Here is a 230686-nt window from a genome sequence, read left to right as displayed (position 1 = left end):
ACTCCGCCAAGAAGTGGACCATCGATCCTGGCAAATTTACAATCCTTGTCGGCGATTCCAGCGAGAGCACTCCGCTGCATGCCGACGTCACGCTTAACTAGAGAATCTACTTCTCCGATGCGCAGGCAAGGGAACTGCGCATCGGCTATTCCGGTCTTCTCAAGGCTGTTCGCGTTCCACTGCTGTTGAAGGGCGAAAGGCGCGACCTCATAGCCAGCGGCTCCGATCAGCGCGGCGCCAGGAAGGTTCTGAGGCTAGAATCAACTTGTGAGAACTCCAATCAACAACGCAAGAATCCTTCTATTGCCGTTATTGCTGATGCTGTCCGGCTGCAGCAAGCCCTCTTTGGAGGTACTCTCATCCCCGACCGTCATCGGGCAGGCGACTCCCATTGCCGTACACATCCACGATCCCCATGGTGTTAGCAAGCTCACCGCCAGTGTGACGCAGAGCGGCACGAAGTATCAGGTGTGGCAGACGAACACCGCATCCAAAAGCATCGATAGCACCTTCACCTTTGAGGTCGGCGTCAAGACGACGCCCCAGTTGCATGACGGCCCCGCTCACCTGGTCCTCGAAGCCACCTCGGGTGGCCTGTTCCACGGCACCACCCGCTGGGAGCGCGACGTCAACGTAGCCACCCAGCCGCCTGTCATCAGTGCAGACTCCGACCAGCACTACCTATACCTTGGCATGGCCGACCTGGCCACCATGAACGTCACTGGCAACTACACCGCTGCGGGGGTCCGGGTCGGCGACCAGGTCTTCCGTGCCTGGCCGATGCCCGGCGGTAAGCCTGGCCTGTTCTCCTTGTTCGCCTTTGCCTGGAACATGCCTTCTGGTACGACGCCGCTGGCCTTTGCTTCGAACGGAGCTGGCAACGACGTGACTACGCCGCTGACCATCATCTTCCCGAAGAGGGAACAGCCCGTCTACACGCAGCACCAGATTCAAGTCTCCGACCAGTTCATGCAGAAGGTGCTTGGCGAGCTGGATCCCAATGGCACGGGCGATCCCGTCGCGCGGTTCGTCAAGATCAACACCGAGATGCGTCAGGCTAATAACAAGACGCTGGCCGACCTGCGTCTCAAGACTGCCGATCACTTCCTCTGGAGTCAACCCTTCACGCGTCAGTCGCACGCGAAGGCTGAGGCCACATTCGCTGACGTGCGCAGCTATATCTATCATGGCCAGAAGATCGATCAGCAGGTGCATCTCGGCTACGACCTTGCCGTCACCCAGCATGTCGGTGTTGAGGCGTCGAATGACGGCCGTGTTGTCTGGGCTGCACCCCTGGGCATCTACGGCAACTGCATCGTGGTGGATCATGGATATGGCCTGCAGACTATCTATGGCCACCTGAGCCGGATCGACGTACACGAAGGCGACATGGTCAAGCGCTCGCAGATCATGGGACTGAGCGGCATGACAGGGATGGCTGGCGGCGACCACGTTCACTTTGCCATGCAACTCGATGGGATCCAGATCGATCCCAAAGAGTGGTGGGACCCGCACTGGATCCAGGACCACGTCGTCCGCCGTGTCGATGTGCCCGGTTTCGCCAAATAATTGCAAGGCTGATTGAGGTGCAGAGGCCTTTTCATGCCTGTCTGAGGCGTCCCCGTGATTTCGGGAGCGTGCCCGTCGGATAACCAACAGATTTCGGTGACTTGCTAGTAGAGAAGATCAAGCCCGTAGACATCGATACATAACCCTCTCGAGTCACAAGAAAGTACCCATTAGCTATGTGGGTGCATTGCCGATTTCGTATTAACAATCAGGTTTGCCAACGGCATTATTGCACTGGCTACTTCTCCGATAGTCTCTTTGGCAATACCCAACTCGTGAAGCGTTTCCACCAAGTGAGTTGATACCAGATCAAAATGATGCTGCTCAATTGCTAGTCGGGCGTGCACCATCTGCATTGAAGCACCGCCGTATTGCTTGGGTCCACCCAATGTATGGGAGAGAAAGGAAGCCTGGTATGTCTTCAATCGTGGCATGGGGATAGCAACAAAAAAATGATTCAATTTAGGGTCCGCTAGTACACGTTCAAAGAAGCGATCCGTCGCGGCGTTAATCGCTACTTCACCACCGATGCGTTGATAGAGTGTTTCTTCGCTCATGGGTTCCTTCCTTTTGATTCTCCAGGTTGATTTCGGAATATGCGTGTTGTCTATAAACCTTCGACAGTCAGGTGACCATTATTGGGTCGGTTCATTCACCTGCACTGTCTCGGATTAGGGATCAGTCAGCTGCGAAAACACCATCCGCCTCAAAGTCACTTTCCTTTGGTATCTCTGTATGGGCGCGGCCACCGACGCCGACCCACGTTCTGGTCCAGTTGCGTGCGACCACACGCATCATGATCAGGATGAGGAATGCGAGTGCCGCATAGCATATCCATCCCAATCGATAGCTGCCGGTGTGTTGTTTGGATTGGCCGAGGACGTTAGGCAGAATAAATCCACCCAATGCACCAATCTCACCGATCATCCCGCCGGCAACTGCTGTGGTGAGGGGCCAGCGCAGGGGAACTAGCTGGAAGGTTGCACCGTTGCCGGCACCGAGTGCTGCGAAGCAGAGCATGAAGAGCAGAGTGGTGGCGGTGAGCGAGGGGGTTGCCATCAGGCCGAAGAGACCGGCGATGGAGATGAGAAAGACGACGGAGAGTGTGGTGATACCGCCGATCTTATCGGCAAACCAACCGCCAAGCACACGCGTCAGGCTCCCGGTGAGCGTTGCAAAGACCGTTAGCGTACCGGCCTGTACCTTTGTTACGTGAAACTGGCTGTAGTAGAAGGATGGCAGGAAGGTTGCGAGGCCGAGGAAGCCACCGAAGGTAATGATGTAGATCATGTTGAAGTACCAACCGTCTTTCTCAAAAAGACAGGCGAGGTGCTCACGGAGCGTGGCATGCTCGATGTCGGGTGGCTCTTTCGCAAAGAAGATCATGACGCCGAGTGGAAGAAACATCATCGCGGCGGCAAAGCCGTAGACGTGCTGCCAGCCGAAGTGCATCGCCAAACGCGGCGCGAAGAGAGCAGCCAGGGCGGTGCCGCTGTTTCCGGCGCCAGCGATGCCCATGGCGAGGCCTTTGTATTGCTTCGGAAACCATCCGGAGCCAAGGGAGAGGGCAACGCCGAAGCTGGCGCCTGCGATACCGAGAAGTACTCCCATTGCCAATACGTTGTGGTAGGTATGCACGAAGAAAAAGCCATAGAGGAGAGCGATGACGATGGCCGACATCTCAACGATGGCCGCATTTTTGCGGCCAATGTATTGCGAGATGACTCCAAGAGGGAAGCGCATGAACGCACCCGCAAGAGTGGGCACAGAAACCATGAATCCGATCTGTGCCGGAGAAAGATGAAAGTTCTGACTGATGAAAGGGCCCATAGCGCCGTTGAGCACCCAGATCGCAAAGCTAAAGTCGAAGTACAAAAAGGCGGCGAGAAGTGTCGGTGGGTGACCGGACTTCATGAATGTTTTATAGCTGGCCATGCGATTCCTCCGGAAGTTCAGATTGTTGGTGCTGTGTCTCGCATTTGAAGCAACGTCATGGTTGTTTTGAATGCCTTGCAGACACCGGCGACAGGGCCGGAGAATTTGTTGCTTCAGACAGAAGCGGACCTAGTGGATCTCTCGATGCGCACGGCGCATTGTTTGAAGTTCGGTTCACGGGAGATGGGGTCGAATGCTCCGAGCGTGACCAGGTTGGAGTTGTTCTCGGAGAAGTGAAACGGCATAAAGACCTGGCCGGGTGCAACGATGCCGGTAATGCGCAGCTCCAGATTGCTGACTTTACTGCGCCGGGACACAACAGTGACCCGGTCGTGCGGGTTCAGTTTGAGGCGCTCGGCGTCCACGGGATTCATCTCAAGCCAGGCGTTCGGGACCATCTTGTTGAGCATGTCAACCTGTGCGGTCTTGGTGCGCGTGTGCCAGTGCTCCACTGTGCGGCCCGTATTGAGAATGAAGTCATACTCATGGTTGGGCTGTTCAGCGAAGGGTTCGCACGGCACAAGGTGCAGTTTGGCGCGGCCATCCGCGGTTGGAAAGATCCCGTCGGTGTACAGCCGTTCTCCGCCCCACTGCATGCCGCCGGAGGCTTCGATCTGCTCCCATGTAAAGCCGCTGTAGTCGCACATGCGACCTGCCGAGACGCGCTGCCACTCGCGGAACGCGTCATGCGTTGTGGTCCAGCCAGGACAGAGTTTCTCGCGCACACCAATCCGTTCAGCGAGATCGAGAAAGATATCGAAGTCGGGGCGCGCTTCTCCGGGAGGCACAACAATGGGGTTGACTTTGCTGACTCGTCGCTCCGAGTTGGTATAAGTGCCCTCCTTCTCGCCCCAGATGGCGGCAGGCAGAACGAGGTCTGCGAACTCGCTTGTTGGCGTTGGGTGAAAACCATCCTGAACGACGAGGAACTCGACGTTGTGCAAGGCCTGTTCCAGTAACTTGTAGTTTGGGAACGACACCGCAGGATTGGTTGCGATGAACCACAGGGCCTTGATCTTGCCGGCGACGGCGGCCTCGATGATATCGGGATAGGCGAGACCACGTGCCTTCGGGATCGACTCCACATCGACATCCCAGAGCGCGGCAAGTTCTTCGCGGTCCGCGGGGTTATCGAATTTGCGATATCCCGGCAGTGACGAAGTAAAGCCGCTCTCACGCGTGCCCATCGCATTGCACTGGCCGGTGATGGAGAATGGCGAAGCGCCCGTGCGACCGATATGTCCTGTAATGAGAGCGAGGTTATTAATCGCAGCGACTGTGACCGTACCCTGTGTCGAGTGGTTGACACCCATTGTCCAGCCGATAAAGCCTGCTTTGGCGCGACCATACAGCCTCGCTACATGCTCGATCTGCTTCACGCTGAGCCCTGTGATCTCTGCCACGTGCTCTGGCGTAAAGCTTGCGATAAAGTCTGCCAGTTCCTTAAAGCCGTTGGTGTGTTGCGCGATATATTCGCGGTCGATCAGGCCTTCTCGGATAAGGATATGCGCGATGCCGTTGATGAGCGCGATGTCGCTGCGCGGCTTCACGGGAAGATGGATGTCGGCCATCATCGCGGTTTTGGTCACGCGCGGGTCGACGACGACCACGATGCGGTTCTTGTTGCGCTCCAACCGATTGCACAGAATAGGATGGTTGTCCGCGATATTGGCGCCGATCAGGATGATGACGTCCGCCTGCTCCAGATCGGCGTAGTTGCCGGGAGGGCCATCACTGCCGAACGAGAGCTTATAGCCGGAGACAGCGCTGGCCATGCACAGTGTGGTGTTGCCATCGTGGTTCGGTGTTCGAAAACCAAGCTGCACGAGCTTGCCAAGGGTATAGAACTCCTCCGTAACTAACTGTCCCGTACCGACTACGCCGAGCGAAGCTGATCCATAGGCCGCCTGGATCGCGCCGATACGCTCGACCATCGTGCTGAGCCCTTCGTCCCACGTAACGGGTACGAGCTTGCCGTTCTTGCGCAGGAGTGGATGGGTGGCACGGCCGGGCGCGCTAAGGATGTGATGCTCGCTAAGACCCTTGGGGCAGAGCTTGCCACTATTCACAGGGTGCTCAGGATTGCCGCGCGCCGCAACCGCTTTGCCGTCTTTTACGCCGACGAGCATGCCGCAACCAACCGAACAGTAACCGCAGGTTGTCTTCACCCACTTGTCAGCGACGCGCGAGGCTGAAACATAGCCATAACGCGCGTCTTCTCCGTAGGCATATTTCGCCTGGGCGGTATCGATGCCGAGCGTGCGTCGGATCTTTGCAAACAGCTTCATGCGTGCCTCGTGCGAACGAAAGTGAGGCCCATATTGAGTGGCACGACTGAGACAAAGAAGAGATAGCGTGCCAGCAGCACACCGGCGAACCCAAAGCAGAGTGCGAGCAGCGAATGTCCCAGTGCTCCCATTCCTGCGCTGAGGGCGACGAATGCAAAGGAGGCGATATAGTGCCCACGCAACATGTTGCTGGAGAGAAGTGAAAAAGAAGCACGCAGCTCAAATACCTTTGAGCTGCGTATGCGGTAAAGACGCACCGCTTGATTGGCAAGCCAGGCAACTGCAGCAACGTCCGCAAACAAAGGCAGCAGCCAATAAGGCAGTGCCGTGAGGGCTAGCGGCATCGCTACGAAAAAATGTTGTGGGAGAGCACCGAGTTCGACAACCAGAAGCGTCCCAAGAAATGCAGCCGTTACAACGAAGTCGATGGGGGTGTGACGCATGTTCCACGAGGGACGAGCGGGCACAAGGTAGATCGCAGCGCTCGCCACTGTGCCTGCGAGCCCAAGAATGGCAGCTGCCCAATCGACAGCAGACGTCAAGCCTGCCGGAACTGTGTGATGAAGCAATGATGCCACGGTGCATAGTGTGGCGAGGGTGAGCGCAAGGAAGAAAAGCGTGAAGAGCAGCACTTCGCGGCTAAGCCACGAACGCCGCCACATCTTAAGAGCACGCCACGCATACGCCGGTCGTCCAAGGTGCATGGTGGAGATACTTAGCGAGACAGCAGTCAGCGTGAGCAATAGGCCGAGACGCACGATATCGAGTTCGTGCTCCAGCAACAGCATGCACAGAGCGCCTGCAACTGTCTGCATCAGTGTGGTCATAAAGACAAGCGAGAGATGGGCATGTTCTGGTTGTATCTGGCCGCTATCGACACGCTCCAGCGTGACTCCGTTGTTCTCGGGTAGCGTGATGCGTGTGGTCGATACCGTTTGCCCAGCGGCTGGCATACCGGGGCTCTCGGCGCTCGCATAGTCTTCGCGCCAGGCTTGCATATTCACAATCTCGATTTCGATGGCTGCCTCAGGGCAGGCATTGGCACAGGCAGGTTCAAGCCCGTGATCAAGGCGTCCCTTGCACATGTCACATTTACCCACGACTCCGCGCTCGGGATTGAACTGCGGCACGCCATAAGGGCAGTTCCACACGCAATATTGGCAACCGATACAGGCGTCCGCCGAATGCAGGACGATGCCTGTGATGGAATCCTTCTTGTAGGCATCGACGGGGCAGCCGCGCAGACAATCAGCGTCCAGGCAGTGATTGCAACCCATCGAGAGATAGTGACGTTGGGTGTCTGGATAGCTGCCACCTTCGAGTTCTCCAATGCGTCGCCAGAGGATGTCAGCCGGATTGCCGTTCTGCTCGTTGCATGCAACTTCGCAGGAGCGGCAGCCGATGCACTTGGTCATGTTGAAGTGAAAGCGGTATTGTTCACCTTCTTTCAACGGCCGGCCCGGCAGGAGGGAAGGAAAGACCTCACGCAGCGGTTCCGTAAGTACTGCCACTCCGGCTGGCCCTATGACGAGGCCGTCTGCGGTGAGCCGCACAAGTGCGTCGCTCTTGCCGTCATAAGCTCGTTCATGAAGTGGCAATGCCAAGGAGATACTCGCTTTCGTCTTACGCGGTGCGGGTTCTGCGTTGTAGTGCGTTCAATAGACGTCGCGGTGGTAGCGATGTTCATCCTTCAGAGTCTGCATGTAGTCCTGGGCGGCTTCGTAGTCCATGCCGCCCTGTTTTTCTGCGATGGTATGCAGCACTGCATCTACGTCCTTCGCCATGCGGCTTGCATCCCCGCATACATAGAGGCTTGCGCCTTCTTGAATCCAACTCCAGAGCTGCGCCGCCTGTTCGAGCATCCTGTCCTGCACGTAGATCTTGCGCTCCTGGTCGCGCGAGAAGGCTGTGTCCAAACGTGTGAGGTGGCCGTCTGCGAGCATCGACTCGAGTTCTTCACGATAGAGAAAATCGCTAGCCGCGCTGCGTTCCCCGAAGAAGAGCCAGTTTTTGCCTGTAGCCGCGAGTGCACGTCTTTCATGCAAGAAGGCGCGGAAGGGAGCTATGCCAGTCCCTGGCCCGATCATGATGACAGGTGCGTCGCCTGCAGCCGGCAGGCGAAATTTTTTGTTGGGTTGAATGTAGATAGGACGACAGTCGCCGGTGGTGGTGCGGTCGGCGAGCAGGGTGGAACAGACGCCACTTCGTTCACGGTTGTGTGAACGATAGCGGACAACAGCAACGGTGGTGTGAACTTCGCCGGCGTGGGCGCAGGGGCTTGAAGAGATGGAGTAGAGGCGCGGTGTAAGTTTGGGAAGCATGGCGACGAGGTCTGCTGGATTGTGCAGAACGCCCGGATAGCTATGGAGGAGATCGATGAGGCCCCGGCCGCTGGTGTACGTTTCAAGATGCGCCTGCTGCTCGGGTACGAGCAACCCGGCGAGGGGTTGGCAGTTGCCGATGGTAGCGTAGGCTTCAACTATCTTGCGGGTGAGGCGGGTTATCTGCAAGTGATGAGTGAGCGCGTCAAGGAGCGTTGTCGTTCCAGACTTAGGAAGTTGCACTGGCGCCTGAGGGCTGAAGTTCAGCGTCGTGATGATGTCTTCGACTAGATGCTGGTCGTTTTGAGGGACTACACCACAGGCATCTCCAGCTTCGTACCTAAGGTTCGAGTTGGCGATAGAGAAGGCCATGTGCATCGTGAGTTTGCTGGAGACTTCGCGAGTAAGCGGATGCTTATCTACCAGCGGCGCGAAGAAAGGATTGTCGCGCGTATAGGCAGGTCCGCCGTTGTCACCGGAGGGTGGCGTTGGTCCGGATTTAGGGGAGGAATTTGTATTGGAAGAGGAAGAGATGCTTCTGGCTGGACGTGCGGCGACTATGGAGTTCAGGCGAGAGTAGAGTCCCTGCTTCCAACGCGCGAAGGCGTCGTCGAGATCCACATCGCAATCCACGCGATCGAAGAGGCGAACAGCACCGAGGGCGGCGAGTTTGTTGTCCAGGTCGATGCCGAACTTGCAGAAATGCTCGTAGTGCGTGTCTCCAAGGGCGAGCACGGAGTAGGACAGATCTTGATAGCGCGGGAAGTGTTCGACACAGAGTTTCTCGTAGAACGGCTGGACAGCATCGGGTGCTTCACCGTCGCCGTAGGTGCTAGCGATGAGGATGGCGTAGTGTTCTTCCGCAAGGGCAGCGGGTGTGTAGTCCTCCAGCGAGGCGAGCGAGGCGATGTGGCCTTTAGACTTGAGATCTTTGGCGACTTTGCGCGCGAGACCTTCTGCGGTTCCGGATTGCGAGGCATAGAGAACGGCGATCTTCAGCGAGGGCGGTGTATCGGCAACCGTTGTTGGCTGGGCTGCGGAAAAAATGCCAGCCAGAAATCCGTTGAGCCAGGCACGCTGCTCCGGTGTGAACGGCGCCGAGTCGGGGATGAAAGGGACATTCGACATGTGGCTCAAATCTCCTTTCCAGGGAGTTGCGCAAACTGACGCAAATCTTCGATGGAGTAACGGTGGCTGAAAGAGAGAAATGTCTCGTCCTCCGATAGACGATGCCGCTCAAACGCTGTGAAGAGGTTCTCCATGAGCGGCGGAAGATCGGCGAATCGAATTGCTGGAAGCAACTCGCGTGCCAGACTCTGGTCCTGATCCGAGCCGCCACCGAGGTTGACCTGATATCCCTCTTCACCACCGGTCTTCAATCCCAGCAGGCCGATGTCGCCGATGTAATGTTGCGCACACGAATGCGGACAGCCGGTTACGTGGAGATTGATCGGCTGCAATACCTTAAAATGCTCGTCGAGATGTTGAGCGAGCGCGACAGCGTGCGACTTAGTGTCCGTTGCGGAGAAGCGGCAACCCTGATTCCCTGTGCAGGCGATTGTGCCGGACAGTATGCGGCCTGCGCTGAACTGCAATCCGGCAGCGAGGAGCTCCTGTTGTGCAGCCTCGAGATGTTCTTCTCGAACGTTAGGTACGATCAGGTTCTGCCAGACCGTGAGGCGAAGCTCTCCGGAGCCGAAGCGATCTGCGATCTCTGCCAGAGCGCACATCTGCGCGACAGGAAGGCGGCCTACGGGGATTGAGACTCCGATGTAATGCAGCCCCGTCTGTGCCTGTGGATGCATGCCAATATGTCCGGCGCGATTGATCGGCTTGCGAGCAACGCATTCGCTCTCTGGAAGACGCAGTAGCGGAAAAGAGAGCAACCGCTCTGTTTCTTCGAGGAACTTTTCTACTCCCCAGCGATCGACCAGATACTTTAACCGTGCTTTCTTGCGGTCTGTGCGGTCGCCATTTTCGCTGAACACCCGGATCATTGCGGCCGCGACAGCAACTGCTTCATGCGGGTGAAGGATGACTCCGCAGTCGCTTGCAAACTGCCGGTGGCCCGTGATGCCACACAACACGATGCGGAAGTAGACGCCGGCAGGAAGTGCCTTGCCTTCGTCAACGCGTACGGCGAGGAATCCGATGTCATTGGTGTCGGCTACCACGCCAATGGACCCACCACTGTCGAATGCAACGTTGAACTTGCGGGGAAGGTCGTACATGTCGCGCGAGTTCAGGATGTACTGGTTCAGAGCCTCGGCGTAGGGAAGTACGTCAAGCAGTTCTTCGGGGTCTATGCCTGTGATAGGCGAAGCGGTGATATTGCGAATGTTGTCGGCCCCGGCGCCCCGTGAACTCATGCCGAGCGACTGGATTTTGTTGAGTACTCTGACGATGTCGCGCGGTTGAAGCTCGCGAATCTGCAGGTTGGCGCGGGTGGTGATGTCCACACGGCCGGAACCCCAGTCTTCTGCCATCTCTGCAAGTCCACGAAGCTGTGCGGAGGTCAGCACCGCGCCAGGAACGCGCAGCCGCAGCATAAAAGAGTCTTGCGTGGGAGCGACGTAGAACAAGCCATGAAACTTAAAGCGAAAGATTTCTTCGGCGACGGGTGTGCGGTTTTCATTGGCATGTGCGAGAAGCTGGTCCCAGATGTCGAGTGGATTCTGTTCGTATTTCCATAACTCCTCGCGGTTGAGGTCCTCGACCGGTGTGCCGTGGAACATCTCCACGACAGGCGCTGCGGCATTCGTCACGCCGGTGTTGGAGTCTGCAGTAATAAGCCCCAAAGCCGTATGGCCGACAAAGGGCATTCTCTGCTTTATTCCCGCAAAAAAGCCTTCAAGATACTGCTGTTGCTCGAGCGTGAAGGGCTCGTCCGGCTGGAGCGTTGTGGAACTTCCGTTTTGGGTGACAATCTGCGATGACATGCTCGGACTCCTGGGGGAGACTGACGATGATATGGAACGGCCTCGCTGAATTGCCCCTTTGCAGAAAGATGCGGGTGCATTCCAGGAACGGCCCGTTCAGGGCTGCCTTGTGTTCAAAGCTCATCGCGGAGCATGTGTTGTAACGGTTAGGTGAACAGAGGAGACGGCATGGTCTCACTCGAATCGGCGGCTGGACTGACGGAGTCGCAATAAATACTACCGATGGGTCGATCATAGCGAGACTCGCGAGAGAGCGCAAGACCGCACTGCTTCCAATAGCTAGATGAGCGTGAAGACTGCTGTCCGAAGAATGCAGTTCTTGCATCGCGATGGCGGCTGTGTTACATCTCTGTGACAACCCTTGTTGGAAACGCGGCACCTGGATGTGTCGCGATAGTTGATGCCGGTGACCTCGTGGGTGCGTCCGGTGTCCCTTCTGCATAGTGCTGAGTGTCCCCGTCGCCGGATGGGCCGCTCCTTCACGCCTTCGCCATTGTGCGACTCCATCACATCGACCTTTGACCGGGCGCATCTGCGTGCGCGGTCCATTCCCTAGAAAATCCCACACTTTTGTCTCCGAAGGAGAACTGCATGATTTGGAAGAAACTTATGCTGCGCGCGCTTCTGCTGGTTCCCGGTATAGTTGCTGTTTCTGCAGGGGCGCAGACGTCAGTCGCCCCCTCTTCACCTGTCAGCATCACAGTGCTCGACCGTACGCGCACAGATGCCAACCAGTGGTACGCAGACCCGCCCTACACGACGACGTATCCCTACGTGGAACAACTCTTGCGTATCGGCGTTGCGCAGAAGATCAAGCAGTTTGACTGGCAGCTTGAGATGTCGCAGAACACAGTCTTCGATGTCCCTACGACCTCGGTCTCCACGGTAACGGCACAGGGGCAGCTTGGTCTTGGAGGCACGTACTATGCAGCCAACAGCAATACGACACCTGCTGCGGCCTCTTTCCGCCAGGGTTTCCTGCGCTATCACTGGAATGGCCCGGATAAGACGTTACGCCTCGGCCGCTTCGAGTTCTTCGATGGACAGGAGACGCAACCGAAAGATGAAACTCTCGCGTGGCTTCAGACCAACCGTATCGCTCAACGCCTGATCGGAAACTTCGGCTTCTCCAACGCACAGCGCAGCTTCGATGGGCTCGACAGCCACTATGGCCAGGGAAGTTGGGACGTCACAGCTATGGCAGGCCGTGTGACACAAGGCGTCTTCAATATGAACGCCAATCCCGAACTCAACGTCGATCTGCAATACCTGGCTTACAGCAAATATGACTTCGGCCAGCACTTCCTGTGGCGCGTGTTCGCTATTGACTATCACGATGGCCGTACGGGTGTCGCCAAAACGGACAACCGGGCACTCGCCGTGCGGCAGGCAGACCACAAGAACATCCGCCTCGGAACCTATGGTGCGGACTTCCTCACCACAATTCCAGCTGGTCCGGGTAGTATCGATGTCGTGTTCTGGGGAGCCCTGCAGAATGGCAACTGGGGCGCGTTGAACCAGCATGCCGGTGCTGCGGATGTTGAGACTGGCTATCGCTTTACGAAAGTAACTTCAAAACCGTGGCTGCGCGGCGGCTTCTTTCGTGGTTCCGGCGATTCCAATGCAACCGACAATCAGCACAACACGTTCTTCCAAATTCTCCCGACTCCGCGCATCTATGCACGATTTCCGTTCTACGACCTGATGAACAGCCGTGATGAATTCATTCAGGTCGTCGATAACCCCGCCAAAAAGCTTGAGATCCGCTCGGACATGCACTTCCTGCAACTGACCTCGAATGCAGATCTCTGGTATCAGGGCGGCGGTGCCTACGACAACAAGGTTTTTGGATACACGGGGCGGCCTGCAGGCGGCCATAGCAGCTTCGCTTCGGTCTATGACATCAGTTCGGACTACCAGATGACTCACGAACTCGCACTCAATCTGTACTACGCACATTCCTTTGGTAAACAAGTGGTCAAGACGGATTATCCGGCTGGGGCCTCTGCTAACTATGGTTATCTTGAACTGGTTTATCGTTGGGGAGTTAAGCAACGCATTACAGCCACACCGTAGGGCGGTTCCTCTTATAGGTTATAGAGCGAGTTGTGGGGATCGAGTGCCGATTCTCCTTGAAAAATGGCACTCGCAAACCCCATATCCATCGCGAGACAGGAGAACTGCTCTAATCTGGATACAACAGTTTCACCCGCTGAGCCGCTGGTCCGTGGAGGCAGTGGGGGCGTATGGGGTAGCGAATGGCGCATGCTAGCTTCGACGGGCTCCGTGTATTGTCGTTGGAGTCCCGTCGGGCAAAAGAAGTCGAGAAGCTTATCCGCACATACAGTGGCGAGCCCTTTGTTGTGCCTGCGATGCGCGAGGTCAAGCTCGAATCCAACCATCAGGCGCTTGCGTTTGCGGATCTCCTGCTCAAAGGCGAGATCGATGTTGTGCTTTTTTTCACCGGTGTAGGCGTGCGTGCGCTGCTGGAGATTGTTGAGACCAAGTATGACCGCGAAGCCTTTCTGGAAGCTCTTCGCGCGACCAGGATCGTAACTCGGGGGACAAAGCCCGAGGCGGCCTTGCGTGGTTTGAAGATAAAGTCTGTGGCCACCGCGCAGGAGCCGAGCACGTGGCACGAGGTGCTTGGAGTGATGGACAGCACCTTCGGCGAAGAATTGAAGTCGTTGCGGGTCGCTGTGCAGGAGTATGGCGCCTCCAATCCGGAGTTGCTTGCCGAGCTTACCGAACGTAGCGCGTCCGTTATGAAAGTCCCGGTATATCAATGGGCGTTGCCGCACGACCTCAAGCCTCTTCGAGAGTGCGTACATAGCATCATCCACGCGGGGATCGATGTCATTCTGTTCACCACTGCTGTTCAGGTCATCCATTTGATGATGGTTGCGCAGGAGATGAACTGCGTTCCTGACCTTATACGTGGCTTCCGGTCGGTCGCGGTAATCTCCGTAGGACCGACAACGACTGCCGAGCTGCTTCATTATGGAATTACACCGGACTTCGAGCCCTCTCGGCCCAAGTTGGGCTTTCTGGTGAATGAGGCCGCCCAATATGCTGCGCAAGTGCTGAAACAGAAGCGCGAACGCGCTGCTACGCTTGGCGTGGAACTCCTCGAGGAGGAGATGCCCGCCGAACAGAGTTCTCCTGTTGGCACGGTAACGAGGGCTGCAACATCAAGACGAGTCGTGCGTAGGGTCGAAGAATCGACCTCTACGATGGCCGGCTTCCGCGACGGACTCAATTCTTTTGAATTTTTGCATGAGATCAGCAGCCGTATCGCTGCGGCAGACCCGCTCCATACTGTGCTGGATCGCGTCGTCGAATTTGCGACGACGATGATCCCCTGTGACTCCTGTTTTGTCTATGTGCTGGAGGCCGACAAGCTCGTATTGCGAGCCTCGCACAACCCGCACGTCGATCTAGTAGATCGTCTGGATATACCGATGGGGCAAGGCATCACGGGTTGGGTGGCCGAGCACCGCCAACCGGTAGCTATTGCTTCGAAGGCGTCGGAGGACGCTCGCTTTGTTCTGTTCAAGAATGTTCCTGAAGACTCGTTTGAAGCTATGCTTTGCACACCCATTCTTTGTTCCAGCAAAGTAGTGGGCGTCATCAACCTGCAGCACAGGCTCTCTTATCGCCATAGCGAGGTTGAGGTGCGTCTCCTGTCTATGATTGGCTTTCTTGTTGGCGCGGAGATCGAACGCGCGCGGCTTGAAACCGAGAATCTACAACTCACTGACCGGCTTGAGACGCGCAAGGCCGTAGACCGGGCGAAAGGTGTTCTCCAGCGAGACCTTCTTCTCAACGAGAGCGACGCCTATCGGTTGATGCAGCGGGAGAGCCGTCAACGCCGTAAATCTATGCGTGATATAGCAGAGGCGATCTTGCTTGGCGACGATCTCAAGAAGCTGAAATCCTGAAGCTGCTTTGTAGAGATGCCCAACGGCGGGGCTGAAACCCCGCCGTTCAAAGCAAACACTTCGCTAAGGGGTGAAACGAAGCTTGATGACATTCCCTTAGTTCATTCAGGATTGTGCTGCGATGCATTCTTCCAGGATGTCCATCGCGATTGCTGCCTCTTCTTGTGAGATGGTCAGCGGAGGCGACAATCTCACACTCGTTTCGCCACACCCCAGGAACAGGACTCCGCGTTCGAAGGCCATATCGATGATTCGATCGCGCACCGCACCGATGGGTTGGCGGGACTGCTGGTCTTTGACGATCTCGATGCCGATCATGAGCCCGCGTCCACGCACATCGCCGACGATGCCGTACTTCGATACCCAGGTCTCCGCGCGCGCCTTCATGGCGGCACCGACGGTGGCCGCATTCGATATCGCCTCCTGTTCGAGGACGTCCATTGTCGCAAGAGCCGCGGCGATGGCAACAGGATTGCCGCCAAAGGTTGAAGCGTGGCTTCCTGGTTTCCAGTCCATGATCTCAGCCTTCGTCATGCACACGCTCAAGGGCATGCCGCTCGCGATGCCTTTGGCCATGCATACCATGTCAGGCTCGACGCCTGTGTGCTGCACCGCCCACCACTTACCAGTGCGGCCTGCACCGGACTGAACTTCGTCCACGACCAACAGGATTCCGTGGCGGTCGCAGATCTTGCGCAGCTCCTGCATGAAGACTGTGGGAGCGACAACATATCCGCCTTCGCCCTGGATCGGTTCGACGAAGATGGCGGCGACCTCTTCCGGAGGCAGGATAGTCTTGAAGAGCCGCTCTTCGATATAGCGCGCGCACCCGAGTGCGTACTCTTCTTCGGCCTTTGCACCGCCTGAACATCCGCGATAGGCGTACGGGTACGGCACATGCGTTACGCCTGGTACGAGCGGAGCAAAGCGGCGTTTCTGTTGGGGCTTTGAAGCTGTGAGCGAGAGTGCGCCCATGGTCCTTCCGTGGAAGGCTCCGAGGAAGGCGATGATGTTTTGCCGCCCAGTATGATAGCGGGCCAGCTTCAGAGCGCATTCGACGGCCTCTGCGCCGGAGTTGCCGTAGTAGAACTTGTGGGGGCCTTTCATGGGGGCTACTGCGCTGAGTCGCTCCGCCAGAGCTACCATTCCTTCGTAGTAGAAATCCGTACCGCTCATGTGGATCAGTTCGGCAGCTTGTTCCTGGATCGCCTTCACTACCTTCGGATGACAATGGCCTGTAGAGGTCACGGCAATGCCTGCTGAGAAGTCGAGGAACTCATTGCCATCGACATCTTCGATGCGGGTGCCGCGTCCACGCTTCGCGACCAAGGGGTAGCTTCGTGTGTAGCTCGGGCTCATGAGCCGATCGTCTGCTTCTACGATGGCCTTTGCTTTGGGGCCAGGCAAAGGCGTCTTCAGCTTTGGCCCGAACTGAGCCAGTTCCTCGTTGCTTACTGTCTGAAATTTATTTTCTACCTGATTCTCGAATGCGACGCTCATCTTATCCTCCCAGTACCTGCTTAGATTTCGTTTGGAAGCCACGCCATGTAGTCCCGTTCCCTTGACGGAGGGTACGGATCTTCTCTTGCCGAGGAAAGCAGCAAGTACGGCGCAAACTATAGCTTGAAATGGGGCAGGGAGAGGTTTAGTCGCCGCCGAAGAGACTGGGCCGACTCGAAGTCGGAAGAAGGCGAGAGAGGATGCTTGCTCGGAAGCGTCTTTCCAGGTGCCGGCGGTTTGTTGTCTGACGTGTCTTCATTTGAGTTCTCGGTGTCTTCTCTTGTTGTCCGGTTCTACCGTTAGGATGACTCGAAGAAAGAAAAATGAATTGCGGACAGTGTAGTCGTCTTCGTACAGGGTTGGCATCAGAAAGTGTGGCAAAACGTGGCTGGGATTGATGGGCTTAGCCTTTGTGCGAATATCGCCCAAATTGTTTTCGCTCAATCGATATCGAAACTTACACCTTGTGCCAGAGGAAGCTCGGTTCCGTAGTTGATGGTGTTGGTGGCGCGGCGCATGTATTGCTTCCAGGAGTCGGAGCCGGATTCGCGGCCCCCTCCAGTCTCTTTTTCGCCGCCGAAGGCGCCACCGATCTCCGCGCCGGAGGTGCCAATGTTGACGTTGGCGATGCCGCAGTCCGAACCGGCTGCGGAGAGGAAGCTTTCGGCTTCGCGAAGGTTCATGGTGAAGATGGACGAAGAGAGGCCCTGGGGGACATCGTTGTGCAGCGCGAGGGCGTCTTCGATTTCGAGGTAGCGGAGCACGTAGAGAATGGGCGCGAAGGTCTCGTGTTTCACGATATCGGTCTGGGTGGGGATCTCTACCAGTGCCGGGCGCACGAAGAAGGCCTGAGGGCTTTCGGGAAAGGGAATGCGGTCGCCTCCTGTGATCTTTGCTCCGGCGCTGCGGGCCTGCTCGAGCGCCTGCTGCATCGCCTTGAACGAACGTTCGTCGATCAGGGGGCCGACGAGAGTGCCGGGTTCGCGAGGATCGCCCACTACGACTGAGGCGTATACCTTTTTGAGTTGTTGTACGAGCGTGTCGTAGATCGACTCATGCACGATGAGGCGGCGCAGTGTGGTGCAGCGCTGTCCGGCGGTGCCCATGGCCGAGAAGGCGACGGCCCGGACGGTGAGATGCAGGTCGGCTGTAGGCGCGACGATGGCGGCGTTGTTGCCACCGAGCTCTAGAATTGCGCGGGCAAAACGCGCAGCCAGGCGAGGGGCGACGGTGCGTCCCATGGCGGTTGAGCCGGTGGCGGAGACGAGAGGAATGAGCGGGGAAGCGACGAGCTGCTCTCCGGCGCTGACGTCGCCGATGAGAAGTGCCGCGAGTCCATCCGGAACGCCGCCGAACTTTGCCGCCGCGCGCAGGAAGATGGTGTGCGTGGCGAGAGCGGTGAGTGGTGTCTTCTCCGAAGGCTTCCAGACCACGGCGTCACCGCAGACGAGCGCCAGTGCGGCGTTCCACGACCAGACGGCGACGGGGAAGTTGAACGCCGAGATGACGCCGATCGCGCCGATAGGATGCCAGGTCTCCATCATGCGATGCGAGGGACGCTCCGAGGGCAGCGTGAGGCCGGCGAGCTGTCGCGAGAGGCCCGCTGCAAAGCCGCAGATGTCGATCATCTCCTGCACCTCTCCGAGGCCCTCGGAGAGGATTTTGCCGGTTTCAATGGTGACGAGCCGTCCCAGTTCAGGGAGAGCTGCGCGCAACTCATCTCCGAGGATGCGGATGAGTTCGCCGCGCTTGGGCGCGGGTACGTTTCTCCACTCGAGATAGGCCTGGTGAGCTTTGGCGACGGCGTCGGCTGTGGCGGAAGGCGTGATTCTGGGGACGTGAGCGATGACCTCGCCGGTGATCGGGGTGCGCACGATCAGGTCTCCGCCTGTGTAGGCTTCGCGGGATACGCCGAGTTGAGCGAGCAGCGTGTGGACTTCGTCCTGAAGAGTAACGGTTGTAAGTGTGGTCATGAGAGATTGCTGCTTTCTGCGGTGGAGTGGTTCGTAAATGTGACGGAAGACTGTGCGAGGAGTTCGGCGAGATGAAGGGGGCGAACGCCGGTGTTCTGCACGACCTGTTCGCAACAGCTAAAACCGTCGCTAACGATCATAGTTTCTTGGGACGCGTTACGGATAGCGGGCAGCAGGACGCGTTCCGCGAGCTTCTGGGAGAGGTCGAACTTATCTTTCTCGAAGCCGAAGGGGCCGGCCATGCCGCAGCAACCGGAATCGAGTAGTTTCACCTGCGAACCGGTAGCGCGGAGAAGAGTCATTTCGTCGTTCATGCCCATGGTGGCGCGGTGATGGCAGTGGCCATGAACGACGATCTTGCCGTTCATGGCCGGGGGACGATAACCAGGAGCGTGGTGGACCAGAAACTCACTGAGGAGAAATGTCTGGTTGCGGAGCTTGAGCGCGCGCGGATCATTTGGCAACAGATTGGTGAGCTCGTCGCGGAAGACAGCGGCGCAGCTTGGTTCGAGGACCACAATGGGAGTGTCCTTCGCAAGCTGTGGGGCTAGTACATCGAGAACTTTAAGCAGATACGTCTTTGCTGTGTCCAACATTCCGAAGTCGTAGAGAGGGCGGCCGCAACAGAGATGCTGTGTCGGGAGGAGGACACTGAAGCCCGCCTCCGTAAGTACCTTGTGCGCGGCTTGCATGGTGGAAGGGTGGAAGTAGTTATTGAAGGTGTCGGCCCAGAGGAAGACTTCGGGAGCGCCATTTTGGGTGTTGGGCCGACGTTTGCTGGTGAAGGGTTTAGCGAAACGCGGGAAGCTTCGTTTTCCGTGAATGTGAAGCAGATACTTGATTACGCTGCTCAAGATCGGAGCGTTATTGATCGCGTTGACGAGGCCGGGAGCGAAGCTGGCCAAGCGTGCCCACACGTCGATCCGACCGAAGGCGTAGTGGGAGAGAGGGCGCAGGGTTCCCTCATAATGATGGGCCAGAAACTCGGACTTATAGGTGGCCATATCCACACTGACCGGGCACTCGCTCTTGCAGGCTTTGCAGGCGAGGCAAAGGTCGAGGGACTCTTTGACCTGTTTGTTCTTCCACTGATCTTTGAGGACTTCGCCCTGCATCAGCTCCCATAGCAGGTGGGCGCGGCCGCGCGTGGAGTGCAACTCTTCGCCCGTGGCCATGAAGCTGGGGCACATGGTTCCGGCGTCCTGCTTGCGACAGGCGCCGACGCCGACACAACGGAGATTTGCGGAGGCAAAGGAGCCGTTGTCCTCGAGGAAGGCGAAGTGCGTCTCGGGCTTCAGCGGCTTGTAGTCTGCGCCGAGGCGAAGGTCTTCGTGGGGCTCATGGGCGTCAATGAGTTTGCCCGGATTCATCTTGTTGGTGGGATCCCAGAGACGCTTGAAGGAGCGGAAGGCCTCGATGAGCTCGGTGCCGAACATCTTGGGCAGAAGCGAACCGCGTGCCTGTCCATCGCCGTGCTCACCGGAGAGCGATCCGCCATGAGCCAGGGCGATGTCCGCGGCGCGATCCAGGAAGCGGCGGAAGGAGAGAATGCCGGCTTCCGTCTCGAGATCGAAGTTGTGGCGCATGTGCACGCAGCCCTGGCCGAAATGGCCATACATGGGACTGGTGTAGCGGAACTCCTGCATCAGCGCATAGAGGGCACGCAGGTAAGAGCCAAGCTGCGTTGGGTCGACGGCAGCGTCATCCCAACCCTCCCAGCCGGTACCTTTGCCGGGGACAAAGACGGTGGCAGCGAGGCCGGATTCGCGAATGTGCCAGATGCGTGCGGCTTCGGAAGAGGTGTAGATGCGAACCGAGGGCGTGATGGGTAACGCAGCCATCGCCGTGGCGAGGCCTTGAGCCCGCTGGTCGGCCTCCGCCTGGGTTGCGCCTCCGAATTCAACGATCAGAAAGCCCTGACCAGAGGGGAGAAGGCTGAGGTCTTCCACTGATTTCTGCTTGCGGCGCATGGCGTCGAGCAGAAGGCCGTCCATGCCTTCGAGGCCGATGGGGTGATGCTCCAGAAGGGCAGGGATGTGGTCGGCGGCGATGAAGACGTCCTCAAAGCCGATGCCCATGAGCGTACGGAACTGCGGGCTATCCACGAGTCGAAGCGTTGCGCCCAGGATGATGACGCAGGTGCCTTCGCTGCCAACGAGCGCGCGGGCCACGTTGAAGTCGCTCTCAGGCAGAAGCTCATCCAGGTTATAGCCGGAGACACGACGGGCGATCTTCGGAAAGCGAGTGCGAACCTGATCGGCGTAGCTAGTGCTGATCTGCTTCAGTGTTGCGTAGATCTCACCCGTGCGGCCACCGGCAGCGATCAGCTGTGTGAGCTCCGCCGCGCTGGTGGGGCCGACCGTCAGGCGCGTGCCATCGTAGAGCAGAAGATCGAGCGAGTGGATGTTATCCACCGTCTTGCCGCCCATGAGGGCGTGAACTCCGCAGGAGTTGTTGCCGATCATGCCGCCGATGGTGCATCGGCTGTGGGTCGCAGGGTCTGGAGCGAAGGTGAGTTCGAAGCGCTCGGCGGCCTCGCGAATGCGGTCAAGGACAATGCCTGGCTGCACATGGACGGTGCGCGTGATGGGGTCCACGGCACCCATGCCATTCATGTACTTGGAGAAGTCAAAGACGACGGCGAAATTACATCCCTGGCCCGCGAGGCTGGTTCCAGCCCCGCGAGTCAGGATGGGTGCGTCGAAGGTTCTACAGACGGAGACTGCTGCGATGACATCCTCTTCGTCGAGAGGGATGACCACCCCGATGGGAACGTGCCGATAGTTTGAGGCATCGGTCGCATACAAGGCTTTGGACGCGGCATCGAACCGGACCTCGCCGCGCACACTCTTCCGAAGCTGCACCTCGAGCTCTGCGGCGCCTGGAAACTCATCGCGCGCACGAGCGTGTGAACTCGGCAAAAGTACGAAGGGCGAGGCAGTCATTGCTAAACGAATCTCCGGGTTCTGTGTTCTATCTAGACTCAAGATTTGACGGTAGCGGTCATCTTGAAGATACCCTGAGCATTGGAGCTATCGAAACTGAGATCCAATGGCTTTTTGCCGGAGGTTTCCTCAGGCAAAGGCAGACGAGTAATGAACTCGAGAAAAGATCCCGGGACTTCTTTCTCGACAAGGTTTCCATCCGCCGCACGAAAGGCTCTGGACACCTGAGCGGCGCGGAAGGCGGTCTGACGCACTCTGCCGGATTGGGATGTTTCGACAGCGGCTTTCATGGGCTGTCCCAACGACTTTTGCTCCTCCGCAAGCTTGTCGACATCTTCAACCCGGTCGGTGACGTGGTTGAAGGCGTTGCCCTCGGTCAATATCCATGCGGCCTCGGAGGACTCAGCGAGCAGAATCTCATAGTCAGCAAGAGAGATCTCGCCATGCTGACGGTCGAAGCAGGAGAGTAAAACAGGGAGCAAAGCCACTGCCTGGTCTACGGTCAGCGAGTGAGACGACTCCAGCTCTTCGAGAAGAACCGTGGCCTCATGGGTCAGTGGATCGATCGATGACGCCAGCATGCGGTCAAGAGCGGCCTGGAACTCGGGGGAGAATCTTTCGGGGTGCAGTTCGCTGATAAAAAATTGCGCGATCTCTTCGGGAAAGTCGACCTGGGCATAGGAGCGACCTGTCATGCGGAGACGCTCCAGAGGGTACACCCCTTTGAGCGAATATCCCAGTGGGCGGAGAATGCGTGTGATCGCCTCCTGTCCAGTGGGGAGTGCTCCCATTCCGGCCATTGCAATGGTTCTTACAGCCCCATGATCATGCATGACCGTTTTGCCGTGGGCCTGGCAATGTTCCACATAGAGCTTCGCTGCGGGAACGCGTTCGATCAGGTCTTCAAAGAGCAGCATGTTGAGCGCTTGTGCGAGCTGGGCTCGCGAGACCCGCAGTCCTGAATCGTCGGTTAGCGCTGGATCGACTACGAGGATGCTGAACAGCTGGTTCGTCCGTACGGGGCCGATTAGCTTATTGAGAGTCTCTTGCAAGGTACCGCCAAGCCTGGGTTGCATCTTTCATCTCCATTCCCGAGGGTTCTGCAGCTTCGCCATATGCGAATTGCCCCAGGGAAGTAACTACCCATCCATAGGTATCCGCGTTTCGGGGAAATGTAAAATGCTATGCTTTCAGCACTTCATGAGTTTTCGGCATGACCGTAAGGAGACCGCTCCATGATGCCTCTTCCATCGATTACCTGCCTGGAGTCTTTTGAGTGTGTTGCGCGGCACGGCAGTGTCTCGCGCGCGGCAGCGGAGTTGAACCTGACACAGAGTGCGGTGAGCCGGCAGATCCATCAGTTGGAAGAGTTGCTAGACGTCGCCCTCTTTGAGCGAGTGCGCCAGCGCGTCGTCATTACGGATGCGGGAAAGCTCTACCTCAAGGACGTGAACCGGATCATGATCGACCTGAAGGATTCGACCAGCCGGATCATGGCATGCGGAGGAAGTGCGAGTCTTCTCAATATCGCCGTGTTGCCGACGTTTGCAACGCGATGGCTGATGCCGCGCCTGTCCGGTTTCCTGCAGCAGAATCCGGATATCACCGTGAATTTTGCCACCCGAACAACGCAATTCGACTTTGAGGCGGAGCCCTTTGATGTGGCAATCCACTATGGTTCGTCGAATTGGCCGGGCGCGGTAGCCCACCATCTGATGGATGAGGACACCGTCCCGGTCTGCAATCCGAAGTTTGAAACGGCCAATAAGATCAAGAAACCATCTGACCTGGTGGGAGCAACATTGCTGCACCAATCGACTCGCACGACAGCCTGGGCGGAGTGGTTCGAACTGATGGGCGTGAAGAACTCCCACCCGCTGCGTGGGCCTCGATTTGAGCAGTTCGCCATGATCGCACAGGCTGCTATCAGCGGGTTAGGTGTGGCGCTTCTTCCCAGGTTATTGATCGAAGATGAGCTTTCGTTGGGAAGGCTGACGGCCTTGTTTTCCCGTTCTGTACGGAGCTCCAGCTCGTACTATGTGGTCATTCCCGAATCGAAAATCTCCTCGCCGCTCACCGCTGCCTTTACTGAATGGATTCTTCGAGAGGCAAAGGGAAGCGGAAAGACGGTCATTCGGAATTATCATAAATTGTCCAAAACTTATTGATACCTTCCTGGCCTCTCTGGTGCTAGGGTTCCAACTCATAGGGAAATTTGTACGTAATGAACCTGTAACATGCCGGCTCCCAAGCCTGGATTCGCTCTTCAACGCTTTATTGAGTTAATTTTGCAAATCGCCAGATTACTTTCAGAAAGGCTTGACCATCATGTTGCCGAAGCTCCTATCGAACAGATTTCTTTTAGGTTGTCTGGTTCTTCTTTATGCTCACCTCGCCTGGGCGCAGGCAACAACCTCTTTGGGTGGTCATGTAACGGACGCCAGCGGTGCCGTTATACCTGACGCCGATGTAAAGCTGTCCTCACCCACTACGGGAGCCCTTCGATCTGGAAAAACCGATCACACGGGCGCGTATGAGTTTCCGCAGTTGGCCCCGGGCCGATATGATTTGACGGTTACCTTTCAGGGGTTTGCTACTGCAAAGAAGACGTCGTTCGAGCTGCTTGTAAGCCAGCCAGCCACGATCAATGTGATTTTGCAGGTAGCCTCCGCCAGTTCGGATGTCACGGTATCGGCGGGAGTGCAGCCAGTTCTAAACACAACGGATGCTACGCTCGGCAACGCGTTTGCAGGCCAGCAGGTGGAAGATCTTCCGATTGAAGGTAGAAATGTTCCAGATCTGTTGAGTCTGCAGCCTGGCGTGACTTTTTTAGGTCGCACCGATTCCAATACAGGGACTACGGGAGTCGGTAATAACGCCAGTGATTCCCGTAGTGGAGCTACGAATGGCGGGCGGTCCGATCAATCCAACATCACGTTGGATGGTGTAGACGTCAATGACGTGAATAATGGATATGCCTTTACGAGTGTGCTGCGGGTAACGCAGGACTCGGTTGCTGAATTTCGCGTGACGACGAGTAACCCCAACGCGGAAGAGGGCCGCTCTTCCGGAGCGCAGGTAGCCCTGGTTACGAAAAGTGGTACGAACGCCATTCATGGTGCCGTCTATGCGTACAACCGCAATAACGTATTCCACGCCAACGACTTTTTCAATAAGCAGACCGAAGCTGCCGAAGGTCTTCCGAATACACCGCTTAAATTGATTCGCAATGTCTTTGGAGCCGACATTGGCGGTCCTATTAAACACGACAGAGCTTTTTACTTCCTCAACTATGAGGGTAGGAGAGACGATCAGGGGTTTGTCTCCAATAGCGATATCGTTCCGGTTGCCAGCTTTCGCGCTGGCAATCTCCAATACTGCACTGCCGGCACCTGCCAGTCGACCTACGGTGCTGCCTCTTCAGATACCTACACGCTCACGCCGGCGCAACTCCAGAGCATGGATCCCCTCGGAATTGGGCCAAGCTCAGCAGTGCAGGCACTCTTCAATAGTTATCCGCTACCCAACAATCCAACTATTGGCGACGGGTTCAACACCGAGGGTTATAGCTTTGCCTATAACGCCAAACGCAGCTACAACACATACATTGCTCGGCTCGACTGGAATATCACCGGCAACGGAAAGCATACTGTCTTCTGGCGCGGCAATCTGCAGAATGACAATGAGCCCCAGGGGCCTCAATTTCCCGGGCAACCAGCCTCCACTACGACCCTAACGAACAGTAAAGGATTTGCCTCTGGCTACACCGCTCTGTTGAGCAGCAATCTGGTCAACAACCTTACCTTCGGACTCACTCGACAAGGTTATAGCGATGCCGGACTTCTTTCTGGGCCCTATACAACCTTGCAGGATAGTACTACTTCTCTACAAGCACATACGTCCTCTGACTTAACCATCGTGCCTGTCTACAACGTGGCAGACAGTCTTACCTGGACGAAACACGACCATAACCTGGCGTTTGGCACGAACCTGCGATTTATCTCGAATAAATCTTCCAGCAATGCCCTTTCGTATGCAAACGCTACAGGCACCTATCAATATCTCAATCCGGGCACAATCGCTGGAAGTGGTGGTGCGTTCGATCCCGACATCACCGCCGGGCTTCCAGCGGTGCCTGGCCAGTACAAGACCGATTACAACTCCGCGATTATGGATCTCATTGGAATTGTCAATCTAGGAAATGTGACCTATAACAATACCAAAAATGGAACGACCCTTCCCGCTGGCGCTCCTGTGACGCGCAACTACCGATGGAATGAATATGAGTTTTATGCGCAGGATACCTGGCGGGCAACCAAAGATCTGACTCTTACCTACGGGTTGCGCTACTCCTATCTCCAGGTTCCGGCGGAGACGTCTGGTAATCAAGTGGGCGTATGCCAGGCGGTAGGCACCAGTTGTGCGCCGGGCGATTTTTCGCTCACCAAATTTGTCAATCAAAGTGCGCAACTGGCCGCCGCAGGACAGGCCGCCAATGGTGCAGGTGAGTTGGGCTTTCCCTTGAATGGGCGCTACAACCATCAGCCGGATTATTGGAGTCCAGATAAGTTGGACTTTGCGCCGAGACTTGCATTTGCCTACTCTCCATCTCCGGAGTCGGGTTTCTGGAATAAGGTGTTTGGCAACGGCAAGAGCACCATCCGCGGAGGATATTCGCTGGTCTACGATCATTTCGGCGCTGGAATCACAGACAGCTTTGATACGCAGGGATCGTATGGGCTCTCCACAACGCTGCAAACGAGCGCCGGTTCTCTTAAGATCGCCAATGCGCCACGGTTCACGTCGGTCAATTCTGTGCCGCAGAGCTTATTGCCACCGGCACCCGCGGTAGGCTATCCCGGAATTCCGGTAAGGAGCGGCCCGACAAGCGGTGCAATCTATTGGTCAGAGGATTCCGCCATCAAGACGCCGTATGCTCATCTTGTCGATCTCTCCATCGCACGGGAGATACGCAACGGGTCTTCGTTAGAGGTAACGTATGTCGGACATTTTGCGCATCGCCTGATGGAAGAAGAAGATGTCGCGATGCCGACGAATCTGGTGGCGGCTGGAACGACTTACTTTGCCGCTGCCCAACAGATGTCTCTTCTCGCCCGCCAAAATAATGGCGCAGGCGTGTCTCCGTCGTCGGTTCAGCCGGTTGCCTATTGGGAGCAGTTATTTGGCGCGCTCGATGGGCAGAATATTGGTTTCGGTACTGGGTTTACCGCGACCCAGAATATCTATCAGCTCTATCAGCAAAACCTATATAACGAAGCCAATGCGCTGTATGCCCTGGATATGCCGGACACTACAACGGGTGATGGCATTAACCCAAACCAGATATATCCTTCGAATCGCTTCTATCACGATCAGTTTTCCGCGCTCTACGCGTGGAGGTCTATCGGCGCGTCGAACTACAACGCCCTTGAGGTGGTCTATCGCCAGAGATTTGGGCTTGGGTTGCAGACAGACTTTAACTACACCTTCTCGAAGTCTTTGGATACGACCTCTCAGGCGGAAAGACTTGGCCCCTCAGGCGGTGTCAATAATGCGCAGATCTTCAATACCTGGTCTCCAAATCAACTGTATGGCGACTCCGACTTCGACATTCGGCATTCTTTGAATGCGAACTATATCTGGAACCTTCCGTTCGGCCGTGGCAAGCGGTATGTATCTTCGATTGGCCGAGTTGCGGACTTGCTGATTGGCGGATGGGAGACAACCGGGATCGTACGCTGGACAAGTGGTCTTCCGTTTGCCGTGAATAACGGGAACAACTTTCCGACGAACTACGATATCCAGGGTTTCGCCACGCAGATTGCACCAATTCCTTCGGCGCGCGGTAAATTGCAGCAGCGATTCGCCAATCCGACGGCGGCTCTTGCGGCGTTCGACTTTACGCTGCCGGGATTCTCTGGGACTCGGAATCCAATGCGAGGGGATGGATACTTTGAAGAAGACGCTGGACTTGGAAAAACCTTTGCTCTATCCGCGCGACTCAAACTGAAGGCGGGTGTCGAGGTCTTCAACGTAAGTAACAGTGTGCGCTTTGACGCGCATTCCATCTCTGCCAATATCGATAACCCCAGTAGTTTTGGCAATGCGACGGGCGAACTCACGAATCCTCGCCTGGCGCAGTTCTATGGGCGCGTTGAGTTCTGATTGTCCTAGCTGCACAGCCGTAGTGAGAAACCGCCACGGATGAGGGAACTCTTTTGGTGAGATCTTACTGGAGAGAGCCATATAGCGAGGACAAGTTTGCCCGGACTATAATTTGCGACGATGGCATTCAAGTTTCAAGGTGTTGACTTCATCGCGTTCGATTCTCTGCTTTCAAAGGATGAGCTTCTCATCCGCGCAAACACACGTGCTTTCATCGAAGACAAGCTGATTCCGATCGTCGAGCAGTGCAACCGTGACGGCCGTTTTCCTCGTGAGCTGGTACGGCCCATGGGGGAACTCGGCTTCTACGGCGCGACCCTGGATGGCTATGGCTGCGCCGGCATGAATAACGTCGAATACGGGCTCCTGATGCAGGAGCTCGAACGCGGGGATTCAGGTATACGCAGCTTTATCAGCGTGCAATCCGCGCTGGTTATGTATCCCATCTACGCATTTGGTTCCGAGGAGCAGAAATATTTCTGGCTGCCGAAGATGGCCACAGGAGAAAAGCTGGGTTGCTTCGGTCTGACGGAACCTGACTTCGGCTCGAACCCCGGTGGCATGCGCATGCGCGCTCGCAAGGATGGCGACCACTACGTTCTGAATGGCGAGAAGATGTGGATCACTTCGGGCAGCTTTGCCGACGTTGCTGTGATCTGGGCCAAGGTGGAAGAGCCCGGTGTTGCCCCAGAAGATTGGAAGGTGCGCGGATTCCTGGTCGAAACGGATCGCCCTGGATTCTCCGCGCATGACGTACACGGTAAGTGGTCGCTTCGAACGTCTGTAACGTCCGGGCTCTCTCTGCAGGATGTGCGGATTCCTGCGACGAACCTGCTGCCGAAGTCCGATGGCCTGAAGTCTCCGCTAATGTGCCTCAACCAGGCTCGCTACGGCATTAGCTGGGGAGTTATAGGCGCAGCGATGGCGTGCTATGACACTGCCTTGCAATACGCAAAACAGCGCAAACAATTCCATGGCCAGCCAATTGCCAGTCACCAGTTGGTCCAGGAGAAGCTGGTGTGGATGATTACCGAGATCACGAAGGCGCAACTGCTGGCACTCCAGGTGGGTCGTCTCAAAGACGAAGGGAAGGCCGGCTTCCAACACATCTCCATGGCGAAGAAGAATAACGTAGGGATAGCGCTGGAGTGCGCGCGCATGGCCCGCGACATTTTAGGTGCGAACGGCATCACGGACGACTACCCCATTATGCGTCACATGATGAACCTTGAATCGGTGAAGACCTACGAAGGCACCGATGATATCCATACGCTCATTCTTGGCAATAGCATTACCGGTATCTCGGCGTTCTGATGAAGAAGAAATATCAGATGGTTAAAATTATCTATGCGTTATCTCAGCGTTCTTGCCTTTCTTCTGGTCTCTCATAGCCTTATCGCGCAGGAAAAACTTCCCGCCCTGGCGCAGCATTCCGTCGTTTTATTTCAGGGGGACTCGATCACTGATGGTGGGAGAGCCCGCAGTGGGCAGGATTTCAATCACACCATGGGGCAGGACTACGCCTACATTCTTTCCGCCAGGATTGGGGCAGAGCATCCTGAGTGGGCTGTCACGTTTGTCAATCGTGGCATTAGTGGAAACCGAGTTCTTGACCTTGCAGCACGCTGGCAGGCGGATACACTCGATCTCAAACCCACACTCCTGAGTATCCTTGTCGGTGTCAATGACGCTCTTGCTACAGGGGAGAGGGCTGAGAGCGTTGAACAATTCACCGACACCTACGACCAGCTGCTCGCAGATACGATCAAAGAGCTTCCTGGCGTGCAGATCGTACTCGGCGAACCGTTTCTTCTGCCGGTAGGCAAACATAAGGAGCCCTATGCTGTCGAGTTTGCAGAACTGCGCAAGCGACAGGCCGTTGTGGCTCAGCTGGCAGAGAAATATCACCTGCCGCTCATCCACTATCAGGAGATTTTCGATCGCGCCTGCAGGAAGGCTCCCGCGGAGTACTGGCTTTGGGATGGCGTCCATCCCTCCTATGCCGGTCATGCGCTGATGGCGGAAGAATGGGCTCGTATCGTTCGTAAATCGCTGCCTAAACCATAGGTGGCGTAGGCCCATTCCGAGAGTCTGGGGCAAAGTTGTATTTTAGGTAGAAGACAAGGAGCTGCATTATCCAATGGCGGTTCGGGTGAAGGACATCGCATGCACGCTAACGGGTTTTGGGCTGACAAAGCGCCTCAACGAGGAAGCTTTCGATGAGTCTTGAGGCTATGCGGAAATCCCTTGATGGGAAGAGAGCGATTGTGACTGGGGCAAGTTCCGGGGTGGGGTGGGCTACCGTAAAGGCGCTAACAGCCGAAGGGGTTTCGGTCATGGCGACGGCGAGGAGGAAGGATCGCTTGCAAGCGCTCCAGCTTGAAGTCGCGAAGGCAGCTGGGCGCTGTGCTTACTTCGCAGGCGATGCTTCTGAGCCAGAGACCGCAGCAGCCGTAATGGCAGCAGCTGTCGAACAGTTTGGCGGGGTGGATATCCTCATTAACAATGCCGGGCAAGGAAACTACAAGTCGCTTGTCGATACGTCTATCGAGGAATATGACGAGTTGATGGGCAGCAACATGCGCAGTTCCTTTCTCTTTACTAGGGCAGTTGCGCCACACTTTATCGCACAGCGTTCCGGCGTTCTCCTGTTTGTATCGTCGGTGGCCGGGCTTGCGGGCGCAGCCAACGAGTCGGTCTATAGTGCCAGCAAGTTTGCGCAGATCGGCTTTGCCCAGTCGTTGGATCACGAGCTTCGATCCTACGGGGTTAAGGTTTCTGCGCTCTGCCCAGGAGGCATGAAGACAGAGTTTGCGGTAGGACGCGGGCGGGCGGCGGAGAGCGTGGAGACGTCGCACATGATGGATGCGGCTGAGGTCGCCGACACCATTGTTTTTGCCTGCATGCAGCCGCCGAATATACGGTTGCCCTTGATGACTGTCCGTCATATGGGGTAGTGCAAGGATCTTCAGTGGGATTGCGAGGCGCAGGGGATTCTCCTTCGCAAGAAGTGCATGCAGGTTTCACGGTCGACATATCTCTATAGAAAGAGTTGCCCTAATGATTTCTGTATGACATGATTGTCGTGCTGTCAGTTCGCTTGCCTTGGCGGCGAGTTGTGCTGCCTCGGGATGAAGCTTCAACAAGCGGGTATCGATCTGCACTCACTGCCGCCAATAATCCTCGGCGGAATTCATCATTTGGAGACGAAGCAGGCGCATGCAAACATTCGGTCTGTTAGAGAGATTCTGGCTGCGCCTTCTGTTGCTGAGTGCGATCGTTTGCGCTTCTGCTTGCATGTCTGCGCAAAAAATGAAGATATTCAGCGTGGCAAAGTATGGAGCGAAAGGCGATGGCGTAACTCTCGATACGGCTGCCATTCAGCGTGCGATTAACGCGGCGGCCAAGCATGGCGGGACTGTAACGTTTCCTGCGCGGACGTATCTCACCGGCTCTCTCTTCGTGAAGAGCAACGTTACGCTGCAAGTCGATAAGGGAGTTACTCTGCTGGGGTCGCAGCATCTCGAGGATTATCCGGAGATGCCTACGCGCGTGGCTGGGATTGAGATGATCTGGCCTGCGGCTCTGGTGAATATCTACAAGCAAACCAATGCTGCGATTGTTGGAGAGGGCACTATCGATGGCGATGGGAAGACCTGGTGGGATAGCTACTGGGCTTTGCGCAAGATCGATGAGCCCAAAGGGCTGCGCTGGGCGTCTGACTATGACGCTAAACGGCCGCGTCTGATCCAGATCTTCGATTCTTCTAACGTCAAGCTTGGCGGCCTTACGCTGCGGCGCTCCGGCTTCTGGACCGTTCATATCTGCTACTCGCATGACGTGTCTGTGGATGGCGTCACGATCCGCAATAACGAAGGTGGTCATGGACCCAGCACCGACGGCATCGACATCGATTCGTCCAAGAAAATTCTTGTGCAGCACGCTGACATTGCGGTGAATGACGATGCCCTCTGCCTGAAAGCTGGCCGTGACTCGGATGGGCTGCGTGTGAACCGGCCTACAGAAGATGTTGTGCTGCGGGACTCGACGATTCGTGAAGGAGCGGCCGGAGTGACGATCGGGAGTGAAACCTCAGGCGGGTTTCGCAATATTGAGGTGTATGGCCTCACGGTGTTGAAGGGTGTTCCGGTCGGCATTCTTTTCAAATCGGCGCATACGCGTGGAGGCTTTGCTGAGAATATTCGCATCCACGATCTGACCCTGGTGGATACTCCGGTCGTGTTTCGTATCACGATGAACTGGAATCCGAGCTACAGCTATGCCACGATTCCTGCCGACCTCAAAACCTATCCGGACTACTACAAGGTGCTGTCTACACCTGTTCCAGAGGCTCAGGGCATGGCCCATTTTCATGACGTGCATATCTGGAATATCAAGTCCACAGGCGCGAAGACTGCTTTCGAGGTGGATGCCTTCAAGGCCGCTCCGCTGGAGCATTTCCAACTGGATCATCTGCAGATTCAGGCGGCCACGGCAGGCCATATCCGTGACGCGAAGGATTGGAAGTTCTCGGATGTGTCGCTGCTCACTACTGACAAGAGCACCGTTGTGGTGAGTGACAGCGAGGATGTGAGCGGCTTGCCGTAAGGAGAAACCTGGGATGATCTGGAAGTCCACGAAGTGCTTTGTTGGCGCTGCTGCGATGCTTTTGCTGTCGGTGCAGGGAACCGTGCGTGCGCAGAAATTTCCCCTGCCTACATCTGTGCAGCAGACGGGCATCGATAAGGATGCCTCACGGCACTTCGGCGATGCGCCCGAAGACGCTGGCCCCCTGGCGACGGATCTCTCGCCTGCGATGACGCCGGCTGCGATCGATGCGGTTACTCGCAAGGTGGCTGACTGGCAACTGGCGCGGTCGCAGCCCTATTTTGATCGCATCTGGACGTGGAGCGTGTTGTACAGCGGCTTCATGGCGGCGTCGGATTCTACGGGTGATGCAAAGTATCGCGATGCCATGACGGTGATGGCAAAGAAGTACGATTGGGCACTTCGCAACCGGCTGCCGAATGCTGATGATCAGAGTGTCGGGCAGACGTATCTCGAGCTCTATTTGCAGCAGGGCAAGAAGGACCAGGCGATGCTTGCGCCGACACAGGCCGATCTCGACTCTGTCATTGGCCTGGCTACGCTGAAGCCTGGTGACCCAAGGATTCCGTGGTGGTGGTGTGATGCGCTTTTCATGGCGCCACCGGTATGGGCGCGAATGTATGCTGCAACGGGTGATCCTAAGTACATCGACTATCTCAATACTCAGTGGCAGCGTACCTATGACACGCTGTGGGACAAGGATGAACACCTATATGCGCGTGATGCCACCTACCTGACAAAGCGCGAAGCGAACGGGAAAAAGATCTTCTGGTCGCGGGGGCAGGGGTGGGTGATGGGTGGCCTTGTTCGTACACTGCAATATCTGCCAAAGGATGATCCGCACCGTGCGTTCTATATCGAGCAGCTTCGTGAGTTGTCGGCTCGCGTCGCTGGATTGCAAGACGCAGATGGGCTTTGGCACGCGGGTCTGCTGGATCCTGAGCACTATCCACTCCCTGAGATATCGGGCTCAGCGCTGTTTGTCTATGCAATGGCGTGGGGTGTGAATGAGGGAGTGCTGGATGGCGCAATCTATCGGCCGGTGATTGCGAAAGCGTGGCGCGGTATGTTGCAGCATGTGTATGCTGACGGCCGGCTGGGCTGCATTCAGCAGACCGGCGCTGAGCCTGCGTTCTATCTGCCTTCTGCGAGCTACACCTACGGCGTCGGAGGGTTCCTGCTGGCCGCAAGCGAGATGAAGCGGATGGCTCTGCAGCACCCGGAGCCAACAACTGGGGTGGTCGATACAGACCCAGCCCGCACTGCAAAGATTGCGCTTCCAGTGCCTGCGAATCCGGCTCTTCCCTCGTTGTTTCTTGTGGGCGATTCGACGGTGCGCAATGGCCGTGGCGATGGAGCCAACAACCAGATGGGGTGGGGAGAACCTTTTGTCGCTTACTTCGATACCTCGAAGATCAATGTGGTCAATCGAGCCATCGGCGGGCGTAGTTCGAGGACGTACATTACCGAGGGGCATTGGGCTGAGACGCTGGCGTTGATCAAGCCAGGCGATGTTGTGCTGTTTCAGTTCGGCCACAATGACAGCGGCCCTCTGGACGATGTCGCGCGTGCACGAGGCACGATCAAGGGTGTGGGGGATGAGTCACAGGAGATAGAGAATCCCATCCTGAAAAAGCACGAGGTGGTTCACACTTTTGGCTGGTACATGACTCAGTACGTCGAGGATACGAAGGCTAAAGGAGCGATTCCGATCATCTGCTCATTTGTACCGCGCAAGATCTGGAAGGACGGTAAGATCGTTCGAGGTTCGGATTCCTACGGTGGGTGGGCGAGGGAAGTGGCGGAGAAGCAACATGCAGGGTTCATTGATCTGAATGAAATTAGCGCGCGCAAGTACGATGCTCTGGGTGAAGCTGCGGTAGAGCCGCTGTTTGGCGATCCTCATACGCACACGACACTTGCCGGCGCCGTGATCAATGCGGAAAGTGTTGTGTCGGGGTTGAAGGCGCTGACGAAAGATCCTGTAGCGAAAGACTTTTCTGCTAGGGGCAAAACGATCGCGCCATACCGTGCTAATTAGTAGCACGACCATGAAAAAGTGCTCTTGCTTTTCTGGCTTGTCATTCCGAGCGTAGCGAGCGAACCTGCTTCTCGCTTTTGCCAGCGCTATCGCAAACGTTATATGCCAGCACAAACCAGCCATTTTGGTTCTTGCTTGCGCGCCTTCTGGATGGCATGAACGAAGAACGGGAGGAAGCAGGTTCGCTCGCTACGCTCGGAATGACAAACCAGAAAAGCAAAGGCGAAAGACCCGTGCTACGGCTTAGCCTTCGCAGTCTCGACGCCGAATACATACGTTGGGCCGAACATGTTGGAACGGAAGATGACCATCTTGCCGTCTGGAGTGAAGCTCACGTTGGGTTCAAGTGCATAGTTGTGTTTCGACATGTTGACCAGCCGTTCGGCACGCAGCACACCGGGGCTGACGAAGTCTTTGCTTACCAGACCTGTGTTCTTCAAGAGTTCAGGATGGAATAGGTAGATCCACTCGCCATTGGGAGCCTTCGCCACCTGGCCGGGATCTCCGCCGTCGCCGGCAAACAGTTCTCCATCCTTGTAGACGTTGAAGTGAATGGACCACTCGTTGCGGTCCATGTGATACCAGCGCCGCTCGCCATTCGTCAGGTTCAACGACGCGAGGAAGAAGTCCTGCCCCTTGGGTGTCTGCAGGTCGTAGTAGACGGTCTCGCCGTTTTGACCCCAGAACTCATGACCCGCAATCTCCATAGCCATATGGCGCTGATGCATGAGCTGGTTGTGTGTGCCGTCGGTGCGGATGGTCCAGATACGATCCACTGCCTGCCAGGGGCCCTCATGGCAGTACATCAGCACGGTGGGATCGCTCGGTGAGAACAGCAGATGGTTGACCCAGTCGGTGCTGTGCAGCAAGGGTGTGATCTTTCCGCTGCCTGTGAGATCCAGTGTGTAGAGGACCAGTGGAATACGAGCGGCAAGACGCCGCTGCATCATCTGGCCTTTATTCGCGGCCTGTTCCAGCGGGCTTGTCTGTGGACTGACAGCTCCGGTCTTGCCTGCGTTATGCCCGAACTGCTCACTGGGCCGGTCTGCTTCGTCATAGGTGCCTGCTGCCAGCGTCTCGTCGGCGTTCACTGTTGCAATATTTCCATGTGGTGGAATCTTCGCCAGGAACTTCGTCTCACCGGTATCGAGGTTCGTTTTGTAGATCGCGTTCTCTTCTGGCTTGATGTAGAACACGCTTGGTGTTTTGTGTCCCACAATGATGGTGTGGACTTTGCCTTTAACGACGGAGCGGGTTTTGTGGGTTGTAAGGTCCAGAACGTTGATCCCGTCAGGCACGGTGTAGACCATCTCGTTGCCATTGGGCGTATAGCCGTTCACGTTGAAGTAAAAACTCGCTGAGCCGGGTTCATCCGTCAGCCGAATGACGCGGTGTCCGGTATCTTTGTCGATCCAGGTTTTGGGTGGGTCCTTGAGTTCGGCCGCAGTCGGCATCTTGTCGGGGGTGCGGGTATCCGGATGGGCTTGTGCAAAGGCGATGGAGGAGAACAGCATCGTGGTGACACACGAGATTCGGGAGAGGGAACTGAGTTGCATAAAAACTCCTGCAGCAGGATGCAGTTATAAAGCGGTTCTAGAAAAATGCCTCGGGTGCGCGACATGCACCCGAGGCTTGAGGAATCACGCCATAACTTAGAAGTTGATGTGACCCGCGAATTGGAAGTCGCGAGAGTTGGCCTGCGCGCCCGTAATGACGCCGAACGCATTGCCAGCGGCTGAACCCGGTGCGCCCCACGTAGCCGATGGGTTCGACAGTGTGGCATGGTTAGCGACATTGAGGCAATCGACCTCGGCCACAAGATTCACCCGGTTCCATATTGGGAATGTCCGGCGTAAGCTGACGTCGTCCTTCCAGAAGTACGGATTGCGCAGACCGTAAGGTGCTGTGCGTGGTGCGTTGCCGAGTTTGTTGTAGTTCGTGCTGAGGTTGGAGCTATAAGCTGTCGGAGCACTAAAGGCGTCGGGGTTGATGTATTGCGTGTTGAAGCTCCGGTAGCCAGTGCGAACGCGTGGGTTCCCGGTAAAGTTGGGATTCAGATCCAGCTCGCACGTACCGGCAAGTGGCGCATTGCATCCGCCATACGAGACCACAAACGGTGTGCCGCTGGTGAACTGGTAGATTGTGGACAACTGCCATCCCCCCGCCAGAGCGCGTACGAGGAAATGATCTCCGCCGGTGTGGCCTTTGCCGAATGGCAACTCCCACAGGCCATAGGCCGAGATGTTGTGCGTCATATCGGTAGTGGTGAGTGAGCGCTCGATACGATTCTGATGGAACGTCTGCGACGTACCCGAAACCGAGCCAGTGGGCAGATCGAAGCCCGAGCGGAAGGTGCCATCGTCGCCAATATTGCGCGACCATGTGTAGTTGAACGTATAGGAGAGTCCGTGAGAAGCACGCTGCGCGAGCGAGGCCTGCAGTGAGTTGTAGCTGATGTTTGCCACGTTCTGGCCCCATGTGTCGGAGAGACCGTTGTACTGCGGGAAGGCAACCAGCGTCTGAGCTATCGTGGCCTGGGTGCCAGCCGAAGAGATCGCCGCATACGGGAGCTTGTAGCCAGACATCGCAGCCTGCACGATCGCAACGTTCGCCGGCGTCGCCTTCGCGCCGAGCACGGGATTCTTGCCCGTGGAATCGGCCACCGCAGCTAGCGCCACCATGTACTTCGGATCAAGCTGATTGGTCCAGTAGCCGCGAGGGTTTGAGCCACCCGCCAACAGGAAGTGGCTTTCAGTTCCGGCATAGTTCAGGGTGAGCGTCAGATTGTTGTTCAAGGCTTGCTGAATCCCGGCATTGAAGAGAGCGAACTCAGGTGCGCGGCCGGAGAGGTAGGGATCGGCGTACCCAGGTCCAGTGCCTGTCGAGCCTGTTGTGCCGTAATAGCTGGTCAGCAGTGTCTGTGCTGCGGCGTTCTGCTGCGGCAGCGCGGGCAGCGAGTAGCCAGGACCGCCGTATTGGGTATTTCCCAATCCGGCGTTCTGGAAGTACGTACCATTGTTCAGGTAGTACGAGGGTCCTGGAGCACCGTTCGAAGTTGTCGTGATTTCAGTAGGCGTTGTAGCGCTGGTGTTGAAACCCGTCTGGCCTGTACCGGTACCTGCACCACCGCGGCCACCGACACCGCCTCCAATCGAGTACACCAGGCCATAGCCCGCTCGTATCACCGTCGTTGGAGTTACAGAATAGGCCAGACCTATACGTGGTCCGAAGTTCTTCCACCACGTCTGCACCGGTGTCCGGCAGTTGCAGCTTACACCCGGTCCGCCATGATTGCCAGCAAACTGTAGCTCACCCGGAGTGCCTGTGATGGAGTTGGTGAGGTTGGGATTCATGAAGCTCCATCGGTCCTGAACTTCGTGGAAGGGTGGAAAGTAGTCCCAACGCAGACCGATGTTCAGTGTCAGATTGGGTGTCACCTTCCAGACATCTGCGACATAAGGAGAGGTGTCATGGTAGCGGCCACCGGTCTCCGATACGGCCTGCAGGCCGATATTGGATTGACTCGCCGCGCCTAGCAGGTAACTGGCATAAGAGAATCCGCTTGGTCCTGGGCTGTTCGCGCTTGTTCCAGCGTTTGGAGATACGGTGCCAGATACGATCGCGGCGGTTGAGTTCGCTGAGAACCCAAGCTGGTAGACGCTGGAAGGCCCCAGTTGCGCGGCGACGTTATCTTCAAGCCACTGCGTCGTGAAGCCCAGCGTAAGGCTGTGCTTGCCCTTGGTGATCATAAAGTTGTCCAGCAGCGTGAACGTGTTGGGGATCGTCGTCTGTGTTGCTCCGCTGGCTCCGTTCGATGTCCAGGTTGCGAGCTGTGCTGCATTCGCAGTGGTCGTCGCGAAGCTGATCTCCGGAAATTCCGTAGATGCCTGGCCGTCAGGAAGGCCAGTGATACCGATGTCCGCGGCAGCACGGTAGGGTGAAACCCCGTCCGTCAGATTGGTGATGGGCTGGCCAAAGCGATTGAAGGCAAACTTCAACTGGTTGGTCATGCTGTTGGAGATCTGCCATGCGTGTTCGATGTCCGTCACAACGGGCGTAATGGTCGCGTAACCGCCTGCCGTGTAGGGCAGCGGAAGCACGACACCGGCTACGGTAGGCACTGCATTCGATCCAACGGTGAAGGGCACGTTCTTGCGGACGCCATACGCCATCACGTACGAAAGCCGCTGTCTGGGGGTGAGATCAAAGTCGGCCCGGCCGGCGATCTCCCAGTTGTCATAACCGCTGGGCACGCCACCGAAGTAGTTGTTTACGGTGTTGGTATTGGCGTAGTTAGTCGGCAGGTAGCTCTGCATCTGGAGGGCCATCGGCGACTGATACGCCGTAGGAATAATGTTGTTGGCGAACTTCGTACGGCAAACTGTTCCGCTGCCTAAGGCCGAGCATGCTGCATCTGTGGTCGGATCGTAGATGGGCACCGTCAACTGGCTGAAGTTGCCCTGCCGCATAAGCGCCGTGGGTATGGTTACGAAGTTAGGGTTGATGCCGCTACGGCCGTGGTATTTGTCGTAGGTCAGATAAAAGAAGCCGTGCTTCTTCATGAACGGAATAGGACCGCCGCCTGCGGCGACAAGCTCCGACTGATGTTCATCGGGCTTGGGTGATTGAATCGTCTGGCCTGCAGCATTGACGGCCGTTGCATCTTTAGACGCAAAACCCCAGGTGTCGAACATGCGCGCGCGAACATAGGTATTGAACGAACCGTGATATTGGCTAGTTCCGGACTTCAGCGTGAAGTTGATAATGCCAGCACCCTGGTACTCCGCATCGGGTGTGCTGGTTACCACCTGGAACTGGTCGATGGATTCCACAGGGAGCGCATTCGAAACAACCCGGTTGTCGCCCTGCTGGTTGATCGTCGTTACCGGAATGCCATCGACATACACTGCGGCGAGATAATTCCCAGTGCCACCGATGATGGGAGCGCGAGAGCCACTTTGCACGCCGGGCACCAGAACGGCGAAGGCTGTCGGATCACGCTGTTGCCCACCCATTTGGAGAGGAAGGTTGGCATAGGTCTTGTTCTCCATCACCGCGCCAAGAACCGCGTTCGTGGTCTCCAGAGCCGGTGGAGCATCGGTCACTGTGACCTCCGTGGACTCTGATCCGACGGCCAGGGTGATGTTCAAACCGGTCAGTTTGAGGGCGTCGACCGAGAGGTTTTTCTGAGTCACCTCTTTGAAGCCCTGCGCCTTGGCAGACACCGCATAGACGCCGGGGAGGATGGGCGAGATCGTATAGAGGCCGTCGCTGGAGGCCACACGCGTTGTGGCGACACCTGTTGCCACGTTGGTCGCGGTAATAACTGCTCCCGGGACCGCGGCACCGGTTGGGTCGATGACCGTGCCCTGTATACCGCCTTCACCACCTGTCTGCGCCAACAGCGCTGCCGAACCGAAGATTCCCACATGAATAAGACACACAAGGGTGTACAGAAAACGTGGCCAGAACGGAAGCTGAACTTTGTTAACGCCATTGCCTGGCGTACTTACGTAGGTATGAGGCATGATTTCTCCGGGACAGGTTAAAGCGATTGCTTCTCAGCCACAGAACCTTACCTGTCTGACATGTTTGATGTCAATAGAAAAATTATTCCAATAAATATGCCTGACAGCATAATCCCCATCAAATAGAGCCGAATGTTTCACTCCTGCCCCTTCCTCTGTGTGTCCGCGACCTCTGAGCATCATTGCCAGAAGCCGGTGCAGGAGTGAAGTTCGGTAGGTGGCAGCTTTGAACCCATAGTTTCGATTAGGCGTAACTTAGGCTCTTTGGGTTATGAACACAAAGAGGGCTGAGGGAGCCACCTCGACGTCCTATTGGCCGACGACTCGCCAGAATCAGAAATACAAACTGGTTCTACCTCTCCATGAATGCGTTTGATGTCCAAACCCGCAGCCCGACAACTCATTAGGGGTTGCGTCGCGTGTTGCGTGCTATCCTCGCCTTGAAAATGGGATTGAAACGCCATGGAGGTCGTACAAGCATGAGGAGTTCGTTGGCAAGGACAACGGGTCTTATCTATCTGCTGTACTTCCTGACAGCAATTGTGGGACAGGTTCTGCTTAGTAAGCATTTTGCCGTATCGGGAAAGGTGACCAACTTCATCTCGATTGCGCTCTACCTCGTGCTCGGAATTCTGTTTTGCCGGCTGTTCTGGCCGTCGGGCAGGATTCTGTCGTCCGTCGCCATGCTATTCAATTTCGCAGGGGTCGCCATGATGTTGCCGGAGTTGTATCCCAGCGGGAAGCCACCAGCTAATCCGCTGCTCTTCTTCGGAGTGTACTGTTTTCTGATCGGCGTTCTGATTCTTCGTTCGGCCTTCTTGCCAAGGGCACTGGGGCTGTTAATTTTGATAGCGGGCTTCGGATGGTTTGTCTTCCTTGCTCCATGGCGTATGCATGGTGTAGCCGTCTTCACCGAAGTTCTCGGATTCGTTGCGGAGGCTGCACTAATGCTCTGGCTCTTGGTGAAGGGAGTGAATGAGCAGCGATGGGTTGAGCAGGCCAGGGGACACTAGCAATCTGCTCGCTTCCGAGTGATACCCCCTACCCTACACATCGTGATCCTTCTAGCCGGTGAATTCGAGCTGACCCTGAGATCGGTTCATGCATTCATAAAGTGATTTAATTCACGCTAGATAACTTGCAGCAGTGAAATGGAGGAAGGGGATAAAAGTTATCGGCGCCCCGTCTTCTTTTTAGAGAGACTGTCTTGATGCGTTCCCTTATCGTTGCCGGCTTCGTCGGCGGGTTGTTTGGTGGGTTTGCCGCAGGTCACGCTTGCGCGCAGACTGGGACTATGCCGTTTACACCCTCCGCCACTCCGTCGCACGTCCTTACGCAGGAGGGCCGCACAATCAATGGGTACATTCCAACCTGGTGGAAGGAAGCGGTGGTGTACGAGGTATATCCGCGTTCGTTCCAGGACTCTAACGGAGACGGCATCGGCGATCTGCGCGGTGTCACTTCCAGGCTCGACTACCTGCAGAGGCTCGGAGTCAATGTCGTCTGGCTTGGACCGCACTATGACTCGCCCAATGCGGACAATGGCTATGACATCCGCGACTATCGCAAGATCATGGCGGAGTTCGGCACCATGGCCGACTTCGACGAGCTTCTTGCCGGAATCAAGAAGCGGCACATGCGGTTGATTCTCGACCTGGTCGTCAATCACACCAGTGACGAAAATAGCTGGTTTGTCGAAAGCCGCAAATCGAAGGACAACCCTTATCGCGACTTCTACTTCTGGCGGCCCGGCAAGCCTGGGGAGAATGGCACGCCGCCGCCGCCCAATAATTTCCCGTCTTTCTTTTCTGGTTCGGCCTGGAAGCTCGATCCGGCGACGAACGAATACTATCTCCATCTCTTTGCGGAAAAACAACCGGACCTCAACTGGGACAATCCCAAAGTTCGCGCCGATGTGTACAGCATCATGAAGTTCTGGTTGGACAAGGGAGTCGATGGGTTCCGCATGGATGTGATTCCATTTATCTCCAAGAACCCCGCGTTTCCAGACCTCAAACGGGGAGAGAGTTCCAGCGACGTCTATGCCTCGGGGCCGCATCTCCACGAATATATTCAGGAGATGAACCGCAACGTGCTCTCGCAGTACGACACGCTGACGGTGGGAGAGGCGCTTGGAATTTCATTGCAGAAAACGCCTCTGCTGGTCGATGAGCGTCGTAAAGAGCTCAACATGATCTTCAACTTCGATATCGTGCATCTGGAACGGGATGGTCGCAAGATTCGCCCATGGACGCTTCCGGAGTTGAAGGCGCTTTATGCGCGACAGACCGCAGGGCTTGATGCGCACAGCTGGAATACGATCTTTCTCTCCAACCACGACAACCCGCGTGTTGTCTCAACGTTCGGTGACGACTCGCCGGAGTGGCGGGCGCCGTCTGCCAAAGTCCTGGCAACGCTGCTGCTGACACAGCGAGGCACACCGTTTCTCTACCAGGGGGACGAGTTAGGCATGACCAACTATCCCTTTCAAAAGATCGATCAACTGCGGGATATCGAGGCGAAGAACGCCTGGAAGGCCGATGTGCTGAGCGGCAAAGAGACGGCAGCACAATATATGGATGATATGCGGCACACCAGCCGCGATAACTCACGCACTCCCATGCAGTGGAACGGTTCCCGGAACGGAGGCTTCACCACGGCTGAGGTCCCGTGGATCGCTGTCAATCCAAACTATGGAACCATCAATGCCGAACAGCAGCTGAAGGATCCCAATTCGGTCTATGAATATTTTCGCGGCTTGATCGCACTCCGCGCCAGTACGCCGGCACTTATCTACGGCGACTACCAAGATCTTGATCCGGAGAACCCAAAGATTTTTTCTTATACGCGTTCGTTAGGCGAGGACAAGTATCTTGTCCTGATGAATTTCAGCCGAGAGCCGGTCGACTATGCGCTTCCAACGACGCTCAAGGTTGGAGAGCTTGTCCTCTCCTCAGACAATCGCAGGGAAAGCGGAAAAGCCACGGTCCGTATGGCGGGATGGGAAGCTCGTGTCTATCGGGTTCGCTGAGCGCGGTACGATTTCTCTACTTCGATAGCTCAAGGGGTAAGAAGAGGGAGAAGGCCGTACCACTTCTTCCGGGGCGCGTTGTGCTGGACACCCGCAGATCGCCCTGCAGTCGTTCGACAAGTTGAGCAGACACCCACATGCCAAGCCCGGTGCCAGTCTCGTTCTTGGTCGTAAAGAACGGCTCATAGATTCGGTGGAGCGTCTTGGCTTCCATTCCCGTGCCGGTGTCGGCAATGGTCGTACGTATACCGCGTCGTTCTGGGTTATGCCAGTCATAGGAGGCTCTTACCCGCAGGGTGATGGAACCCGACCTCATCGCGTCGACAGCGTTGGAGATGATATTCGCAAAGATCTGACGAAGGTCTCCTGCCAGGCAAAGGATCGACGGACTGTCTCTATATTGACGATGGATGATGATGTTATTGGCCAGGAGCTTTCCGTGATAAAGCACCAGCAGAGAGTCCAGGATCTCAGAGACCTGCACCGACGACGGAGCTGTAGATTGCCGGTAGAACTTGAGTGTCTGCTGCGTGATGTGTGAGACGCGGCCGACCTCTTCCAGTGCCTGGGTCGCATAGGCTTTTGCTGCTGCCGCATCATCTCCGGTCGAGGCGAGATAAAGAAGATTGGTGATCGCCTCCAACGGATTATTGATCTCATGCGCGATGGTGGCCGCCAGACGGCTCGCAATGGCCAGCTTCTCTGCCTGGATGAGCGCCGCTTCGATCTTCTTGCGCTTGGTCATATCCGTGAGGGACAAGAGGATCAGGGGGGCTGCTTCCGGCTCCTGCACCATGTAGCGCCCACTGAGCATGAAGGACTTCCAGCCGATGCCGGGAAAATCGTAGATGACCTCATGATTCAGGAAATTTCTGTCGTGCGGCAGAACCTCTTCCAACAGGGTCCGAAGATCGGCTTTATTCCACTGCCCATCCCCGAGGCTATACACAAACCGGTTCAGTGTTGCCTCCGGTGTAACTTCAAAGGCCTGATAGAAAGAATAGTTCGCCATCAGGACGTGCAAGTCGGCATTCAATACCAATACAGGCTCGGGCATGGTTTCGATGATGGACTTGGTAAACTCGCTCGCAAGTACCAGCTCCTGATTGCGCTTCTTGATGACATCGATATCCATGAGGACTAAGACTGCGCCATCGCTGCGGTCATCGAATGTCTTGTAGGGTTTTACCTGCAGCCGATACCAGCGGCCTTGCTGATCCTGTACCTCTCGTTCGAGATCTACGACGTCTCGGAGAACAGTTGTAAGCAGAGGTTTTAAATCAACGTTGAGGTCCGGCCGGATATCGGTAATGGGGCGTCCTATATCGGTGGGAAGCACTTTAAAGATGGTCTCTGCCGTAGGGGTCATGCGGCGTATGCACAGACCGCTATCGACCATCACGATAGGGATCACGGTGCTTTCGAGCAGGTTCTTCAGGTCATTCCCAAGCAGATGCAGGGTTGTGTTGTTGCTGTTCAACTCATCGTTGACGGTGGTGAGTTCTTCGTTGGTGGCTTGCAACTCCTCTTTGGAAGTCTCCAGCTCTTCATTGGTACTTTGCAGCTCTTCGTTGGCAGAGAGCATCTCTTCGTTGGCGGACTGATAGTCTTCGCGGAGCGTTTCGTGTGCTCCCAGATGCTCCTTGAGCAGCGCGCGTGTGGCTTGCAGTTCGCGTTTCTGCTCAAGAATCGTTCTCCGAGCAAGATCGCTTGCCTTCACAGGCAGGCGCTGACTTGTTTTGCCGTGTGTCTCGATTAGAGGTGCTGCGCCCTCAAAGAGGATGAGATAACACCGCCCTATTCCGGAAACCGGTTCTTCCATGGGAATCACGGATAAATCGACCACACGCCTTTTGCCGTTATGTTCAAAAGCGACGTTCTTTTTCTTGATGGACGCAGCTTTTTTTCTGGCGGAAGCGATGGCCGTGCGCAGGGCGATGGCCAGCTCGTCATGGACCATATTCAGCAGATTAAGATTCGCGCGTCCGGACGCAGGCTCCAGGTAAGGACTGGTTCGACCGCGAAACTGAAGGATCTCAAGGGCATCGTTGACGATCACGCCGGGCGGGGCACACTCCTTCAGCACGATTCGATCGGCGAGTTGCTGCAGCTCGGCTTCATTCTGGCTCGAACGGCTGATGGGCTGCGCTTTTGTTATCGGCGATGCCGTCGCCTGCAGGGGAGTCCGGCTTGTCTTGAACGTATGCTGTTGCCGGTGATTGCCAACCTTTTTGGAGTAGATTTTGCTCTTTTTATTCAATGGCGTAAACATCTGCGGATAAGAGGCTGCACTCTCGGCACTGCCCAGCAGCAGAAATCCGGAGGTATTCAAGGCGTAGTGCAGGGTCGAGATCACTCTTTCCTGCAGCTCCGGTTGAATGTAGATCAGGAAGTTCCGGCAAGAGATGAGATCCAGGCTCGAAAAGGGTGGGTCTTTAGTGACATTCTGACGCGCAAAGACACACAGATCGCGGATCGATTTGTTGACCCGGTATCCCCCTGTTACCCTCGTGAAAAACTTTGCAATGCGGGCTGCAGAGACATTCTTCATGGCGCTGTCGGGGTAGATGCCGGAGCGCGCCTTCGCAATCCCTTTCTCATTGATGTCCGTGCCAAAGATCTGGATGCGGATGCCATCTGCTCTTGCACCTAGAAACTCCAGCAAGGTAATCGCCAGCGAGTACACCTCTTCTCCGCTGGAACAGGCGACTACCCAGATACGCAGCGACCCCTCTGCTTTTTCTGCAACGATCGCTGGATACACTGTCTTTGCAAGGTCCTCAAAGACCTCCGGATTGCGGAAGAACTCTGTTACGGGAATCAGAACATGATGGGAGAGCGCTGCTACCTCTTCTGGATGTTCGCCGAGATAGGTGAGATATACCGCAAGGGAAGTGATCCGAAGCGCAGCCATGCGCTGCTGCGTACGCCGATGAATCGTATTGGGTTTGTATTTGGTGAAGTCTGCGCCCTGTGAAGTACTGACCACATTCAAAATTGAATCGAAGACGTCATGATCGTCTTTGGGCTCTTCCTGGGGATCCAGCAACTTGCGCCGGGCGTTGGGGTGGGTGCTCATCCAGGCCAGTTCCGCCGCAATCTTCTCGGGAGATAGAACGTAATCGATGCAGCCAGATTCGATGGCGCTCCGTGGCATGCCGCCGAACTTCGCTGTCTCCGGGCTCTGGGCGAAGGTCACTCCACCTTTGGCGCGAATCGCTTCAACCCCGGCTGTGCCGTCGGATGCTGTGCCCGAAAGGATGACGCCGATGGCCTTGTTCTTGCGTACTTCGGCCAGCGAACGCATGAAGATGTCGATGGGCAAGTGTTGCTTGTGATCCGCGACTCGCGGTATCAGTCCGAAGTGGCCATCCGTGATGGAGATGTCTACGTTGCTGGGCATCACATAGACGCGGTTGGACTCGATTTTCATCGAGTTGATGGCTTCGAGTACAGGAATTTTTGTCGCCTTCGCAAGCAGTTCCGGCAAAAGGCTACGGCGTTTGGGGTCGAGGTGCTGAATCAGAATGAACGCCAATGCGATATCTGTGGGAAGCGCATGCAGAATTGCCGTAAGAGCTTCCAGCCCCCCTGCCGATGCCCCGATGGCCACAACGGGAATCTCCGGTGATGTGCCTTTGGGCGGTGGTCTTTGTATGGGTGGAGAAGGCATTCGACACCGGGATCCCTCCGGGAACATCGTGCGTCGGAACGGTTGGGCGTGATCTTTTATTCGATCAATAGCCGTTCCAAGTGTACGCCATCCTCGAAGCTAGTCTCTGTCTTACCAGCGCTCCGCAGTGGCCTCGCCGCCCGGCACAGACAAAAGATATCGTTTCGCTCCGTATAAAATCGATAGCGCAAACCTCTATCTCCCTCGAAGAGGGGAAGGATCTCCATGAAACGCGACAGAAAAGACTTCAACAGGCGAGAGCTTTTGATGGGCGGAGGTTCGCTCGTCGCAGGAGCTATCGCTGCTGGATTTCCCACTCGCTTGCTGGCTGAAGAATTGGCGGTGCTCGACGTCGCCTCTGCTGGTTCTATCCGTCCGATCATGGAAGGTCCTATCAAGGCGTCGATTGCGCAGAGCCTCAAGCTGGACCTGCATAGTCACGCGCAGGGTGCAGATGCTGTAGCGCAGTCGATTGTAGATGGGAGTTTGCGGGCTGATGTGTTCATCCCCATCACGCCCGGTCCGATGCTCACTGTGATGCGTGCTGGTAAAGCGAAGATAGCGCAGCCGATCGCCCGCACAGAGATGGTCATTGTGTACAGTCCGAAGAGTCGCTTTGCGCCTCAGTTCGAAGCTGTCGCCAAGGGGAAGGCGAACTGGTGGGAGATTCTGCAGGAACCTGGGCTGCGCTTTGCGCGTTCCAATCCTGCCGGCGACCCGGGAGGACGCAACATCATCTTTGCGATTATGCTGGCTGCCAAAAAATACAATCAGCCAAATCTGGTGGAGAAGGTTCTTGGTCCGACACTGAACCCGGCTCAGATTCTTACCGGCGGAAACAATCAGGCACGCCTGCAGAGCGGTGAATTGGATGCCAGTGCTTCTTACAGGATCGGACCCGGTTGGGCCAACCTACCCTACGTCGTTCTGCCAAAGGACATCAACCTGAGTGGTCAGAATGTTCACGCTGAGCATCCGGATGTGAGTCTGTTGATTGACGGGAAGACGTACTATCCGGAGCCGCTGGTTTACTATGCCGCGATTCTCCAGAACGCCGCCAACCCGAACGGTGCAGCCGCGTTTGCAGAGTGGCTCAGAGGCGACGAGGCACAAGGGTTATTCCGCCGCTACCAGTTCGATCCTCCCGGAGACGCCTCTACGCTTCACGCATAAGGCGCCTCCGGGTCTCCTCTTAGAAGGCGAACTTCAGCGACGTCGATATCGTTCGCGGCGTGCCAAGGTGAGCTGTATTGCTGCTCGCGTTGGTTCCCGTGATGTCGCCGGCTGAGATCGTCGAGTAGTAGCGGGTATCGGTGATGTTATTGCAGGTGAAACGCAGCGTCGCCAGCTTGGTAAAAAACGCGTGCGAGTAGCGGAAGCCGAAGTCGAACGTGTTGTAGCCGGTAGTGGTGTGCAGGTTCTGGTCGTCTTGTGGACGCTTTCCTACAAACTGCCAATCGCCTGTGATGCTCAGGTTCGCGACGCCGGGCACGCGGTATTCGCTCAACAGGTTCGACTTATAGGAAGGGATACCGACGAAGCGTTTGCCCTCGGTTGAAGGCACGTTCGTGTTGTTCAGCCGCGCGTTGAGTGCGGTGAAGCCACCATCCACGAGCAGGCGATGGAACAGCGTGCCTTGCCCGGAGATCTCTGCGCCGTAATTCACTTGTTGCCCGACGATCGCATAGATGGTTTGCGTAGCGCTGTTGTTGAACGGAATGGTATCCGCGAAAGGCCGTTCCAGCCGGAACAACGCGGTTGTAATCGCTAGTGGTCGGGCCTCCGTCTTGAAGCCAAGCTCCCACTCCTTGCTGCGGTAGGGTGGGAGTGCCTGATTGGCATTCACGAGAGTGGCGCCACCGGGAGCGATATCGCCCTGCTGCAGGCTGCTGGCATAGGTGGCATAGGCTGTTGTCCAGCTCGTCGGCTTATACATCACGCTGGCAGAAGGGCTGATGCCTTGCTTGTTCGAGCCGCTAGTGCGCGCGGTCGCGGAGTTGTTGTCCACGCCGATCCAATCCTGGCTGGCGGCGAGACGCACCAGGAAGCGACTGCGGAACGTGATCAGGTCTCCGAGGTCAAAGCCTTGCTGATGCACCACCGCGGATTGGTACAGCCCGTGATTTTGCGGCAGGCCCGCTACTGGAGCTGGAAATACCTTCGGGTTGGCGATGTTTGCCGTACCGAGTAGAACGGCGCTGGCCGAAGGTGCGGTATACGCGTACTGGTTGAAGCGGTAGCCTTCGCTGGCCGCAACCACATCCTGCTTGATGCCCCATTTCTGAATGACACCGGTGATATAGCCAAGATCGCTTTCCACGCCAAAGCGGGGTGCAAAGCCTGTCGCTAACGAAGTGCTGTAGTCGCCAGTGTTGTCGGTGAGGGTGTTGACGGGCGTATCGATAAAGCGATCGAGACGTTGCGCCAGGCCTCCAGCCATCGCGTGCCAGTTGGGCGAAAAGTCATGGAGCAGGCGAGCGCTGGTGCTTTGCGTGGTGAGGTTCACACCAGCATAGGCCTGGCCGTAGCCAACGCGCGTTGGATCGGGTGCGGAGGGCAGCAGCAGTGTAGGTTGCAGTACTCCATTGACGGCCTTGGGCGGGCCGTATACGAACCAGCCCGGATAGCCGCGCTGCACGATGTCATACACGCTGTAGTGTCCGTCTAGTGTGGTCCTGTCTGTGGGACGGAGGTCGAACGCGAACTCGGCAAGGCGACGGCGCAGCCGGCTCTCGTCGACGAACTGTGTTCCATCCCCAAAGAGCAGATTGGTCCGATAGCCGAAGATCTTATGCGGCCCCATGCGGCCGCCCGCATCTCCATAGATTGTGCCGACGGAGCTACTGTCCTGCTCGAGGAAGAGGTTGGCGGTGCGTTCTTCCGTGGGGCGTTTGAGCACGAAGTCGAACATGCCGGAAGGGTTCGCCGGTCCGTACATGGCAGCGCCAAGGCCGTTTTCGACCTGCATCTCCTGATACTGCTCCATCGGATTGCCGCCGGTGATCGCTATCGCCATTCCGTCCATGCGTGTGTTCTGCGCGATGCTGCCCTGAACGCCGCGCGTCGCAGGGCGAAGGATCTCCGGACCCTGTTGCTCGGTGAAGGAAACCAGCGGAAGGTACTTGATGGCGTCACGAAGGCTCTTCACCTGGGTGTTCGCGATCTCTTCGGCCGGCATTACCGTGATCGTGTAGGGCTGGTTTACGACCGGTGAAGTTCCCAGAACCCCCTGGTCTACATGGTTCACGTAATATCCCTGCACCGACGTGCCGGATACGCCGCCATTGACGGTAACGGATGCGCTGGTGCTGGCCAGGGCAAACGATAGGTCTCGCCTTATGTACTGCCCGGCTGGAACGGTCAATGAGGGAAGGACGATTGGAGCAAATCCAGGCTTATGCGCCTCCAGTCTGTAGGTTCCCGGAAGCACAGAGTTGAAGACGTATTGTCCGGCCTGGTTGGTAGTCGTCTGGAGTGCAGGTGTAGTCTGCGAATTTTCCAACGTGACAACGGCATTGCCCACTACCGATTGATCCGGGTCTTTAATCGTGCCGCTTACCTGAACCGACTGTGCGAAGGCCTGCAACGATCCCAGCAACAGAAAAAGTGTGAATAGCGGAAGGCGGAAGTGTGAGTTTTTGGAGAGGGGAAGGGGGACAACAGTGTGGCGAGACATCGCGCTCCTTGAGAGTTGGTTCACCCGGCCTCGACGCATTCAAGCGTAAGACCACTTTGGAGGCGCCGGATGGTGGAGGAGGGTTTGCGGTAGCTATGTGGCTTAGGAATGAACGTCGTCCGCTATTCCTTATGCACGTTTTGAAGAAGTAATTGTTCCGACTGCTTGAATTTATACGAATCAAATCATAGGGTCAATTTCATAAACCAACGATTTCTTTTCAAAAATGCTAAATCTAGTTCATGCCAAAATTCGATCCCATGTTGACGCCTCGCGAAGCAGCCCGCCTTCTGGGAATTAGTTATCCGACGATTAAGCAGTGGATCCTCACGGGCAAGCTGAAGACTCATCCGACACCGGGCGGCCATCATCGCATCGCCGAATCAGCCCTTAAACCCTTTCTGGCGAAAGACAACGCCAAGCCTCCCGCGGAGTCGCGAGAGCGATATCGTCGTGTGAGCGGCAGAAATCAAATCGTTGGAAAGATCGTCAGCATTCGCGTCGAGGGTCTTCTTGCCGAAGTGGTGATCGGTACGGGCGACAACCACATTACAGCGATCATTACGGCGAGTGCGGTCCGTGAGCTTCAGCTGAAAAAGGGTGACGCGGCAGCAGCTCTCATCAAATCCACGGACGTGATGATCGAGCGACTGGACGATCCTGCTTGAGTTCTCGTTGCGCCGCAGGAGCAACCTCGCTCATCCGTCTTGCGCAAAACTTACGTCTCTAATGCTAACGTTTCATTTTGAGGTGTTGCATGATCGACCCAAAGGCAGTACTGACGCATCTGGATGAGCTTCGTGCTCTGACGGCTGACGATGAAGGGGCGCAACGCGTGGCGTGGTCGCCGGTATGGCTGAAGGCACGCGCATGGTTTGAGCAAAAACTCGCCGCGCTTCCTGTGGAGCATCACTACGATGCCGCCGGTAATCACTGGGTCACGCTGCAGGGCGAGTCGGAGAGGTCGCTGGTCTTAGGAAGCCATCTGGACTCGGTGCCCAATGGCGGATGGCTTGACGGTTGCCTGGGTGTCATCGCTGGCCTTGAGGTATTGACGAGCTTCTCGAAACAGTACAACGGTAAACCGCCCTGCACGGTAAAGCTGGTCGATTGGGCCGATGAGGAGGGCGCGCGTTTCGGACGCAGCCTATTCGGCTCTTCTGCTTTTGCAGGGACGCACAGCATCGAGGCCGACCGCGTTCGCACCGATCGCGAAGGTGTAACGCTTGAGGCCGCATTGAAGCAATGCGGTGTTGCGGTCGAGAAGGTTGGCGACGCGAGCGTCGAGCAGAAAAACATCGCTGCGTATCTCGAACTGCATATCGAGCAAGGGCCGATTCTGGAAAAGCTCGGTAAGCCACTCGGCGTGGTGCAGGGAACCAAGGGTGTGGAGCGATGGGCGATTACCTTCCGTGGCCAGGAGGCGCACTCCGGCTCGACGCCGATGGAGGTCCGACGCGATGCTCTGGCTGCAGCTGCCAAACTTGCTCTGGAGATTCGTCCGATTGCGCGCAAGCATCCGCAGTCCGTTGCGACGATGGGCAGCGTAAAGACCTTCCCCGGTATTGTGACGGCAGTGGTGGGGAGATGCGAGGCGACACTCGACATGCGCGATCTCGACGCGGAGGTGCTGGCGGGGATGCTACGTGAGGCAAGAGAAGCCAGTGAGCGTTTCGCGAAGGAAGAAGGCTGCACGGTTGAGTGGTCGAAGATCTGGTCGATCGAGCCGATACCCTTTGACCCCGAGTTGATAGCGTTTTGCGACCAGGCGATCGTCGAAACCGCCGGCGTATCCGAGCAGCTCCCGTCGGGGCCGCTGCACGACGCGGCGGAGGTCGCGCGTATTGGCATTCCCACTGTGATGATGTTTGTGCAGTCATTGAATGGCCTCAGCCACAACCGTGCTGAGGATACGAAGAGAGAGCACCTCGAGCAGGCTGTTGTTGCGTTTCACGCCCTTGCAGAGAAGACGTGCAAGTGGATTTTGAGCCGATAGGCACCCCGGCAGATACCCCTGGTTTCACGCTTTGCCTCGAAATGATGCATAATCGTGACTTCTGAAAAAGGTCTAGCAGTCGACCGGCACGCAGAGCATCAGACGGCTGCGGCGGGATCGCATTTTTATTTGGCGATATTCAACGACAGAAGGAGACACAGACGGCCCGATGAGTGAGCAGACAAACTTCCAGGCCCAGTCCCCCGGTTCGGCCGAGATTGCGGCACGCTTTCCGGATCTGCACCCTGCTTTCGACAAGACCGCAGCGGTGACTGAAGCGAACCGATGTCTTTACTGCTTCGATGCGCCTTGTACATCCGCCTGTCCCACGCATATCGATGTGCCACGCTTCATCAAAAAGATCGCCAGCGATAACCTTGAAGGTTCAGCGAAGACCATTCTCGATGCGAACATTCTGGGTGCGAGCTGTTCTCGGGCCTGTCCGGTCGAGGTCCTTTGCGAGGGTGCCTGCGTGATGCACCGCTACAACAAGCAGCCCATCGAAATTGCCAGGCTGCAGCGTTTCGCGATGGATGCCTTGCATGAGAGTGGCGCCCCACTACCGTTTTCTCCAGGCAAAGACACAGGCAAGTCGGTTGCGTTGATTGGCGGGGGGCCTGCTTCGCTTGCGTGTGCTGCCGAGCTTCGCCGTCGCGGGATTCGCGCTGAGATCTTCGACGCGCGGCCTCTTCCCGGCGGCTTGAATACCTACGGCATCGCTGAGTACAAACTGCCACTCGCAGAGAGCCTGCGCGAGATCGATCTGATCTCGCAGCTTGGCGTCGAGTTCCACTTCAACACCACCGTCGATGCCGCACAGCTAGCCGCACTCGAAGCCTCGCACGACGCGGTATTTCTGGGTATGGGGCTCGGTGCGATCCACAAGCTCGGCATCGCCGGCGAAGAGATGCAGGGCGTGACCAACGCTCTCGATTACATCGCCGGGTACAAGAGTGGAGAGATCACGACCGCACCGCAGCGAGTCGCCGTCATTGGCGCAGGCAATACGGCCATCGACGCCGCCAACGCTGCCGTTCGGCTGGGGGCGCAAGAGGTCCACATGGTCTATCGTCGCGGGCCGGAACAGATGTCCGCATTCGCCTTCGAGTATGAGCACGCGAAGCAGGAGGGCGTGAAGTTCCTCTGGCACGTCAAGCCGACTGGCCTAAAGGGAGCGGGCAAGGTCGAGGCTCTGGAGCTTGCGAAGCTCGAGACCACCTCGGATGGATCGCTTGTTCCGCAGGCGGGGGGAGAGTTCTCGCTGCCGGTCGACCTGATCGTGCTGGCTATCGGTCAGGCGACGCATACAGACTTCTTGGCTGGCCTGGATAGCCAGCCGTCCAAGGTAAAACTCGAACGCGGACGCATCCTTGTCGACCGCGCAACCGGGCAGACGTCCAACCCGAAGTACTTTGCAGGGGGCGATTGCACGAACGGCGGTCGCGAGGTAGTAGACGCCGTAGCCGACGGCAAACGCGCTGGCATTGGAATTGCCGCATGGCTGGAGGTCAAATAATGCCCACGCTTGAAACGACATTCGCAGGCATCAAGTGCATCAACCCGTTCTGGCTGGCCTCCGCACCACCGACCAACTGCGGCGAGCAGATCATGCGCGCCTTCGATGCAGGCTGGGGTGGAGCGGTGTGGAAGACCATCGGCGCGCCGATCACGAACGTCAGCTCACGCTACTCGTCGATCGACTGGAACGGCCAGAAGATGATGGGCTTTAACAACATCGAACTCATCTCCGACCGGCCGACTGAGGTAAACCTGCGGGAGATCGCCGAGGTCAAGCGCCGCTATCCCAAGAACACAGTCATTGCTTCGCTGATGGTCGAGTCCAAACGCGAGACGTGGCACGACATCGTGCAGCGTGCCGAAGACGCGGGCGCTGACGGCCTGGAGCTGAACTTCGGCTGCCCGCACGGTATGAGCGAGCGCGGCATGGGCGCGGCCGTGGGGCAGGTGCCGGAGTACTGCGAGCAGATCACAGGCTGGGTAAAAGAGAAGGCCCGCACCCCGGTCATCGTAAAGCTGACGCCGAACATCAGCGACATCCGCATCCCCGCGCGAGCCGCCAAGCGCGCCGGTGCGGATGCGCTCTCGGCGATCAACACCATCAACTCCATCACGGGCATCGATCTCGACACCCTGGAGCCTCGACCAATGGTCGACGGCAAGAGCTCGCACGGCGGCTACTGCGGACCCGCTGTCAAGCCGATCGCGTTGAACATGGTGCAGCAGGTCATGTCGGACCCCAACGCCGCGTTGCCGATGTCCGGCATCGGCGGCATCGGTTCCTGGCAGGATGCTGCGGAGTTCATTCTGCTGGGCTCGGGCACTGTGCAGGTCTGTACCGCGGCAATGCACTACGGTTACCGCATCGTCGAAGACATGGCCGACGGCCTGCTCGCATGGATGCGCCGCAAAGGCTACGAGACGCTGGACGACTTCCGTGGCCACTCACTGCCCAATATGCGCGAGTGGAAGAATCTCAACCTGAACTATAAGGTTGTCGCGCACATTCATGAATCAAAATGCATTGGTTGTGACCTTTGTTATACGGCCTGCTGGGATGGAGCGCACCAGTGTATCCATCTGGACCGCACACTCCCTGCGCCGAACCACTTCCGTACGCCGGACATGGTCGCCGCCGAGAGCCGCAGCCGCATCAGCACAACCCCGATTCCCAAGCTCGACCTCGATGGCGCGGGCGCCGACGGACCGTATCGCACGCCGCTCTCGCGCATTCCGCGAGTCGATGAAGAGGAGTGCGTCGGTTGTAACCTATGCTCACTGGTTTGCCCGGTGCCGGAGTGCATCACGATGGAGCGGATCGACACCGGTCTGGCTCCTGAAACCTGGGAAGAACGTGTAGCCGCAGGGATTGTGCCGCAGGGCGTCGGTCATGCGGGAAACCCGAATCTGTAGGAAAGAGAAGTGAGAGAACAGATACGAGAGATCAGCCTTTGGATCGCGGTAGCAAGCCTGATCTCTGTTATCTAATCTCTGTTATCTCGTAGCTAGCAGGAGCGAAGGGCCATGGGAACGCTGATCAAGAATGGAACGGTCGTTAGCGCGGACAGTTCGCAGAAGCTCGATGTACTGATCGAAGGCGAGAAGATTGCCAAGGTCGGTGCGGGGCTGAATGTAACAGGGCATACGGTCGTCGATGCAACGGGCCTGCTGGTAATGCCAGGTGGCATCGATGTGCATACGCACCTCGACATGCCCTTCGGCGGCACGACCTCGGCGGACGACTACACGACCGGCACACAGGCTGCAGCAGTCGGTGGCACGACGACGGTGATCGACTTCGCCCTGCAGTCTCAGGGGCACACCATGAAGGAGGCTCTCGCCACGTGGTTGAAGAAGTCCGACAACAAGGCGTGCGTGGACTTCTCGCTGCATATGGCGGTCACGGATCTCGGCCCAGGCGATGGCTCTCAGGGCCTGCATGAGATGGAAGAGATGCTCGCAGCCGGCATTTCCAGCTTCAAACTGTTCATGGCCTATCCCGGCGTGCTGATGATCGACGATGGCCTGATGTTTAAGGTGATGCAGAAGGCCGCCGCACTGAATGCGCTTTGTTGTATCCACGCGGAGAACGGCAGCGCGATCGATATCGTCGTCGCGCAGATGATCGCAGAAGGCAAGACCGAGCCGCACTATCACGCACTCTCGCGTTCGCCGAAGGCTGAGGCCGAAGCCACGCACCGTGCGATTGCGTTGGCCGATTTGGCTGGTGCGGCAGTCTATATCGTGCATCTCTCCAATGAGTACGCGCTCGACGATCTGAAGTTCATGCAGGCGCGCGGCGCAAAGGCTCTGGCCGAGACCTGCACGCAGTACCTCGTCCTCTCCATCGAAGACCAGATGCCGGGCAAGAGCTGGGAGGAGGCGAAGTTTGTCTTCACACCTCCACTGCGTGAAAAGCGGCATCAGGCTCCGTTGTGGGGCGCTCTGGCCGACGGCACGCTGGCGGTCGTCTCCACCGACCACTGTCCCTTCCGCTTTGCTGATCAGAAGGAACTCGGTCGCGGCAACTTCACAAAGATCCCCAACGGTGGCCCCGGCATTGAGAACCGCCTGCAGATCCTGTGGCACTTCGGCGTGAACGCCGGACGCATTACGCCGGAGAAGTTCGTCGAACTGAGCAGCACGGCTCCAGCGCGCATCTTCGGCATGGGCAAGCAAAAGGGCGCGATCGCTCCAGGGCTGGACGCCGACATCCTGCTCTGGGACCCAAACGTGGAGTACACCATCTCTGCCGCGACGCAGCGCATGGCGACCGACTACTCGATGTTCGAAGGCTGGAATGTGAAGGGCAACGCCGCGAAGGTGTTTTCGCGTGGTGAACTTGTCGTCGACAACACAACGCAGCCGGGTAAGTTCCTGGGCGCCACGGGCCGTGGGCGATTCATCAGACGCGAGGCGAATGCCGGAGGTTTTGCTTGATCTCAGCCGCCACGAAGTCCGTATTGGACAGCGACCAGTTAGGTGCGGAGTTCGCGCCCGATCCACGGCTGTACAACGAAGACCTCGCGCCGACAGAACCCTCGCAACGCACCTGGAGCACCTACAACTACATCGCGCTGTGGTTTTCGATGTCGATGGAGGTCACGACCTACATGCTGGCCTCGTCGCTGATCGCCGGCGGCATGAACTGGAAGCAGGCAGTGGGCACCATCCTGCTGGGCAATCTCATCGTGCTCATCCCGATGCTGCTGAACGCTCACGCGGGCACGCGATACGGTATTCCATTCCCGGTCTTTGTGCGCGCATCATTCGGGCCTGTGGGCGCGAATATTCCGGCGATGCTGCGAGCCATCGTCGCCTGTGGCTGGTTTGGTATTCAGTCGTGGATCGGCGGTCAGGCGATCGCGGCAATGGTCGTCGTCCTGTGGCCCACGACGGAACACATGCCCAGCGTTACCTGGGTGTGCTTTCTAGGGTTCTGGGCACTGAACATGCTGGTGGTATGGCGCGGCGTGGAGTCCATCCGGTTTCTGCAGAGCTTCTCCGCACCGTTGATGCTGGTGATGTCTTTGGCTCTGCTCGGCTATATGCTGCATCGCGCGGGCGGTTTTGGGCCGATGCTTGCAACGCCAAGCAAGTTCGCCACACATAGCGCATTCTGGCACTTCTTCTTTCCCTCGCTGACGGCGATGGTCGGATACTGGGCGACGCTCTCGCTGAACATTCCGGACTTCACGCGTTATGCCAAAAATCAGGACTCGCAGATTATCGGTCAGGCCATTGGTCTGCCGGTGGCGATGACGCTGTATTCGTTCATCGGGATCGCGGTGACGTCGGCTTCGACTGTTGTCTTTGGCCAGCCGATATGGAATCCTGTGACGCTGCTGGGCAAGTTTCATCAGCCCTGGATCGCGTTCTTCGGCATGATTGGACTGCTGATTGCGACGTTGAATGTGAACATCGGGGCTAACGTTGTAGGCCCCTCGAATGACTTCTCGAACCTCGCGCCAAAGTTGATCAGCTTCCGTACCGGTGGATTGATTACAGGCTTCCTCGGGCTTGCGATGATGCCGTGGAAATTGATGGCAACGTTCGGCAGCTATGTGTTCGGGTGGCTGGTGGGGTACTCCGGGCTGCTGGGGCCTGTCGCCGGCATTATGGTCGTCGACTACTTTCTCGTGCGCCACAAGCAGCTCGATACCTACTCACTCTATCGCCGCGGCGGAATCTACGAGTATAAGAACGGCTTCAATCCAGTCGCTTTGATCGCACTCGTTGCAGGAGTCGTCGTGGCGCTGATCGGGCGGTTCGTTCCGCAGATTGCATTTCTCTATGACTACGCCTGGTTCGTCGGTTTCTTCCTCTCCGGCGCTATCTATTACGTGCTGATGCTCGGCCACGCCCGGCGTCTGGCACTCGCTACCAACTGATACGAAAGGCAACACCATGAGCCCTACTGAAACGCTTCCTCAAACATCGCATGGCCTCACCTCTGAAGAGATCGTCGATCTCACTCGCCGTCTGAACTACGGCACCTGGCGCTTCCAGAAGAGCTGGAACCCCGTCCACATGGCCGACGCCGAGGGCTGCTACATGATCGACGGGAACGGCAAGCGTTACCTCGACTTCTCGTCGCAGCTGATGTGCGTCAACCTCGGGCACAAGAATCCGGCGGTGATCGAGTCCATCGTGCAGCAGGCGCGTGAACTGCCCTACGCCATGCCGGGCTACGCGACCGCGACACGCGCCGAACTCTCGAAGCTGTTGCTGGAGGTGCTGCCCGAGGGGCTGAGCAAGTTCTTCTTCACGACCTCCGGCACGGAGGCCAACGAGGCGGCCTTCAAGATCGCGCGCATGTACACCGGCAAGTCGAAGATCATCGCACGCTATCGCTCCTATCACGGCTCTACGACGGGCAGCATTGCGGCGACCGGCGATCCACGCCGTTGGGCGATGGAGCCAGGCGGCAAAGGCCCCGGCGTCATCTTTGGCCCCGAGGTCAACTGTTATCGCTGCCCGATCAAGCACACCTATCCGCAGTGCGGCATTGCCTGCGCCGACTATATCGAGCACATGATTCGCAATGAGTCCGACGTAGCAGCGGTATTGCTGGAGCCCATCGTCGGCACGAATGGCGTCCTCGTTCCGCCCGATGAATACTTCCCGAAGCTGCGGAAGATCTGCGACGAGACTGGCGTGCTGATGATCGCTGACGAGGTCATGACCGGCTGGGGCCGCACGGGCAAGTGGTTTGCCGTGGACCACTGGGGCGTGAAGCCGGACATTCTGGTCACGGCGAAGGGCATTACCTCGGCCTATGTTCCGCTAGGACTTTGCGCAACCACGCAGAAGATCGGCGACTTCTTCATCGACCACTACTTTGCTCACGGACATACCTACGAGGCGCACCCCATGACACTGGCTCCGGCGGTCGCGACCATCCACGAGATGCAGCGGCTGAACCTCATCGACCGCGCCGCGGAACTTGCTCCTTATGTAGAAGCGAAGCTTCAGGCGCTAAAAGCGAAGCATCGCAGCATCGGCGAAGTGCGTGGCAAGGGATTGTTCTGGGCCGTGGATTTGGTGAAGAACCGCGAGACCAAGGAGCCGTTCAACACGTATGCCGACAAGGTCTCAGGCGCGCCGCTTTTGGTCGATCAGATCGCAGGCAAGATGTTCGCCGACGGCGTCACGATTCAGGCCTGGGTAAGCCACTTCGTCATCGCACCGCCGCTGATCGTTACGAAAGAGGAGATCGATAGAGGCATCGATACGCTGGATAAGCATCTTTCGCTGGCTGATGAGAAGTGTGTGTGAGCGCTGGTTTGCTGTTGCTTGTTTTTCGTCGTCATCCTGAGCCGTAGGCGAAGGACCCCCGAATTGGTGCCACCCCAGACGCAAAGCGCGACACCGCCAATATTTGTAGTTCGCTTTGCGTCTGTGCCACCTCAAATGCGGGGGTCCTTCAGCTTCGCTTCAGGATGACGGCGAAAAACAAGCAACGACTATCGCTGCGGCGCCAACACATCGGAGCATAACGCCACCAGCGCAATCCAATAAAGATCCGCCCCCAGCAGATGCAACACCTGCATCCACGTCGGCGCCAGCAGCAATACATCGCCCGTGCCAAGCACCAACTGCAACACGAGCAACGCCACCACCCACCGTGCAACTTTGGAGCGCACCCGCAGGCACAGCCACGCAACACAGACCACACCGATGATCGCGGCGGCAGGGTGCAGCCAGCGCATCCGCACAAGCAGCGGGGCCGTCGCGGCGAAGTCAGCAGCCAAACCCGCGCTCAGAGAGGGTGAAGGGAAGAGCGTATCCGCAAGGGCCGCCACCGAGCCTGTTGCGCCTACAACGATGGTCGCCAATAATCCGATCCACGCCAGGCTTATGGCCTCCGCTGGACCTGATGAAGTTTCCTGCCTCCTGCGAAGCCACCATGCTGTCAGTGTCAGCGCAGCCAGCAACAACATCGTATTGGTGAAGTGGATGCACTGCACGAATACGCGCGCATCGGAGGCGTTGTTCTCAACATATCCGCCCAAGACCAGCACTGCACCCAGCAACGCTTCGGTCAATAGCAGAACACCAACCCAGACCGCAGCTCTGCGTGCGCGCTCACCCTTGGCACGAGCGAAGAAGACCCACGCGATCAACACGGCAACCAGTGTGGAGCAGAAGCCGGTCATCGACCGGTGCGTGTACTCGATGATGGTCGCCAGACGCGGATGATGCGGGAAGAAGTCGCCGTTGCACAGCGGCCAATGGTTGCCGCAGCCTGCGCCAGATCCCGTCGCGCGCACGATAGCGCCCTCCAGGACGACGAGGACCATGAAGGCCAGCACACACCACGCATAGGCCGTGAGGCCGCATCCCTCGCGTAACGCCCGTACGATTCGACTCATGCTTCGATGTTAGCTGTTGGCCAGCTCGCGGGCACGCAGGGTTGCGCGTTTAACGGCCTTGATCAGCGTGACGCGCAGACCGCCCTCTTCGAGTTCGAGGATGCCGTCGACCGTGCACCCAGCGGGCGTTGTGACCTCGTCCTTGAGCAGCGCCGGATGAGCGCCGGTCTCGAGAACCATCTTGGCGGAGCCGTAAGTCGTCTGCGCGGCCAGCAGGGTTGCGATGTCGCGTGGCAGCCCGACGTTGACGCCGGCTTCGGCAAGGGCCTCGATGATGATGTAGAGAAAGGCTGGGCCCGAGCCAGAGAGTCCGGTTACGGCATCCATATGCTTCTCGTCGACGACGACAGTACGTCCGACCGTCGCGAAGATCTTTTCGGCAACCCGCAGTTGCTCATCCTTAACGAAACGCCCACGGCAGAGGGCCGCTATTCCGGCGCCAACCATCGACGGCGTATTGGGCATGGCCCGAATCACCGCGATCTCCAGGCCTGCAGCATCTTCAATGGCACGAGTCTTGACCGATGCTGCAAACGACACCAACAGCTTGCCCGGTGTGAGTGCGGGCTGGATCTCACGGATCACGTCGGCGATCTGGAGCGGCTTTACGCCCAGCAGGATGACATTGGCCTTTTGCGCCGCTTCGAGGTTATTGGTGGTGACCGTGATGCCAAGCTGGCTCGATAAAGCCTGCGCGCGCTCTTCGTGAGCGACTGTTGCGGAGATCTGTTCGGGCTTAAGGAAGCCGGCCTTCAGGAAGCCCTGCAGCAGAATGCCGCCCATCTTACCCGTGCCGAGAATGGCGACCCGAAGCTCTGTGTCGGAGGAAGTCATGATTGCAAGGCTATCAAATGCTGGAGCAGGCAGTTTTTACTGCTGCGAGCGAAATGCCTTTAACGCGGAGGACGCCGAGGTTTCGCGGAGGTCGCGGTGGAACCCGTGGCGACCTCCGCGAAACCTCCGCGTCCTCTGCGTTAAAGATTTTGCTGATGCTTGTTCTTTGGCAGGATTACGCGGTCGCCTTCGAGCAATAAGCCTCAAACGCGCGCGTCAGTTCCTGGGCGATCGCCGGAGCGGTCGAACTCTCGATCGCGGAGCGCTGCATCAGGTAGACGAGCTGGCCGTCACGCAGGATCGCAATCGCGGGCGAGGTCGGCGGATGCCCCTGGAAGTAGCTGCGGGCGCGCTCGGTGGCCTCGCGGTCCTGGCCTGCGAAGACCGTTACAGCGTGGTCCGGCTTGGTGCCATGTTGCAGCGCGAGCCGTACGCCAGGGCGCATCTTGCCGGCAGCGCAGCCGCAGATGGAATTGACGACGAGCATCGTGGTTCCGGGCTGTGCGACAGCCGCATCGACGTCCGCGCTGGAACGTGCTTCCTGCACACCGGCTTTTGTCAACTCTTCGCGCATCGGAATTACCATCAACTCTGGATACATTTGCTTCTCCTTGAAAATCCTGTTCCGCAGCTTCTGGGTAGCTGTGTTCCCGTATTCGATTGTACGACCCCCGAGTTGGTCGCATCAAAAGGGGCACCTGTGGTTTAGGGCCGTAAAGGATATTCTCGAAGCCGTGACCTCTGAAAGCCTGCCTATCCGCGAAGACGTCCCTCTCGCGCCGTTTACCACCTTTCGCATCGGCGGCCCAGCGCGGTTCTTTGCTGAAGCCGTCAGCGAGCAAGACGTCGCCGCGGCCGTCACCTGGGCGGAACAGCAGGGGGTGCCGCTCTTTCTGCTAGGCGGCGGAAGCAACCTGCTGGTGCGTGATGAAGGTTTCGCCGGCCTTGTGCTGCACATGAAGATCGCTGGGGTTGAGGCCCTGGGTACTGGGGCGTTTGAAGTCGGTGCCGGGGAGATCTGGGACGGTTTTGTCTCTCAGTCCGTTGCGGCAGGATGCGCTGGGGTCGAGTGCCTAGCTGGGATTCCGGGGAGTGTTGGCGGTACGCCTGTCCAGAACGTCGGGGCCTACGGGCAGGAGGTCGCAGAGACGATCGTGTCGGTGCGGGCCTTCGACCGGCAACTGCGGACGTTCGTCGATCTTCCGAAACAGGAGTGCCGCTTCCGCTATCGCGCGAGCCTCTTCAACACCGACGCCCGTGACCGCTACATCGTCACCCGAGTGCGCTTTCAGCTTCATCCAGGGGGAGCACCAACCTTGCGCTATGCAGACCTTCAGCGGCACTTTGCCCAGGCATCGGCTGTGCCCACACTCGTTGAAGTTGCTGCTGTGGTGCGCGGAATCCGCCGTGCCAAGGGAATGTTGATCGTCGAGGGCGATCCGGACTGCCGCAGTGCAGGATCGTTCTTCAAAAACCCGGTGGTGGCTGTGTCTCTACTTCCAGAAGTCGCAAAAGCAGCAGGGATGGAAGCCTCGGATGTCCCACACTGGCCTGCAGGTGAGGGACTAGTGAAGCTCCCGGCCGCCTGGCTGCTGGAGCATGCAGGGTTTGTAAAGGGATACGGAGCTGGACTTGCTGGAATTTCGACGCGTCACACCCTTGCGCTGACCAACCGTGGCGGCGCTACCTTTGCGGATGTGGAGCGTCTTGAGCACGAGATTATTGCAGGGGTGGAATCCCGGTTTGGTGTTCGCCTGGAACGCGAGCCGGTGCTGTTGGGGTAGATATTTGGTGGGTACGGACAAAGTGCTTCGCGCCCTTTGCGTCAAGGTCTTTCTTCGGTGTAACCAAGAGCTTTCAGCATCCGCACTCGCTCTTCGCTAAGAACTTCCATCGCTGGTCCCTGGCTTACCACCGAGCCGCTCGCAAGCACCACGACTTCTGCCCCAAGCAACAGCGCCTCATCCACATCGTGACTCACCGAGATAACTGGAATCCTGTGCAGCAGAAGCCACTCCTGCATTCGCGGAAGCAGGGCATCGCGCATAGCTCGATCGACCCCGGAGAAGGGCTCGTCAAGAAGCATCAGCTTCGCATCAGGCACAGCAAAGGCACGCGCCAGATTCACACGCTGCCGCTCCCCGCCAGAGAGTTCTCGTGGCAGCCTGTCGGCATAGCTTTTTACCTCAAAAAGTTCCAATACTTCTTCAACTAAAGGTTTATGATTACTTTCGTTTCTTGGAGATTGTGAAGGGAATGCCACGTTCTCTGAAATGGTGAGGTGCGGGAAGAGCGTCGAGTTTTGCGGCGCATAGCTCAAGGAGCGCCGACGGGTTGCCGAGGTGCTCATGGAGAGCCACTGGCCACCCGTATCATGTCTTGCAAACTCAACTCCGTTCCGGTCAAGCAGCCCGCATGCTGCCCGCAGCAGAGAACTCTTTCCGCTGCCGGATGGCCCGAAGATCAAGGCCCACGGAGCGGAGAAGGTAATGTCCACATCCAGGCGAAGCGGGCCAAGCTGCTGGTGAACGGCCAGCCGATGGTGCGGCGTGTTTTGCGACGCGGCCCGCTCAGCCAAGTTCCGCCTCCTGCGTTCGATGACTGCGCATATAGACGATCAGCAGCGCCACAAACGAGAGCGCGACCAGCCAGAGTGCAGTCCGGTTGGCGGCGGCGTAGTTGAGTTCCTGCACCTGGTCAAAGATCGAGATGGAAAGTGTGCGAGTAACGCCGGGAATATCGCCGCCGATCATGAGCACGACGCCAAACTCGCCTACCGTATGGGCAAAGGTAAGAACGGCGGCTGTCAGGAACGACGTGCGCGATAGAGGCAGAACAATCCGGCGAAAGATCGTCCAGGGACCAGCACCGAGCACACTGGCGGTCTCCACGAGAGAACGGTCGACGTTCGCAAAGCCTGCGACCAGCGGCTGCACGGCAAAGGGAAGGCTGTACACCATGGATCCCAGGACGAGTCCTGGAAATGTAAAGGCGAGAGGATGTCCGAGGCAACGAATGATCGTGCGGCCCAGCGCCGTCGCCGGTCCCAGGCCCATCAGCAGGTAAAAGCCGAGCACGGTGGGGGGCAGCACCAGCGGCAGTGCTACGGCAGCCTGTGCCACACGCTTGCCCACACTCCTTCCACTCGCGATCCACGCTGCCAGCGGCGTCGCAAACAGCAGGAGCAGCAAAGTCGTGAGGCAGGCCAGACGAAGCGTGAGGCCAAGCGCGGGGAAGTCCATCGTCAGTTCAGTCTAGCTCTCGAGAGGACAAAGCCTTGACGCAAAGTGCGCAAAGGAACAAGCCAAGTTTCGCAACGGTAGCCGTGGCGAAACTTGGCTCCCGTCGCGCCCTTTGCGTCAAAGCTCTTTGTTTGTAGCTACCACAAAGGAGGGTGTCTTCATTCCGCGGGATCGAGCCCCATCTTCTGCAGATTTTCCTGTACGTCCTTGCTCGTCAGCCAGCGAAGAAAGTCCTGAGCGGCGCTCTGGTTCTTCGAGGCCTTCAAGGTAACCCCGCACTGCCGGATTGCGGGATAGACGTTGGGAAAGCGAACGTAGGTGCCTATCTCGCGGAAGTGTGGGGAACTGGCGATGGTCAGCGAGATAAGCCCCACCTGTGCATTGCCGGACTCTGCAAACTGCGCCGTCTGCGCGATGTTCTCCGCCACTACGAGCTTGCTGGCGACCTTGTCGGTCAGGTGCAGCGCAGCAAGAACCTTCGTCGCTGCCACGCCATAAGGAGCGTGCTGATCGTTGGCGACAGCGATCTTCTGCACGCGAGGATCGGTCAGAGCGTCGAGCGTGAGTGGCTGCACCGGTGAATCCTTACGCGCCCACAGCACAAGAACGCCTTTGGCATAAGGCACAGGGCTGTGTTCTACCGTGAGGTTTGCGGCAACAAGCTGTTCGGGATGGACAAAGTCCGCCGCAAGAAAGACGTCCTGCGGATCGCCGTTCAGCAGCTGCTGGGTCAGCGTCGCGGTAGACCCAAAGGAAGCGACGATTTTGGTCCCCGTTGCGTGCTCATAGGCTTGGGCTAACGTCGGCAGCACTGGCTGCAGGTCGGCTGCGGCAGCTATATGGAGCTCTTTCGTCTGTGCTTGAGCGATTATGCCAAAGGCCAGCAATAACGAGAGGGAGAATAAGCGCGGGAATCGCATGAGCATGAACTATAGCAAAACAGACGCAGGGCTTTGTTTTCGCTTTTGCCAGAAAAACAAGTGCAAGAACGGAGAGAAGAAACCGCAATCACAACCCCATGAAACAGGCTCTGCGATAATCTATGGAAACACATGAGTACGCAAACACACATGCTCCGATGCACGGGCTGCGGGCAAAGGATCGCCGGCCAGGAGGCTCGAAGCGACTTCCGTTGCCCAAGCTGCGGCGATCTCTATGAGGTGGAATACCCCTGGAGCGAAAGTGCTTCCGGTGCCCCCGTCAATCGTCCTAACCCATTTGCTTTGAAGCACCTATGGCAGGAACGTCGAACCTCGACTTTAGCTGTGGACCAGAGCGGTGTCTGGCGTTTTCGCGACTTGCTGCCAATCGTCGCGGACGATCAGGCTATTACGCTTCGCGAGGGGAACACCCCTCTCTACGAGCTCCCAAAGTCTGCTGCCGCGCTGGGGATGAACTGGCTGCTGGCCAAGCACCAGGGGATGAATCCCACCGGTTCTTTTAAAGATACGGGGATGACGGCTGCTCTTTCGGTCGCGGTCTCGCGCGGCTTTGAGTGGGTCGCCTGCGCGTCGACCGGCAACACCTCCGCCGCGATGGCCGCCTACGCGGCTCGTGCCGGCTTGCGCAGTATGGTGTTGATCCCTGAAGGCAAGATCGCCTGGGGCAAGCTTTCGCAGTCGATGGACTATGGCTCGATGACGGTGCAGTTGCGCACGGACTTCGACGGCTGCGTGCGTGTACTGACGGAGTTGGTGAAGCGCGCGCCTATCTATTTATTGAACTCCGTGAATCCCTACCGGCTCGAAGGCCAGAAGACTCCCGCGTTCGAGATGCTGGAGCAGACCGACTGGCAGGTGCCGCACCACGTCATCGTTCCAGGCGGCAATCTGGCCAACTGCGCTGCGTTGGGCAAGGGCTTTGCCGAGTTGAAGCATCTAGGGTTCATCTCGCGCGTCCCGAAGATCAGTGTCATTCAGGCGGAGGGGGCCAATCCGCTCTACCGCGCCATGCAGGAGAACGGCGGCCGCAGTCTGGAGCCGGTGAAAGCCGAGACGCGCGCTTCGGCGATCCGCATCGGGAACCCAGCTTCCTGGAAGAAGACGGTGCGCATCCTCGAAGCTACCGGTGGCTGGTGCGAGCAGGTCAACGAGCGCGAGATTGCGCTGGCCAAGGCTCAGATCGGAGCCGAGGGGATCGGTTGCGAGCCGGCATCGGCGGTAACCCTGGCGGGCTTGAAGAAGCTTGTTGCGGCTGGCCGCGTCGGCACGGAAGAGACGGCGATATTGCTGTTGACCGGCCATACCCTGAAGGACTCCGAATACACCATCCAGTACCATCGCGGTCAACTATTCAACGAGGCGGAGCTTGCAGAGGCAGGCCGCGGCGAACTCGACCAGCACGCGGCGCTGCAACATGCGCCGATTGTGCTGGATGCGAATGTGGATGATGTCCTGCGGGCGCTGGATAGCGTTGCCGCTACGGCAGGCCAGATCGCATGAGTGTGGTTCCTGCCGTGCGTCTGGTACTGCCAGCGACTTCAGCAAATCTGGGCCCGGGCTTTGACGCCGCTGGGTTGGCGTTGTCGATGCATCTCTCCGTGGAGGCCCATGCCGCGTCCAGCTTTGAGATTCATGCAACGGGGCGCGATGCCGCGCTTTGTGGTGCGCTGGAACGTAACCTCACCTTGGATACCTACTGCGCTGTCCTGAGCGCTGCAGGCCGGCAGATCCTTCCACTCCATCTTAAGATTCACAACGAAATTCCTCTGGGCATGGGCTGTGGGTCGAGCGCGGCCGCGCTTCTGGCCGGAGTAGCACTGGCCGATCACTTCGGCAATCTTGGGCTTGGGGATGTGGGCATCGTTGCCGAGGCCAGCCGTCGCGAGGGACATCCGGACAATGTGGCCGCTTGCTGGTATGGCGGCTTCACGGTCTCCTCTCAGCAGGGTGAAGAGGTTGAAGTCGCAACCTTTGCAGGCGATCCGAACTGGGAGCTGGTGCTCGCCGTACAGCCGACCAGCCTTGCCACGAAAGAAGCCCGTGCGCTGCTGCCGGATAGCTACTCGAAGGCCGATACGATCTTCAACGTGCAGCGTGCGTCGCTGCTGGTCGCGGCGTTCGCCCAGGGGCGACTTGAGTTGCTGGCTACGGCGATGCAGGACCGCATGCACCAGCCCTATCGAACCGAAGCTTGCCCGCTCCTCAAACAGTTGCTGCCGCTGGCCGCGGAGCCGGAGATCGCAGGCGTCGCCCTGAGCGGCGCCGGACCCTCCGTGCTGCTGTTTCTGGCCGAAGGGACGACTTTTCTAGAAGCTGAGACCCGATTACGGCTGTTGCTGGCCCCCGATGTGGAGCTGGTGTCTTTGAGAATAGCTGGCGGCGCCACTAAAACACTATTGAACGCGCCATAGAACTAAGGCCTGTGGGTTTGCGCAAGAGCGCGGAGAGTGCCGTGGCCTAAAGGCCTCGGCACTCTCCGTTTTCAAGACCGCTACTTGCAGGCTAAAGGTGTCAGCCAAAAATCGGCCTGCCTAACTGACAACCCTTCCTGTCCACTCCTTCACTCTGTCTCGGTACTAGCTACCAGGGCATGCGTTGAGTGGAATGTTGTGAGCGTTGCAAAAGTCGGCCTGTGAGTTGTGCATCTCATGGACCGCGATGACAGTTACAGCTACGGCTGTTGCAGCAGCAGCTCCCGTGAGAATGGCGGCGTTGCGGCCGTGGTGGTAGTTGGGGATCGTTGTCAGGCTAGCTGACTCAGCCGGTGAGAGCGGTTGGCCAGCTAGAACCTTGACGCGGCTGACGAGGTTCGTGACAGCGATGCTTTGCCAGTAGGCCATCGTGGACCTCTTCGGCGCTGCAAAGACGGGTGACGTGACGGTCCAGAGGCGAGTGTTGGTTTTGGGATCGCGGATGATGAGTTGGAAGGCAGGGCTGGTGCTCGAGTAGACGCCGTAACGATCTCCTGAGATATCGGTGATAGGCGCGACGCCGCGGAGTTGGAAGACGAGATCGGCCTCCTGGGCCGAGGGGGCGAGCTGGTAGTGTCCCCAAGATTGGATGGCGTCGTAGAAGGCGGAGTATGCGGTGTTGGGGTCGAGAGGAAAGTTGGGATCAGAGCCGTCGCTAGCAAGGAAGACAGTATGCGCGGTGCGGATCTGCGCCGGAACGGGTGTGTTGGGTGAGGGAACAGTGGGAGGCTGCTGGTGGTTGGATGAACTGTAGCCTGGATTATTGTCCATGGCGGCGTTCTGTGCATTCTGCATCGCCTGCTGACTAGCTTGGCTGGCCTGTTGCATCATCGTGTTTGCCTGCATTGCCGCGTCCTGTGCAGCCTGGGTCGCCTGCTGTGCGGCCTGCATTGCTGCGTCGTCCTGTGCAAGTGCTGTTTGAGCGAAGGCAAAAACCGAGGTAAGAATCACAGTACTGACGGCGGAGAAGATTCGCATCTGCTTTTTCATGACATAGCTCCAAAAGTAATAATGACCATGCGTTAGCGTCGTGAAGGTCGTTCTGACGGGATGCGCAGAGGCGCACGTTCAGAGACGAGCTTCGAAGCGGGAGCAATATGGAATGTAGAAGCGGACTAGATGCGCAGCGCGAAAGAGCGGCACTGTGGCGTGATCGCCAGAGCACGGCTGGCTTGGAGAACAAAGCGGGTGCATTGCTCTCCAGGAGCGCAGGCTTTGGCAAAGCTGATCGGGGCAAAGGAGGTCGTCGAAAGACCCGTGTCATTGCGCTGAGCCAGACGCGGGCCACGAACCTTTTTAGCCGCGAGCTTGAGTGTCTTCTTGGGCTCAGGCCGTGCAGAGGTTAGCCTGAGACAGGAAGAAGGTGTGCCTGGAACGAGCAGCTGGGGGAGCTTCGCTGCGTTCGCGGTCTGGCTGAGCAAAACCGTGAGGCAAAGTATCGCGACGTGATAGAGATACGAGCGTCGAACGGTATTCATGGGCGTAGATCTCAGATAATAGGGTACCGACTTCTATACCTGCCAATACAATATCTGACACACAAATCCAAGAAATGTTTTGGGCTAAATGGCTGAAAAGGTATGTTTCAAGCTTCGTTGCCACGCGCGCTAATGACGGGCCAGTTCGGTTTCAGTGGGAAGGAATGACATTTTTTGAATTGCACCACGCAATAGGCGTTATGCAATTCCCAGCAGCCTGCACCGTTTTCCACCGCCGCGCATCTATGATAGATGTGTGTATATAGTTGCCAGAATCGAGGCGGCTAAAGGAGAGAGTCATATGGCAGGTCAGTTTGTCACAGAAGTTAACGACGCCGAGTTCGAGAAACAGGTGTTGCAATCCGAGACCCCGGTCCTGGTGGACTTCTGGGCAGCATGGTGTGGTCCCTGTCGCGCGCTGGCTCCTGTCGTCGACGCCGTTGCCGAAGAGTACAACGGCCAGCTCAAGGTCATGAAGATGGACGTTGATCGCAACAACATGACGCCCGGTCGTTATGGCATTCGCGGTATTCCCGCGCTCTTGATCTTCAAGGGCGGCAAAGTTGCCGAGCAGATCGTCGGTTTTGTCCCCAAGGACACCATCGACCAGTCGCTGAAGCGTGTGCTCGTTCAAGAGACAGCTCAGGTCCGCGCCTAATAGCCCGGCTTGCTGAATAAATCTCGCAAAGGCCCGTGGATTCAATCCATGGGCCTTTGCTATGTCTGTAGAGTCCATCACAGACGTTCCCCGGAATGCTAAACTCAGGCGAAATGCTGGAATGGATGCTTGTACACGGGAGTCTGATCGCCTTCTTCATTCTGGCGAATAGCTTCTTCGTGGCTGCTGAGTTTGCGCTTGTCAGCGTCCGCGAGACCCGCATTGAGCAACTCATCGCACTCAACCGGCCAGGGGCGCGCACCGCGCTCCAGCTCAAAAACAATATCGACGATTTTTTGCCCGCCGTTCAATTCGGCGTTACGTTGGCCAGTCTTGCTCTGGGTGGCATCGGCGAGCCCGCGATAGCGGAAGCTCTAATGCACGGCCTGAGGCATCTGACATGGTTGCCTGGCGGGCAGACGCATCTGGTTCTCTATGCGCACTCGATCGCGGTTGTGATCGCTTTTGCGATCATCACCTACTTTGAGGTGCTGCTCGGCGAGCTCGTACCGAAGTCTCTCGCTTTGCAACGCGCGGAACGCATTGCGCTGGCGGTCGCTGGGCCCGTGGATGTCTTTATCCGCATGACCCGGCCCGCGATTAAGGTCATGAATGTCTCGGCAGCGATAGTGCTGCGGGTCTTTCGTGCACCTTTACGTGGGGAGTCGGCGGCTCACTCGCCGGAAGAGTTGAAGCTGATGGCTACGGCGACGCGTCGCATGGGCCTGCTGCCGGCCTTTCAGGAAGAGATCATCCATCGTGCCATCGAACTGAACCACGTAGTGACCAGTGAGATCATGACGCCGCGCGGCAAGATATTCTCCTTGCCCGCAGACATGCTGCTGGAGCAGGCCAGCGCCAGCATCGTTGAGGAACAGCACTCGCGCGTTCCCATCTACGACCCCGAGCGCGGTCGTGAACATATCATTGGTGTTGTCTATTCGAAGGACATCTCCCGCCTGATGCACTTTCGCAGTGTTGCGCAGGGCCTGGGCAGCCATGGCCCGTCCAACATCACGCTGCGCCAGGTGATGCGTGATGTGCTGGTGGTGCCAGAGACGAAGCTGGCGGTTGAACTGCTGCAGGAGTTCCAGGAACGTCGCCGCCAGATCGCGATTGTGGTGGACGAGTTCGGCAGCACGCTGGGTTTGGTGACGGCGGAAGATGCACTTGAACAGATCGTTGGAGAGGTGCATGACGAGTTCGACATCGGCAAGAATCTCCCTTTGCCCACAGCCGATGGTGGCCTGATGATCGATGGTAGTGCTTCTCTGCGCGATCTGGTGACGCAGCTTCGCTGGAAGTTTCCGCGCGAGTCGGGGGTGGAGACTCTTGCCGGCTTTCTGCTGGCGCAGCTTGGGCATATTCCTGATGTTGGCGAGTCGATCGACTATGAGGGCCGGCGCTTTTTCATCGCGGAGATGAAGGGCCAGCGAATTGCGCGCGTCCGCATCGAGGAGATCAACGACGATTCGAAGCAGGATAAGTTTCGCGGCGTTACGACCGGAGACACACGTTGAGTACACCCCCAAGATCACAGCTTCGTCAGACGGCAAGGAACATCGCCCGGCGTTTTTTTCTGACGCTGCCAGTGCTCTGGCTCGTCGTTACGGTAGTCTTTCTGCTGATTCACATCGTCCCGGGCGATCCGATTGTGCAGATGCTTGGTGAAGGGGCAACCGCGGCGGACATCGCGGGCTTGCGCCATGCCTATGGTCTAGATGCTCCGCTGAGCGAGCAGTACCTGCATTACTGGCGGGGCATTGGCCATGCGGATCTTGGTCAATCGCTGCGGCTGCATGACTCCGTATTGCATTTGGTGCTGCAGCGCTATCCGTACACTCTTGCGTTGACAGTAGCGGCGATGCTGATTGGAGTCGGTCTGGCTATTCCTGCGGGCGTTGTGTCGGCAAGACGGCGTGATCGCTGGCCTGATCGTTCCTTGGGCCTTCTCAGTCTCGTTGGCCTGTCGTTTCCCAACTTTGCCCTGGGACCGATTCTTATCATTGTCTTCTCTATTGGCCTGGGATGGCTTCCGGTTTCGGGAGCTGGCGTTGGCACAAGCGACTTTCTGCGTCACCTGGTGCTGCCGGCCATTACCCTTGGGCTGGGTATGGCGGCGATTCTTACGCGCATGGTGCGGACGTCGATGCTTGAGGAGCTTGGTCAGGACTACATTCGGACGGCGCGGGCCAAGGGCTTATCGGAGCAAACGGTGGTCTACCGGCATGCTCTGCGCAATGCGTTGAACCCCGTGCTGACGGTGGTGGGGTTACAGTTTGGTTCTCTGCTCGCCGGTGCTATTGTCACGGAGACGATCTTTGGATGGCCAGGCTTAGGCCGTTTGACTCTTTCGGCCATCTCAAACCGAGACTATGCGCTGGTACAGGGTTGCATCCTCGCCGTAGGCCTAACCTATGTTCTTGTTAATCTGCTCACCGATGCGGCATATGCCATTGTGGACCCGAGGATGCGGCGGTAGGGGTACGAGCGAAGGTGTGCCCACTCACAGGGCAAGTTCAACAATCTCCGCACGCATGTTCCCAGGTCCGGATCCAGATTCAGGTTCGAGATGCAGGAGTGCCAGGGTGATCGGAAGCGAAAACCGCCGTGGCCCTATGCTGCCGGGGTTCAAATACAGAACGCCATCTCGGTGTGTGATGGAATGTTTGTGGGAATGGCCGGAGATCACGACCTGTATCTCCGCAGCGCGCGGGTTGAGGTCAAGATCCTCGACCGCATGCACCATGTAGAGAAAATGCCCGCCAAGTTCAATCGCCTCGGTCGCGGGCAGTCCAGCGCAGGGACCGACAGAGTCGATATTCCCGCGAATCGCCGTCGTGGGAGCAATTTCACGCAGTCTGTCGAGGATGCGAATGTCGCCGACGTCGCCTGAGTGCAGGATGTATTCCACCCCAGTGAGTGCCTCGAGGACTTGCGGCCGCAGGAGGCCATGCGTGTCGGAGAGAACGCCAACCAGCATCGATCAGAGCCCTTCCCGGATGCGTGTGCGTGGATCGAGGAAATCTCGCAGGCCGTCTCCCACGAAGTTGAACGATAGCACGCAGAGCGCTACAGCCGTAGCAGGAAAGAAGACGAGGTAGGGTGATTCGAACAGATGCGAGCGTGCATCGTTCAGCATTGCACCCCAGGTAGGGGTAGGAGGCTGCACGCCGAGGCCCAAAAAACTGAGAGTCGCCTCGGCGAGAACGGCTGCGGCCATGCCTACAGCTGCTTGTACGATGAGCGGCTGTACGATATTTGGCAGAATATGTCGCAGAATCAGCCGCATGTCGTTGGCTCCGAGTGAACGTGCCGCTTGCACGAACTCGCGTTCCTTCATGGCCATCACCTGTGCTCGCACTAATCGCGCATAGTTCACCCAACCCGCCAGCGCCAATGCCAGAATCAGATTGGTCAGGCTTGGTCCGAGGAACGCTACAAAGGCTACTGCCAGCAGGATTCCTGGCAATGCCAGGAACGCATTGGTGAGATAGACGTTCACGACCGTGTCGGTGAAGCCTCCATAGAAGCCTGCCACGGAGCCCAGCAACAGCCCCAGGGCGAGCGAAAGGCTGACCACAGCGACCGCCACAGTCAACGAAACGCGAGCGCCATAGATTGTCCTCGAAAGAACATCGCGGCCAAGCTCATCGGTGCCGAACCAATGGGCTGTGGAAGGAGGCAGCAAACGCGCAGACAGGTTGAGTTGTGCCGGATCGTGAGGAGCCAGGAATGGAGCGAAGATTGCGCAGGCCAAGAATATGAGCAGGATCGCGATCCCGGCGGATGCCAGTTTGTGATGTGCGATTCGGCGCATGGTTCGCCGCCCTCGTGATTGCTGCAAGTGGCTCAACGATCTTGATGATAACCGTCCCCAGGCAAACGCAAAAACTGTGAGATGAACTGAGCGCCTTGACTTTCGGAGGAGGGCACATAGACTAGTAAGGAAGAACAAGTCACAAACAACACTCGCTCACTAAGTTGAGCTGTATGTAATAGCTGTCGCTTAGGCCAGAAACGAACGGAGTTTTGAATGGATTTACGAGGAGAAACGGCAGTTGTCTGCGGTGCGGGCGGTTTTATTGGCGGACATCTTGTCAAGAGCCTCGTTGCGAGCGGTGTCAAGGTCGTTCGCGCTGTTGATATCAAGCCATTAGACGAGTGGTTCCAGATCACCGAAGGTGTTGAAAGTGTCTCGCTCGATCTAAAGGATAAAGATAATTGCTTCAAAGCCGCTGAGGGCTCTTCTGTGATCTTCCAGCTTGCAGCGGATATGGGAGGCATGGGCTTTATCGAGAGCAATAAGGCTCTGTGCATGTTGAGTGTGCTGGTCAATACGCACATGTTGATGGCGGCGCAGCGCGTTGGTGTCAAGCGCTTCTTTTACTCTTCTTCGGCGTGCGTCTACAACGGCGAAAAACAGATCAACCCTGACGTTGTCGCCCTCAAAGAGTCCGACGCCTATCCGGCGATGCCTGAAGACGGTTATGGATGGGAGAAACTCTTTAGTGAACGCATGTGCCGGCATTTTGAAGAGGACTATGGCTTAATCTCTCGTGTGGCGCGATATCACAACGTCTACGGCCCAGAAGGCACTTGGGACGGTGGTCGAGAGAAGGCCCCTGCGGCCATCTGCCGCAAAGTCATTGAGGCGAAGAGCTCCGGCAAGCACGAGATCAGCATCTGGGGCGATGGGAAGCAGACCCGGAGTTTCATGTACATCGACGACTGCATCAAAGGAACTCAGATGCTCGTCGAGAGCGAGATTGACGAGCCGATCAACATCGGATCGAGCGAGTTGGTGACGATTAACCAACTTGTCGACATCGCAGAAGAAATCGCTGGAATCAAGCTGAAGCGTTACTATAATCTGAATGCGCCAAAGGGTGTCAACGGGCGGAACAGCGATAATACGCTGATTTTGCAGAAACTTGGTTGGGAGCCCTCGATTCGTCTGCGCGACGGCCTGGAGAAGACCTACCGATGGATCGAAGAGCAGATTATGATCGGAGCAAAGGGCAAGTAGCCGACATGCTCCCAGAAACTCTGGATCGAGTAGGGCCCGAGCGCACGACGCGAGATCATACTAAGATACTCGGGATCGATTTTTTTCATGGGACGGCAGCACAGGCTGTTGAGCGGATGCGGGGTGGTGGTCTTCTGGTAGTGCCAGCGGCCCCAGCGCTTAAGGATCTTGAGTGGAACACCGAGTATCGCGAGTCTCTGGTGAACGCAGATTTGGCGATTACAGATTCCGCCTTTATGGTGCTCGTTTGGAATCGCCTACAGCGGGACTCTATTACGAGGCTCTCCGGGCTTGAATATCTCCGCGAACTTCTTATACAGCCTGATATGCGCCAGCCAGGAAATACTGTTTGGATTATGGCCAGCCCAATCAGTGCCGAACACAATCTGACTTGGCTTAACGGGGAGGGAATTGAGACTCCCCTTGATTGTGTCTACACGGCGCCGATTTACGGCAAAGAGATTGAAGACACTGCCTTGCTTCAGAAGCTGGAGCTCCTGAGACCCCGACATGTGATCGTTACCGTAGGTGGTGGCACACAGGAGAGACTCGGGCTATATCTCAAGAGAAACCTCAGTTATTTGCCTGCGATTCACTGCATTGGCGCGGCTATCGCGTTTCTTAGTGGAGATCAAATCTATATCCCCATCTGGGCAGATAAGTTGTATCTCGGCTGGCTTTTCCGGTCGGTTTCTAACCCGCAGCAATACATTCCGCGCTACTGGAACGCCCGGAAGCTGTTTACGCTGATGACGCGCTATCGCGACCGTCTTCCGGGGCAGATATCATAGCCAAAGGGACGCGTTGGGTTAGGATTTCGCGCTATCTTTTGTCTGGCTGGTTGCCTGATTTTTATGAGATGTTTTGGGATACTTCTTGCGACTGCTTTATGTTCTGCCTTTTGCGGAACCCCACTACATGCGCAGGAGCCTTCCGCTCAAGGGCCGGGCTCAGTGGCCGAGCAATATCTCTTTGCCGCGGCGAACGCGGAACGTGCGCAACGCGGTTTGCAGCCGTTTCATTGGGACGATGCTTTGTATCGCGCGGCCCAGGGGCACGCTCGCGAGATGGCCTCCCGTGCTTCGATATCGCATCAGTATCCAGGCGAACTGGAACTCGCTGAACGTGGTCGTCAGGCTGGCGCCAGATTCAGTAGCATCGCCGAAAATGTTGCGCAGGCTTCCACTGCGATTCGAATTCAGGACGCGTGGATGAACTCGACCGGCCATCGTGACAACTTACTTGATCCGCTGACCGATGTTGTCGGGATTAGTGTGCTGCGCCGTAACGGCCAACTCTACGCAGTTGAGGATTTTGGACATAGGGTAGACGATCTAACCTTCGACGAGCAGGAGACCGCTGTTGGATCGTTGTTGACGGCCGCCACCCCGCTGACGCTTCTGTCGATGCCGGAGGATGCTCGTCGCAGTTGCACGATGGATACAGGCTATGCGGGAGCAAGGCAGCCTTGGTTCGTGATGCGTTTCACCGCCAAGAGCCTGACGCGGTTGCCCGAGGAATTGAATAATAAGTTGGCGACAGGGAAGTATCATGAGGCTGCTGTCGGCGCTTGCGCTCCCAGAGACAGCCAGCCTTTCAGCTACTTCAATATCGTTGTACTGTTGTACCCGTAACTCTAATACCTGTGGTCGATGTGCAACAGTCCCGAAGTAGGGCGCGTTGCCGCATTCGGGGCAGATAACAGTGAGTTCGGGCGAGGCTTCGGAAATCTCGGAGCGGTTGAGTCGACTGATGCGTGGGATGTGTGTCTCCAAACCTAAAAGCTAAAAGGATGATACCGCTGAGCTGTAGCTTTCCACTTTGACCAGCACCTGCTGTTTTGTTATAACAATAGGAGTGCAGCCGCCCGGCTGTGTAGCGTTTTCTCGCGTGATCCTGAGTAGCTCAATGGCAGAGCATTCGGCTGTTAACCGAAGGGTTGTAGGTTCGAGTCCTACCTCAGGAGCCAATTAAATCAACAATTTAGCTTGGAAAACACAGGGCAAAGCTGTGGGAATATGCCAACGGTGGCCACTTTCACCGTTACGCTGTTTCAAACGGATGCTATCCCATAGCAATCCAGCTCAGTTGTGAATCTCCGGCAGTACCGACTCCAGCCCCACTCTCACTCCCGCCACTTTGGGTTGGCAGACTCCTGAATTTGACCGAATTTTGGCTTCGCCCGAATCTCCAGTCGCACGTCGTATCATCGGCGCGATGTGGCGGAACTCAAAAATCCGTTAAAAACATCGTGATTGCTTGTAGACGGGTGAAGTGATAGTCGTGGGTGCATTTTTGAAGTATTCAAGCATGTTTTTGAATAGTTTTAGCGCATGTCGTCATTTTTATGGCCAAAACTTGCATTTTGCAGTAATGTGAATTCATACAACTGCAATCTGACCTCAATCTGGATAGAAGACGTCCAGGAATTGAGCACAACTCACCGGAGTTAAGAAAGAGGGACAAGCATGTGTCACGCTAACCTGCAAACATTTTGGCGACAAGTCCTTGTCGCCGTCGTCCTCGTGGCGCTCGGCATGGGGCGGCCAAGTATGGCCCAGAGCGCCCAGGGCTCACTCTTGGGCCATGTCGTCGATCCTTCGGGCGCGGTCGTTGTAAGTGCAACGATCACAGTTACAAATATTGAGACGGGTGTCGTGAAAACGTTTACCACGACGAAGAGCGGCGACTACTTCGCTGCGCAGTTGAATCCGGGCAATTACACGGTTGCAATCGCTTCGCCTGGGTTTCTGGCGGTGACGAGCGGAACGCTGGTGGTTGAGGTCAATCAGAGCGTACGCCAGGACTTCAAGCTGTCGGTTGGCAGCACAAGTTCGACGGTAACGGTGACCACCGAGGGGCAGATGCTCCAGACGGACAACATTACGACTGGACAGGTGATTCAGGGCAAGTTGATCGAGGATCTACCGCTGAATGGGCGGGACTTCACGAACCTGCTGCAGATCGGCGTGGGAACGACGATTACGCCGGGTGGTATCCAGAATACGGGGTATGTGGCGCACGGTCTGAACACGAGCAATGGTCAGGGCTCAGGTGGATTTCAGGAAGTGAGCATCAATGGCGCGCACGCGGACTCGATCTCGTACTCGATTGACGGCGTGACGGACACGGACTTCTTCTTCAGCGCGCCGACGAACATTCCCGGCGAGTTGGCGATCCAGGAATTCAAGCTCGAGAACGGACAGTATGGCGCCGATAGTGGTCAGGGATCGGTCCAGGTAAACGTCGCGATCAAGTCCGGCACGAACAAGTTCCATGGGGCAGCGTACGACTTTATCCAGAACGATGCGTTCAATCCGACGAATCAGCGCGTGGTCGCGGAGAACAAGCTCAACGGAACCAACAATCCGACGAAGCTTGGGTTCAAGCAGAATCAGTTCGGCGGCACGCTGGGTGGGCCGTTCACGATCCCGTTCCTCTACAACGGCAAAGACAAGACGTTCTGGTTCTTCAGCTACGATGGCGGCCGGCGTCATGCGGCGAGTTCGCCTTCGGGCGGTGTGGTGGCTTCTGCGGCGGAACTGCAGGGCAACTTCACCGACTACCCATATCCGATCTACGACCCCGCGACGACGGGTCTAGCTCCGATTACAACTGCCAATCCGACAGGCCGCGAGCAGTTCAGCTACAACGGTGTGGCGAACGTGATCGATCCTTCACGGTTGAGTGCGACGGCGGTTGCCCTGGCGAAGTACATCAACGCGCCGAACCAGACCAACTGCACGATCTCGGCTGCAGTGACGGCGGGTTGTTACAACTACATCGCGTCGGTGAACAACCAGATCGGTACGGACAAGGAGCTGTTCCGGATCGACCAGAACTTCAGCCGTGACCGGTTCTTCTTTACGGGGCTGTTCTCGCGCGAGGATGACGACAATCCCTCGCTGTGGGCCGGCCAGTCGGGTAAGACGCTCGAGCGGTCCCGGTTGTTCGGCTTGACTTGGCAGCACACGATCAATAACAACCTGATCAATGCTGCGACGCTGGGCTACAACCGGCAGCATTTCTTCACAGGGCAAGACACTGCGTACGGCGCGGATCTTGCGACCGAGGCGGGCTTCGCAAATTCGGTCGCGATTCCTGCCTACTATGACATTCCGAGCGTGAACTTCTCGAACTTCTACCACTCGTATGGTGGCGACAGTCCGTACGAGCAGTGGGACAACATCTACCAGGGTGTGGATACAGTGACCTGGGTGAAGGGTAAGCATGTATTGAACTTCGGCATCGACTTCCGCCGCGTAAACCTGAAGGATCGCGACTCCTACAGTGCTGAAGGAACCCTAAGCTTCAACGGCGAGTACACAGCCTCGGATCCTGCGGCTGCAGGTTCTTTGGGCGCAACGGCGGGTAATCCGCTGGCAGACTTCCTGCTGGGCCAGGTACAGGGAGCGAACGGACCTCCACCATTGGGCAGTGACCTGTACTGGCTGTGGGGCAACAACTACAACGTGTTTGCGCAGGATGATATTCACCTGACCGACCGGCTCACGGTAAACCTAGGTCTCAGATGGGAGCGGCCGACGTCTTTCCATAGCATTCACAACAGTGGCGACGCCTTCAATCCGGCCGGACAGGGTAGCATCGAGTGGGCGGATTCGAGCTTCACCGCACCGATTCTTGCTGCGGGTGGCAACCCAAACTATCTGGGCTGCTGCGTGAGCAATCAGTTGGTGCATCTGGACAAGAAGGACTTCGCACCGCGCATCGGGTTCAGCTACCGTCCGCCAAACATGGACAAGCTCGTGATCCGCGGCGGCTACGGCCTGTTCTACGACACGTACAACCGCTTCTACGACGGGACACAGTTCGACGAGAACTCGCTGTATACGTTGAATGCAGCCCCGATCATCTCTGGCACCGGTACGGAGTCGGCTTCGCCGATTCAGTTGAAGAACCTGTGGTCGGCTCCGCTTACCGCATTGCAGGCATTCAGTCTGCCTGCCTATAAAGGGCCGTTCGGGCAGGTGTACTGGCCTGGCAACCACAATCCCTACAACCAGCAGTGGAGCCTTGGCTACCAATATGCAATCAAGGAAAACCTGTTGCTGGATATGAACTATGTTGGTTCGCATGGGGTGCATGAGGCGACGCAGCTTCTGATCAACGTGGCGTTCCAGCCGACTACGGCTGGAGATCCTTGCAACTCGTTGCTCGATGCGTCTTTGGCCAACAGCAGCAATAATTGCGCCAGTGATCCAAACTTCCAGCCGATCGATACGCGCCAGGAGTGGAGCAATCTGCCTCCGACGATGTATGCGAACGCAAACCTGTTCTCGTCGTCCTACAACTCGCTACAGGTGCAGTTGATTCAGCGGCCGAGGCATGGCTTCTCCTACCACCTGAACTACACCTACTCGAAGAGCATGGATGAGACCTCGGGCATCAACAACATCGATGGCGAAGACAACCTGCTGCAGGACCCGCACCACACGTCCCTGAGCTACGGCCTTTCGGCCGCCGACCAGACGCACCGCGTGGTGGCGACGTACGACTACCAACTGCCGAATGTGCCTCACCTCAACTGGCTGCTGGGTGGCTGGACGACCAGCGGTATCTACCAGATCGCTTCGGGCTTCCCGTTTGCCATCTATGGCGGCGTGCAAACGGATCAGACCAGCGACAACTGGCCGGGTCGTTTCCTGGCGAACTCGACGTTCCATAACAGCGCGGGCTTCCATAGCTCCAACACGCAGTGGTTCGATACCTCAAAGTACTCGACCCCTGAGCTTGGAACTTATGGTGACGCAGGCAAGGCACCGGAGCGGACCCCGTTCTTCACGAACTTCGATGCCAGTCTGGGTAAGGTTTTCAAGATTACCGAGACGCAGCAGTTGAAGTATCGAGTAGAGATGTTCAATGTGGGAGCGACGTGGCATAGCAGCCCTCAGTTGCTGGAACCGGACTCGACAGTAACGGATGCCAACTTTGGATCGTTGCTGACGAGCACGAACTCAGCAATCGGGGTCGTGAACCACTTCTCGCCCCATACGATCCAGATGGGGCTGCAGTACAGCTTCTAACCTTGGTGCGGCCGGAACAGTGGCCGCACTAGTTCTCTTATTGGGCCAGGATCGCTGGTGATACGGAAATTATGAGCGAGAGTGCGGTTGCCCCGAAATAGAGAGGCAACCGCATTCTTGCGCAATTTAGTGGAGCTCGGACTATTGGCCACGTTGCGAGGCGCGGATAGAAGACGGGCGTTGGATGCAGACTTTGGATCTTGGATGTGGTGTACGAGAGATGATGGAACTAGAGATTTGTGTCGATTCGCTTGAATCGGCAATTGCGGCCGAACAGGGAGGCGCACAGCGCATCGAGCTGTGTTCGGCTTTGCGTGAGGGCGGGATCACGCCGAGTGCCGGGCTGGTGCGGGCGGTTCGCACCAGGGTTGGGCTGGGCTTGTATGTGATGATCCGGCCGCGGAGCGGCGACTTTGTCTACTCCAACGAAGAGTTTGGGGTGATGCGTGACGATATCGCGCTGGCGGCGGAGTTTGGCGCGGATGGCGTGGTCTTTGGAATTTTGACCGCTCAGGGAGATGTGGATATCGCGCGGACACGAGAGTTAGTAGAGTTGGCGCGGCCGATGAAGGTGACCTTTCACAGGGCGATTGATATGTCGCGAGACTTGGTGGCCGCGGTGAATGATGTGGTGGAAGCCGGGGTGGACCGGGTGCTGACCTCGGGCGGCGCACCGAGCGCAATGCAAGGGCTGGATCAGATCGCGGCTATGGTGGATGTGTCTGCGGGGCGGGTCGAGATAATGGTGGGCGGAGGCGTGAGGCCGGACAATGTGCAGCAGATCGCACGAGCTACGCGGGCGGATGCATTCCATTCGGCATTGCGGACGGCGGTGCCGAGCCCGGTGACGCATCGCAATGCGAGTGTGTTCCTGGGGCAGGTGGGTTTGGATGAGTATGTCCGACATGTGGTGCTGGCAAAGAGCGTCAAGAACCTTCGTCATGCTATGGAGGAGCTGGTGGAGCGCAAGCGGGGTTAGGACGTGAGTGAGATTCCGTAGAATGGGACGATCCAATTATCCTGAGCAAGGAACCTCCGAGAGCATGTCGTCGAAGACCGAGCAACGCGCGAAAGAGATCCTGCGGCTGCTGTTGAGCCACGGGAAGACGTCGATAGAAGAGCTAACGGAGCAGTTTGGAACATCTTCGGCGAGCATCCGGAGAGATCTGGTACGGCTTGAAGAACGAGGGCTCGTACATCGCACGCACGGCGGGGCGATGCTTGCTGACCAGGCGATCTATGAGCCGTTTCGCTTCGATGCCTCGTTTCGCGATCGCGAGGAGCGGTTTGCGCAGGAGAAGCAGCGGATTGCTACTGTTGCTGCCGCGATGATCGTCGAGAACGAGACGATCGGACTTGGGTCGGGCACGACAACGGCGCTGATCGCACGGTGTCTCAGGCAGCGGTCGGGGCTGCGGGTGGTGACAAATGCGCTGAATATCGGCATGGAATTGAGTGCGAGCCAGGGGATTCTAACGACGCTGACAGGCGGGGTGATGCGGTGGCCGGGGGCGTTCTCGCTAGTAGGACCAGGGGCGGTCGAGGCGCTGAGCGTGGTGGTGATGGACAGAGTATTTCTGGGTGTTTGCGGCGTCGACGCGGTGCATGGGGCGACGACGATCGAACCGGATGAGGCGGCGGTCTTTCGCACAATGACGCGGCAGGCGAAACAGGTGGTGGTGGTGGCAGACTCGAGCAAAGTAGATATGGTGAGCCCGTCGGTGATCTGTCCGGCGGGGGAGATCGATGCGTTGATCACCGATGACGGGATCGCCGAAGACGCGGTGGAGCGGTTGACAGGACGCGGAGTGAAGGTGGTCGTAGTCTAGCTTCGCTGGGCGTGAAACATGCACTCCAGCTCTCTTTCCTGGAGACTGGTTCTTGGGTTCCTTCGGATCAGCGGGTTTCTTCGTTACGCTGGATCGCAGCTACTGGGCTTAGGGTCCAATCCATGGCTCATAGAAGTTCCATGTATCGTCATGCACAGTTGGCATACTGTTCATGCTGTGGCACGAGGTATTGCATGCGTATCTTCATCGCAAATCGGGTGATTGCGTTCTGTCTTTTTATGAGTGCCTTCACGCTTGTAGCGCAATCTCCCACCACGAAGGAGCCGTTACTTTCTCGAGAGACACTTGCGGCTGAATACTTTGGTGCCGACGCCCCGTGGTTTCTCCGCAATATTCCATTTCTGGAGATTGATGATCCAGAGATCCAGCAGGTTTACTACTATCGTTGGAAGCTCTTTCGTTCCCACATCCGCGAAATTGGACCGCAGGGTACAACTGTCCTTGAATTCCTGGACAATGTGCCGTGGGCGCGGCAGCCGTATACCGACCTGAACGACTCTGCGTCGTTTCATCTCCTGGAAGGGCGCTGGCTGCGAGATCCAGCGGTGGTCGACAGCTTGATCGATCACCTGTACACCGGCGGTGCGAACGACAGACACTTTTCTGAGTCGATCGCGGCGGCAACGGTGAGCACTACGTTGGTAACCGGTGACACCACTCCTGCTCTTCGGCATCTCGACACCATGCAGCACATCTACAACCTGTGGGACGATCACTTCGATCGCGAACGCAACCTGTATTGGGTCGAACCGCTGCTGGATGCTACGGAGTACACCATCTCGTCGATCGATGCATCTGGTGCTGGTTTCATTGACACGCCCAGCACTGATGCGGGTCACAACGGATTTACGGGTGGATATGCTTTTCGTCCGTCGATCAGCAGCTATCAGTATGGGAATGCGCTCGCCATTGCGCGGCTCGCGGCGCTGGCCGGCAAGCTTGATGTGGCAACCGACTACACGAGGCGTGCGGAGCAGCTTCGTTCGGCCGTGCTTACACAGCTCTGGAACCCTGCGCTGCAGCATTTCACTGACCGATACCAGCGGTCTACAACGTACGTCACCGCGGGAGATTTCATTCGAGGTCGCGAACTTGTAGGCTATCTCCCCTGGTTCTATGACCTTCCTCCCGACAATGTGTCCGCTGCGACGGACTACTCGGTTGCCTGGCGACACCTGCTTGCGCCGGCGGAACTGGCCGGTCCGCAAGGGCTTCGCACGGTGGAGCCCTCATACCCGCGCTATCTCACGCAGTATCGATACGATCAGGCCACGGGCAGTCCGGAGTGTCAATGGAACGGGCCTTCCTGGCCCTTTCAAACCTCTCAGGTTTTGACAGCTCTGGCCAATCTGCTCAATGACTATCACCAGACATACATCACGCGATCCGATTATCTACACTTGCTCCGGCAGTACACGCATCAGCATCTCCTGTCGCCAGGGCATCCCGATATTCAGGAAGATTACAACCCGGATACAGGAGGGACGATCGTCGGCTTGTCCCGATCGCACCACTACAGCCACTCCACCTATGTCGACCTCATTCTCAGTGGCCTGATCGGGATTCGGCCGCGTGCCGATGAGACGTTGGAGATCAACCCGCTGTTGCCACTGCATGATGGGAAGGACGAGCGGCCCATACGCTACTTTGCTATCCAGAACATCGCCTACCATGGTCACAATGTCAGCGTGTTCTATGATGCCGATGGCAGCCGCTACCAGATTGGCCGGGGCCTCTTCGTGTTTGTAGATGGAAAGCGCCTCTATAGCTCGGGGAGACTGGGACATGCTCTCATCGCACTTCCAAACCGGCCATCGAAGCCCTTGCTGCCAACAGCGATGCCTGTCGATCTGGCGGTCAACCCCGGTTTCCCTTATGGCCCGATAGCTACAGCCTCCTCGGCGGATTCGCCAAAGGCAATCGCTGAAGCCATTGATGGTCGGCTCTGGTTTTTCCCGGAGATACCCAACGGCTGGTCTCCAGTCACTTCCGATGCCACGTCCTGGTATGCCGTCGACTTCCGGCAGAGCACCACGGTCGCTTCTGTCGAACTCTACTTCTTCTCAGATGGAGAAAAGTTCTTCCCACCATCTGACTTTCGTTTGCAATATCAGTCGGCGGCAGGTTGGCTGGACATTCCCAATCAGAAGCGCAATCCTCAGCAGCCACTTGCGAATGGAGAAACCGAGATTACCTTTGCAGCTCTTCCCGTAGATGCACTGCGTGTCGTGTTTACCAATCCACCTGCTCCTTTTCGTCTTCGTCTGATCGAGATCAAGGCATTCGCTCCCTCCGGCAACCCCTCTCTGGCTCCTTGAAAACGGTGTAGTGAGATCATTGCAGCGGAGGTACGTTTTGAGCGCGTGCTTCTTCCACACCGTTGACACTGCAAAAAGAGCCATGTAATTTTGGCATTCAGAAAACGTTTGCTGAATCTCTTGCGCTACAACCTCTTGTAGGCAACGCACATAGAGCAACCCGATAGGCATACGAGGAGAAGCATGAAAACTGTTGAACGCTTAGAAATCTGGTTTGTAACTGGAAGTCAGCATCTTTATGGCCCTGAAGCTATCGCCCAGGTTTCTAGTAATGCGCAGCAGATCGCCGGATCTTTGGGGGCCGAGAACTCGATCCCGTTCCGTGTGGTCTTTAGGCCGGTCATAACTACGGCTGAAGCGGTTCGAGCGCTTTGTCGTGAGGCGAATAACATGGAAAACTGCATTGGGCTTATTCTCTGGATGCACACCTTCTCTCCGGCAAAGATGTGGATAGCTGGCCTCGGTTCGCTGACGAAGCCATTTCTTCATCTGCACACGCAGTTCAACCGTGAGTTGCCCTGGTCCTCCATCGATATGGACTTCATGAACTTGAACCAGGCGGCCCATGGCGATCGCGAGTTCGGTTTTATATCGACGCGGCTGCGGCTCGCTCGCAAGGTGGTTGTGGGCTTCTGGCAGGATCCGGAGACGGTTGCGGAGATCGCCACATGGGTTCGCGCTGCCGCGGGCTGGCACGAGTCGCAGAACTTGAAGATCGCGCGCTTCGGCGATAACATGCGCGAGGTCGCTGTTACAGAGGGCGATAAGGTCGCCGCTCAGGTGCAGTTCGGGTACAGTGTCAACGGATACGGCGTAGGTGACCTGGTTGCCCGTATGAATCAGGTGACGGATGCTGAAGTCGACAAGCTGATAGACGAGTATCGCGAGGCCTACTCGATTACGAAAGACCATGACCGCTCGACTGCGATACGGGGTGCTGCGAAGATCGAAATCGGTCTGCGCGCCTTTCTCGAAGAGGGTGATTTCGGTGCATTTACCGATACCTTTCAGGATTTGCATGGTCTGGAACAGTTGCCGGGCATTGCGGTTCAGCGGCTCATGGCAGACGGGTACGGATTTGGTGGCGAAGGCGATTGGAAGACGGCCGCACTGGTGCGGACGATGAAGGTAATGGCGCAAGGTCTGCCTGGGGGCACCTCTTTCATGGAGGACTATACCTACGACTTCAGCGGGACCCCGAAGGTTCTGGGATCGCACATGTTAGAGGTATGTCCCTCGATTGCCGCGGAGAGGCCCTCCCTGGAAGTACACCCACTCGGGATCGGAGGGAAGTCGGATCCAGTACGACTGGTCTTTACAGCCCCGAGCGGGGCAGCGGTGGTGGCATCACTGGTCGATATGGGTAACCGTTTTCGCATGATTGTCAATGACGTCGAAGTCATCCAGCCTGAGCACTCCCTCCCTATGCTGCCTGTCGCGCGCGCTGTATGGCTGCCTAAGCCAAGCCTGAAAGTGGCTGCGACTGCATGGATTTACGCTGGGGGCGCTCATCACACAGGCTTCAGCCAGGCGCTAACGGTTGAACACCTTGAGGACTTCGCTGAGATTGCTGGCGTTGAACTCATAACCATCGGCGAGGATACGCGGCTCCCGCAGTTCCGGCGCCAACTCCGTTGGGAAGAGGCCGCATACTCTCGAGGCATCTAGTAGAAATCACAGCAGTGGCGAGGGTTTTACGCTTGGACAGCTGGAGCATTAAAGTAATTCTTGACAGAGCAGGTTTCTCAGGAGTATCACTTCTCACGAATATTTTTAGAACAAATCAGTGCAATCAAGAAAACGTTTTCTTGATCGAGATATTCAATTTGAAACTCTGGAGGAAAGCTGTGAGGCTATCGAAAGGAATTAGAACCTGGCACTTCAATCTGGCGCTATTGGTCGCCTTGATACTAACGAACGCTGCGGGAGCACAGCTTGATCAGGGCGCTATCACAGGCACTGTCACCGACCCCCAGGGTGCTGTGGTCCAGCACGCAAGTGTTCAGCTCACCAATATCGACACCAATTTGGTGCTCGAAACTCAGACCAACAGTAGTGGGAGTTATACCTTTCAGCCTGTCAAAATCGGCCATTATTCTGTGGCCGTTGGCGCGCCAGGATTCTCTACCACGATGAAGAACGGGCTCGAACTGCACGTCAATGATCGACTGGAAGCCAATATTCGGCTCCAGGTAGGCAAGGTGTCGGAGACGCTGCAAGTGAACGCAGAGAGCACTCCGTTGCTACAGACAGGCGACGCATCAACCGGTCAGATGATGACCCAAAAGCAGATCACGGATATCCCGCTCAACCAGCGTAACTATGTGTTTCTTGCTCAATTGTCTACCGGAGTGGATCCGGCCAACGGCAGTCGCGGCGCTGGCAACGGCGATTTTAACGCCAACGGTCAGCGCGAAACGGAAAACAATTTCATTTTGGACGGCGTTGATAACAACTCGAATGCAATCGACTTCCTGAATGCAGCCAGCTATAACGTGAAGCCTCCACCCGATGCGCTGCAGGAGTTCAAAGTGGAGACCTCGGGTTCCAGCGCGGAGTTTGGCCATTCGGCAGGTGCGGTGGTCAACGCCAGCATTAAATCAGGAACAAATCAGTTTCACGGCGACGTCTGGGAATACATACGGAATAACGATCTAGGAGAGGCGAAACCTGCCCAGTGGGCTGAAGGCATCACGACTCCTACCACCGTAGAACCCTACCACCAGAACCAGTTCGGTGGCACAATCGGCGGACCTATCCTGAAGAATAAGCTCTTCTTTTTCGCCGACTACGAAGGAAACCGGATCATCGAGGACTTTCCTGAATTGACCAGCATGCCGACATTATTGATGGACCAGCAACCGGGCAATTTTTCGCAATTGCTGAATACATCTCTGACCGGAGCAAGCTTGCCGTGGCAGGTTTTTGAGCCCAACTCAGGCGGAACGGCTGCTTTGGGATCGGCTTGCGGAAATCCGCAAAACGTCATGTGTTCCTCCGAGATCGACCCAGTCGCATTGAAACTCTTTCAGGCAGCGTATGGAACACATCTGCCAAACACCGGCCCCGTGGGACAGACCTACAATAACTACGCTTGGAACGAGGCGGTTACCGATGTCACGAACCAGTTTGACGTGCGTGTCGATTACAACCTGCGTTCGTCAGACCAGATCTTTGGCCGCGTGAGTTGGTCGCATGAGAATAAAACTGTGACTACCCCCTTGGGCCCAATCTTTGACGGGGGTGGCACCTTCAATGACGGAACGTTTTTCAACTATGCTAAGAACGCTGCGTTCAGTTGGAACCATGTGTTTACACCAACTCTGATCAATCAAGCCCGTTTCGCTTACAATAACGGGTTCTACTCGTGGGACTCGGTGAGCTACAACAACGGGACTCTGCGTGACCAATACGGTCTTGGCGGACTTCCCGCTTACAACCCCACATTGGCGAACGGCGGATTGCCGGAGATTGGCATGAATGAGTTCCCTGAGATCGGGCCTCCTGCGTTCCAGCCTTCCCCCGAGCATCAGAACGGATACCAGATCATCGACGATGCCACAAAAATTCTTGGCAACCACTCGCTGAAATTCGGTGCCTCTGTCCAGAACATCCGTTACTCGGTATATCAACCCACGGATGGAAATGGTTACTACAACTTCAGCGGAGGCCTGACCAGTCAACCAGGCAGTATCTTCAATTCTGGATATGGCTTAGCCGACTTTCTCTCCAACGAGATGGATACGACCGCTCTATCCCAGCCATCCCAGTCGGAATTGGGACGCTGGTACGAAGCCGCCTATCTCCAGGACAATTGGAAGGCAACCCAGCACCTGACTCTCAACTTTGGATTGCGCTACGACTATTTCACCGCACCCATTGAGGTCAATGACCATCAAGCTGAATTCATTCCCCTGTCTGGAAACAATGTCGCTGGGGGTGGCGTAGGAGAATATATCCTGCCGAACTCCCAAAGGAACGTTGCGCTGAGTTCTCTCTATACGACCACTCTGGCTGCAGACAATATCTCGATCCAGTACAGCGGCAATCGGTCGCTGCTGAACCCGCAGAAAAAGAACTTTGGACCCAGGGTGGGAATCTCGTACCAGCCTTCGGAGAAGATTGTTTTCCGAGCCGGGTTCGGGCTTTACTACGATGGCATCGAAAATCTCGGGAACTTCGTCAACCTGGCGGAGAACTATCCTTACGATATCGAGCAGAGCTTCCCCCAGCCAACCTGTGCTCCGAATAACTGCCCCTCCGATGGCATTAAGCTAGAAACCGGCATCCCAGCCGGCAGTCTATCTGCCCCGACTGTTACTGGTTGGCAGCAGAACATTCAAACTCCCTACACCATGAACCAAAACCTGACCGTGCAATTCGCCATCACCAACAACACGACTGCTACGGTGGGTTATGTGGGCAGTGAAGCGAGGCATCTGGCAATCGTGGAGTTTCAAGATCAGTCGACTGAACTGCTTCCTCCAGGAGTGAATAACCAGCCCTACGAGCCATATCCTGGCTTAAACGGCAATGTTCACTTGATTACCGATAATGCGATCGCGAACTACAACTCCCTGCAGGCCAAACTCGAACGACATTTCTACAACGGCCTGAGCTTCCTAGCATCGTACACATGGTCGCACAGCCTGGACGATGACAGAGAACCTCTCCCCGACAACAACGAAGGCGGCGACAGAAACACGAATATCTTTGGGCCTCGCATCGATTATGCCAACTCACCCTTCAACGTATCGCATCGCTTCACCTTCACCTCTACGTATGCATTGCCATTTGGAGTAGGACGCACGTATCTGAATAAGAAAGGAGTGGTCGATACCGTCGCCGGTGGATGGAATGCAACGCTTCTCTTCCGCACGCAGACCGGATATCCGTTTACCGTCACCTCGAACACCCCAACGGTCAACGGAGCAGCAGCGTTCCCTTATCTGATTGCCAATCCATTCAAAGGTGGCGGCACCCCTTCGCCCACGAACCCGAACATCACCTGCCCGGCGACGGTACGCAATCGAGCCAACTGGTATAACCCATGCTCCTTTGCGGATCCACCGTTGGCCAGTTCCATCACAACACCAATATCCGGCGCCGCAAATATTTTGCCATATCTCGGCAGCCCACGCTCGCAGATCTCCGGCCCTGGGTACCAGCGGATAGATATGACAGTTACAAAAAACTTCGTCACCTTCGGAAAGCAGTACCTGCAGTTCCGTGCAGATGTCTACAATCTGTTCAACACGCCTTCGTGGGGAACTCCATCGAACACGGGAACGTCGAGCCTGGGCGGTCAAATTACCGGCAACGCCTTCCTGGGGAACTACACTCCCGATGCTCGTTTCTTCCAACTCGCAGCCAAGTATTACTTCTAATTTGCGTCACTGGGTGCTCATTGAAGAGCCAGAGGTTGTTAAAGCTCTCTGGCTCTTGAATCATATTTTCAGACACTGAAAGAGGAAAAATGTTCAAAGGTTTCAGAGTAGGTGCAGTTACCTTGTCGGCCGTGATGCTGGCTGCCGCGAGCGGTGCGCAGAACCCTAAGGCGACACTGAGCATTCAACTGGATAAACCTCTACACGCAGTAAGTCCGACGCTATACGGATTGATGACGGAAGAGATCAACTACTCTTACGATGGCGGCTTATATGCGGAGATGGTCCGCAACCGGACATTTTATGATCATGGCTGGTCGGGTGTTCCGCACTGGAACTTGGTGCACGTCGGCAATGCAGACGCCATCATGACGGTTGATGAGACGGACGGACCAAGTGAAGCGCTGCCCCGAAGCCTGCTGCTGAACGTCTCGAAGGCTGATCCGGAAAATCAAGCAGGAGTGCGGAACGAAGGTTATTGGGGGATGGCCGTGCACCCTGGTACCACCTATATTGGCTCGTTCTATGCCAAGGCGGATACAGGAGACATAGGGCCCATAAGTATTGCGTTGATAGGTGACAACACCGGCTCTGCCTTGGCGAGCGCAACCAGTGAGCCCCTGACGACGGTGTGGAAGAAGTACGAGTTCACTCTTAAGACAGGCAACGTTGAAACCTCTTCAGAGAACCATCTCCGGTTGACCGTGGGACATGCTGGCAAGGTTTGGCTGTCGTTGGTGTCATTACTTCCACCTACCTACAAGAACCGTGAGAATGGCAACCGGATTGATCTTATGGAGAAGCTGGCGGCAATGCATCCGCAGTTTCTGCGACTGCCTGGCGGAAACTACCTGGAAGGCGATACGGTTGAAGAACGATTTGACTGGAAGGCTACGATTGGACCCATGGTAGACCGTCCGACTCATCGGAGCCCGTGGGACTATCAGTCCTCTGACGGTCTTGGACTGCTGGAATTTCTCGAGTGGACAGAGGATCTGCATATCCAACCCGTATTGGCAGTTTATGCGGGCTATTCGCTAAAGGGAGCGCATGTACCTCCAGGCGCAGGACTAAGTCCCTATGTGAATGATGCTCTCGATGAGATCGAATTTTTAACTGGCGATGCTGCCAGTACAAAGTGGGGAGCTGTACGTGCCAAGCTTGGACATCCTGCACCATTTCCTCTGACCTATGTAGAGATTGGCAATGAGGATACGTTCGATCATTCGGGGAGCTACGAGGGGCGGTACGCGCAGTTCTATAAGGCGATCAAGACCAGGTATCCCCAACTCCAGTTGATTGCAACGATGCCGCTAAAGCAGATGAAACCGGATGTCGTCGATGATCACTATTACCAGCGGGCGGATGAGTTTTTCGATCTGGTAAAGCACTATGACAGTGTCGACCGGAACGGGCCGAAGATCTTTGTGGGAGAGTGGGCGACGCGTGAAGGTGGTCCAACCACAAACTTTGGTGCAGCTCTTGGCGATGCCGCATGGATGACATCCTTGGAGCGCAACAGCGACCTGATTGTGATGGCTTCGTATGCTCCGCTCTTCGTGAATGTGAATCCAGGGGGGATGCAGTGGGAGTCGGATCTCATCGGATACAACGCGCTGAGCAGCTATGGGGCGCCAAGTTACTATGCGCAATCGATGTTTGCCGAGTATCTGGGTACGGAGGTGCCGGCGTCGGCCCTTCAAGGGGGGAGCCATCGCTTCTTCTACTCCGTCACGCGTGACGCAGCCAAGGGCAAGGTGTACCTTAAGCTCGTCAACGCGAACTCAACCCCACAGCCACTGGAGATCAATCTGGACGGAGCTGGCAAGGTAGGGGAGTCGGGTATTCTGGTGACTCTGGGGGCCGCGAACCCGGCGGAGACGAATACGATCTCCGCACCAACGCGGATTGTGCCAGTGAAGACGACGTTGAAAGACGTAGGCTCAACTTTTAGTCATACCGTCCCGGGATACTCTGTGCAGGTGCTGGAGATCTCGGCCCGGTAGAACGCTTATAACAGACGGTGACCCTGAATATGCACCGGAGGAGGTCTTACGAATTTTCCTCGGGTTCCAGTTGATTCGGCCTTGCTTGAAATCGCTGCGAAGCAGGGATTGAACCGCCGCCAGTTCCTGCGCACCGTGGCGGGAACGGCGGCTGCAAGTTCGTTGTGTGGGTTCTCTCCACTTCGAGCTATGCAGTTGCCGCACGGCCAAAAGGTAGTCGTAGTCACATTTGGCGGTGGTGCGCGTGATGAGGAGACGTTTGCGCCTGAGGGGCAGGGCAATATCCCGCACATGCTTAACGAATTGATTCCGCAAGCTACTTTTTTTACTCAGGTAATCAATCGTGGCATCCTCGGGCATTATGTCGCTACTGCCTCTCTGGCAACCGGAAACTATGAAACGTTTGATAACTTCGCGCAGATATCGCCCGTAAATCCAACGGTCTTTGAGTATTTTCGCAAGGACCTCAGACGTCCGGCCCATGACACCTGGGTGGTGGCCCCGAGTAACGGTTTCAACCGCATTGGAAGCAGCGGCTATCGTGGATACGGACCTAACCTTGGCGCCGAAGTTATTCTTCCGAAGCAGCTCCTGGCGGCCGCAATGGCGGGTAAGTCCGGTGTCGATTATGAACATCTGCTTCGCGACAACTATGAAACGCCATTGTTCACTTCTGCGCTGAGTGAACGCGAGACCGAAACAGAAAAAATCGCGAATATCCTCAAGCTATCCCTGGACGACTTTACAGCCCATGCCAGGAGCCTCGCGAGCCCCGATGAGCTTTCGGTCTATATTGCAAGACAGTTGATGCGTCAGTATTCTCCTAGTCTCCTATGGATCACGCTGCACGACATCGATATTGCGCACTCTGGAGCCTATTCCTTATATATCGACGGCATTCGCCGGTCGGACCGCCTCTGTGCGGAGATTTGGCAGGCCATTCAGGCGGATCCGGAATATAAGGGTAGAACTACGATGTTCATTCTTCCCGATTTCGGCCGCGATTCCGATATCAGCTCTGGCGGTAATGGCTTTCAGCATCACCGCACAGGCGACGCGTTGTCACGCACCACCTGGATGATGGTTCTCGGCCCCGGGGTTCGACACAACACCTTTATAGATAGGCCTGTCGACTCGCTTGATCTGGTGCCTACACTCGGCCGCCTGCTTGGGTTTTCGCCTGTACTGGCCAAGGGCACGCCATTGCAGGAGGTGCTCTGAGCCATGCTTCCGAAGCAACTTACGGCTAGAGATTTCGTCAACTATCCTCCACGGGCGCGGCATATTGCAACCGAAAGGCTCGTTCTCCTGCAGCAATTGCCATTGGCTTTTCTGCCGATCTTTTTGCGCGAGCTCACGAATTATGACTGGATGCTGCCAATTGAGCGTGTTCAGATCGATGCGCAGATGCAGCTTCTTGGATCTCTAACGGGTCAGCAGCTTGCAGCGAAGGTGCAGGGGTTCGCATCGCTCCGCCTTAATGCCGAACTAGAGCAGCTGGATTGGGTCAATCGTCCTGCTGTCTTCATTCAGGATTTGACAGCATGGCTTTGGAGTACGCACCAGATGGATGCCTTCCATTCCACAGCAGCGACCTTCAACGGATATCTTGCTGATGCAGCTCCACCACCCGAACCTGCGATGCCGCGCCTCGGGATCGTTATTCTAGGACAGGGTGTGGAGCATACAGACTACCCCCTATTTCGGAAGCTGCGGCCGAGCGGCACTTTCTTTCATAACATCAAGCCTGACGACGGATTGGATATTCTTCTGGCTCACGCTGTATCACGTGCAGGTAATAACCCATTGCAGAATGCATGGGTTCATTGGTATATCGAGGGTGGGGTTGCTGCGCCATTTCCAGGTTTGACCACAATCTCCTATGCCGCTCTCGATCGGCCGCGGAAGCAGCTGCTGAATCTGACACAGCAGACGATTGCCTCTGGGAATAGTGGAGCCGAAGCGCTCAGAGGTAAACTTGCACAGCTCAAGCCTGAAGATATTGGGCTTTCCCAGGACCCAGCCGATGCAGTGTTGAACTATTTTCAACTCAGCTTACTTTCAGAAGGCTCGGGTACTCAGGTCTTTTCAACCACCTTCGTGCAGTGGGCTGCGCGTGAGTGCCTTCGCCGTGCACAGCCTGAAACCATTGTTCTGCGTTATACGCCTCGTCAGCAGATGCAGCCTATGAACGCCATGCTCAGTAATGCTCCGCCAGCAGGTCTTGATCCGGAAGGATCACTCGTCGATGCCGATATGGGCGCCTACTACACATGGCTTAATCTCTGCAGACTGCGTGGAGCGAACGAAGCTCGTTTTCTCGTTTGGTTCGAAGGGAAGAGCCAGGCTTTTGCGATTGGGCCAGAGTTGCCAAGGGGGACTACGTCCAACTCCTTGATGGGAATACAGGACCTGCTCAAGTTGATTGTCTGATGGCAACGCCACGCAGCGATTCTTCGCTTCGAAAAAATGAAACGTATCAATAATATGACGCAGAGCGAACTCAAAGAAGGAGGGCGCAGGAATAAAATCCTGTCCCTCCTTCCACATCATCATGATTCTTGACGGGGAAAACTAGCTTCCCCGCTTAGTGTCTCTGTAGCAGAGCATCTGTTGCTCCTGGATGCTGGCAACTGTTCATCCTATCGGCAGCGCAATTGCCCTAAGTCGCCGTCTAGTTTTTGGCGTGCCATGCAAGAATACTGTTTGTCACTGCGCTGCCGCTCATGCTGTTCGTTCCTGAAAGCACTTCGAAATGAGAAAGTTTCCCATCGCCTAGGATCGTGCAATTGGATGTTGAAATAGGCGAAAGTGCTCAATGCACATCTTCGGAAGAATTAGACCGAAGGTCATCGCCAGAATAATCAGAATGGCAGTCGTCCCGTCGACAACGACGGCGAGGAGTAGATCGGGCGATGCCTTTCCGCCAAGGCTAGCCAGATTCACCAGGCCGCCAGCCACTCGAAATAGAAACACGCCGGGGATTAGCGATACAACGGAGGCGAAGGCTAATGCCGCAAAGGGCAACCGTAGCCGATCCGCAATCGGCGTGATGATAACGCCAACAATCAGGCAGGCGACGAGAGCTCCAATCTCAGCACTGGCGCCGAACCAGGAAATGGCTGTCCAACGGGAGGCATGTGCCAACATGCCGATAAGGATGGGAATGGGTAGTGTTCGCCAGGGCATCGCGAAAAACGTGCCGTAGGCTGCGACGGCAACACCCGCTGCGATGGCATCGTATCCGAGCGGCACCGGGTAGGACGGCCCTAAAGCAGGTAGAACGACTCCCCCGAGCGAGAGGCCGACGAGTAGCCCCGTACAGATCACGAGGATGATGAGACTCGCATACAGTATCCGCCAGGCGCCGAGTGGCAGGCGCGCACGGGTGAGATCAATTGCGCCATTGAGAAGATGCGGACCTGGCACCAGCACCATGCATGGACACACCGCGACAAGGTGTAACGCTGAATCAACCTGAAACCGGGTTGCGACGGCTCCGACAGCACCAGCGAACAACGCTGCGCAAAACGGTTGTACGAAGAGATTGCGGCTGATCTTCCCCAACCATCGGCGAAGGCATGCGCCAATGCCGGCACTGCATGCAATCAGAAGGAGACTGATGAAATGGATTTCCCCGAAGATCACCCCCAGTGCCGCTGCTCCGGCCGCGGCCAGCAAAGCAAAGCGAGCCACCGAGACCGGCGGAAGGTGTGGTATCGCCTCCAGTGCCGATCGACCGCCGGCAGCATCGATCCGTCCATCGCAAACGTCATCGATCACGTTCATCGTGGCTGTGACCTGGGCCATGTCCACACCCGTGGGGCTAGTCGCGATAATTTCGTGAAAAGATCCACGGGGTCCTTCTATTCGGACCGTCAGATCACCCCAGCGTGGAAACACGCTGGCTTGAAAGCCCAGGGCCTCGGCCAGGCGTGTCATGGTGTCGATCATCTTTTCTGTAGTCTGGCCATGCACGAACAGGAGTACGCCACTCGTCAGGAGGAGATTGAGCGCATTCGAAGGAGCGACTCGTTCGTTGAGTCTTGCGACCGAGAACTGTCCCTTCGCGGTACCGCTCAGGCTTGGTTGTTCGGTGCTTGAATTCGTCATTATGGCCTGCTTTGCCCGTCTAACGCCGCAGCTCTTCGTTACGCGTGTTATTCGGTGCGTTGTGGTTGGGTGTCGTCAGAGATTTGCCGAATATCATCTCTAAATACTCTCCAGCTTTAGGCCAAGCTGCGAATCAGTACCGAAATCTCCTCGCAGCCCCGGAAGGCATTTAGACGAAGTTTCAAGTCAGTCCATTAAATTATTGTAAATGCACTAGATGTAAGCTTTGTAGACAGCTCACCTTGACACATCTTTACACATCAGTGGAGTCAAGAAAATGCATCTTACTTTTTGAGAAGACAGGCGCGTTCCCACTATGGACGAACGCATGCCATTTTCTATGGAGAAGATTAGATGAATGGGTCAGCGCAGGTAAATAAGGATGCGAAGAGTGACGTGGTTCGGACCAGACTTTCTGGTTACGATCTATTGAACAACCCTCGGCTCAACAAGGGCACCGCCTTTACAGAACAAGAAAGAGACACCTTCGCTCTCCATGGATTGTTGCCACCGGATGAAGGGAATTTGGATCAGCAGCTTGAGCGTCGGAAGAAGGCCCTGGAAAATCAGCAGACCGTCTTCGGCAAGTACAGCTTCATGCGTGATCTTCAGGACACCAATGAGACATTGTTCTATTCCTTAATAGCGCACAATGTGGAAGAGCTGCTTCCCGTCGTCTACACGCCAGGCGTAGGTGAAGGATGTCAGCGTTTCAGTGAGATTTGGCGCAAGCCGCGTGGCCTGTTCATCAGCTATCCCAACAAGAATCGGATTGAGCAGATGCTCTCCGATCCTCGCTATGACGACGTAAGGTGCATCGTCGTCAGCGATGGGGAACGCATCCTCGGATTAGGAGACCAGGGCGCTGGCGGCATGGGAATTCCCATCGGCAAGATGGCGCTCTATACAGCCCTTGCCGGCATCCGCCCGGAGCACTGCTTGCCCGTGCTGCTCGATGTGGGGACGGACAATGAAGACCGTCTCAACGATCCTATATACGTGGGCTGGAGGAATAAGCGAGTCCGCGGCCAGGAGTATGACGACTTCGTCGAAGCCTTTGTTTCGGCCGTCAAACGCCGGTGGCCGCATATTCTTCTGCAATGGGAAGACTTCGCAGGCTCCAATGCAGCTCGTCTGCTGGAGCGTTACCGTGACCAGCTCTGTACCTTCAACGACGATATTCAAGGAACTGCCGCTGTGACCACCGCGACTCTGCTGGCGGCGGTCAATGCAACCGGCATTCCGCTTGAGCAACAAACGGTTGTATTTCTCGGCTTTGGCTCTGCCGGAATTGGCATAGCGAACCTGATGCTCACCGCCATGAAAGAGACTGGCTTGAGCGAAGAGCAAGCCAGTAAACGGTTTTACGCTGTCGATCGTTACGGTCTCCTTGTAGAGGGTGGGAAAGGTATTCTTTCCAACCAGCAGCCATTTGTGCGGAAGAGCGCGGACCTGAAGGGATGGACGTTATCCGGAGGGGACGAAATCTCTTTGCTCGATGTGGTTCGCAACGCCAAAGCTACCGTGCTGGTCGGCGTCTCCGGTCAGCCAGGCGCCTTCACGGAAGATGTGGTGCGTGAGATGGCGAAGCACACGGACCGCCCGATCATCTTTCCCTTGTCGAACCCCACCTCGCGCGAAGAGGCTACGCCTGAGGATCTGCTGAAGTGGACGGATGGAAAAGCACTGATCGGTACAGGCAGCCCCTTCGCTCCGGTAACCATCAATGGCAAGTCCTTCCATATTGCTCAGACCAACAACTCCTATATCTTTCCTGGCCTGGCTCTCGGCATTCTTACTTCAAAGGCAAAGCGGGTAACGGACGGGATGATTATGGCCGCAGCAAAAAGGCTTGCAGAGCTATCTCCGACGGTAAAAGACAAGACTGCAAATCTGCTACCTCCCATCGCGGATTCTCGCAAAGTAGGCCTGTTGGTAGGAGAGGCTGTCGGTAAGCAGGCGATCGCCGATGGCGTTGCTGGAGTGGCGGATGAAAAGGTCTTCGAAGAGTCGCTCCATGCTTATGTGTGGGAGCCGGTTTATCTTCCCTATGAGCGAGTAAAGGCCTGATCTCGAGACTGGTCGCGCAAGAGAGGATAGTAGAAGGGCGGTCCTCCCTTAAAACTAACAACGAACATCGGGCGACTATGTCCGAAAGATCAAGGTGATGAAGCGTATGCCAGCACAAGATACCCCGCAGACATTCGAATTGAAGCAACTGCCGATCGGCATCGCCGCAACGGGCAAGCGCAAGGAAACCGACTCGATGGGTGAGGTTGAGGTTCCGGCGGATCACTATTGGGGCGCTCAAACCGAGCGCTCCCTTATCCACTTTGCTATCGGTGATGATCGCATGCCGAAGCAGGTGTATCACGCTTACGGTTACGTGAAGAAGGCCGCAGCCTTAGTGAATGAGGCCGCTGGGCGTCTGCAGCCATGGGAGGCTGCGGCTATTGCCCGGGTGGCCGATGAAGTGATCGCAGGGAAGCTGGATAGTGAGTTTCCGCTCTTTGTGTGGCAGACCGGATCAGGCACGCAGTCCAACATGAACGTCAATGAAGTGATCTCCAACCGCGCCGTGCAGCTGCTTGGAGGAGAGCTGGGCAGCAAGAAGCCCATTCACCCGAACGACCATGTCAACATGGCGCAGTCGTCGAATGACACCTTCCCGACGGCGATGCACATCGCCAGCGTACTGGAGGTCAAGCACTACCTGTTGCCTAGAGTGGAAGCGTTGGCAGGCGCAATCGAAGCGAAGTCGAAGCAATGGAACGATGTTGTCAAGATAGGCCGCACCCATCTGGAAGACGCCGTCCCCCTAACGGTCGGACAGGAGTGGTCGGGCTATGCCGCACAGCTTCGCGATGCAATCGTATTGATTGAGCGGTCGCTGGATGGATTGTATCTATTAGCTGCCGGTGGAACTGCTGTTGGAACCGGACTGAACGCACCACCCCATTTCGGGGAAGAGATTGCAGCGAAGATCGCGGAGCTGACTGGCCTGCCATTCGTCACAGCGCCAAACAAATTTGCCGCGCAGGGATCTCTTGACGCGATGGTGAACGCGCACGGCGCTCTGCGTGCTCTCGCGGTGGCGCTGATGAAGATCGCCAACGATATGCGTTGGCTGGCTTCGGGGCCGCGTTGCGGCCTGGGAGAGTTGGTGTTGCCGGCCAACGAACCCGGATCGTCGATCATGCCTGGCAAGGTCAATCCAACGCAGTGCGAAGCCATGGTGATGATCTGCATCCAGGTGTTGGGAGACGATTCGGCTGTAGCCTTTGCCGGCTCGCAGGGCAACTTTGAGTTGAACGCGATGCGTCCGATCATCATTAACAACTTTCTACATTCCGCACGCATCCTGGCCGATGGTTGCGAGAAGTTCCGCATTTTCTCTGTTGAAGGAACGGTCTTGAACGAAAAGCGTATCGCCCAGTTCGTTCAGAATTCGCTGATGCTCGTGACGGCTCTCAGCCCTGTGATCGGTTACGACAAAGCCTCGAAGATTGCTCACAAGGCGCTGGATGAGGAGACGACTCTGAAACAAGCTGCGCTAGCGACCGGATGGATCGACGAGAAGACATTCGATCAGGTAGTCGATCCGAAGAAAATGGTGTTTCCTAATAGCTAATCTCGCAAAGCGTTCGCAGCGAGCGCTGGTTGACCTACACGGAAGATAAACGATCGGGAGAAGTCTCTCTCGTAGAGGTGTACAGATGGCAAAGAAAGTGGCTGAGGTATTTGTCGAAACGCTGGTGCAGGCCGGCGTATCGCGTGTCTATGGTGTGGTGGGCGACTCCCTCAACGGATTCACAAATGCCATTCGACGGCATAAAGAGATTGAATGGCTCCATATGCGCAATGAGGAGGCTGGCGCTTTTGCAGCAGGGGCGGAAGCTCATCTTACCGGGGAGATCGCCGTCTGTGCGGGAAGCTGCGGCCCTGGCAACATGCACCTCATCAATGGTCTGTACGACTGTCATCGCAGCCGTGTTCCTGTCCTGGCAATCGCGGCACAGGTTCCGAGCCAGGAGATTGGCAGCGGCTACTTTCAGGAGACTCATCCCGAACATCTCTTCAAAGACTGTAGCTACTATTGCGAGTTGGTGTCACAGGCAGACCAGATGCCGCGTGTGCTGGGGATAGCGATGCGTACCGCGATCGCGAAACGAGGAGTGGCTGTTGTTGTTATCCCCGGAGATGTTCTGGCACGCGAGTGTCCCTCCCCGGCGCTAGCTCTTGGCATCCACGATTCTGCGTCAGTAAGCCGGCCATCCGACAAGGAACTGAACCAGGCTGCAGAGATACTCAATGGCGCTCAAAAAATTACGATTCTTGGTGGCGCTGGATGTGAAGGGGCGCATGACGAATTGGTTGCGCTTGCCGCTAAGCTCAAAGCCCCCATTGTGCACGCCTTGCGTGGTAAGGAGTTCATCGAGTACGACAACCCCTATGACGTAGGAATGACGGGCCTGCTCGGTTTCTCCTCCGGTTACCACGCGATGATGAACTGCGACGCATTGCTGATGCTTGGTACCGACTTTCCCTACCAACAGTTTTTCCCCAAGAAAGCGAAGATCCTGCAGGTTGACCTGCGCGGTGAGCAGATAGGGCGACGTACCCCGGTCGATCTTGGTTTGGTCGGCAGCGTAAAGGACACGCTGGATGCGCTTACTCCGATATTGCAGGAGAAGAAGGACCGCTCTTACCTCGATGTTTGTCTCGAGCATTACAAAGGCGCTAGAAAGGGACTCGACGATCTCGCAACGGGTGAGCCTGGCCGCACGCCGATACACCCGCAGTACGTCGCTAAAATTATCGATGAACTCGCTACCGACGATGCCGTCTTCACCTGTGACGTAGGCACACCCACCATCTGGGCCGCGCGCTATCTTCATATGAACGGCAAGCGTCGCCTGCTCGGCTCGTTCATTCACGGCTCTATGGCGAATGCTTTGCCGCAGGCCATTGGTGCGCAAGCCTCCCACCCAGGCAGACAGATTATTAGCCTCTCCGGCGATGGTGGACTGGCTATGTTGCTGGGAGAAGTGTTGACGCTCACCCAACTAAAACTGCCCGTGAAGCTTGTTGTGTTCAATAATAGCTCGCTCGGCTTTGTCGAATTGGAGATGAAAGCCGCAGGCTTGGTTGACTATGGCACCGATCTCGTCAATCCAAATTTTGCCCAATTGGCTGAGTCTGCAGGCATCTTGGGCGTGCGTGTCGAGAAGCCGGAGGAACTGCGGTCCGCTCTTTCGCGAGCCTTCGAACATGAAGGTCCCGCACTCGTCGAGGTAATCGTCAACCGACAAGAGCTCTCCATGCCACCCACGATCACTGCGGAGCAGGCCCTCGGGTTTAGTCTCTATATGGTTCGTGCGGTCCTGAGCGGACGAGGGGATGAGGTGCTCGACCTTGCGAAGAGCAATCTTCTCCGCTAGCGATCAGGCGATCTGAGCTGCTAAATAGGAACTTGCAACAAGTCGTTACCCACCCATGCCAAAACGGCTTATGGGGTATGACTTGTTGCAAGTTCAAGTACCTCAGATTGATCGCTGAACAACGATGACTACTGCCAGCCACCGCCGAGGGCACTGTAGAGCTGAACGAGCGCCAGGGCTTCTCCCTGCTGTGCTGTAACGAGATTCAGTTGCGCTGAGAAGAGGGTGGAGTCATTTGTCAGGACCTCAAGATAAGAGGTTGCGCCGCCCTGATAGCGCATCCTGGCGAGGCGAGTTGCATCCTGTGCGGCGGCGACGAGTTTCTCCTGCTGCTCGCGGTAGGCGCGCTGTTTCTTGAGAGCGATGAGGGCGTTCGAGACGTCGTGAAGAGCTCCTGTAATGGTCTTCTCATAGCTCAGGAGCATCTCCTCTTCGGTCGCCTTGGAGAGATTCAATTGACCGCGGAGCTTGCCGCCTTCGAAGATGGGTTGGGTCAGGGAGCCGATCGCATAGATCGTTCGAGAACTGCTGTTGAAGAGGGTAGAGAATGAGTCGCTACCGAATCCAGCGGAGGCGCTTAGAGCAAGCTGTGGGAAGAATTGCGCGCGCGCGATGCCTACGTTGGCATTTGCCTCTTTGAGCTGTGCTTCGGCCTCCTGAATGTCAGGCCGGCGCGCCAGAAGCTGCGAGGGAAGGCCGGTGGGAAGATCCTGAGGCGGAGGAGTGAGGGCGTTGGGATCAGTATGACCTATGGGGCCAGGGTTCGCGCCCAGCAAGAGTGTGAGAGCGTTCTCCTGCTGCTGGATCTGTTGTTCGAGTTGAGGAATCTGAGACGTCGCGGTGTAAAGGAGTTGTTCGGCCTGACGCACGTCTGAGAGTGGTGAGGAGCCACCTTGCTCCAGTGTCTCTGTGAGTTTCAGAGAATCTTGACGGGCGGCCAGGGTCTGTTTGGTGATCTCGAGCTGGCGATCAAGCGCGCGGAGCTCGATGTAGGTAGTCGCAACATTCTGGACGAGGGTCATACGAACGGCGCGCTGCGCCCACGTTTGGGACAGGAGCTGATCTCGGGCGGCTTCGGTCTGCTTGCGATAGAGGCCCCAGAAGTCCGGGGTCCACGCAGCGTTGAGGCTAAAATCGCCTTCGGCAAGAGGGCTGCTGAGAGAAAGTGAGCTATTAGAATTGTTGCTGTTGTTGCCTATGCTGTTCAACGCCGGGATGCCTGCGCCAATGCCTGTGCCACCGAAGCTGAGAGTTGGGAACTGCTGTGAGCGTGTGACCTGTACCTGCGCTTGCTGCTCAAGGATGTGCTGAATCGCGATGCGGACGTCGTAGTTATTCGCGAGCGCGGTTTTGATCAGGGCTTGAAGCTCGGGCTCCTGGAAGACCTGAGACCACTGTTGATCGCCAAGGGAGTTCTGTTCCGCGCTGCTCACAGCTGCTTCGTCTGCTCCGCGAAATGCGGGCGGTGAAGGAAAATTAGGCTGTTTGTACTTCGGTCCAACGTTGCAGCCGGCAAGAGCGCTTACAAGCACTCCTCCGACTGCAATTCCGTAGGTGCGTTTGAGCCACATCGAAGAGTTCCTCATGCGTGACCTCCCTGGGTCGGGGTCTGCGGTCCGCCACCAGCAGCTTTGCCGGCGGCGACCGGGTCGAAGTCAGCTTTCGAGTCCATCGTCGTACCTTTGCCACCTCTAGCGAAGCGGTGTGAGAGGTATTCGACTACGGAAAACGTGACCGGGATGAAGATGAGACCAATGGCGGTGGAGAGGAACATCCCTCCAACAACAACGGTGCCGAGGATGCGGCGAGAGGCGCCGCCTGCTCCGCTCGCAGTCCAGAGTGGGAGGCATCCGACGATGAAGGCTAATGCCGTCATGACGATGGGTCGGAAGCGAAGGCGAGCTGCTGCAAGGGCGGCTTCCGAGATGCTCTGACCGCTTTCGTAGTTCGTCTTTGCGAACTCAACGATGAGGATGGCGTTCTTGGCCGAAAGGCCAATCAGCATGACCAGACCGATGGTTGCGAAGATATCGTTTTCAAGCGACCGGACGTGGAGTGCAACGTACGCACCGAGAATTGCTACGGGAGTACTGAGGAGGACACTGAAGGGCAGGGTCCAGCTTGAATAGAGCGCCGCAAGGATGAGGAAGACGAAGAGCAGGGAGAGTGCGAACACTGCCCAGGAGGGCACGCCCTTTGCAGCCTGCTGCTCCTGATAGGACATGCCGGAATAGTCGTAGCCGCTGCCCGCAGGCATCGTCTTCGCAAAGGTATCTTCAAGCGCAGCTCGGATCTGGCCCGAACTGTAGCCGGGAGCACCAGTGATGTTGATCTGCGCCGCATTGAACTCATTGAAGCGGTAGATGAACTCAGGGCCGGTCGTCTGCTTCACGGTAACGAGGGAAGAGAGTGGGACCTGGCCGCCATTGGCACTGCGGACATAGAACTGGTTGATGTTTTTAATGTCTGTGCGGGAGGTCCCCTCAGCTTCGACATAGGTCTGCCATTGGCGGCCAAACCTATTGAAGTAGTTGACGAGATATCCACCCATGAAGGTGGACATGGTGTTGTAGACATCCGAAAGCTGGACCTGCTGCTGCAGCGCTTTTTCCTGGTCTACGTTGGCATAGAGCTGGGGTACGGCAGGTTCGTAGGACGGGACCGCAGCACCGATCTCCGGACGTTGTTTCAACGCTCCGAGGAAGGCAAATACATTCTTGGTTAGAGTGGTGGGATCATCCGAGCCAGAGCGGTCTTCGAGAACCATGGTGACACCACCCGAGGTTCCGATACCGGGGATGGAGGGTGGTGGGAATGCGAAGGCGATACCATCGGGGTCCTGCGAGAGTTGTTGCTGCAAATGGCCCTGGATGTACTCGAGCTGTTCTTCTTTGCTCTTGCGTTCCTCCCACGGGTTGAGGGAGACGAAGAAGAACCCGGCGTTGGTGCTTTGAACCTGGGTGAGAAGCGAGAAGTCGTTGACGGCGATAACGCCCTTGACGCCAGGAGTCTTAAGTAGGGCAGCGGTGATCTTCTGCTCCGCGGCGTCGGTGCGCTGAGCGGAAGCGCCATCGGGAAGCTGCAAGGCGAGGAACATGTAACCCTGATCCTCGGTTGGGAGGAATCCGCTGGGAAGGCTGGTACCCAGGAAGAAGCCCAGGACGCCGATCAGCGCAATGCCGAGCATCGCAAGCGTGGATTTGTGGATGAGGATGTTGGAGGTGCTGACGAAGCTCTCTGTGGTGCGGCCAAAGTATTTATTGAAGAGACCAAAGCCGCGAGCGAGGAGGCCTTTCTTGGCTTCTTTGCTCTTAGGCTTGAGCAGAAGTGCTGAGAGTGCAGGCGAAAGGGTGAGGGCGTTGAAGGCCGAGATGAGAACGGAGATGGCGATAGTCACAGCGAACTGCTGATACAAGCGGCCGGTAATACCAGGGATAAAAGCAGTCGGGATGAAAACGGCAGCAAGGATGAGTGCAATCGCGACGACCGGTCCGCCGACCTCTTCCATGGCCTTTTCGGTTGCGGCCGTGGGGTCCAGGCCTTCATCGATATGGTGTTCTACGGCTTCAACAACGATGATCGCATCATCAACGACGAGGCCGATGGCGAGTACCAGACCAAACAAGGACAGCGTATTGATCGAGAATCCGAGTGCCGGGAAGATGATGAAGGTTCCGATGAGAGAGACCGGAACCGCGAGCAGCGGAATGAGAGTGGCTCGCCAGCCCTGTAGAAAGATGAAGACGACGATAACGACGAGAGCGAGCGCCTCAAGAAGCGTGATGACGATCTCTCGAATACCAGCGGTCACAGCTTTGGTGGTATCCAGGGGGACGTCGTAGCTGATGCCGGCGGGGAAGGTGGCAGAGAGTTCCTTCATGCGTTCGTTGACGCCAGCAGCAGTTTGTACAGCATTGGACCCGGGGAGCTGGTAGATGGCCATAACGCCCGAGGGAGCCTGATTGTAGCGGGCAGAGATGCCGTAGGCTTGATCTCCAAGTTCAATACGGGCGACGTCTTTGAGGTGCAGGATAGAGCCGTCGGCGTTTGCACGAAGAATGATGTTGCCGAAATCCTCAGGCGTAATCAGGCGGCCTTGCGTGCGGACGGTATAGGTGAACTGCTGGCCCTTTGGAATGGGCTCGGCGCCAATCTGACCGGCGGGATTGACGTTGTTCTGGACCTGGATGGCGTTAATGACGTCGGTGGCAGTTACGCCGAGTTGCGCGAGCTTGTCAGGTTGAACCCAAACGCGGAGGGCATACTGGCCGCCGAAGACCTGCACGCGTGAGACACCCTTGACACGTGCGATCTGGTCCTGAATGTTGATGATCGCGTAGTTGGTTAGGAAGTCCTGACTTAGCTTGCCGCCGGGCGAATTGACCGCGACGAGCATGAGAGGAGAAGTCAGGGCCTTTTGAACCGTGAGTCCGGCCGTAGTGACCTGGGACGGCAGCTGAGACTGGGCTTGATCGACACGAAGCTGGGCGAGGACCTGATCGATGTTTGGATCGGTCTTGACGTCAAAGTCGACGAAGAGCTGAACTACGCCATTGTTAGCGCTGACGGAGTCCATGTAGATCATGTTGTCGACGCCGTTCATCTGCTGCTCGATCGGAGTCGCAACGGCCTGGGTGAGCGTCTTGGCGTCGGCGCCGGGATAGGTGGCAGTGACCAGGACCTCGGTCGGAACGATATCGGGAAACTGCGCGGTAGGCAGGGTAAACAGCGTTACTGTGCCTACAATGACCGTCAGAATAGCGATAACGATCGCAACGATGGGATGGCGGATGAAATACTTTGACATGGACTACCTCCCAGCCGAGTTGTTGCCTGCATCGGTTGGGGCGATCGCAGGGCCGCGGTGTGGAGAGACGGGAGCACCTTCGCCGAGTTTCTGTAGGTTGTCTGTAATCACCTGTGCGCCTGGCTCGATGCCACTCTCGACAAGCCAATTGGTACCGATCTGCGAACCTAGCTCGACAGTCGTGAGATGAGCCTTGCCGTTTGTGGCTACATAGACCTGATGGAGTCCCTGTAGATCCTGTATGGCGACCTGAGGAACGAGAAGAGCTCCATGGCGCATTTCGGTGGCAGCCTTGACGCGTCCAAACTGTCCAGGGCGCAAAAGGTTGTTGGGGTTCGGGAAAGCTGCAGCGATACGGATTGCGCCGGTTTGGGCGTTCATCTGGCGATCGACAAAGACGATATGTCCCTTGAGCGGATAATCCTGGCCGTTTGAGAGCGAAAGTGTAAGGGGAACTGCGGCCGCGCTCTGCAGGAAGTCGTCACCCTTGCCTTGATGGGCGCGCTGCGAGAGGCTCAGGTACTCGGCATCGCTGATCGAGAAGTAGACCTTGATCGGGTTGAGTTGCGAGACAGAGGTAAGGGAAGTCTGGGTGTTGACGAGGCTGCCGACCTGCGTTGTCGCAAGTCCTGCAACGCCGGTGATAAGCGAACGCACCTGCGTGAAACCGAGATTCAGTTTTGCAGTGGCAACGGCAGCCTCAGTCGCGGCGACGGATGCCTGCGCCGATTTCACACTGGCGGCATCTTGGGCCAGTGTCTGGGTCTCGGTATCGAGCTGGCTCTGTGCAATCGCATGGGCCTGTGCCAGCGGCGTGTCGCGATTGACATTGATCTGCGCTAACCCGACTTGCGCCTGCGCCTGCAGTACTTGACCCTTGGCCTGGTCCAGCTGACCCTTAGCCTGATCCAGTGAGGCTTGGAACGGACGTGGATCGATCTCGAAGAGAACTTGCCCCTTGGAGACCTGTGCACCTTCTTTATAGTTCTGCTTGATCAGATAGCCGTTAGCCTGGGGCTGGATTTGGGCGTTCACATATCCGTCCAGCGTTCCCACCCATTCGTTCGTGAGCGCTACATCGGTAGGCTGGATTTCGACGACCGTGACTGGCAAAGCTGGCGGAGGTCCGGCAGGTGCGGCCTTCTTCTCGCAGCCTGAGAGCATGCCTGCACTTAGGAGGAGCATGCCGGCTGTGCAAGCGTACTGCACTCGGTTGAGGACACTTGTCTCAGCTACACGTTTATGTTGCTCGTTCATTCACTTATCTCCAGGAAGCTCTCGAAGTTCTTTGCCTCTCGACGCTTGCTTGGGCAAAAAGACACATGCGTGTATGTCTAACATAGAACATAGCGGTCTGGATTCAGACGTGCTGACATGAATAGTCGATTCAAAAAAACACTGTCGATCGCCCAGTTTTTATATCAATCGTTAGAATTTGACGGTTCTTGCCCTGAAATGTGCGATGTTTGCCGATCGCGAACTTCTTCTTCTGGCTACGGCGATTTCCAGCTGTTGGGCTCTGCCGTAAAAAGACACTTTCCTAACGTGCGGAAGTTTTGAGTAGTGCGAATATCGCGCGCAGTGGGTGGCGTTGATGGATGGAAGCAAGTGACTTTGGATGCAGCAGAGGGAGCGGTACACTCAGGCGTGCGAGTTCGGTCCCAGGCTTCTATCGTGGTCAACTGCGGGCAGTTGCTGACGCTTGCCGGGCCGGCCAGGCCGCGAGCCGGCGCTGAGCTGCAGGAGTTGGGCCTGCTTCGCGATGCGGCAATGTTCCTCAAAGAGGGTCGCGTGGCGGCTGTCGGCTTTTATAGAGATCTTCAGTCTCTGCTACCTCGGGATGTCGAAGTGATCGATGCCGGCGGACGGGCAGTTTTGCCGGGGTTCGTCGATGCGCATACGCATCTGGTCTTTGGCGGCAATCGTATCGGCGACTTCGAGCAGCGGATTGCAGGGCGCACGTATCAGGAGATCGCTGCAAGCGGCGGCGGTATCGCCTCAACGCTCGAACACACGCGCAGAGCCAGTGAAGAGGAGTTGTTAGGCGCGGCGCGGCGTCATGCGGAGTGGTTTCTCCGCGGCGGCACAACCACGATCGAGGCGAAGTCCGGATACGGGCTGACGGAGCAATCGGAGTTGAAGATCCTGAACGTCTTGCGCTCCCTGCAGGAGTTGATGCCGCTGCGTATTGTGCCCACGCTGCTGGCGGCTCATATCGTTCCGGCAGAGTTTCGCGAAGATCGCGAAGGCTACATCGCCATGATTACGGAGCAGCTTATTCCGGAGGTATCCAGGAACGGTCTCGCGCGATACTGCGATGTGTTCTGCGACGAGCATGCCTTTACGGTTGATGAGGCGCGGAGGATACTGCAGCAGGCAAAGCAAAGTGGCCTGGGGCTTCGCATGCATGTTGAACAGTTCCGCGTAGATGGTGGCGCAAAGCTGGCAGCGGAGTTAGGAGCGAAGACCGCAGACCATTTGGAATGCACCGACGCGGAGGGAATCGAAGCCCTGCGCGCGGCAGGGGTGCAGCCTGTGCTTCTGCCCGCGTCGGTCTTTGCGCTCAGCCGAACAGAGTATCCCGATGCACGCGCGATGATTGCGGCCGGTCTAGCGCCGGTCATCGCATCGGACTTCAATCCTGGGTCGTCGCCTACAGCCTCGATGCCTTTTATCATCGCGCTGGCTGCGTTATATCTGCGCATGCTGCCTTCGGAAGCTATCGTTGCTTCGACGATCAACGCCGCCGCTAGTCTGGATATGGCGGATGAGGTGGGCTCTCTTGAACCGGGTAAGCGTGCGGACTTCGTCATCCACGAGTGCGAAGACTACCGGGAGCTTGCGTATTTTCTGGCGACGCCCGCGCGTCCGCGGGTCTTCGTCGATGGCTGTGAGGTGATCTAGAGTATGCAAGCCGCAGCTGAGATCCTGCGCACACTGGTGGCGATTCCGAGTGTCTCGTCCGTCTCTAATGGCCCGTTGCTGGATGCGATTGCGGAGCTTCTGGAGCCACGAGGGTGGTACACGCAGCGTCTGCCCTATATCGCCGCGGATGGTCTTGAGAAGGCCAACATGCTGGCTGTGCCGCATAGGTTTCGCGATCACTTGCCAGAGGTAGAGCTGCTCTTCGTATGCCATACCGACACCGTGCCCTTTCGCAGAGAATGGGCAGCCGCTACCCAGCTCGTTGAGGTAGACGGTCAGTTGCACGGTTGCGGTTCCTGCGATGTGAAGGGTTCGCTTGCAGGTCTGCTTTCTGCGGCGCTGCAGGTAGATGTGGAGACGCTGCATACGCCGGTGGCCTTCGCCTTTACCGCAGAAGAGGAGATTGGATGTATCGGCGCAACGCGGCTGGTAGCGAGCGGCGCTATCCGGCCGCGGCGTGTGATCGTCTGTGAGCCGACTTCGCTGCGGCCTGCTACTGCGGGCAAGGGGTACGGTCTGGCTGAGGTGCGTGTTGTGGGACGAGAGGCACACAGCGCGTTTCCGGATAAGGGAGTCTCTGCCATCAGCACAGCCGCGCAGATTATCGTCAAGCTGGAGCAATGGCAACAGACAGGCGAGAAGGTATGCGATGCGCTTTTCAGCCCGCCGTATACCACCTTCAATGTTGGCGTTGTGGGCGGCGGAACGGCGAAGAATATCGTGGCGGGGGAGTGCAACTTTCTCGTGGAGTGGCGTCCGGTGCCGGGAGAAGATCCGCGGCACGGCGGTCAGGTCGTTCAGCAGTTGGCGGCAGAGGTTGCAAGCCTGCACCCACAGTGCCGGATTGATGTGCGTTTACTACGTGCGGATGCGGGCTTTGCGAATCACTCGGCTTCTCGGCTTGGGGCTGCGCTCAGTCGTATGCTTGGCCGGGCGGAGACAGGGATCTCCTTCGGCTCGGAGGCAACACGCTTTGCGGCGCTCGCTGAGGACGTTGTTGTGATTGGTCCCGGTGATATGGAGACAGCACATAGTGAGCGTGAGTGTGTTCCGCTAAGTGAGTTGGAAGAGTGGACGGAGACGGTGAAGAGTTTGTTGTTGCATAGTTTGCCGGCGTAGTGGTTGTTCACTTGAGAAAATGCTCTGAAACAAGTGATTCCAGGAATTAAGGCTCTCGATGGCCGTTGAATCCACTTTTCGGATAGTGTGATGAGTCGATAGGATCAGAGCAGCTCTTCGTTGCCTTCGAGGTGCATCTGAGTTTTTGCTTTTCTTGCTGTCATTCCGAGCGCAGCGAGCGAACCTGCTTCCTCCCGCTTTTCGCTAGTGTCACCGCTAACCTTATGTGTTAGCTCAAACAACGCACTTGCAGTTCTGCCCTCTATGTTTTCTGGGTGATACGAACAAAGAACGGGAGGAAGCAGGTTCGCTCGCTGCGCTCGGAATGACAACAAGAAAAGCAAAGGCAAGAACAAAACAAAAGCGAGAACAAGAGCGAAAGCACATTTCGTCAGGTCACACTATTTAGCTACACTCTGCGTTAGTTCCAATTGAAAGCGAGCCTCAGGATGCCGACACTTTATCTGCCCGATCTTCTCTATACGGAGGGCACATTCCGCCCCGGACTGGGGCTTCTTGTCGGCGATGATGGCTCGATTCTTCGCATTGGCGCTGACCTGGCAACAGATAATTTGATGGCTGTGAAGATGCCGGGCAAGGCAATCCTCCCGGGGCTCGTCAATGGGCATTCGCATAGCTTTCAGCGGTTGATTCGCGGAGTTGCAGAGCACTGCGGGCCCAATGGAGACGATTTCTGGGCATGGCGCAATACGATGTATCGCGCCGCCTCCCAGCTTGAGCCGGATGACGTGTTCGATGTCGCGCGGATGACCTTTCTGGAGATGGCGCTCTCCGGCATCACCGCGGTCGGAGAGTTCCACTATGTGCATCGCCGCCAGGATGGGACGCCGTATGACGATCCGAATCTGCTGGCAAAGCGCATCATCGATGCTGCCAACTCCGTTGGGCTTCGCGTCTGTCTGTTGCGTGTGGCCTATGCGCGAGCCGGATATGAACTCCCACCCAACCCAGGCCAGCAGCGTTTCTATGAGAGTTGTGAGGAGTATCTGGAGAGTGTGGACCGTCTTGCGGATGATCTGCGGGATGAAAGCTCCACTGTATCGATGGGCGTTGCGCCGCACAGCATACGAGCGGTGACATTGGAGAGTCTCAAGCGCATCTCGGCGTGGGCTGAGGAGCGCAACCTGCCCGTCCATATGCATATCGCGGAGCAGGTTGCGGAGATCGCCGCCTGTGAGCGTGAGTATGGTCTGTCGCCGATTCGCCTGCTGGCGCAGAACGGATTGCTCTCCGACCGGCTGACGCTGGTGCATGCCATCCATACCTCTCCCGATGAGGTGGAAGCGCTCGCCAAGGCGAACGTGACGATCTGTTCCTGTCCGACGACGGAGCGCAATCTTGGCGACGGTATCATCGATGCGGAGAAGGCGATTGAGCAGGGCATTCTGTTTTCCTTTGGCTCCGACAGTCAAGCCACGATCAATCTGCTCGAAGATGCGCGTGAGCTGGATTATCACCTGCGATTGAAGCGGCAGCGGCGCGTTCTGCTCGATGGAATCGATGGGGAAGACATGGCTGCGCGGCTGTTTCGCTATGCAACTGCGGGTGGTGCAGGGAGCCTGAGAATGGAGACTGGCCTGTTGGAGCCGGGACGGCCAGCCGACTTTTTCTCGGTCGATTTGCAGGATGTTTCTATCGCCGGTGTCGCTCCTGAGGAGTTGCTGTCGATGATCGTGTTCTCTCTGGAGCGCACCGCAGTGCGCGATGTTGTGATGAACGGACGCGCGGTAGTGACCGAGGGACGGCATGCTCTGGCGGATGAGATTGTGTCTCGCTATCGCGAGGTTGCAGTCCGCACCATTTCGGCGCGCTCGTAACGCCGGTTGTAGCTTCATAGGACAAGCGATCGAGCGGTGATGAACAAAATAAACCCCGCAATCCTCTCAAAGTGAGGGATATAAGCGTGGATTGCCCATTCACTCTACAGCCGATCGCTACCTAAGATGAGCAGATGATCCATTTAGATGGAATGAGCCTCACCGTCGAAGAAGTTGTAGCCGTTGCCTACGGCAAGACCAAGGTACGTATCTCTGCTTCCAGTATCGAAAGCATGTCTGCCTCCCGCCGCCTGGTCGAGGACGCTATGGTCAGTTCACAGCCGGTATATGCCCTGAACACGGGTGTAGGCCTGCTGGCCAATATCGCGCTGGGCTCCTCGGAGATTGCCGAGATGCAGATCAATCTGGTGCGGTCACACTGCTGCGGTGTGGGGCAGCCGCTGGCGCGCGAGGTGGTGCGTGGCCTGATGGTGATCCGCGCGAATGTGCTGGCCAAGGGTGTTTCAGGAATTCGTCCGGTGATCGCGGAGCGTATCTGCGAGCTTCTCAACCACGGCATCACGCCGGTGATTCCATCGCGCGGAAGCGTGGGGGCGAGTGGTGACCTGGCTCCGCTGGCGCATATGGCGCTGACGCTCATTGGGGAAGGCGATGCCGAGTTCGAGGGAGTAGTGAGGCCGGCGCTCGAATGTTTGCAGGCTGCAGGGCTTAAGCCATTAGTGCTTCAGGCCAAAGAGGGGATCTCACTGCTGAACGGGACGCAGGCGATGCTGTCGATCGGCTGCCTGCAACTGCATGAGCTTGAGACGCTGTTTGTGGCGGCACAGACGACCGCCGCGCTGACGATGGAAGCTCTGCGTGGAACTCCGGTGCCATTCGATGCACGGCTTCACGAGGTGCGGCCGCATCCCGGCCAGGTACACAGCGCGGCGCATATGCGCAGTCTACTGGCGGATAGTCCTATCCCGCGGACGCAGGGGAAGAATCGCCGCATTCAGGATGCCTATTGCCTGCGCTGCATTCCGCAGGTGCATGGCGCTGCATGGGACACACTACGTGAGGCGCGGCGTGTGTTTGAGATCGAGTTGAACAGCGCGACGGATAACCCGCTGGTCTTCGACGAGGACATTCTTTCCGGCGGCAACTTTCATGGGGCTCCGCTGGCGTTGAGTCTGGATTATCTGGCGATCGCGCTCTGCCAGATTGCAGGCATCTCGGAGCGGCGCACGGAGCGCCTGCTGAATCCGACTCTCAATGAAGGGCTTCCGGCGTTTCTTGCTTCTGCACCGGGGCTGGAGTCCGGCTTGATGATGGCGCAGGTGACGGCAGCGGCGCTGTACGCGGAGATGCGCGTGCTGGCTACGCCGGCGTCCACGGGCTCGCTGCCTACGAGCGGCAACCAGGAAGACTTTGTGAGCATGGGTATGACCTCCGCGTTGAAGCTGGAACAGTCGGTTGGGCTGGCGCGTACGATTGTCGCCATTGAATTGCTCGCCGCCGCGCGAGCTCTCGATCTTCGCGGGGAGGGTGAGACGACGCCGATGTTGCAGGAGGCGATTCGGCGCTTGCGAGAGCATGTGCCGGCGTGGACGAAGGATTGCGTCCTCGCTGTTCCGATGCGGAAGGCGGACGCGTTTATTGCGGCGGGGTTGTTGAATGGTATTGAGGCTGCGGTTGCTGTTGCGGCGTAGCCGGTGATGGGATGAATGATGTTTTTTGTTCTTGCCTTTCTTGTTGTCATTCCGAGCGGAGCGAGTGAACCTGTTTTCTCCCGCTTTTCGTTAGTGCCACCACACACGTTATGCGTTAGCTCAAACCATGCATTTGCAGTTCTGTCCTATATGTTTTCTGAGTGATCCGAACAAAGAACGGGAGGAAGAAGGTTCGCTCGCTGCGCTCGGAATGACAACAAGAAAAACAAGTGCAAAAGCAAAAGCAAATCAGAACCCATGAAGGAGCAGCCCATGCCGTCGTCCGTCGAACTCCCCGTTCCTCCCAGCGAGCCGAAGTCGGCCTCACGGCGTTTCGATCCTACGCGCCACATCCGTGCGCCGCGTGGCACGGAGCTTACCTGCAAGAACTGGCTGAGCGAAGCCGCCTACCGCATGCTGCAGAACAATCTGGACAGCGAGGTTGCCGAGGCTCCGGAGAGTCTGGTGGTCTACGGAGGCATCGGCCGTGCTGCACGCAACTGGGAGTGCTTCGACGAGATACTGCGCTGCCTCAAGGAACTTGAACCCAACGAGACGCTGCTGGTGCAGTCGGGCAAGCCGGTTGGCGTCTTTCAGACTCATCCTGACGCGCCGCGCGTTCTGATCGCGAACTCCAACTTGGTGCCTGCGTGGGCCACCTGGGAGCACTTTCACGAACTCGATCGCAAAGGGCTGATGATGTACGGGCAGATGACGGCGGGCAGCTGGATCTATATCGGCTCGCAGGGGATTGTGCAAGGAACGTATGAGACGTTTGCGGAGGCCGGCCGGCAGCACTATGGAGATCTTCGCGGCCGCTGGATACTCTCGGCAGGGCTCGGAGGCATGGGTGGAGCGCAGCCGCTGGCGGCGACCTTCGCGCATGCGGTCTCTCTTACCATCGAGTGCCAGCAATCGCGTATCGACTTTCGTTTGCGTTCGCGCTATCTCGATAAGCAGGCGAAGGACCTCGACCACGCTCTGGAACTGGTGAAGCACCACTGTGAGCGCAAAGAGGCTGTGTCTATAGGGCTGCTGGGCAATGCTGCGGAGGTCCTGCCGGAGTTGGTGCGACGCGCACAGGCCGGCGGATTGCGTCCGGACCTGGTTACGGACCAGACCTCCGCGCACGATCTGATCAATGGCTACCTGCCTGCAGGCTGGAGTGTGGATCGCTGGAAAGAAGCATCGCAGGATCCCGCACAGCATGCGGAGTTGCGCCAGGCTGCGGCGGAAGGCTGCGCTGCGCATGTGCGTGCGATGCTCGACTTCCATCAGATGGGTATTCCTACGGTGGACTACGGCAACAACATTCGCCAGGTGGCGCTGGAGGCCGGTGTGAAGAATGCCTTCGACTTTCCGGGCTTTGTTCCGGCCTACATCCGGCCACTGTTCTGCGAGGGCAAAGGACCCTTCCGTTGGGTGGCGCTCTCGGGTGATCCGGAGGACATCTATAAGACCGATGCGAAGATCAAGGAGATCTTCCCGGAGGCGGAGCATGTTCATCGCTGGCTGGACATGGCACGCGAGCGCATCTCGTTCCAGGGGCTTCCGGCTCGTATCTGCTGGCTTGGTCTGGGGCAGAGGCATCTTGCGGGACTGGCCTTCAACGAAATGGTGCGGAATGGCGAGCTCAAGGCCCCGATCGTGATTGGCCGCGACCATCTGGATACCGGCTCGGTCGCAAGCCCGAATCGAGAGACGGAATCCATGAAGGACGGCTCGGATGCGGTCTCCGACTGGCCGCTGCTCAACGCCCTGCTGAATACTGCGGGAGGCGCTACGTGGGTGAGTTTGCACCACGGCGGCGGGGTGGGGATGGGGTATTCGCAACATGCGGGTGTGGTCATCGTGTGCGACGGAACAGTGGAAGCCGATGCGCGTCTGAGGCGTGTGTTGTTCAACGATCCCGCGACCGGTGTGATGCGGCATGCGGATGCGGGTTACGGGCTCGCGGAAGAGACGGCGAGTAAATTTGGTCTTAAGTTGCCGCTGCTGCGGAATTGAGATCGTGCTCTTTTATGGTCATCTCCGGTCCCTTCGCGATTGATAGTTTGCCTCCGGTCTCCTGGAAGAACGGCGGGGGCGTCACGCGCACGCTTGTTGTAGAGCCTGAAGGGGCAGGGCTGGATGATTTTCTCTGGCGCATCAGCGTGGCGGAGATCCATACTTCCGGTAGTTTCTCTGCGTTTCCGGGCGTAGATCGGACCATTCTGCTTTGGCGGGGAGAGGGTGTAGTGCTTCGTTCTCCCGCCTGGCCGGAGCATCCTTTAACAGAGCTTTGGCAGCCCTTCAGCTTTCGTGGGGAAGAAGATGTTTTTTGTGAGCTGCTCGCAGGGCCGACGGAAGATCTGAATCTGATGGTGAGGTGTGGCACGTCCTTGGCTGCGATCCACGCTGAGGAGAGGGAAGTCAGACTGGTTCCTCCGTATGACGATGTTGTCGTGCTTTGCGCCGCCGAGAGGGTTCATGTTCTGTTGGCCGATCGGCCAACATTTGCTTTGGATGCAGGCCAGTTTCTTCGCATCTCACAGTTGGACACCGAGGTGACCCTTCTGCCAGAGGGACCGAGGGCCTCGTTTGTCTATGCGACCGTGAAGTTGTTGCCTTGAGTGTTTGTCTGGAAATAAGCGACAACTTCAGTCACGAGGAAGAGCGATAAGCCGACTTTTTGACGTGTGACCTTTGATTCTGGTGCATAAAGTTAGCTAGAGCACTTGAATCAATGGCTTACTGAGGTCTATACAATAGATCCTTACTTGCGGGGCACTGACAGGCCATCGACGCTATGCCACTGAAACAGTCATGCTGGAGGACTTAGAGATGGAAATGGACTCGAATCTCGATAGTATCGGTCGAAAGTTACTAGCTGAACTGCAGAAAGATCCCAGGGCAAGTTATGCAGAGCTGGGCAGGCGAGTGGGACTCTCCCCTTCGGCTACCGCAGAACGAGTGCGCCGTCTGGAAGATGCTCAGATCATCAGAGGGTATCGGGTCGATATCGACCCGGCCGCGCTCGGTTTTACCGTGAAGGCGCATATACGGATGGTCTGCGATGGGGAGCGGTACCGCCAGTTCATCCAGTTTGTTAAGACGTTGGATGCCGTTCGCGAGTGCGATCACGTGACCGGAGGCGATGCGCTGATGATGAAGGTTCTCGTCAGCTCCATCGAGGAGTTGGAGCACCTGATCATGAAGCTGCTCAACTATGGCGTTCCCACGACCAGCCTCGTGCTCTCCCATACGGTGGTTCGCCATGAGTTCAACCTGGATGTTCCGAAGACAGTGGCGAAGCGGAACCGGTGATTGGGGCTGTTGCCCGAAAAGGATTATTTCTATCTTTCTATTTGCCCGTTAGGTGCTTTTGGCCTAGGCTTAACCCATGGAGTATTCAGGCATCATCACGATGGAGCCCGGCAAGCGCGGTGGGAAGCCCTGCATTCGAGGCTTACGCGTCACCGTTTATGACGTCCTCGAATACTTGGCGTCCGGTATGACGCATGCCCAGATTCTTCAGGATTTTCCTTATCTGACCGAAGAGGATATTCGGGCTTGTTTGGCGTTTGCCGCAGACCGTGAACGAAAGCTGGAAATTCTGGCGGCGTGAAACTTCTCCTGGATGAGAACCTCTCTCCGCAATTGGTGGAGTCCTTAGCAGACCTTTATTCCGATCTAAAGCACGTCCATGGCTGCAATTTAGGTGGTGCGGATGACAACGCTGTATGGGAATATGCTAAGGCGCACGGATTTGCAATTGTCTCCAAAGACTCCGATTTTGCCGAACGAAGCGTCTTGGACCGTAATTCTCCGAAGGTCATTTGGATTCGTATAGGCAACTGTTCGACTGCTGAGATCGAGACGCTACTTCGTTCTATAAACGAGACGATCCGCAGCTTTATCGAAGATGATGAAGAGACTTGTTTACTTCTAGACCACTCCCGTCGCCATAGAAGCAAACCTGACGACAGGTAATTGCGCTAATGGTCGCCCACATCTCCTCTTCCAGGAGGGCAGTCACCTCTTTTGTGTCAGGTGTGCTTATATATCCCAAGGGAATGTCTGTAAGTATCGGGCGGTGTTCGCACGAGCTGTGTCCCGAAATTTAGCAAAACCTGCATCATCTTGTGACTGGCCGACTCTGCGATTGATAGAGATGTAATGCGATCAGGAGATGATGTAGAGATAACTGTGAGAAATTCCACCAGCTGTTTAACTGTCGTGCCTGTGCGGTGACGGTTTCATCTGCGAAGCAGGGTGGGCTTAGGAAACCGCTGGACTATGCAAACTTCGATCATTCGAGCCGAGCAGATTGAGAAGTATTACGCGCAACCGAGCGAGAACCGCATCCAGGTCATCTCGCCTACGGACCTTTCTATCGTTGAGGGGCAGATCGTTGCGCTGCTGGGGCCGTCGGGCTCGGGGAAGTCGACGCTGCTGCGTATGCTGACGGGCCTTTCGGCGCCATCTGCCGGACAGGTGTACTGGCATGAGAAGCCGGTTGCCACGGCGGATATGAACGTGTCCATCGTCTTCCAGAGCTTTGCGCTCTTTCCGTGGCTGACTGTGCTGGAGAACGTAGAGGCCCCGCTGAAGGCTCGCGGCATGGATGCGGACGAGCGCCGTCGGCGGACGTTGGCGATTCTGGATACGGTCGGTCTCGACGGCTTCCAGGCGGCCTATCCGAAGGAGCTCTCGGGCGGTATGCGGCAGAGGGTGGGCTTTGCCCGGGCTCTGGTCGTCGAGCCGGAGGTGCTGTTCATGGATGAGCCCTTCTCCGCGCTCGATGTGCTGACGGCGGAGAACCTGCGCAGCGAACTGCTGGAGCTTTGGCAGAAGAAAACCATCCCCACGAAAGCCATCTTCCTCGTCACGCACAATATCGAAGAGGCGGTGCTGTTGGCCGACCGAATTATCGTGCTGGGCCGTAATCCTGGGCGCGTTCGAACGGACTTCGAGGTAAATCTCGCGCATCCGCGGGACCGGAAGGGACCGGCGTTTCACCAGCTCGTCGACTACATCTACAAGGTACTGACCCAGCCGGAGGAGCAGCCGCCGGAGTTGCCGCAGACTGGCGACGGCCAGACCCGCAGCAAACAGCGGCCCAAGCAGTATCAGATGCTGCCGCATGCGCGGCCTGGCGGCATCGCAGGGCTGCTGGAGCTACTGGAAGACCACAGCGGCAAATACGACATGTATCACCTGGCCGATGACCTCGCCTTTGAGATCGACCACCTTCTGCCGATCGTGGATGCGGCACAGATGCTGGGGTTCCTCACTGTGAGCGATGGAACTGCCGTCATCACTCCACTGGGGGCAGAGTATGCCAACTCCGAGATCCTGCGGCAGAAGGAGCTCTTCCGCGAGGCGGCTATCGAGCATGTCCTTCTGCTACGGCAGATCGTGCGCGCGATCGAGGCCAAGAGCGACCATACCGTTCATGAGGAGTTCTTCCACGACATGCTGGATGAACAGTTCACCGAGGAAGAGACCATTCGTCAATTGGAGACGGCGGTGAACTGGGGACGGTACGCGGAGCTGTTTGATTTTGACGCCTCGCGCCGCCGTTTTGTGCAGGCAGAAAAGCTCGACACTGAGACGGAATCCACGGTGGAGAGCGGCGCTTGATTCGGCTTCCTGGCAGCTTGAGTTCGATCCGTGGCCGCGAGACCCTGGCACGCTCGCAGGCGCTGAAGCGCACCTGGCCGGTGGTGATGGATCTGTGCGTCGCGGCCATCGGACTTGCCTGCTTTTATGGCGTGGTACGCATCGCCCATTACTGGTTTGGGCATGCTGAGCCGGAGATCGTTATCTCGCTCAGTCCACGTGCGCTGCCGCTCTATGCGTTCTATTCGGTAGTCCGCGTTGGTCTGGCGTATGTGTTGAGTCTGCTCTTCGCTGTTGGTTACGGATACGTCGCCGCTTATAGCCGTCGGTTAGAGCCGCTGATGGTGGCGGGGCTGGATATCTGCCAGTCGATTCCGGTGCTGAGCTTTTTGCCGGGTGTGATGCTGGCGATGGTGGCGCTTTTCCCGACGAGGCAGATCGGCGTTGAGATGGGCGCTATCGTGCTCATCTTTACCGGCGAAGTGTGGAACATGGCCTTCAGCTTCTACTCGTCGATCAAGAGCATTCCCCGAGAGCTGAGCGAGGCCTCCACTATCTATGGCTTTTCGCGCTGGCAGCGGTTGTGGCAGCTTGAGCTGCCGTATGGGGCGATCGGGTTGGTGTGGAACTCGATGGTGTCCGTGGCCGGCGGATGGTTCTTCCTCATGGCGTGCGAGATGTTTGTGCTGGGCACGCGGGATTTTCGTCTGCCGGGGCTCGGCTCCTATTTGCAGACTGCCGCGAGCAATAACGATACGCGCGCGATCATCATGGGGCTGGCTGTGATGATCGGTATCATTGTGGCCATCGACCAGTTGATCTGGCGGCCAGCGATCGCCTGGAGCGATAAGTTCAAGTTCGAGCAGGTGGAGGGTGGAGCGCGTGTACGTTCGCCGTTGCTGCACCTGTTAACGCACTCCGGGGCGCTGCGTACGCTGCGCCGCCACACGCTGACTCCGATGTCGGAGAGCATCTATTGCTCGCTGGCAGAACGACGGACCAAGCGAATGAATCAGGAGAGTGTGGCCCCAGAGAAGAAGGGCATTGCCTGGTTTCGCTGGCTGGCCGTGCTGCTGGCTCTTGGGGGCGTGATCTATCTGGCGTCGGAAGCACTGGTCTTGCTTCGGGAGGTAAGAGCGCCACAGTTGGGTGCGGTTTTGCGCGGCGCTGCTGCTACCTTCCTGCGCGTGAATGTGTCTCTGCTCATTGCTGCGGCGTGGACGATTCCGGTGGGCGTTGCTATCGGGTTCAATCCCAAGCTGGCGCGGATTGCTCAACCTCTCGCGCAGATCGCGGCTTCCGTGCCGGCGACGGCGTTGTTTCCCATCATCCTGCTGGCGCTTATCCGGGTGGGCGGAGGTATGGGGATCGCGTCGATCCTGCTGATGCTGATCGGGACGCAGTGGTACATCCTGTTCAACGTGATCGCCGGGGCGATGGCGATTCCGTCCGATCTGCGCGAGGTGGCACAGCTCTTCCACTTCGGCACGATTCAGCGCTGGCGCACGGTCATCCTGCCGGGCATCTTTCCGTTCCTGATTACGGGTATGGTTACGGCATCGGGCGGCGCCTGGAACGCAAGCATCATTGCCGAATACTTCCACCTGAATAACCAGACGATGCAGACCGTCGGCCTGGGTGCGCAGATCAGCTCGGCAACGGACCATGGCGAGTTCCATCTGCTGCTGCTCTCCACGATTGTGATGGCGCTGATGGTGGTGACGATCAACCGGCTGGTGTGGCGACCGCTGTATCGTCTGTCGGAAACACGCTATAAGCTTGACGCGTAGGGTGTAGCTACTGAGTTAGGTTCTATCCGTCTACCGCGCATCGTCTTACTGCTATAAAGGCACGGTGTCGTTTTATCCGCCGGGTCCTGGTCGGAAGTCTGCAAACAGGTTTTCAGGAGATTCTTTATGAAGAAGATGTTTCTGTGGATCGTCGCGTTCGCAACCCTGGTGGGGAGCGCTCTGCGCGCCCAGGACATCACCGGAGCCTGGCAGGGAACACTGACTCCGCCCAACGGTAAAGAGTTGCGGATTGTCCTACAACTCTCGAAGGACGATGAGCGGCTGAAGGCTGTCATGTACAGCATCGACCAAGGCGGACAGCCTTTCAAAGCCTCTTCCGCTAAATTTGTTGATTCGACTCTAAAGGTCGAGCTCATCATCGGCAGTTATGAGGGCAAGCTGAGTGCGGACGGTAAGACGATCACGGGAAACTGGACCCAGGGGACACCCCTGCCGTTGAACCTCGTGCGTGCGACCAAAGAGACGGCCTGGGAGATTCCAGAGCCTCCGAAGCCGCCGAAGCTGATGGCGGCGGACGCCGATCCGTCGTTTGACGTGGCGACCATTAAGCCGAACGACTCCGGAGCCACGAGCCTGCAGCAGCTTACGATGAATGGCCGTAACTTCACAATCCGCAACGGTTCTCTTGTGGACCTGATTGCATTTGCGTACGAGGTTCAGGCGAAACAGATCGAGGGCGGTCCTGCGTGGATGGATAAGGATCGATACGACATCGCCGCGGTTCCTGACAAGGAAGGGACACCGAATCCCCAACAGATTAGAAGCATGATTCGAAAGCTGCTGGCCGACCGCTTCAGCCTGAAGTTCCATCACGACAAACGAGAGCTCTCGGCGTTTGTGCTTACGGTAGGGAAGAATGGGCAGAAGCTGACGCCAACCCAGTTGAATGGGCCGCTGCCTGGTCTCGGCTTTGGGCCTGGGAAGGGCGGCCTGTCGTTGCGAGTCATTAACGGAACGATGGTGGATTTTACCGGTTTTCTTCAGTCACTCGTTCTGGATCGGCCGGTAGTGGACCAGACAGGACTTACGGGAAAATTTGACTTCACCTTCACGTTCACGCCCGATGATTCGGAGTTCAACGGGCATCCGCCGCAACTGCCAAAGCAGGCCGACGATGTTGAGGCAGCGCCTGGACTATTCGATGCGATTCAGCAGCAGATTGGGTTGAAGCTGGATGCGAAGAAGACACCAGTCGACGTGATCGTCATCGACCATGTGGACAAGCCCTCTGCGAATTAAATACGGGAGCCTGGCTAGAACGAAATCGCCGTATGCAGCGTGATGGTGCGGTTCGCTGCAGAGGTGCTCAGAAAATTGTTGGACGTGGAGATCGGCTGCCCGAAGAAGGGTGAGGTCAGTACGCCGACAGGCTGCGCTGGGCTGACTGAGTTGGTTACATTCTGTGCTTCCACAGAAAACACCAACTCATAGCGCGGATCGGGCGGAGGTATTGATTTTCCAGGTGCAGAATCGTCCGGATTGGCCGGTCGCGAGCCGAACTTCCACGTCTTGCTCGCCTGCAGTTGCAAGGATACAAACGGTCCCGCCGAGTGCCCGTAGTCCACGGGAATGATCTTCTCGCCGGGCTGCGGATTAATGTCCAGATTGCCGTAGATCGTATGCACCACATTGGCTGGGTTTGAGGCTGATGTAGCGAACGATGGGCGGTCGTCATAGATGGTGTCGCCGTTGTTATCTGAGCCTGTCGTGATGTTGAAGGGCGAGCCGGAGCGTGCCGTTAGAAATAATCCAGTGCGCAGGCCCCACTTCAGGCCGGCATTCATGCCGACATAGGCGGCTTGATGACGATCCGATGGGCTGCGACCGTAGTCCTGGTGAATGTCGTAGCTGTTGGAGGCAAAGCTGGTCTCGCCGAAGGTGTCGGAGTTTTGGCGCTTGAAGTTGAAGTGGCCCCACATGGTGATGTTCTTGTTGATCGTTATCCGCGGATCTATGTAGAGCCAGTTCCCGCGACCCTCAGCGCCGGAGGAGAACTCGTAGATGTTTCCTGCTGCCGTACCGTAAGGCCGCGTACCATCGGTGCGTGGTGCGTTGGCGTTGATCGAAACCCACTGGTGCTCCTGCACTTTGTTCAGATAGGTTACCGAGATGGAACCGTGCTTGCCCAGGTTGAACTCGGCGCTCGCGCCGGAATCAATCTCATACTCGGAGCGGAAGCCGGGGGCCACCCGATAAATCGTCGGCGGTGTTGCGGCTCCTAACTGTGCTGCGGGCGGAATATCGTTCACAAAGAAATCCGGATTGGTAACTGTATACGTCTGCTGCAACTTGGGATTGTTTTGCCGCACGGCGGTCATCAGGTCCGCAATCGGGAAGCGGTCATAGAAGATGCCGGATCCTATGCGCAGCACTACTGGAGCGGTCTTGCTGCCGGTCTGGTGCAGCGCCCACGCCAGGCCAAAATGCGGCGAGGGGTCGAAGTGATCCGGAATCGCCGACTGCGACTCCAATCGGAAGCCAAGGTCCGCGGTGACATCCTTGCGTAGCTGCCATTCATCTTCTGCCCACAGCGCCGCATCGCCGGTGATGACGCGGAAGTTCGCCTTGCCCGTCGTCAATTGAAACTGCGAGGCGCTTGGCGTTCCCAGCACCGACGCCTGATAGCTGGCCAGACTCGTAAACGTGAATGTTCCATTGAAACCTGCCGTCGACAGATTGGCATCGCGGTACAGACGGTACCGCCCGCCCGCGCGGATGAGGTGCTTACCGCGCTCATAGGTTCCATCTTCCTGAAACTCGAACTGGTCCTGGTTGTCGTGGTAGGCCTGCGAGGGGCTTCCTCCTGCACTTACTGTGCCCTCTACCGTGATCGTAGGCGCGGTGCTCACAGGGTTCTGGTCTGTGCGTGCGCGAATCCATTCAAAGCGTGAATCGACCTCGGCGTTCGCGCTAACGATCTGCGTATTTCTTAGCTGCAGTGTTTGCGCGGTCTGGGTGGAGTTGTAGGCTTCGCTCGGCAGTACGTACTGGCTCAAGCCGCCATTGGTCTGGGCCGCGCGGTCGAACTCATAACGGCCTGTGAGCGTGTTATTCGTCGACCATTGGCGGTCCAACCGCGCGCTATAGTGTTCTGTCTGCGTCGGATCGGGCAATGCCTCGGAGAGGCTATAGATGCCGCCGGTACTGTTGACCGACTGCGCATTGATGATCGCGTTGTTCTGTTGGTCGTAGTAGTCGGCGCTGAGAAAGAACGATGTCTTCTTGTCGATCGGCCCACTCAGTTCGCCAACCGTATGTACGCGATAGTATCCGGGCTCAGCCTCGTGCAGAAACGGGTTCTGCGAGTTGAAGGCTGAGGGATCGCCATAGACGCCTACTGAGCCGTGAATGCTGCCCGTGCCGGGCTTGGTGAAGATCTCGATGCGTCCCAGACCCATCGATTCGTACGCGGCGGAGAATGGACTCTGGTTGATCTTGACCTCGCGGATCGTGCTCTTGGGCGGAAACCCTCCTCCCGAAAAACCGTCCACATAAACCTGCGGCGGATGTGAGCCGTCGTCTCCGGCCAGCGCCAGTAACTGCTGCTGGAACGTGGCATCGTCATCGGAGAGTGCGGCCAATGAGTCTCCCTGCAGGTCCAGTCCATTTTTGTTCGAATCCTCGGAGGTGCTCATGGCGTTGGTGTTGCCGCTGACTTCGACGCTTGTCTGCGCGATAGCAATCGTCAGGCGAGCAGTAACGTTTATGGGAGATGCACTGACACGGACTTCCTTGAGAAAAGGTTCGAAACCTGGTGCTGTAACGGTGAGGTCATACGAGCTTGGGAGCATAGTCAGAGAAAATCGACCCCATGCGTCGGTTATAAGATCGCGCGTGAACGATCCGTCACGCGCGGCGATGTGCACCGCAGCCCGCGGAACGAGGGCACCAGAGGGATCAGTCACCACGCCACTGAATGCCACTGCGTGTTCTCCTTTGACGGAGGGTGCGGGAGTATTTGTACGATTCAAGCGAAAGGAACTGCCTGCTGCTGAAGCAGGGGACAAGACACATGAAAGTGCTACTGCGAGAGTGGTGAATGTGGACGCAATCATCAATGTGCTAATGCCTCATAGTGCCAAAAAAGTTTTAGTTAGAACGAACCTGTATGGGAGCGAACGCAAGGACGCAGATCTGCTGTCAGGTCTGAGGGGCAATGCCCTCCGTCCTGATGAGTCGTTCGTTCCTGAATCCGGTGTTAGTTCCTGAGTGTCTTGCGAAGCCGCAAACTTTCGCCGCTAATCTGCCTCACTCTTGCCGCATGAGCTTTGAGGTATCAACGGAAAGTGCTCGCCGGGCGGGAATAGCGATTGCCGCAGCCCCCAGCAGCGTCATCGTTAGAATCGTGCAGCCGACCACGGCTGGATCGCTCGGATCCGCCCTGTACACAATCTGCCCTAGCAGTCGGCTCGCGAAGACTCCGGCCAGCATACCCAGGGCCGATCCCACGCCAAGCAACATCATCGGTCGTCCCACTGCCGCACTCATCACTTGTATCTTGCGTGCTCCCAGGGCCACGCGGATGCCGAGCTCCTTCATGCGTCGACTCACGTTGTAGGCCGCCATGCCGAAGATGCCCGTCACCGCCAGCGCCGCTGCCAGCAGGCCCAAAATGCCCAGTGCCACTGTCGCTGCCCGCGCCGGAAATAGTTCGGTCGCCAACGTATCGTCCCAGCGTTGGACCGTGATTGGCAAGTTCCGCTCGCCCCCGTTCAACGAGCGTTCGAGTTGCGCCGCGATCTCGTTTGGCGCCAGCTTTGAGCGCAACACGAGAACCGATGCATCACTCTCGCCTTGCAACAACGGCAGGTAAACCACCGGCTGCGGTGTCTCTTGTATGTCGTGATACTTACCATCCTCCGCCACGCCGACTACTTCGGTGAGGTGGCCTGACACAAGGAAGTGTTGTCCGATCGCCGGCGTCTCTCCCCACATCTTTTGCGCAAACGTTTGGTTCACGATGGCCATATAGGGTGTCGCTGTGTTGTCCTGCCAGGAGACATCTCGCCCACTCAGTAGCCGAGTACCAGCGGCGCTCAGGTATCCCGGCGACATCGTGAACACGTACGGCGCCAGCGCAGAATTATTGAGCTTGAAGTCTTTCGTCCCGGGACGGAAGACTGGAACTCCATGCAGTCCACCGGTCATAGGCGTACGGTTTACGGAACCCGCTGCGGTTACGCCAGGAATGTTCAGGGCTGACTGAACTACCGCTTTCTCCCTCTCCGCGCTCAAGTCCAGATTGACCAATACAGCGCCGCGCGGTTGAAAGCCTAGCGGTATGTGCAACGCACGCGCCATGCCGCGCGCCGCCACAAACGACGCCATGACAAGCAGTGTGCAGATTGCAATTTGCACGCCGAGCAGCAGATCTCGCAAGGCGAAGCGACGCAGATACCTCGACCCTGCAGGTGCGCCCTTCATCATCTGCAACGGACTGTTCCGCGATGCCTGCCACGCAGGAATCATCCCAAACAAAAACGCGCTCCCCATCGTCAGGACCACGCCTGCCAGGTACACCTGTGCATCCATGCTCACTGTCAGAGTGCCGGCAAACGAAGACGACCGGTTCAGCACTCCCAGCAGCAGATGCGCGCTAACCAGCCCCACGGCTCCGCCCATCAGCGATACCAGCATCGCCTCGGTCAGCAGTTGCCTCATGAGCCTCTGGCGGCTTGATCCCAGGGCCACGCGGAGTGCCAGTTCGCGACTGCGATCTGCGGTACGCGCCGCAAACAGCATTGCCAGATTCGCGCACGCTGCTACCAGGACCAGAAGACCCAGGAAGGTCACGCTGTAGAGAAATCCGCGAATGACATCTCCCTCATCCCCAATCAGTCCCGGATGGATCAGTCGCAGCGGTTGTCCGTCATCAGTCTCCGGATGCTCCTTCGCCAACTGGGCCTCAATCGTGTTCAGCTCGTCTGTCGCCTGTTGCGACGTCACCCCTGGCTTAAGCCTTCCGATGACCGTGACAAGTGCCGATCTGCGTCCCTGAAGATTGTCGGCCCCCTCAGCCCACTGCTCGTTCTTCATCGGTATCCAGAAGTCTGGAAAGCCGAATTTCTCCGTACCGTGGAACTGTGCCGGAGTGATGCCAATCACAGTAAAAGGCTGTTTATTGATCTCCACGGCAGACCCCACTATGTCTCGGTCGCCATGAAACCTGTTCTGCCACAGTTGGTCGCTCAACACAACATAGGTCGCAGCATCCGGCCGAAGCTTGTCTTTAGGATGGAACAACTGTCCCGCCTGGGGCTGAACTCCAAGTAGATCGAAATAATTACTAGTGACTTCGTCGCCGGAGGCACTCATCACAGCGTTGCGCCAGTCCATGTCTCCATGAACGTACGCATTAATAGCAGCCATCCCGCTGAAGGTAGTGTTGCGTCGCTGGAGATCCTCGAACGCCGGATAGGACGTCGTCAGCAACCGTCCTGTCATCCACTGCTTATGACGCAACTGATACAGGTTCTGCGGCTCGCTCACAGGCAGCGGACGCAGAAGGACCGCATTCAGCACTCCGAAGACGACCACATTGGCCCCAATGCTGAGCGCCAGAGTAACCAGAGCCACGATGGTAAACGTGGGCGATTTACGGAGTGAGCGAAAAGCATAACGAACGTCGAACACCAGGGTCTCCAGGGATGGCAGCCCTTCTTCGGCGCGGTAGTTTTCCCGAATCGCCTCCACAGACCCAAACTTCAGACGAGCTTGACGACCGGCATCCCTGGGAGTCATGCCGGCGAGGATGTTTTCTTCCGTCAGAGCCGCTATATGCCATTCCATCTCTTCTCGGAGTCGTTCATCGGTGCGACGTCTCGTCGTGAAGTTCAGCAGTCGCCTGAAAGATCGATGCAGGAATCTCATGCCAGATCCTCCGCCTTCACTTCAAAGAAGCGCGCAATAATCGCCGCCGTTTGCTCCCAGTCGCGCTTTTCGGCGTTCAGCAATTTTTGTCCCGCAGGTGTCAGCCGGTAGAAGCGTGCGCGGCGGTTGTTTTCCGAGGGCCCCCAATCCGAAGATATGGCGCCCTCGTTCTCTAACCTCAGCAGCACAGGATAAAGCGTACCCTGGTTTACCGAGAGCAGGGCCCCGCTGATCTGCTCGATACGTCGGGCGATGCCGTAGCCGTGCAGCGGTCCCAGTAGCTCGAGGGTCTTCAGGAGCATCAGAGCCAGTGTTCCTTGCTGCACATCTTTTTTCTGCTTCACGCGGCCTGCTCCTTGTTCATTTGGCTTACCAACAGGAGAATGCCACAGCTCCATTGGGAAAGCAATAGGTAATTTAGAAATCTTTCTTCGGAGAGCAAAATCGAAGGCGCTCTTGCTCCCGAACCCGTTGAAATGCCCTCGGAAAAATTAGCCAGCGACGACGACATTAGCAACGGTGTTTCGTCTGACGAGTATCCGAAGTCAGAAGGGAACACCCCTATCGTGAGCGAACTCGTTACGCGCAGGCTAAATTTCAAGAGAAGGTTTGTGCTTCTTCCCGCTCTGTTGGTGCTTGTTATGCCTGGTTTGTTTGGCCAGACGAGTACAGGGCAGAGCGGAACTTCGTCGCAGTCCACTACTGCAGAGGCTAAATTGCCTGTGTTCGACGTTGTTTCGATTAAGCCGAATAGATCCGGTAGCGGGTCAATGGGCATTGAGACCCATAACGATAGTTATTTTGCAACGAATGTTTCGCTGAAGCGGCTTCTGCGGGATGCCTACGATATCAGGGAAGATCTTATCTCTGGAGTTCCAGGATGGGCGGAATCTACCAGCTTCGATATCAAAGCTAAGGTAGTTGATCCCAACCTCGATGAACTAAAGAAGCTCACCGGCGAACAGCGCCGGTCGATGCTGCAATCATTTCTGGCGGACCGCTTTCAATTAAAGGTTCACATCGAAACCAAGGAGCTTCCAGTCTATGAGCTGGTCGTTACGAAGGGCAGTCCCAAGTTCCACGAAGCCGCATCCGGCAATGGATCTGCCGATGGTGGCAAGACTCCGGGCATGTGGATACACAACAACGAACTTACCGCAACGGCCATTCCTTTGACTTCACTGGCAGCTATGCTATCGCGGCAGTTACACCGCACGGTTCTGGATAAGACGGGGCTCACGGGAAAATATGATCTGGATTTGAAGTGGGCGCCGGATGATGGCCAAGATCCGTCGCCAGACTCTTCCGCACCTTCCATCTTCACGGCCTTGCAGGAGCAGCTTGGTCTAAAGCTCCAATCCTCCAGGGGACCCGTAGAAACTCTCGTAGTCGATCGCGTCGAGATGCCTTCGGAAAATTAGCGGATAACGGGAACATCGGGCGGATAGGCTTCGTATGATGGGTATCAAGCCTGGGAAGGGACTGATACTCATCATGGACGAGCGGGTTTCGCGTACGTTGGGTTGCACCAGAAGTCTTGTGTTTCTTTCTGCCTTGTTCGTAGTCCTTGTGCCGGGAGTGTTCGGTCAGACCAATGCGGGCCAAAGCGGAACTGCCTCGCAGGCCACGAGGACGGAGACCAGGGTTCCTGCGTTTGATGTTGTCTCGATCAAGCCCAATAAGTCTAGTAGTGGCAATAACAACAGCACCAGTTTCAGTAGCGAAAGTTTCTCTGCCACGAATGTTTCAGTGAAGATGCTTCTTGAAGATGCCTACGACGTCAAACAGGATCTGATCTATGGTTTGCCCGGCTGGGCGAGCTCTGACCGGTTCGACATCAATGCGAAGATCGTCGAACCAGACCTGGAGCTGCTAAAGAAGCTCACGCCTAAACAGGCCGAGGGGATGCTGCAGGCAATTCTGGTGGATCGTTTTCAGCTGAAGGTCCACACCGAAACGAAGACACTTCCGGTCTACGAGATGGTTGTGGTGAAGGACGGACCCAAGTTCAAGGCATCCGCGCCAGAAGGTTCCCCGGAAGACAAAAGTCCGAATGGCGTAGCTCGCGGTGCAATGACGGTTCAGAGTTCGGTTCAGAATACGGAACTAACCGGCCACGCTATTCCACTGGCGTCTTTGGCGAACATGTTGACGGATCAACTGCATCGCACCGTTATCGATAAGACGGGGCTTACGGGCCAATACGATCTCCTATTGAAGTGGACCGCCGACGATGGGACGGATGCATCCTCTGACTCTTCTACCCCTTCCATCTTCACGGCCTTACAGGAGCAGCTTGGTCTAAAGCTGCAATCCGCCAAGGGGCCGGTAGATACGCTCGTCGTCGACCGTGTCGAGCTGCCTTCGGAGAATTAGAGCGATATCAAAGAAGTTATATCCAGTGCATTTGTTTTTTGTATTGCCTCAGAAGCGTCATCCTGAGCGGAGCGTCCCAGCTTTTGGGGACGCGCAGTCGAAGGACCCCGAAGAACTCTACTGGTCCAATACGGTTCGAGCCATTTCAACCACTAGATTCTTGCTACTTCTGGAACCACTGATGTGTGCGGCGGAAAGGTACAAGCTGCAGACGTAGCGTAAGAATCTTCGGGGTCCTTCGACTGCGTAGCCCGCAAAGTACGCGAGCTACTTCGCTCAGAGCGTGTGACTTTTTTGTTATTTGAGAGTTGGCAGTAGGTTTTAAACAGGGTGAGCAGCTACAACGGGAGAGATGAGAGAACAGCGGTTGAGTGGATTGCGTCTGCGTAAACCGGAGCGAGGCCAGCTGGGTTGGGTAGCGCAGTGTGCTGATGATCTTGTGGGAGCGAACCATCCAGTTCGTTCGGTAGCGGCGGTGGTGGAGCAGCTGGATGTATCGGGGTTCTACGAGCCGATCAAGGCCCGAGCGGGTGTGAGTGGCCGTGACAGCACCGATCCTCAGCTGTTGGTTGGACTATGGCTGTATGGCTGCATCCGTGGGGTCGGGTCTGCGCGTGAGTTGGCGCGGCGTTGCGAAGAGAGCGCACCGTTTCTATGGCTATGCGGTGGGGTGACAGTAAATCATCGTCTTCTGTCGGACTTCCGCACCGATCATGGAGCTGCGCTGGACGCTTTATTTACGCAGGTGATTGCATCCCTGGTGGATAAGGACATCGTGAAGGTGAGCCGTATCAGCCAGGATGGAGTGCGGGTGCGGGTAAGCGCTGGGGCGAGCAGCTTCCGTCGTGAAGAGCGTCTGCAGGAGTTGTTGAGTCAGGCCCGGGAGCATGTGGAACAGTTGCGCCAGCAGGTCGATGGCGGGGTGGCGGCGGAGTTGAGCGCGCGGCAGAAGGCGGCTCGCAAGAAGTCTGCCGAGCAGAGGCTCGCACGTCTGGAGCAAGCCGTGGCGCAACTGCCTGAGCTCCAGCAGAAGCAGGCCGAAGCGGAGCGGCGGGCCGGTAAGGGTAAGCACGGAGAGAAGATACGCCAGCGGCAACCACGGGTGAGCACGACCGATCCCGAAGCCCGGCGCATGAAGATGCCCAACGGAGGCTTCAACCCGGCGGTGAACGTACAACTGGCTACCGATACCAGTAGCCGCGCCATCGTGGGAGTCGATGTCACGAGCGAAGGAACCGACAGTGTTGGTCTGAGTACACCCATGCGCCAGCAGGTGGAGCAGCGTACTGGCAAGACAGTCCAACAGCACCTGATCGACGGCGGTTACCTGCGTAAGGACGATATCGAAAATGCAGGCGAGGTAGATCTGTTCGTTCCGCCTAAACCGGCCAAATCAGCCGCTAAGCGCGGCCGTGAGCTGGAACCAAAACGTGGCGACAGCCCGGCAGTGCTGCGCTGGAAGAAGCGCATGGCCAGCCCCGAAGGGAAGGAAATCTATAAGCTACGAGCCGCCACCAGCGAGACCGCCAACGCCGACCTCCGAACCCACAGGGGACTTACACAGATGACCATCCGAGGTGCCGCCAAGATGCGTTGCGTCGCTCTATGGTGCGCCCTCGCCTACAACATCTTCCATTTCGCTCAGAACCTGCTCGGAAGAGCATAAATACGGCTCCAAACACTCCCTTCGCACCAAGCGCCACTGCTCCACCTTCTATCCCCAACCTACAAAAGCGGAAACCGCTTCTGCCTCGATCCCTCAAAAATCAAAAAGTCACAGGCTCTCAGGATGACGATCCCGAGGGGGATTGAAATACAAATCGTGTTAGGTATGATTTCTCGGATACTAGCAGTATTTCAGCGATGAAATAGGGGCGAACCGGCTTCCCATCTCACCTCTTGCTATCTATCAAACAGTCGTGGTAGTGTTTACCACATATGTAGTAGATACACCCACAGAGGTAGTTGATAGCGATGGCCGGACCTAAACTGACGAAGCTCGAACTGAAGATCATGGATACGCTTTGGACCCGAGGCGAGTCCTCCATCCGTGAGATACAGGAGGCTTTTCCTGAAAAGGGAAGGCCCGCCTATACAACGATCCAGACGACCATGTATCGCATGGAGGCGAAGAATATCCTGCGCCGTGTGAGGAAGGTAGGAAACTTTCACGTCTTTGAGGCGGCGATCTCTCGCGACGCGGCGCAACGGAGGCTGATCGACGATCTTCTTGCCCTCTTCGGCGGACGCACACAGCCTGTGATGGCGCACCTGATCGAATCCGGCAAGCTGACGTTGGACGATGTGAAAGAAGCGGAGAAGACGCTCCGTAAGCTGGAGAGAAAGGACAAGGCATAATGCCACAATCCTTATCTGCAGCATGGACAGTCATCGCACCAGAGATGGGCAATCATCTTTGGCAGTCGACCGTTGTGGTGTTGATGGCGTGGTTCCTTACGCTGGCTCTGCGGAACAATCATGCCAGGACTCGCTATTGGGTGTGGATGATTGCGTCCTTGAAGTTTTTAGTTCCATTCTCGCTTCTCATCGCCGCCGGTGAATCGCTTCGCGCGAAAATCGCTGCCCCCATTCAACAACCAGCGTTTGACGCCGTGATGGGGAAGTTCACTCAGCCGTTTGCCTGGACTTCATCGCATGCTACTGCTGCCTATACCGGCGCAACTCCTGTTCTCGCTCCAGGCCACACGAATGTTTGGCCATTAATATTGCTCGCGGTTTGGCTCTTCGGCGCGCTCGTTATCGTGTTTTCGTGGACGCGCAGTTGGTGGAAGATTCGTTCCATCGTCCGCGCATCTTCTCCGATGACGCTGCTGGCCGAGGTGCCTGTTCTCTCTTCTCCCAACCTGCTTGAGCCCGGCATCTTTGGTATCGTGCGTCCTGTGCTTCTGCTGCCGAAGGGGATCGACGAGCGTCTGACCTCGCCGCAACTCAGCACGATCATTGTCCATGAGATGTGCCACGTTCGGCGGCGCGATAACCTCACTGCTACCCTCCATATGTTGGTAGCAGCCATCTTCTGGTTTCATCCCGCAGCGTGGTGGATCAAAGCCCGCCTGTTGGAGGAGCGTGAGCGGGCCTGCGATGAAGCCGTGCTGCAGTCGGGCAACGACGCACCGCTTTATGCCGAGAGCATCCTCAACGTCTGTAAGTTCTATTTGGAGTCACCACTGGCCTGCGTCTCAGGAATTACGGGGGCGGACCTCAAGCGGCGCATCGTCCACATTATGGCGGAGCAGGCAGCTCACAAGCTCGATCTCAGCAGGAAGCTTCTGCTTTGCCTGGCTGGAATCGTCGCTGTGGCGATGCCGGTCGTCTTTGGCCTGGTCCATATCAATCATGTTCATGCTCAAACTACGGTTGAGAGCTCGACTGGGATTACCGGGACCTGGCAGGGCACTTTGAAGACCGATCGAGATCTCCGGATCGTCCTGAAGCTCTCGAAGAACGATGGAAAATTAAAGGCTGTCTTGTACCCCATCGATGACGGGGCGCAACCAGTCACAGCTTCTTCGGCCACTCTGGTTGACTCGACTTTCAAGGCGGAACTAGGCTTCGGCAACTATGAAGGGACGTTGAGCGCGGACGGTACATCCATTACGGGAAACTTGAGCCGGGGGGGCAATCCATTGCCGTTGAATCTGGTGCGTGCAACCCAGGAGACGGCATGGGAGATCCCGGCGTTTGTGCCGCAGAAGGAGATGCCGGCTGATGCCGATCCCTCCTTTGAGGTAGCGACGATTAAGCCGAACGACTCCGGGGCTCCTAACATGCAGAGGCTTGGTTTTATTGGGCATAACTTTACTACGCTCAACTCGTCGTTGGGGGACCTGATTGCCTTTGCATACGGAGTTCAATCAAAACAGATTCTGGGAGTGCCGGATTGGGTGGGCAAAGATCGCTACGATATTGCCGCGATACCAGTGCCGGAGGGAATGCCAACTCCTCAGCAATCGCAGATCATGATTCAAAAGTTGCTGGCGGACCGGTTTCAATTGAAGTTCCATCACGACAAGAGAGAGCTCTCGGCGTTTGTGTTGACGGTTGGAAAGGATGGACCAAAGCTGAGTCCAGCGCAATCTGACGGACCGAACCGTGGCTTTGGAATGCGGCCCGCACCAGGAGGGCTGACAATCCCCGTGGTCAATGTGACGATGACGGACTTTACGGGCTTTCTGCAAATGATGGTGCTTGACCGGCCAGTTGTAGACCAGACTGGTCTTTCCGGAAGGTTCGATTTCAGCCTTACCTTCGCGCCCGACGATTCGCAGTTCCATGGGCATGCGCCAATCGCGATTACAAAGGCGCCCGATGGTGTTGAAGAACCACCGGGATTCTTTGAGGCGATCCAGCGGCTCGGGCTGAAGCTGGAGGCGAAGAAGACTCCAACCGACGTTCTGGTCATCGATCACGTGGAAAAACCCTCCGCGAATTAGCCTGAGGCGATTACATCGGCAGGCTTGCTGCGTCTGACGAGTATCGAAGTCAAGAGTGGATGGTCGTTGTTGACCCTGTTGAGATGCTTTCTAAAGGCTCAAGATGGAGAAATAACGCGAGTGCTGGGAACATTTAGCGGGAAAGTAATGTCTAAGTTAGTAGGTAGTGAACTGCAGAGAGCTGAAAACCCGATCTGTGGATGGTCCTATCAAGTTTTAGTTGACAGGCAAGCTGATGTGAACGTAATCTCCTAACTATTTAGGACATCTTCGAAAGAAGGACAGTCAAGCAATGTCTACCGAACATGACGGGTACAGGTTGCCGGTTCAGGGACGACGTTGGTTGGTCATGTTTGGCTGGATTGTTGTAGCTATGCAATTTGTTCCTTCAACCGTAAGCCGCGCACAATTGCCGATGGCAGCTTCCTCGTCGACCGTGACGGGGAACAAGCTGGAGTTCGACGTCGCATCTGTGAAACAGAACAAGTCCGACGACAAGCCGAAGTCCAACTTTCTTCTGGGACCAGGGGATGTCTATGCCCCCAACGGAGGCTTGTTCTCGGCAAGCGGCACAGCTCTGGTGGTGTACATTGCCTTCGCGTACAAGCTGACCAACAACCAGTTGCAATTTTTACGAGCCGGACTGCCGGATTGGGTCACCACAGATAGGTTTGATATCCAGGCGCGCGCACAGGGTGATCCTACGAAAGACGAGATGCGCCTGATGATGCAGTCTTTGCTCGCAGACCGTTTTAAATTGACGGTTCGCCATGATACCCGGGAGGTTCCTGTGCTCGCCCTTCTTCTCTCGAAGCCCGAAAAGACGGGGCCAAGGCTCCGGCCGCATCCGAACGACGCATCCTGTTCAACGACACTTGCGACCGACCCAGGCCATAGTTCGGTTGCCGGAGGTTTTCCTGCAACTTGCGGCGGCCCTGTGATGATGCCGGTGACTGGGTCTAGGCGACTCAGCCTCGGCGCACGCAACGTGACCATGGGATTGATTGCAAGCGCGTTGCCCGACTGGGGAGATCTAGGGCGACCCGTTCTGGATCGCACCGGACTGACCGGAACCTACGATTTCACTCTGGAGTGGGCTCCTGATGCGCATCATTCCATAACACCCGGTGCTGATACTTCTTCCGATACGTCGGGCCCAACCTTTCTTGAGGCATTGAAGGAACAGCTCGGGCTAAAGTTGGAAGCGCAAAAAGGGCCCGTAAATTTTATTGTTGTCGACCATATTGAACATCCCTCGGCAAATTGACGTATGGGTTGTGAGAGACTTTCGGAGAATGGGCTGCGGATGAAGCATTCGATATTGTGGCAACAAGTGAGCAGATATCTTCGCCTCCTCTGCATCGTCGCGTGTCTCGCTGTTCCCAGCCTGGCTATGGCTTCGGAACAGCATGGCCAGGTGATCTTCGGCGGCCTGCCGGTTCCGGGCGCGACAGTTACGGCCACGCAGGGCAGCAAGAAGTTTGTCGCTGTCTCCGATGCGCAGGGGGTCTACTCCTTTCCCGATTTGCCGGACGGTGCCTGGAAGATCGAAGTCGAGATGTCGTGTTTTGCGACGATCCAACAGGATGTGACCGTGACATCCAATATGCCTGCGCTCAAGTGGGAGCTGAAGATGCTTCCGCTGGACCAGATCATCGCGCAGACCAAGATCGTAAAGGCGGCGCCCGTGCCAGCACCAGCCGCGGATGTTGCCACTGCGCCGGGCAAGGGCTCGGCGCCAAAGCCTGCCGACACCGCCGAGATGCCCAAGCCGCCAGAGAGCTCCGGCCAGCAGCCCTCCGACGGCCTTCTCGTCAACGGCAGTGTGAACAATGCGGCGACGTCGCAGTTCACGCTTGCTCCGGCGTTTGGAAATACACGGAAGGGAACGAGTAGCCTGTATAACGGCGGATTTAGCCTGAAACTGCAAAACTCGGCACTCGATGCGCGAAACTATTCTCTAAGCGGGGTGGAAAGCCCGAAGCCGTCGTACACCAATATAACTGGTGGAGTGTTCCTGGGCGGTCCGCTGAATATTCCACGCCTGATGCCGCATGGGCCGACCTTCTTCATCGGCTACCTGTGGACGCGGAATCAGATCGCTCAAAATAACACCAGCCTGGTGCCGACGCAGGCGCAGAGGGAGAGCGTCGACCCCATCGACGCGCAGGCGCAGGATCTGCTGACCTTCTATCCGCTTCCCAATGTTGCAAACAATTCGCTGTACAACTATCAGATTCCAGTGCTCAACAATACTCATCAGGACCAACTTCAAACGCGCCTCGAGAAGAGCATAGGACGCAGGGACGAGGTGAACGGCATCTTTGCGTATCAGAGCACACGAGCGGACAGCACCAGTCTCTTCGGCTTTGTCGACACGACGGACACGCTGGGGATCAATGCCAATATCAACTGGAGTCACCGCTTCAATCACAGCTTGTTCCTGAATACGGGATTTCAACTCAGCCGCGTGAGAACGCTGGTTACGCCCTTCTTTGCAGGCCGTACGGATGTCTCCGGTGATGCCGGCATTATAGGAAACGATACAACTCCGAGCAATTGGGGCCCCCCGACGCTGGTGTTTGCCAGCGGTATTGCCAGCCTTACCGATGTGCCAAGTTCCTTCGATCGCAATCGTACCGATGGGGTCTCTTCTTCGCTGTTGTATTACCGTGGTCGCCATAACATTACCGTTGGGGGAGACTTCCGCAGGCAGGAGTTCAACTATCTTTCACAGTCGAATCCGCGCGGCACGTTTGAGTTCCTCAATAGCTCGACTGACTTCGCTGATTTCCTGCAGGGAATTCCGGACACAAGCAATATCTCCTTCGGCAATGCGGACAAGTATCTGCGGCAGTCGGTCTATGATCTCTACGCTGTGGATGACTGGAGAATCAGGCCGGATCTTACGATCAACGTCGGTGTCCGCTGGGAGTATGGAGCCCCTATCTCCGAACTGCAGAATCGGCTTGTAAATCTCGATATCGCGCCGGGCTTTACTGCAGTAACCCAGGTGCTGGCGAGCGATCCGGTCGGAACTCTGACAGGGCAGCGGTATCCAAATTCGCTGCTGCGGCCTGATCGGAACGGAGTCGAACCACGCGTAGCTCTCTCGTGGCGGCCTATTCCGGGGTCGTCCGTTGTGGTTCGTGCCGGATATGGCATCTATCAGGACACCTCGGTCTATCAGGCAACTGCCTTGCAACTGGCGGAGCAGTCGCCGTTTGCGAAGACGCTGAATCTAGCCAATAGTGCTGCATGCCCGCTCACGCTGGCGAATGGATTCAGCCAGCCCGCGTCCTGTTCCACATCTTCCTCGTCATCCCCCGATAGCTTTGCCGTCGATCCAAATTTTCGTGTCGGCTATATACATACGTGGCAACTCTCCGTGCAGCGCGACCTTCCGTTCGCGCTGCAGATGACCGCGACGTATCTCGGGATTAAGGGAACGCGCGGTGTGCAGGAGTTCCTGCCGAATACCTACCCCATCGGTGCGACGGATCCATGCCCGCTGTGCCCGACGAACTTTGTGTATCGCACGTCGAATGGAGATTCAACGCGTGAGGCCGCTAGTATTCAGCTGCGGCGCAGACTCCGCAGCGGGTTTACAGCCACATTGCAGTACACCTACTCAAAGTCTATCGACGACGACTCTGCGCTGGGTGGTCAGGGTCCTGTCGCTGTAGGCGCAGCGACTCAGGCTGCGGCTACAGCCGTCTATGCACAGAATTGGCTCGATCTGAAGGCCGAGCGCGGGCTGTCGACCTTCGACCAGCGCAATCTGTTGAACGTGAACCTTCAGTACACCACCGGCATGGGAATTGGCGGTGGGACGTTGTTTGGCGGTTGGCGCGGAAGAGCGTTCAAGGAGTGGACGGCGACCGCAACGATTGTTTCCGGCAGTGGCCTGCCGGAGACCCCAAACTATGCAGCGGCGGTCCCCGGCACCGGGATCCCGGGCTCCATTCGCGGGACTCTTACGGGTGCGCCGATCTATGCGACCTCACCGGGTCGATTTCTGAATCCTGCGGCGTATGAAGCTCCGTTGCCAGGGCAGTGGGGGAATGCGGGCAGAAATTCAATCACGGGCCCCGGCCAGTTCACCTTCAATGCTTCACTCGCGCGTACATTCCGCCTGACTAAACGATACAACCTGCTCGTGAATGTCGATTCCACCAATCTATTCAACCATGTCGTCTTCGGCAGCTGGAATACAACAATAAACAGCACGCAGTTCGGCGTGCCGGTATCGCCAAATGCCATGCGTAGCCTGCAAGTCACCGCGAGATTGAGGTTCTAGTATGCGATCGCTGCTTACAATATTTCTTCTCGCGGCTATCAGTGCCGGCGCCCAGACGATCGGACAGAACAAGGCGCCCGGCGCCAGCGACACCTTCACGTTGTCGGTGCGTTCGCAATTGGTCGTTGAAAGTGTCGTCGTCAAAGACAAACAGGGCAATCCCATCAGTGGTCTCACCGCGCAGGACTTCACGCTTACCGAAGACGGTGTGCCGCAAAAGATTCGCTTCTGCGAACACCAGACACTCCCGACAAAGGCTCTTCCCGTGCCGCCGACACCGGCCGGTCAGGAAGACATCAAGATTTATAGGCGGCTCGCACATACCCAGGTCGCCCCGGAATCCCCTGAGAACCTGAAATATAAGGACCGCCGCCTCCTCGCGCTCTACTTCGACATGCGCGCCATGCCTCCTGGTGACCAGCTGCGCGCACTCTCTGCCGCCGAGAAGTTTATACGCACGCAGATGACGGCGGTGGATCTCGTCTCCATCCTTCGCTATGGAGGGGGCTCGGTCGATGTTCTGCAGGACTTCACGGCCGACCGCAACAAGCTTCTCAGCATTCTAGAGACGCTGATTGTGGGCGAGGGCCAGGGCTCTATTGAGTCTGCCGACGATGCCAGCAGTGCCGATACCGGCGCCGCCTTTGGCCAGGACGACAGCGAGTTCAACGTCTTCAATACCGACCGCCAGCTCTCCGCGCTGCAAACCGCCGCGCAGATGCTCGGCCAGCTAAACGAGAAGAAAGCGCTGATCTATTTTGCCAGTGGCATGCGATTGAACGGCGTCGATAACCAGGCGCAGCTTCATGCCACTGTTGACGCAGCCATTCGCGCCGGCGTCTCGTTCTGGCCGATTGACGCACGAGGCCTTGTCGCCGAAGCGCCGCTTGGCGATGCCACACAAGGCTCGCCGGGCAATCAGGGCATGTACACCGGCGCTGCGGCACTGGCTACGACGAACAACTTCCAGCAGTCGCAGGACACGCTGTTTGCGCTCGCCGGCGACACTGGCGGCAAGGCCCTGCTCGACTACAACGACCTCACCAGGGGAATCGTGCAGGCCCAGCAGGCCATCTCCGACTATTACATTCTGGAGTACTACACCACCAACTCCGCGCTCGATGGCAAGTTCCGCAAGATCAAGGTCACGCTCAACAACAACGCAGAGGCCAAGCTCGACTTTCGCCAGGGCTACTATGCCGGCAAAGAATTCAGTAAATTCACGGTCGCCGATAAGGAGCGCCAGCTTGAAGACGCACTCATGCTGGAAGACCCCATTACCGAACTCACCATCGCGATGGAGATCAACTACTTCCAGCTGAACCGCGCGGAGTACTTCGTTCCAATGGTGGTGAAGATCCCCGGCCGCGAACTCGCGCTAGCCAAGAAGGGCGGCGCTGACCACACGTTGATCGACTTCGTCTATGAGATCAAGGACATCTATGGTGGATCAACGGTAACAAACGTTCGCGACGATACGAACATCAAGCTAACGGACAAAACCGCCGCTGAACTCGCGCATCTGCCGATCGAATACGACACTGGATTTACGCTGTTGCCGGGCAAGTACATGATTAAATTTCTGGCGCGCGACGATGAGACGGGGAGAATCGGTACCTATCAAACTAACTTCGTCATCCCGAACCTGAACAAAGAGGAGAAGCGTGTTCCCATCAGCTCGGTGGTCCTGAGCAGTCAGCGCACCGACCTCAAGGACGCTCTCTACAACGCAGAGAAGAGCAAAGACCAGGTGAAAAATGCCGCCGCCAACCCGTTGGTGCAGGATGGAAAGAAGCTGATGCCGAGCGTGACGCGGGTCTTCAGCAAAGGCCGGCAGATGTATGTCTATCTGCAGGCGTACGAGCAGGCTGCAGCGACTCCCAGGCCGCTCGTCGCGTTCGTCAGTTTTTATCGCGATCAGGCCAAGGTCTTCGAGACGCAGCCGATAGCGGTGACACCCGCGGCGGGCAGTCGTCTTGGAATGGTGCCTCTTAGCTTCAGCCTCGACTTCCCACAGCTTCCACCTGGCCAGTACGACTGCCAGGTGACCGTGGTCGATCCAACAGAGATGAAAAGTACATACTGGCAATCTCAGATCATGCTTGTGCCTTAATCTAGGGGCGTGGCCGATACTATTGGCCACGCATAGTAGACTCGGCGATGGTTGCCCACTTCTCTCCCTGGAGTCCGAATGATCGTCATCGACAATGAGTACGTTGATCTGCAAACCCCCACAGGCATCATGCGGACGCACATCGTGCGGCCCTCCGCTCCGGGGAGATTTCCGGGCATCCTGATGTACTCGGAGATCTTTCAGATGACGGCTCCGATTCACCGGACCGCTGTGCAGCTTGCGAGCAACGGCTATGTCGTTGCCGTGCCGGAGATCTATCACGAGTACGAACCCGCAGGCACCGTATTCGCCTACGACCAGGCCGGCTCGGACCGTGGTAACGAGCTGAAGACAGCCAAGCCAGTTGCAGCCTACGACAGCGACGCCCGCGCCGTGCTGACGCATCTGGCCGGACGACCCGACTGCACAGGCCGTCTCGGCGTCATGGGCATCTGCCTTGGAGGCCACCTCGCGTTCCGTGCGGCTATGAATCCGGAGGTGCTTGGCGCTGTCTGCTTTTATGCGACCGACATTCATAAGGGCAGTCTCGGTCTGGGCATGAACGACGATTCAATCGCGCGTGCCGGCGAGATCAAAGGGGAACTGCTGATGGCCTGGGGGCGCCAGGACCCGCACATCCCAACCGAAGGCCGCATGAAGGTGCTGGCACGCTTGAATGAGGTGGGCACCAAGCTGAACTGGCATGAGGTCAACGGTGCACATGCGTTTCTGCGCGACGAAGGCGTTCGCTACGATGCGGAGCTGGCACGCGATATGTTTGGACTTGCTTTGAGTCTGTTTCACCGAACACTGGCCGTGGGGGCACAGTAGGCTATTCCATATAGGCCTTGAGCCAGGGATCCTCGGTGTGCGTTAACTCCCGCGTCGTGCCGTCGAAGACGATCTTTCCTTCGTTGAAAACGAGAAATTTAGTGCTGGGGTCCAACTCTCCATTAGGGATCGGCTCCATGTGGCCTGTCGACTGACTGTAGCGGTGGGTTGCCAGCGTGAAAGCATCTTGCAGGCGGTGCGTAATCAGCAGCGATGTGGTGTGGGAGACATCTCGCTGCTTCACCACCAGCTCGATGATCGTCGTCGAGGTGATGGGGTCGAGCCCGCCTGTCGGGGAGTCGTAGAGGATGAGGTCGGGCCTGCTGATGATGGCTCGCGCAATGGAGACGCGCCGCCGCATACCGCCGCTCAACTCCGGCGGAAACTTGTCGATCGCCTTCTCCAGTTCGACGAAGCGCAGGGCTTCGACGACGCGATCATGGGCCTCGGCCTCGTGGACATGCTCTTCGTGCAGGCGATAGGCCACATTGTCTTCCACCGTGAGCGAGTCGAAGAGCGCGCTCTCCTGAAACACCATGCCAATGTGCGCTCGCAGCTCGAAGATCTCGCGCTCGGACATGCCGGTCAGCGACTTGCCGAAGATCGAGATCTCACCGCTATCAGGCGCAATTAGTCCATTGGCGAGCTTCAATAGCGTACTTTTTCCGCCGCCGGCCGGCCCAAGGATGATGCGAGTTTCGCCTCGTTCGACACGGAACGAGATGTCGCGAAGAACTTGATTCTCGTCAAAGCCGATGGAGACGTTCTTGAACTCGACGACCGCCGCACCCGGCGGCATCTCCAGCGAGGGGGAAGCGGCGATTTCAGGGCTGGAGAGGGGCATCGCCGTTATCTCCCGAAGATCCCGATCATGAGCTGTGTTACAAGGAAGTCGACGAGAATGATGAGGACCGAAGAGGCGACGACTGCCTGGGTCGTGGCCTTGCCGACGCCTTGCGTGCCTCCCGTGGTCCGCAAACCGTAATAGCAGCCAATGGTCGCGATGATGAAGCCCGAAAACAGCGGCTTCACCAGACCCTCCACGATGTCGCCCCCGACCAGCGACATATAGGCCGTATGGAAGAAGGCCGGCCCATTGAGGCGTAACAGAACTACGGCGACCAACGCTCCGCCGCCTGTGCCGCAGGCGTCCGAGATGATGGTCAGGAAGAAGAGCATAAAGACCGTCGCTACGAGGCGCGGCGTAACCAGCTTGCGAATGGGGTCGGTACCCAGCGCCCGCATGGCGTCGATCTGCTCGGTAACTTTCATCGATCCCAGCTCGCTCGCCATGCCGGAGGCGTTGCGGCCGGATACCATCAGCCCTGTCAGCACGGGGCCAAGCTCTTTGACCATCGAAAGCGCGACCAGCTTCCCGGTCATATTGATAGCGCCAAACTCTTTCAGCGAAACGGCGGCCTGCAGGGCCAGAACGCAGCCTGTAAAAAAGCCGGTCAGAACGACGATAGGCAGCGACCCAACGCCGATGGAGTCCATCTGCGTGAAGGTATCGGCGATATAACGCGGGTTCGAGAAGATGTTGCCGATCGCGCGCCCGGACAGCAAGGAATACTCCTGCACCGAGGCAACGATGTTCTTCGCGAAGGCTCCTGGGGAGACAAGTTTCATGCGGTTCGCTGTGGCTCAGATTATCAGATGCATTACATGCCGCACGAGCATCACATCTCCAGCTCGGGGAAAGCCCCTTTTTAGGCGGTGGCCGCCCATTGGTCCCATCTGGGACCCCGCGATGGCCTCTGCATTAAGGATTTCCTTTTAAATGAGAAAATAGTGTGTGATGGCCAAGACGATGAAAGCCGCTGTGCTGCATGCCAGGGAAGATCTCCGGGTGGAGCGTGTTCCTGTGCCCGTGGCGGGTCCTGGCGAACTGGTGTTACGTGTAGAAGCCGCGCTGACTTGCGGCACGGATCTCAAGGTGTTTCGCCGTGGATACCACGCGAAGATGCTGACCCTTAATCGCCTCTTCGGGCATGAGGTGGCGGGGACGGTCGTCAAAGTGGGCAAAGGCGTTACGGCCTTCGCTCCTGGTGATCGTGTGGTTCCGCTGAACTCCGCGCCCTGTGACGAATGCTTCTTCTGCAAACAGGGCCAGCAGAGTCTTTGCGACGATTTGTTGTTTAACAATGGAGCCTACGCCGAGCTCATCAACATTCCAGCGCGTATTGCCGCGAAGAATACCCTGAGGCTTCCTGAGGCGATGCCGTTCGAGCATGCCGCGCTTACCGAACCGCTGGCGTGCGTGATCCGAGGGCTGGAGGAGTCCCAGGTAAAGGCTGGGCAGACGGTTATTGTGCTGGGGGCTGGGCCCATTGGCCTCCTCTTTATCCATGCCGCTTCATTGATGGACCTGCACGTTATTGCGGTGGTTAAGCGGTCGGATCAGGTGGGCACGGCGCGCCGGTTTGGAGCGGAACAGGTACTGCGGATCGGCGATGTCATAGACCCCATTGCTGCAGCTCGCGCGCTCACTCCTGAGGGCCGCGGCGCGGACGTTGTGATCGAAGCTGTCGCCACGCCGGAGACCTGGCAGTGGGCCGTGCATATGGCGCGCAAGGGTGGCCTTATCAACTTGTTTGGCGGGCCCCCGGCAGGCACCTCGGTGCAGTTCGATACCAACCTGCTGCACTACTCCGATCTCACCCTCAAGGCGAGTTTTCATCACACGCCCTCGACAGCGCGAGCCGCGTTTGATCTGCTGTGTTCAGGGCGTTTTCAGTGTCAGGATTTTCTTACAGGTACAGCTACCCTCGATGAGGTTCCTGAGGTCTTCGCTCGCATGTTAGTGCGGCCGGCCGAGGGTATTGTGCCTGAGATCAAGACGGCGATCTTTCCCGGCCGCCGGACAGAGGAACTGCATCCAGAGTTCGCTTATGCAGAGAAAGTGGGCCTTTAATGAGTGCAGCAGCGGCTTTTTCACCGGAGAGCTGGTTTGAAGATTCGCTCCTTGGAGCGCCTCCTCTCTACCTCACACCTGCAACCCGTCCCTCGCTGGCAGAGGCACAGGAGTGGTGCAAACATCTCGCGACGACGCACTACGAGAACTTCCACGTCGCGACGTTCTTTCTCCCGGCAGCTTTGCGGCCGCACTTTCACAGTGTCTATGCCTTCTGCCGCACGTCGGACGATCTGGGCGATGAGGTCGCGGACACCGCAACGGCAACGCGTCTGCTTGCCGAGTGGCGCGCGATGCTGCATCAGTGCTTTTCGCATCCCGAAAATTCGAAGCATCCGGTCTACGTTGCGTTACAGCCGTCCATCCAGCAGCGTTCGTTGCCCATCCAGCCATTTGACGATCTCATCTCGGCCTTCGAGCACGACCAGATCCACACGCATCACGAGTCGATCGCAAGTCTTGAGGAGTATTCGCGTTACTCGGCGAACCCGGTTGGGCGATTGGTGCTTCTCGTGAGTGGCTATCATTCGGAAGAGCTTTTCGCGTTGTCCGACGACATCTGCACGGGCTTGCAGCTGGCGAACTTTTACCAGGATGTCGTGGAAGACGACGCACGCGGACGCCGTTATCTGCCTGCGGATGTCATGCAGCGCTTTGGCGTAACGGACGAGCAGATTCATGCTCGCCGCTTCGATACGAACTTCCTGGCGATGATGAAGTTTCTTGTCGATGATGTGCGGGCGCGACTGTTGGTGGGGGAACGCATTGTGGATCTGGTGGATCGCGATCTTGCCGCAACGCTGTCGCTATTCGCCAAGGGTGGCCATGCCATTCTGGACGCCATTGCTGCACAGGGCTATGACACGCTGCGTTCTCGCCCGGTCGTTACCAAGTCCGCGAAGCTGCAGTTGCTGGGGGGGGCGTTGCTCGGAAAAGCTGGAGCAATCCTGCGGCCCGCGCGTAAACCGGCCCAGGAGTTAAGTAAGTGAGCACCGTAGAGATCACCGCAGCCTATGCGGAATGCCGCGCCATAGCCAAACGCGAGGCGAAGAACTTCTATTACGCATTTCGTGTTCTGCCGCAGCACAAGTCCGACGCCATGTGCGCGGTCTATGCCTTCATGCGCAAGGCCGATGACCTCGCAGACGATGAGTCGCTCTCGCTCGAGGCTCGCCGTGAGGCGATGGCCGCCTGGACGGCTGTGTGGCGAGAGTCGCGCACCTCATCGACCAACGATCCTGTCTTCCTCGCCCTCAAAGACGCGCAGCAACGTTTTGAGATTCCCGACGATCTGCTGGAACAGCTTGTCGCTGGAACAACTCTCGACCTCAACCCGCACCCAGAGGGTGTTACCACGATTACCGTGCAGGACCGCCAGTGTTTTGATCACACGGTGCAGGTCTACGAAAACTTTGCCGCGCTGCATCACTACTGCTACCTCGTAGCCTCGGTAGTCGGGCTCGTCTGCATTCGCATCTTTGGCTATAAAGATCGCCGTGCCGAACAGCTGGCAGTCGATACCGGCGTTGCGTTTCAGCTTACGAACATCCTGCGTGATGTGCGCGAGGATGTAGAGCGTGGACGCATCTATCTTTCCGCCGATCTACTGAGTGAGCATGGTGTCGAGCCCGCCCATCTGTGGGCCCTCACGGAAGGCGCGACCGCCCAAAAGGCGGACATTGCGTTACTGCGCGGCCTTGAGAAGCATGCGCAGACGCTCTATCGCAGCGCCGACGAACTGATTCCACTGCTCGATCCGGACTCGCGCGCCGCGATGCGGGTTCTGGTGCGGATCTACCGTGGACTGCTCAACCTCATTGCCACCGATCCTGCCGCGGTCTTTCGCGGACGCGTGTCGGTGCCGACCTCGCGAAAGCTCGCGATCTTGTTTGTCGGCCTTCTGCAATCCTTGAGGACTCGCCTCTTCGCATGAGTACCGCAGCACAATCGGATGTGTTGATTGTCGGTGCCGGGCTCTCGGGCCTCGCCGCTGCCGTCGCGCTCTCCGGCGTGGGGGCGCAGGTGGCTCTGCTGGAACGCAAGCCTTATGTCGGCGGCCGCGCCTACTCGTACCCGCACCCGGCGCTGGCGGAGGTCATCGATTCACAGCATGTACTGCTTGGCTGCTGTACGAATCTCATCGACCTGTGCAAGCTCTCCGGGGCTGACCGGCACATTCGCTGGTACGACCGGATCACCTTTCTCGAGCCGGAGCAGGCCGGCAGAGCGACTCGCCGCAGCGATATCGGGCCTTCGTGGCTTCCGGCGCCTGGACACTCCTCGCTCAGCTTTCTGGGCGCCTCGATGCTCTCACTCGCCGACAAGTCGCGCATCGCGCTTGGGCTGCTCGAGTTCATGCGTGGCTATCCGCAGTCGGATGACGAGCCGTTTTCCGCGTGGCTCAAGCGGACAAAGCAGACAGCGCGCGCGATCCGGCACTTCTGGGAGCCGGTCATCGTCGGTGCGCTCAATGATAGCTTTGAGCGCTGCTCGACGCGCTATGCGGGCCAGGTCTTCCATGAGTCGTTTCTGAAGTCTGCCGAAGGCGGACGGCTCGGCATTCCAACACAGCCGATGTCGGAGTTCTATGAATCTGTAGCGCGTCTGGCAGAACAGCAGGGAACTGCGCTGCACCTGCGTACGAGCATCGATCGCCTCGAGCAGGCAGACGGCCTCTGGCAGGCGATCGCCTCGGACGGCTCGCTCTTTCGTGCGCCTCAACTTCTGCTGGCGCTGCCGTTTGAACAGACCGCACGTCTGCTGCAGACGCTTCCTGAAAAGAACGATGCCGTGACGAGGGTTGTGTCGAATATGGAGCAGTTCTCCCACGCGCCCATCACAACGATCCACCTGTGGTTCGATCGTGAGATTACTCCGTTGGATCATGCGGCTTTTCTCGACACGCGCATTCAGTGGGTATTCAACAAGACACGCATTCGCCGCGACGAGCCCGAAGCGGAGAAGGGACCAGGGCAGTATCTGGAACTGGTCATCAGCGGATCGTTTGCGGAGCTGCAGCAGACCCGCGAACAGATTGTGTCTTCTGCCTTGGAAGAGCTTGGCAGATTCTTCCCCGCAGCGCGCGAAGCCCAGGTGCTCAAGGCAGGCATTCTGAAAGAAGCTCGCGCGACGTTCTCCGTTACGCCCGGGTTGGATCGTTTTCGTCCTTCTGTTGATGTAGCGGGGAATGGCCTCTACCTTGCGGGCGATTGGACGAGGACTGGTTGGCCTTCGACGATGGAGGGTGCGGTTCGCAGTGGGAGACTTGCTGCTGACGCTATAGCGAAAGCGAAGGGGAATGCTGCAGGCTTTCTTACGCCAGATTTACCGGCTAGCGGGTTGATGCGGATATCTGCATCGCGATAGGGCGGAAGGACAAGCGACAATCGGGTGCCCCATCCTTTGCTGCACAATATTTTGGAGTCGCAAGATATTCAATGGCAAAGGGTGGGGTGTCGCGTGAGCGACCGCTTTTCGTTCGTAGCGGCGAAGAATACCAAGGAGTCATCACAAAAGTCTGAGGCGCTACAATCATGGGCAATAGCGCCGCGACAGCTTTTAAACAGGTTCTAAGAGCTTTGGTGTGAGGCACTACCCTCGCCCCAGTGTTCGGAGACCAGCGGCTTAACATCACCAGGCCAGACGCGAGGTTCTCTGACGCGCTTTGGTTGAAGCACCTTTCGTAGGGTCATAAGGCAGGTGAGTGGTGAGCCGGAAAAGTAAGCCATCGCTCCTACGGGCGAACCTCCGTGATGCCCTCTCCCGAATCGGCTAAAGAGATCGAAGAAGATCATTCCGATCACTGCCGCGAACGTTAAATAGGCAATTGCGCTCCAGATTCCGCGATTCACCTGTGCGCGAAGCTTCGCTAGCGAAGGCTCGCTCCAAATCGTATCCTCGACGCCACGCCGGAACGCTGCAAGTCCGTCATACATCATCCAGCCTCCCAATGCGAGAGGGAGAATGTAGCATGCGATCACAAACCTCGCGGCCCACAAGAAATCCCCCCCACCATGATCTGGCCTAATATGTAGGTGGTAAGGGAGAGCGATCTGCCAGACGCCCGCATACAGCAAGAGCGAGCCTGCAACCGTCATCGCGGCAAGTTGCGCTGCCGTTAGTCGCTGCTCCAGCTTCATGCCTGCCAGAATACGATCAGTGGGCCAACAAGGCAACGCCAATCACGACAAACACCGCCGCCAGCCAGCGTCGCCGGTCCACGTTTTCCCGCAGAAAAAGCTTCGCCGCAATCGCATTGCCGATATAGGTCAGCGAGGCCGTAGCCGGAGCTACAAGCGACACATCCGCGAGGCTCAGCGCATAGAGCATCATGAAGAAGTTCAGCGCCATGGCTAGAGCGCCTATGACGAACATCGGGCTACTCAGCACGGCCTTAATCGCGCCTGGCAGGCCGCTTACGGCACGTATGTCGTCCAGATCGCCGATACGCCGCATCGCTCCGGCGGTCAGTACCTCGCCCATAACGGCCAGTGCGGCTACGCCAAAGATCGCAAACCACGCATGCAGTGACGCATTCGCGATCATCGGCCCACCCCCGAATCCATCACTTCCAGAGAGTGTTCAGTCCTCGACGGCCCATTCGCAACAAAGCCCACCGCGCACACGATCATGCCAATACCGAGACAGCGCCAGATTGAAAGGTGTTCATGCAGCCAGAACCGGCTCAGCAGCGCAACGATCACATATCCAAATGCGGTAGCAGGCATTACGAAGGTAAGGTCTGCCCAACTCAGGGCTGAAAGGTAGCTGGCAAAAAAGCCGATCAACAGCACGATCCCACTGATGACCCACACATTCTTCAGCGCCACGAAGAGCAGCCCAAGGTGATGCATATCCACCTTCCCGACCTGGCTCATGCCATGCGAAAGAAACGTATCGCCGACGCTCGCCGTCAGCATCACGCACAGCAGCACAAGGTACCGTCCTGGCGTCAGCGTGTGTTTATTCAACTTCAACTCCAGTCACAAAAGGAAACGGCCGGTAAGAATCGCCGGCCGTTCTATGCTTCCAATCGCACGAAGCTAAGCGGTAAGGCTAGGCGTTCATGCTCACGCTCTCCTGCTGCTTCAGAGCGTTTTCTTCCTTCTTGGCGCGGGCTGCTTTATTGCGCTGCGCACGCAGCTTCATAAAGCTCTTGGCCTCGACGTAAAGACGTGGGACGTCGCGGTTGACGATCGCCTTCCAGACCACGCGGAACGCGGCCTTCGGACGGAAGTAGTACTCGTCGTAGAACTTGTGCACCATCTCCATCACGTACTCGGTCGGGAGACCGGGGTACTCGATGTGCGCCATCTGGTGGCCGCCGCCGTCTTCCATGTTCTCGTTGGTGATGAAGTCGTTGCGCTTGGCGTAGTCGTAGAACTCCGTGCCAGGGTAGGCATGGGCAACTGAAACCTGAATCGTCTCGCAATCCAACTGCTTCGCGAAGTTGATCGTGTTCCAGATCGACTCCTTGGTCTCACCCGGAAGGCCGAGAATAAAGTCGGCATGGATGATCAGCCCAAGATCATGGCAATCCTTCACGAAGTCGCGCGCACGTTCGACGGTCGCACCCTTCTTGATGTTCTTCAGGATCTGCGGATCGCCCGACTCAAAGCCGACGATCAGCAGGCGGCAGCCCGCTTCCTTCATGGCCTTGAGGGTGTCGCGGTCGGTCGTAACGCGCGAGGTGCAGCTCCAGGTAATGCCGAGCGGCTTCAGCTTCTCGCAAAGCTCGATGGTACGAACCTTTTGGATGTTGAAGGTGTCGTCATCGAAGAAGAACTCCTTGACGTCGGGGAAGTTCTGCTTCGCCCAGGCCATCTCGGCGGCCACGTCGTCGGTAGACCGCTTGCGCCAGGCATGGCCCGAAAGCGTCTGGGGCCACAGGCAGAAGGTGCACTGCGCCGGGCAGCCGCGCGTCGAATAGAGCGAGATATACGGGTGCAGCAGGAAGGGCACGTTGTAGCGTGTCACATCCATGTCGCGCGCATAGATCTTCGTCGCCCAGGGCATCGCGTCGAGGTCTTCGACCTGCGGGCGATCCGCGGTGTGTTGGATGACGCCATCGGCGTCCTTATAGCTGATGCCCAGAATCTCGTTCCGCGGCTTGCCGTTGGCAAACTCCACCACCGAAAAGTCGAACTCGCGGCGGCAGACGAAGTCGAGGACTTCGCACTCATTCAGGGCGCGATCCGGGTCGGTGGTCACCGGGGGGCCGACGAAGCAGATCTTGATCGTCGGATTTGCCTGCTTGATGGCGCGAGCCAATCCATGATCGCCGGCCCAGCCGACGGTCGAGGTAAAGAGTACGAGGAACTCGAAGTCCTTCGCGATTTCGATGGTCTGCTCGGCGGAGACGTGGTGCGGGGGCGCGTCCAGCAGCTTCGATCCTTCCAGCATGCCCGCCGGATAAGCCAGCCAGACCGGGTACCAGTAGGATTCGATCTCGCGAGTAGCAGGCCAGCGGGAACTGGCTCCACCATCAAAATTTTCAAAAGAAGGCGGGTTCAGGAGTAGGGTTTTCAGTGGCATATCAATAGGGTCAATTTTACCACTTTGTTAACCTGGACGCCGCCCTGACAGGTATTGGGGCCTGCACCACGTGTGGTGCTGCGCCAGGGCTAAAAAATGCATCCAGTACTCAGTGGGGGAGGGGCGTTATCGAGGTGGCCGCAGGTTGTGTGGCGGCGGCTTTCAGCCATGGATCCAGCTGTCCGGTCTGGCGCATGAGATTAACCTGGGCCTGGCTAAGCTGAAACTGCATATTGAGGAGCTCTACGAACCTTTGGCGCTCCTGCAAACGGGCGTTTTGTTCGTCTTTGGGCGTCAATTGCGGTTTATTCGGGTCCCCGGCATTGGCGCCCAGTTGGACCATGACCGCCTCGAGCTTTGCCTGGGCAATATCGCGATAGTCTTCGGCAACTTTGCTGTTCGCCTGCAGCTCGTCGATGCTGTGGCGAAGTTTCAGCTGTCCCTCGAAAAACTGATTGCGCTGCTCTTCCGCCTCAAAACGGGCACGGGTGGCCTCTGCGGCTGATTCGTGCGCTTTGTCCTGATGGCCACGGTCAAATAGGGGAATTTGAATGCTAACCCCTGCAGAGAGGGCATTATCGCTAAGATGCTTGTTCCCTTGAAAGCCAGGGTAGTACAGCGGGTAGTTGGTATGGCTGGTGCTGATGCGGCTGTAGTTGGCATCGAAACTGAACACCGGATGAAGCCGATATCGGGCGTCACCAAAGGCGATCTCCTGCTTGCTCTTGGCACTGGCGAAGGCAGCCTGGATGCCAACGCTGTCGGGGGCATTGCCTGGGAGCGAATCGAGGGATGGCAGCGCGGGGATCGAGCTGGAGACGGCGGTCAAGGTATGTTCGGGCAGACCGGTAAGGCGGGAGAGATGGTCGGAGAGGGTAACGATCTCGTCGTCCGCTTGAAGCTGCGCGGCGCGAATCTGATCGGCGGTCAGGCGGGCCCCGAGAAACTCGACCTGGGAGTCCTGGCCGGCGGCGAGACGATCCTGAACGATTCTGAGAAGACGCGTCGCAAACGCGTACTCCTGCTGCATGGCAGCCTGGCGCTGCTGGGCATTATCCAGGCTGAGATACGTGACAACTACGTCTTCTGCGATCTGGTCCCGGGCATCCTGTAAAGCGAGTGTAGCGGACTGCACTCCGGCGGCCGCGGCACGAACATAGTCTGGCTGGGAGAAGTTGAAGACCAGCGACTGGCTGGAGATGCTGAAGACAACCGGGACATTGAGGGGAACACCCGTAGATCCGCCATAGCCACCAGCGACGCCGGCACTGGGGATATAGGCATCGTGGGCCTGCGAGAGGGCAGCTTTGGCTTTGTCGAGACTCGCCTGAGCCGCCAGAACCTTGGGATTATTGCGCAGGGCAAGATCTACAGCGGACGTCAGCGAGATCTGTGCAGACGCACAGGCGCAAAAGGCCGCCAGCAATCCGATACCCGCTGTTTTCGACCATTGCACTCGTATCGCCCTCGTCCGCAAAATTCTCTCCTGCATAACCTTACGATGCAGTTGCGATCTTCGCCACTCGCGGGGCGTTACGGGGTCAATCTACTGTTGAAGAATGCCGTAAAGTCGGAATTTCGCTTCGACAGGATGGGGCGGAAGTCGTGAAGGCCAGAGAAGTTGAGCGATATTCGTTTAGCTTGGGCGTTTATCGACGTTATCGCGGCCAAGGCATTACCGGGTGGCAGTGACTTTATGTCGTTTGCACCCCATTCAACCCTAGTTAGCGAGGGGCGGGCGTTAGGGTAGCGCTGGGCGGTGGCGAGGGAACGGTCTTCAACCAGCCGTCCAGTTGGCCGGTCTGGCGCATGAGATTAATCTGTGCCCGGCTCAGTTGCACCTGGGTGTCCAGAAGGTCGATGAACTTTTGACGCTCCTGCAGCCGGGCATTTTGCTCGTCCTTGGGGGTCAGTTGCGGCTTATTCGGATCCCCAGCATTGGCGCGGAGTTGAACCAGGGTGGAGTCGAGTTGTTCCTGTGCGATATCACGATCAATCCCGGCAAGCGCATAGCTGTCCGATAGCTCGTCGAGGCTACGCCGGAGTTTCAGGCGGCCCTCGAGAAACTGATTGCGTTGATTTTCGGCTTCGAAGCGGGCGCGACGGGCTTCAGCCTCGGACTCTCGCGCATGATCATCATGGGCCCGGTCGAAGATAGGGACCTGTATCTGGATATAGACCGAGGCGTCGTTGCTGCTTTTCCCTTTGAAGGTTGGATAGTACGTAAGAAAGTCGTGTTCGCTGGTGTCGAGATAGCTGTAGTTGGCTCCCAAGCTCAGCTGCGGGCGAAACCGGTAACGAGATTCGCCAAAGGCGACTTCCTGCTTGCTTTTGGCGTTCAGGAAGGCCGACTGGATTCCGAAGCTGTCAGGGCCGTTGTCCGTGAAGCTACTGATCGCAGGCATTGCGGGAATCGAGACAGAGATAGCCGTCAACTGGTTTCCAGGGAGGCCAACGAGACGCGAAAGATGGTCGGAGAGTGTCGCGATCTCATTATCCGTATGCCGTTTCTCCTGACGTATCAAGAGAACGGTTCGCTGGGCACGGAGAGACTCCAACTGTGTGTCCTGCCCTACGGCAAGACGATCCTGAACAATCCCGACGAGGTGCGTCGCAATCTCGTACTCCTGATTCATAGCCGCCTGTCGCTGTTGGGCATTGTCGAGATCGAGATAGGTGATCGCGACATCCTCGGCTATCTGGTTGCGGACCTCTTTTACAGCGAGGTTTGCGGCCTGCAAGCCCGACGCCGCAGCACGAACATTGTCCTGTTGGGAGAAGTTGAAGAGCAGGGACTGGCTGGAGAGACTAAAGACCGTTGGAAGGCCTGATGGTGGGCCTAGACCATTTCCGTAGCCGCCGTCAGCGACGATGCTGGGGATATAGGCGTCGTGGGCCTGAGCCAGCGCGGCGTGCGCCTTATCGACATCAGCCTGTGCCGCCTGAACTTTGGGACTGCTGCGCAGCGCAAGATCCACGGCTGAGGTCAACGACATCTGCGCGGAGGCGCCGGCGCACAGGCTCATTGCCAATCCGGCACCCGCCGCTTTCGACCACAACCCTCGCATCGTTCTCTTCCGCAAAGCTCTCTCCTGCATAGGTGACTGTGGCCACTCTAAAGTTGCTGCATAGCCTTTTGCGCAGGAACATACTCATGCGCCAGCGCAAGGGCGCGGGCGAACTCATCGCGAGCGCCTGCCTTGTCACCCTGACTCTGCAATAGCTGTCCCAGCAGCAGATGTGCTTTGAAGACCGGCGCCGCATCGCTCCTGGCATTGGAGGACAGATAGTCGCGCAGTGTCTGTTCGGTCAGCTTCGGCTCAATACGCATGTCGAACAGGATGCTGGCGACATCCAACAGCGAAGCGTCGTGTGTCCGGTCGGCGTTAAGGGCGTGGCGCAGCGTGTCGACTGCTTTGCCTTTGTCATTACGCCGCGCATAGTAGTTGCCAAGGTCTGTCCACGCGTCGGGATGTCCACCGGCACTGACCGCAGCCTGAAACTCGCGCTCGGCGGTAGCGTAGTCTTTGCTCTTTTCGGCAGCGAGAGCACGGGTACGATGGGCTTGTTTGGGAAGCTGCGCTTCCACACGGGAGGCCAGAGCCAGTGCCTTGTCGAGCCCTCCTCCCACGATCGCCGGCGCTCCCACGTAGTACTCGCTGAGATCGTCCACGGCATCGCCGTTTCCGGGATCGAGGTTGACGGCTGCTTCAAACGCAATCCTGACCTTGCTGGCCAGTTTGTAGCCTGCGATGGGCCCGGAGTGGTTGGCCTTTATGCCGTAGGCACGGCCCATCCAGTCCTGCGCCGCACTGCTTTTATCCAGAGAGATCAGAGCCGTTTCGCATTCGGATACGGCGGGATCGGGCAACTCTTCGGCATAGAAGGCGCGGCATAAAAGCAGGTGCGCCTGGCCATCCTGCGGATTAGCTGCCACGATGGGTCGCAGACCAGCAATCGCCTCATCTACCCGTCCTTGCATAAGAGCCCGTTCGCTGGCCGCCCGTTGGTTGGTTGCAGTATCGGCAGAGAAGCAGGGAAGCACTGATGCGGAAAGTATTCCAGCCACCAAAAGCCCGCGTACCCCAAGTCCCTGGATATCTTTCCGTCCCATCTACCTCTGCGCCTTTGCTTTTACTGCGAGCCCATCACTCAGGTCGGCTTCCGTGGTTGCGCCGAGGACCACGGTATCGCCCTCTGCCAGGCCGCCTGTGATTTCAGCGCTTATCAGGTTCAGTCCTGCCCCAAGCTGAACGGGGGTTCTGTGCAGGCGTCCATTGACGATCTTGTAGACAAAGTTATCTGGTCCATCGGTATGCAGTGCCTCGCGAGGCACACTCAAGACATGTATTCGCTGCTGCGTTGTGACTTTGACCGTGACATTGGTATTGGGCAGCAAATCGCCGTTGGCGTCATCGACCGTGATAATGCACTCGCCGACATAACGTGTCCCATATTTGATGATGGTCGTTGGCGTTTGTGAGATGTGTCCATGCCAAAAATGATTGGGCTTGGCTTCCCAGGCAATGGATACGGGCTGGTTAACGGCCAGCTTGCCGACCTCAGGCTCATCGAAGTAACCCTGGATCTGGATCCGCGACAGGTCTGCAACATCCAGCAGGGTGTCGCCACCTGCCACAAAGTCGTACTGGGAGATAGGAATGTAGTACACCGTGCCGGCTATGGGCGAGTGGATATCGACACTCGCAAGGGCACTCTGTGCGGCTAGGAGAGAGGAGCGAGCCTGGGCCACCTGTGCCTGTGCGGTAGCAAGGTCGGTGGGGCCATAGGGGCTGGTATGGTGTGCCTGTAAAGTCGCAACATGGGCCTGTGCTTCGGTCAGACGCTGTTTGGCCGTTGCTACTTCATTGGCCGATGCCGCACCCTTCGCCTGTAGGGCCTGAATCGATTCCATCGAAGTGGCGTTTTGCCGTTCCTGAAGTTGCGCGGCGTCCAGATCGGAGTTTTGGGTCTGGAGTTCTGAGTGTGTGCCGCCGTTTTGCAGGTTCTTCAGCGCAGCCTCGCTCGACTGCAGCGCTGCCTGGGCTGCTACGACACCCTTGCGGGCTTCGCTGTCGTCCATTCGGACGAGTTCCTGCCCGACTCGGACCTTTTGGCTAGGATCGACAAAAAGTTTTTCGACGGTGCCAGCGGTAGGAGCATGGGCTTGAAAATCGTCTATAGGCTGGACGATGCCATTTGCCGGGACAGAGTTCAAAATGTCCTGATATCCCACCGTTGCCGTATTCACAGTTATCGTTTCGCGGAAGGCTACACGGACTGCCCAAAAGAGCAAAGCGCACACGACAAGCGTTGCGATGCCCCATACCCAACCGCGTGTTTGACCAGACTCTCGTTGTGCCATAAGCAAAGCGCCAGTATATAAGACGCTCAACCCTCCAAGTTGAAGCAAAACTTTTACATGCAGATGTTTATGTTGATTCGACTGGTTCGTTGGATGCAATCGAACGCATCGCGACTACTTCAAGTTCCCATCCGCCGAAATCAGGATGCCAGTTGCGGCGGAGGCGGTAGGCCAGGTCGAGAAGATCGCCTTGCGACCAGTTTTCCTCGCGTGCGCGAGCGGCCCAATCGGTGCGCCGACCCCACGCCATGCCGCCAAAGCGCGCGCCATCAGCGGTGTCTTCGACGCTCAATCGAAGGTGCCGCTCCTTCACGACCTTGAGCGCCGTAGCCAGCCGCACGCCTCGGCTCACGAAGAGCGGCTCGGCGTTTCCGTTGCCGAAAGGCCCAAGCTGTTCGAGGGTAGCCAGAAAATCCGGCGTAATCTCACTGAGCCTGAGGTCAACGTCGCAGTCCAGAGTCGCTATCCCACCGTCTGCCGTACCCCTGGAGGCTGCGTACCGCACCATGCGGTCGCGCAGTTCGCCGACTTGTTCGGAGGGCAGAGAGAAACCTACCGCATGGGCGTGGCCTCCGAAGCGAGTAAAGAGCCGGGTATCCTGCTCGGCATCTACGCTGGTGAGGGCGTCAAGCAGGTGAAATCCCGCGATAGACCGGCCAGAACCGTAGGCCTGGCCGTCTTCATGGGCGAGCACCAGGGCTGGCCTGCCGGTGCGTTCGACGACACGGGAGGCCAGAATCCCAATCACCCCGCGATGCCACGCGGGATCATCCAGCACCAGGCAGGCCGCGAGGCCCGCGGGGGATGCAACCATCTCGGCCAGCCGTGCTTCGATCTCGCGCAGGGCTTCAGCCTCGGTCGCCCGGCGTTCTTCGTTCAGGCGGTGCAGTTTTTCGGCGAGCGTACGCGCCACTCCTGGATCCTTCGCCAGAAACATCTCCACCACATCGCTGGCGATGTCCATACGTCCTGCCGCGTTGATGCGGGGAGCAAGCCGGAAGCCGATGTCGGTCGAGGAGATGGCGTGGGAGGTATCGATCTGGGCCAACTCCATAAGGGCTTTGAGCCCTGCCTGCGACGGCCGCTGCAGCTCTCGCAGTCCCAGCGCCGTGATGACCCGGTTCTCGCCCTTCAGGGGGACAGCGTCGGCGATGGTGGCGATGGCCAGCAGTTTCAGGAACGAGGGCAGCGTCTTTTCGCGCAGACGGCTGCGTTCGCCGTCGTCCTGCACCGAGCTTTCAAGCAATGCCTGCGCCAGCTTGAACGCGACAGCCGCTCCGCAGAGCTCTTTGTAGGGGTATTCGCAGCCCGGCTGATTGGGGTTGAGGACCGCAACGGCGCGTGGAATGCCTTCTACTCCGTCCGGCAGGTGGTGGTCGGTAACGATCAGGTCCAAGCCAACCCGTTCGGCCTCTTCCGCCGCTGCAAAGGCCCGAATTCCGGTGTCGACGCTGACGACGAGGCGCACTCCTTCAGCTGCCGCCGCCTCGATGCGCAACTCCTGCATTCCGTAGCCTTCGCGAATGCGGTGCGGAATGTGATAGCGAATGTCGGCAGAGACGCCCATCGCCGCTGCCGCTCGCTCCGCCGCGGTTTTCAGCAGCACGGTAGCGACGGTACCGTCGACGTCGTAGTCGCCATAGATGAGCACGGGCTCCTGCGCGAGCAGTGCCGCACGAAGGCGGGCAACCGCCTTGTCCATGCCAAGCATTTTGTACGGATCGTGCAACTGGTCGAGCGAGGGATGGAGAAATGCCTTCGCCGCAGCGACGGTCTCAACTCCCCGGCAGACCAGCAGGCAGGCTATCGAGGGAGGAAGAGCCAGCTCGCGTTCCAGTTGCCCGGCGGCCTCGGAAGTCTTGCCTGCAAGGTGCCATTGGGGCTCCTGAACGACAGGTTGTTCGTTCACGCGAGCCTCAGTCTTCGTCGGTGTCGTCGACGATGATCTGGCCGAGGTCCGTGACGGTCTCCATGAGTTCCTGGAAGGTGTCGTACCACTCGGTTGCGGTCTCGTAGAGATACATGACGCCGCCATGCGAGAAACCAAGCTGCAGGTAGCCGGTCTTGCCGACGTGCTGGGTCAGTTCCTGGGCCTCTTCGAGCTCAACGGCATCGTGGTCGGGGTAGTTGTGATCGCGTACCTGGCCGATCAGCGTCGCGACGTCTTCCGGCTCGAGGACCACTTCACTCATCGTCAGGAAGGGGGCGTTGGCGGACTTGGCGTGTTCGACGAAGTCTTTCCAGCCGTCGCTATCATCCTCTTCGAAGATGACAGTGGGCACATCTTCGGGCACGTAACTGTTCATGCGCCTCATGCCATGCCCGGCGATGAAGGCCACCATATCGTCTTTTACTGAAGAAAGGTCGTCCAAATGCATAAAGGCCATTCTCGCAGATGCGGGAGGCTCGTGCGCTACCGGCGGGAAGAATTGGCTGGAGTGCAAAGACCTGCTGACTCAACCATTTCACCGTGCTAACCTTTTGGAGACCATGATTTTTTCCAAGGACTATGTAGGCTATCTCGCCCGGCAGACGAATAAGCATCTCGTCGCGGCGAAGATGATCAAGACCGAGAAGCCGGCCATCGTCGACGAACGCGTCACCGCCGGCCTCATCGACGAGCTTTCGCTGGAAGACCGCATCAACGATGAGGTCCGCGTCATCCTCGAAGCGTTCCAGGACGACATGCACAAGACCGGAGCCAGCTACCCCGAGATGTTCAAGAAGGTGAAGAACGAGCTCGCCCGCAAGTACAAGGCGGTGCTATGAGAATCAGCCGCGACAAGCTCAACAAACTCGCCCACACGGTCGCCGACACGCTGGCCGAGATCGACGAAGTCGATTTTCTGGAGGATCGCAACACGATCCGCCAGGAGGCCCGCAAAATACTCGAGAAGCTGCTGACGGACGAAACGAAGCTCGATGCTGCTGCGCGCCAGAAGATCTCTTCGCAGCGCAAGATCATCGTCGAAGGCTCGCAGGAGTGGGACATCCTGTACCGCAAGTACTACAACGACGAGGTCAAGAAGCTCGGGCTGTAGCGGTTTCGGTTTATGCCGTTGTCCTTGCTTTTCTGGTTGTCATTCCCGCAGGGAATCTGCTGCCTGGGATCAGTCTGGTCTATGACGAGGCCGTGTCGTTTTGAAGCGCAGTCAAGGAGCTTATTTCCGCTTCGGTCTGCTATACTTTGGAAGTCGCAACGGATTCCTCATCCGTTCTGTGGCGTTATGGTGTAACTGGTTAACACGTCGCCCTCTCAAGGCGAAGAGTCCGGGTTCGAGCCCCGGTAACGCTACCAAATATTCCCTTCAAAATGAATAGTTTGCAAGGATGTCGGCGAGATTGCCCGAGCGACTGAATCTCAGGTGAGATACGAAAGAGATACGTCCCAAAAATTGACTTGCAAAGCGTATCGCTCTATTTGTCCCCGCAAATTGTTCATATGTGCCAATGTATTGACAGGCGTGTCGGATGCGATCATGCCGACGTCACGAGGAATGCAAGTGCGCTGATGTATGAACACGAATTCTTGCAGACCTGCGTCCAACTTCCCCTTGCTTCTTCCGCGCGCGTTATATGGGACCAAAACACTTGAGCCGGCCTTTCCTCTGAGACGCCGGTGTATCTTTTCTGCCTAAGGGCAACGCATTGACCTAAAGGCATAATGTTCGGCCAGAACTTGATTGAGCTATACTCCCACATCGCTTCGCAATTGATTTATTGCGGTCCGGTCAAGAGAAGCGTGATAGTAGAAGGTGTCAAGCTGTGTCTCTGGTGGAGCTTTGCTTCATCAATAACTAGTTCTTCAACTTTCAACAGAGAAAGGGAACAAAGGAAGAAGTATTTTTTCGCATTCGCTTCAACAGTGATTCTCGCATCAGCAGCTACTCTTGTCCTTCCGGCGTTCAGCCAAGTTCAACCTGATTACTCCAAGAAACCGGTAGGTGCAGCTTGCAGCAAGAGCGGTCAATGCTCTAGCGGATGCTGTGGTACCACAGAAGCTAGTCCGAATTCCAGTGTTTGCACTGCGTGCTAATCTTTCCGCGAAATTCGCAAGGAAAGTGAACAATCGGGGCGGGTTCGAGGCGCCCCGATTGTCTTTCTTCGGGGGTATGAGTTTTGACCGACCATAAGGAAAGCACGATGCGTACTGTTGTGACATGCATTTTCACGAGCTTGATCGCGATTTGTTTGGCAATACCGTCACGAGCAATTGGCCAAAGCGCTGAGGCGAGAAACCCATTTGCGAAAGCAACAAACCCGTCCAGCATTGCCAACATGTCTGAATTGAATTTTGATGTCGTTTCTATTCACAAGAATAATGGTGACGATGCTCCTTCGGGATTTATCATGGACGGCTATAAGGCTGTCGGCATGCCTCTTTGGCGAACTATCGCCTACGCGTACTTCCCTGTAAGAATGCGCGATCCAAATTGGATCAGAAACGCGCCTTCTTGGGTGTTTGATGAGAAGTATGACATCATCGCGAAAATAGCTTTCGAGGATGCAGTTGCGTGGCAAAAATTACGAAAAAAACCATCCTCTGAGGAAAACCCTGAGCTTCAATCGATGTTCGAGAAGCTGCTTGAAGACCGCTGTCACCTGAAAACACATCGCACCGCGTCTGAAGTAGATGGTTACTTTCTTGAAATCGACCGCGGACTCAAAATCTCCGCTGGAAAGCCAGATGAGACGCCTCCCCCTGACGCAATTATGAGGGATGATGGAGGAACCGTAACTTATTTCGAGAAGGAAGGGAGCCATGGCTGGACCTTCCAAAATGCCTCGGTGAGACTACTCCTTTCGTTCCTCTCGTTGTTTTCGGGACTCCCTATTCGGGATAAAACGAACTTGGATGCAAGATACGACTTCACATTAGAGATTCCGGATCAGAATTCAACTGGTTCGGAGTTGCAGTCAGAAGGCGTGTCCGATGACTTTGCTCTGGTTCAGGTGGCTCTAAAAGGTCTAGGCTTTAAGCTCAATCGCTCCAAAGTGCCATTATCTCTAGTAGTGATAGATCATATCGAAAGGCCGACCGCCAACTGATTTTTTACTATTGAGTTGTCAGTTATAAAGGGGCCATAATGTTTGCGAAAAAACTTGACATCATTACGCTTGTTCTACTCGTAGCATCAATTGCCGTGAACGTCTTGCTTGCGCATCAAGTTCTCAAGCTGCGCGCGGACATCCAAAACATCCAGAGCCAACCGTCTTCATCGCTTCCTTCTATTGCTGGAACGCGCATTCTCGCGATGGATGCGCTCAGCCTCGACGACCAACCAGAACACATTAGTTTCGTTGACGGTTCTCAATCGGGCAAGGCGAAGGTCTTGTATATTTATTCACCGACGTGCGGATGGTGCGCAAGGAACCTGGGGAACATTACGAAGCTATTCGACCTGAAACACAACCAATTTGATTTTATTGGTGTTTCGCTGAGTGGGGAGGGCCTCAAAGCGTACATAAAGTCGGCTGGCTTTCCCCTGCAATCGGTATACCAGCCGTCGACCGGAGCGGTTTCTGCGCTGCATCTAGACAGCACGCCGGAAACGATCGTCATCGATCAATCTGGAGTGGTGCGTAAGGTATGGGTCGGTGCATACACCGAAGATAAATGTCACGAAGTGGAAGAGTATTTCCACGTTACCCCGGGCTCACTTAAGAAGGTTCTCTAAGCGATATAGCCGCACGCTGGGCGAAGAGCCTCAATGGTTGCCGCTCGACCGGTGAGCGGGGGCCGCGCAACGGCGGGATGAAGGTGCAGGTGCGACTTGAAGTCTCTGGAATGATTGTTCAACACGGGAGTATTCGTGGAACTGAACCTGCGGTTTTCTACTATGCAGAGCAGGGCGATTCTGAAACTGAAAAGCTTGCTCCGATTCGCAATGCGATTCGGAGCACTACAAACCGCTTTATCCTCGATACGACGGTGCTAAATGAGCAAGATGATACGGGAGCATCCCGCGGCAAGTGTGAAATTCTAGGTTCTAATCCAGAGAAGATTTAGAGCGCCGAAAGCGCGATCTATCAGGCCGATGGCCTAGGTCTGAATTGGAACAAAAATGGGTGCCCCACATCTCGCCTTTGAGATGTGGGTTGTACGATGATGGGCCCCTGATCTACGTGGCCTCGCTGAGTAACTCGAACAGTGGGCATTGTCGAGCTTTCTTCATTACTCAATAGGAGTTCCTGAGACGGTGGAGGTTTATCCCCATGGGTGTCCGCGCAAGAGACCATGCCGTTGCAAACGCCCACATCTCAGAAGCAAGATATGGGCGCACCCACTCTTGTTGTGACGAGATGAGACCTGGGCCACCCGCCCAGACGATGTGGTTTTTTCGGGTAGCCCCCGGTCAATGACACAATATTCAGAGTTGTAAAATCTAGGGGGTTGCCAATGCCAACGCAAGCCGATCTGGATGCCGCCAAAGTGTATACCTCAATCATGGAGGAAGCGAAGGTTCGTGCCCTCAGTATCAACACGCTCACAAACTCTGGCTACGCGTTGCCCGTGCCGCTGCAACGGGAATACTGTTTTCTACAGCTTCGCATGCTCTGTGAGCTGATCGCCCTCGGCTGTCTAGTCGCGCATGGCGACATAGAGGAAACGAAATCGGCACCGCTTCAAAAAACTTACCACGCCGGAGAAATTGTTAAACGTCTGGAAAAGCTACATCCAAATTTCTATCCGTCACCACGAAAACTTGCCTTCAACCTGGGACATATTCATCTGGGCGACTATGACCGCGAGTTCCTGACCAAGAGCGAGTTGATAATTCTTTACGGGAGATGCGGTGATGCGTTGCATAAGGGCAACCTGCGACAACTGCTCGACCCGAAAAACCAACCTCCCGCCGACTTTCGTGACCTTCAGGAATGGGGGCAAAAAATTCTAAATCTACTTAGTGTTCATCTCATCAGTCGCAGGGAAGGCAACTTCCATTTAATTGTCGTGCTTGAGGCATCGCAAAATGGTGGTAACGTGCTTGTGTCGGTTGCTGAAAGCCCCGTTCAAACCTCCGCATCAGTCGCATAACACGAAACATGCACGCAAGCAGCTTTCAGCTTGCGCTAAGCTCGAACGGAGACATTCTGCTGCATTCACCAAGAGCCGAATCCATAGCATTGCCAGGATGTTCACTCGCGAAGTGAGAGGTTAGCGATGCTCCCAGAAGAAAAGAAGTGGTACGAGCAGCACGGCACGCCAGCGGAACAGCAGTTTGTGGCCAAGTACGGAGACCGCAAGGTGACGGCAGGTAGCCTGTTGAAGAGCGTAGTGTTCATGGCCCTCATGGCAGCTAGCGTCTTTGTCGTTCTCGCCGGCTATCTGTACGTGAGCCGAGTCCGGTTGATCCATCCGGTGACCGGCAGTTGGGTCGGTACGATGTCTTCTGGGGACGGCGCGTCCGACCAGCGCGTTGTTTATGTCGACACGTCAGTGAGTCTTGTTCACTGGTCTTCACCAACGCTTACCGGCACGGTTCGCATGTGCAATAAACAGCGCGAGACAGAATATGCTCTGCAGCAGACCAATACCGTAAGTGACGACACGCTGGGCATTACGCTTATCTCAGCGGAAGCTCCGGACAGCGGAGAGTTGTTTGGTGTGCTGCGTGATGATCATCTTGATGCGTCCTACAACGGCATAGATCGTGGGCTTCAGGGACAGTTGCAGCGAGGTGGTTTGCAGGCCTATCAGCAGAGTTGCTCAGCGTTGCGGCAATAGCTCAAGAGCGTGAAGCTGCGTGAGACACAGAAACGCCCGGCTCTCGTCATGAGTTGCCGGGCGTTTTGCTTGCCTGTATTGCACGGGTTGGAGACGATTTAATATGCGGTTAAAGTAACCGTAGATCGCGTCTTAAGGGGAGACTTCTTTGCCACTTTTTTTGCTGGAGCCTTCTTGACGGCCTTCTTCGCAGCCAACGACACAGGACCAGTAATAGAACCAGTACCAGTAATGGTACCGCCGGTTATCGTTCTCACTACGGCCTTCTTCTTTGTGGGGGCCTTCTTCACGGCCTTCTTCGCGCTCTTCTTCGCAATCAAGCTGTTTTCAAACATACGTGACTTCGCAGGAGACTTCTTCGCAGCTTTCTTTACGGCTTTCTTTGCCGGTGCCTTCTTCGCAGCAAGTTTGTTTACCCCTCGCAAAATTGCGCGACTCTTTGCCGGTGCTTTCTTTACAGCTTTCTTCGCTGTCTTCTTCGTTGCCAAGGTGTTACCTCTCATAGATGATTTGGGGAGCCTATACCATCATCACGCGGGATATAACGAACTGAAAAGAATCATGTTTGATTCGTCTCTGCCGGACCTCGCGGACCCCACAGTGTACGGATACAAATCGCTGTTTGGATGAGATGAAAAAGCGCGAACAACCCGTTACGAGACTCGGGCAACCCTCTACAAGGTATGTGCTTCTTAAGTCGGAAGTCTGTTCGACTTTGACTTTCGTCGAGAGGACGAATGCGCTGTCAAGGTTGTAAATCAAGGTTGCAATCAAACCCAAAAGAACTGGAGGAAGATGAAGATAACGCAAAGGAACAATCATCATAGGGAGGCGCTCGCACTGATTTTGGCGACGTCCCTCTGCGCTTTCACTCCCGGCCTGGCTGCCCAAAGTAGTGGCACCGCCCAGCAAGCACAGCCGCAACAAAACCAGCAGCAGGCGCAACCGCAACAAAACCAGCAGCAAGACCCGCAGCAAGCCAAGACCTTCACAGGCAAGATTGTGAAGCTCCAGAACGGACAGTTTGCCCTGCTCACAGGCCAAACGCCTGAGGGCAAAGCAGCCGGACACTTGCTCGATGATCAGGACAATGCGAAGAAGTACGCGGACAAACAAGTGACGGTTACCGGAACGTTCGACACAGCAAGCAACACGATTCACGTAACCAATATTCAAGCTGCATAGTCACCGATACGTTGCAGGTGGCATGCCCGATCTTTTGTACCAGTTGGATTGCTAATGTAGCGACGCGAGCTTTGTCGATATCTCGTCGCTGTTGAAGGTGCGGGGGAAGTGGGAAGCGTAGTTTTGCTTTCCACTTCCCCATACCTTGTTTTGATCTCGGAGTGCCACGTTTCCGGTGCGGGGGAGCGGTAGCCGAGTGAGGATGATGGTGTTGTAGTGAACCCGCCGGGCGGGTGGCCCAAGTCTGAATTGGAACAAAAAGGTGTGCCCACATCTCGCTTTTGAGATGTGGGTTGTACGATGATGGGCACTCCGAAGGCCCCTGTTCGTTACTTTCGGATGGACGAGATTCGCTCTCTCGTTTGTAAATGGTGTCGTCACGATGAAGAGAAGCCTCATGGTAAGCTAGCGATACATTCTGGGTGCCCGCGAGGGCATAACAGGGAAGTCCGGTGAAAGACCGGCGCGGTCCCGCCACTGTAATCAGGAAAGATGACGTTTCACGATGCCACTCGATTTCGGTCGGGGAAGGCGAAATGTCAAAAGCTTCGCCTGAGAGTCAGGAGACCTACCCAGAAAAGTCTAGATTCTTCTCCGCGTGGAAACGGGAAGCGATCGCTCAGTTGTTCTCGAGCTTTTGTGCCTCTTCACCACGAATTGAGGTGCACTCTGCTCGATTCGATCTTGTCTTTTGCCGCTTCCAAAGCGAAACGAAGTCTCTTCCTTTTCACGATCATCGTCTTCACCAGCTTGAAGATCTGGGCCGCCGCTGGAGGCAGCATCACCGGGACTGTCACGGATACAACGGGTGCCGTTGTTCCGTCGGCCAGGTTGACACTGGTCAATCAGGCGCAGCAGACGACCTACCATGCGGTTTCAAATGCCCAGGGCGTATTTTCTTTCCTTAATCTCCCCGTGGGGCGGTATGACCTCACTGTCGCTGCCTCTGGTTTTTCAGCGAAGAAGCTCACGAATCTGTTCGTCGATACAGACGCCAGCCTTCGCGCTGACGTTGCACTCTCTGTCGGAGGAGCCTCCGAAACCGTGACGGTGAATGGTGATACAAGTGCGCAGGTCGATACAAGTTCAACGCATCTGGGTGAAGTTGTATCCGGCGCGGAGATGACCGCACTCCCTCTGAATGGCCGCAGCTACACTGATCTGCTTTCTATCCAGCCCGGCGTTGCGCCGGTATCTACGTTGCTTCCCAATGCCGTGATCATGGCCGGTGTTACTGGCGGAATCTCACCTTCCGGCGATGAGAATCCTGGGAATGTCTCCATCAACGGACAGCGCGAATCTTCCAATGGGTTCATGGTGAATGGCGTTGACGTGCAGGAGCATATGAACGGTGGAACGTCCGTGGTGCCAGACCTCGACTCCATTGAGCAGTTCCGCGTTCTGACGAACAACTTCGATCCTGAGTACGGCAACTACAACGGCGGAATGGTGACGGTTGTCACCAAGTCCGGTAGCAGCCAGTTTCACGGCAACGCTTTCGAGTTCTTTCGCAACACGGCGCTGGATGCCAAGGGCTACTTCGATCCTACCCGCCCGACATTCAAACAGAATCAGTATGGCGGAAGTATCGGCGGTCCTGTTACGCACACGAAACTATTCTTCTTTGCTGACTATCAAGGCACACGCAAGACTCAGGGCATTTCGACGGGCAAGATATCGGTGCCCACGGTGGCTGAGCGTTCTGGAAACTTCTCTGACACCGCTGCGGGCGAGTTCTACGATCCCAGTACGAATCAACCTCTACGCTTCGTCAGCGGACCTTACCTCGCCGGCCTTCTTTCGCAAGAACTGGGTTATACGGTCAACAGTAGCGAGGCCTACTACTATCCTGGCTGTTCGGCTACAGGCTCATCTGCTTGCGTGTTTCCGAACGCCACCATACCGCAGGCCGCGTGGTCGGCTCCAGCGAAGAATTTGCTGCAGTACATCCCTTCACCGAATCTGAATGCTACCCAGTACGCAACCTCGGCCTTCGCGCAGACGAACCGCGATGACAAAGGCTCAGTGCGACTGGACGCCGACACACGAGCCGGCCGCATCTCGGGATATTACTTCCTCGACGACTACACGCTGGACAATCCTTATCCGGGCCAGCAGGGCGGTGCTTCGATACCTGGCTTCGACGCGCTCACCATCGGTCGCGCTCAACTGCTCTCGATCTCCGATACCAAAGTTATCGGCCAGAACGCCGTTAACGAGTTCAATGCCGGATATCTCCGCTACGCGAATGTTATTGGGACGCCAAAGGGTGGTCTTGGTGTTTCGCTGGCCGCGCAGGGGTTCGCAACCGGTGCGGGAAGCTCTGGGATCTATGTTCAGGCTCCTCAGTTTGAAGGGGTCGAAAATATCACCTTCCCGTCATTCGTCATGGGCGTTCCCATCACGAACGAGACGCAGGTCAACGATACCTACTACATCAGCGATGGCTTTTCCCGCGTCTTCGGAACGCATACCGTGAAGGTTGGCGGCCAGTTCCACATTGACCAGGTGAATGAGCATCCGAACGCTACCTTCAATGGGACCTTCAATATCAACGGAACCGAGACGGGCGACCCGTATGCCGATTTTCTGATCGGGACTCCCAGCAACTTCACGCAATCGTCCGGTCAGCCCTTTTACCTGCGGAATCACTATCTGGGGTTCTATGGGCAAGATAGCTGGCGAGTGCGTAGTGATCTCACTCTGAATGCCGGACTTCGCTGGGACATCATCGAGCCATGGTCGGAGAAGAATCATCAGCTCCAGACGTACATTGCCGGGAAGCAGTCCGTCCTGTTTCCGGGCGCGCCTTTGGGGTTTGTCGTCGCGGGAGATCCCGGTGTGCCGCAGACCATAACGCCAACCAGCTACAAAAACTTTGCGCCGCGTATTGGTCTGGCCTACGCGCCGCACTTTGAAAGCGGCCTCGGCGGACTTCTCTTCGGAGGCTCCGGGAAGAGCAGCATCAAGGCGAGCTATGGCATCTTCTACACAGCGATACCGGGCCTGAATGCGGGCATCATGTATGCGGTGCCACCGTTCGGTTTCAACTATCTCAGTCCCGGACCACCTCTGCTTGCAACGCCGTTTATCACGGCTGCTACTGGAGTGAACAATGGCCAACGATTTCCGTTCCCGTTTCCGCCCCACAACGTCTCCGTCGCAAACCCGGACAGCAATGTGGATTGGTCGAACTTCACGCCCATCGCGGCAGACCCTTTTTACTACTATCGAAACCGCGTTCCTTATATCAACAACTTCATGTTCTCCTTTCAGCGGCAGATCACAGGCAACATCGTTTTGACCGCAAGCTATGTTGGCAATCAGGGGCATCATCTGCTTACGCTGGTTTCAGCCAATCCTGGTAATCCAGCACTCTGTGCGAGTCTCCCTGGCTGCGGACCGTTCGGCGAAGACTCTACGTACACAACCGCGGGTGGACAGACCGTGCACGGCACCCGTGTGGGGCAGGGCTCTGCGTATGGGGAAAATACGGCGGACAAATCGATCGCCAACTCGAATTACAACGCTCTTGAAACGACTCTCAAGTATCAACATTCACGCTCGTCCTTTCTGCTGAGCTACACGTATGCAAAGTCGATCGATCAGGGATCAAACCTGGGAGAACAACTTGATCCGATCAACCCACGAAACTCTCGCACTATCTCTGCTTATGATCTGAAGCACGACTTCGTGGCAACGTACAGCATGGACCTGGGCTTCGAGAGGCTGTTCCGCCACTCTAATCGCTGGACAACCGATTGGAGCCTCTCCGGCACAAGCCGCTTCTCCAGTGGTCTTCCGGTCACACTGTCAGATAACTCTGACAACTCTTACCTCGGAACTTTGGGCAATGGTGTGAATAACTTCCTGATCGATACACCGCGTTACTTGCCAGGGCCACTCAAGATCAACACCGATGGTCGCAATGGAAAGCCGGCGTTCAACACGGCGCTCTTTCCTGAAGAGTTGCCGGGGCAGCAGGGCAATGCAAAACGCCGCATCTTCTACGGTCCAGGAATCGATAACTATGACGCCAGTCTGCAGAAGACCATTCGCATTCGTGATTCAAAGAGGCTGGACCTCCGTTTAGAAGCCTTCAACCTCTTCAACCATTCGCAGTTCTTCGGGCCTGCCACCGTGGATGGACAGGAAGAAGATCCTAACTTTGGCAACATTGTGAGCGCTGCCTCACCACGGTTAATTCAAATCGCCGCGAAGTTTGCCTTTTAGCGTGCGATGGAGGGCAACGGGTACGATCGACTAGGTGCAAGTTGATCGACTGCGTTTTTAAAGGTGTCATACCTCCTGTGCGCGGCATCCATGTATTTGAAGAGATAAGAAAGACTGGAGCGGTCATCTGATGTACGTGAGCCAGGAGACACCTGAGCAGATCGATGTCCGACTGCGCCGAGTCATTGTTGCTGCTGAACTAACCTGGCATGAAGGTGAATTCGCCTTTTACGAATTTCCTGTCAGTGAGTTCCCAGCCCAGGAGGCCGAGCATGGGCTGGCGTTTGTGCGTGATGAAGAGGTCTGGAGCGTGCTCAAAGCAGCCGGTCCTGAAGCGGCTGAGCCCTTCGGCATATTTTCGTTCCACTTTCGCGACGACATGGACAACAGCGGGTTCGTCGGCTGGCTTGCCTCTATCTTGAAGAGAGAAATTGGTACAGGTGTTTTCGTCGTCTGTGGTCAGAACTTGCGGCGCGGGGGCATCTTCGACTACTGGGGTGTGCCGCTGGCCATGCGCGGCGCGGCGGTTGGGGTACTCAATCGACTTCGTCAGGACCCACGTGGCTGACCGGAAACAGCAATGTGGGTGGCTTCATCCAAAGAGCCGATACTTCCGCAGGGCCCCCGCCCAACAATGACAAAGTGCTGACAAAAATCTGGCGCTCAGCTGGGCATACTATAGCCGGGGCTGCCATGCAAAGACACCGAGAAGAAGCATCCATACCCGCCTGGAGTAGCGATGAATTCGACTCCCCCGTGTCTCCGCACATCGAGCCGGCTTATTTCGATAAGCATCTTGAAGCCTGGGTTCTGAGCCGTTACGAAGATGTACTCACAGCGTTCCGCTCTTCGAGTCTTACCATCGACAGCAAGCGGCCCAGGACCACTGAAGACGACAAGGCAATGGATAGAATGCGCGAAGAGACAAGGGAAGCGCTTTCTCCCGCCCAGCTTCGTGTATGGTCGGAGGTCATAACCCCTCTTATCCAGGCACGGGCTCAGCAGCTGCCCGAAGGGTGCCCCGTAGACCTGCTCGATTCCTACCTTAGACCGAATTGCCTTGACCTTGCGGCCCTTGTGACAGGAATTGACCCGCAAGAAGCTGCGCGACTCCGAACACTTGCGGGGCCCGTCTCGGCGGCAGCCGCAGAGCCATATGATCCCACGCTTCGTGCGAAGGCAAAGTCTGTTACCCCCGAGCTTCAAGCTTGCTTCCACTCGAAGGCTGAGAGCCTACGCGACTCCGGATTCGTCGCACTCTCACATACGCTGCCTTGTATGTTGGCGAATGCGTGCTATGCCTTGTCGCAGAATCCGAAGCAGTGGACACTGCTTCATCTGGAATCCGGTCTCGTTGAGCAGGCGGTCGAAGAGTTGATGAGGCACGCCGGCTTGGGTCGTTTCCTGCGCCGTCAGGCAACGGGAGATTTGATCATAGGGGATGCTTTCATTCGCAAAGGAGATCGATTGATCTTGCGTATCATCGCGGCAAATCATGATTCTGCTCGCTTCGCTCTGCCCAATGAGCTGGATGTATGTCGCCGTGGAGCAGGCCACTTGACCCTTGGAGCCGGGCCTCACGCATGTGTAGGCGCAAATCTCTTGCGCATGGCTTCTGTTGCCATGCTTCGTCCGCTCGTTGAGTTATTTTCTTCTTCGGGCTTGACGGGGCCCGTCACCTGGCATGGCGGCTCAGGATTTCGATCTCCAAAATATCTGCCGGTTGTTCTTCGGAGAAATGTCGTTTCTTAGAAGTGACGTATAGCGAACTCAAACAACAGGCCGGAGCTTCATCGATACGCTTCCAATCTTGATTGCATAGTTTTATAGGGATTGCTCCTTTTCAAGACCAGAATAGGGAGAAATTGGACTATTGGGAAGATCCATAATGTAAACATAAAGTGGTCCAATCGGTGCGCCGAGGGATGGAGCCAGGAATCTATAATCGGCCAAACATTGCCGCTTTTGGGAGCGTTACCAGGGCGTTTTCGTTGAAGACGGCTAAGCTTTCTCGATTTCGGGTATGGCTTCACAACCACCCCTATCATCCGGGCGTCTAAGAAGGTCTGATGAAATTGCCTAAAGTTATCGCCTGTCTTTTCGCCGTTTCCATCACGGCAGCCCTCCATGCCGATAACGCACGCTTTGACCTCGTCGGTCCAAAGATCGATATCCGCGTCACGCGTGGAGGCACAACGCTGCCGATTGCTGAGGTTCCCAACCTGCAGCCAGGCGACAGGATCTGGGTTAAGGCCGACCTTCCATCCACCCAGTCCAATCACCTGCTGGTTATCGTCGCCTTCCTCCGCGGCACCACGAACGAGCCTCCCGACACCTGGTTCACCGAGATCGACACCTGGGAGAAGAAGACTATTGAAGGCACGACCATCACGGTCCCCGCCGAAGCGGAGCAGGCCGTTCTCTTTGTTGCGCCTGAGACCGGTGGCGACTTCAAGACTCTTCGCTCTGCTGTCAAAGGGAGGCCAGGTCTCTTCATTCGCGCGGATTCCGACCTCAATGAAGCCTCTTTCGAACTGCAGCGCATCGAGCGTTATCTCGCCGCCATGAAGACCGTCCCCCAGGACGACCAGAAGGCGATCCAGGAGCACTCCGCCAAGCTGGCTGCCACGCTTGCTCTCAAGCCGAATGCCGATTGCTTCAAACAGCCTGTTGAGCAGCAGGTAAACTGCCTCACGCAAGCCAGCGCTCCCGTCCTGCTCGACGATGGGCACGGTCAAAGTATCGCTGAAGCGCTCTCCACGGGGGCGTCGTCCGACTTTATCAATACAGCTTCTGCCACACAGGCTGTTGGAGGTGGACTCTACTCGGCCTACGTCGGTGCTGTCGTGGATCTCGTTCACCTTGTCAGTCTGTTGCGCACTGCCCAGTACCAGTACATTCCTGCAATCAGCTTCCCGCAGGAGTCTACGCTCAACCTGAAGCTCAACGCTCCACCCTCCTTCCACAATCCCAAATCCGTCATCGTCATCGGCCTGCCCGCCATTCAGAAGGCCAAGCTGCCGCCGCTGCATTCCCACGATCCCAACCAGGTCGCCTGTCTTCTGCAGCCGAAGATGGCTCTGCAGCTCGAAGGTGCGCCGCTCGTGTTTTCCACCGGCTTCGCGCATGACCTCGTCCTGCACCTCAATCGAACCGGCGCACCGAGCGACATTCCGCTGACGCCTGACGCTTTCGAAGGCGGCCTCGTCGTCGCTAGAGAAGAGCAGCGTAAGCCGCTGCACGATGAGAGTGGCAGCACATCGCCCGAAAAGTCGGATGTGAAGATGGGCTCCAGTACCGACCTCACCATCACCGGTACCGTCCGCGGTTACTGGGGATTCGACTCCTTTGAGGGGCCCACCCTCACGATCCAGCAGGTGGATGGCAAAAACTGGAAGATCGTTGGTGACACGCAACTCATTGCCGGGCAGGACAACCACTTGACCCTCAAAGGCGATGGCACCGCCTGCGTCCAACACATCGCTCTTACGAACAATAAGGATAAGGACGTAGACGTCACCTTCAAGCCTGCGTCGGAGGATGGCGGTAAAGCGGCGGTCAAGGATACCCTCGACCTGGCCGCCTCGCTCAAGAAGGTGCAGCCCGGCGGCTATGCGCTCGCCATCCAGCAGTATGGCGATACCAATCAGGACAAAGTCTCGCTTACCGCCTACACCGGCGACATTCATCTGGAGAGTCTGAAGATCCACGCAGGCGACAATACCGCCGAGCTTATCGGCCTCGGACTCAAGGATGTTGTCTCTGTCCAGATCGCTAGTCAGACCTTTACGCCCAACGGCGGCGGGGATGACAAGACCGTACCTCTCCACGCTGAGGCAGGCGTTTCACCCGACAACGGCTCCGAGGCTACCGCAAAGCTCAAAGATGGCCGCACGATGAAGGTGAAGATCTCGACCGAAGCCGCGCGGCCAGGTTTGAAGCTGCTCTCCTTCAACGCCACGCCCGCGCAGCAGGATGGTTCTATTCCCGTCACTCTAGGCGCAAAGAACGAGATTCCGCTCAACGGCAAGCTCACCTTCGTTGTACAGACCACGAACGTCTTCCCGCGCACGCAGACCATCGAAGTGGCTACCGCCGATGGCTCAGTCCACACCACCCTCTCTTTTGCGGCCAATAACCTCATCCTGCAGGACGAGCACACCGCCATCGCCACACTCGATCCGTTGAAGGCCTTCGGTCAATCCGCCTTCGGCAATCTACAGATGCGGCCAGTGGCGGAAGACAGCACCCCCGGCGACTGGACACCGCTTGGCACTCTCGTCCGTACGCCGAAGATCACCGCTATTCACTGCACCACCTCGGACGCTCCTAGCTGCACTGTCGATGGCAACAACTTCTTCCTTGTGCAATCTTTCGGCGCCACCAAAGACTTCGCCAAGCCTGTTGACGTGCCTACCGGCTTTGCCGATAGCACCTTCACTGTGCCGACGCCGGCGGATGGAACGACGCTCTATCTCAAGCTCCGCGACGATCCCAATGCCGTTGCAACCGTTACGCTGCCCGCACCGGTCCAGAAACCGGCAGTAGCGACTGCGCCAACTGCACAAGCTCCTGCACCTGCACCTGCACCCGATGCAACGCCTGCAGCTGCACCAACACCCAACGCATCCACTTCTGCTCCATCAGCACAGGTTCCGGTGTCGACACCCGATGCAGCGCCCACGGCGAAGGGTGCCGCACCCACACCTGACGCACCTACGCCATCGACTACGCCAGCAGCTACGCCATCCCCAGCGCCCGCGCAGCCTGCCGCAGATACCTCAGTGCCGCCGAAGTAAGAAGCTCGAGTCACTTGGTGATGTGGACGGATTGCAGTTACCCCAAAGCCTGTCATTTCTCCGCTCCCATTGGTCGGTCGAAATGACAAGCCTTGAGGGAAGGGCAATTGACGTCCTAAGCCGGAGGAAGACCGCCCAGATAATAGACGCTTAGGCTCGGAGCACCATGAATCATGCGCGTGAGTTCAGGGTTTGGAAAGCGCCGGACATAGGGTGGCGCCCAGCCGATCTGGTCTCCACTGACGATTGTGGGGACCTCCTGCTTGATGCCAGTCGCTTTTTCAAAGAGTGCAGGATCATGAAGCCCGGACACGGAGATACTCTCCAGGTGATGAATCGCACCCTCTGCATGGGCATATAGATCGAGATCGTTTGCTTCTCCGAACTCCGCCAGTAGAACGAGAGGTGCGAGTGCGTACAGGTGATAATGCAGCGCCTTGCTGCCTCTGGCCATCTCCAGGGGTAGTGTTCCATCGGGTCGTATCTGGTTGACTCCGTTGTCGTAGGTGGCCATCGCCCAATTGAAATCACTTTGGTTATTCGCAGCTACTCCGATCGCCGCGAGTTCGGCTCCCGCCCAGTACAAGTGATTGTTGCCTTTGCCTCCGTTATTTTTCGTGTGAGCGTCGTAGTAACTCTTTGTTTCGTCACCAACGCTATGCAGCCATTTGGCAATGGCTTCATTCTGTTCCGGTGTAGCGTATCCCGCTTCACGAACCTTGAGGTACGCAATGGCGACTGCGCCAACCACCCAACCCTGCACGTAATACGCCTGGCTGGAAGACATCCTGCCGCTGAGTGATTTGTCCTGCGCCATTGTGAGAACGCGGCTGGTGGCGCATTGTGCCGCCTGTCGCGAACCTGCAGTGCGGTAGTCATCGGCTGCCTGAACGATCGCCATACCGACAGCTTTTACCCCATCGCTCGACTTGCGATAGGCCGCCTGGCGAACAGGGTCGACGATGGAGTGCGTCGGATCATCCAGCCTGTAGAAGCCGTCGGTGACGAGATCGGGTGCGAGATGGGGAAGTGCTGAACAGTTGTAGACAGCATCCGTCGCTGTGACAGGCTTGCCATCCCAGGGAGAGCGCAGGGGCTTCACCGGAGCTGCGATGAGAGCAGGAACAGCTACCGAGCATAGAACCAATAGAGCGGTAGATCGAAAGCAGCGAAGGGTGCTTACACAGAAGGGAAGTTGTATAGGGCTATTCATGTTGATCTCTATTCCAGCGACAATCGTATTGTCTGAAAAGGCCACCCGCAAGGGTGGCCTTTTCAGTGCATTGGTTTTTGAGTGGAAGGTTAGAAGAAGAAGCGAGTTGAGGCTTGCATCGCGCGATTTGGTTGCGTGCCTGTAATCTGGCCGAACCCAGACGAGGTTTTGAAGGTTGCTGTGGTGCCAACTTCAGTCACGGTCAGAGAACCGCTTGGCGAGGTGAAGTTGGTGTGGTTGATGACGTTGAATGCGTCAATACGGAATTGGAACTTCAGCCGTCGATAGATCTCGAAGTCTTTCGCAACCGAGGCATCAAAGTCCACTTCGCCGGGTGCCCGGTTAGAGTCTCGCGATACGTTGCCGAAGCCAGTCGTGACGATCTGTGTTCGTTGGCCGCCAATCGTGTTGTAGACCGGTCCTGATGCTGTTAGCGCGAAGTTCGGATCGGTTGCCGAGTCATAGTATTGCAGTGCGGCACCATTCAGGGTTGGATGCGCCAGCTTGACAAGCTGGGGGTTTCCGTTGGGGCGTTGCGATGAGCCTGGGATCTCGTTGGTCTGCGTGATGTTGATGGGCAGTCCGGTATGGCCGACGAAGATCGGTGAGATGTGCCAGTTACGCAACCACCATGGACCAGGGGTTGTGTAGACGACAGCAATATTCAAGACGTGCTTCACATCGATATTGCTAACGGTGAAGTCCTTGATACGGTCTGGACTATCGACAGCATATTGTGAGTTTGCCGTTCCGTTGGGAGCCGAGAAGTTATAGATGGTGCTGCCGTCGTCCTCGCTCTTGGCATAGGTGTAGTTGGAGAGAATAGCCAGCTGCTTATTGAACTGACGGTGAACGGTTACCTGCAATCCGTTGTAGTTGGAAGCTCCGATGTTGTCATTTGTACTGAACTGTTTGAGGTTCGGGTAAGGAGATGCATTCTGGGTTGCGACGCTTGTATTCGCCAGTGTTACAGCAGGTACGGCTGACAAGGGAACAACGTTCTCGTTGAGGTTATAGGAGAGGTGAAGTGCATGGTTTCCGATGTAGTTGACCTCCAGCGTAAGCGCGAGAGGCAACTGACGCTCGAAGCCGATATTCCACTGCTGCACCAATGGCATGTGGCTTTGGTCGTTGAACGAGATCCCTACGCTATAGGGTTTGCTGGCTGAACTACCGACCAGAGCGGCGGATGGGTTCTGGAGATTGGGCGGCGCAGCAAGTGGCATGCCATCAGAAAGGGTGAATGGCTGAGCTACGGCTGTCCCCAGGTTGTTGTAGTTGATGGTGTTGTCAAATCCGGGATAGGCGAGTTGACCGCCGAGATTTTGGAAGATGGTTCCGTAGAAGGTGCCGAACGCCGCGCGGAGGACGGTCTTGTTGTCAAGGCTATATGCCAAACCGATCCTTGGAGAAACGTCAGCCCTCGGGGTGGTGATATTGAGAGAACGGGAGACGCCATTGAGCCCTGCAGCCAATAACTGCCCGGTGTTTGGGTCGATACGGCTATAGATATTGGTAGCGATAGTCAGTGCCGACTCGTACTCGTAACGAACTCCGAGGTTTAAGGTTAGCTTCGGAGTGACTCTCCAATCATCCTGTAAAAAGATGCCGAAGTTATAGTTGCGTCTGCCGGTTGGCGGCTGGGGTTGCTCATATTGCGCGGTTTTGACCTGGCCGGTGAGCAAATCCGCAATTTCCGTGTTTGGAGTTCCGTCAGCTCCATGATTCGTAATCGAACCGTCGAATTGAAAGAGCCCTTCAGGGCTCGTGGCCGGATTATAGGAGTTGAACTCGTTCTTGCGAAGTGAAGCGCCGATCTTGAAAGTGTGAGGACCGTACGTCTTCGTGATGGTGCCGAAAGGCGAGTAGGTGTTGGTGATGTTGACCTGGTCTGTGTTGGTATCCGCACCGATGTTGCTAAACCCAAAGTTATTGCTGGTACTGTCTTGAGCGGTAGTGCTGGCGGAGATTTGTGGCACCTGGCTCAAAGGCAGCGATGCAATTCCGAGTGTGCTTGCCACGTTCTTGCCGGTTCCCGGGGGATTGCGAAGTACGGCGTTGCGGAAGAATCCCATATTCAAATCCATCACTAAGGTTGGATTCCAGGTACGGGTGTAATCCACTGAGGGGAGCCAGGCATTCGTGCAGCTGCAATCGTAGTTTGTGTTGAGCAAGGGGTTGTTATAACTGACATATTGCGGCGACGAGCTGATGTATCGGTAGACGTTGAAGCTCAACCTGTCTTTGGGGGTTACGACCTCGTCGACGCGCACTACGATTTTCTGAGTGTGCGTTACCAGGTTCTGCAGTGACGTCCAGTTACCGGTATAGCGGTTATTGACCGCATCATAGGTGCCTATCGTGTTTGGAAGCGGCAGCAACGCCAGGATTTTCGCGGCGGCGGGATCAATCCCGGTAACCTGGTTGTTCGCAAAGGGTTGTGTGCTTGTGCCACCGGGCTGATAAATCAGCTGTGGGGTGCGGGGTTTGCCATTGGCATCGAACGGAGCTAGCGCATTGGAGAAATCGCCATTGCGCTGAGCGGCAGTAGGGACCGTTTCCGTCACAAGCGTTGGGCTGGGCGAGATCGTACGGTCGTAGTTAACGAAGAAAAAGGTCTTGTCACGACCGTTGTAGAGGTGGGGAATCCGAACTGCTCCACCGAAGGAACCACCCATCTGAAAGAAGCGATCGCGGTTGCGCGGCGTAACGGCCCCGGTAGTCGCATTGATGGTGTCCTTGTGAAAGTACTGGTTGGCGTCGAGCGCCTCGTTGCGCAGGAGGAAGTAGACATTCCCGTGATAGGTGTTGGTGCCGGAGATGGTATTCACGGAGATTACGGCGCCTGATGTGCGGCCATATTCGGCCGGCGCATTGGTCGTGATAACGCGAAAGGAGTCGACTCCATCCGGCGATGGCAACGTTGCGGGAGTTCCGGTTGATGCCACGATCGTGGAGACGCCATTCAAGAGGACTTCGGTATTCAGCGTACGGCTGCCGTTGATCGAAAGCTGTGACGTGGACGGCTGATCGGCGGAGCCGCCGTGTGTTACGCCGGGAATGAACGCCAGAAGGTTCTCCGTGGCACGCTGTTGCAAGGGAAGATTCTGGACTTCGCTCGGAGCAATAAGAGTCGAGACGTCTGACGTGCTGCGGTCGAGTTCCTCGCTCCTGGATTCGACGGTTACCGTCTCTGTGTCCTGGCCGAGCTGCAAATTGACGTTGATCGAGGTAACCTGCGCAACGGTCGCGATGAGGTTGTTGATGACTGATTGCTTGAGGCCTGGGGAAGTTACCGTGACCCGATAGGTACCAGGAATTACCTGCGGCGCTACGAAGTCGCCGCTGGAGTCAGTGGCGCCGTTGAAGACCGTCACCCCTGTATCTTGATTGACAACAAGGACCTTGGCATTGGGCACGAGAGCGCCAGTAGGGTCGAGCACCTCCCCGCGGATGGTCGCATTGGTGTTCTGCGCGTGGGCCACGCCGACGCCAGGAATAAGGCCGGGCAACGTGCTCCAGGCCGCTAGCGCCAATGCTGCCGCGACTACCGGCGTTCGCACCAGGCTTCTGGTTTGATACAGGGATCTTTGTACGAACTGATGAATGTTCACGAGACTAACCTCCGAAATAAATGGTGCATCTAGGCATGCACAACCTATGCTTATTGACCATCGTGTGACTCGGAATCAAAGACTCAGAACATACGTGATCCATTGTTGAGATCAAGACAACCGGTTGTTTAGACATAAATCTGCTGCGGCCTCATAAGAAAACAGCGAGAGGAACGTTGTCAACTTAAATCCAAAAATGGGTTGGAATGCCTATTCATCCGGTTGCGAGAGCAATTGTGAAAGTTGTAGGAAAGGCTTTGAAGGCAGAGGCTTAACATCTTCCAAAAGCTGCAGGAATACGTTTACCTGAGTTTTGCGGATAGGAATGTGTGGCCATGCGATAGGTACCGTACGCGATTTATCGGATGTTCATCTGCTGGAGCATCGCGTGCGCTTGTCCTGCCACCCCAGGTGCCGGGGAGCGCTCCGCTTTCTCCAGGAGGGAAACTGCCGTGCGTGCCTGACCCAGTTGGATGAGGGCGTCGGCCAGATCCAGCTGGGCTGGCCCGAAGTCGGGGTCGATCTTCAACGCGGCTTCGAACTCCGTACGCGCCGGAGCTATCTGACCCTTCTGGGCCAGGATCTGGCCGAGGAAATCATGCGCGCGTGCGGACTTTGGATCGGCAGCAACAGCAGCTTTGGCTTCCGCTGTTGCTTCAGGAAAGCGCTTTAGCTGCAAGAGTACGACAGCATAGTCACCGTGAGTATTGGCGTTGGCTGGATCCCGTTGGACGGCATTTTGCAAGTGGAATGCCGCTTGCTTCCAGTCTCCTGTGCCTGCCAGCAGCCGCCCAAGATTGGCGCTGGTTGCCGCGTCATAGGGGTTGATGGCCAGGGCCGCACGGAACGCGGTTTCAGCACCGCGCACGTCTCCAGATTGAGCGAGTAGCGACCCTAAAGTATTTTGAGCATCGGCAAAATCGGATTTTATTTCTAATGTCTTTCGGAGATCGGAGATAGCCTTCTCTGCATTTCCGCTCTTCGATTCAGTCAACGCCTGCTCATACCAGAGAAGGGCATTGTCAGGCTCGCGATCCAGTGCCGTACGAAGAACGCCGAGCGCCTCATCGGTTTGTCCGGCGCTTCCCAGTGCGACGCCGAGCCGCCGCTGCGCCCGCGAAGAGAGCGGATCCAGCTTGAGTGCTTGCCGGTAAGCGTCGATAGCGCCTGGAAGATCTCCGCTGTGCCGCATGGCGTCGCCCAGTTCGATGAAGAAGTTCGGTTGCTGAGGCTGTTTCATCCGCAGCAAGTCTGCCAAGGCGGGGATTCCTGCCTCCAGGTTGCTGCCGTCGATCACTTGAGCCGCTGCGTCGTAGAGGTCGTCGTTGGGGGAAGCGCTCTCGTGATCGAGGAGGTATCGCTTCACGGGACCGTGATAAGCATTCGCCGGCGTATCCGGAATCTCCGGACGATTAGCCAATAGCACCGCGGCTGGTGGCGGTCGCCGTTGAATCAGATGGTCCGTCATGATGGCATGGACGACATCTTCGGTCCTGCGTTTCGGCATATGGCACGAGACGCAGTCATTAGAGGCCGGATGCTGGTGCTGTGCGATCTTCTCAGGAAGGTTCGCCGCGTGACACTTCATGCAGATGTTGGCATAGTACTGCGCGGACTCAGCGCCTTTGTGCAGGTCGTGCGGGTTATGGCAGGTCTCGCACGTCAGCGCTCCCTGGCTCTTGAGATAGCACTGGGACTGGCGAAGCCGGAAGGGAGCCTCTACGATCTCGAAGTTATCGGTGCGTCCGTGTGCGGGATCCCTGACGAAATAGGCGTTGAAGTTGGCGAGTGGCTGATCGGTTGTGTAGCCAAAAGGCTCCTGGTCGTAGTGTCGAATGCGATCCGGCAGCAAGTGGCTGGTGGTTTCGAGATGGCATTGCTCACAGACCTCCATTTGGCGGTCGTTGCTCAGATGGATTGGATTGAGAATCTGAGCACGAATCTGCTGCAGCGAAGTGCCCGGGGTTTGGGCCGCTTTAACGTGGGCCGCGCCTGGGCCATGGCAACGCTGGCAATCGATACCCTCCGGCAAGGCAGAGCTGTAAACAGGGTTTGCGGAGAGATCACGATGCGCGGTCGCCGGAATCTCCGGATACCCGTTGTGGCAGAACATGCACTCGTACGCGATGGGCCGGCGCGTCATCGGGTGGTCATTGTCGAAACCGGGATTCATGCCCCAGTGCCCGCCGTCTTCGGCGTACCAGGCGAGTGGAAGTTCGATCAGCGTTCCATCCTGCTCGCGATGCAGATAGGTTCGCACATGATTTCCCGAACCCATGATGTAGTCGATCGGCAGTTCTTCTACATTCTCTGGATTGCCATCAAAACCCTTTTGCCAGCGGCGCTGATAATACTTTCCATCATGCTGCGTCATTGTGTAGTAGGTGCCGGATGCAGCGTGATAGAACTGGCGATCTTTGGCGGGACTCTCGACAGTGTCTCCGGTCTCCGGCTTGTAGAAGGCATGCGCCATCCCGGTGCGAGCATATCCAGCGGCTTCAGTGGCATGGCACTGCACGCAGGTAGTGGGGTCGGCATACTGCTGCACGATGGCGGTCTTGGGCGGTTCTCTATTGCGTGTGAACAGAAAAGAAACTGCGGCGGCCGTTAGGAGTAAAGCAGCCACGGCGATGGAATATCTTTTCGTCACAGGTGAGGATCCGTTCGCTCGAATCGGGCAGGCAACTTCAGCCCGACCGAAGACCCATGCTAACGAAAGTCAAGCGGTTGTGTCATGGACGTATGCGAAGCTTCGCATGTTGAAACAAATTTCCCTCGGAAAAGATATGAGCGACACTCAGTTTGGAATAAGATAATCGGTTCCTCGGTCGTGCGCTAAACTGGCAGTCTCCCCGATACCAAAGACATGGGCCATCCAAGGGTGGTTTTCTTCATGGGTCCTTAAAGATACGAATTGCCCCACAGCATCACTATTGAAGATATGGATCGTTCTATAGGGCTAGTATGTCGCTGACAAACAGGAGCATCTACCACTTCGGCGAATTTCAACTGAAGACCACCGCGCGCGTTCTGGAGCGTCAGGGCGTTCGTGTGCCTTTGGGGTCCAAGGCGTTCGAGGTGCTGACTCATCTGGTGATACATACCGGAGATGTGGTCACGAAAGACGAGCTGTTGAAGGCCGTCTGGCCCAACTCTTTTGTAGAAGAGCAAAATCTTACGCAGCAGATTGCCTCTTTGAGAAAGGCTCTGGGGGATAAGTCAACCTATATTGCGACGGTCCCGGGGCGGGGATATCAGTTTACGGAAACTGTCCGGGCGGTGATGGCTGCAGACTCGCCGCCATTGCTGGAGGAGGCCTCAGACGATGTGATGCACGCGATGCGCACGCGCACCCACGTAGTCATCGAGGAGTCCTCGCGGCGGATGCTTCCCGCCCAGGCCACGAGAAATCCAACGCTGCTCGCGCTCTACGCGCTGGCTTCAGTCGTAGTTCTTCTTGTCATGGTGTGGGCGGGATGGAGGTGGTTTCGGCTCCGGCATGAGGCACCCCACGAGTACCGTCAGGTTGTAGTCTCCGACTTCATTAACACCACCGGGGACGCTGCCTTCGATCACATCCTGAAGCGGGCGTTGCAGATTGATCTGGAACAGTCTCCTTACATCGACGTGCTGAGCGACCGCGAGACCGCGAACACGCTGCAAAAGATGGGACGTCAAAGCGATACGGCGCTCACCATCGAGGTGGCGCGCGAGGTCTGTGAGCGCACCAACCGCCAGGTATTGCTGGCAGGAGGTATCTCCAGTGTGGGCAGCGAATATCTGCTGACTCTGGAAGCGACCGACTGCAGCACCGGAAAACAGATTGCCGGGGCCAAGGCAGAGGTCAAGACGAAGTCGAATGTACTCAGCGCCCTGGATTCAGTGGCGGAACACGTCCGATCGGGACTGGGCGAGTCCGCGGAGTCTGTGGAGAGCTACCGGGTGCCGGTCGCGCAGGCAACGACATCGTCGCTGGAGGCGCTGAGAGTCTACTCCGTCGGCGAGTCCATGATGGTTAGAACGGGCAAAGAGGAAGCTGAGACTCTGCCTATGTTTCAGAGAGCCGTAGAGTTGGACCCGCAGTTTGCCATGGCCTACGTCGCGGTTGCTACGGACTACTACAACCTGAACGAATACAGCCTGGCTGTGCCGTATTACCAGAAGGCCTTCGATCTGAGTGGTCAGGTAAGCGAAAAGGAAAGGCTTTACATCCGGGCGCACTATTACGCGGACAGCAAAAAGGATGTAGAGCAAGGTCTGAAAGAGTATCGGCTCTGGGAGGAAACATATCCGCGCGACTGGGGCCCCTGGCTCGACATCGCAAGTAATGATATTCAGCTTGGCCAATACCAGTCTGCCGTTGAAGCTGGGGAGCAGGCCCTGAAACTCCAACCGGCGCGCGCGATCGTCTACAGCGTTCTTGCCCGAGCCTACAAGTGTGCCGATCGCTTCGACGATGCGAAACGGATAGGTCAACTGGCTCGGGACAGAGACAAGTTCGCCTACAGCTTGAATGCGACGCTCTTCGAGATAGCCTCCTTCGAGCACGACCAGAAGGCGATCTCTGCAACGACTGCCTGGATGGCGTCTCACCCGGACGACTGGTACCTTCTCACCTTTCAGGCCTCAGCAGCCGCTTCTGCGGGGAGATACAAAGACGCCGTCAGACTCTACAACCAGGCCTATGCCATTGCAAAACGGGAGAACCTGTCTGAATCTGCGGACAATATTCTTCTCGAACAGGCCCAGGCAGAAGCTGCCTTCGGATGGAGTTCAGAGGCGCGTGCCACGTTGGGCCGCCTATCTCAACCCACGCCGGACAGCAGGGGTCTGATGCTGCTCCGCGCACAGCTGGGCGACGCCACCGCGGCGCAACGATTTCTGGCAGTGAACGAGGCGAAATCCAGCTCCGCAACACTGATGGCGCATGTGTATCTTCCTCAAGCCCGTGCGCTCCTGGCCGTACAGCATAAGAAGCCTCTTGACGCCATCACGGCGCTCGAGCCTGCCAGGCTATATGAGCTGGTCGACTATACCGTCCCTGTGCAGAGGGCCGAGGCCTATCTCCAAGCCAAACAAGCCGGTCCTGCGATCGCGGAGTACAAAAAGGTCCTTGCCAACCCTGGGGTCAATGCCATCAGCCCACAATACCCGCTGGCGCATCTTGGCCTGGCTCGAGCCTATGTGATGACGGGCGACCTCGCCTCCGCTCGCGCGGAGTATGAGAGCTTTCTCTCCACCTGGAAAGACGCCGATCCGAACCTGCCGGTTCTTCTGTCGGCGAAGGATGAACTCGCCAGGCTTGGGCATTAGAGTCCTGCTTGTCGAGGCTCCTGTGCCAGCGTTCATAACTTTTCATAGCGCTTAATCCCGTTTTATCGCTCGTTGTGCTGTAGTCGATTGCACAAGCAAGAGGGGTAAGCGATGAGGCTGTTTCGACGCAATCCATCCCCGCGAGGAACACCTGAGCAGGGACCCTCTTCTCAGCCAGAGCTTGTGCGCCGGATCGAGATCACTGTCGAGCAGGAATGGGTTTCGACACGAGTTTCACACCCTCCCACAAATAGCGCCGTAGGACCTGCTTCTGGAGACGGTGCCCCGAAGGCGTCTGATCCAGAGTTGCTTTTGCCAGCTCCAAAGAAGCCGGACTAATGGCCGCAAGCCTAATCCTTCCAGGAGAGCGAATCTGTCTCGAAACGAACCAATTTTAGATCGGTTGGATTTGCTGCTAACCTTATAGAGATGGCACTTGCCGCGTGGCCACGCGGAGGGATGTGTGAGTGGTTGAAACAGGCGGTCTTGAAAACCGCTTTGCCCTAACGGGCAACGGGGGTTCGAATCCCTCTCCCTCCGCCATTAGATTCTTAAGCTCAATCCTTACGCGAGTTGCGGAAGCGTAAATCCTTCAAAATCATGGGATACCCGGCGGTTCAGCCAGAACCGACCTGAAAACACCATACCTCAAAATTGCCCTCATCGGGCAACGGGAATGGTGGTTTTCAAGGTTGATGGGCAACGGGGCGGAAGGTTCCGAAGCGCGCTTGTAGTGCGGTGAGTCAAGGATATCGTCACTTCACGCTACACCTTTTTCCTAAGCTTGGACGCCAGCGTCTAACGTCAAGATGTCGTTCTTTCCGAATCCTGTTTCGTGAATGTTTTGGTTGCGGGACTTGTTTTACTTCGCGCCTGCTATGCCGGTGAGCTCCTGGTGTTGACTGAGTGAGCCGTCCTGAAGAACAACTGCAACCCACGGTGATGTGGTGTCGATAACTCGCGCTGGCCAGCTTATTTCGTGCCTGCCATGATGTCCTAAATTCATTTGCACGGTGCCTGGGCCAATCAGTTCGAGATTGTCGACTTTGGCTGTGAAGGTATGGACTCCTGCGCCTTCGGCTGAGAGTTGCAGCAAAATCTCTGTTGAATTAACTGCCTTCGATTCGACGGTGAAGGCGACAGCTTTCTCTTGTCTGAGGTCGAGTTGATAGGTGCCGGCCGAGAGCGCGGTGAGCGACGTACGTGCTGTGCCTGCTTGTACCACGTATTGCCCTTGTGGGATGACGGCGCGAAAGGCTCCCTTCGCGGGGTCTAGTGTTGCAGTGATGATCTTTCCGGTCTTTCGATCGATGAACTGCACAGGTTCGTTGGTGCCGGCGTCGATGATTCCCCGTACAACAGCGGGGCCGCTCAAGTCGTGCATAAGCCAGATCCATTCGCCCGCAGGCTGGGTCCACACCTCCTTGTAGGTCCAGCATGTCTGGTTCGGCCAGTAGGGAGCGTCAGCAGTTCCTTTTGTCTCGATGCCGACCGGAAGCGCGCCTACCATTTGCCCGGAGCGAACGCTATAGAGCGGAGTCCAGTCGTATCCTTCGCCGTACATGATGCTTGTGGAGAATGGGTTTCTTCCGACGATCCACTGGGCCTGCTTTTGCGCCAAATCTTCCGCGTCAATGTCTCCTCGCAACTGCGCGGCAGTGGAAAGCGCCTTAGCCTCCGAGAGCAGGACGCTGGAGTTCCCTCGAAAATCGAACCAGACAGGAAAGCGGCGAAGATAGTATTCGCCACCGAGAGGCACGCCGCGGCGAACCTCTTCCAGATAGATCTCTCGATTTGCAGACAGCAGGGGAGTCGAGGTCTTCAGAACGGTCCGGGCCGTTGATTGCGGGAGCAGGGACGCTTCGCTCTCGCGGTAGACTGCGGCGGGCAACATGTCATACGGCGCATCGACTTTCGCCGCTGTCTGCTGGTAGTACTTGGAGTGAAGAACGATTGCGGAGTACCACTTTATCCAATTGGCATTCTCTGGAAGCGCCTCACAGAGGTGAGCCAGTGCGACGATCGGCTCCTCTTCCTGCCCGAGGTGTAAACGGTGAAAAAGATTTTCGCGCTTCGGGCTGGTGTAGAAGTAGCCCGTCATGGGGATGCTCCAGGGCTGCAGCTTTCTCTCCTGCGAGGCCAGGATCTGGTTGCCGAGCTCGATTGCTTCATCGGCATAGCGCTGCTCGCCGGTGGCGCGGTACAAATCGATTGAAGCGATGGCGCCGAAGGAGATGCGTTCCAGTTCGTCTTTCTGACCGTAGATCTCTGGGAGAGGCGGAGCTATTTTGAGGCCCTCGACGGCAAACTTCCAATCCTCTTCGGCTGTGGCGAGGCTGCGATTTGCCAACTGCGGATCGGTATCTTTCAAAACGCGGGCGGCTATTGCTTCCACTGCTGCGACCCTGAAGTTCCATTCAGGATCGTTGACCGCCTGGCCGAAACGATCATCCGCGTCGCCCATGATGCCGTTGGTCCAGTAGCTGATGAGTTGGCCGGTGGTGCGAAAGCCATCACCAAAGCTTGTCTTGAGTGCCCAACGCAAACCCCACTCCGCTTCGAGGAGCAGCCTGTTGTAGAGGACTGGATCTTCACTCTGGAGCTTGAGCCGCTCGGCGAACTCAAAGAGTGCGTAGGACATTCCGGGAGTGTTTCCCGTTGCACTCAGGTCGCCAGCGTCGTGATAGCCGCCGTTGACGAGGATGCGAGTGTTGCCATGGATACTGTAATCGTCCTGGTGACATACACCGTGAATGCCTGGAATCACTGTTCCGCAGCGCTCGCTATACATGAAGTTGATGGCCTTCACAATACTTTCGCGCCAGGCGTCGTCGCCAATGCGAAAGGGACGGGTGGAGGTCTCTCCGGAGCGAAGAAGGTAGTTTCCTGGCTGCTGGATCTCGGAGAAATCGAGAAGCTGATAGTTCCCCAGGCTTGTCTTCTTCTGCTCCACTGGCCGTGTCAGAACGATCTTTCCTGTATCGGCATCAACGAGCGAGAAGTCATGGCCCGGCAGGTCACTTGCAACGGCTGTTTTTGAGGAACCTGAAACATAGCCGGCGTGGCTGAATGCGATCTTGCCGGGTGAGACATCCCATCCCTCGACGTGATCCGGTACGACAGTCTGTAACTCCATCTGATCGATATAGAGCACCGTCTTGTCTCCGGGATCAGGAAGCATTTTCGGCAGACCATAGCCGAAGTCAAGACCGGTAACCTTGTCCCGATCTAACGGAGCGATCTCCCAGACAACGTGGTTCCACTGGCGGTTCTTCAATGGGATGGAGTCGTTCCGCCCCTCGTTGGTGTTGTCCGGCAATATGTATTTGCCTTCGTTGTGAAGGGTTAAGGATGCTGTGATAGCCGGCGCTCCGTCTATATCTGGATAAACCCAGATGGAGATCCGGTTATAGTGGCTCCAATCCTCGGAGGGAAACCTGCGCGTGGCGACGAGGTCCTGAAAATCGCCGCTGCCGTCGACGCGACCGATATTGAGGGTGGAACTGATTCGTATAGAATGCTCGCCGTCTTTTACCTGCGTTTTTGAGAGGCTCATCTCGCCTTCACCCTTGAAGGACCACTTGGACAGGTCTTCCATTCCGTCCAACAGGCGAGAGTCTAGGACTTTTTTATTGAGCCAGCGGAACTCTGCCCCATCTTCATATGTAGGCTGCATTGGCCGCTCAGGTGTTTCTAGCTGCGCTTGGATGCAATGGATTGCGAAGACAGAGAAGAGGGTGAAGCTGATCAGCGGGCGGAATAGCCCTCGAAACGAGAACTGTAGCTGCAGCGGTTGCATTCTGGTCATCCTGTGATCGCTTTCTATGAAAAGACGTCCCACTTGCTGCTCCGTTCATTTCACCGCCTGGTCGAATCGTCGGGTGGGGTTCAGAGGTTTCGGGGGACGGTAAGATTTTGCTGGCGCTGCTCATACGACGAATGGAGGGCCTAGTCCATGAGGCGACAAAATGATCGTTATGGTCACATTGAATCATGAGACTGTCGTTTCGACATACTCAAGCAGGCCGATGAGTGGCAGACCGGCACAGAACTCGGCGGGAGATCACTTGGATTGTGCAGCTGGAAACCGTAAGAACCATCCGAATGCGATCGACTCTTCATATCTGGGTGAGGGAACTCAAGTAGCATTTCGATTGGCACGGTGTTGTCACTCTGTATAAGCGAATAGTAGAGTTCTCCTGTATTGCCAGGAAGTAGCGTAGTTGTGAAAACCGGAGACTTATGAACCGTCGTCATTTGCTGAAAACTGGTGCCTCTTTCGCTTTGGGCTGTGCGGTTTTACCGCAGCGGGCACTTACTCAAACGAATTCTCCGCGCTTGCCGCTGCCGCCTGCCGGCGCGGATGGATGGGTTTCGTTGTTGAATGGCCGCGACCTGACGGGCTGGTACACCATGCTCGAGAAGTCCGGGAAGAGCGTTGCTGAGGCGAAGAAGATGGTGACGATGGAAGAGGAGATGCTTCATATCCTGGGAAACCAGGTGACTGACGAGCACTTCGAACCCGGTTACCTGGCGACGAACCAGGAGTTTGAAAATGTTCGCATTCGTTTGGAGTACAAGTGGGGCATGAAGCAGTTTGAGCCGCGTAGCCTCTCAAAGCGCGATAATGGCTTGCTGTACGGATTGGTGGGTGCCGATAAGGTTTGGCCTACATGTGTTGAGTGTCAGATCGAGGAAGGAGATGTTGGTGATTTTTTTCTCGTCAGCGGAGTCCGTGGCATTCAAGGGGATCATGGTGCCGGTCTGTTCGCGCAAGGCGTTAGCAGGGAACACGGGTTCCCAACACCTGGCGAAACGGGGAATGGGGCGCGCGCCGCGAAGGGGCAGCCCGTTGCCGAGCCAGTGACAGGGAGACTGAAGAAGGATGGCAACTTCGAGAATCTTAATGACTGGAACGTTGTGGAAGTGATCTGGCAGGGAGATCAGGCCGCGCATCTTGTGAATGGAAGAGCCGTCAATTCGATTTCGGGATTGCAGCAGCCTGACCCTCAAAATCCGGGCAAATTCATTCCGCTGACGCGCGGGAAGATCGCGATTGAAATTGAGTTTGCGGAGATTTGGTTTCGAAGGATCGAGGTTAAGTCGCTCGTGTGAGTAGCGGCTTTCCCCGATATCAAGGTTGCCGATCCTGAGTTTTATTTGGGAACGACTTCGGTAGCTGTGACCGCGATATGCTTGGCCTACGGAATATTTGTGCCTACAGGAGTTTGCCGCGTGCGCCACCTTCTCTCACTCACAGTCTTCAGTCTCTCCTCGCTTGCCGTTGCACAGGCGATATCCGCGCAAACACCTGCTACCCCGGCCTATAAAGGCGTACAGGGCGTGTATACGGCGAAGGACTTTCGCTTTGGTACTGGCGAGACAATTCCTGAGCTCAACCTGCACTATCTCACGCTGGGGTCACCGCATCGGAATAGCGCGGGGCTCGTCGACAATGCAGTACTCCTGCTTCACGGCACCGGCGGCGACGAGCATACGCTCTTTGCGCCGCAGTTCTCCACGGTTCTCTTTGGTCCCGGTCAGCCGCTGGACATCACGAAGTACTTCCTGATCTTTCCGGATGACATCGGACAAGGCGACTCCTCCAAGCCGTCTGATGGACTGCACATGCGGTTTCCGCACTATGACTACGACGACATGGTCCGCTCACAGCACCAGATGCTGCTGGAAGGTTTGCACGTTGACCACCTTCGACTGATTCTTGGTACGTCGATGGGCTGCATGCAGAGCTTTGTGTGGGGCGAGACCTATCCTGACTTCGTGGATGCCTTGATGCCGTTGGCGTGTAATGCGGTCGCACTTGCCGGGCGGAATCGGATGACGCGCTATATGGCGATTGAGAACATCGAGCGGGACCCAAACTGGAAAGAGGGCGAGTACACGAGTGAGCCCGTCGAAGGCCTGCGCAGTGCAAACGAGATGTTGCTGATCATGGGGTCCGCGCCCCTGCAGATGCAGAAGGTGTACCCAACACGCGCGGCTGCGGAGGCGTATGTCGACAAGTACATGGAGCGCGCGGTCGCTTCAACAGATGCGAACAATATGATCTATTACATCAACGCCTCGAGGAACTACGATCCGAGTGCGAACCTGAAAAAGATCAAGGTGCCTGTGATGTGGATCAACTCTGCAGACGACTTCATCAACCCGCCAGAGCTTGGCATCGCGCAGAAGCAGGTGCATGAGATGCCACGCGCAAAGTTCGTGTTGATTCCCATCTCCGATGCGACGCGGGGTCACGGCACACATACCTTGGCTGCTATTTGGAAGGACTACCTTGTGGAGTTGCTGGCTGAGTCGGAGCCAAAGCACTAAGGTTTGTCGCAAAGCTTTCAACCTGTCGATTAAGAGTCGAATGCTCACGACATGCTAACTGGCTTTATTTTCATTGACTCAAATCCTGAAATTTGGAGCGGCCATCGTTGCCGAGTATTCTGCGGCGATGGCTGCCGCGAGTGGGGCTATGTGATGGGGCGGCGCTATTTCTGGGTTTCGGGGTCGAAGACCGAAACAAGTACCACCTTATCCTCCACATATTTACCTATCCAGCTTTGGAACGAACTCCGTGCGTCAGGGGGTTCGAATCCCCCACTCTCCGCCATAAATTTGTTTCAGGGCTTCCAAAGAAGTTCAAAGCAACGTTACTGCATCTCTACTGCTGCGATGAGAGCATCCAGAGCGGAGGTTTGACGCGTGCCGTCGCCAGAATCAAAGGGCCCCTGCCATTGATCGCCAAACTGATAGTTAGCGCCTTGATCGTTGCGCCAGATGCTTTCGGCATTCGTATCGGCAAACGTTTTGTACTTCGTCCTGGTGGCCACTCTGTTCAGGCGGACGAGGTTGCGCAGGAAGATTCCCTTGAACTGCGGCAGATCCGGTCCACCGCCTCGGGGTTCCTCAAGGACGCCCGTGGCGGTCACCATCTTTGTCATGGTGGCGTCCGCCATGGTCTCCGCTTTGGACAGCAAGGACGCATCATGATCTGCTTTGTACAACTCGGCTAATCCGCCTAGAACGACTCCCTGGTTATAGGTCCAGGTTGCCTGCTTGTTACTGGTGCAGGCCGCAGGGTTGGTTGCGTTTAAGCCGTCGTTGACCAGGTTGTCGGAGTTGATCATGCCGGAGGCGCTGAACCACTTCCACTCTTTCTGTGCCCATGACAGATACTCTGCCTTGCGCGTCCGATCCGTAACGCGATTTGCCAGGGATGCGGCGATCTCAAGGAACAGTTCATTCGTAACCGCATTCTTATAGGCCGAATGCTTCAGGTCTTTGCTCCACCACACACCACCGCCGCAAGTCGTCGTATCCCATTGCGTGGTCATGTCTGCGAATATGGTCTGTGCCATCGCCAGGTAGCCCGGCGTCTTCGTCAGATCGTAGGCGTCGATCCAAGCCAGAGCCCACCAACCCTCGTCGTCGTTCGAATCGTTGCTGAAGTTCACAACCCCATAGGCTTTGCTTGCCTTGCCGAAGGTATTTGCGACGGTGCTGAGATATTGAGTGCTGTGCGTTGCCCTGGAGTAATCCACGAGCACGGTAATGGCATTGGCCGAGTTCCACCAGTCGGTGGGCTTCTGGTAGAGTCCCGTGTCCTGGAGATACCAGCTTTGCAGCCTCTCAATACCGTAGGTTGCCCGTTGGGAATAGTTAGAAGGATCGTTCGTTGCAGGGGCTGCGGCTTCCGTACTTGAGGAAGCAGTGTTGGGGCAAAAGGCCATCATGACCAGGATTGTGAGTCCACATAGCAAGGCAAACTGATTGCGAATCTTCTTGAGCACGTTTTTCACCTGGTCCTTGAAAGCCTTTCTACGAAACTAAAGCATTTTTCAAAAACGAGTGTGATGTGCTCCCTCCGCGCTATTTGAACTTCCTCATTCTTCAACGAATTGACGACTCACAACACTAGATCGGTTTCACTGCCGAAGCTGCTTCACATCCCGAATCGCACCTCGAGCTGCGTTGCTCGTCAACGCAGCATATGCTTGCAGCGCTGGGGAAACGGCCCGTTCACGGTTGACGGCCTTCCATGCGTTGCGCCCGCGAGCTGTCATCGCCGTGCGTCGTTCTTCAATCGCCTCATGGCTGAGTTCCAGGTGAATGGAACGGGCGGGGATATCGATCTTGATCGTGTCGCCAGTTTCTATCAGCGCAAGGAGGCCTCCCTCCGCGGCCTCAGGAGAAACATGGCCGATGGAGAGTCCGGAACTGCCGCCGGAGAAGCGTCCGTCTGTTACCAGAGCGCAGGACTTCGCCAGGCCCTTCGACTTGAGGTAACTGGTCGGGTAAAGCATCTCCTGCATGCCGGGGCCGCCCTTGGGGCCTTCGTAGCGAATCACAACAACATCGCCTGCGGTAACTCGATCGCCAAGAATTCCAGAGATAGCGTCCTCCTGGCTCTCGAAGACGATCGCCTGACCTGTTAGTACTAGCATCGACGGATCCACCCCCGCTGTCTTGACGATGCAACCCTCCGGCGCAAGATTGCCAAACAAAATGGCGAGACCACCATCCTTGCTGAACGCATGCTCCACGGATCGTATCGCGCCGGTCTCACGATTCTTATCGAGCTCCTCCCAGCGAGCCGACTGAGAGAAAGCCTTCTGGGTAGGAATATTGCCAGGCGCCGCGCGATAGAAGGTATCGACCGACGCCTCGTCCGTTCGCATAATGTCCCAGTCCTCAAGAGCCTCTCCAAGCGTGGGGGTGTGGGCAGTTGGCACACTCGTATCGATCAATCCTCCCCGATCGAGTTCGCCGAGGATGGCCATCACGCCGCCTGCACGATGCACGTCCTCAAGATGAACATCGCTCTTGGCCGGCGCTACCTTGCACAGGCAGGGAACTCGGCGTGAAAGGCGATCGATATCCGCCATCGTGAAGTCCACTTCGCCTTCGCTGGTAGCCGCCAGCAGATGCAGCACCGTGTTGGTCGAGCCGCCCATGGCAATGTCCAGGCTCATCGCATTTTCAAAGGCTGCCCGGCTCGCAATACCCCGTGGCAATGCGCTCCCGTCATCCTTCTCGTACCAGCGCTTGGCGAGATCGACGATCACTCGGCCGGCGCGTCGAAATAACTGTTCCCGATCGGAGTGTGTTGCCAGGACCGAACCGTTTCCTGGCAACGCAAGCCCCAGGGCTTCCGTGAGACAGTTCATCGAGTTAGCCGTAAACATGCCCGAACAGGAACCGCACGTTGGACAGGCGGATCGCTCGATCACTCCTACCTCTGCGTCGCTGTAGCGGTCATCGGCGGCGATGACGATGGCGTCCACCAGATCGAACGTTTTCTGGCTCCCCTTCAACGTAGCCTTGCCGGCCTCCATCGGCCCGCCGGAGACAAAGATGGCGGGTATATTCAGCCGCATGGCAGCCATCAACATCCCCGGCGTGATCTTGTCGCAGTTCGAGATGCAGACGAGGGCATCCGCACAGTGCGCGTTGGCCATGTATTCGACGCAGTCGGCAATGAGCTCGCGCGAGGGAAGGGAATAGAGCATTCCACCATGCCCCATGGCAATGCCGTCATCCACCGCAATCGTGTTGAATTCCTTGGCGACTCCGCCCGACGCCTGGATCTCGGCCGCCACTAGCTGGCCCAGATCCTTAAGATGGACGTGGCCGGGGACAAACTGCGTAAAGCTGTTGGCGACGGCGATGATGGGTTTGCCAAAATCTCCATCCGTCATTCCTGTCGCCCGCCAAAGGCTGCGAGCGCCTGCCATGTTGCGGCCGTGGGTGGTGGTCCTTGAACGATAGGGCGGCATACTCACTCCATGAAGACGTTGAGGTGAGGCTACCGACGCAGGCAATGGTTGTAAAATATATTATTATCGATCGATTAGGTCGTTACACATATCAATATGGATCAACGTCAGCTCAGGCATTTCGTCGCAGTTGCGGAGACTCTGCACTTTGGTAAAGCTGCCGACCGCCTTGGGATGACCCAGCCTCCCTTGAGCCAATCCATCAGAGCCCTCGAAGCTGAGATCGGTTCTCCCCTGTTTCTGCGGACGAATCGCAGCGTGGCATTGACTCCTTTCGGAGAGGAGTGGCTGGGTCCTGTCCGCGCCGCGCTCGATGGCATGGAAGCCTTGGCTCCACTGGCGCAGCGCATTCGCAGCGGTGACGCAGGCCGGCTCGAAGTATCCTTCGTCAGCACTGCCGACTACAGCATCCTGCCGGCGTTAGTGCAACGCTTCAGGCAGCTTTATCCGGCGGTCGAACTCCTGCTCACGGAGGCGACCAGCGATGTACAGATTGCAACGCTGCTCGAGGGCAAAGGCAATGTAGGGATCATCATCCGGCATGCTTCAGCAGCTCTGCCTATGGGGCTTTCTTATCGCAGGCTTGTCTCCGAATCACTGATCGCAGCGGTCCCGGAAAGCTGGATTAAGCAGCGCCGCATCACTCCCGTGAAAGGCCGTCTGACCTCATCCGCGATTACCTCCTCACCTCTGGTCGTCTTCCCACGCCGCGTCTCTCCTTCTTTCTACGATCTCGTAATGGATTACTACGCCGCTCACGGAGGCGACGTCCACATCATCCAACATGCGATCCAGATGCAGACCATCATCAGCCTGGTATCGGCCGGAATGGGAATCGCGCTCGTACCCGCATCCATGCGTCATCTGGCGCGTTCTGGAGTGGTCTATCTGGATTTGGAAGGCAAGGCCCCGCAGCTTGAATCGGGGATCATCTGGCGTGACCGGGATTCAACCGCAACCCTCGCCAACTTCGTTCGAATCGCAACCGCATCTCGGGTGAAAACTCACCTGACAGGCGCTTGAAGATTCGCGGGCGGTCCCTGGTGAAGCCTCCATTGGCGGATGGACTCCCGAGAGTTTCTCTTCTTGGCAGGGATGGGCAGATGGAGAGAAGAGCGTTTAGTGCTACCGATCATCCTTCGTCGCAGAATGTCGCGACATCTAGAAATGGTCAAGACCGAGAACGAGCAGGATCGCCTCCGTAACGAATCCTTTGCGCAGGGGTCCTTGCACGCTTGTCTGTTGTAAAGAAAGACCGGTGCTCAATCCCATAATGATGTCGGCAAGATCTTTGGGAGCAGATGGCGGAGTTCGGTCCAGTTTGGCGAACAGCTTGGTAACCAGTCCAGCCATGGTGTCCCGGTGAGCGCGGTGCAGCTTGGCATACATCTTCGCAAACGTCTTATCGCGGCAGGCTTGCAGTTGAAACTCTGCGGAAAGTAAGCAGAAGTCAAAGTCAGAGCCATGCCCGCTTTCATGGTTGCGGATTAGCGACAGAAGCTCCGGCCCAGGAATGTCCTGCGCAAGAAGCTGTGCCAAAGCTTCGATCTCACGCCGCTTATGGATATCAAGCAGCTCCAGAAAGATAGCTTCCTTACTTTCGAAGTTGGAGTAGAACGCTCCCTTGGAGTAGCCTGCGCTCTCCGCAATCAAATCGACAGACGCACCCTCATAGCCACCCCGGGCAAACAACTGAGCCGCTGATTCCAGAAGCCTTGTCCTGGTTTCGAGCCGGCTCTCCTGCCGGGTCAGTCTCTGTCGGGTCGCTTTGGGCACGCATCCAGCATAGCGCATGAAAACTATTTGCAACTCAAATACCGTTTGGTATATCTATACTGAATAGGATCTACGAGGAGCAGGGAAACCGCATGAGAAAAACGATTGCACTTGTCACAGGGGCCACAGGATTGCTCGGAAATAACCTGGTCCGCGAGTTGCTTGCGCAAGGATATGAAGTGCGGGCCTTGGCGCGATCGAAAACAAAGGCACAGAGCCAATTTGCGGGACTTGACGTTCAGGTGGTCGAAGGGGACATGCTCGACATACCGAGCTTCGCCCCCGCCCTTCGTGGTGCGGACGTCATCTTCCATACGGCCGCTTACTTTCGTGACAGCTATAAGGGCGGGACCCACTGGAAACAGCTCTACGACACGAACGTTCTCGGGACGAAAGCCTTGCTCACCGCAGCGCTCGATGCAGGAGTGCACCGTGTCATCCACACAAGTTCCATAGCGGTTCTCAACGGTAAACCCGGACAGACGGTAGACGAGACCATGCTTCGCAAAGAGGCGGATGCCGATGATTACTACAAGAGCAAGATTCTCTCTGACCGCGAGGTGCTGGCGTTCCTGGAGAATAACCCGGAGATGTGGGCCGTGATGGTTCTTCCAGGATGGATGCATGGACCCGGCGATATCGGACCGACCTCTGCGGGACAAACAGTCCTCGACTTCGCCAACAAGAAACTCCCGGGCGTACCTCCGGGCAGATTTCCGGTGGTCGATGCCCGCGACGTAGCGAAGGCGATGATCCTGGCGAACGAGTATGGTGTGCGCGGAGAACGCTACCTTGCGGCAGGCCGCCACATGACTATGGCAGAACTCTTTCCGCTGCTGCAGAAGGCAACGGGAGTAAAAGCCCCCACTCTTCGGATACCGCTCTTTCTTCTCTATTTGCTAGGAGCCATGGGCGAGATTCAGGCTCGCCTGACGAAAAAGGCCGCCCTCATCAGTTGGGCGATGGTGACTACCCTGGCAAATGAAACAGAGAAGTCGCGATTCAGTCCCGCCAAAAGCAAAGAGCAGCTAGGGCTCGAGTTCCGTCCTGTAGAAGAGACCTTACGCGACGAGGTGAGTTGGTATCGAAGCAATGGCTATCTGCCGTTATCAACACACTAAGGACCGAAAATCACCTGACGGGATTTCGCCGTCCGAATCCCCCCCCGTTGAGGATCTCGCTCTTTATGACAAATATCGGCATGGCTATAGCTCCTGACACGCTCTACAGGCTTGCACCCCCACTCATCGCGCTACAGTTCGTCGCATTCGGATGGCGGGTGAATCGAGAGATCAACCTTGGCGACGCCGACAGGGCGATCTGGATACCGATACCGGACGTGCTCAACATCATGAGTCTGCTTGCGACGGTCATTTGCCTGATCGTGTTGCCGATCGCGACAGACTCGTATTTCTGGCTCTCAAGAATGATCTTAGGGACTGGATATGTGTTGATTGCCTTCCACCCATGCACCATCGCCGCGCATTACCGCCTTTGGAGCAGAAAGGGTAGAAGCAAATACGTAACAGATGGAAAAGCTTATTCGTATGCGACGGAGGTGGAGCTTCTTTCAGCGTCGCTGTCCGTTGTCCTTGCGATCCTAGCCGCAGCGTACATCAGGATGCACTAAACGGGACAGCGCGCTCCCGATCTCTCAGAAGCTGTGCAATAGAAAATCTCTTGTATTCGCCAGCACCTTCTCTCGCATCGCGCGCTCTGGCAGCATGCGAGCGATCTCAATGGCCCCGATCATCGTTGAAAAGATTGAAAAGAAGGCGCGCTCTTTGTCTGCAACTCCGCGGCCCGGCATAAAGGGAAGCATCCGATCCTTGTAGTTCACGAGTTCGGCAAGAATCTGTCCCTTCATACTCTTGTCGACCCGCGCTAACTCGGGGGCAAGGGCCGGCAGCGGGCAGCCGCGCTCGGGGTGATCGCAGTATTCCAGGCTTAGATAGGCCTTCACAATCGCCTTCCATGCTGTCTCAGGGCGCGACTTTTCGGCCTCCTGAGACAGCGTGTCGACGGTCTCCCGGAAAGCCTCGCGCAGTGACTCCAGCAGCAACTCGTCCTTGTTCCCGAAGTGTCTGTAAAAGCCTCCGTGCGTCAGGCCGTTGTCACGCATAACCGCTGCAACCCCCGCGCCGTTCATGCCCTCGGTGCGTACTCGTCGCGAGGCGTCTTTCACAATCTTCTCGTGAACCTCTGCTTTGTGTTCAGGCTGGTAACGCATGGCTCATTGTAGGATGCTCGCGATCATCCCACGATGCAACCCAGCTGCGGCCTAAAGAAAGTTCGAATCCATGAGATGATATATATCATCCTATGGGCCAAAGGAGAACTTTCCATGACTCACCCGATTCTGATTACAGGCGCAGCCGGAGGTCAGCAGGGATCAACCGGACGCCTCGTCGCCGGTCTCCTGCTCCAGCAGGGCATTCCCGTTCGTGCCTTCGTCCATAACCTCGATGCCCGGTCCAACGAACTCCGCCAGCAAGGTGCGGAGATCATCGAGGGCGATCTCCTCCACCCAGCCACAGTCCAGGCGGCCATGAAAGAGGTGAAGCGCGCGTACTTCACCTATCCGGTGACCGATGGGCTGCTTGAGGCGGCTACCATCTTCGCCACAGCGGCTCGCGATGCAGGGTTGGAATTGGTGGTGAACAATTCTCAGTTCCAGGGCACGCCCGATAATCCCGTATTTCGCGATCTTCAACACGCTGCCTCCTTCCGGAACTTGCAGCATCGCCTGACCGATCGCATCTTCGACTGGGCGCAGCTCGGCGCCGTTCATCTTCAGACGCCTCCTTATTACGAAAACGTACGCGCCCTTGTCAGCCGAAGTGTGGCTGAGCAAAATACCGTCTTCCTTCCGTGGGGTGATGGCAATGCCGTCATTCCGCTCACTGGTGCGCAGGACGTAGCCCGCGTAGCCGCGACTCTTCTTGCTGACCCTGGCCTGCCCTCGGAAGATGTGTACTCTCTGGTGAGCGAAACTCCCACAGTGCTGGAGATCGTTGCAACTCTGGAGAAGGCAATTGGCCGGGAGATTCGATATGTGCCAATTACTGACGAACAGTGGGCTGACGCCGTCAAAGAGCGGCTCAATCCTCACGCGCTCGACCACCTCTCCCATCTTTGGCAGCACTTCCGGAAAGGAGCGGGGAACTACCGCACTACCGATGTGATTCGTACGGTAACTGGCCGAAATCCGCAAACACTCGAAGAGTTCTTCCTGGAGAACGCTAAATCGATTGGCGCCTCACCTCAATGAAGCGGCCTTTCGGTCGGTTCGACGATAATCTGAGTCTATAAGATGATGCGTGTCATCCCATAAAGCAGGAGATCCCCATGCCGCCCGAAATCCTCTTCGTCATCCACCTCGTTTTAGGCTATGCCGCCTGGTTGCTGTGCTTCAGCGTCTACATCCTGCCGAGGCTAAGATCGATGGGCCGGGTGGAAGCGCACCGCGCCATCGCGACTCTGCACAGCTTTCGCTTCTTCGGGCTTGTCTTCCTCCTTCCAGGCGTCGTCGGCCCTCACCTGCCCGCTGGTTTCGCCGCGTTCGCCGCCTATGGCGATCTTGCAACCGGGCTGCTTGCCATGTTGGCGCTTCTCACGGTACGAATACGTCCGCTCTTCTGGCTATTCGTCGTCGCCTTCAACTTCGTGGGGGCGGCTGACCTCATCCTCGACTACTACCACGCCATCCATGCCGGACTTCCTCAACTGGCGGGGCAGTTGGGCGCCGCCTATGCGATCCCGATCGTCTACGTGCCTCTGCTGATGATCACGCACTTCGTGGCCTTCTATTGGTTGGTGCGTCCAGCAGGTTTGTAGGCAGTGGAGTAGGAAGGCGACGCAGATACCAATAAAGGCTACCGGTTTCATCTCTATATCTACAGCCATCGTTTGCTATAAAGGAACATGGCAACCATATCTGTGATTCAACCTGTAGCTGGGGCGTTTGACCTTCCGCTTAATTGCACGTTTGACGCCGATGATTGGATGAAGCTCGCTCGTCACTGGTACCCGATTGCGCTGTCACGGGAAATTGTGGACGGCCCTGTAGCCGTGAAGTTACTGGATCAATTGCTGGTCGTCTACCGGGTCGACGGTCAGGTGGTGGTTGCAGACGATCTCTGTCCCCACCGCGGTACGCCTCTCAGTATGGGCAAACACGATGGCAAAGGAATTACCTGCGCCTATCACGGACTTCGTTTCGGTACCGACGGGCGCTGCAACTTGATCCCTGCCCAGCCGCATGATGCCATTCCGAAAAAACTACATCTACGGACGTATCCCGTGCAGGAAGCGTATGGCCTCATCTGGACGTGTCTACGGCCAGATTCCGACGCTGCCGAGCCAGACATTCCATCGATGCCCCATTGGGAAGACCACGGCTTCCAGCAGATTACGTGTCCAAGTCTGGATATCTTTGGCTTTGCAGGCCGCCAGATTGAAGGCTTCCTCGATGTCGCCCACTTTGGTTTCGTCCACGCCGATACCTTCGGCGACCCAAACAATACCTTGGTTCCTCCCTACCTGCCCAAGCCGACCGAGAAGGGCTTCGAAGTGGAATACCGCAGCTCGGTAGGGAACTATCCCATCGGGAAAGAAGATCGCGGGAAAGCGGGATTTGAATGGCTCCGTCATTTCCGGGTGCATCTCCCTTTCACCGCAACGCTCGTGATTCATTTTCCCGGCGAAAGCCGCATGACGATCATGAATGCCGCCTCGCCCATATCCGCTAAAGTGACACGTCTCTTCGCTCCGATCGCACGGAACTTCGACACCGATCTGCCCGTGCAGGACGTATACGATTTCAACGACAAGATATTCAGGGAAGACAAAAGGATCGTAGAAGCGCAAAAACCCGAGTGCCTTCCGCTCGATCCAAGAATGGAAGCCCATATTATGGCGGACCGCAGCTCAATCGCGTATCGCCGCGGTCTGCGCGACATGGGACTCAGCCGATTTTTTGTTGCCTAGATCAATACCTAGATCAATATCAGGCGGGTACTCCAGCTCTCAGCAGGAACATGCCGGAATGGACAAGATGATGGTCTCGGACCTGATTAAGACGCTGGTTAGGAAGAAACTGGTCAAAAGAAAGCCAAACCCTGAGGATGGCCGCCCCTTCCTTCTGGAGCCGACTCGTCCTGGGTGAGGACATAACAAACGCAGCGGTGCTCAAAATAGAGGCGCTGGACTCAGATTTCTTCAAGAAAGTGAAAGACATCGCATCTTTTCACCAGGACCTTGCGTCGCTCGTTGCCTGAGGTCTCCGTGGCAGATCTTTGAACCTGCTTTTCGGCGGCAAGATAGGTAGAATTCGATCCTTGGTATGATTCTTCTGACCCGTGTAGGGTAGAAGTCTGGTAATAGGTAATAGGGCCTGGAGGCTTCGATGGCACTTCCACAGATTCAAATTGGGGACGGCATGATCGGAGATGCATCTCTGTCATCCGTCGAAATTGTGCAGGAGCTGAACCAGCACTGGTGGTGTACGGTAATCTGCCGGAACACGGAGGACCAGCGGGTTCCGATCGAGAGTCTGCTGGGCAAGCCGGTTGAGGTCAAGACTACCGACGATCAAGGTGTGGAGCATGTTCATTTCTCCGGGTCCATCCATGACGTGGAGTTGGACTATGAAGTTTGGGGCAGTTACACGGCCACGTTAATCGCCGTAAGCGACAGCTTCGGTATGGACGTGACGGCGCACAAGCAGTACTACTCCGAGCAGACGCTCTCCTCGATCGCCGGCACCATGGGATCTCGGCACAATCTCAGCATCTCCGTTCAGGCGTCCGACAGCAAGGCATTGAACTATGTTCAGTACGGCGAGTCCGACTGGAGTTTCCTGAGCCGGATTGTCGACGACCACGACGCCTGGATGCGTCCGAGCAAAGCGGGCGTGGAAGTCTTTGACAGCTTCCAGATGGGGAGCACTGTTCAGTGGCGTGGAGAAAGCGATTTGATTGGCTTCCGTCTGCGCGGCCGGCGGGTCAACCCCAGCTTCTCCGGTTCGCACTACGACCACCATGCCATGCAGTCGAACACGTTTGAGAATCAGTCGAAGCCGCCGCAGTTCTATCCGGCAGCAGCGCAGCTCACGAGCGCGGTGCAGACAGCGTCGGCGCAGCTGCCGCCAGGCTTCGAGCCACAACGTGCGCGCGCGATGACGCTCGATAACTACTCAGACCAGTTGCAGTCCGAGAGCGAACGCAGCATGGGCAGTGCGGTTACGGGCACGGGCTCCTCGCGCAACCAGACCCTGATGGCTGGTAATACGTTGACCATCGACGGCACGCTGGACGCCAAGGGCACCTATGGGCTGGTGCGTGTGGTCCACCAATGGACCCCACAGGGATATAGCAACAGCTTCGTATGCACCCCGTGGAAGAACTACCGCAACCCCAACCCACCAGAGGCGCGGACGTGGAGCGGCATCGTCTCCGCCCGCGTTACGGGCCACGACGACCCGAAGAAGATGGGAAGACTTCAGGTGCAGTTCTTCTGGCAGACGGATGGGTCGACTCACTGGGCTCGGGCGACTTCGCCCCATGCAGGCCCGGACCGCGGCTTTATGTTTATGCCCGAAGTTGGGGACGAGGTTGCGGTGGCCTTTGAAGATGGCGATCCGGAGCGCCCGGTGATTATGGGCTCGCTTTGGAATGGTGCACAGTCGGCACCCCGCAGCGGTTTCTACTCGGCCGACGCGAATATTCCCGAGAATGACGTCAAACGCATTCTTACCAAGAGTGGTAACCGGTTCCAGATGATCGATGCTGAAGCTCAAGAGTCGATAGTGTTGGCAACACCAAACAAGTCCACAATCAGATTGACCGAAATGGATACAGCATCAAAACGACCGCAAATCCTCATCGAATCAGATGGCGACATTGTGTTATCTGCTCCACAAGGCCGAGTGCATATACAGAGCCTCACGTTCTCTCGTGAGATAGGCTAAGTTCCCTGGCTAGCATTGCGTGTGAAATTGAACTGGAGAAGATCATGTGGCAAAGAATTTTGGCGGGTTTTCGCGCTGTCGGAGGTGGCATGGGATCAAAGCTGTTATTTGTGGCTGGGATCATTGTTATTTTCGCGTTGTCCGTATTGATTCCGCGGATACGTTCCGTACACGCGGCAGATAGCCTCAACGGTAACTGGATGGGCGTGGTCTCCATTGCCCGAATCGTGTCTGACGGCACGTTACACGAAAATGTCGAACAACAAGGAAATGCTGTTATTCAAGTGGTTCTTTCGCCAGTGTGGTTTTCATTTCTAGATCGCACTGACGCCAAGGCTGTACTGATCGATGCTTCGGGTCAACGGCACACATTCGATATCGAACGATTGAACGATGATTGGTTACTTCCGATACGTGGAAACACAAAAGAGTTGCTTGCCTCTCCACCGGATGGGACCATATCGGGTAGCTGGAACTACAGCTTTCCTGATTTTGTATTGACATTTAAAAAATCTTTACTTCACGGCAGTTATGAGCTACCCGCGAGAACCAGTTATAAGATCAGCGGCTCGCTGAAGCGCGGGGATGAGGCTACGCTGAATTCTTTGGTGAAAAGCATTCAGAAGCCGAACTAATCATAGGAGGGAGGGATAAGACTATGGCTACAGAAGAATCATCGTCCTCGGAACCGTTTTATAAGCCACAGGTGCCAGCTGACCAGGTGTTCAAACCGCATTCAGTCAAAGTTCCAACCAAACCACACAAGATGGATAAAGACCATGAACCGCCCAGTTTAGGTCTCCTGGACGCCAACAACATGCCCAATGCAACCGCTCTCGCTTCTATGGAGCCAGGGATAGACCAGACGCTGGTTCACGGCGAGCAAACGATACGGATCGAGGGGCCACGCAGCATCCTGATTTTGAAGGACGAAACGCGCGAGATAGTGGAAAAACAAGATCAGGTGGTTCATGGTGAAACTACCCTGGTGTATGAACATGGCCGAAACACTGTCGTCGGCGATCAGGACGAGCTTACGGTAAATGGCTATCAGGAAATTTTTGTAACCGGCGAAAGCGAGGAGACATACCTCGGCACACACGAAGTAAATGCGCCTATGGAATTTGAGAAAAAATGGTTGGAAGCCGGCGCGACCGGTGCGGAACTTAAGTTTCTCGGTATTGGCGCCTCGGTGATTGGTCGCGAGCAGGAAATTAAGATGTATGACGAGAAGGAAGGCATGTACCAGATGGTCATGAAAGGCTTCCACGAACAAGCTGTTGGCCAGAAGGGTGAGGCCAAAGTTATGGGGAATAAAGTTGGCACTCATGCGGATGCGAATATCAAAGTGAACCCCGCCCCTGAAGTTGGTACGACCCATATTCCATGACGGATCAATCCAGCCCTCACAAGGAAGCCGGCGCTACTGAACCTGCCAGGGCCAGCCGGCTATCGAAGTCCGAATATGCACCGTGGATACAGGCCGAGACGCTGGTGGACTGCGGGCTGTTCTGGCTGCCCGTATCGGGCTTTCCTATGACTCACGACGAAAAAGCCTGGCTGAGCGAATTTGCGCGCCGGATCGGTGAGCGTTTCGAGCAACGGGAAAAATTGCGGACTGAGATATTTTTACAATTCAAAACCCTCGTGGACGACTCGTTGAATGCCTTTATTCGCTACCGTCAACGCTCATCCACACTGATAGGCTTGGGCCGGTACCCCAACGCCCAACTTCCGCCCATGCCGACCGAGCAGCAGATTCGTGAGATGCGAGAGCGCAAAGAACCATTTGACTACCGGGAGTGGGTAGGTGATTACACTTATTGGTTCATCATGAAACAACCGGAAAAACAAAGAGAACTATTTTCTGGCCTGGGCGGCATGACTACTATATTTCTCCCGCCAGACCCAAAAACCCGAGCACCGAAGATGCCTTTCACTCCGAAGCTGCGCGCGGCACATCCGGTGTTTCAGCGTTTCGACGTTGACGCTGCACATCAAGCGTTGTACTCCATGGGTGATGCTTTTCTGGAAAAAAGCAAGAAGATGTTCGGCGACGGACTTCAAGATAGCTTGCAATATGATGGTTTGGCATTTGTGCTGCCATTACTAGACACGGGCCACTTCTTCGCCGCAACGGCTGAACAGCGCGCAGAGTGGTTTCAATTGTTCGGGGGCTATTTGCGGGAAAGTCCGCATGACAAGGGAATACTTTTTGCTTGTAAGGATGATCCCGCTGAGGTGTTAGCGCCCGTAACAGAGTCGATGAAACAAGATGGATTGAGATTCCCATTGGAACTCCATGCATAAGTCCATACCGAATGCCGAAGCGAAGCACTTGCCGCATATCAAGGCACACATGCGCTCTCTACCGGATCCATGGGCATTGCTATCCATATCCGTGCAGGAATTTCCTGTACCGGATGAAGACCGGCCCCCACTCATCGCTTTTCTACGCGGTCTACACCAGATATTAGTCGGCCAGTCTCTCGCGAGCGATGTCTTCATGCAGGTGTGGAAGGTGCGTCCGGAAGCGGGTTCCGAGATACTGGAAGAGCATATGGGGGAGATGGCCCTTACGCGCGGCATAGGGATCTGGCCTGACCGCGAACCCCCAAGTGGATGGACGACCGAAGCTCTTAGCGATGCATCAGCGGGTTTATTTAATGGCGAAGAGATGAGCCTTCCATCTCACAGACTATTGCGCCTAGGTTGCGCCGAACCTCAGCGGCAGGACATTGCTGAACTTCTGTATTGTCAGGGGGTATCCATCCAGATGTATGCCACCGCACCCTTTGAAGAACTCGAGCAACAGGCGCGTGAAACCTATCTCCCAACTATCAAAGAAAAGCGGTTTAAGCGGGCTCGTTTTTATATGCCTGTCATGGACAGTGCAAGTTTTGCCGCTGCTCAGAACAAGACGGAGTTAGAAAGATGGTTGTGTGGCGTCCAGGTCTATATTCGCGAAAGCGGAGAGGACAAAGCCGTACTGATCGCGTCGGCACTTCCGCTCGGCGATCTTGCCGAACGTGCCGCTGCGGTCGCTGGTATAAAGCTTACTCTCGAGTCACTGGACGGCAAGGCGACCCGGAACGACCGGTGATTCTGATTCCGGTGAGCGCCGAGGAGGTAATACGTGGGTAATTACGATGATCGGGACGGATATGAAGTGGCACAGGTCGCGATCACGCGCTTTCTGCACGGTGACGCTCCGTAGACAGTTGCGTGGCCAGCAGTGCTCGAACCTCAATGGAGATCATAGGGTGAGGCAATCGACTGCAAATCGTCGATCAGCCAGGGAACGAGACGATTGTGCTCGCGACCCCCGAATCACACGTCGATCACACACTCTGAAAAACTGGATGGAACAGGCAGAACCATGTTGACTCTTCAATCGGATGGAGACATGACTCTCGCAGCTCCTAACGGGCGAGTGCATATTATTGCAAAGATGTACACCAGAGAAGTTGGAGGGTAAATGCTAAATGCTCCGCCCCCAGGAACTGTTACACCTTCATCCTCTGAGAAGCTGGACGCGATGAATTCAGGAGGCATGTTGATCGCCCGAGGCATTGCCATGCTTGTCGTGCTCTCTTTGGTATGCGGTTGTTTTATGTTAATCCCCTATACCTATCGACTTTTTACCAATGCATGGGCCGCTCCTATGGTGCATGGGAAGAGTAGCTTCACGGGGACGTGGGTCGGCACCCTATCTCCTCCGCCCGTTACGGCCCCGGACCTCGGTCCCAGTCCGTACCTGACAGAGAGAAATCGAATCGACAGTGCTAACGATTATGAGCTCAGAAAAAGACAGGCCAAAGCAGATGTTCGTGTCGTAATGCTGGACATGTCCCTGGACTTTTTCAGTCTGGGCTCTGCGAGATTGCGGGGAAGGGCGCAGATCTGCGACTCACGAGGCCGAACGTCCAGCTTTAAATACACCACATTCAATGTGAGCAATCAGGGGATGGAGCTCATGTTGTACAACGATACGCAGAGTGAGGGCGGCCATCTCCAATCCACCTATGATGGCAATGTCCTGAAGACCGAATTTCACGATTTCGATCTCGATATTCATGGCGAGCTACATCGAGGTGGCAAGTCAGACTTTGATCAACTCTGTGCCGCAATCATCTCTCAATAACAAAACAATACTCATTGAATTTACCCGGGAAGGAGTGTTTCTGAAGGTCATGAAATCGCCATGACACAGAATGTCGCCACTTGTAGGGTGAATTCCAACATATAGGAAGTGGTATGGGCCCTGATCTTCAAATTGTTACCAATTCGAGCCATCACTTGGTGGTCTCTAATCCAGAGATGTTTTTCTGGCCGGGGACTTACATTTTTGTCGTGTTTGAAATCATCGCATCTGCGACTGTCGCATGGATTTTACCAGTAAGCGCGCGAAATATTCGTGTTTGTTCTATCTGATTCCACTTACCGGAATCCTGATTCTCCTGTTCGCCTTTGGCTGGACCAATATTCTGGATATCGATTGGGATGCGGGGACGGCCGTTTCCACCAACCGCTTTCTGCTTGGCTTTTCCAGAGCCCGCACAATGACAACCGGGAACATCGAACACGCCATCATTGAATATGATCGAATGGGTCCACGCATTGCGTTAGCTCTCAAAGGGGAGGATGCGAGCAAATTCATCTGCACAGCAATCTTAATTGGCGTGCTTGAACTAGGAATGTCATTTAAACCCAACGCGCTGCCGCGGCCGACGCCAATTACGCCGCCTGACTAAGTTAAATTCGCGACAGGCTGGAGCTACAAAATGTTGCTATCATCTGCTATTCGTGTCGTGCAGAATACCCCTACCGAATTGACAGTAATCATCCCACCCGACCGTACCGGCGCAGTCGCTCTATTTGTGATGTGTATTGTCATGTTCCTGAGGGCGTTGGCAATCGCAGGCACTCGCAAGTACTCAGCAATCTTTGTCGCGCTGGCTGCATGCGGCGGTCTCATTGGTGCAATCAACTCATGGCGAAACCATATTGAGATTAGCGTGTCGCGTGCAGCAGGTGCTGTAACGGTGCAAAAGACCGGATTTTTTGGTCAAACATCGCAATCTTATCCTCTCGGCGAGGTTAAAGCGGCCGCCGTGAACGTAGGTGACGCTGGCACGAAGCAGATTGTGCTAGTACTCACTTCTGGCGAGACTGCTTACATTGGTATCTATGAGCAGCGCCAAGGCTATGAAGTGGCGGTCATTGCAATGAACGAGGTGCTGACAAACCAGAACGTAAGGGCCGCCTGCGTTGGGACTCTAACCTGCGGATGAATCAATTGGAGCGACGGGAAGGCGCTCGTATCATCAGTCGCAATGGATCGCGCTGGATGCCGATGTTGACCGCTGGCGTGTGGCCCGATCGCGAGTCTCCTGAGCCACTGAACGCGGAGGACTTCTATAACCTGGTGCCGGGCGTGCCTATGCGCGAGCCATATTTTCACCTGATGCGTGTAAGCGCACCCAGCGAAGCTGCTCGTCTTGAGGCTACGCGCTCCGTTTCGAATCGTCAGGCGATATTCACTTCGTAGCCGCAAATCGCATCAGTTTTAAAAGTAAGTTTTTCTCACGGGAGATCGGCTAACGCAGGGGGGTATATGAAAGCAGTATTTCTCGGACTTGTGCTTCTTGCCGTCATTGTCAGTGCATTTCTATCTTTCAAGACGACACCCAGCGGTCCCAGCATCGCCGGTGATTGGGTCGGCGTTTGGGATGTACAACCACTCGGCAGAAAACAAGGCGAGGTCGAAGCAGGCTATGGCAATTCCGTTGTGGAGTTGCATCTGAGCCGCAATCTCTTCACCATGTTGCACCGGTATAGTGGAACAGGCACCATTCATCCAGGCAATGGGCCCATCCAGGAGTTTAAGGTTATCGACGTCAGTGTGTTCCCGTCCGGGCAGTTCGACGGGTTTATGGTTGGCACAGGCGAAGCGAAGCAAGATGGAGGAAGTTTCGGCGGCACGTTCAATGGGACGACCCTCACCATGAAAAGCGTGAGTACCCATACCATGGAAGCCCAGATGCAAGGAGTTCTGGAAAAGGGCACTCATGCCGATGCGCTGGCTCTTTATAAGCAGTTCAAGTAAAAGGAGACTTCTCGATGATGGGCAGCAGGCGGCGCCCAGATTCGGCTATTTTGGCGATGACGTGGAACCTAACAACGTGAAGCGCATTCTGACCAAGAGCGGCAACCGCATCCAGATTGTCGATAACGAGGGTCAGGAAACGATCACTGTGGCGACGCCTGGCAAGACTAAAATTTCCCTGACGGAAAAAAACGGACAGACTAACCAGCCGCTCATCAGTTTCGAATCGTCAGGCGATATTCACTTCGTAGCCGCAAACCGCATCAGTTTTAAGAGTAAGTTTTTCTCACGGGAGATCGGCTAACGCCGGGGGGGTATATGAAAGCAGCATTTCTCGGACTGGTGCTTCTTGCCGTAATTGTCAGTGCATTTCTATCTTTCAAGACGACACCTAGCGGTCCCAGCATCGCCGGTGATTGGGTCGGTGCATGGGATGTTCAAACGCTCGGAACAGCATCTGGGGAGCCAAAGGCAGAGCGAGGCAACGCGGTTGTAGAAATCCATCTGCGACGGAATATTTTTACCATGCTGCATCGGTATAGCGGAACTGGTGTTGTTCATCCCGTAGACGAACCTAGTCAGAGCTTCAAGATTCTCGATGTGAATGTCTTTCCATCGGGAGAATTCAATGGCTTTATGGTGGGGGCGGGAAGTGCGGCGCAAGATGGAGGTGAGTTTAGCGGAACATTCAACGGAGCGACACTAACATTCTCGGGAAATCGAACTCATACGATGAGTAATCAGATGCAAGGAGTTCTGCAAAAAGGCGATCATCAAGCTGCTGAGGATCTTTACCAGCGGCTAACGGAGGCGAGTAAAAAGCCATGAGTGCTGAATTTACAGGGAAAAAAGCGGGTTCATCTCCTACATTTAAGGCTCCCCAGACGCTCACCAAAGAACATGAAGGTCGGACGGATGCTGCGGCCCCCATGTGGGGAGTGCTCGTGCCTGCCGCTATCAGCATGCCCTCCGCGGCGGCGGACACGCTGCCAGGTACTGACGTGAAGCTTGTGCGCGGCGACATGGTCGAGTGGGTCCAAAAGGACAAACACGTCAACATTCTGGGCAATGAGAACCGCGATGTCATGAAGAATCAGACGGAAACAATCCACGAGATGACCGCCGTCCTGAATGTGCATGAGCGACACGTTACAGTGGGAGTCATAGAAGAACTGAGGGTTAATTCGGTGACATGATACCCATTCACTATGCTCCAAGGAGGTAATTTAGGTGGGTAATTATGATAATCGGAATAGCTATGAAGTGGCACAGATCGCGACCATGTGCTTTCTGCAGAGAAACTCTCTTCGTAGACCATTACCTAGCTAGCAGTGCTCGAACCGTGGGACGATTACGCTGTCGAGCGCATCGCAACCTTCACCTCGAGGAGCAGGCGTTTTATTACAAGCGCACCCACTTTTATCCGTTGCCCTCCCCAGGGCAAGCGGTAGTTAAAGGATAAGCATGGAGCCATCGTCCCCTTCCGTTACCCCTAAAAACCCGGGTATTAGCGTGTCCTTTGAATTCCTCAGATTCTTTATAGTTGTTTTCATCTTGGGAAGCCTCATTCTTGGCGTTCCTTATGGTCTGCGCCTCTACCGCAACTCCTGGGCTGCGCCAGGCTTGCATCCCGACACGGTGTTGACAGGCGAATGGGTAGGCACCCTGAGACCGCCCAGTCGCCCCGCCCCGCCCGATTTTTCACCCAGCCCGTTCATCGCCGAGTCCACTCGCCAGGAAGGCATACGAGAGCTTCGTCAGCAGAAGCAGGATGACTTTGCTAACGTTCGCGCCATTTTTATCAGTACCTCGTTGGATCCATTTCACATAGCTTCTGCCTCACTGCGCGGCTCCGTTACGATGTGCGGTCGCGACGGCAAACCAATCAGCTACGCTTTCACCACAAACCGCATCTCCAACGCTGGCATGTCTCTTATCCTCTACAACGACACCCAATCGCAGTTCGGTAATCTCGATGCAACTCTTCATGGAGGTGTCCTCACAGCCGACTACCACGGCTTTGAGCCGCACCTGCTGGGTGACCTGCGGCGAGGATCACGTCAAGACTTCGAACAGGCCTGCACGAGTCTGACTGCGTCGGCACAACAACCGGCGCGATAGCGCGGAGCAATCTCATGGGAAAAGCTTTTGAAGCTACGGTCAAGACCGCTACCAACGAACATAGCGGCAACGAAGACAAGAACGGCCCCGACTACGGACGTCCGTCCGCCGCTGGCGGGTGGTCTGCTCGTAACCTGAGCATCGTGGGTGCCCCATTTACCACGGTTTCATGTCGTGAGTAGGATGAAGAGAACCTGGAATTGGTAGAAACGAAATCGGAGGAAAGGACATACTCTCCACTTCGAACATTGTTGATACTCCACTCGCGACGATACAACCATCGCGAAGCGGGGTAAATACGGGGTAATAGGTATCGTGTCCCCGTATTTACCAGTATTTACCCATGGGCTGATCGAACTTGGGCAGGCTGTCCTAATTTAACTCGGAGTCTCACTTATGCCATCTTGGATTCCTTACTGGACCTTTTACACCGTCCAATCAGCGCCGGAGAAGCTTACTGTTGTTGCGCCTCCAGATCTTGTCTGGTTTGTATTGATGACAGCTGTTTTTTTGGCGGTATTTCTACGAAATTTGTTTCGTGATTGGCGCGCGGGAACAACGACTCCATTGGGATTACTTTTTATCGCTATTTTGTACATAGTTTTATTCAGCCTGATTGGCAGTCATGGCTCCATTGCTTTAGACCGCAAAACACAGACGGCAACCGTGCATGAGGTGCACATCTTTTTTATTCCAACAACAAAGACTATCCCGCTTTCGCAAGTACATGGGGCAGATATTCACTATGCACCAGGTTCTAGTCATCTCGTCCTGGAGACAGATAGCCCAGAGGACTATAGCATCTCCGGGTGGACGTCGATGAGCGGGCAAGCGAAGGCGGCGAATACCGTAAATGACTTTCTCAGAAACAACGGTTCGAGCCAATCCCGATGAAAATGACTCTTTTTGATTCCTCATACCAAGTGATGCACCTCACAGGTGGACAACTCCTGATTAACAGCCCACCGGATTATGGTTTTGCGCTTCCATTTTTTGTTATAGGTCTCGGATCGGCCGTTTTTTTCTTGTATCGTGCATACCGAGGGCAAACACTTTGGCCACTGCTCGGCATATTGATTTGGTGTGGGCCCATCTTCATCTGCATGATGATGGTTCTTCAGTCCGGCAGTGTCACGCTGGATCGAGGTAATGACGTAGCGATCCTACACAAGCCGCGATTCTTTTGGCACTATGATGTGACGATACCTCTTAGTTCGGTGCATTATGCAGAAATTAGATCCAAGCGCAGTAGCACCTACATTGCATTGGTATTGAACGGCGGCGGAGCGGTTGGGTTTGCGAACTCGAGCGATCAGGATGGCCAGGGTCAAGCTGCAGAAGCAATTAACAGGTATATCGGCGCGACTGTACGATAGCTGCTGTTCGAACCGATAGTTCTTTCGCTCCGTTTGTATACACTCAGATTGCAGCATGCTGGCTCCATCGAATTAGGTTGCACAGAGGCAATTGAAGATATTTCTGTGTATTGGCTGCCTGTGTATCAATTCCCGATCCCCCCCAGCACAGTTGCGATGGATTCTTGAATTTAGTCGACTGTTGGATCTTGAGCTTGCGAAAGACGGTCTAAGGCCATGATGAATGATGCAAGGGAGATATCTCAAAGCTCCATTGCGAACAGGCGCATGTGGCTTGAATCGAATGGATTACAGGGAACTACCTGGAGGCTTCACTATGTCCTTAACTCGTCGTCCTGTTCTTACGTTGATTGCTGCCATCGTCATTGGCTGGGTTGTGTGGCAGCCGGTGCGTGCGTTGCTGTTTGGCGGACGAGTCTTCAGCAAGGGCGCGGCGGGGGAATGGGTGGGCACGATGGAGGTGGTCTATCCTGTGCAGCCAGCAATAGAGAAACCACCTGCAAGACGAGCAGTTATTCACTTCAAACTTGGCGTTACCGACAGCTTCATGGACGAGTATGGTGGGCCGGGTGAGTTGACGATTGCCGGGCAACCTAAGGCAATTCAATTTCGTATTGGGGCATTCAGGCTGCATACGCCAGATTCTAGGGTGAGTACGGCGTTCATCGCTCCCGGCTTTCTCGATACAGGACTGAGTGAATGCGCATTCACGGGCGATAAAATAACGTTGTTTAGTGATGAGTCACAAGGCGCTAATTTCACAGCTAATCTGCACCGCGGCACAGTTGAAGAGTATCAACGGCTTGTCTCCGACTTACGCTGATAGTCCGATAGAGGTCAAGCTTGAGGCGGGGTAATAGGTATCGTGTCCCGTATTTACCAAGGATACAGCCGCCAAAGCTGCAGTGAAGCCCGCGTCTGTGGAAGCTGGCGCTACTGAGGGTCATGAAGTCGCCATGACACAGAACGCCGCCGCTTATGGCGTGAATTCCAACATATAGGAAGTGCTATGGGGCCTGATCTTCAAATTGTCACCAATTCGAGCCATTACTTGGTGGTCTCCAATCCAGAGATGTTTTTCTGGTCGGGGACTTATATTTTTGTCGTATTTGAAATCATCGCATCTGCGACTATCGCATGGCTTTTACCGGTCAGCGCGCGAAATATTCGTAATTTGTTCTACCTGATTCCACTTACCGGAATCCTGATTCTCCTGTTCACCTTTGGCTGGACCAATACTCTGGATATCGATTGGGATGCGGGGACGGCCGTTTCCACAAACCGTTTTCTGCTTGGCTTTTCCAGAACCCGCACAATGGCAACAGGGAGCATCGAACACGCCATCATTGACTATGATCGCACGGGGCCACGCATTGCGTTAGCTCTCAAAGGGGGAGGAGTGGTACTCCCTCTCGGGACTATTTCCATGTTCAAGCCAAGTCAGTATGCGGTAGTGGAAGCCATTAATGATGGACTTCGTGCGCGCGTACCGAGATCTTCCACCGATGCTCCCTCCACTTCAGCGCCCCATACTCAGGACCTTGGGGCCGAAAAGATGCTCGAACAAGGGCGAGAGTTCGAGCGCAAACTGAAGGATAACCGTGAAGGACGACCATAACACCATGATGGATGATGCAAGGGAGGTATCTCAAAGCTCCATTGCGGACAGGCGCATGTGGCTTGAATCGAATTGATCACAGGGAACTACCTGGAGACTTCACTATGTCCTTAACTCGCCGTCCTGTTCTTACGTTGATTGCTGCTATCGTCATTGGCTGGGTGGTGTGGCAGCCAGTACGTGTGTTGCTGTTTGGCGGACGAGTCTTCAGTAAGGGGGGCCGCTGGGGAATGGGTCGGGACGATGGACGTGACGTACCCCGTAGGCCCAGGTGAGGATAGAGCGCCAGCGAAGAAGGCCGTGATCCACTTCAAACTTGAGAGTACGGACGCATTTATGGATGAGTATAGCGGTCCTGGCGAGATTACGGTGGCTGGACAACCCAAGCCTATATCTCTTCGAATCGTTGGATTCAGGCTACATACACCAGATCCCAGGGTAAATACGACGTTCCTCGCTCCAGGCCTTGTCGATGCAAGGCTGAATGAATGCACCTTTAATCCAGACAAAATTACCCTTCTTAATGATGGACCGGAAGAGGTGAATTTCACGGCTAACCTGCATCGCGGAACTATTGAAGAGTATCAGCGGCTTGTCTCTGACTTGCGCTGACGGTCCGATAGAGGACAAGCAATATTGTGTGCTGGTTCTGCGGGAATGATCTAAGACCGGGGCCAACCCCGGCACATACAGAGTCACACGTTTTCTCTGAAGATAGGTTAATCTCCGTAAAGAGCATGGTGTGTGAAAGTTGGACTGGAGCAAATCATGTGGCAAAGAATTTTGGCGGGTTTTCGCGCTGTCGGTGGTGGCATGGGATCAAAGTTGCTGTTTGTGGCTGGGGTCATTGCGTTCTTTGCGTTATGTACTCTAGTTCCGCGGATACGTGCAGTAAGAGCGTCTGACAGTATGTATGGCGACTGGATGGGCATAGTCTCGATCACGAAAAGTGTTCCGAAGGGTAACCTGGAGGACAACACGGAATCGCAAGGGACTGCCGTCATGCGAGTGAAATTGTCACCGGTTTGGTTTTCATTTCTTGATCGTACCGAGTCCACTGCTGTACTCATCGACGCTGACGGCGTGCGGCATACTTTTGGTATCTCTGATTTAGCTGACGGTTGGGCGTTTAGAAAACGCCGGAGCTCTACGCAGTTGCTGGCTGGTGGAGCTGACGAGACGATCATTGGGCGATGGAATCGTAGCTTTCCAGACTTTGTACTGAAATTCGATGATTTTGGAAACAACGAATTCTCTGATGGTACGACGTATAGAATTAGCGGCTCGTTGAAGCGCGGCGATGACGTGACGCTGCAATCTCTCGTTCAAAACCTGAGTAGCGCGCGCTGACAACAAAGGGAGATGACTATATCAGATGAGGTCTCTGCATCAGAATCGCCATTCTATAGACTGGTGGAAGATCTGCTAGTGCATTTGCGAACCATCTCGAACACACTATGGCTGGACAATCACCTAAGCAGCATTCCGCCTTCTATAGGGGCACCCACTTCTGCGGGAATGATCTAAGACCTGGGCCCCGCCTGGGTGACCTAGTGGCGGTTGGAAGGAGAACGTCAAATTGCGATCGAAGATTGGATGGGTAGTGGTGGTTCTGGTGGCGATCGTCTTATGGGCACCTGTGAGAACCCTGCTCTTTGGCGGCAAGCTTTCCTACAGCGACACACCAAAAGGAGAATGGCTCGGCACCCTCGACATCACCGGCGGCTATGATTCCAAGACCATGGGGGATACGCCCGGGCCGCATACGCATGCGGTGCTCTACTTCAACCTGGATGTGACGGATAGATTCGAAAATCAATACGGTGGACCCGGCAAGCTCTTTATTCAGGGAGAAACGACAGCTCGCGACATCAGCATCAAACAATTCTGGCTGAGTGACGATGGTCACGCCTCGGTTTATCTGGTGAGTAATCCGCATCTGGTAGATCGGTTCAAAGGGCATTATGCGAACAATGTCCTTACCTTGTCTCAACCTGACCCCGACGATTTACAGTTCCAGGGGACTTTTCACCGCGGGACGAAGCAGGACTATGCCAACCTCATACAGACGCTGAAATAGTTCGCAAGACAATCTATCCAGCTCTGGAAGGGCAAGGCTATATCCTAGGGGCATCGAACGGATGAATTTCTTCAAGACATATCAGGTAAGTCGTACATCCGCGGACCAGTTGATCGTGGTGGCGCACGTTGGCTACGTCTTTCTCATCATAGCGTTCTTGTGTTTCGGCTTTGCTGTGCGTAACGGTTATCAAGCGCAGAAGGCAGGGCAAAAATCTCTGTCAAAAGCCCCCCTGGTTTTCATGGGACTTTTCTTTGTGCTTCTTTCTGTACCCCATGGGCGCATGGTGTTTGACAAGGGCAACGGCACATTTACAGCGGATCGGACGCATTGGTATGGGATCACGGACCACACCGAGGCCCCTTTGGGCGATGTCGTTGCGGCTCGACTCAACCAGGCAAATACGACATATCAACTCTATGTGGTGCTGAAGCACTCCGATAAGCCAGTCGTGATTTACGCGCTGGATAGTGCTGTAGGTCAAGACGAGGCTGCAAAAACGATTGATCGGTTTCTCGAGGAGTACACGCCGCCGAACGAGAAGACGGGATCGACGGACGGGACAGCGTCGGATGAAAGCCTATCCAGGTAAATGTTTCGAGCATTTTCCCGATTAATGTGAACCGAATGAGCTCGCGTCAGGTAGGGGATTAGAGGGCTATGACCGAAAGAGCGAATGTGCGAAAAGTATCTCCAGGCCAGAGCGCGAGGACCGCAAAGATGATGATCATTGGGGTGAGACAGAATCGTTCCGTTCTGCTTCCGCTGCTTCTGGTAGCAGCGCTGTCTACCTACGGTCTATAAATTTCTGAAATAACGTTATATATGTGGAGTTATAGGAATGCCCATAAATATTATGGGCACAGTACGGGTAGTACAAAATTCACCCGGTAGTTTACAAGTACATTTTCCGCTGGATTATCTTGGGGCAACACTCCTCTCTTTGGGCACATTGTTTGTGATTTTTATGACGGTTGTATCGTATAACCGAAAAGGAAAATTTTCTTGGATCTGCATACTGTTATTGCTGATTGGGTTGTTTTTTACGCTTGATACTTTTGCTTATCGTGGGACGATTACGCTGTCCAGCGCATCGCAAACATTCACCCTTGAGGAGCGGTCCTTTTATTACAAGCGCACCCACTCCTATCCGTTAAGCTCCCTGGAGCAAGCAGTAGTTAAAGCAGGCCGTGATCAGAACAAAGAAATGGCGCTACTCACGTCGTCGGGGCTGGAGATCTCTGTTGGAAATGGATATTCCGCCAGAGACGGTATGTTCCAGGCCGCCAATGCGATCAATGCCTTCCTTGCCCGAAATGTACAAAGATGAGCCTATTTTATGGCCTTCTATATAAGTGTCTGAAATAGCAGTGCATTTTTTTGTTACAAAAAATGGCTATAAGTATGTAAATGCTTAAAGAACAGGCGAAAGGAAAGCAGACCGGAGCATAAAGTTAAGATGAGCTTGAATGGCGAAGGGAAGAGCCTGCAGTCTTTGGCCGCTGAAATCAAGAATCGATTCCGTGCTGGCCTTGAGGTGCGAGCCCAGCGCAAATAATATCCATTGGAGAACTGTATGGCTTCATAAGCAGCTTTAGCTCCGATGTCCAAGGGAGCATGGTTCATTCTCATCCTTTTCGTGGCGTTTCCTTTTCTGCTGTTTGGTGCCCCATACGTTTACCGCATGGCAACCAGTCGGTGGGCGTGGACTGCTCTGGATAAGAACAGCCTCACGGGCACCTGGACTGGCACGGTTACCCTTCAGGACTCGATGGATCGGACTCTTGCCACCCCGGCGGAAGGCCAGGTGGACACCGCGATGCTGTTGGAAATGCACATGCAGGTTTCGGGCTGGCTGACGCATACTACTGGTTCCGTCATCACTTGCCACGGCGGGGTTCTCTCAAGGTACACATACCGCATGGGAAATGTGAATGTGGGTGGTGTGAATGGCGACACCATCTCATTGATGCCGATGGCCAGTGGAGGTTCAACGACATTGAACGGTGCTCGTGTCGGAGATCGCCTGAAAGTGATTTGGAATCTTTCGCCGGGAAGTGCCTCCGGAACCCTGCGTAAAGGTTCCAGAGGAGACTTCGATGCGCTCTGTCAAGCTGTAAAGTAGCGGTTGACCGCAGATAATACTCAACTTCTATTGCGATCCCCATAACCGCCAGCCAGCTTCTTGCATGTATGCTTATCCGAGCACTTTGTATTTCGCCAGGGGATGGATAAACGCGCGCGACGAGGGGGCATCCCCAAACGTTATCGCCGCGAACTTAACTACGGAGTTCTGCCACTTTGCCAACGCATTTGCGAATGTCCCCTCGGAAGCTTGTCTCCCTCCGTAACCTTTTTGTTCTCTTGATGGCCGCTCTGTTCGGCATAGGGGTATCTTCGGCCAGCGCCCGCAAATCTGCTGCCCACCCGCACATCAGGCTCCGGGCCATGGCCCATGCTTTTGTGAACGCCACTCTTCCCGGCGAGGGCCTGCTGCCCATAGACGAAGACGATCACCCGACCGAAGGCCAGAAGTACGAGGTGAAGCTCGCTCACCCCCATACAGACGAAGTGATCGACGTGGTCTACCGCATAGGCGATACCTACATCCCCGAAGCGATCGACAAACTCAGCGACTTCCTGCGAGATAGCCACAACCAGGAAGTAAGTAGATTCGATCCGCGTACGTTCGATGTGCTCCACACCGTGCTTGCGAAGCTTGGTAGACCCGATGGCATAGTCGACATCCTCTCCGGCTATCGGTCGGAGGAGACCAACGATATGTTGCGCGAAAGCAGAACCACGAACGCCGCCAAATACTCGCAGCACATCCAGGGAAAGGCGATCGACATCCGCGTGCCTGGTGTCTCGGCAACGCTCGTGAGAGACGCCGCGCTGTCGGTCGGAGCGGGTGGCGTCGGCTACTATCCGCAGAGCCAGTTTGTTCACGTGGACGTGGGCCCGGTCCGGCAGTGGACCTTCGCCAGACACGCTGCCCGGAGACACTTCCGCCGGTCCAGGAGTGCCTAAATCGGATCAGGCTCATCTTGGAGTGAGTGCGGCTTGTGAAATGGTGTTTGCCGGCCGGTGGCCCAGCTCTCCGCAGGAACAAAATTAGAAGCTTCTCTAAACTGTTGGGTTCGCGATGAGAATCATCTCGACCCTCCGCAGGTCGTCTTCGGTATCGACCCCAACTGTGTCGTGCTCAGTTGCGGCGACATAAAGCGCGAGGCCGTTTTCCAGCAGACGCAACTGCTCCAGCCGTTCGGCCTGTTCCAGCTCTCCCTGCGCCAGCGAGGCAAAGCGTTCGAGTGCCGCACGACGGTATGCGTAAAGGCCGAGATGCTTCCAAACCTTTACGCAGCCGGTATTGTCGCGATCGAAGGGAATCGTCGCCCGCGAGAAGTAGAGGGCGCGGCCGTCGCGCGCGGTCACCACTTTGACCGCGTTCGGATTGTTTAGATTTTCTGCTGTGCAAAGCACCTTCAGCGTCGTCACATCGACATGCGGCATCGCAAACGGAGACAGGATGTCCGCGATGTGCTCGGGGCGGAGCAGCGGCTCATCACCTTGCACATTGACATAGATATCCGCCTCGACGGTGCGGGAGACGGCAAAGAGTCTGTCCGTCCCGCTCGGCAACTCCGGCGAGGTCATCACGCAGGGCCAGCCGCGTTCCTGGCAGAGCGTCTGCACCTCCGGCGAATCGGCGGCGATGACCACCTCGGCAAAGTCCGGGCACGCTTTTGCCGCGCGATAGACCCACGCCAGCAGCGGCTCTCCCGCGACCTCGCGCAGCACCTTGTTGGGCAGCCGCGTGGAGGCCAGCCTTGCGGGGATGACGCCAACAACGCGCCCATAGGGTGTTTCAGACGGTGACGCCGTGGTCGTCAGGGTAGTAACTCCTTTTTCAGATTCCTGCGATAGAGATAGATCGCCACCCCAAGAACAACCACCAGAATCACCCCCAATATGACTGCGGTGAGGGTCAGAACGTGAAGCAATCCGTCGAGTTTATGTTGGAATTCACTCATGATAGCGGTAGACGCCAGAAGCATCGCGTTTCAATAGTTTATGCGTCCATGCGAGCAAAGAAAGGAGCCTTATCGTGCGATATTCGCACGATCTTATTTTAGCTAACCCTTAGGGCAAAAAGCTGGTTTTACGTCATACCCCAACAGATCGATCGCTCCCAAATGGCGTCCCCTTTAGAGCCGTTAATACGGCAAAGTTTGACCTGTGAAGTTACGAAATCTATGATGAGAACTGCGGCTGTCGTCGCGGCACCCGCCGCTTGATACAGTCTCCCACCGGCGGTGTAGCTCAGATGGTTAGAGCGACGGACTCATAACCCGTAGGTCAGAGGTTCGATTCCTCTCACCGCCACCATTTGCCTTGCCCTTTGAGGGGCTGGCAGCGCAACTTCTTTGGAGTCAAGGTATCATTCAGCTATTGGGGAAGGCCTAACTTTAACCTTCCTCAGAGCGTCTCACCTTTGATAGCTGTGCCTGCCCCCTTGGGAGGGGGATTTCCGAATATGCCCAAGAGCGTCAAGATTTCGCTTCTAGCCGCATCCGTTCTCGTTGTCCTGTGCATCTTTCTCGGTGTCAATGCTCATGGTGTTCGCGCCGCCGCCGACCAGGCCCAGGAAGGCGCTTACCGCCAGATCAACGTCTACGGCGAAGTGCTGCAGCACGTACAGAACGATTACGTAGTCGACCCCAACATTCCTGCGGTCACGAGTGGGGCTCTGCGCGGCTTGCTGGAATCGCTCGATGCGGACTCCAGCTATCTGACGCCGGCGGATTACAAGGCCTACAAGGAAGACAAGGGCGGCAAGGCGCAGGTCGGGCTGAACGTCTCCAAGCGCTATGGCTATGCGACGATCATCTCGATCGTTCCTGGCAGCCCGGCGGACAAGGCGAACCTGAACGACGGCGACATCATTGAGGCCATCGGCAACCAGGACACGCGCGATCTCTCGCTGGCAATGATCCAGCTCCTCTTGGAAGGCGCTCCGGGCAGCGAGCTCCAGATTGCGGTCATTCGCCCGCGCAAGGTCGACCCGGAGAAGCTCAAGCTCAACCGCGCTGTTGTCTCCGAGCCTCCAGTCGCCGAGACGATGTACGAGAACTCCTCCATCCTCTCGCTCAAGCCGATGGTGATCGACCACGAGCACGTGCAGCAGATCGAATCCAAGCTGAAATCCATGAACAAGGCCGGCAACAAGAAGATCCTGCTGGACCTGCGCGATGTCTCTGCCGGCGACATGGCCGAAGCTACGCGTCTGGCCAACTTCTTCCTCAAGTCCGGAACGATTGCCAGCCTTGAAGGGCAGAAGTTCCCGAAGCAGACCTTTAGCGCTGATGCCTCCAAGTCGATCAACACAACAGCTCCGCTTGTAGTGCTGGTAAACCGCGGAACCTCCGGTCCGGCGGAACTGGTGGCCGGAGCGATAGCCGACAATAACCGCGGTGACCTCGTCGGCGAGAAGACCTTTGGCGAAGGCGCACAGCAGAAGACCTTCGACCTGCCCGACGGCGCTGCGCTGATCCTTACCGTCGCCAAATATGCCTCGCCATCCGGCAAAAAGTTCGAGGACGATGCGGTTACCCCGGGCACGCTCGTAGCCTCCAACCTGGATGAGCAGGATGATGACGCAGACGATACCGCGGCTGCGGCAAAGAATCCCCCCCCGGCGAAGCATTCCGCGGCTGTCGTCGATGACCAACTCACCAAGGCGCTCGACATGTTGAAGGCAAAACCTGCCTAATCACAAGGCTCTGCATGGTAAGGTGGAACTGCTGTGCCTAGCCTGTTGAGCCACGAAGACAAGGAACCATCAAAGCCGTCAGGAGGAGCTGCGCGTCGTAAAGACGACCGCTCCGCGCTCTGGCGTGCGATGAGGACTTTCCCGTTCCGCGAGCCAGAAGGGAGAAGCCGACGGGTCGCACCCCGCGCCGCATTCCTCCTTCTGCTGGGCGCCTCTGCGGTCTTCGGTGTGATGGTCGGTCTGCTGCTGGTCTATTCGATCAACCTGCCGCAGATGGCCGACCTGGAGCGCTACCGCCCCAGCACCACGACGGAGCTCTACGACATCCACGGTAAGGTCTTCGGCTCGTTCGCGCTGGAGCGCCGTGTCGTCGTGCCGTACTCGGAGTTTCCTCCCGTACTGCGCAACGCCATCTTGTCCATTGAAGACAAGGACTTCGAGAACAACAGCGGCATCAATCTGATTCGAGTGGTCGGCGCTGCTTGGCACGATATGCACGCCAGCCGACGGTCGCAAGGCGCTTCGACGCTGACGATGCAGCTCGCGCGCAACCTGTTTCTCTCCTCCGAAAAGACCTACGGACGCAAGGTTCAAGAGATCTTCCTGACACTGCAGATCGAGCGCCACTTCACCAAGTCGCAGATCTTCGCGCTCTATGCGAATCAGATTTACCTCGGCCGTGGAACGTACGGATTTGAGGCCGGCTCGGAGTACTACTTCAGCAAGCACGTTCGCGATCTCACCCTGTCTGAAGCGGCTCTCTTGGCGGCTTTGCCGAAGGGGCCGGAGTCATACTCTCCGGTGCGTTTTCCCGAGAGGGCTCTGAAGCGCCGCAATCTTGTGCTGTCCGAGATGTTCAACGACCACAAGATCACTGCAGCCGAAGCCGAAGCCGCCAAGGCCGAGCCGCTCGGGCTGCATCTCGAAGCCCCGGCCAACATCGAGGCCCCCTATTTTGTGGAAGAGGTGCGGCGCCAGCTTGAGGCCGAATATGGCGTAGACGAGGTGCATGGCGCAGGTCTGCGTGTAGATACAACGCTCGATCTGGATCTGCAGCATGTGGCTGAAAAGGCTGTTCTGGACGGCACTGCCGCCTATGAGCGGCGTCATGGCTGGAAGGGACGTCTGCAGAATGTGCTGGACTCCGGCACGGACCCCGATTCCTACAGGCATCCCGATTGGACGCAGCCGCTCGTCGACGGAGCCTACTTCCACGCGCTGGTAACCGACGTTGCCGCGACCAAGATGGTCGTGAAGATCGGTCAGCAGTTGGAGACGATGACGCCGACGGACTGGGCCTGGACGACGCACTTCAAGGCGACCGACCTCGCCAAGGTCGGCGACATCGTGTACGTGAAGGTCCTTGCTCCAAAGGGCGCAGTTCCGCATGTAGTGCTCGAACAGGACAGCGGCGCGCAGGCTTCGATGATGGCGATGGACAATTCGAACGGCGAGGTGCTGGCGATGGTCGGCGGCCGCGATTTCGCCATCTCTCAGTTCAACCGTGCCACCCAGTCGCAACGCCAGGTGGGGTCTTCCTTTAAGCCGTATGTGTATACGGCAGCCTTTGAAGCCGGTGCGAAGCCCTACGACACCATCGTTGACGGCCCGACGAGCTTCTTCACGCCGAACGGACCCTACACGCCGCACAACTACGAAGCCAACTTCAGGGGAACCATGACCCTAATCGACGCCTTCGCTGAGTCTCGCAATATCCCCGCGTTGAAGCTCGCCGACCGTGTCGGCATCAAGAAGGTCATCGAGGTAACGCACCGTTTCGGCGTTACGAGCAACATCCCAGCGTTCCTGCCGGTGGCAATCGGTTCAGCCGGTATTACCCTGGAGGAGCAGGTTGCCTCGTACAGCGTCTTCCCCAACGATGGCATTCGTATAGCTCCACACTACATTCGCAAGGTGTCGCAGGCGGATGGGTTGCCGATTGAGCAGAAGACGCCCCAGGTCAAAGAGGTCATTTCGCTCGACATCGCCCGCGAGATGATGCTTCTGTTGCAGGCGGTGGTGCAGCACGGTACAGCCGCAGCCGCTTCCAGTATGAAACACGCTTTTGGGGGCAAGACCGGAACGACGAATAGTTACACCGATGCATGGTTCATCGGATTCTCTCCCTCGGTAACCTGCGGAACATGGATTGGCTTCGACAACCAGCAGACGCTGGGAGACAAAGAAACCGGTGCAAAAGCCGCTCTGCCGATGTGGATGGACTTCATGAAGGTCGCGGTCGCAGGTAAGCCCAACGAGCAGTTCTCGAAGCTCCACGCCCCCAAGAAGCAGCTCGATGTGCCGGTAGCTCCAGCGAGCGTAGAACAGGCGGCTCCGAAGCCTGTGCCTCATGACGATGACACGGATACGGATGACGACAGCGACAAGCCGAAACCCGCGCCGGCTTCGCCGCCCTCAAATGCCACACCGGACGACGATGCTCCTGCCAAGCCGGTGACTCCGCCGACCGCGAAGCTATCCTCAAAGTTCCCTTCGGCCGCAAGGCCAAGATAGTCGCAACAGCTCTAGCTGAGGGTGACGCGAAGTGTGTCGCATAGCGCGAAGTAGCGTTGTGCGCGCCGGACATCCAGCCCAATCTGAGTGCGAAGCGCTTCAGGCGTGGGGAACCGCTGCTCTCCGCGCAACCGGTGCAGAAACGTGAGTTCGAGCGGAGTGGTTTCGTCCAACGCAATCGGCTCAAAGTCCAGAAGATGCGTCTCCACGGCAAAGGAGTCAGCGCCAAAGGTCGGTCGATTGCCGGAGTTGGTGACTCCGCGGAAGGTTCGTGCGTGTTCGCCTGTGCCGACGCGCAGCGTGCTGATGTAAACGCCGTGTGCGGGCAGCAGGTCTCCGTAGGGAGCGAGATTGATCGTCGGGACGGTGTAGCGAGTGCCGTAGCCGCGACCCGAAGCCGGTGTGCTGCGCACGCTGAAGGAGCGGCCTAGCAGTGCTCGTGCTTGATCGAGCGTTCCAGCGGCTACCAGTGTGCGGATGCGACTGGAGGACACGGGGGCACCGCGCAGAATATAGGGCTCATAGGCGCGAACCTGGAAGCCGAGTTGGCGGCCTATCTGGGAGAGGCTGTCGATACCTGCCTCTGCGCGATGGCCGAAGCGGAAGGTTTCTCCTTCATGAACCTCCGCTGCATGCAGACCGTCGCGCAGGACGTGTTCGGCGAACTGCAGAGCCGTCCATTGGCGTAGATCGTCGGTGAATGGAAGCACCAGTGCGAGATCGATGCCGGTTTTGGAGAGGAGCTCCAGCTTCTCGGCCAGCGGCGTGATGAGGGGTAATCGCGGGCCGTCGTGCAGTACGTGTGCCGGGTGCGGATCGAAGGTAACGATTGTGGCGCGTGCGCCAATCTCGCGGGCCCGTGCGATGACAGAGGCGATCACCATGCGATGGCCGCAGTGGACGCCGTCGAAGTTGCCGATGGTAACGACCGAGGGCGAGGGGAACGAGTTGAGTTCAGAGAGTGAATGAACGATCTGCATCAGGCGGTCCTCTGAATCCCAGGTATCTCGAAGTCTAGTTGGAGGCCGTCATGCGCGAGACGAATGTGAGCGGGCAGCGAGGCGTTAGTGGTTTCGTGGTCCAGGTCATGGCTGATGTGCGTGAAGAATGCACGCTTAGGTGCGATCTTTTCAACCAATTCGATGGACCGTGCAAGATGGGAGTGACTGGGGTGCGGCTCACGCCGCAGAGCGTCGAGCACAAGGATGTCGAGCCCTTCGAGCAGCGGAAGGCTCTCGGGCGGGATGTCGCTCATGTCCGTCAGATACGCTGCGGAGCCGAAGCGGTAGCCGGCGATGGTGTTGCGCCCATGCGTGACGGGCACGCGGACAAACTTCGCGCCGAACAGGTCGACGGCCGTACCGGCAGCGGTATCGAGGCGATGAATCTGGACCCGTGCGCTCGTAGGGTAGCGATCGACTTTGCGGAAAGTGTACTCGAAGACACGTTCGATGACCTGAGCCGTAAAGTCATCCGCATAGAGTGCGATACCTTCGGGCTTGCCGAAGCTCAAGGGGCGCAGGTCGTCCATGCCGAGGATGTGATCGGCGTGGCTATGCGTATAGAGCACGGCGTCGACGCTGTGGATGCCTTCGCGGATGGCCTGCGCGTGGAAGTCCGGGCCGGTGTCAATCAAGACGTTGTGGCCGCCATAACTGACCATGACCGAAGGTCGCGTGCGACGATTGGGCGAGCCCGGAAGCGCAGCCGAGGTGCAGACATCGCAACCGCAGCCGAGCGTGGGCACGCCCATCGACGTACCACTCCCAAGGAATGTGAGCGTTGCTTGCATGGGCCTAACGAACGATGCTCGGACCGTTTGCCGGTGCGCCGGTTCCGGGCGCTGCGCCTTGTCTGGCTGCGGCCTGGCGAGAGAGCGCCTGCGTAATCTCGAGGAAGCCCATGCGCATCTCGAAGATCGCCGATTGCACCAGCTTGTCTTCAGCTTCGGAGAGATTGCCGTTGGTCTTTTCGGCGATGACAGCGAGCATGTCGATGGACTGGCGAGCGCCGAGTAGGTCGACCTGTGGCGTCTGGCCGGCTTCGGCAGTGCCGCCGAGTTGGATGATCGCCTGCATATAGATGGATTGCACGAGACGGTCGAAGCTCATCTCGGGCAGGCGATCCATACCCGGATTGGTAGCGCGAATGGCGGTGTCCAGGCGCTCGACGGTGGCGTCATAAGCACGCGCGGCCTGCTCGCTCTGCTCGGCGGTCGGCCCTGGCGGTAGTTCGTCGGATAGGGCGTCATTCTGGTCTTCTGAGGAGTCTGCCACGGCAGCAGGTTTGTCGGGGACAACCTGCGGGCCAGTCAGCCGGGCCGATGACTCGTAGGCGTCTGGTGGTGGGGGTTTTGGTTCTAAGGTTTCAGGACGAGCAGGTTTGGGCTCGGAGGGAGGGGCATCGGGGCGAAGGTCCCCTTCAGCGGTGAACTTGCGACGGTCGTTGACGACAAACTCTTTGATTTCGGCCATGTTGTTCTCGATGGTATTGGATGCGTCGGACGGCGGTTGCGATTGCTGCCCGAGCGGATGAAGGTAAGAAAGCGCGTTTATGACGAGTTTCGAGCTAGGAGCTGCGCGTAACGCTGCCGCCAGAATAGGTGAGGGGCTGGTGAGTCTCCAGTGCCTCGCGGCGGACGTAGCCGAGCGCGAAGAGGGTTGGGCCTTCTGGTAGAGGGATGAGTGCAGCGCTGGTGAGCTCGCCGACGGCTTTGCCGTTGGCTTCCAGCGGTGCGGGCAGGGTTGGCAGAGCTTCTGATCCCGCAGGTTCGGTATCTGGCGTCAGCCGGAAGGCCGTGAAGGTGCGATGCACCTGCCCACGCGAACGAATGCGCTCGACGATCTCCTGGCCGAGATAGCAGCCCTTGCTGAAGTGCAGTGCGTGAGTCTGGGCGGTTTCCTGCGGTAGATCGCGGTCGCGGATGTCCTGTCCGAAGCGTGGGGTGGCGTCGAGCAGCCGGAGGTGCTCCAGCGCGATAGCGGAAACTTCGGTTGTTCCGGCGGCAGCGTCGCGCAGACTCGCGATGGCTGCTGCATCGGCCCATAGCTCGTAGCGAGCAACGGAACCAACGGAAGGGGTGATCAGTAAAACGGAACCGTGGGTGCTTTCGACATGGATGAGACGCAGTGGATCGAGCGTCGGCAGGCCCAGCTCGGAGAGGATTGTGGAGGCTTTGGGGCCGAGGAGCAACAAGCCTTGCTTTTCCGTGTAGTCAGGAGAGAGCTCAACGTCGTCCATGATGATGAAGTGGTCCAGATGTCTCTGGATGGCCTCTACTTGATTGGCCGAGGTCTCTAGGAGGAACTCATCGCCATCGCGGTAGATGGTGCAATCGCCCTGGATGCGGCCTTGCGCATTCAGCAGAAAGTTGTAGTTACCTTCGCCGGGGGCTAGTGACTGGATGGAGTTTGTCACCATGCCGTTGAGCCAGCGTGTCGCGTCTGAGCCCGTAATCCGGAGGAAGGCTCGGTCGTTGAGGGGGGCGAAGGCGGCGTTTTCGCGGATCTGGTCGAGTTCGTGCTGGGTGTTATTAGCCATGGTATTTCGTGCCTCTCAATGATTTCACACAACGGGCGGGGCATGACACTCATCAGAGTTCACAGGCCTCTCTCTCTGGATCAGATGACACAGACCCTGCCTTGGCGTCCAAAGCATGGGTACACTTGAATAGGCAGCACTTTATGGAGGCAGTTTGAGCTTACGGCGGGCTTTTTGGGTTTTTACGGCGATTGTGGTGTTGAGTGCGGCGTCCCCGTCATGGTCGCAGGGAACCACGCCCGATAAAGCGGCTCCTGCCCCTGGAAAGCCTGTGCCTGCGACACAGAGCGGTGTGACGCCTCCGCAATTGGAGTCGGGGCAGACCAGCATCACTGTTGACTCGCACCTGACGAAAGCGCAGGAGAGGCAACTGCTGGCGAAGCTCGACGAGACCTTTCAATTTGTCAGTAAAGATACCGGGCTTGAGATCAAGCGGCCCATCAAAAGCACGTTTACCTCCCGCGAGGCGGTCAACAAGTTTCTGCGCAAGAAGTTCGACGAAGACAAAGATACCAAGCGCATGGAGAGCAGCGAACTGGTGCTGAAAAAGTTCGGGCTGCTGGACCGGGATTTTCACCTGCGTCCCTTTCTGTTGAGCCTGCTGACGGAACAGATTGCCGGTTTCTATGACAACAAGACTCAGACCATGAACCTTCTTGACTGGCTCCCGATGGACCAGCAAGAGCCTGTGATGGCGCACGAACTAACGCATGCTCTGCAGGACCAGCGCGTAAATCTCTCGAAGTGGGAGAACCAGGAGCAGGACGGCGTTGCCAAGGATGTGGCCGAGGACAACAAGCACATCCAGACCGATGAGGCAGACACTGCTCGTGAGGCCGTGCTCGAGGGGCAGGCGATGGTGAGTTTTGCCGATTATGCTCTGCAGACCAATGGGTTTCCCGGCAAGACCCTGAAGGACATGCCGGAGATGGGCGACAAGCTTCGTGCCGGCGCCGGCGATATGAGCGATTCGCCTGTACTGGCAAGAGCCCCGCTGCTCCTGCAGCAGTCCCTGCTGTTTCCGTACTCGGAGGGGCTGGGGTTTGAGCAGGAGATATTGACGAAGACCAGCACGGAGCGGGCATTTG

Annotated in this window: 177 protein-coding genes, 4 tRNA genes and 1 riboswitch (2 of these 182 only partly in view); of the genes, 123 read left to right on the top strand and 58 right to left on the bottom strand. The window is 56.6% G+C overall.

Going from position 1 to position 230686, the window contains the following annotated elements:
- Both GSQ91_RS01480 and GSQ91_RS01475 read left to right on the top strand, forming a co-directional pair.
- Positions 1 to 101, top strand: the 3' end of a protein-coding gene (locus GSQ91_RS01480; protein WP_216845011.1) for a glycoside hydrolase family 3 protein. 2503 nt of this gene lie to the left of the window's left edge; only the last 101 of its 2604 coding nucleotides appear in the window; its start codon lies beyond the left edge, outside the window; the stop codon is at positions 99 to 101.
- Between the two features lie 166 nt (positions 102 to 267).
- Complete coding sequence (locus GSQ91_RS01475) at positions 268 to 1569, top strand: M23 family metallopeptidase (protein ID WP_158819471.1); 1302 nt, start codon at positions 268 to 270, stop codon at positions 1567 to 1569.
- Between the two features lie 170 nt (positions 1570 to 1739).
- On the opposite strand, the gene GSQ91_RS01470 is transcribed toward GSQ91_RS01475, so the two are convergent.
- From GSQ91_RS01470 to GSQ91_RS01445, 6 genes are all read right to left on the bottom strand, one after another.
- Positions 1740 to 2126 (bottom strand): group 1 truncated hemoglobin, encoded by a 387-nt coding sequence (locus GSQ91_RS01470; RefSeq protein ID WP_158819470.1) that lies wholly within the window; start codon positions 2124 to 2126, stop codon positions 1740 to 1742.
- Between the two features lie 121 nt (positions 2127 to 2247).
- A complete protein-coding gene (locus tag GSQ91_RS01465) occupies positions 2248 to 3504 on the bottom strand; it encodes a nitrate/nitrite transporter (protein WP_158819469.1) in 1257 nt (418 codons plus the stop codon).
- A 113-nt stretch (positions 3505 to 3617) separates the two neighbouring features.
- Positions 3618 to 5792 (bottom strand): molybdopterin oxidoreductase family protein, encoded by a 2175-nt coding sequence (locus GSQ91_RS01460; protein WP_158819468.1) that lies wholly within the window; start codon positions 5790 to 5792, stop codon positions 3618 to 3620.
- Positions 5789 to 7396, bottom strand: coding sequence for a DmsC/YnfH family molybdoenzyme membrane anchor subunit (locus tag GSQ91_RS01455; RefSeq protein WP_158819467.1), 1608 nt, complete (start codon positions 7394 to 7396; stop codon positions 5789 to 5791). The genes GSQ91_RS01460 and GSQ91_RS01455 overlap by 4 nt, the downstream gene beginning before the upstream one ends.
- Before the next feature lie 51 nt (positions 7397 to 7447).
- The gene (locus GSQ91_RS01450; protein WP_158819466.1) at positions 7448 to 9241 is read right to left on the bottom strand and encodes a sulfite reductase flavoprotein subunit alpha; all 1794 of its coding nucleotides are present in this window, start codon (positions 9239 to 9241) and stop codon (positions 7448 to 7450) included.
- A 5-nt stretch (positions 9242 to 9246) separates the two neighbouring features.
- Complete coding sequence (locus GSQ91_RS01445) at positions 9247 to 11052, bottom strand: NirA family protein (RefSeq protein ID WP_158819465.1); 1806 nt, start codon at positions 11050 to 11052, stop codon at positions 9247 to 9249.
- 591 nt (positions 11053 to 11643) lie between these two features.
- Between GSQ91_RS01445 and GSQ91_RS01440 the strand changes: the two genes are divergently transcribed.
- Entirely contained in the window at positions 11644 to 13128 is a 1485-nt protein-coding gene (locus tag GSQ91_RS01440; protein ID WP_254064311.1) for an alginate export family protein, read from the top strand.
- A gap of 182 nt (positions 13129 to 13310) precedes the next feature.
- A complete protein-coding gene (locus GSQ91_RS01435; protein WP_158819464.1) occupies positions 13311 to 14993 on the top strand; it encodes a uroporphyrinogen-III synthase in 1683 nt (560 codons plus the stop codon).
- Positions 14994 to 15098: 105 nt separating this feature from the next.
- Here GSQ91_RS01435 and GSQ91_RS01430 read toward each other — a convergent pair whose 3' ends face one another.
- The 4 genes from GSQ91_RS01430 to GSQ91_RS01415 all read right to left on the bottom strand — a co-directional run bounded on the left by GSQ91_RS01430 (position 15099) and on the right by GSQ91_RS01415 (position 22487).
- Positions 15099 to 16493: an acetyl ornithine aminotransferase family protein gene (locus GSQ91_RS01430; protein ID WP_158819463.1), complete on the bottom strand. Its 1395-nt coding sequence runs from the start codon at positions 16491 to 16493 to the stop codon at positions 15099 to 15101.
- Positions 16494 to 16933: 440 nt separating this feature from the next.
- Positions 16934 to 18466: an aldehyde dehydrogenase family protein gene (locus GSQ91_RS01425; RefSeq protein ID WP_158819462.1), complete on the bottom strand. Its 1533-nt coding sequence runs from the start codon at positions 18464 to 18466 to the stop codon at positions 16934 to 16936.
- Positions 18463 to 21411: an FAD-binding and (Fe-S)-binding domain-containing protein gene (locus tag GSQ91_RS01420; RefSeq protein ID WP_158819461.1), complete on the bottom strand. Its 2949-nt coding sequence runs from the start codon at positions 21409 to 21411 to the stop codon at positions 18463 to 18465. Before GSQ91_RS01420 ends, GSQ91_RS01425 begins: the two co-directional genes overlap by 4 nt.
- A 38-nt stretch (positions 21412 to 21449) precedes the next feature.
- The gene (locus tag GSQ91_RS01415; protein ID WP_158819460.1) at positions 21450 to 22487 is read right to left on the bottom strand and encodes a DUF1338 domain-containing protein; all 1038 of its coding nucleotides are present in this window, start codon (positions 22485 to 22487) and stop codon (positions 21450 to 21452) included.
- A 159-nt stretch (positions 22488 to 22646) separates the two neighbouring features.
- Between GSQ91_RS01415 and gcvA the strand changes: the two genes are divergently transcribed.
- From gcvA to GSQ91_RS25785, 7 genes are all read left to right on the top strand, one after another.
- On the top strand, positions 22647 to 23579 hold the full coding sequence (gene gcvA / locus GSQ91_RS01410) for a transcriptional regulator GcvA (protein WP_158819459.1): 933 nt from the start codon (positions 22647 to 22649) through the stop codon (positions 23577 to 23579).
- Positions 23580 to 23739: 160 nt separating this feature from the next.
- Positions 23740 to 27576 (top strand): TonB-dependent receptor, encoded by a 3837-nt coding sequence (locus GSQ91_RS01405; RefSeq protein ID WP_158819458.1) that lies wholly within the window; start codon positions 23740 to 23742, stop codon positions 27574 to 27576.
- Positions 27577 to 27696: 120 nt separating this feature from the next.
- Positions 27697 to 28890 (top strand): acyl-CoA dehydrogenase family protein, encoded by a 1194-nt coding sequence (locus GSQ91_RS01400; RefSeq protein WP_158819457.1) that lies wholly within the window; start codon positions 27697 to 27699, stop codon positions 28888 to 28890.
- Between the two features lie 33 nt (positions 28891 to 28923).
- On the top strand, positions 28924 to 29643 hold the full coding sequence (locus GSQ91_RS01395) for an SGNH/GDSL hydrolase family protein (RefSeq protein ID WP_158819456.1): 720 nt from the start codon (positions 28924 to 28926) through the stop codon (positions 29641 to 29643).
- Positions 29644 to 29810: 167 nt separating this feature from the next.
- Positions 29811 to 30533: an SDR family oxidoreductase gene (locus tag GSQ91_RS01390; RefSeq protein WP_158819455.1), complete on the top strand. Its 723-nt coding sequence runs from the start codon at positions 29811 to 29813 to the stop codon at positions 30531 to 30533.
- A gap of 370 nt (positions 30534 to 30903) precedes the next feature.
- Positions 30904 to 32184: a glycoside hydrolase family 28 protein gene (locus GSQ91_RS01385; protein ID WP_254064310.1), complete on the top strand. Its 1281-nt coding sequence runs from the start codon at positions 30904 to 30906 to the stop codon at positions 32182 to 32184.
- A gap of 13 nt (positions 32185 to 32197) precedes the next feature.
- The gene (locus tag GSQ91_RS25785; RefSeq protein WP_254064309.1) at positions 32198 to 34225 is read left to right on the top strand and encodes a glycoside hydrolase family 88 protein; all 2028 of its coding nucleotides are present in this window, start codon (positions 32198 to 32200) and stop codon (positions 34223 to 34225) included.
- A 236-nt stretch (positions 34226 to 34461) separates the two neighbouring features.
- On the opposite strand, the gene GSQ91_RS01375 is transcribed toward GSQ91_RS25785, so the two are convergent.
- Both GSQ91_RS01375 and GSQ91_RS01370 read right to left on the bottom strand, forming a co-directional pair.
- The gene (locus GSQ91_RS01375) at positions 34462 to 35781 is read right to left on the bottom strand and encodes an oligogalacturonate lyase family protein (protein ID WP_158819453.1); all 1320 of its coding nucleotides are present in this window, start codon (positions 35779 to 35781) and stop codon (positions 34462 to 34464) included.
- Between the two features lie 96 nt (positions 35782 to 35877).
- A complete protein-coding gene (locus GSQ91_RS01370) occupies positions 35878 to 39753 on the bottom strand; it encodes a carboxypeptidase-like regulatory domain-containing protein (protein WP_254064308.1) in 3876 nt (1291 codons plus the stop codon).
- Between the two features lie 491 nt (positions 39754 to 40244).
- Here GSQ91_RS01370 and GSQ91_RS01365 point away from each other — a divergent pair, with 491 nt between their 5' ends.
- Both GSQ91_RS01365 and GSQ91_RS01360 read left to right on the top strand, forming a co-directional pair.
- Positions 40245 to 40766, top strand: a complete 522-nt coding sequence (locus GSQ91_RS01365; protein WP_158819452.1) for a DUF4386 family protein — start codon at positions 40245 to 40247, stop codon at positions 40764 to 40766.
- A 197-nt stretch (positions 40767 to 40963) separates the two neighbouring features.
- A complete protein-coding gene (locus GSQ91_RS01360; protein WP_254064315.1) occupies positions 40964 to 42784 on the top strand; it encodes an alpha,alpha-phosphotrehalase in 1821 nt (606 codons plus the stop codon).
- 16 nt (positions 42785 to 42800) lie between these two features.
- On the opposite strand, the gene GSQ91_RS01355 is transcribed toward GSQ91_RS01360, so the two are convergent.
- On the bottom strand, positions 42801 to 46457 hold the full coding sequence (locus tag GSQ91_RS01355) for a chemotaxis protein CheB (protein ID WP_158819451.1): 3657 nt from the start codon (positions 46455 to 46457) through the stop codon (positions 42801 to 42803).
- 225 nt (positions 46458 to 46682) lie between these two features.
- Here GSQ91_RS01355 and GSQ91_RS01350 point away from each other — a divergent pair, with 225 nt between their 5' ends.
- Positions 46683 to 47630 (top strand): extracellular solute-binding protein, encoded by a 948-nt coding sequence (locus GSQ91_RS01350; RefSeq protein WP_158819450.1) that lies wholly within the window; start codon positions 46683 to 46685, stop codon positions 47628 to 47630.
- Between the two features lie 19 nt (positions 47631 to 47649).
- Here GSQ91_RS01350 and GSQ91_RS01345 read toward each other — a convergent pair whose 3' ends face one another.
- Complete coding sequence (locus tag GSQ91_RS01345; RefSeq protein WP_158819449.1) at positions 47650 to 50133, bottom strand: TonB-dependent receptor; 2484 nt, start codon at positions 50131 to 50133, stop codon at positions 47650 to 47652.
- 242 nt (positions 50134 to 50375) lie between these two features.
- On the opposite strand from GSQ91_RS01345, the gene GSQ91_RS01340 reads away from it, so the two are divergent.
- The 7 genes from GSQ91_RS01340 to GSQ91_RS01310 all read left to right on the top strand — a co-directional run bounded on the left by GSQ91_RS01340 (position 50376) and on the right by GSQ91_RS01310 (position 59425).
- Positions 50376 to 50801 (top strand): TOBE domain-containing protein, encoded by a 426-nt coding sequence (locus tag GSQ91_RS01340; RefSeq protein WP_158819448.1) that lies wholly within the window; start codon positions 50376 to 50378, stop codon positions 50799 to 50801.
- 89 nt (positions 50802 to 50890) lie between these two features.
- A complete protein-coding gene (locus GSQ91_RS01335) occupies positions 50891 to 52129 on the top strand; it encodes a Zn-dependent hydrolase (RefSeq protein WP_158819447.1) in 1239 nt (412 codons plus the stop codon).
- Positions 52130 to 52298: 169 nt separating this feature from the next.
- On the top strand, positions 52299 to 53645 hold the full coding sequence (locus GSQ91_RS01330) for an NAD(P)-dependent oxidoreductase (RefSeq protein ID WP_158819446.1): 1347 nt from the start codon (positions 52299 to 52301) through the stop codon (positions 53643 to 53645).
- A complete protein-coding gene (gene preA, locus GSQ91_RS01325; RefSeq protein WP_158819445.1) occupies positions 53645 to 55060 on the top strand; it encodes an NAD-dependent dihydropyrimidine dehydrogenase subunit PreA in 1416 nt (471 codons plus the stop codon). The genes GSQ91_RS01330 and preA overlap by 1 nt, the downstream gene beginning before the upstream one ends.
- Before the next feature lie 111 nt (positions 55061 to 55171).
- On the top strand, positions 55172 to 56587 hold the full coding sequence (hydA, locus tag GSQ91_RS01320) for a dihydropyrimidinase (RefSeq protein WP_158819444.1): 1416 nt from the start codon (positions 55172 to 55174) through the stop codon (positions 56585 to 56587).
- On the top strand, positions 56584 to 58038 hold the full coding sequence (locus tag GSQ91_RS01315; RefSeq protein WP_254064307.1) for an NCS1 family nucleobase:cation symporter-1: 1455 nt from the start codon (positions 56584 to 56586) through the stop codon (positions 58036 to 58038). Before hydA ends, GSQ91_RS01315 begins: the two co-directional genes overlap by 4 nt.
- A 16-nt stretch (positions 58039 to 58054) precedes the next feature.
- Positions 58055 to 59425 (top strand): aspartate aminotransferase family protein, encoded by a 1371-nt coding sequence (locus GSQ91_RS01310; RefSeq protein ID WP_158819443.1) that lies wholly within the window; start codon positions 58055 to 58057, stop codon positions 59423 to 59425.
- A gap of 188 nt (positions 59426 to 59613) precedes the next feature.
- Here the strand turns inward: GSQ91_RS01310 and GSQ91_RS01305 are convergent, their stop codons facing one another.
- From GSQ91_RS01305 to GSQ91_RS01295, 3 genes are all read right to left on the bottom strand, one after another.
- A complete protein-coding gene (locus GSQ91_RS01305; RefSeq protein ID WP_158819442.1) occupies positions 59614 to 60522 on the bottom strand; it encodes a COX15/CtaA family protein in 909 nt (302 codons plus the stop codon).
- 9 nt (positions 60523 to 60531) lie between these two features.
- Positions 60532 to 61356, bottom strand: coding sequence for a pyrroline-5-carboxylate reductase (gene proC, locus GSQ91_RS01300; protein WP_158819441.1), 825 nt, complete (start codon positions 61354 to 61356; stop codon positions 60532 to 60534).
- Positions 61357 to 61531: 175 nt separating this feature from the next.
- Positions 61532 to 61957, bottom strand: coding sequence for a BrxA/BrxB family bacilliredoxin (locus GSQ91_RS01295; protein WP_158819440.1), 426 nt, complete (start codon positions 61955 to 61957; stop codon positions 61532 to 61534).
- Between the two features lie 133 nt (positions 61958 to 62090).
- Between GSQ91_RS01295 and GSQ91_RS01290 the strand changes: the two genes are divergently transcribed.
- On the top strand, positions 62091 to 63140 hold the full coding sequence (locus tag GSQ91_RS01290; protein WP_158819439.1) for a UDP-N-acetylmuramate dehydrogenase: 1050 nt from the start codon (positions 62091 to 62093) through the stop codon (positions 63138 to 63140).
- A 41-nt stretch (positions 63141 to 63181) separates the two neighbouring features.
- Here the strand turns inward: GSQ91_RS01290 and GSQ91_RS01285 are convergent, their stop codons facing one another.
- From GSQ91_RS01285 to modA, 3 genes are all read right to left on the bottom strand, one after another.
- Entirely contained in the window at positions 63182 to 63934 is a 753-nt protein-coding gene (locus GSQ91_RS01285; protein WP_158819438.1) for an ATP-binding cassette domain-containing protein, read from the bottom strand.
- Positions 63927 to 64598, bottom strand: coding sequence for a molybdate ABC transporter permease subunit (modB, locus tag GSQ91_RS01280; RefSeq protein WP_158819437.1), 672 nt, complete (start codon positions 64596 to 64598; stop codon positions 63927 to 63929). The genes GSQ91_RS01285 and modB overlap by 8 nt, the downstream gene beginning before the upstream one ends.
- A gap of 158 nt (positions 64599 to 64756) precedes the next feature.
- Entirely contained in the window at positions 64757 to 65518 is a 762-nt protein-coding gene (modA, locus tag GSQ91_RS01275; RefSeq protein ID WP_254064306.1) for a molybdate ABC transporter substrate-binding protein, read from the bottom strand.
- Between the two features lie 132 nt (positions 65519 to 65650).
- Between modA and thrC the strand changes: the two genes are divergently transcribed.
- Entirely contained in the window at positions 65651 to 67039 is a 1389-nt protein-coding gene (gene thrC / locus GSQ91_RS01270; RefSeq protein ID WP_158819435.1) for a threonine synthase, read from the top strand.
- Positions 67036 to 67950 (top strand): homoserine kinase, encoded by a 915-nt coding sequence (gene thrB / locus GSQ91_RS01265; protein ID WP_158819434.1) that lies wholly within the window; start codon positions 67036 to 67038, stop codon positions 67948 to 67950. The genes thrC and thrB overlap by 4 nt, the downstream gene beginning before the upstream one ends.
- Before the next feature lie 165 nt (positions 67951 to 68115).
- Here thrB and GSQ91_RS01260 read toward each other — a convergent pair whose 3' ends face one another.
- Positions 68116 to 69000 carry a hypothetical protein gene (locus tag GSQ91_RS01260; RefSeq protein ID WP_158819433.1) on the bottom strand — a complete coding sequence of 295 codons (885 nt, stop codon included), beginning with the start codon at positions 68998 to 69000 and terminating at the stop codon, positions 68116 to 68118.
- Positions 69001 to 69125: 125 nt separating this feature from the next.
- Positions 69126 to 69488 (bottom strand): hypothetical protein, encoded by a 363-nt coding sequence (locus GSQ91_RS01255; RefSeq protein WP_158819432.1) that lies wholly within the window; start codon positions 69486 to 69488, stop codon positions 69126 to 69128.
- A 301-nt stretch (positions 69489 to 69789) separates the two neighbouring features.
- Here GSQ91_RS01255 and trxA point away from each other — a divergent pair, with 301 nt between their 5' ends.
- The 3 genes from trxA (at position 69790) to GSQ91_RS01240 (ending at position 72628) form a co-directional block, all read left to right on the top strand.
- Positions 69790 to 70146 (top strand): thioredoxin, encoded by a 357-nt coding sequence (gene trxA, locus GSQ91_RS01250; protein WP_158819431.1) that lies wholly within the window; start codon positions 69790 to 69792, stop codon positions 70144 to 70146.
- Between the two features lie 113 nt (positions 70147 to 70259).
- Positions 70260 to 71666, top strand: a complete 1407-nt coding sequence (locus GSQ91_RS01245; protein WP_158819430.1) for a hemolysin family protein — start codon at positions 70260 to 70262, stop codon at positions 71664 to 71666.
- On the top strand, positions 71663 to 72628 hold the full coding sequence (locus GSQ91_RS01240) for an ABC transporter permease (protein WP_158819429.1): 966 nt from the start codon (positions 71663 to 71665) through the stop codon (positions 72626 to 72628). The genes GSQ91_RS01245 and GSQ91_RS01240 overlap by 4 nt, the downstream gene beginning before the upstream one ends.
- Before the next feature lie 24 nt (positions 72629 to 72652).
- Here the strand turns inward: GSQ91_RS01240 and GSQ91_RS01235 are convergent, their stop codons facing one another.
- Together GSQ91_RS01235 and GSQ91_RS01230 are read right to left on the bottom strand one after the other, a co-directional pair.
- Complete coding sequence (locus tag GSQ91_RS01235; protein ID WP_158819428.1) at positions 72653 to 73129, bottom strand: metallophosphoesterase family protein; 477 nt, start codon at positions 73127 to 73129, stop codon at positions 72653 to 72655.
- 3 nt (positions 73130 to 73132) lie between these two features.
- Entirely contained in the window at positions 73133 to 73993 is an 861-nt protein-coding gene (locus GSQ91_RS01230) for an ABC transporter permease (protein WP_256370360.1), read from the bottom strand.
- A gap of 189 nt (positions 73994 to 74182) precedes the next feature.
- Between GSQ91_RS01230 and GSQ91_RS01225 the strand changes: the two genes are divergently transcribed.
- From GSQ91_RS01225 to GSQ91_RS01165, 13 genes are all read left to right on the top strand, one after another.
- A complete protein-coding gene (locus tag GSQ91_RS01225) occupies positions 74183 to 75175 on the top strand; it encodes an NAD-dependent epimerase/dehydratase family protein (RefSeq protein WP_158819426.1) in 993 nt (330 codons plus the stop codon).
- Positions 75176 to 75180: 5 nt separating this feature from the next.
- Complete coding sequence (locus GSQ91_RS01220; RefSeq protein WP_158819425.1) at positions 75181 to 75966, top strand: WecB/TagA/CpsF family glycosyltransferase; 786 nt, start codon at positions 75181 to 75183, stop codon at positions 75964 to 75966.
- Between the two features lie 162 nt (positions 75967 to 76128).
- Positions 76129 to 76809, top strand: coding sequence for a CAP domain-containing protein (locus GSQ91_RS01215; protein ID WP_158819424.1), 681 nt, complete (start codon positions 76129 to 76131; stop codon positions 76807 to 76809).
- Positions 76810 to 77069: 260 nt separating this feature from the next.
- Positions 77070 to 77144 (top strand) — tRNA-Asn (locus GSQ91_RS01210).
- A gap of 499 nt (positions 77145 to 77643) precedes the next feature.
- Positions 77644 to 81219: a TonB-dependent receptor gene (locus GSQ91_RS01205; protein WP_158819423.1), complete on the top strand. Its 3576-nt coding sequence runs from the start codon at positions 77644 to 77646 to the stop codon at positions 81217 to 81219.
- Between the two features lie 220 nt (positions 81220 to 81439).
- Positions 81440 to 82198 carry a copper homeostasis protein CutC gene (locus GSQ91_RS01200; protein ID WP_254064305.1) on the top strand — a complete coding sequence of 253 codons (759 nt, stop codon included), beginning with the start codon at positions 81440 to 81442 and terminating at the stop codon, positions 82196 to 82198.
- 64 nt (positions 82199 to 82262) lie between these two features.
- Complete coding sequence (locus GSQ91_RS01195) at positions 82263 to 83048, top strand: DeoR/GlpR family DNA-binding transcription regulator (protein WP_158819422.1); 786 nt, start codon at positions 82263 to 82265, stop codon at positions 83046 to 83048.
- A 194-nt stretch (positions 83049 to 83242) separates the two neighbouring features.
- Positions 83243 to 85387 carry a discoidin domain-containing protein gene (locus tag GSQ91_RS01190; RefSeq protein WP_158819421.1) on the top strand — a complete coding sequence of 715 codons (2145 nt, stop codon included), beginning with the start codon at positions 83243 to 83245 and terminating at the stop codon, positions 85385 to 85387.
- 183 nt (positions 85388 to 85570) lie between these two features.
- Positions 85571 to 87055: an L-arabinose isomerase gene (gene araA / locus GSQ91_RS01185; protein ID WP_158819420.1), complete on the top strand. Its 1485-nt coding sequence runs from the start codon at positions 85571 to 85573 to the stop codon at positions 87053 to 87055.
- A gap of 179 nt (positions 87056 to 87234) precedes the next feature.
- A complete protein-coding gene (locus GSQ91_RS01180) occupies positions 87235 to 90774 on the top strand; it encodes a TonB-dependent receptor (protein ID WP_158819419.1) in 3540 nt (1179 codons plus the stop codon).
- Between the two features lie 89 nt (positions 90775 to 90863).
- A complete protein-coding gene (locus tag GSQ91_RS01175; protein WP_158819418.1) occupies positions 90864 to 92780 on the top strand; it encodes an alpha-L-arabinofuranosidase C-terminal domain-containing protein in 1917 nt (638 codons plus the stop codon).
- A gap of 81 nt (positions 92781 to 92861) precedes the next feature.
- Positions 92862 to 94001: a hypothetical protein gene (locus GSQ91_RS01170; protein WP_254064304.1), complete on the top strand. Its 1140-nt coding sequence runs from the start codon at positions 92862 to 92864 to the stop codon at positions 93999 to 94001.
- Between the two features lie 3 nt (positions 94002 to 94004).
- Positions 94005 to 95213: a hypothetical protein gene (locus GSQ91_RS01165; protein ID WP_158819417.1), complete on the top strand. Its 1209-nt coding sequence runs from the start codon at positions 94005 to 94007 to the stop codon at positions 95211 to 95213.
- A 342-nt stretch (positions 95214 to 95555) separates the two neighbouring features.
- Here GSQ91_RS01165 and GSQ91_RS01160 read toward each other — a convergent pair whose 3' ends face one another.
- A complete protein-coding gene (locus tag GSQ91_RS01160; RefSeq protein WP_158819416.1) occupies positions 95556 to 96893 on the bottom strand; it encodes a threonine/serine exporter ThrE family protein in 1338 nt (445 codons plus the stop codon).
- A gap of 354 nt (positions 96894 to 97247) precedes the next feature.
- Between GSQ91_RS01160 and GSQ91_RS01155 the strand changes: the two genes are divergently transcribed.
- The 3 genes from GSQ91_RS01155 to poxB all read left to right on the top strand — a co-directional run bounded on the left by GSQ91_RS01155 (position 97248) and on the right by poxB (position 102334).
- A complete protein-coding gene (locus tag GSQ91_RS01155; protein ID WP_158819415.1) occupies positions 97248 to 98963 on the top strand; it encodes an NAD-dependent malic enzyme in 1716 nt (571 codons plus the stop codon).
- Positions 98964 to 99069: 106 nt separating this feature from the next.
- Complete coding sequence (gene fumC, locus GSQ91_RS01150; protein WP_174240627.1) at positions 99070 to 100524, top strand: class II fumarate hydratase; 1455 nt, start codon at positions 99070 to 99072, stop codon at positions 100522 to 100524.
- An 85-nt stretch (positions 100525 to 100609) separates the two neighbouring features.
- A complete protein-coding gene (gene poxB, locus GSQ91_RS01145; RefSeq protein WP_158819413.1) occupies positions 100610 to 102334 on the top strand; it encodes a ubiquinone-dependent pyruvate dehydrogenase in 1725 nt (574 codons plus the stop codon).
- Positions 102335 to 102462: 128 nt separating this feature from the next.
- Here poxB and GSQ91_RS01140 read toward each other — a convergent pair whose 3' ends face one another.
- From GSQ91_RS01140 to GSQ91_RS01130, 3 genes are read right to left on the bottom strand one after another with little or no spacing between them, the layout of a single operon-like run.
- The gene (locus tag GSQ91_RS01140) at positions 102463 to 103920 is read right to left on the bottom strand and encodes an efflux transporter outer membrane subunit (protein WP_158819412.1); all 1458 of its coding nucleotides are present in this window, start codon (positions 103918 to 103920) and stop codon (positions 102463 to 102465) included.
- Positions 103917 to 107141: an efflux RND transporter permease subunit gene (locus GSQ91_RS01135; protein ID WP_158819411.1), complete on the bottom strand. Its 3225-nt coding sequence runs from the start codon at positions 107139 to 107141 to the stop codon at positions 103917 to 103919. Before GSQ91_RS01135 ends, GSQ91_RS01140 begins: the two co-directional genes overlap by 4 nt.
- Before the next feature lie 3 nt (positions 107142 to 107144).
- A complete protein-coding gene (locus GSQ91_RS01130; RefSeq protein ID WP_158819410.1) occupies positions 107145 to 108398 on the bottom strand; it encodes an efflux RND transporter periplasmic adaptor subunit in 1254 nt (417 codons plus the stop codon).
- 390 nt (positions 108399 to 108788) lie between these two features.
- On the opposite strand from GSQ91_RS01130, the gene hutI reads away from it, so the two are divergent.
- The 12 genes from hutI to GSQ91_RS01070 all read left to right on the top strand — a co-directional run bounded on the left by hutI (position 108789) and on the right by GSQ91_RS01070 (position 123329).
- A complete protein-coding gene (gene hutI / locus GSQ91_RS01125) occupies positions 108789 to 110045 on the top strand; it encodes an imidazolonepropionase (RefSeq protein WP_158819409.1) in 1257 nt (418 codons plus the stop codon).
- Between the two features lie 3 nt (positions 110046 to 110048).
- Positions 110049 to 111185, top strand: a complete 1137-nt coding sequence (gene argE / locus GSQ91_RS01120; RefSeq protein ID WP_158819408.1) for an acetylornithine deacetylase — start codon at positions 110049 to 110051, stop codon at positions 111183 to 111185.
- Between the two features lie 449 nt (positions 111186 to 111634).
- A complete protein-coding gene (locus tag GSQ91_RS01115; RefSeq protein ID WP_158819407.1) occupies positions 111635 to 113023 on the top strand; it encodes a formimidoylglutamate deiminase in 1389 nt (462 codons plus the stop codon).
- Between the two features lie 134 nt (positions 113024 to 113157).
- Positions 113158 to 114675, top strand: coding sequence for a histidine ammonia-lyase (gene hutH / locus GSQ91_RS01110; protein WP_158819406.1), 1518 nt, complete (start codon positions 113158 to 113160; stop codon positions 114673 to 114675).
- Positions 114676 to 114948: 273 nt separating this feature from the next.
- Positions 114949 to 116682 carry a urocanate hydratase gene (hutU, locus tag GSQ91_RS01105; RefSeq protein ID WP_158819405.1) on the top strand — a complete coding sequence of 578 codons (1734 nt, stop codon included), beginning with the start codon at positions 114949 to 114951 and terminating at the stop codon, positions 116680 to 116682.
- Positions 116683 to 116696: 14 nt separating this feature from the next.
- Positions 116697 to 117287, top strand: a complete 591-nt coding sequence (locus GSQ91_RS01100; protein ID WP_158819404.1) for a HutD family protein — start codon at positions 116697 to 116699, stop codon at positions 117285 to 117287.
- Between the two features lie 217 nt (positions 117288 to 117504).
- A complete protein-coding gene (locus tag GSQ91_RS01095) occupies positions 117505 to 117981 on the top strand; it encodes an Lrp/AsnC family transcriptional regulator (protein ID WP_254064303.1) in 477 nt (158 codons plus the stop codon).
- A gap of 76 nt (positions 117982 to 118057) precedes the next feature.
- Positions 118058 to 118282, top strand: a complete 225-nt coding sequence (locus GSQ91_RS01090; RefSeq protein ID WP_158819402.1) for a DUF433 domain-containing protein — start codon at positions 118058 to 118060, stop codon at positions 118280 to 118282.
- On the top strand, positions 118279 to 118647 hold the full coding sequence (locus tag GSQ91_RS01085) for a DUF5615 family PIN-like protein (RefSeq protein ID WP_158819401.1): 369 nt from the start codon (positions 118279 to 118281) through the stop codon (positions 118645 to 118647). Before GSQ91_RS01090 ends, GSQ91_RS01085 begins: the two co-directional genes overlap by 4 nt.
- Positions 118648 to 118953: 306 nt before the next feature.
- Positions 118954 to 120300, top strand: coding sequence for a nitrate/sulfonate/bicarbonate ABC transporter ATP-binding protein (locus tag GSQ91_RS01080; protein WP_158819400.1), 1347 nt, complete (start codon positions 118954 to 118956; stop codon positions 120298 to 120300).
- Positions 120297 to 122069 carry an ABC transporter permease subunit gene (locus tag GSQ91_RS01075; protein ID WP_158819399.1) on the top strand — a complete coding sequence of 591 codons (1773 nt, stop codon included), beginning with the start codon at positions 120297 to 120299 and terminating at the stop codon, positions 122067 to 122069. The genes GSQ91_RS01080 and GSQ91_RS01075 overlap by 4 nt, the downstream gene beginning before the upstream one ends.
- A gap of 126 nt (positions 122070 to 122195) precedes the next feature.
- Entirely contained in the window at positions 122196 to 123329 is a 1134-nt protein-coding gene (locus GSQ91_RS01070; protein WP_158819398.1) for a TIGR03435 family protein, read from the top strand.
- A gap of 14 nt (positions 123330 to 123343) precedes the next feature.
- On the opposite strand, the gene GSQ91_RS01065 is transcribed toward GSQ91_RS01070, so the two are convergent.
- The 3 genes from GSQ91_RS01065 to GSQ91_RS01055 all read right to left on the bottom strand — a co-directional run bounded on the left by GSQ91_RS01065 (position 123344) and on the right by GSQ91_RS01055 (position 129304).
- Positions 123344 to 126061 carry a carboxypeptidase-like regulatory domain-containing protein gene (locus GSQ91_RS01065; protein WP_158819397.1) on the bottom strand — a complete coding sequence of 906 codons (2718 nt, stop codon included), beginning with the start codon at positions 126059 to 126061 and terminating at the stop codon, positions 123344 to 123346.
- 277 nt (positions 126062 to 126338) lie between these two features.
- On the bottom strand, positions 126339 to 128960 hold the full coding sequence (locus GSQ91_RS01060) for an ADOP family duplicated permease (protein ID WP_158819396.1): 2622 nt from the start codon (positions 128958 to 128960) through the stop codon (positions 126339 to 126341).
- The gene (locus GSQ91_RS01055; protein WP_158819395.1) at positions 128957 to 129304 is read right to left on the bottom strand and encodes a PadR family transcriptional regulator; all 348 of its coding nucleotides are present in this window, start codon (positions 129302 to 129304) and stop codon (positions 128957 to 128959) included. Before GSQ91_RS01055 ends, GSQ91_RS01060 begins: the two co-directional genes overlap by 4 nt.
- 267 nt (positions 129305 to 129571) lie before the next feature.
- Here GSQ91_RS01055 and GSQ91_RS01050 point away from each other — a divergent pair, with 267 nt between their 5' ends.
- From GSQ91_RS01050 to GSQ91_RS01010, 9 genes are all read left to right on the top strand, one after another.
- Positions 129572 to 130381: a TIGR03435 family protein gene (locus GSQ91_RS01050; protein WP_254064301.1), complete on the top strand. Its 810-nt coding sequence runs from the start codon at positions 129572 to 129574 to the stop codon at positions 130379 to 130381.
- Positions 130382 to 130415: 34 nt separating this feature from the next.
- Complete coding sequence (locus GSQ91_RS01045; protein ID WP_254064300.1) at positions 130416 to 131336, top strand: TIGR03435 family protein; 921 nt, start codon at positions 130416 to 130418, stop codon at positions 131334 to 131336.
- 352 nt (positions 131337 to 131688) lie between these two features.
- Complete coding sequence (locus GSQ91_RS01040; RefSeq protein WP_158819393.1) at positions 131689 to 133002, top strand: transposase; 1314 nt, start codon at positions 131689 to 131691, stop codon at positions 133000 to 133002.
- A 308-nt stretch (positions 133003 to 133310) separates the two neighbouring features.
- Complete coding sequence (locus tag GSQ91_RS01035; protein WP_158819392.1) at positions 133311 to 133694, top strand: BlaI/MecI/CopY family transcriptional regulator; 384 nt, start codon at positions 133311 to 133313, stop codon at positions 133692 to 133694.
- The gene (locus tag GSQ91_RS01030; protein WP_158819391.1) at positions 133694 to 135790 is read left to right on the top strand and encodes a M56 family metallopeptidase; all 2097 of its coding nucleotides are present in this window, start codon (positions 133694 to 133696) and stop codon (positions 135788 to 135790) included. The genes GSQ91_RS01035 and GSQ91_RS01030 overlap by 1 nt, the downstream gene beginning before the upstream one ends.
- A gap of 292 nt (positions 135791 to 136082) precedes the next feature.
- Positions 136083 to 137057, top strand: a complete 975-nt coding sequence (locus GSQ91_RS01025) for a TIGR03435 family protein (protein ID WP_158819390.1) — start codon at positions 136083 to 136085, stop codon at positions 137055 to 137057.
- Between the two features lie 39 nt (positions 137058 to 137096).
- Positions 137097 to 140090 carry a carboxypeptidase regulatory-like domain-containing protein gene (locus tag GSQ91_RS01020; RefSeq protein ID WP_158819389.1) on the top strand — a complete coding sequence of 998 codons (2994 nt, stop codon included), beginning with the start codon at positions 137097 to 137099 and terminating at the stop codon, positions 140088 to 140090.
- A gap of 1 nt (position 140091) precedes the next feature.
- Positions 140092 to 142203 (top strand): VWA domain-containing protein, encoded by a 2112-nt coding sequence (locus tag GSQ91_RS01015; protein WP_158819388.1) that lies wholly within the window; start codon positions 140092 to 140094, stop codon positions 142201 to 142203.
- 78 nt (positions 142204 to 142281) lie between these two features.
- On the top strand, positions 142282 to 143034 hold the full coding sequence (locus GSQ91_RS01010) for a dienelactone hydrolase family protein (RefSeq protein WP_158819387.1): 753 nt from the start codon (positions 142282 to 142284) through the stop codon (positions 143032 to 143034).
- Between the two features lies 1 nt (position 143035).
- Here GSQ91_RS01010 and GSQ91_RS01005 read toward each other — a convergent pair whose 3' ends face one another.
- Together GSQ91_RS01005 and GSQ91_RS01000 are read right to left on the bottom strand one after the other, a co-directional pair.
- Entirely contained in the window at positions 143036 to 143878 is an 843-nt protein-coding gene (locus tag GSQ91_RS01005) for an ABC transporter ATP-binding protein (RefSeq protein ID WP_158819386.1), read from the bottom strand.
- Positions 143879 to 143883: 5 nt separating this feature from the next.
- Positions 143884 to 144663 carry an ABC transporter permease gene (locus GSQ91_RS01000; RefSeq protein WP_158819385.1) on the bottom strand — a complete coding sequence of 260 codons (780 nt, stop codon included), beginning with the start codon at positions 144661 to 144663 and terminating at the stop codon, positions 143884 to 143886.
- A 169-nt stretch (positions 144664 to 144832) separates the two neighbouring features.
- Between GSQ91_RS01000 and GSQ91_RS00995 the strand changes: the two genes are divergently transcribed.
- The 4 genes from GSQ91_RS00995 to hpnE are packed head-to-tail and all read left to right on the top strand — an operon-like array spanning position 144833 to position 149314.
- A complete protein-coding gene (locus tag GSQ91_RS00995) occupies positions 144833 to 145948 on the top strand; it encodes a zinc-binding dehydrogenase (RefSeq protein WP_254064299.1) in 1116 nt (371 codons plus the stop codon).
- Positions 145948 to 146937: a squalene synthase HpnC gene (hpnC, locus tag GSQ91_RS00990; RefSeq protein ID WP_158819384.1), complete on the top strand. Its 990-nt coding sequence runs from the start codon at positions 145948 to 145950 to the stop codon at positions 146935 to 146937. Before GSQ91_RS00995 ends, hpnC begins: the two co-directional genes overlap by 1 nt.
- A complete protein-coding gene (locus GSQ91_RS00985; RefSeq protein WP_158819383.1) occupies positions 146934 to 147881 on the top strand; it encodes a phytoene/squalene synthase family protein in 948 nt (315 codons plus the stop codon). Before hpnC ends, GSQ91_RS00985 begins: the two co-directional genes overlap by 4 nt.
- Positions 147878 to 149314, top strand: a complete 1437-nt coding sequence (hpnE, locus tag GSQ91_RS00980) for a hydroxysqualene dehydroxylase HpnE (RefSeq protein WP_158819382.1) — start codon at positions 147878 to 147880, stop codon at positions 149312 to 149314. Before GSQ91_RS00985 ends, hpnE begins: the two co-directional genes overlap by 4 nt.
- A 203-nt stretch (positions 149315 to 149517) precedes the next feature.
- On the opposite strand, the gene GSQ91_RS00975 is transcribed toward hpnE, so the two are convergent.
- From GSQ91_RS00975 to GSQ91_RS00930, 10 genes are all read right to left on the bottom strand, one after another.
- A complete protein-coding gene (locus GSQ91_RS00975; protein WP_158819381.1) occupies positions 149518 to 150087 on the bottom strand; it encodes a hypothetical protein in 570 nt (189 codons plus the stop codon).
- A gap of 16 nt (positions 150088 to 150103) precedes the next feature.
- Positions 150104 to 150493, bottom strand: a complete 390-nt coding sequence (locus GSQ91_RS00970; protein ID WP_158819380.1) for an EamA family transporter — start codon at positions 150491 to 150493, stop codon at positions 150104 to 150106.
- Positions 150490 to 150918 (bottom strand): EamA family transporter, encoded by a 429-nt coding sequence (locus tag GSQ91_RS00965; RefSeq protein WP_371417050.1) that lies wholly within the window; start codon positions 150916 to 150918, stop codon positions 150490 to 150492. The genes GSQ91_RS00970 and GSQ91_RS00965 overlap by 4 nt, the downstream gene beginning before the upstream one ends.
- Positions 150919 to 151003: 85 nt before the next feature.
- Positions 151004 to 152482 carry a hopanoid biosynthesis associated radical SAM protein HpnJ gene (gene hpnJ / locus GSQ91_RS00960; RefSeq protein ID WP_158819379.1) on the bottom strand — a complete coding sequence of 493 codons (1479 nt, stop codon included), beginning with the start codon at positions 152480 to 152482 and terminating at the stop codon, positions 151004 to 151006.
- A gap of 109 nt (positions 152483 to 152591) precedes the next feature.
- Positions 152592 to 153938 carry a TolC family protein gene (locus tag GSQ91_RS00955; protein ID WP_158819378.1) on the bottom strand — a complete coding sequence of 449 codons (1347 nt, stop codon included), beginning with the start codon at positions 153936 to 153938 and terminating at the stop codon, positions 152592 to 152594.
- 268 nt (positions 153939 to 154206) lie between these two features.
- The gene (locus GSQ91_RS00950) at positions 154207 to 155565 is read right to left on the bottom strand and encodes a TolC family protein (RefSeq protein ID WP_158819377.1); all 1359 of its coding nucleotides are present in this window, start codon (positions 155563 to 155565) and stop codon (positions 154207 to 154209) included.
- 32 nt (positions 155566 to 155597) lie between these two features.
- Positions 155598 to 156596 (bottom strand): lipopolysaccharide assembly protein LapB, encoded by a 999-nt coding sequence (locus GSQ91_RS00945; RefSeq protein WP_158819376.1) that lies wholly within the window; start codon positions 156594 to 156596, stop codon positions 155598 to 155600.
- The gene (locus GSQ91_RS00940) at positions 156597 to 157847 is read right to left on the bottom strand and encodes an efflux RND transporter periplasmic adaptor subunit (RefSeq protein ID WP_158819375.1); all 1251 of its coding nucleotides are present in this window, start codon (positions 157845 to 157847) and stop codon (positions 156597 to 156599) included.
- 67 nt (positions 157848 to 157914) lie between these two features.
- Positions 157915 to 159756, bottom strand: coding sequence for a single-stranded-DNA-specific exonuclease RecJ (recJ, locus tag GSQ91_RS00935; protein WP_158819374.1), 1842 nt, complete (start codon positions 159754 to 159756; stop codon positions 157915 to 157917).
- Between the two features lie 7 nt (positions 159757 to 159763).
- Positions 159764 to 160225, bottom strand: coding sequence for a hypothetical protein (locus tag GSQ91_RS00930; protein ID WP_158819373.1), 462 nt, complete (start codon positions 160223 to 160225; stop codon positions 159764 to 159766).
- Between the two features lie 112 nt (positions 160226 to 160337).
- Here GSQ91_RS00930 and GSQ91_RS00925 point away from each other — a divergent pair, with 112 nt between their 5' ends.
- From GSQ91_RS00925 to GSQ91_RS00890, 8 genes are all read left to right on the top strand, one after another.
- Positions 160338 to 160616, top strand: a complete 279-nt coding sequence (locus tag GSQ91_RS00925) for a DUF507 family protein (RefSeq protein WP_158819372.1) — start codon at positions 160338 to 160340, stop codon at positions 160614 to 160616.
- On the top strand, positions 160613 to 160888 hold the full coding sequence (locus tag GSQ91_RS00920; protein ID WP_158819371.1) for a DUF507 family protein: 276 nt from the start codon (positions 160613 to 160615) through the stop codon (positions 160886 to 160888). Before GSQ91_RS00925 ends, GSQ91_RS00920 begins: the two co-directional genes overlap by 4 nt.
- A 180-nt stretch (positions 160889 to 161068) precedes the next feature.
- A tRNA-Glu gene (locus tag GSQ91_RS00915) sits at positions 161069 to 161145 on the top strand.
- An 845-nt stretch (positions 161146 to 161990) separates the two neighbouring features.
- Positions 161991 to 162896, top strand: a complete 906-nt coding sequence (locus GSQ91_RS00910) for a TIGR03435 family protein (protein ID WP_158819370.1) — start codon at positions 161991 to 161993, stop codon at positions 162894 to 162896.
- A gap of 38 nt (positions 162897 to 162934) precedes the next feature.
- Positions 162935 to 163525, top strand: a complete 591-nt coding sequence (locus tag GSQ91_RS00905) for a redoxin family protein (protein ID WP_158819369.1) — start codon at positions 162935 to 162937, stop codon at positions 163523 to 163525.
- A gap of 77 nt (positions 163526 to 163602) precedes the next feature.
- On the top strand, positions 163603 to 163857 hold the full coding sequence (locus GSQ91_RS00900; RefSeq protein ID WP_158819368.1) for a hypothetical protein: 255 nt from the start codon (positions 163603 to 163605) through the stop codon (positions 163855 to 163857).
- A gap of 390 nt (positions 163858 to 164247) precedes the next feature.
- The gene (locus GSQ91_RS00895; RefSeq protein WP_158819367.1) at positions 164248 to 164886 is read left to right on the top strand and encodes a hypothetical protein; all 639 of its coding nucleotides are present in this window, start codon (positions 164248 to 164250) and stop codon (positions 164884 to 164886) included.
- 126 nt (positions 164887 to 165012) lie between these two features.
- Positions 165013 to 165576, top strand: coding sequence for a hypothetical protein (locus GSQ91_RS00890; protein WP_158819366.1), 564 nt, complete (start codon positions 165013 to 165015; stop codon positions 165574 to 165576).
- A 98-nt stretch (positions 165577 to 165674) separates the two neighbouring features.
- Here the strand turns inward: GSQ91_RS00890 and GSQ91_RS00885 are convergent, their stop codons facing one another.
- Positions 165675 to 166064, bottom strand: coding sequence for a hypothetical protein (locus GSQ91_RS00885; protein WP_158819365.1), 390 nt, complete (start codon positions 166062 to 166064; stop codon positions 165675 to 165677).
- Positions 166065 to 166371: 307 nt separating this feature from the next.
- Here GSQ91_RS00885 and GSQ91_RS00880 point away from each other — a divergent pair, with 307 nt between their 5' ends.
- From GSQ91_RS00880 to GSQ91_RS00860, 5 genes are all read left to right on the top strand, one after another.
- Complete coding sequence (locus GSQ91_RS00880) at positions 166372 to 166761, top strand: hypothetical protein (protein WP_158819364.1); 390 nt, start codon at positions 166372 to 166374, stop codon at positions 166759 to 166761.
- A 403-nt stretch (positions 166762 to 167164) separates the two neighbouring features.
- Positions 167165 to 167352, top strand: a riboswitch (cobalamin riboswitch).
- A 93-nt stretch (positions 167353 to 167445) separates the two neighbouring features.
- Positions 167446 to 170994 carry a carboxypeptidase regulatory-like domain-containing protein gene (locus GSQ91_RS00875; RefSeq protein WP_158819363.1) on the top strand — a complete coding sequence of 1183 codons (3549 nt, stop codon included), beginning with the start codon at positions 167446 to 167448 and terminating at the stop codon, positions 170992 to 170994.
- Between the two features lie 130 nt (positions 170995 to 171124).
- Positions 171125 to 171562: a DUF6196 family protein gene (locus GSQ91_RS00870; RefSeq protein ID WP_158819362.1), complete on the top strand. Its 438-nt coding sequence runs from the start codon at positions 171125 to 171127 to the stop codon at positions 171560 to 171562.
- Between the two features lie 125 nt (positions 171563 to 171687).
- The gene (locus tag GSQ91_RS00865) at positions 171688 to 172746 is read left to right on the top strand and encodes a cytochrome P450 (RefSeq protein ID WP_158819361.1); all 1059 of its coding nucleotides are present in this window, start codon (positions 171688 to 171690) and stop codon (positions 172744 to 172746) included.
- 317 nt (positions 172747 to 173063) lie between these two features.
- Positions 173064 to 175793: a hypothetical protein gene (locus tag GSQ91_RS00860; protein ID WP_158819360.1), complete on the top strand. Its 2730-nt coding sequence runs from the start codon at positions 173064 to 173066 to the stop codon at positions 175791 to 175793.
- Positions 175794 to 175908: 115 nt separating this feature from the next.
- On the opposite strand, the gene GSQ91_RS00855 is transcribed toward GSQ91_RS00860, so the two are convergent.
- From GSQ91_RS00855 to GSQ91_RS00845, 3 genes are all read right to left on the bottom strand, one after another.
- Positions 175909 to 177006 (bottom strand): alginate lyase family protein, encoded by a 1098-nt coding sequence (locus GSQ91_RS00855; protein WP_158819359.1) that lies wholly within the window; start codon positions 177004 to 177006, stop codon positions 175909 to 175911.
- Between the two features lie 89 nt (positions 177007 to 177095).
- Positions 177096 to 180569, bottom strand: coding sequence for a TonB-dependent receptor (locus GSQ91_RS00850; RefSeq protein ID WP_254064298.1), 3474 nt, complete (start codon positions 180567 to 180569; stop codon positions 177096 to 177098).
- Between the two features lie 409 nt (positions 180570 to 180978).
- Positions 180979 to 183270 carry a tetratricopeptide repeat protein gene (locus GSQ91_RS00845; protein WP_158819357.1) on the bottom strand — a complete coding sequence of 764 codons (2292 nt, stop codon included), beginning with the start codon at positions 183268 to 183270 and terminating at the stop codon, positions 180979 to 180981.
- 314 nt (positions 183271 to 183584) lie between these two features.
- Between GSQ91_RS00845 and GSQ91_RS00840 the strand changes: the two genes are divergently transcribed.
- Together GSQ91_RS00840 and GSQ91_RS00835 are read left to right on the top strand one after the other, a co-directional pair.
- Positions 183585 to 185933, top strand: coding sequence for a winged helix-turn-helix domain-containing protein (locus tag GSQ91_RS00840; RefSeq protein WP_158819356.1), 2349 nt, complete (start codon positions 183585 to 183587; stop codon positions 185931 to 185933).
- 453 nt (positions 185934 to 186386) lie between these two features.
- Positions 186387 to 186476 (top strand) — tRNA-Ser (locus tag GSQ91_RS00835).
- A gap of 319 nt (positions 186477 to 186795) precedes the next feature.
- On the opposite strand, the gene GSQ91_RS00830 is transcribed toward GSQ91_RS00835, so the two are convergent.
- Positions 186796 to 189489: a glycoside hydrolase family 9 protein gene (locus tag GSQ91_RS00830; RefSeq protein WP_158819355.1), complete on the bottom strand. Its 2694-nt coding sequence runs from the start codon at positions 189487 to 189489 to the stop codon at positions 186796 to 186798.
- 686 nt (positions 189490 to 190175) lie between these two features.
- Here GSQ91_RS00830 and GSQ91_RS00825 point away from each other — a divergent pair.
- On the top strand, positions 190176 to 191048 hold the full coding sequence (locus GSQ91_RS00825; protein ID WP_158819354.1) for a DUF1080 domain-containing protein: 873 nt from the start codon (positions 190176 to 190178) through the stop codon (positions 191046 to 191048).
- A gap of 120 nt (positions 191049 to 191168) precedes the next feature.
- The gene (locus tag GSQ91_RS00820; protein ID WP_158819353.1) at positions 191169 to 192269 is read left to right on the top strand and encodes an alpha/beta fold hydrolase; all 1101 of its coding nucleotides are present in this window, start codon (positions 191169 to 191171) and stop codon (positions 192267 to 192269) included.
- 326 nt (positions 192270 to 192595) lie between these two features.
- Here GSQ91_RS00820 and GSQ91_RS00815 read toward each other — a convergent pair whose 3' ends face one another.
- Complete coding sequence (locus GSQ91_RS00815; protein WP_254064297.1) at positions 192596 to 193735, bottom strand: glycoside hydrolase family 76 protein; 1140 nt, start codon at positions 193733 to 193735, stop codon at positions 192596 to 192598.
- A 135-nt stretch (positions 193736 to 193870) separates the two neighbouring features.
- Positions 193871 to 195721: a dihydroxy-acid dehydratase gene (ilvD, locus tag GSQ91_RS00810; RefSeq protein ID WP_158819352.1), complete on the bottom strand. Its 1851-nt coding sequence runs from the start codon at positions 195719 to 195721 to the stop codon at positions 193871 to 193873.
- Between the two features lie 96 nt (positions 195722 to 195817).
- Between ilvD and GSQ91_RS00805 the strand changes: the two genes are divergently transcribed.
- Positions 195818 to 196744, top strand: a complete 927-nt coding sequence (locus GSQ91_RS00805) for a LysR family transcriptional regulator (RefSeq protein ID WP_158819351.1) — start codon at positions 195818 to 195820, stop codon at positions 196742 to 196744.
- A gap of 138 nt (positions 196745 to 196882) precedes the next feature.
- Here the strand turns inward: GSQ91_RS00805 and GSQ91_RS00800 are convergent, their stop codons facing one another.
- Positions 196883 to 197497 (bottom strand): TetR/AcrR family transcriptional regulator, encoded by a 615-nt coding sequence (locus GSQ91_RS00800; RefSeq protein WP_254064296.1) that lies wholly within the window; start codon positions 197495 to 197497, stop codon positions 196883 to 196885.
- A 92-nt stretch (positions 197498 to 197589) separates the two neighbouring features.
- Here GSQ91_RS00800 and GSQ91_RS00795 point away from each other — a divergent pair, with 92 nt between their 5' ends.
- Positions 197590 to 198618 (top strand): SDR family oxidoreductase, encoded by a 1029-nt coding sequence (locus tag GSQ91_RS00795; RefSeq protein ID WP_158819349.1) that lies wholly within the window; start codon positions 197590 to 197592, stop codon positions 198616 to 198618.
- Positions 198619 to 198683: 65 nt separating this feature from the next.
- Complete coding sequence (locus tag GSQ91_RS00790) at positions 198684 to 199127, top strand: hypothetical protein (protein WP_158819348.1); 444 nt, start codon at positions 198684 to 198686, stop codon at positions 199125 to 199127.
- A 24-nt stretch (positions 199128 to 199151) separates the two neighbouring features.
- Here GSQ91_RS00790 and GSQ91_RS00785 read toward each other — a convergent pair whose 3' ends face one another.
- Positions 199152 to 199727, bottom strand: a complete 576-nt coding sequence (locus tag GSQ91_RS00785; protein ID WP_158819347.1) for a TetR/AcrR family transcriptional regulator — start codon at positions 199725 to 199727, stop codon at positions 199152 to 199154.
- A 114-nt stretch (positions 199728 to 199841) separates the two neighbouring features.
- Between GSQ91_RS00785 and GSQ91_RS00780 the strand changes: the two genes are divergently transcribed.
- The 31 genes from GSQ91_RS00780 (at position 199842) to GSQ91_RS00630 (ending at position 220801) form a co-directional block, all read left to right on the top strand.
- The gene (locus GSQ91_RS00780; protein WP_158819346.1) at positions 199842 to 200768 is read left to right on the top strand and encodes an NmrA family NAD(P)-binding protein; all 927 of its coding nucleotides are present in this window, start codon (positions 199842 to 199844) and stop codon (positions 200766 to 200768) included.
- Between the two features lie 77 nt (positions 200769 to 200845).
- Complete coding sequence (locus GSQ91_RS00775; protein WP_158819345.1) at positions 200846 to 201334, top strand: hypothetical protein; 489 nt, start codon at positions 200846 to 200848, stop codon at positions 201332 to 201334.
- An 87-nt stretch (positions 201335 to 201421) separates the two neighbouring features.
- A complete protein-coding gene (locus GSQ91_RS00770) occupies positions 201422 to 202486 on the top strand; it encodes an aromatic ring-hydroxylating dioxygenase subunit alpha (protein ID WP_158819344.1) in 1065 nt (354 codons plus the stop codon).
- 58 nt (positions 202487 to 202544) lie between these two features.
- The gene (locus tag GSQ91_RS26150) at positions 202545 to 202664 is read left to right on the top strand and encodes a helix-turn-helix domain-containing protein (protein ID WP_158819343.1); all 120 of its coding nucleotides are present in this window, start codon (positions 202545 to 202547) and stop codon (positions 202662 to 202664) included.
- Between the two features lie 240 nt (positions 202665 to 202904).
- Positions 202905 to 204467 carry a type VI secretion system Vgr family protein gene (locus tag GSQ91_RS00760; RefSeq protein WP_158819342.1) on the top strand — a complete coding sequence of 521 codons (1563 nt, stop codon included), beginning with the start codon at positions 202905 to 202907 and terminating at the stop codon, positions 204465 to 204467.
- Positions 204468 to 204511: 44 nt separating this feature from the next.
- Positions 204512 to 205102, top strand: a complete 591-nt coding sequence (locus tag GSQ91_RS00755; protein WP_158819341.1) for a hypothetical protein — start codon at positions 204512 to 204514, stop codon at positions 205100 to 205102.
- 23 nt (positions 205103 to 205125) lie between these two features.
- Positions 205126 to 205857 carry a hypothetical protein gene (locus tag GSQ91_RS00750; RefSeq protein WP_158819340.1) on the top strand — a complete coding sequence of 244 codons (732 nt, stop codon included), beginning with the start codon at positions 205126 to 205128 and terminating at the stop codon, positions 205855 to 205857.
- The gene (locus tag GSQ91_RS00745; protein ID WP_158819339.1) at positions 205854 to 206777 is read left to right on the top strand and encodes a hypothetical protein; all 924 of its coding nucleotides are present in this window, start codon (positions 205854 to 205856) and stop codon (positions 206775 to 206777) included. The genes GSQ91_RS00750 and GSQ91_RS00745 overlap by 4 nt, the downstream gene beginning before the upstream one ends.
- 28 nt (positions 206778 to 206805) lie before the next feature.
- Entirely contained in the window at positions 206806 to 207570 is a 765-nt protein-coding gene (locus GSQ91_RS00740) for a hypothetical protein (protein WP_158819338.1), read from the top strand.
- 450 nt (positions 207571 to 208020) lie between these two features.
- Complete coding sequence (locus GSQ91_RS00735; RefSeq protein WP_158819337.1) at positions 208021 to 208611, top strand: hypothetical protein; 591 nt, start codon at positions 208021 to 208023, stop codon at positions 208609 to 208611.
- 241 nt (positions 208612 to 208852) lie between these two features.
- Positions 208853 to 209221 (top strand): hypothetical protein, encoded by a 369-nt coding sequence (locus tag GSQ91_RS00730; RefSeq protein WP_158819336.1) that lies wholly within the window; start codon positions 208853 to 208855, stop codon positions 209219 to 209221.
- 30 nt (positions 209222 to 209251) lie between these two features.
- Positions 209252 to 209761: a hypothetical protein gene (locus GSQ91_RS00725; RefSeq protein ID WP_158819335.1), complete on the top strand. Its 510-nt coding sequence runs from the start codon at positions 209252 to 209254 to the stop codon at positions 209759 to 209761.
- Between the two features lie 56 nt (positions 209762 to 209817).
- Positions 209818 to 210018: a hypothetical protein gene (locus tag GSQ91_RS00720; protein WP_158819334.1), complete on the top strand. Its 201-nt coding sequence runs from the start codon at positions 209818 to 209820 to the stop codon at positions 210016 to 210018.
- A gap of 66 nt (positions 210019 to 210084) precedes the next feature.
- Complete coding sequence (locus GSQ91_RS00715; RefSeq protein ID WP_158819333.1) at positions 210085 to 210576, top strand: hypothetical protein; 492 nt, start codon at positions 210085 to 210087, stop codon at positions 210574 to 210576.
- Positions 210539 to 210880, top strand: a complete 342-nt coding sequence (locus GSQ91_RS00710) for a hypothetical protein (protein ID WP_158819332.1) — start codon at positions 210539 to 210541, stop codon at positions 210878 to 210880. The genes GSQ91_RS00715 and GSQ91_RS00710 overlap by 38 nt, the downstream gene beginning before the upstream one ends.
- A 14-nt stretch (positions 210881 to 210894) precedes the next feature.
- Positions 210895 to 211404: a hypothetical protein gene (locus tag GSQ91_RS00705; RefSeq protein ID WP_158819331.1), complete on the top strand. Its 510-nt coding sequence runs from the start codon at positions 210895 to 210897 to the stop codon at positions 211402 to 211404.
- On the top strand, positions 211401 to 211772 hold the full coding sequence (locus GSQ91_RS00700) for a hypothetical protein (protein WP_158819330.1): 372 nt from the start codon (positions 211401 to 211403) through the stop codon (positions 211770 to 211772). Before GSQ91_RS00705 ends, GSQ91_RS00700 begins: the two co-directional genes overlap by 4 nt.
- 358 nt (positions 211773 to 212130) lie before the next feature.
- Positions 212131 to 212697 (top strand): hypothetical protein, encoded by a 567-nt coding sequence (locus GSQ91_RS00695; RefSeq protein WP_158819329.1) that lies wholly within the window; start codon positions 212131 to 212133, stop codon positions 212695 to 212697.
- Between the two features lie 14 nt (positions 212698 to 212711).
- Positions 212712 to 212879, top strand: coding sequence for a hypothetical protein (locus tag GSQ91_RS00690; RefSeq protein WP_158819328.1), 168 nt, complete (start codon positions 212712 to 212714; stop codon positions 212877 to 212879).
- A gap of 214 nt (positions 212880 to 213093) precedes the next feature.
- The gene (locus GSQ91_RS00685; RefSeq protein WP_158819327.1) at positions 213094 to 213591 is read left to right on the top strand and encodes a hypothetical protein; all 498 of its coding nucleotides are present in this window, start codon (positions 213094 to 213096) and stop codon (positions 213589 to 213591) included.
- Positions 213588 to 214073, top strand: a complete 486-nt coding sequence (locus tag GSQ91_RS00680) for a hypothetical protein (protein WP_158819326.1) — start codon at positions 213588 to 213590, stop codon at positions 214071 to 214073. The genes GSQ91_RS00685 and GSQ91_RS00680 overlap by 4 nt, the downstream gene beginning before the upstream one ends.
- A 316-nt stretch (positions 214074 to 214389) precedes the next feature.
- On the top strand, positions 214390 to 214896 hold the full coding sequence (locus GSQ91_RS00675; RefSeq protein ID WP_158819325.1) for a hypothetical protein: 507 nt from the start codon (positions 214390 to 214392) through the stop codon (positions 214894 to 214896).
- Positions 214897 to 215082: 186 nt separating this feature from the next.
- Complete coding sequence (locus tag GSQ91_RS00670) at positions 215083 to 215691, top strand: hypothetical protein (RefSeq protein ID WP_158819324.1); 609 nt, start codon at positions 215083 to 215085, stop codon at positions 215689 to 215691.
- A gap of 104 nt (positions 215692 to 215795) precedes the next feature.
- Positions 215796 to 215966 (top strand): hypothetical protein, encoded by a 171-nt coding sequence (locus tag GSQ91_RS00665; protein WP_158819323.1) that lies wholly within the window; start codon positions 215796 to 215798, stop codon positions 215964 to 215966.
- Between the two features lie 25 nt (positions 215967 to 215991).
- Positions 215992 to 216303: a hypothetical protein gene (locus tag GSQ91_RS00660; RefSeq protein WP_158819322.1), complete on the top strand. Its 312-nt coding sequence runs from the start codon at positions 215992 to 215994 to the stop codon at positions 216301 to 216303.
- A 132-nt stretch (positions 216304 to 216435) separates the two neighbouring features.
- Positions 216436 to 217041, top strand: coding sequence for a hypothetical protein (locus GSQ91_RS00655; protein WP_254064295.1), 606 nt, complete (start codon positions 216436 to 216438; stop codon positions 217039 to 217041).
- Positions 217042 to 217270: 229 nt separating this feature from the next.
- Positions 217271 to 217771: a hypothetical protein gene (locus GSQ91_RS00650; protein ID WP_158819321.1), complete on the top strand. Its 501-nt coding sequence runs from the start codon at positions 217271 to 217273 to the stop codon at positions 217769 to 217771.
- Positions 217772 to 217832: 61 nt separating this feature from the next.
- Entirely contained in the window at positions 217833 to 218363 is a 531-nt protein-coding gene (locus tag GSQ91_RS00645; protein ID WP_158819320.1) for a hypothetical protein, read from the top strand.
- Positions 218364 to 218612: 249 nt separating this feature from the next.
- Entirely contained in the window at positions 218613 to 219101 is a 489-nt protein-coding gene (locus GSQ91_RS00640) for a hypothetical protein (protein WP_158819319.1), read from the top strand.
- A 354-nt stretch (positions 219102 to 219455) separates the two neighbouring features.
- Positions 219456 to 219896, top strand: a complete 441-nt coding sequence (locus GSQ91_RS00635; RefSeq protein WP_158819318.1) for a hypothetical protein — start codon at positions 219456 to 219458, stop codon at positions 219894 to 219896.
- 323 nt (positions 219897 to 220219) lie between these two features.
- Positions 220220 to 220801: a DUF882 domain-containing protein gene (locus GSQ91_RS00630; RefSeq protein WP_158819317.1), complete on the top strand. Its 582-nt coding sequence runs from the start codon at positions 220220 to 220222 to the stop codon at positions 220799 to 220801.
- A 96-nt stretch (positions 220802 to 220897) separates the two neighbouring features.
- Here the strand turns inward: GSQ91_RS00630 and kdsB are convergent, their stop codons facing one another.
- Together kdsB and GSQ91_RS00620 are read right to left on the bottom strand one after the other, a co-directional pair.
- The gene (kdsB, locus tag GSQ91_RS00625; RefSeq protein WP_158819489.1) at positions 220898 to 221665 is read right to left on the bottom strand and encodes a 3-deoxy-manno-octulosonate cytidylyltransferase; all 768 of its coding nucleotides are present in this window, start codon (positions 221663 to 221665) and stop codon (positions 220898 to 220900) included.
- The gene (locus GSQ91_RS00620) at positions 221662 to 221805 is read right to left on the bottom strand and encodes a hypothetical protein (protein ID WP_158819316.1); all 144 of its coding nucleotides are present in this window, start codon (positions 221803 to 221805) and stop codon (positions 221662 to 221664) included. Before GSQ91_RS00620 ends, kdsB begins: the two co-directional genes overlap by 4 nt.
- A 278-nt stretch (positions 221806 to 222083) precedes the next feature.
- Here GSQ91_RS00620 and GSQ91_RS00615 point away from each other — a divergent pair.
- The 3 genes from GSQ91_RS00615 to GSQ91_RS00605 all read left to right on the top strand — a co-directional run bounded on the left by GSQ91_RS00615 (position 222084) and on the right by GSQ91_RS00605 (position 226058).
- Positions 222084 to 222160, top strand: a tRNA-Met gene (locus tag GSQ91_RS00615).
- 148 nt (positions 222161 to 222308) lie between these two features.
- Positions 222309 to 223544: a S41 family peptidase gene (locus GSQ91_RS00610; protein ID WP_158819315.1), complete on the top strand. Its 1236-nt coding sequence runs from the start codon at positions 222309 to 222311 to the stop codon at positions 223542 to 223544.
- 33 nt (positions 223545 to 223577) lie between these two features.
- Positions 223578 to 226058, top strand: coding sequence for a penicillin-binding protein 1A (locus GSQ91_RS00605; protein WP_158819314.1), 2481 nt, complete (start codon positions 223578 to 223580; stop codon positions 226056 to 226058).
- Between the two features lie 11 nt (positions 226059 to 226069).
- On the opposite strand, the gene GSQ91_RS00600 is transcribed toward GSQ91_RS00605, so the two are convergent.
- From GSQ91_RS00600 to GSQ91_RS00585, 4 genes are all read right to left on the bottom strand, one after another.
- Positions 226070 to 227038, bottom strand: coding sequence for a bifunctional riboflavin kinase/FMN adenylyltransferase (locus GSQ91_RS00600; protein WP_158819313.1), 969 nt, complete (start codon positions 227036 to 227038; stop codon positions 226070 to 226072).
- Positions 227038 to 227850, bottom strand: a complete 813-nt coding sequence (locus GSQ91_RS00595) for an MBL fold metallo-hydrolase (RefSeq protein ID WP_158819312.1) — start codon at positions 227848 to 227850, stop codon at positions 227038 to 227040. Before GSQ91_RS00595 ends, GSQ91_RS00600 begins: the two co-directional genes overlap by 1 nt.
- A gap of 4 nt (positions 227851 to 227854) precedes the next feature.
- A complete protein-coding gene (locus GSQ91_RS00590; protein ID WP_158819311.1) occupies positions 227855 to 228532 on the bottom strand; it encodes a DUF1844 domain-containing protein in 678 nt (225 codons plus the stop codon).
- A gap of 94 nt (positions 228533 to 228626) precedes the next feature.
- Positions 228627 to 229598, bottom strand: coding sequence for a folate-binding protein YgfZ (locus GSQ91_RS00585; protein WP_158819310.1), 972 nt, complete (start codon positions 229596 to 229598; stop codon positions 228627 to 228629).
- Between the two features lie 154 nt (positions 229599 to 229752).
- Between GSQ91_RS00585 and GSQ91_RS00580 the strand changes: the two genes are divergently transcribed.
- On the top strand, positions 229753 to 230686 hold the 5' portion of the coding sequence (locus GSQ91_RS00580) for a hypothetical protein (RefSeq protein WP_158819309.1). 677 nt of this gene lie beyond the right edge of the window; the window shows 934 of its 1611 coding nt (coding positions 1-934); it begins with the start codon at positions 229753 to 229755; the stop codon falls past the right edge of the window.

Origin of the sequence: Granulicella sp. S156, from assembly GCF_009766105.1 — a bacterium.
Taxonomy (GTDB): domain Bacteria; phylum Acidobacteriota; class Terriglobia; order Terriglobales; family Acidobacteriaceae; genus Granulicella.
The sequence above is the reverse complement of the archived record's forward strand: the minus strand, read 5'-3'. Positions and strand labels throughout refer to the sequence as shown.

Bases quoted from the DNA above. Each gene is read 5' to 3' on its own strand.
- modB (WP_158819437.1), bottom strand. From the start codon at position 64,598: ATGGACTTCCCCGCGCTTGGCCTCACGCTTCGTCTGGCCTGCCTCACG.
- GSQ91_RS01090 (WP_158819402.1), top strand. From the start codon at position 118,058: ATGGAGTATTCAGGCATCATCACGATGGAGCCCGGCAAGCGCGGTGGG.
- GSQ91_RS01460 (WP_158819468.1), bottom strand. From the start codon at position 5,792: ATGAAGCTGTTTGCAAAGATCCGACGCACGCTCGGCATCGATACCGCC.
- GSQ91_RS01000 (WP_158819385.1), bottom strand. From the start codon at position 144,663: ATGAAACTTGTCTCCCCAGGAGCCTTCGCGAAGAACATCGTTGCCTCG.
- hpnJ (WP_158819379.1), bottom strand. From the start codon at position 152,482: ATGCCACTGAAAACCCTACTCCTGAACCCGCCTTCTTTTGAAAATTTT.
- hutU (WP_158819405.1), top strand. From the start codon at position 114,949: ATGCCGTCGTCCGTCGAACTCCCCGTTCCTCCCAGCGAGCCGAAGTCG.
- poxB (WP_158819413.1), top strand. From the start codon at position 100,610: ATGGCAAAGAAAGTGGCTGAGGTATTTGTCGAAACGCTGGTGCAGGCC.
- GSQ91_RS01335 (WP_158819447.1), top strand. From the start codon at position 50,891: ATGATCGACCCAAAGGCAGTACTGACGCATCTGGATGAGCTTCGTGCT.
- GSQ91_RS00635 (WP_158819318.1), top strand. From the start codon at position 219,456: ATGGCAACCAGTCGGTGGGCGTGGACTGCTCTGGATAAGAACAGCCTC.
- GSQ91_RS01070 (WP_158819398.1), top strand. From the start codon at position 122,196: ATGAAGAAGATGTTTCTGTGGATCGTCGCGTTCGCAACCCTGGTGGGG.
- GSQ91_RS01140 (WP_158819412.1), bottom strand. From the start codon at position 103,920: ATGAGGAACTCTTCGATGTGGCTCAAACGCACCTACGGAATTGCAGTC.
- GSQ91_RS01195 (WP_158819422.1), top strand. From the start codon at position 82,263: ATGTCGTCGAAGACCGAGCAACGCGCGAAAGAGATCCTGCGGCTGCTG.
- GSQ91_RS00805 (WP_158819351.1), top strand. From the start codon at position 195,818: ATGGATCAACGTCAGCTCAGGCATTTCGTCGCAGTTGCGGAGACTCTG.
- GSQ91_RS01235 (WP_158819428.1), bottom strand. From the start codon at position 73,129: ATGCTGGTTGGCGTTCTCTCCGACACGCATGGCCTCCTGCGGCCGCAA.
- GSQ91_RS01470 (WP_158819470.1), bottom strand. From the start codon at position 2,126: ATGAGCGAAGAAACACTCTATCAACGCATCGGTGGTGAAGTAGCGATT.
- GSQ91_RS01440 (WP_254064311.1), top strand. From the start codon at position 11,644: ATGATTTGGAAGAAACTTATGCTGCGCGCGCTTCTGCTGGTTCCCGGT.
- hydA (WP_158819444.1), top strand. From the start codon at position 55,172: ATGGGAACGCTGATCAAGAATGGAACGGTCGTTAGCGCGGACAGTTCG.
- GSQ91_RS00665 (WP_158819323.1), top strand. From the start codon at position 215,796: ATGTCCTTAACTCGCCGTCCTGTTCTTACGTTGATTGCTGCTATCGTC.
- GSQ91_RS01225 (WP_158819426.1), top strand. From the start codon at position 74,183: ATGGATTTACGAGGAGAAACGGCAGTTGTCTGCGGTGCGGGCGGTTTT.
- GSQ91_RS00855 (WP_158819359.1), bottom strand. From the start codon at position 177,006: ATGAATAGCCCTATACAACTTCCCTTCTGTGTAAGCACCCTTCGCTGC.
- GSQ91_RS00780 (WP_158819346.1), top strand. From the start codon at position 199,842: ATGACTCACCCGATTCTGATTACAGGCGCAGCCGGAGGTCAGCAGGGA.
- GSQ91_RS00610 (WP_158819315.1), top strand. From the start codon at position 222,309: ATGCCCAAGAGCGTCAAGATTTCGCTTCTAGCCGCATCCGTTCTCGTT.
- GSQ91_RS00905 (WP_158819369.1), top strand. From the start codon at position 162,935: ATGTTTGCGAAAAAACTTGACATCATTACGCTTGTTCTACTCGTAGCA.
- GSQ91_RS01295 (WP_158819440.1), bottom strand. From the start codon at position 61,957: ATGTATCCAGAGTTGATGGTAATTCCGATGCGCGAAGAGTTGACAAAA.
- hpnC (WP_158819384.1), top strand. From the start codon at position 145,948: ATGAGTGCAGCAGCGGCTTTTTCACCGGAGAGCTGGTTTGAAGATTCG.
- GSQ91_RS00690 (WP_158819328.1), top strand. From the start codon at position 212,712: ATGGGAAAAGCTTTTGAAGCTACGGTCAAGACCGCTACCAACGAACAT.
- GSQ91_RS01020 (WP_158819389.1), top strand. From the start codon at position 137,097: ATGAAGCATTCGATATTGTGGCAACAAGTGAGCAGATATCTTCGCCTC.
- GSQ91_RS00700 (WP_158819330.1), top strand. From the start codon at position 211,401: ATGAGTGCTGAATTTACAGGGAAAAAAGCGGGTTCATCTCCTACATTT.
- GSQ91_RS00770 (WP_158819344.1), top strand. From the start codon at position 201,422: ATGGCAACCATATCTGTGATTCAACCTGTAGCTGGGGCGTTTGACCTT.
- GSQ91_RS01425 (WP_158819462.1), bottom strand. From the start codon at position 18,466: ATGACCACACTTACAACCGTTACTCTTCAGGACGAAGTCCACACGCTG.
- GSQ91_RS01395 (WP_158819456.1), top strand. From the start codon at position 28,924: ATGCGTTATCTCAGCGTTCTTGCCTTTCTTCTGGTCTCTCATAGCCTT.
- GSQ91_RS01390 (WP_158819455.1), top strand. From the start codon at position 29,811: ATGCGGAAATCCCTTGATGGGAAGAGAGCGATTGTGACTGGGGCAAGT.
- GSQ91_RS00890 (WP_158819366.1), top strand. From the start codon at position 165,013: ATGCTCCCAGAAGAAAAGAAGTGGTACGAGCAGCACGGCACGCCAGCG.
- gcvA (WP_158819459.1), top strand. From the start codon at position 22,647: ATGATGCCTCTTCCATCGATTACCTGCCTGGAGTCTTTTGAGTGTGTT.
- GSQ91_RS00995 (WP_254064299.1), top strand. From the start codon at position 144,833: ATGGCCAAGACGATGAAAGCCGCTGTGCTGCATGCCAGGGAAGATCTC.
- GSQ91_RS00595 (WP_158819312.1), bottom strand. From the start codon at position 227,850: ATGCAAGCAACGCTCACATTCCTTGGGAGTGGTACGTCGATGGGCGTG.
- GSQ91_RS01450 (WP_158819466.1), bottom strand. From the start codon at position 9,241: ATGTCGAATGTCCCTTTCATCCCCGACTCGGCGCCGTTCACACCGGAG.
- GSQ91_RS01005 (WP_158819386.1), bottom strand. From the start codon at position 143,878: ATGCCCCTCTCCAGCCCTGAAATCGCCGCTTCCCCCTCGCTGGAGATG.
- GSQ91_RS00755 (WP_158819341.1), top strand. From the start codon at position 204,512: ATGTGGCAAAGAATTTTGGCGGGTTTTCGCGCTGTCGGAGGTGGCATG.
- GSQ91_RS00640 (WP_158819319.1), top strand. From the start codon at position 218,613: ATGCCCATAAATATTATGGGCACAGTACGGGTAGTACAAAATTCACCC.
- GSQ91_RS01015 (WP_158819388.1), top strand. From the start codon at position 140,092: ATGCGATCGCTGCTTACAATATTTCTTCTCGCGGCTATCAGTGCCGGC.
- ilvD (WP_158819352.1), bottom strand. From the start codon at position 195,721: ATGCCGCCCTATCGTTCAAGGACCACCACCCACGGCCGCAACATGGCA.
- GSQ91_RS00720 (WP_158819334.1), top strand. From the start codon at position 209,818: ATGCCGATGTTGACCGCTGGCGTGTGGCCCGATCGCGAGTCTCCTGAG.
- GSQ91_RS00710 (WP_158819332.1), top strand. From the start codon at position 210,539: ATGCCGATGCGCTGGCTCTTTATAAGCAGTTCAAGTAAAAGGAGACTT.
- GSQ91_RS01420 (WP_158819461.1), bottom strand. From the start codon at position 21,411: ATGACTGCCTCGCCCTTCGTACTTTTGCCGAGTTCACACGCTCGTGCG.
- GSQ91_RS01415 (WP_158819460.1), bottom strand. From the start codon at position 22,487: ATGCAACCCAGGCTTGGCGGTACCTTGCAAGAGACTCTCAATAAGCTA.
- GSQ91_RS00745 (WP_158819339.1), top strand. From the start codon at position 205,854: ATGACGGATCAATCCAGCCCTCACAAGGAAGCCGGCGCTACTGAACCT.
- GSQ91_RS01305 (WP_158819442.1), bottom strand. From the start codon at position 60,522: ATGAGTCGAATCGTACGGGCGTTACGCGAGGGATGCGGCCTCACGGCC.
- GSQ91_RS01200 (WP_254064305.1), top strand. From the start codon at position 81,440: ATGATGGAACTAGAGATTTGTGTCGATTCGCTTGAATCGGCAATTGCG.
- hpnE (WP_158819382.1), top strand. From the start codon at position 147,878: ATGAGTACCGCAGCACAATCGGATGTGTTGATTGTCGGTGCCGGGCTC.
- GSQ91_RS00630 (WP_158819317.1), top strand. From the start codon at position 220,220: ATGGCCCATGCTTTTGTGAACGCCACTCTTCCCGGCGAGGGCCTGCTG.
- GSQ91_RS00590 (WP_158819311.1), bottom strand. From the start codon at position 228,532: ATGGCCGAAATCAAAGAGTTTGTCGTCAACGACCGTCGCAAGTTCACC.
- GSQ91_RS01375 (WP_158819453.1), bottom strand. From the start codon at position 35,781: ATGCAACTCAGTTCCCTCTCCCGAATCTCGTGTGTCACCACGATGCTG.
- trxA (WP_158819431.1), top strand. From the start codon at position 69,790: ATGGCAGGTCAGTTTGTCACAGAAGTTAACGACGCCGAGTTCGAGAAA.
- GSQ91_RS00970 (WP_158819380.1), bottom strand. From the start codon at position 150,493: ATGATCGCGAATGCGTCACTGCATGCGTGGTTTGCGATCTTTGGCGTA.
- GSQ91_RS01115 (WP_158819407.1), top strand. From the start codon at position 111,635: ATGCCGACACTTTATCTGCCCGATCTTCTCTATACGGAGGGCACATTC.
- GSQ91_RS01205 (WP_158819423.1), top strand. From the start codon at position 77,644: ATGTGTCACGCTAACCTGCAAACATTTTGGCGACAAGTCCTTGTCGCC.
- GSQ91_RS01350 (WP_158819450.1), top strand. From the start codon at position 46,683: ATGAAACGCGACAGAAAAGACTTCAACAGGCGAGAGCTTTTGATGGGC.
- GSQ91_RS00865 (WP_158819361.1), top strand. From the start codon at position 171,688: ATGCAAAGACACCGAGAAGAAGCATCCATACCCGCCTGGAGTAGCGAT.
- GSQ91_RS00840 (WP_158819356.1), top strand. From the start codon at position 183,585: ATGTCGCTGACAAACAGGAGCATCTACCACTTCGGCGAATTTCAACTG.
- GSQ91_RS01035 (WP_158819392.1), top strand. From the start codon at position 133,311: ATGGCCGGACCTAAACTGACGAAGCTCGAACTGAAGATCATGGATACG.
- GSQ91_RS00895 (WP_158819367.1), top strand. From the start codon at position 164,248: ATGCCAACGCAAGCCGATCTGGATGCCGCCAAAGTGTATACCTCAATC.
- GSQ91_RS01400 (WP_158819457.1), top strand. From the start codon at position 27,697: ATGGCATTCAAGTTTCAAGGTGTTGACTTCATCGCGTTCGATTCTCTG.
- GSQ91_RS01155 (WP_158819415.1), top strand. From the start codon at position 97,248: ATGAATGGGTCAGCGCAGGTAAATAAGGATGCGAAGAGTGACGTGGTT.
- GSQ91_RS00790 (WP_158819348.1), top strand. From the start codon at position 198,684: ATGACAAATATCGGCATGGCTATAGCTCCTGACACGCTCTACAGGCTT.
- GSQ91_RS00645 (WP_158819320.1), top strand. From the start codon at position 217,833: ATGAATTTCTTCAAGACATATCAGGTAAGTCGTACATCCGCGGACCAG.
- GSQ91_RS00620 (WP_158819316.1), bottom strand. From the start codon at position 221,805: ATGAGTGAATTCCAACATAAACTCGACGGATTGCTTCACGTTCTGACC.
- GSQ91_RS01190 (WP_158819421.1), top strand. From the start codon at position 83,243: ATGCGTATCTTCATCGCAAATCGGGTGATTGCGTTCTGTCTTTTTATG.
- GSQ91_RS00900 (WP_158819368.1), top strand. From the start codon at position 163,603: ATGAAGGTGCAGGTGCGACTTGAAGTCTCTGGAATGATTGTTCAACAC.
- GSQ91_RS01095 (WP_254064303.1), top strand. From the start codon at position 117,505: ATGGACTCGAATCTCGATAGTATCGGTCGAAAGTTACTAGCTGAACTG.
- GSQ91_RS00795 (WP_158819349.1), top strand. From the start codon at position 197,590: ATGAGAAAAACGATTGCACTTGTCACAGGGGCCACAGGATTGCTCGGA.
- GSQ91_RS25785 (WP_254064309.1), top strand. From the start codon at position 32,198: ATGATCTGGAAGTCCACGAAGTGCTTTGTTGGCGCTGCTGCGATGCTT.
- GSQ91_RS01255 (WP_158819432.1), bottom strand. From the start codon at position 69,488: ATGAATACCGTTCGACGCTCGTATCTCTATCACGTCGCGATACTTTGC.
- GSQ91_RS01175 (WP_158819418.1), top strand. From the start codon at position 90,864: ATGTTCAAAGGTTTCAGAGTAGGTGCAGTTACCTTGTCGGCCGTGATG.
- GSQ91_RS01330 (WP_158819446.1), top strand. From the start codon at position 52,299: ATGAGTGAGCAGACAAACTTCCAGGCCCAGTCCCCCGGTTCGGCCGAG.
- GSQ91_RS01100 (WP_158819404.1), top strand. From the start codon at position 116,697: ATGGTCATCTCCGGTCCCTTCGCGATTGATAGTTTGCCTCCGGTCTCC.
- GSQ91_RS01030 (WP_158819391.1), top strand. From the start codon at position 133,694: ATGCCACAATCCTTATCTGCAGCATGGACAGTCATCGCACCAGAGATG.
- GSQ91_RS01430 (WP_158819463.1), bottom strand. From the start codon at position 16,493: ATGAGCGTCGCATTCGAGAATCAGGTAGAAAATAAATTTCAGACAGTA.
- GSQ91_RS00675 (WP_158819325.1), top strand. From the start codon at position 214,390: ATGTCCTTAACTCGTCGTCCTGTTCTTACGTTGATTGCTGCCATCGTC.
- GSQ91_RS01260 (WP_158819433.1), bottom strand. From the start codon at position 69,000: ATGAAAAAGCAGATGCGAATCTTCTCCGCCGTCAGTACTGTGATTCTT.
- GSQ91_RS00760 (WP_158819342.1), top strand. From the start codon at position 202,905: ATGGCACTTCCACAGATTCAAATTGGGGACGGCATGATCGGAGATGCA.
- GSQ91_RS00735 (WP_158819337.1), top strand. From the start codon at position 208,021: ATGTTGATCGCCCGAGGCATTGCCATGCTTGTCGTGCTCTCTTTGGTA.
- GSQ91_RS01445 (WP_158819465.1), bottom strand. From the start codon at position 11,052: ATGTCATCGCAGATTGTCACCCAAAACGGAAGTTCCACAACGCTCCAG.
- GSQ91_RS01310 (WP_158819443.1), top strand. From the start codon at position 58,055: ATGAGCCCTACTGAAACGCTTCCTCAAACATCGCATGGCCTCACCTCT.
- GSQ91_RS01165 (WP_158819417.1), top strand. From the start codon at position 94,005: ATGCTTCCGAAGCAACTTACGGCTAGAGATTTCGTCAACTATCCTCCA.
- GSQ91_RS01135 (WP_158819411.1), bottom strand. From the start codon at position 107,141: ATGTCAAAGTATTTCATCCGCCATCCCATCGTTGCGATCGTTATCGCT.
- GSQ91_RS01435 (WP_158819464.1), top strand. From the start codon at position 13,311: ATGGCGCATGCTAGCTTCGACGGGCTCCGTGTATTGTCGTTGGAGTCC.
- GSQ91_RS01340 (WP_158819448.1), top strand. From the start codon at position 50,376: ATGCCAAAATTCGATCCCATGTTGACGCCTCGCGAAGCAGCCCGCCTT.
- GSQ91_RS00925 (WP_158819372.1), top strand. From the start codon at position 160,338: ATGATTTTTTCCAAGGACTATGTAGGCTATCTCGCCCGGCAGACGAAT.
- GSQ91_RS01370 (WP_254064308.1), bottom strand. From the start codon at position 39,753: ATGCCTCATACCTACGTAAGTACGCCAGGCAATGGCGTTAACAAAGTT.
- GSQ91_RS00775 (WP_158819345.1), top strand. From the start codon at position 200,846: ATGCCGCCCGAAATCCTCTTCGTCATCCACCTCGTTTTAGGCTATGCC.
- GSQ91_RS00830 (WP_158819355.1), bottom strand. From the start codon at position 189,489: ATGAGCCTCTCAAAAACGCAGGTAAAAGACGGCGAGCATTCTATACGA.
- GSQ91_RS01465 (WP_158819469.1), bottom strand. From the start codon at position 3,504: ATGGCCAGCTATAAAACATTCATGAAGTCCGGTCACCCACCGACACTT.
- GSQ91_RS00920 (WP_158819371.1), top strand. From the start codon at position 160,613: ATGAGAATCAGCCGCGACAAGCTCAACAAACTCGCCCACACGGTCGCC.
- GSQ91_RS00685 (WP_158819327.1), top strand. From the start codon at position 213,094: ATGCCATCTTGGATTCCTTACTGGACCTTTTACACCGTCCAATCAGCG.
- GSQ91_RS00975 (WP_158819381.1), bottom strand. From the start codon at position 150,087: ATGAAGCTGGAGCAGCGACTAACGGCAGCGCAACTTGCCGCGATGACG.
- GSQ91_RS00825 (WP_158819354.1), top strand. From the start codon at position 190,176: ATGAACCGTCGTCATTTGCTGAAAACTGGTGCCTCTTTCGCTTTGGGC.
- GSQ91_RS00870 (WP_158819362.1), top strand. From the start codon at position 171,125: ATGTACGTGAGCCAGGAGACACCTGAGCAGATCGATGTCCGACTGCGC.
- preA (WP_158819445.1), top strand. From the start codon at position 53,645: ATGCCCACGCTTGAAACGACATTCGCAGGCATCAAGTGCATCAACCCG.
- GSQ91_RS00680 (WP_158819326.1), top strand. From the start codon at position 213,588: ATGAAAATGACTCTTTTTGATTCCTCATACCAAGTGATGCACCTCACA.
- GSQ91_RS00730 (WP_158819336.1), top strand. From the start codon at position 208,853: ATGGATTTTACCAGTAAGCGCGCGAAATATTCGTGTTTGTTCTATCTG.
- GSQ91_RS00945 (WP_158819376.1), bottom strand. From the start codon at position 156,596: ATGGGACGGAAAGATATCCAGGGACTTGGGGTACGCGGGCTTTTGGTG.
- GSQ91_RS00940 (WP_158819375.1), bottom strand. From the start codon at position 157,847: ATGGCACAACGAGAGTCTGGTCAAACACGCGGTTGGGTATGGGGCATC.
- argE (WP_158819408.1), top strand. From the start codon at position 110,049: ATGCAAGCCGCAGCTGAGATCCTGCGCACACTGGTGGCGATTCCGAGT.
- GSQ91_RS01405 (WP_158819458.1), top strand. From the start codon at position 23,740: ATGTTGCCGAAGCTCCTATCGAACAGATTTCTTTTAGGTTGTCTGGTT.
- GSQ91_RS01130 (WP_158819410.1), bottom strand. From the start codon at position 108,398: ATGAACGAGCAACATAAACGTGTAGCTGAGACAAGTGTCCTCAACCGA.
- GSQ91_RS00860 (WP_158819360.1), top strand. From the start codon at position 173,064: ATGAAATTGCCTAAAGTTATCGCCTGTCTTTTCGCCGTTTCCATCACG.
- proC (WP_158819441.1), bottom strand. From the start codon at position 61,356: ATGACTTCCTCCGACACAGAGCTTCGGGTCGCCATTCTCGGCACGGGT.
- araA (WP_158819420.1), top strand. From the start codon at position 85,571: ATGAAAACTGTTGAACGCTTAGAAATCTGGTTTGTAACTGGAAGTCAG.
- thrC (WP_158819435.1), top strand. From the start codon at position 65,651: ATGAGTACGCAAACACACATGCTCCGATGCACGGGCTGCGGGCAAAGG.
- GSQ91_RS01060 (WP_158819396.1), bottom strand. From the start codon at position 128,960: ATGAGATTCCTGCATCGATCTTTCAGGCGACTGCTGAACTTCACGACG.
- GSQ91_RS01220 (WP_158819425.1), top strand. From the start codon at position 75,181: ATGCTCCCAGAAACTCTGGATCGAGTAGGGCCCGAGCGCACGACGCGA.
- GSQ91_RS26150 (WP_158819343.1), top strand. From the start codon at position 202,545: ATGGACAAGATGATGGTCTCGGACCTGATTAAGACGCTGGTTAGGAAG.
- GSQ91_RS00600 (WP_158819313.1), bottom strand. From the start codon at position 227,038: ATGCAGATCGTTCATTCACTCTCTGAACTCAACTCGTTCCCCTCGCCC.
- GSQ91_RS01080 (WP_158819400.1), top strand. From the start codon at position 118,954: ATGCAAACTTCGATCATTCGAGCCGAGCAGATTGAGAAGTATTACGCG.
- GSQ91_RS00585 (WP_158819310.1), bottom strand. From the start codon at position 229,598: ATGGCTAATAACACCCAGCACGAACTCGACCAGATCCGCGAAAACGCC.
- GSQ91_RS00715 (WP_158819333.1), top strand. From the start codon at position 210,085: ATGAAAGCAGTATTTCTCGGACTTGTGCTTCTTGCCGTCATTGTCAGT.
- GSQ91_RS01040 (WP_158819393.1), top strand. From the start codon at position 131,689: ATGAGAGAACAGCGGTTGAGTGGATTGCGTCTGCGTAAACCGGAGCGA.
- GSQ91_RS01245 (WP_158819430.1), top strand. From the start codon at position 70,260: ATGCTGGAATGGATGCTTGTACACGGGAGTCTGATCGCCTTCTTCATT.
- GSQ91_RS01355 (WP_158819451.1), bottom strand. From the start codon at position 46,457: ATGCCTTCTCCACCCATACAAAGACCACCGCCCAAAGGCACATCACCG.
- GSQ91_RS00705 (WP_158819331.1), top strand. From the start codon at position 210,895: ATGAAAGCAGCATTTCTCGGACTGGTGCTTCTTGCCGTAATTGTCAGT.
- hutH (WP_158819406.1), top strand. From the start codon at position 113,158: ATGATCCATTTAGATGGAATGAGCCTCACCGTCGAAGAAGTTGTAGCC.
- GSQ91_RS00880 (WP_158819364.1), top strand. From the start codon at position 166,372: ATGAAGATAACGCAAAGGAACAATCATCATAGGGAGGCGCTCGCACTG.
- GSQ91_RS00910 (WP_158819370.1), top strand. From the start codon at position 161,991: ATGCGTACTGTTGTGACATGCATTTTCACGAGCTTGATCGCGATTTGT.
- GSQ91_RS00930 (WP_158819373.1), bottom strand. From the start codon at position 160,225: ATGCATTTGGACGACCTTTCTTCAGTAAAAGACGATATGGTGGCCTTC.
- GSQ91_RS00670 (WP_158819324.1), top strand. From the start codon at position 215,083: ATGGGGCCTGATCTTCAAATTGTCACCAATTCGAGCCATTACTTGGTG.
- GSQ91_RS00750 (WP_158819340.1), top strand. From the start codon at position 205,126: ATGGCTACAGAAGAATCATCGTCCTCGGAACCGTTTTATAAGCCACAG.
- fumC (WP_174240627.1), top strand. From the start codon at position 99,070: ATGCCAGCACAAGATACCCCGCAGACATTCGAATTGAAGCAACTGCCG.
- thrB (WP_158819434.1), top strand. From the start codon at position 67,036: ATGAGTGTGGTTCCTGCCGTGCGTCTGGTACTGCCAGCGACTTCAGCA.
- GSQ91_RS01345 (WP_158819449.1), bottom strand. From the start codon at position 50,133: ATGTCTCGCCACACTGTTGTCCCCCTTCCCCTCTCCAAAAACTCACAC.
- GSQ91_RS01360 (WP_254064315.1), top strand. From the start codon at position 40,964: ATGCGTTCCCTTATCGTTGCCGGCTTCGTCGGCGGGTTGTTTGGTGGG.
- GSQ91_RS01010 (WP_158819387.1), top strand. From the start codon at position 142,282: ATGATCGTCATCGACAATGAGTACGTTGATCTGCAAACCCCCACAGGC.
- GSQ91_RS01045 (WP_254064300.1), top strand. From the start codon at position 130,416: ATGATGGGTATCAAGCCTGGGAAGGGACTGATACTCATCATGGACGAG.
- GSQ91_RS01160 (WP_158819416.1), bottom strand. From the start codon at position 96,893: ATGACGAATTCAAGCACCGAACAACCAAGCCTGAGCGGTACCGCGAAG.
- modA (WP_254064306.1), bottom strand. From the start codon at position 65,518: ATGCGATTCCCGCGCTTATTCTCCCTCTCGTTATTGCTGGCCTTTGGC.
- GSQ91_RS00725 (WP_158819335.1), top strand. From the start codon at position 209,252: ATGTTGCTATCATCTGCTATTCGTGTCGTGCAGAATACCCCTACCGAA.
- GSQ91_RS00785 (WP_158819347.1), bottom strand. From the start codon at position 199,727: ATGCGTTACCAGCCTGAACACAAAGCAGAGGTTCACGAGAAGATTGTG.
- GSQ91_RS01025 (WP_158819390.1), top strand. From the start codon at position 136,083: ATGTCTACCGAACATGACGGGTACAGGTTGCCGGTTCAGGGACGACGT.